The organism is Vibrio sp. B1FIG11 (genome assembly GCF_905175335.1).
GTDB classification, from domain to species: domain Bacteria; phylum Pseudomonadota; class Gammaproteobacteria; order Enterobacterales; family Vibrionaceae; genus Vibrio; species Vibrio campbellii.
Genome location: NZ_HG992752.1, coordinates 288,358 through 519,043, shown reverse-complemented (window position 1 = coordinate 519,043; position 230,686 = coordinate 288,358). Strand labels below are relative to the sequence as shown.

212 protein-coding genes and 5 pseudogenes (2 of these 217 running past the window's edge) are annotated in these 230,686 nt (G+C 45.8%); 87 read left to right on the top strand and 130 right to left on the bottom strand.

Features of this window, described 5'->3' with window-relative positions; genetic code table 11:
• Positions 1–3,236 carry the 5' end (the start) of a DUF11 domain-containing protein gene (locus KHO06_RS19230; protein ID WP_212583160.1) on the bottom strand. 7,306 nt of this gene lie to the left of the window's left edge, so 3,236 of the gene's 10,542 nt are visible here — the first part of the coding sequence; its start codon is at positions 3,234–3,236; the stop codon falls past the left edge of the window.
• A gap of 466 nt (positions 3,237–3,702) precedes the next feature.
• On the bottom strand, positions 3,703–4,344 hold the full coding sequence (locus KHO06_RS19225; protein ID WP_244858447.1) for an SDR family oxidoreductase: 642 nt from the start codon (positions 4,342–4,344) through the stop codon (positions 3,703–3,705).
• Between the two features lie 286 nt (positions 4,345–4,630).
• On the opposite strand from KHO06_RS19225, the gene KHO06_RS19220 reads away from it, so the two are divergent.
• Positions 4,631–6,025, top strand: coding sequence for a HAMP domain-containing sensor histidine kinase (locus KHO06_RS19220; protein WP_212583159.1), 1,395 nt, complete (start codon positions 4,631–4,633; stop codon positions 6,023–6,025).
• Complete coding sequence (locus KHO06_RS19215) at positions 6,022–6,651, top strand: response regulator (RefSeq protein ID WP_212583158.1); 630 nt, start codon at positions 6,022–6,024, stop codon at positions 6,649–6,651. Before KHO06_RS19220 ends, KHO06_RS19215 begins: the two co-directional genes overlap by 4 nt.
• A gap of 90 nt (positions 6,652–6,741) precedes the next feature.
• On the opposite strand, the gene KHO06_RS19210 is transcribed toward KHO06_RS19215, so the two are convergent.
• From KHO06_RS19210 to KHO06_RS19170, 9 genes are all read right to left on the bottom strand, one after another.
• Entirely contained in the window at positions 6,742–7,302 is a 561-nt protein-coding gene (locus KHO06_RS19210) for a sugar O-acetyltransferase (protein WP_212583157.1), read from the bottom strand.
• Between the two features lie 126 nt (positions 7,303–7,428).
• Complete coding sequence (locus KHO06_RS19205) at positions 7,429–8,769, bottom strand: HlyD family type I secretion periplasmic adaptor subunit (RefSeq protein WP_045376305.1); 1,341 nt, start codon at positions 8,767–8,769, stop codon at positions 7,429–7,431.
• On the bottom strand, positions 8,744–10,462 hold the full coding sequence (locus KHO06_RS19200) for a type I secretion system permease/ATPase (RefSeq protein WP_212583156.1): 1,719 nt from the start codon (positions 10,460–10,462) through the stop codon (positions 8,744–8,746). Before KHO06_RS19200 ends, KHO06_RS19205 begins: the two co-directional genes overlap by 26 nt.
• A gap of 60 nt (positions 10,463–10,522) precedes the next feature.
• Positions 10,523–11,107: a calcium-binding protein gene (locus tag KHO06_RS19195; RefSeq protein ID WP_045396290.1), complete on the bottom strand. Its 585-nt coding sequence runs from the start codon at positions 11,105–11,107 to the stop codon at positions 10,523–10,525.
• A 217-nt stretch (positions 11,108–11,324) separates the two neighbouring features.
• Positions 11,325–11,981, bottom strand: coding sequence for a LuxR C-terminal-related transcriptional regulator (locus tag KHO06_RS19190; RefSeq protein WP_038889144.1), 657 nt, complete (start codon positions 11,979–11,981; stop codon positions 11,325–11,327).
• A 230-nt stretch (positions 11,982–12,211) separates the two neighbouring features.
• Positions 12,212–12,880: a LuxR C-terminal-related transcriptional regulator gene (locus KHO06_RS19185; RefSeq protein ID WP_134976129.1), complete on the bottom strand. Its 669-nt coding sequence runs from the start codon at positions 12,878–12,880 to the stop codon at positions 12,212–12,214.
• 176 nt (positions 12,881–13,056) lie between these two features.
• A complete protein-coding gene (locus KHO06_RS19180) occupies positions 13,057–13,257 on the bottom strand; it encodes a hypothetical protein (protein WP_005432140.1) in 201 nt (66 codons plus the stop codon).
• Positions 13,258–13,315: 58 nt separating this feature from the next.
• On the bottom strand, positions 13,316–15,232 hold the full coding sequence (locus KHO06_RS19175; RefSeq protein ID WP_005432141.1) for a methyl-accepting chemotaxis protein: 1,917 nt from the start codon (positions 15,230–15,232) through the stop codon (positions 13,316–13,318).
• 213 nt (positions 15,233–15,445) lie between these two features.
• Entirely contained in the window at positions 15,446–16,189 is a 744-nt protein-coding gene (locus KHO06_RS19170) for a Crp/Fnr family transcriptional regulator (protein ID WP_144421250.1), read from the bottom strand.
• Between the two features lie 113 nt (positions 16,190–16,302).
• Between KHO06_RS19170 and KHO06_RS19165 the strand changes: the two genes are divergently transcribed.
• The 8 genes from KHO06_RS19165 (at position 16,303) to KHO06_RS19130 (ending at position 25,386) form a co-directional block, all read left to right on the top strand.
• Complete coding sequence (locus tag KHO06_RS19165) at positions 16,303–17,679, top strand: hypothetical protein (RefSeq protein WP_212583155.1); 1,377 nt, start codon at positions 16,303–16,305, stop codon at positions 17,677–17,679.
• Positions 17,680–17,759: 80 nt separating this feature from the next.
• Complete coding sequence (locus KHO06_RS19160) at positions 17,760–18,434, top strand: hypothetical protein (protein ID WP_212583154.1); 675 nt, start codon at positions 17,760–17,762, stop codon at positions 18,432–18,434.
• Between the two features lie 175 nt (positions 18,435–18,609).
• Positions 18,610–19,566 carry a MoxR family ATPase gene (locus KHO06_RS19155; protein WP_047478114.1) on the top strand — a complete coding sequence of 319 codons (957 nt, stop codon included), beginning with the start codon at positions 18,610–18,612 and terminating at the stop codon, positions 19,564–19,566.
• A 14-nt stretch (positions 19,567–19,580) separates the two neighbouring features.
• Positions 19,581–20,507, top strand: coding sequence for a DUF58 domain-containing protein (locus tag KHO06_RS19150; protein WP_212583153.1), 927 nt, complete (start codon positions 19,581–19,583; stop codon positions 20,505–20,507).
• A 43-nt stretch (positions 20,508–20,550) separates the two neighbouring features.
• Positions 20,551–21,027 (top strand): DUF4381 domain-containing protein, encoded by a 477-nt coding sequence (locus tag KHO06_RS19145; RefSeq protein WP_045376297.1) that lies wholly within the window; start codon positions 20,551–20,553, stop codon positions 21,025–21,027.
• Entirely contained in the window at positions 21,020–22,024 is a 1,005-nt protein-coding gene (locus KHO06_RS19140; RefSeq protein WP_212583152.1) for a VWA domain-containing protein, read from the top strand. Before KHO06_RS19145 ends, KHO06_RS19140 begins: the two co-directional genes overlap by 8 nt.
• Positions 22,017–23,735 carry a VWA domain-containing protein gene (locus tag KHO06_RS19135; RefSeq protein ID WP_212583151.1) on the top strand — a complete coding sequence of 573 codons (1,719 nt, stop codon included), beginning with the start codon at positions 22,017–22,019 and terminating at the stop codon, positions 23,733–23,735. Before KHO06_RS19140 ends, KHO06_RS19135 begins: the two co-directional genes overlap by 8 nt.
• Positions 23,736–23,739: 4 nt before the next feature.
• The gene (locus KHO06_RS19130) at positions 23,740–25,386 is read left to right on the top strand and encodes a BatD family protein (RefSeq protein ID WP_212583150.1); all 1,647 of its coding nucleotides are present in this window, start codon (positions 23,740–23,742) and stop codon (positions 25,384–25,386) included.
• Positions 25,387–25,468: 82 nt separating this feature from the next.
• Here KHO06_RS19130 and KHO06_RS19125 read toward each other — a convergent pair whose 3' ends face one another.
• From KHO06_RS19125 to KHO06_RS19105, 5 genes are all read right to left on the bottom strand, one after another.
• Positions 25,469–27,535, bottom strand: coding sequence for a GGDEF domain-containing protein (locus tag KHO06_RS19125; RefSeq protein WP_212583149.1), 2,067 nt, complete (start codon positions 27,533–27,535; stop codon positions 25,469–25,471).
• A 375-nt stretch (positions 27,536–27,910) separates the two neighbouring features.
• On the bottom strand, positions 27,911–28,660 hold the full coding sequence (pstB, locus tag KHO06_RS19120) for a phosphate ABC transporter ATP-binding protein PstB (protein ID WP_005432159.1): 750 nt from the start codon (positions 28,658–28,660) through the stop codon (positions 27,911–27,913).
• A gap of 60 nt (positions 28,661–28,720) precedes the next feature.
• Complete coding sequence (gene pstA, locus KHO06_RS19115) at positions 28,721–29,584, bottom strand: phosphate ABC transporter permease PstA (RefSeq protein ID WP_005441059.1); 864 nt, start codon at positions 29,582–29,584, stop codon at positions 28,721–28,723.
• Positions 29,585–29,606: 22 nt separating this feature from the next.
• On the bottom strand, positions 29,607–30,539 hold the full coding sequence (pstC, locus tag KHO06_RS19110; protein WP_009704934.1) for a phosphate ABC transporter permease subunit PstC: 933 nt from the start codon (positions 30,537–30,539) through the stop codon (positions 29,607–29,609).
• 98 nt (positions 30,540–30,637) lie between these two features.
• Positions 30,638–31,459, bottom strand: a complete 822-nt coding sequence (locus KHO06_RS19105; RefSeq protein WP_005432164.1) for a phosphate ABC transporter substrate-binding protein — start codon at positions 31,457–31,459, stop codon at positions 30,638–30,640.
• A 333-nt stretch (positions 31,460–31,792) separates the two neighbouring features.
• Here KHO06_RS19105 and KHO06_RS19100 point away from each other — a divergent pair, with 333 nt between their 5' ends.
• Complete coding sequence (locus KHO06_RS19100; RefSeq protein ID WP_212583148.1) at positions 31,793–33,436, top strand: methyl-accepting chemotaxis protein; 1,644 nt, start codon at positions 31,793–31,795, stop codon at positions 33,434–33,436.
• 102 nt (positions 33,437–33,538) lie between these two features.
• On the opposite strand, the gene KHO06_RS19095 is transcribed toward KHO06_RS19100, so the two are convergent.
• The 7 genes and pseudogenes from KHO06_RS19095 to KHO06_RS19065 all read right to left on the bottom strand — a co-directional run bounded on the left by KHO06_RS19095 (position 33,539) and on the right by KHO06_RS19065 (position 44,069).
• Positions 33,539–34,111, bottom strand: a complete 573-nt coding sequence (locus KHO06_RS19095; RefSeq protein WP_047478136.1) for a DUF1566 domain-containing protein — start codon at positions 34,109–34,111, stop codon at positions 33,539–33,541.
• Between the two features lies 1 nt (position 34,112).
• Positions 34,113–35,546, bottom strand: a complete 1,434-nt coding sequence (locus tag KHO06_RS19090; RefSeq protein WP_212583147.1) for a DUF1566 domain-containing protein — start codon at positions 35,544–35,546, stop codon at positions 34,113–34,115.
• A gap of 25 nt (positions 35,547–35,571) precedes the next feature.
• Complete coding sequence (locus KHO06_RS19085) at positions 35,572–37,824, bottom strand: proprotein convertase P-domain-containing protein (RefSeq protein WP_212583146.1); 2,253 nt, start codon at positions 37,822–37,824, stop codon at positions 35,572–35,574.
• A 9-nt stretch (positions 37,825–37,833) separates the two neighbouring features.
• Positions 37,834–39,975 carry a TonB-dependent hemoglobin/transferrin/lactoferrin family receptor gene (locus KHO06_RS19080; RefSeq protein ID WP_212583145.1) on the bottom strand — a complete coding sequence of 714 codons (2,142 nt, stop codon included), beginning with the start codon at positions 39,973–39,975 and terminating at the stop codon, positions 37,834–37,836.
• Positions 39,976–41,989 (bottom strand): annotated as a pseudogene (locus KHO06_RS19075) (prolyl oligopeptidase family serine peptidase).
• 377 nt (positions 41,990–42,366) lie between these two features.
• Positions 42,367–42,540, bottom strand: coding sequence for a hypothetical protein (locus KHO06_RS19070; RefSeq protein WP_212583144.1), 174 nt, complete (start codon positions 42,538–42,540; stop codon positions 42,367–42,369).
• A 185-nt stretch (positions 42,541–42,725) separates the two neighbouring features.
• Entirely contained in the window at positions 42,726–44,069 is a 1,344-nt protein-coding gene (locus tag KHO06_RS19065) for a DEAD/DEAH box helicase (protein WP_011999384.1), read from the bottom strand.
• A gap of 401 nt (positions 44,070–44,470) precedes the next feature.
• On the opposite strand from KHO06_RS19065, the gene KHO06_RS19060 reads away from it, so the two are divergent.
• Positions 44,471–44,719 (top strand): Lpp/OprI family alanine-zipper lipoprotein, encoded by a 249-nt coding sequence (locus KHO06_RS19060; RefSeq protein ID WP_005441096.1) that lies wholly within the window; start codon positions 44,471–44,473, stop codon positions 44,717–44,719.
• 26 nt (positions 44,720–44,745) lie between these two features.
• Here KHO06_RS19060 and KHO06_RS19055 read toward each other — a convergent pair whose 3' ends face one another.
• The 4 genes from KHO06_RS19055 to KHO06_RS19040 are packed head-to-tail and all read right to left on the bottom strand — an operon-like array spanning position 44,746 to position 48,862.
• Positions 44,746–45,672 carry a L,D-transpeptidase family protein gene (locus KHO06_RS19055; protein WP_005432192.1) on the bottom strand — a complete coding sequence of 309 codons (927 nt, stop codon included), beginning with the start codon at positions 45,670–45,672 and terminating at the stop codon, positions 44,746–44,748.
• Positions 45,673–45,678: 6 nt separating this feature from the next.
• Entirely contained in the window at positions 45,679–47,094 is a 1,416-nt protein-coding gene (gene phrB / locus KHO06_RS19050) for a deoxyribodipyrimidine photo-lyase (RefSeq protein WP_212583143.1), read from the bottom strand.
• Between the two features lie 24 nt (positions 47,095–47,118).
• Positions 47,119–47,922: a MerR family transcriptional regulator gene (locus tag KHO06_RS19045; protein ID WP_162092277.1), complete on the bottom strand. Its 804-nt coding sequence runs from the start codon at positions 47,920–47,922 to the stop codon at positions 47,119–47,121.
• The gene (locus KHO06_RS19040) at positions 47,912–48,862 is read right to left on the bottom strand and encodes a DUF523 and DUF1722 domain-containing protein (protein ID WP_005432198.1); all 951 of its coding nucleotides are present in this window, start codon (positions 48,860–48,862) and stop codon (positions 47,912–47,914) included. The genes KHO06_RS19045 and KHO06_RS19040 overlap by 11 nt, the downstream gene beginning before the upstream one ends.
• 394 nt (positions 48,863–49,256) lie before the next feature.
• On the opposite strand from KHO06_RS19040, the gene deoD reads away from it, so the two are divergent.
• From deoD to KHO06_RS19020, 4 genes and pseudogenes are all read left to right on the top strand, one after another.
• Positions 49,257–49,967, top strand: a complete 711-nt coding sequence (gene deoD, locus KHO06_RS19035; RefSeq protein ID WP_005375140.1) for a purine-nucleoside phosphorylase — start codon at positions 49,257–49,259, stop codon at positions 49,965–49,967.
• A 68-nt stretch (positions 49,968–50,035) separates the two neighbouring features.
• Positions 50,036–51,506, top strand: a pseudogene (locus KHO06_RS19030) (lactate dehydrogenase).
• A gap of 169 nt (positions 51,507–51,675) precedes the next feature.
• Positions 51,676–53,160 carry a hypothetical protein gene (locus tag KHO06_RS19025; RefSeq protein WP_182052468.1) on the top strand — a complete coding sequence of 495 codons (1,485 nt, stop codon included), beginning with the start codon at positions 51,676–51,678 and terminating at the stop codon, positions 53,158–53,160.
• Positions 53,144–54,727 (top strand): GGDEF domain-containing protein, encoded by a 1,584-nt coding sequence (locus KHO06_RS19020; RefSeq protein ID WP_212583142.1) that lies wholly within the window; start codon positions 53,144–53,146, stop codon positions 54,725–54,727. The genes KHO06_RS19025 and KHO06_RS19020 overlap by 17 nt, the downstream gene beginning before the upstream one ends.
• Before the next feature lie 82 nt (positions 54,728–54,809).
• Here the strand turns inward: KHO06_RS19020 and KHO06_RS19015 are convergent, their stop codons facing one another.
• A complete protein-coding gene (locus KHO06_RS19015; protein ID WP_212583141.1) occupies positions 54,810–55,700 on the bottom strand; it encodes a DMT family transporter in 891 nt (296 codons plus the stop codon).
• Positions 55,701–55,846: 146 nt separating this feature from the next.
• Here KHO06_RS19015 and KHO06_RS19010 point away from each other — a divergent pair, with 146 nt between their 5' ends.
• The 5 genes from KHO06_RS19010 to KHO06_RS18990 all read left to right on the top strand — a co-directional run bounded on the left by KHO06_RS19010 (position 55,847) and on the right by KHO06_RS18990 (position 60,846).
• Positions 55,847–56,233: a DUF3302 domain-containing protein gene (locus KHO06_RS19010; RefSeq protein ID WP_005438987.1), complete on the top strand. Its 387-nt coding sequence runs from the start codon at positions 55,847–55,849 to the stop codon at positions 56,231–56,233.
• The gene (locus KHO06_RS19005; RefSeq protein WP_038891523.1) at positions 56,233–57,363 is read left to right on the top strand and encodes an HlyD family secretion protein; all 1,131 of its coding nucleotides are present in this window, start codon (positions 56,233–56,235) and stop codon (positions 57,361–57,363) included. The genes KHO06_RS19010 and KHO06_RS19005 overlap by 1 nt, the downstream gene beginning before the upstream one ends.
• A gap of 310 nt (positions 57,364–57,673) precedes the next feature.
• Entirely contained in the window at positions 57,674–58,222 is a 549-nt protein-coding gene (locus KHO06_RS19000; RefSeq protein WP_005432209.1) for an ECF-type riboflavin transporter substrate-binding protein, read from the top strand.
• Between the two features lie 6 nt (positions 58,223–58,228).
• Positions 58,229–60,010, top strand: coding sequence for a DUF3744 domain-containing protein (locus KHO06_RS18995; protein ID WP_212583140.1), 1,782 nt, complete (start codon positions 58,229–58,231; stop codon positions 60,008–60,010).
• Positions 60,007–60,846 carry an energy-coupling factor transporter transmembrane component T gene (locus KHO06_RS18990; protein WP_212583139.1) on the top strand — a complete coding sequence of 280 codons (840 nt, stop codon included), beginning with the start codon at positions 60,007–60,009 and terminating at the stop codon, positions 60,844–60,846. Before KHO06_RS18995 ends, KHO06_RS18990 begins: the two co-directional genes overlap by 4 nt.
• A gap of 104 nt (positions 60,847–60,950) precedes the next feature.
• On the opposite strand, the gene KHO06_RS18985 is transcribed toward KHO06_RS18990, so the two are convergent.
• Positions 60,951–62,132 (bottom strand): MFS transporter, encoded by a 1,182-nt coding sequence (locus tag KHO06_RS18985; RefSeq protein WP_212583138.1) that lies wholly within the window; start codon positions 62,130–62,132, stop codon positions 60,951–60,953.
• Positions 62,133–62,467: 335 nt separating this feature from the next.
• Here KHO06_RS18985 and KHO06_RS18980 point away from each other — a divergent pair, with 335 nt between their 5' ends.
• Together KHO06_RS18980 and KHO06_RS18975 are read left to right on the top strand one after the other, a co-directional pair.
• The gene (locus KHO06_RS18980) at positions 62,468–63,214 is read left to right on the top strand and encodes a metalloregulator ArsR/SmtB family transcription factor (RefSeq protein ID WP_038891516.1); all 747 of its coding nucleotides are present in this window, start codon (positions 62,468–62,470) and stop codon (positions 63,212–63,214) included.
• A gap of 803 nt (positions 63,215–64,017) precedes the next feature.
• A complete protein-coding gene (locus KHO06_RS18975) occupies positions 64,018–64,263 on the top strand; it encodes a hypothetical protein (RefSeq protein ID WP_212583137.1) in 246 nt (81 codons plus the stop codon).
• A 60-nt stretch (positions 64,264–64,323) separates the two neighbouring features.
• Here the strand turns inward: KHO06_RS18975 and napH are convergent, their stop codons facing one another.
• On the bottom strand, positions 64,324–65,178 hold the full coding sequence (gene napH, locus KHO06_RS18970; protein WP_212583136.1) for a quinol dehydrogenase ferredoxin subunit NapH: 855 nt from the start codon (positions 65,176–65,178) through the stop codon (positions 64,324–64,326).
• Positions 65,178–65,948, bottom strand: a complete 771-nt coding sequence (gene napG, locus KHO06_RS18965) for a ferredoxin-type protein NapG (protein WP_212583135.1) — start codon at positions 65,946–65,948, stop codon at positions 65,178–65,180. The genes napH and napG overlap by 1 nt, the downstream gene beginning before the upstream one ends.
• 407 nt (positions 65,949–66,355) lie before the next feature.
• Here napG and KHO06_RS18960 point away from each other — a divergent pair, with 407 nt between their 5' ends.
• Positions 66,356–66,856 (top strand): GNAT family N-acetyltransferase, encoded by a 501-nt coding sequence (locus KHO06_RS18960; protein ID WP_010645171.1) that lies wholly within the window; start codon positions 66,356–66,358, stop codon positions 66,854–66,856.
• 107 nt (positions 66,857–66,963) lie between these two features.
• Here the strand turns inward: KHO06_RS18960 and KHO06_RS18955 are convergent, their stop codons facing one another.
• Positions 66,964–67,950, bottom strand: a complete 987-nt coding sequence (locus KHO06_RS18955) for a phosphotransferase (RefSeq protein WP_212583404.1) — start codon at positions 67,948–67,950, stop codon at positions 66,964–66,966.
• The gene (locus KHO06_RS18950) at positions 67,950–68,225 is read right to left on the bottom strand and encodes a GNAT family N-acetyltransferase (protein WP_212583134.1); all 276 of its coding nucleotides are present in this window, start codon (positions 68,223–68,225) and stop codon (positions 67,950–67,952) included. Before KHO06_RS18950 ends, KHO06_RS18955 begins: the two co-directional genes overlap by 1 nt.
• Before the next feature lie 144 nt (positions 68,226–68,369).
• On the opposite strand from KHO06_RS18950, the gene KHO06_RS18945 reads away from it, so the two are divergent.
• Positions 68,370–69,107, top strand: a complete 738-nt coding sequence (locus KHO06_RS18945) for a flagellar brake protein (protein WP_170926985.1) — start codon at positions 68,370–68,372, stop codon at positions 69,105–69,107.
• A gap of 111 nt (positions 69,108–69,218) precedes the next feature.
• Here KHO06_RS18945 and KHO06_RS18940 read toward each other — a convergent pair whose 3' ends face one another.
• The 3 genes from KHO06_RS18940 to KHO06_RS18930 all read right to left on the bottom strand — a co-directional run bounded on the left by KHO06_RS18940 (position 69,219) and on the right by KHO06_RS18930 (position 74,799).
• Positions 69,219–70,166: a porin gene (locus KHO06_RS18940; RefSeq protein WP_212583133.1), complete on the bottom strand. Its 948-nt coding sequence runs from the start codon at positions 70,164–70,166 to the stop codon at positions 69,219–69,221.
• A 417-nt stretch (positions 70,167–70,583) separates the two neighbouring features.
• Positions 70,584–72,212: a methyl-accepting chemotaxis protein gene (locus tag KHO06_RS18935; RefSeq protein WP_212583132.1), complete on the bottom strand. Its 1,629-nt coding sequence runs from the start codon at positions 72,210–72,212 to the stop codon at positions 70,584–70,586.
• A gap of 226 nt (positions 72,213–72,438) precedes the next feature.
• A complete protein-coding gene (locus KHO06_RS18930) occupies positions 72,439–74,799 on the bottom strand; it encodes an ATP-binding protein (protein WP_077263363.1) in 2,361 nt (786 codons plus the stop codon).
• 198 nt (positions 74,800–74,997) lie between these two features.
• On the opposite strand from KHO06_RS18930, the gene KHO06_RS18925 reads away from it, so the two are divergent.
• Complete coding sequence (locus KHO06_RS18925; protein ID WP_038891505.1) at positions 74,998–75,495, top strand: hypothetical protein; 498 nt, start codon at positions 74,998–75,000, stop codon at positions 75,493–75,495.
• Between the two features lie 80 nt (positions 75,496–75,575).
• Positions 75,576–77,207, top strand: a complete 1,632-nt coding sequence (locus KHO06_RS18920) for an ABC transporter ATP-binding protein (RefSeq protein WP_212583131.1) — start codon at positions 75,576–75,578, stop codon at positions 77,205–77,207.
• A gap of 246 nt (positions 77,208–77,453) precedes the next feature.
• On the opposite strand, the gene KHO06_RS18915 is transcribed toward KHO06_RS18920, so the two are convergent.
• The gene (locus KHO06_RS18915) at positions 77,454–79,493 is read right to left on the bottom strand and encodes a prolyl oligopeptidase family serine peptidase (protein ID WP_212583130.1); all 2,040 of its coding nucleotides are present in this window, start codon (positions 79,491–79,493) and stop codon (positions 77,454–77,456) included.
• 137 nt (positions 79,494–79,630) lie between these two features.
• Positions 79,631–80,530, bottom strand: a complete 900-nt coding sequence (locus KHO06_RS18910) for a LysR family transcriptional regulator (protein ID WP_212583129.1) — start codon at positions 80,528–80,530, stop codon at positions 79,631–79,633.
• A gap of 157 nt (positions 80,531–80,687) precedes the next feature.
• Between KHO06_RS18910 and KHO06_RS18905 the strand changes: the two genes are divergently transcribed.
• Both KHO06_RS18905 and lldD read left to right on the top strand, forming a co-directional pair.
• Positions 80,688–82,379: an L-lactate permease gene (locus KHO06_RS18905; protein ID WP_212583128.1), complete on the top strand. Its 1,692-nt coding sequence runs from the start codon at positions 80,688–80,690 to the stop codon at positions 82,377–82,379.
• A 288-nt stretch (positions 82,380–82,667) separates the two neighbouring features.
• Complete coding sequence (gene lldD, locus KHO06_RS18900; RefSeq protein WP_077201983.1) at positions 82,668–83,807, top strand: FMN-dependent L-lactate dehydrogenase LldD; 1,140 nt, start codon at positions 82,668–82,670, stop codon at positions 83,805–83,807.
• 78 nt (positions 83,808–83,885) lie between these two features.
• Here lldD and KHO06_RS18895 read toward each other — a convergent pair whose 3' ends face one another.
• Entirely contained in the window at positions 83,886–84,233 is a 348-nt protein-coding gene (locus KHO06_RS18895) for a helix-turn-helix transcriptional regulator (protein WP_005432247.1), read from the bottom strand.
• A gap of 349 nt (positions 84,234–84,582) precedes the next feature.
• Here KHO06_RS18895 and KHO06_RS18890 point away from each other — a divergent pair, with 349 nt between their 5' ends.
• Positions 84,583–85,686: a mechanosensitive ion channel family protein gene (locus KHO06_RS18890; protein ID WP_005432249.1), complete on the top strand. Its 1,104-nt coding sequence runs from the start codon at positions 84,583–84,585 to the stop codon at positions 85,684–85,686.
• Between the two features lie 67 nt (positions 85,687–85,753).
• Here KHO06_RS18890 and KHO06_RS18885 read toward each other — a convergent pair whose 3' ends face one another.
• The gene (locus KHO06_RS18885; RefSeq protein ID WP_212583127.1) at positions 85,754–86,473 is read right to left on the bottom strand and encodes a carbonic anhydrase family protein; all 720 of its coding nucleotides are present in this window, start codon (positions 86,471–86,473) and stop codon (positions 85,754–85,756) included.
• Positions 86,474–87,054: 581 nt separating this feature from the next.
• Between KHO06_RS18885 and KHO06_RS18880 the strand changes: the two genes are divergently transcribed.
• Together KHO06_RS18880 and KHO06_RS18875 are read left to right on the top strand one after the other, a co-directional pair.
• Positions 87,055–88,101: an alcohol dehydrogenase catalytic domain-containing protein gene (locus tag KHO06_RS18880; RefSeq protein ID WP_212583126.1), complete on the top strand. Its 1,047-nt coding sequence runs from the start codon at positions 87,055–87,057 to the stop codon at positions 88,099–88,101.
• Between the two features lie 21 nt (positions 88,102–88,122).
• Positions 88,123–89,337 (top strand): OFA family MFS transporter, encoded by a 1,215-nt coding sequence (locus KHO06_RS18875; protein ID WP_212583125.1) that lies wholly within the window; start codon positions 88,123–88,125, stop codon positions 89,335–89,337.
• Between the two features lie 205 nt (positions 89,338–89,542).
• Here the strand turns inward: KHO06_RS18875 and KHO06_RS18870 are convergent, their stop codons facing one another.
• Positions 89,543–90,622 carry a diguanylate cyclase gene (locus KHO06_RS18870; protein WP_244858446.1) on the bottom strand — a complete coding sequence of 360 codons (1,080 nt, stop codon included), beginning with the start codon at positions 90,620–90,622 and terminating at the stop codon, positions 89,543–89,545.
• A 456-nt stretch (positions 90,623–91,078) separates the two neighbouring features.
• On the opposite strand from KHO06_RS18870, the gene KHO06_RS18865 reads away from it, so the two are divergent.
• Positions 91,079–92,092, top strand: a complete 1,014-nt coding sequence (locus KHO06_RS18865) for a cytotoxin (protein WP_212583123.1) — start codon at positions 91,079–91,081, stop codon at positions 92,090–92,092.
• Positions 92,093–92,234: 142 nt separating this feature from the next.
• Here KHO06_RS18865 and tdh read toward each other — a convergent pair whose 3' ends face one another.
• From tdh to KHO06_RS18820, 9 genes are all read right to left on the bottom strand, one after another.
• Positions 92,235–93,266, bottom strand: coding sequence for an L-threonine 3-dehydrogenase (gene tdh, locus KHO06_RS18860; RefSeq protein WP_212583122.1), 1,032 nt, complete (start codon positions 93,264–93,266; stop codon positions 92,235–92,237).
• Between the two features lie 199 nt (positions 93,267–93,465).
• The gene (locus KHO06_RS18855; RefSeq protein WP_005432273.1) at positions 93,466–94,659 is read right to left on the bottom strand and encodes a glycine C-acetyltransferase; all 1,194 of its coding nucleotides are present in this window, start codon (positions 94,657–94,659) and stop codon (positions 93,466–93,468) included.
• A gap of 212 nt (positions 94,660–94,871) precedes the next feature.
• On the bottom strand, positions 94,872–97,139 hold the full coding sequence (locus KHO06_RS18850) for an EAL domain-containing protein (protein WP_212583121.1): 2,268 nt from the start codon (positions 97,137–97,139) through the stop codon (positions 94,872–94,874).
• Between the two features lie 57 nt (positions 97,140–97,196).
• The gene (locus KHO06_RS18845; RefSeq protein WP_045370749.1) at positions 97,197–98,129 is read right to left on the bottom strand and encodes a transporter substrate-binding domain-containing protein; all 933 of its coding nucleotides are present in this window, start codon (positions 98,127–98,129) and stop codon (positions 97,197–97,199) included.
• 61 nt (positions 98,130–98,190) lie between these two features.
• On the bottom strand, positions 98,191–99,591 hold the full coding sequence (locus KHO06_RS18840) for an aminotransferase class V-fold PLP-dependent enzyme (protein WP_045370750.1): 1,401 nt from the start codon (positions 99,589–99,591) through the stop codon (positions 98,191–98,193).
• Between the two features lie 567 nt (positions 99,592–100,158).
• Entirely contained in the window at positions 100,159–101,532 is a 1,374-nt protein-coding gene (locus KHO06_RS18835) for a HAMP domain-containing sensor histidine kinase (protein WP_045376179.1), read from the bottom strand.
• A 73-nt stretch (positions 101,533–101,605) separates the two neighbouring features.
• Positions 101,606–102,337, bottom strand: coding sequence for a response regulator transcription factor (locus KHO06_RS18830; RefSeq protein ID WP_162092254.1), 732 nt, complete (start codon positions 102,335–102,337; stop codon positions 101,606–101,608).
• Between the two features lie 142 nt (positions 102,338–102,479).
• Entirely contained in the window at positions 102,480–103,175 is a 696-nt protein-coding gene (locus tag KHO06_RS18825) for a spondin domain-containing protein (protein WP_212583120.1), read from the bottom strand.
• 9 nt (positions 103,176–103,184) lie between these two features.
• Positions 103,185–103,868 (bottom strand): spondin domain-containing protein, encoded by a 684-nt coding sequence (locus KHO06_RS18820; protein ID WP_212583119.1) that lies wholly within the window; start codon positions 103,866–103,868, stop codon positions 103,185–103,187.
• A 287-nt stretch (positions 103,869–104,155) separates the two neighbouring features.
• Between KHO06_RS18820 and KHO06_RS18815 the strand changes: the two genes are divergently transcribed.
• The 3 genes and pseudogenes from KHO06_RS18815 (at position 104,156) to KHO06_RS18805 (ending at position 106,045) form a co-directional block, all read left to right on the top strand.
• Positions 104,156–104,629: a hypothetical protein gene (locus KHO06_RS18815; protein ID WP_212583118.1), complete on the top strand. Its 474-nt coding sequence runs from the start codon at positions 104,156–104,158 to the stop codon at positions 104,627–104,629.
• A gap of 77 nt (positions 104,630–104,706) precedes the next feature.
• Positions 104,707–105,635, top strand: a pseudogene (locus KHO06_RS18810) (LysR family transcriptional regulator).
• A 26-nt stretch (positions 105,636–105,661) separates the two neighbouring features.
• Positions 105,662–106,045, top strand: a complete 384-nt coding sequence (locus KHO06_RS18805) for a VOC family protein (protein ID WP_212583117.1) — start codon at positions 105,662–105,664, stop codon at positions 106,043–106,045.
• A gap of 52 nt (positions 106,046–106,097) precedes the next feature.
• Here KHO06_RS18805 and KHO06_RS18800 read toward each other — a convergent pair whose 3' ends face one another.
• The 3 genes from KHO06_RS18800 to KHO06_RS18790 all read right to left on the bottom strand — a co-directional run bounded on the left by KHO06_RS18800 (position 106,098) and on the right by KHO06_RS18790 (position 110,239).
• Positions 106,098–107,537 (bottom strand): PepSY domain-containing protein, encoded by a 1,440-nt coding sequence (locus KHO06_RS18800; RefSeq protein ID WP_212583116.1) that lies wholly within the window; start codon positions 107,535–107,537, stop codon positions 106,098–106,100.
• Between the two features lie 152 nt (positions 107,538–107,689).
• On the bottom strand, positions 107,690–108,049 hold the full coding sequence (locus tag KHO06_RS18795; RefSeq protein ID WP_079401910.1) for a hypothetical protein: 360 nt from the start codon (positions 108,047–108,049) through the stop codon (positions 107,690–107,692).
• A gap of 171 nt (positions 108,050–108,220) precedes the next feature.
• Positions 108,221–110,239, bottom strand: coding sequence for an alkyl sulfatase dimerization domain-containing protein (locus tag KHO06_RS18790; protein ID WP_212583115.1), 2,019 nt, complete (start codon positions 110,237–110,239; stop codon positions 108,221–108,223).
• A 120-nt stretch (positions 110,240–110,359) separates the two neighbouring features.
• Between KHO06_RS18790 and KHO06_RS18785 the strand changes: the two genes are divergently transcribed.
• On the top strand, positions 110,360–111,265 hold the full coding sequence (locus tag KHO06_RS18785) for a LysR family transcriptional regulator (RefSeq protein WP_045370758.1): 906 nt from the start codon (positions 110,360–110,362) through the stop codon (positions 111,263–111,265).
• A gap of 98 nt (positions 111,266–111,363) precedes the next feature.
• On the opposite strand, the gene KHO06_RS18780 is transcribed toward KHO06_RS18785, so the two are convergent.
• From KHO06_RS18780 to KHO06_RS18770, 3 genes are all read right to left on the bottom strand, one after another.
• Positions 111,364–111,753 (bottom strand): cytochrome b562, encoded by a 390-nt coding sequence (locus KHO06_RS18780; RefSeq protein WP_182052491.1) that lies wholly within the window; start codon positions 111,751–111,753, stop codon positions 111,364–111,366.
• Between the two features lie 100 nt (positions 111,754–111,853).
• On the bottom strand, positions 111,854–112,606 hold the full coding sequence (locus KHO06_RS18775) for a phosphatase (RefSeq protein WP_212583403.1): 753 nt from the start codon (positions 112,604–112,606) through the stop codon (positions 111,854–111,856).
• A gap of 87 nt (positions 112,607–112,693) precedes the next feature.
• Entirely contained in the window at positions 112,694–113,134 is a 441-nt protein-coding gene (locus KHO06_RS18770; protein WP_212583114.1) for an SRPBCC domain-containing protein, read from the bottom strand.
• 255 nt (positions 113,135–113,389) lie between these two features.
• On the opposite strand from KHO06_RS18770, the gene KHO06_RS18765 reads away from it, so the two are divergent.
• Together KHO06_RS18765 and KHO06_RS18760 are read left to right on the top strand one after the other, a co-directional pair.
• Positions 113,390–113,575 carry a hypothetical protein gene (locus tag KHO06_RS18765; protein ID WP_005432303.1) on the top strand — a complete coding sequence of 62 codons (186 nt, stop codon included), beginning with the start codon at positions 113,390–113,392 and terminating at the stop codon, positions 113,573–113,575.
• Between the two features lie 7 nt (positions 113,576–113,582).
• Positions 113,583–114,290, top strand: a complete 708-nt coding sequence (locus KHO06_RS18760) for an EAL domain-containing protein (protein ID WP_045370760.1) — start codon at positions 113,583–113,585, stop codon at positions 114,288–114,290.
• A 4-nt stretch (positions 114,291–114,294) separates the two neighbouring features.
• On the opposite strand, the gene KHO06_RS18755 is transcribed toward KHO06_RS18760, so the two are convergent.
• The 8 genes from KHO06_RS18755 to KHO06_RS18725 form a co-directional block, all read right to left on the bottom strand.
• The gene (locus KHO06_RS18755) at positions 114,295–115,236 is read right to left on the bottom strand and encodes a hypothetical protein (protein WP_045370761.1); all 942 of its coding nucleotides are present in this window, start codon (positions 115,234–115,236) and stop codon (positions 114,295–114,297) included.
• Positions 115,237–115,254: 18 nt separating this feature from the next.
• A complete protein-coding gene (locus tag KHO06_RS18750) occupies positions 115,255–115,983 on the bottom strand; it encodes a fimbria/pilus periplasmic chaperone (RefSeq protein ID WP_045370762.1) in 729 nt (242 codons plus the stop codon).
• Complete coding sequence (gene stbD / locus KHO06_RS18745; RefSeq protein ID WP_005432310.1) at positions 115,949–117,301, bottom strand: fimbrial usher protein StbD; 1,353 nt, start codon at positions 117,299–117,301, stop codon at positions 115,949–115,951. The genes KHO06_RS18750 and stbD overlap by 35 nt, the downstream gene beginning before the upstream one ends.
• 2 nt (positions 117,302–117,303) lie before the next feature.
• On the bottom strand, positions 117,304–118,560 hold the full coding sequence (locus KHO06_RS26775) for a fimbria/pilus outer membrane usher protein (protein ID WP_280519534.1): 1,257 nt from the start codon (positions 118,558–118,560) through the stop codon (positions 117,304–117,306).
• Positions 118,526–119,773, bottom strand: coding sequence for a fimbria/pilus outer membrane usher protein (locus KHO06_RS26770; RefSeq protein ID WP_280519533.1), 1,248 nt, complete (start codon positions 119,771–119,773; stop codon positions 118,526–118,528). The genes KHO06_RS26775 and KHO06_RS26770 overlap by 35 nt, the downstream gene beginning before the upstream one ends.
• Positions 119,774–119,799: 26 nt before the next feature.
• Positions 119,800–120,540, bottom strand: a complete 741-nt coding sequence (locus tag KHO06_RS18735; RefSeq protein ID WP_212583113.1) for a fimbria/pilus periplasmic chaperone — start codon at positions 120,538–120,540, stop codon at positions 119,800–119,802.
• A 58-nt stretch (positions 120,541–120,598) separates the two neighbouring features.
• Positions 120,599–121,132: a fimbrial protein gene (locus KHO06_RS18730; protein WP_005432317.1), complete on the bottom strand. Its 534-nt coding sequence runs from the start codon at positions 121,130–121,132 to the stop codon at positions 120,599–120,601.
• Between the two features lie 460 nt (positions 121,133–121,592).
• Positions 121,593–122,528, bottom strand: coding sequence for a DMT family transporter (locus KHO06_RS18725; protein ID WP_212583112.1), 936 nt, complete (start codon positions 122,526–122,528; stop codon positions 121,593–121,595).
• Between the two features lie 142 nt (positions 122,529–122,670).
• Here KHO06_RS18725 and KHO06_RS18720 point away from each other — a divergent pair, with 142 nt between their 5' ends.
• From KHO06_RS18720 to KHO06_RS18710, 3 genes are all read left to right on the top strand, one after another.
• Positions 122,671–123,573, top strand: a complete 903-nt coding sequence (locus KHO06_RS18720) for a LysR substrate-binding domain-containing protein (RefSeq protein WP_050905495.1) — start codon at positions 122,671–122,673, stop codon at positions 123,571–123,573.
• Between the two features lie 151 nt (positions 123,574–123,724).
• Positions 123,725–124,726 (top strand): trypsin-like serine protease, encoded by a 1,002-nt coding sequence (locus tag KHO06_RS18715; RefSeq protein WP_212583111.1) that lies wholly within the window; start codon positions 123,725–123,727, stop codon positions 124,724–124,726.
• A 123-nt stretch (positions 124,727–124,849) separates the two neighbouring features.
• On the top strand, positions 124,850–127,069 hold the full coding sequence (locus KHO06_RS18710; protein WP_212583110.1) for an EAL domain-containing protein: 2,220 nt from the start codon (positions 124,850–124,852) through the stop codon (positions 127,067–127,069).
• Here the strand turns inward: KHO06_RS18710 and fliJ are convergent.
• From fliJ to KHO06_RS18670, 8 genes are read right to left on the bottom strand one after another with little or no spacing between them, the layout of a single operon-like run.
• Positions 127,064–127,504 (bottom strand): flagellar export protein FliJ, encoded by a 441-nt coding sequence (fliJ, locus tag KHO06_RS18705; protein ID WP_005532228.1) that lies wholly within the window; start codon positions 127,502–127,504, stop codon positions 127,064–127,066. The genes KHO06_RS18710 and fliJ overlap by 6 nt on opposite strands.
• A gap of 28 nt (positions 127,505–127,532) precedes the next feature.
• Positions 127,533–128,885, bottom strand: coding sequence for a flagellar protein export ATPase FliI (fliI, locus tag KHO06_RS18700; protein ID WP_212583109.1), 1,353 nt, complete (start codon positions 128,883–128,885; stop codon positions 127,533–127,535).
• A complete protein-coding gene (gene fliH, locus KHO06_RS18695) occupies positions 128,878–129,633 on the bottom strand; it encodes a flagellar assembly protein FliH (protein WP_212583108.1) in 756 nt (251 codons plus the stop codon). The genes fliI and fliH overlap by 8 nt, the downstream gene beginning before the upstream one ends.
• Before the next feature lie 4 nt (positions 129,634–129,637).
• On the bottom strand, positions 129,638–130,657 hold the full coding sequence (locus KHO06_RS18690; protein ID WP_005432330.1) for a flagellar motor switch protein FliG: 1,020 nt from the start codon (positions 130,655–130,657) through the stop codon (positions 129,638–129,640).
• Positions 130,620–132,371, bottom strand: coding sequence for a flagellar basal-body MS-ring/collar protein FliF (gene fliF / locus KHO06_RS18685; protein WP_212583107.1), 1,752 nt, complete (start codon positions 132,369–132,371; stop codon positions 130,620–130,622). The genes KHO06_RS18690 and fliF overlap by 38 nt, the downstream gene beginning before the upstream one ends.
• 3 nt (positions 132,372–132,374) lie before the next feature.
• Positions 132,375–132,731, bottom strand: coding sequence for a flagellar hook-basal body complex protein FliE (gene fliE, locus KHO06_RS18680; protein ID WP_005532233.1), 357 nt, complete (start codon positions 132,729–132,731; stop codon positions 132,375–132,377).
• Positions 132,732–132,745: 14 nt separating this feature from the next.
• Positions 132,746–134,077: a sigma-54 dependent transcriptional regulator gene (locus KHO06_RS18675; protein WP_038890689.1), complete on the bottom strand. Its 1,332-nt coding sequence runs from the start codon at positions 134,075–134,077 to the stop codon at positions 132,746–132,748.
• Entirely contained in the window at positions 134,077–135,129 is a 1,053-nt protein-coding gene (locus tag KHO06_RS18670) for an OmpA family protein (protein WP_212583106.1), read from the bottom strand. Before KHO06_RS18670 ends, KHO06_RS18675 begins: the two co-directional genes overlap by 1 nt.
• Before the next feature lie 386 nt (positions 135,130–135,515).
• Between KHO06_RS18670 and KHO06_RS18665 the strand changes: the two genes are divergently transcribed.
• The 9 genes from KHO06_RS18665 to lafA all read left to right on the top strand — a co-directional run bounded on the left by KHO06_RS18665 (position 135,516) and on the right by lafA (position 143,685).
• The gene (locus KHO06_RS18665) at positions 135,516–136,334 is read left to right on the top strand and encodes a flagellar motor switch protein FliM (RefSeq protein ID WP_045396475.1); all 819 of its coding nucleotides are present in this window, start codon (positions 135,516–135,518) and stop codon (positions 136,332–136,334) included.
• Positions 136,331–136,699 carry a flagellar motor switch protein FliN gene (gene fliN / locus KHO06_RS18660; RefSeq protein WP_005432338.1) on the top strand — a complete coding sequence of 123 codons (369 nt, stop codon included), beginning with the start codon at positions 136,331–136,333 and terminating at the stop codon, positions 136,697–136,699. The genes KHO06_RS18665 and fliN overlap by 4 nt, the downstream gene beginning before the upstream one ends.
• A gap of 18 nt (positions 136,700–136,717) precedes the next feature.
• Positions 136,718–137,485 (top strand): flagellar type III secretion system pore protein FliP, encoded by a 768-nt coding sequence (gene fliP, locus KHO06_RS18655; protein ID WP_011999253.1) that lies wholly within the window; start codon positions 136,718–136,720, stop codon positions 137,483–137,485.
• A gap of 12 nt (positions 137,486–137,497) precedes the next feature.
• Positions 137,498–137,767: a flagellar biosynthesis protein FliQ gene (gene fliQ, locus KHO06_RS18650; RefSeq protein ID WP_005375036.1), complete on the top strand. Its 270-nt coding sequence runs from the start codon at positions 137,498–137,500 to the stop codon at positions 137,765–137,767.
• Complete coding sequence (gene fliR, locus KHO06_RS18645; RefSeq protein WP_005532242.1) at positions 137,767–138,543, top strand: flagellar biosynthetic protein FliR; 777 nt, start codon at positions 137,767–137,769, stop codon at positions 138,541–138,543. Before fliQ ends, fliR begins: the two co-directional genes overlap by 1 nt.
• A complete protein-coding gene (flhB, locus tag KHO06_RS18640; RefSeq protein WP_212583105.1) occupies positions 138,540–139,667 on the top strand; it encodes a flagellar biosynthesis protein FlhB in 1,128 nt (375 codons plus the stop codon). Before fliR ends, flhB begins: the two co-directional genes overlap by 4 nt.
• A 31-nt stretch (positions 139,668–139,698) precedes the next feature.
• The gene (gene flhA / locus KHO06_RS18635; RefSeq protein WP_005432348.1) at positions 139,699–141,789 is read left to right on the top strand and encodes a flagellar biosynthesis protein FlhA; all 2,091 of its coding nucleotides are present in this window, start codon (positions 139,699–139,701) and stop codon (positions 141,787–141,789) included.
• Positions 141,782–142,579, top strand: coding sequence for an EAL domain-containing protein (locus KHO06_RS18630; RefSeq protein ID WP_086015390.1), 798 nt, complete (start codon positions 141,782–141,784; stop codon positions 142,577–142,579). The genes flhA and KHO06_RS18630 overlap by 8 nt, the downstream gene beginning before the upstream one ends.
• 236 nt (positions 142,580–142,815) lie before the next feature.
• Positions 142,816–143,685 (top strand): lateral flagellin LafA, encoded by an 870-nt coding sequence (gene lafA, locus KHO06_RS18625; RefSeq protein WP_005432351.1) that lies wholly within the window; start codon positions 142,816–142,818, stop codon positions 143,683–143,685.
• Between the two features lie 113 nt (positions 143,686–143,798).
• Here lafA and KHO06_RS18620 read toward each other — a convergent pair whose 3' ends face one another.
• Positions 143,799–144,086 carry a hypothetical protein gene (locus KHO06_RS18620; RefSeq protein ID WP_005432352.1) on the bottom strand — a complete coding sequence of 96 codons (288 nt, stop codon included), beginning with the start codon at positions 144,084–144,086 and terminating at the stop codon, positions 143,799–143,801.
• A 418-nt stretch (positions 144,087–144,504) separates the two neighbouring features.
• Between KHO06_RS18620 and fliD the strand changes: the two genes are divergently transcribed.
• The 9 genes from fliD (at position 144,505) to KHO06_RS18575 (ending at position 151,112) form a co-directional block, all read left to right on the top strand.
• Positions 144,505–145,842 carry a flagellar filament capping protein FliD gene (gene fliD / locus KHO06_RS18615; RefSeq protein ID WP_212583104.1) on the top strand — a complete coding sequence of 446 codons (1,338 nt, stop codon included), beginning with the start codon at positions 144,505–144,507 and terminating at the stop codon, positions 145,840–145,842.
• Positions 145,843–145,862: 20 nt separating this feature from the next.
• Entirely contained in the window at positions 145,863–146,249 is a 387-nt protein-coding gene (gene fliS, locus KHO06_RS18610; RefSeq protein WP_038890671.1) for a flagellar export chaperone FliS, read from the top strand.
• Complete coding sequence (locus KHO06_RS18605; protein ID WP_038890670.1) at positions 146,233–146,553, top strand: hypothetical protein; 321 nt, start codon at positions 146,233–146,235, stop codon at positions 146,551–146,553. Before fliS ends, KHO06_RS18605 begins: the two co-directional genes overlap by 17 nt.
• Positions 146,550–147,605 carry a flagellar hook-length control protein FliK gene (locus KHO06_RS18600; RefSeq protein WP_212583103.1) on the top strand — a complete coding sequence of 352 codons (1,056 nt, stop codon included), beginning with the start codon at positions 146,550–146,552 and terminating at the stop codon, positions 147,603–147,605. Before KHO06_RS18605 ends, KHO06_RS18600 begins: the two co-directional genes overlap by 4 nt.
• 22 nt (positions 147,606–147,627) lie before the next feature.
• Positions 147,628–148,137, top strand: coding sequence for a flagellar basal body-associated FliL family protein (locus KHO06_RS18595; protein WP_005432357.1), 510 nt, complete (start codon positions 147,628–147,630; stop codon positions 148,135–148,137).
• A 12-nt stretch (positions 148,138–148,149) separates the two neighbouring features.
• On the top strand, positions 148,150–148,878 hold the full coding sequence (lafS, locus tag KHO06_RS18590) for a lateral flagellar system RNA polymerase sigma factor LafS (RefSeq protein WP_005432358.1): 729 nt from the start codon (positions 148,150–148,152) through the stop codon (positions 148,876–148,878).
• Between the two features lie 10 nt (positions 148,879–148,888).
• A complete protein-coding gene (motA, locus tag KHO06_RS18585; protein WP_038890667.1) occupies positions 148,889–149,746 on the top strand; it encodes a flagellar motor stator protein MotA in 858 nt (285 codons plus the stop codon).
• Complete coding sequence (locus KHO06_RS18580) at positions 149,746–150,738, top strand: flagellar motor protein MotB (RefSeq protein ID WP_212583102.1); 993 nt, start codon at positions 149,746–149,748, stop codon at positions 150,736–150,738. Before motA ends, KHO06_RS18580 begins: the two co-directional genes overlap by 1 nt.
• A gap of 86 nt (positions 150,739–150,824) precedes the next feature.
• Positions 150,825–151,112: a hypothetical protein gene (locus tag KHO06_RS18575; RefSeq protein ID WP_038890666.1), complete on the top strand. Its 288-nt coding sequence runs from the start codon at positions 150,825–150,827 to the stop codon at positions 151,110–151,112.
• A 45-nt stretch (positions 151,113–151,157) separates the two neighbouring features.
• On the opposite strand, the gene KHO06_RS18570 is transcribed toward KHO06_RS18575, so the two are convergent.
• The 7 genes and pseudogenes from KHO06_RS18570 to KHO06_RS18545 all read right to left on the bottom strand — a co-directional run bounded on the left by KHO06_RS18570 (position 151,158) and on the right by KHO06_RS18545 (position 156,531).
• A complete protein-coding gene (locus KHO06_RS18570) occupies positions 151,158–151,748 on the bottom strand; it encodes a hypothetical protein (RefSeq protein ID WP_212583101.1) in 591 nt (196 codons plus the stop codon).
• 152 nt (positions 151,749–151,900) lie between these two features.
• Positions 151,901–153,341, bottom strand: a pseudogene (locus KHO06_RS18565) (aminotransferase class V-fold PLP-dependent enzyme).
• Between the two features lie 116 nt (positions 153,342–153,457).
• Entirely contained in the window at positions 153,458–153,667 is a 210-nt protein-coding gene (locus tag KHO06_RS26595; RefSeq protein ID WP_280519531.1) for an AraC family transcriptional regulator, read from the bottom strand.
• Positions 153,664–154,488, bottom strand: coding sequence for an AraC family transcriptional regulator (locus KHO06_RS18560; protein ID WP_244858445.1), 825 nt, complete (start codon positions 154,486–154,488; stop codon positions 153,664–153,666). The genes KHO06_RS26595 and KHO06_RS18560 overlap by 4 nt, the downstream gene beginning before the upstream one ends.
• Positions 154,489–154,607: 119 nt before the next feature.
• Positions 154,608–155,372: a PhzF family phenazine biosynthesis protein gene (locus KHO06_RS18555; RefSeq protein WP_212583402.1), complete on the bottom strand. Its 765-nt coding sequence runs from the start codon at positions 155,370–155,372 to the stop codon at positions 154,608–154,610.
• A gap of 446 nt (positions 155,373–155,818) precedes the next feature.
• Positions 155,819–156,196: a PH domain-containing protein gene (locus tag KHO06_RS18550; RefSeq protein WP_005432371.1), complete on the bottom strand. Its 378-nt coding sequence runs from the start codon at positions 156,194–156,196 to the stop codon at positions 155,819–155,821.
• 119 nt (positions 156,197–156,315) lie between these two features.
• Positions 156,316–156,531, bottom strand: a complete 216-nt coding sequence (locus KHO06_RS18545) for a TIGR02450 family Trp-rich protein (RefSeq protein WP_005432373.1) — start codon at positions 156,529–156,531, stop codon at positions 156,316–156,318.
• 185 nt (positions 156,532–156,716) lie between these two features.
• On the opposite strand from KHO06_RS18545, the gene KHO06_RS18540 reads away from it, so the two are divergent.
• Positions 156,717–157,481, top strand: a complete 765-nt coding sequence (locus tag KHO06_RS18540; protein ID WP_050918327.1) for a transporter substrate-binding domain-containing protein — start codon at positions 156,717–156,719, stop codon at positions 157,479–157,481.
• 172 nt (positions 157,482–157,653) lie between these two features.
• On the opposite strand, the gene KHO06_RS18535 is transcribed toward KHO06_RS18540, so the two are convergent.
• From KHO06_RS18535 to KHO06_RS18490, 10 genes are all read right to left on the bottom strand, one after another.
• Positions 157,654–158,076, bottom strand: coding sequence for a hypothetical protein (locus KHO06_RS18535; RefSeq protein WP_005432381.1), 423 nt, complete (start codon positions 158,074–158,076; stop codon positions 157,654–157,656).
• A gap of 163 nt (positions 158,077–158,239) precedes the next feature.
• The gene (locus tag KHO06_RS18530; RefSeq protein ID WP_212583100.1) at positions 158,240–158,692 is read right to left on the bottom strand and encodes a hypothetical protein; all 453 of its coding nucleotides are present in this window, start codon (positions 158,690–158,692) and stop codon (positions 158,240–158,242) included.
• A 139-nt stretch (positions 158,693–158,831) separates the two neighbouring features.
• Complete coding sequence (locus tag KHO06_RS18525) at positions 158,832–159,077, bottom strand: hypothetical protein (protein ID WP_005432384.1); 246 nt, start codon at positions 159,075–159,077, stop codon at positions 158,832–158,834.
• A 329-nt stretch (positions 159,078–159,406) separates the two neighbouring features.
• Positions 159,407–159,808 carry a GFA family protein gene (locus KHO06_RS18520; protein WP_212583099.1) on the bottom strand — a complete coding sequence of 134 codons (402 nt, stop codon included), beginning with the start codon at positions 159,806–159,808 and terminating at the stop codon, positions 159,407–159,409.
• A 163-nt stretch (positions 159,809–159,971) separates the two neighbouring features.
• Positions 159,972–161,153, bottom strand: coding sequence for a Xaa-Pro peptidase family protein (locus KHO06_RS18515; RefSeq protein ID WP_212583098.1), 1,182 nt, complete (start codon positions 161,151–161,153; stop codon positions 159,972–159,974).
• A 32-nt stretch (positions 161,154–161,185) separates the two neighbouring features.
• Complete coding sequence (locus tag KHO06_RS18510; protein WP_212583097.1) at positions 161,186–162,529, bottom strand: TRAP transporter large permease; 1,344 nt, start codon at positions 162,527–162,529, stop codon at positions 161,186–161,188.
• On the bottom strand, positions 162,526–163,068 hold the full coding sequence (locus tag KHO06_RS18505) for a TRAP transporter small permease (RefSeq protein WP_212583096.1): 543 nt from the start codon (positions 163,066–163,068) through the stop codon (positions 162,526–162,528). The genes KHO06_RS18510 and KHO06_RS18505 overlap by 4 nt, the downstream gene beginning before the upstream one ends.
• A gap of 118 nt (positions 163,069–163,186) precedes the next feature.
• Positions 163,187–164,230, bottom strand: a complete 1,044-nt coding sequence (gene dctP, locus KHO06_RS18500) for a TRAP transporter substrate-binding protein DctP (RefSeq protein ID WP_050913236.1) — start codon at positions 164,228–164,230, stop codon at positions 163,187–163,189.
• Between the two features lie 113 nt (positions 164,231–164,343).
• Positions 164,344–165,537 carry a M20 aminoacylase family protein gene (locus tag KHO06_RS18495; protein WP_212583095.1) on the bottom strand — a complete coding sequence of 398 codons (1,194 nt, stop codon included), beginning with the start codon at positions 165,535–165,537 and terminating at the stop codon, positions 164,344–164,346.
• Between the two features lie 40 nt (positions 165,538–165,577).
• Positions 165,578–166,345 (bottom strand): aspartate/glutamate racemase family protein, encoded by a 768-nt coding sequence (locus KHO06_RS18490; protein WP_212583094.1) that lies wholly within the window; start codon positions 166,343–166,345, stop codon positions 165,578–165,580.
• A gap of 311 nt (positions 166,346–166,656) precedes the next feature.
• On the opposite strand from KHO06_RS18490, the gene KHO06_RS18485 reads away from it, so the two are divergent.
• Complete coding sequence (locus tag KHO06_RS18485; RefSeq protein ID WP_212583093.1) at positions 166,657–167,142, top strand: Lrp/AsnC family transcriptional regulator; 486 nt, start codon at positions 166,657–166,659, stop codon at positions 167,140–167,142.
• Between the two features lie 103 nt (positions 167,143–167,245).
• On the opposite strand, the pseudogene KHO06_RS18480 reads toward KHO06_RS18485, so the two are convergent.
• The 4 genes and pseudogenes from KHO06_RS18480 to KHO06_RS18465 form a co-directional block, all read right to left on the bottom strand.
• A pseudogene (locus KHO06_RS18480) lies at positions 167,246–168,428 on the bottom strand (diaminopropionate ammonia-lyase).
• 266 nt (positions 168,429–168,694) lie between these two features.
• Positions 168,695–168,958: a DUF3012 domain-containing protein gene (locus KHO06_RS18475; protein ID WP_005432388.1), complete on the bottom strand. Its 264-nt coding sequence runs from the start codon at positions 168,956–168,958 to the stop codon at positions 168,695–168,697.
• Between the two features lie 162 nt (positions 168,959–169,120).
• Complete coding sequence (gene fni / locus KHO06_RS18470) at positions 169,121–170,140, bottom strand: type 2 isopentenyl-diphosphate Delta-isomerase (RefSeq protein WP_038890658.1); 1,020 nt, start codon at positions 170,138–170,140, stop codon at positions 169,121–169,123.
• Between the two features lie 249 nt (positions 170,141–170,389).
• Positions 170,390–172,183, bottom strand: coding sequence for a sodium:proton antiporter (locus tag KHO06_RS18465; protein ID WP_212583092.1), 1,794 nt, complete (start codon positions 172,181–172,183; stop codon positions 170,390–170,392).
• A gap of 225 nt (positions 172,184–172,408) precedes the next feature.
• Here KHO06_RS18465 and KHO06_RS18460 point away from each other — a divergent pair, with 225 nt between their 5' ends.
• Positions 172,409–175,123, top strand: a complete 2,715-nt coding sequence (locus KHO06_RS18460) for a DUF2339 domain-containing protein (RefSeq protein WP_212583091.1) — start codon at positions 172,409–172,411, stop codon at positions 175,121–175,123.
• 275 nt (positions 175,124–175,398) lie between these two features.
• On the opposite strand, the gene KHO06_RS18455 is transcribed toward KHO06_RS18460, so the two are convergent.
• The 12 genes from KHO06_RS18455 to flgB are packed head-to-tail and all read right to left on the bottom strand — an operon-like array spanning position 175,399 to position 185,410.
• Entirely contained in the window at positions 175,399–176,439 is a 1,041-nt protein-coding gene (locus KHO06_RS18455; protein ID WP_103413881.1) for a flagellin, read from the bottom strand.
• 11 nt (positions 176,440–176,450) lie between these two features.
• Positions 176,451–177,350 (bottom strand): flagellar hook-associated protein FlgL, encoded by a 900-nt coding sequence (gene flgL / locus KHO06_RS18450; protein WP_005432410.1) that lies wholly within the window; start codon positions 177,348–177,350, stop codon positions 176,451–176,453.
• A 12-nt stretch (positions 177,351–177,362) separates the two neighbouring features.
• Complete coding sequence (flgK, locus tag KHO06_RS18445; protein ID WP_212583090.1) at positions 177,363–178,736, bottom strand: flagellar hook-associated protein FlgK; 1,374 nt, start codon at positions 178,734–178,736, stop codon at positions 177,363–177,365.
• Positions 178,737–179,294, bottom strand: a complete 558-nt coding sequence (locus KHO06_RS18440) for a rod-binding protein (RefSeq protein ID WP_212583089.1) — start codon at positions 179,292–179,294, stop codon at positions 178,737–178,739. It abuts the gene before it with no gap.
• Between the two features lie 10 nt (positions 179,295–179,304).
• Positions 179,305–180,426, bottom strand: coding sequence for a flagellar basal body P-ring protein FlgI (locus KHO06_RS18435; protein WP_212583088.1), 1,122 nt, complete (start codon positions 180,424–180,426; stop codon positions 179,305–179,307).
• Positions 180,426–181,097, bottom strand: coding sequence for a flagellar basal body L-ring protein FlgH (gene flgH / locus KHO06_RS18430; protein WP_050910658.1), 672 nt, complete (start codon positions 181,095–181,097; stop codon positions 180,426–180,428). The genes KHO06_RS18435 and flgH overlap by 1 nt, the downstream gene beginning before the upstream one ends.
• 32 nt (positions 181,098–181,129) lie before the next feature.
• On the bottom strand, positions 181,130–181,915 hold the full coding sequence (flgG, locus tag KHO06_RS18425) for a flagellar basal-body rod protein FlgG (protein WP_005432423.1): 786 nt from the start codon (positions 181,913–181,915) through the stop codon (positions 181,130–181,132).
• A gap of 39 nt (positions 181,916–181,954) precedes the next feature.
• Positions 181,955–182,686 carry a flagellar basal-body rod protein FlgF gene (gene flgF / locus KHO06_RS18420; RefSeq protein WP_212583087.1) on the bottom strand — a complete coding sequence of 244 codons (732 nt, stop codon included), beginning with the start codon at positions 182,684–182,686 and terminating at the stop codon, positions 181,955–181,957.
• Positions 182,687–182,698: 12 nt separating this feature from the next.
• Entirely contained in the window at positions 182,699–183,898 is a 1,200-nt protein-coding gene (gene flgE, locus KHO06_RS18415; RefSeq protein WP_005432427.1) for a flagellar hook protein FlgE, read from the bottom strand.
• 26 nt (positions 183,899–183,924) lie between these two features.
• Positions 183,925–184,611 (bottom strand): flagellar hook assembly protein FlgD, encoded by a 687-nt coding sequence (gene flgD / locus KHO06_RS18410; protein WP_212583086.1) that lies wholly within the window; start codon positions 184,609–184,611, stop codon positions 183,925–183,927.
• Positions 184,611–185,045: a flagellar basal body rod protein FlgC gene (gene flgC, locus KHO06_RS18405; RefSeq protein ID WP_005432431.1), complete on the bottom strand. Its 435-nt coding sequence runs from the start codon at positions 185,043–185,045 to the stop codon at positions 184,611–184,613. Before flgC ends, flgD begins: the two co-directional genes overlap by 1 nt.
• Positions 185,046–185,047: 2 nt before the next feature.
• Positions 185,048–185,410, bottom strand: a complete 363-nt coding sequence (gene flgB / locus KHO06_RS18400; RefSeq protein ID WP_005432433.1) for a flagellar basal body rod protein FlgB — start codon at positions 185,408–185,410, stop codon at positions 185,048–185,050.
• Positions 185,411–185,489: 79 nt separating this feature from the next.
• Between flgB and flgA the strand changes: the two genes are divergently transcribed.
• The 4 genes from flgA (at position 185,490) to KHO06_RS18380 (ending at position 187,890) form a co-directional block, all read left to right on the top strand.
• On the top strand, positions 185,490–186,287 hold the full coding sequence (gene flgA / locus KHO06_RS18395; RefSeq protein ID WP_212583085.1) for a flagellar basal body P-ring formation chaperone FlgA: 798 nt from the start codon (positions 185,490–185,492) through the stop codon (positions 186,285–186,287).
• A gap of 137 nt (positions 186,288–186,424) precedes the next feature.
• Positions 186,425–186,706 (top strand): flagellar biosynthesis anti-sigma factor FlgM, encoded by a 282-nt coding sequence (gene flgM, locus KHO06_RS18390; RefSeq protein ID WP_105066506.1) that lies wholly within the window; start codon positions 186,425–186,427, stop codon positions 186,704–186,706.
• Positions 186,707–186,728: 22 nt separating this feature from the next.
• The gene (locus KHO06_RS18385) at positions 186,729–187,166 is read left to right on the top strand and encodes a flagellar protein FlgN (RefSeq protein WP_105066382.1); all 438 of its coding nucleotides are present in this window, start codon (positions 186,729–186,731) and stop codon (positions 187,164–187,166) included.
• A 46-nt stretch (positions 187,167–187,212) separates the two neighbouring features.
• Positions 187,213–187,890, top strand: a complete 678-nt coding sequence (locus KHO06_RS18380; RefSeq protein ID WP_212583401.1) for a lytic transglycosylase domain-containing protein — start codon at positions 187,213–187,215, stop codon at positions 187,888–187,890.
• A gap of 471 nt (positions 187,891–188,361) precedes the next feature.
• On the opposite strand, the gene KHO06_RS18375 is transcribed toward KHO06_RS18380, so the two are convergent.
• Complete coding sequence (locus KHO06_RS18375) at positions 188,362–188,880, bottom strand: NUDIX hydrolase (RefSeq protein WP_045370804.1); 519 nt, start codon at positions 188,878–188,880, stop codon at positions 188,362–188,364.
• Positions 188,881–189,108: 228 nt separating this feature from the next.
• Here KHO06_RS18375 and KHO06_RS18370 point away from each other — a divergent pair, with 228 nt between their 5' ends.
• Together KHO06_RS18370 and KHO06_RS18365 are read left to right on the top strand one after the other, a co-directional pair.
• Positions 189,109–189,369, top strand: a complete 261-nt coding sequence (locus tag KHO06_RS18370; protein WP_005535975.1) for a DUF333 domain-containing protein — start codon at positions 189,109–189,111, stop codon at positions 189,367–189,369.
• Positions 189,370–189,631: 262 nt separating this feature from the next.
• Positions 189,632–190,309 carry a hypothetical protein gene (locus tag KHO06_RS18365; RefSeq protein ID WP_038890647.1) on the top strand — a complete coding sequence of 226 codons (678 nt, stop codon included), beginning with the start codon at positions 189,632–189,634 and terminating at the stop codon, positions 190,307–190,309.
• Positions 190,310–190,324: 15 nt separating this feature from the next.
• Here KHO06_RS18365 and KHO06_RS18360 read toward each other — a convergent pair whose 3' ends face one another.
• Positions 190,325–191,161 (bottom strand): YdcF family protein, encoded by an 837-nt coding sequence (locus KHO06_RS18360; protein WP_212583084.1) that lies wholly within the window; start codon positions 191,159–191,161, stop codon positions 190,325–190,327.
• A gap of 144 nt (positions 191,162–191,305) precedes the next feature.
• On the opposite strand from KHO06_RS18360, the gene KHO06_RS18355 reads away from it, so the two are divergent.
• Positions 191,306–192,676: an L-serine ammonia-lyase gene (locus KHO06_RS18355; RefSeq protein WP_212583083.1), complete on the top strand. Its 1,371-nt coding sequence runs from the start codon at positions 191,306–191,308 to the stop codon at positions 192,674–192,676.
• 374 nt (positions 192,677–193,050) lie between these two features.
• Positions 193,051–194,526 carry an MFS transporter gene (locus KHO06_RS18350; protein ID WP_005432455.1) on the top strand — a complete coding sequence of 492 codons (1,476 nt, stop codon included), beginning with the start codon at positions 193,051–193,053 and terminating at the stop codon, positions 194,524–194,526.
• Positions 194,527–194,610: 84 nt separating this feature from the next.
• Here KHO06_RS18350 and KHO06_RS18345 read toward each other — a convergent pair whose 3' ends face one another.
• Both KHO06_RS18345 and KHO06_RS18340 read right to left on the bottom strand, forming a co-directional pair.
• Positions 194,611–195,882, bottom strand: coding sequence for an Nramp family divalent metal transporter (locus KHO06_RS18345; protein ID WP_212583082.1), 1,272 nt, complete (start codon positions 195,880–195,882; stop codon positions 194,611–194,613).
• A gap of 213 nt (positions 195,883–196,095) precedes the next feature.
• Entirely contained in the window at positions 196,096–196,332 is a 237-nt protein-coding gene (locus KHO06_RS18340) for a hypothetical protein (protein WP_005432461.1), read from the bottom strand.
• A 208-nt stretch (positions 196,333–196,540) separates the two neighbouring features.
• Between KHO06_RS18340 and KHO06_RS18335 the strand changes: the two genes are divergently transcribed.
• Positions 196,541–197,431 carry a LysR family transcriptional regulator gene (locus KHO06_RS18335; RefSeq protein ID WP_005432464.1) on the top strand — a complete coding sequence of 297 codons (891 nt, stop codon included), beginning with the start codon at positions 196,541–196,543 and terminating at the stop codon, positions 197,429–197,431.
• Here KHO06_RS18335 and KHO06_RS18330 read toward each other — a convergent pair.
• The 6 genes from KHO06_RS18330 to KHO06_RS18305 all read right to left on the bottom strand — a co-directional run bounded on the left by KHO06_RS18330 (position 197,428) and on the right by KHO06_RS18305 (position 204,198).
• On the bottom strand, positions 197,428–198,213 hold the full coding sequence (locus KHO06_RS18330; RefSeq protein ID WP_005432466.1) for a phosphotransferase: 786 nt from the start codon (positions 198,211–198,213) through the stop codon (positions 197,428–197,430). The two genes, KHO06_RS18335 and KHO06_RS18330, sit on opposite strands and share 4 nt — an antisense overlap.
• Before the next feature lie 165 nt (positions 198,214–198,378).
• Positions 198,379–199,248, bottom strand: a complete 870-nt coding sequence (locus KHO06_RS18325) for a LysR substrate-binding domain-containing protein (RefSeq protein WP_212583081.1) — start codon at positions 199,246–199,248, stop codon at positions 198,379–198,381.
• Between the two features lie 118 nt (positions 199,249–199,366).
• Positions 199,367–200,332, bottom strand: a complete 966-nt coding sequence (locus KHO06_RS18320; protein WP_005432472.1) for an OmpA family protein — start codon at positions 200,330–200,332, stop codon at positions 199,367–199,369.
• A 609-nt stretch (positions 200,333–200,941) separates the two neighbouring features.
• The gene (locus KHO06_RS18315) at positions 200,942–202,066 is read right to left on the bottom strand and encodes a M14-type cytosolic carboxypeptidase (RefSeq protein ID WP_212583080.1); all 1,125 of its coding nucleotides are present in this window, start codon (positions 202,064–202,066) and stop codon (positions 200,942–200,944) included.
• 113 nt (positions 202,067–202,179) lie between these two features.
• Entirely contained in the window at positions 202,180–203,580 is a 1,401-nt protein-coding gene (locus tag KHO06_RS18310) for an FAD-dependent oxidoreductase (protein WP_212583079.1), read from the bottom strand.
• Between the two features lie 258 nt (positions 203,581–203,838).
• Positions 203,839–204,198: a DUF3316 domain-containing protein gene (locus KHO06_RS18305; RefSeq protein WP_005432476.1), complete on the bottom strand. Its 360-nt coding sequence runs from the start codon at positions 204,196–204,198 to the stop codon at positions 203,839–203,841.
• A gap of 545 nt (positions 204,199–204,743) precedes the next feature.
• Between KHO06_RS18305 and KHO06_RS18300 the strand changes: the two genes are divergently transcribed.
• Both KHO06_RS18300 and KHO06_RS18295 read left to right on the top strand, forming a co-directional pair.
• Positions 204,744–205,655 (top strand): VirK/YbjX family protein, encoded by a 912-nt coding sequence (locus tag KHO06_RS18300; RefSeq protein ID WP_212583078.1) that lies wholly within the window; start codon positions 204,744–204,746, stop codon positions 205,653–205,655.
• Between the two features lie 29 nt (positions 205,656–205,684).
• Complete coding sequence (locus tag KHO06_RS18295; RefSeq protein ID WP_212583077.1) at positions 205,685–206,236, top strand: outer membrane beta-barrel protein; 552 nt, start codon at positions 205,685–205,687, stop codon at positions 206,234–206,236.
• A 92-nt stretch (positions 206,237–206,328) separates the two neighbouring features.
• Here the strand turns inward: KHO06_RS18295 and KHO06_RS18290 are convergent, their stop codons facing one another.
• The 5 genes from KHO06_RS18290 to KHO06_RS18270 all read right to left on the bottom strand — a co-directional run bounded on the left by KHO06_RS18290 (position 206,329) and on the right by KHO06_RS18270 (position 212,800).
• The gene (locus KHO06_RS18290; protein WP_212583076.1) at positions 206,329–207,234 is read right to left on the bottom strand and encodes an EamA family transporter; all 906 of its coding nucleotides are present in this window, start codon (positions 207,232–207,234) and stop codon (positions 206,329–206,331) included.
• A 66-nt stretch (positions 207,235–207,300) separates the two neighbouring features.
• Positions 207,301–208,005, bottom strand: a complete 705-nt coding sequence (gene phnR / locus KHO06_RS18285) for a phosphonate utilization transcriptional regulator PhnR (protein ID WP_005442366.1) — start codon at positions 208,003–208,005, stop codon at positions 207,301–207,303.
• Between the two features lie 9 nt (positions 208,006–208,014).
• Positions 208,015–209,739 carry a putative 2-aminoethylphosphonate ABC transporter permease subunit gene (locus KHO06_RS18280; protein WP_212583075.1) on the bottom strand — a complete coding sequence of 575 codons (1,725 nt, stop codon included), beginning with the start codon at positions 209,737–209,739 and terminating at the stop codon, positions 208,015–208,017.
• Between the two features lie 8 nt (positions 209,740–209,747).
• Positions 209,748–210,854 (bottom strand): putative 2-aminoethylphosphonate ABC transporter ATP-binding protein, encoded by a 1,107-nt coding sequence (locus KHO06_RS18275; RefSeq protein WP_212583074.1) that lies wholly within the window; start codon positions 210,852–210,854, stop codon positions 209,748–209,750.
• Positions 210,855–211,789: 935 nt separating this feature from the next.
• Entirely contained in the window at positions 211,790–212,800 is a 1,011-nt protein-coding gene (locus KHO06_RS18270; protein ID WP_212583073.1) for a putative 2-aminoethylphosphonate ABC transporter substrate-binding protein, read from the bottom strand.
• Between the two features lie 266 nt (positions 212,801–213,066).
• Here KHO06_RS18270 and phnW point away from each other — a divergent pair, with 266 nt between their 5' ends.
• From phnW to phnX, 3 genes are all read left to right on the top strand, one after another.
• Positions 213,067–214,170, top strand: coding sequence for a 2-aminoethylphosphonate--pyruvate transaminase (phnW, locus tag KHO06_RS18265; protein WP_047478365.1), 1,104 nt, complete (start codon positions 213,067–213,069; stop codon positions 214,168–214,170).
• A gap of 26 nt (positions 214,171–214,196) precedes the next feature.
• Positions 214,197–215,576 carry an aspartate aminotransferase family protein gene (locus tag KHO06_RS18260; RefSeq protein WP_212583072.1) on the top strand — a complete coding sequence of 460 codons (1,380 nt, stop codon included), beginning with the start codon at positions 214,197–214,199 and terminating at the stop codon, positions 215,574–215,576.
• 80 nt (positions 215,577–215,656) lie between these two features.
• Positions 215,657–216,472, top strand: a complete 816-nt coding sequence (phnX, locus tag KHO06_RS18255) for a phosphonoacetaldehyde hydrolase (RefSeq protein WP_212583071.1) — start codon at positions 215,657–215,659, stop codon at positions 216,470–216,472.
• Between the two features lie 86 nt (positions 216,473–216,558).
• Here the strand turns inward: phnX and KHO06_RS18250 are convergent, their stop codons facing one another.
• Together KHO06_RS18250 and KHO06_RS18245 are read right to left on the bottom strand one after the other, a co-directional pair.
• The gene (locus tag KHO06_RS18250) at positions 216,559–216,921 is read right to left on the bottom strand and encodes an ATPase (protein WP_009705061.1); all 363 of its coding nucleotides are present in this window, start codon (positions 216,919–216,921) and stop codon (positions 216,559–216,561) included.
• A gap of 9 nt (positions 216,922–216,930) precedes the next feature.
• Positions 216,931–219,306 (bottom strand): S8 family serine peptidase, encoded by a 2,376-nt coding sequence (locus KHO06_RS18245; protein WP_212583070.1) that lies wholly within the window; start codon positions 219,304–219,306, stop codon positions 216,931–216,933.
• 437 nt (positions 219,307–219,743) lie between these two features.
• Between KHO06_RS18245 and KHO06_RS18240 the strand changes: the two genes are divergently transcribed.
• From KHO06_RS18240 to KHO06_RS18230, 3 genes are all read left to right on the top strand, one after another.
• Entirely contained in the window at positions 219,744–221,000 is a 1,257-nt protein-coding gene (locus KHO06_RS18240) for an SGNH/GDSL hydrolase family protein (protein WP_280519530.1), read from the top strand.
• Positions 221,001–221,172: 172 nt separating this feature from the next.
• Entirely contained in the window at positions 221,173–221,493 is a 321-nt protein-coding gene (locus KHO06_RS18235; protein WP_045396683.1) for a DUF4377 domain-containing protein, read from the top strand.
• 35 nt (positions 221,494–221,528) lie between these two features.
• Positions 221,529–221,951, top strand: coding sequence for a hypothetical protein (locus tag KHO06_RS18230; RefSeq protein WP_086370298.1), 423 nt, complete (start codon positions 221,529–221,531; stop codon positions 221,949–221,951).
• Positions 221,952–222,072: 121 nt separating this feature from the next.
• Here the strand turns inward: KHO06_RS18230 and KHO06_RS18225 are convergent, their stop codons facing one another.
• Positions 222,073–222,612, bottom strand: coding sequence for an NUDIX hydrolase (locus KHO06_RS18225; protein ID WP_086370299.1), 540 nt, complete (start codon positions 222,610–222,612; stop codon positions 222,073–222,075).
• A 259-nt stretch (positions 222,613–222,871) separates the two neighbouring features.
• On the opposite strand from KHO06_RS18225, the gene KHO06_RS18220 reads away from it, so the two are divergent.
• On the top strand, positions 222,872–223,363 hold the full coding sequence (locus KHO06_RS18220) for a hypothetical protein (RefSeq protein WP_005432506.1): 492 nt from the start codon (positions 222,872–222,874) through the stop codon (positions 223,361–223,363).
• A gap of 91 nt (positions 223,364–223,454) precedes the next feature.
• On the opposite strand, the gene yjjG is transcribed toward KHO06_RS18220, so the two are convergent.
• Positions 223,455–224,129: a pyrimidine 5'-nucleotidase gene (gene yjjG, locus KHO06_RS18215; RefSeq protein WP_005438169.1), complete on the bottom strand. Its 675-nt coding sequence runs from the start codon at positions 224,127–224,129 to the stop codon at positions 223,455–223,457.
• A gap of 148 nt (positions 224,130–224,277) precedes the next feature.
• On the opposite strand from yjjG, the gene KHO06_RS18210 reads away from it, so the two are divergent.
• The 4 genes from KHO06_RS18210 (at position 224,278) to KHO06_RS18195 (ending at position 226,679) form a co-directional block, all read left to right on the top strand.
• Positions 224,278–225,186 carry a LysR family transcriptional regulator gene (locus KHO06_RS18210; protein ID WP_038890623.1) on the top strand — a complete coding sequence of 303 codons (909 nt, stop codon included), beginning with the start codon at positions 224,278–224,280 and terminating at the stop codon, positions 225,184–225,186.
• 69 nt (positions 225,187–225,255) lie between these two features.
• Entirely contained in the window at positions 225,256–225,570 is a 315-nt protein-coding gene (locus KHO06_RS18205) for an antibiotic biosynthesis monooxygenase (RefSeq protein ID WP_212583069.1), read from the top strand.
• Between the two features lie 16 nt (positions 225,571–225,586).
• The gene (locus tag KHO06_RS18200; protein ID WP_212583068.1) at positions 225,587–226,273 is read left to right on the top strand and encodes a YafY family protein; all 687 of its coding nucleotides are present in this window, start codon (positions 225,587–225,589) and stop codon (positions 226,271–226,273) included.
• A 223-nt stretch (positions 226,274–226,496) separates the two neighbouring features.
• Positions 226,497–226,679: a hypothetical protein gene (locus KHO06_RS18195; RefSeq protein WP_212583067.1), complete on the top strand. Its 183-nt coding sequence runs from the start codon at positions 226,497–226,499 to the stop codon at positions 226,677–226,679.
• 73 nt (positions 226,680–226,752) lie between these two features.
• Here KHO06_RS18195 and KHO06_RS18190 read toward each other — a convergent pair whose 3' ends face one another.
• From KHO06_RS18190 to KHO06_RS18175, 4 genes are all read right to left on the bottom strand, one after another.
• On the bottom strand, positions 226,753–226,986 hold the full coding sequence (locus tag KHO06_RS18190) for a hypothetical protein (protein WP_212583066.1): 234 nt from the start codon (positions 226,984–226,986) through the stop codon (positions 226,753–226,755).
• A gap of 44 nt (positions 226,987–227,030) precedes the next feature.
• On the bottom strand, positions 227,031–227,846 hold the full coding sequence (locus KHO06_RS18185) for a hypothetical protein (protein WP_212583065.1): 816 nt from the start codon (positions 227,844–227,846) through the stop codon (positions 227,031–227,033).
• Positions 227,847–227,967: 121 nt separating this feature from the next.
• Positions 227,968–228,522: a sugar O-acetyltransferase gene (locus KHO06_RS18180; protein ID WP_005432520.1), complete on the bottom strand. Its 555-nt coding sequence runs from the start codon at positions 228,520–228,522 to the stop codon at positions 227,968–227,970.
• Between the two features lie 111 nt (positions 228,523–228,633).
• The gene (locus KHO06_RS18175; protein WP_005530136.1) at positions 228,634–229,032 is read right to left on the bottom strand and encodes an OsmC family protein; all 399 of its coding nucleotides are present in this window, start codon (positions 229,030–229,032) and stop codon (positions 228,634–228,636) included.
• A gap of 184 nt (positions 229,033–229,216) precedes the next feature.
• Between KHO06_RS18175 and msrB the strand changes: the two genes are divergently transcribed.
• Entirely contained in the window at positions 229,217–230,359 is a 1,143-nt protein-coding gene (gene msrB, locus KHO06_RS18170) for a peptide-methionine (R)-S-oxide reductase MsrB (protein ID WP_212583064.1), read from the top strand.
• 44 nt (positions 230,360–230,403) lie between these two features.
• Positions 230,404–230,550: a DUF2256 domain-containing protein gene (locus tag KHO06_RS18165; protein ID WP_010450720.1), complete on the top strand. Its 147-nt coding sequence runs from the start codon at positions 230,404–230,406 to the stop codon at positions 230,548–230,550.
• 61 nt (positions 230,551–230,611) lie between these two features.
• Here the strand turns inward: KHO06_RS18165 and KHO06_RS18160 are convergent, their stop codons facing one another.
• Positions 230,612–230,686: the 3' portion of an SDR family oxidoreductase gene (locus tag KHO06_RS18160; protein WP_212583399.1), read on the bottom strand. 633 nt of this gene lie beyond the right edge of the window; only the last 75 of its 708 coding nucleotides appear in the window; its start codon lies off the right edge, out of view — the gene reads right to left on this strand; its stop codon occupies positions 230,612–230,614.

Below are 230,686 nucleotides of genomic sequence, written 5' to 3'. Positions count from 1 at the left end.
ACCAAGATGGTGTATTCGAGGTAATCCCCTGGCGTATAGCGAACAACATCCGTCGTTTTTGTAAGTGAGACATTGATATCGAATAGGCTGTCATTGTTATCAATTTGTGCAGAAGAACTGTGGTCACGATCCGTTAATGGGTCATACACATCAACACGGTTAGAAACCTGATCGTGAGGATAGTCATTTTTTACAATTCCAGACACCTCATAATGAACCCATCCCCCCGGCGTGATATCGACATCGGTATCAATGTTTTCATTGTCAGTAACGTCACCGTAACGCGAGCCAAGTTCATCCGTATTGGTTGATCCAGTAACTGCCCAGCTGGAAAAGAAGTTCAGTGCTTCGATGTCATCCTTAACGGTTGCATCATTGGCGTAGCCCGCTCCACGGTTGTAGATGTAGATATCAAACGTTGCGAGTTCGCCAATAATAAAATCAGTGTTTTGAGCAGTTTTCGCTACAACTAAGTTAGGCTCATATGGGTGTGTCGTTACTGAATCTGACAAGTTAATGTTGTCTTCCATTTCAGTCGACTTGACGGTAGCTGTGTTAGAGAAAGAACCCCATAGGATTCCAGTATCGACACTGCGGTCCAGCGTAGCCACGATGGTGTAGGTGATGGTAACGCTTGGGGGAATTTGGGCGATGACATCCAAATCAGTATTATCGGCGAAATCTCCCGCATCTGCGGCCACTTTAGACCAAGGGGAATCTGCTGCAATATCCGCAGAAATAGTCCACGAGCTAAATACTTGCTTAGTAGCGCCTGCAGGCTCAAGTAACTCTGCTTGGATAGTGCTGATTTGGTCTTGGATACTAATATCAGATGCGAAACCATTACCTTTAGGGTTAGTCACACTGATGGTGTAAGTCACTTCATTGGTCGTGTTGGTGTACCAGTTCTGTTCATCATTGCCATCAACGCGCTTATCTAGCACCAAATAGTAGTCACGAGGGTATGAGCCTCTATCCGAGTAAAGCGTGCCATCCACTGCAACTTGATTTCGGATCTCATCATCAGCAATTGGGTTTACAATGGTAGCAATCGAATAAATGATGGTCTCTTTCGGCGCGACAGTGGCATTAACATTTAATATGTTCTTATTAGTTTGGTTACCACTAATTTCGCCAGAGAAACCGGGCTCACTGATCGTAGAAACCGTGCCATCTTCCGCATACGCCACAGCAGTCACCACCCAACTGATGTATGCCTGAATCGATGTGCCATAGATAGAAGTAGTGGTTACTGACGCTAAGTCATCATAAACAGGAACATTAATGGCGTAGCCATCACCGGTGTTTTCTAAGGTGATAGTGTAATTAAGCGTATTGCCCGCAGAGTAATAACGTGAATCGACTTCCTTTTGAACTTTAAGGTTGGAGTTAGGCATTTGAACACCAGAGCCTACCTCACCAAGGTTATCACCCAGACACAGCCCAGCATCCGTACCATCGTCTACGATCTGTCCGACACTGTTATCTGCTACTTTTGCGGTCAGTTTATAGCGAACATAACCTTCTGGGGCCAAGTCAACTTTTAAGTTGATGTCATTGGTAGTCCAAGCGCCATAGTTGAATGAACCATAGTTAGAACCTTCACCACTGCTATCTGTAACTTCAAGCTTCCACTCAGAAAATGCTGAGCCAATTGAACCATCCACTTGCTCGGTAACGGTACAAGCAAACCTATCTAACACTGTCACATCATTGGCAAAATACTTCGAATCTGTATTTGAGATCTCAATGTCATACACCACCTCATTCTCACCAGAAACACCTGGAACATAAGTCGTGTCAGTCGTTTTTTTGAATCGAGTAATTTGGCTGGAAGACGAACCCAACACCTCTTCAGTATTTAGAGTACTAGCCATGACGCCAGCAGAATCTGCACCACCTTCGTCATTAAGGACCTTTGCTTCGATCTGTGGGATTTGACCAATAGAAACCGGACTCGCGTGGACAAGTATGGTGTACTCAATATACTCCCCAGGGTAGATTGACACTTTGTCATCAAGGGACTTATTGGTTTCTGCTCCAGAGGCAGCAAGAACGGAAGTGCTTCGAGGGTCAATATGAGTGACGTCGTTGGTCCAAGTCGAGTAAGGGTTCCCCATGGTGTCATCAGCATTTTTGTCGTTGCTAATATCATTGCCTAGCTCTGACGCTAAAGCGTCCATCAACTGCTGCACAGTATAGTTGTGAGCAATACCAGCATTGGATGCATTGCTAACCTTGATGGTATAGGAAAAATCATCGCTAACGAGATAGTCGTCTGTTTTGTTCAGCGTGTGGGTTAGCGTGATATCGGCTTCTTTGGGTGGTGTTGTCGTAGCTGCTGGCTTTTTTGTACCATCACGCGTCTCAGCTTCTGCGCTATCGTTTATGATATCGCCAACTAATTTCGGATCTACGATGCCAGTGATGGTATAGATGACCGACTCACCCGCCGTAATCGATACATCCGTCGCCTGCAAGTTTCCAGTATCAGAATATGTGCCGGCACTGCTTTCGGGATCTGATGTCTTAGCGCTAACTAACACTGAAGTAAACGCAGGGATCAAGACGCCATTGGTATCTTCTGCCTCAATATCCGCCACAAGATCGGTAACAGTCATGCCTTGGATTTTTGCTGAGCCCAAGTTTTTGACCGTTATTTCATAGACAAGAGCTTCCCCAACACCGTAATTGCCTGCAGATACATCAAGTTCAATGGAGTGTTCGTAAACGACGCGTTGATGTATCGTCGTATTAGACTGTTCTCTTAAAAGCGCACCAGAGCGGACATTTGCAACATTGGCTATATCCCCTGCAGCCTGAGCAGATACTTTGGCTTGGATAGTGTAAGACACCGTGCCATTATTTCGAATGTTTACGTTAGTCGCGGCAAGATTGCCATTTCTGTCGTAGTCACCTGCTGAAGATAGAAAAGAAGCAGTTGCCGAGATCTCTGCGCTTTCAAACGCATTTACCAAACCTCCGGACCCATCGGAAGCCATGATGTTCATGACATCGTCATTAACCTCTAAGCCAAAAAGCGTGGAGCCAGAGGTATTGGTTAGAGTCAATGTGTATTCAATCTGGCTGCCATTATCGTATTGGCCACTTACCGGTGACAACTGGACATCAAGACCGGCTATATCCGCTTTCGCAGGCATAGCAATCAATACCATGAAAACTGATATAACGGCACCACTGAAAATACGAATCAAACAACTAAAATCTTTCGACATGCTTACTTCTACTACCCAAAATCAAAGAGTTAAGGTTCATTAAGATTAATTAAGGCGAATTAACCAGCAGAAAAGTGTATCGAAGTGGATTTCAATGCAGTCGGCATCTTTCTATTGAAGAGTTTTTTAAATGCCTATTAAGACCATAAAGAAAAACAATATGTAAGCTGTAATCTGAGGGAGATAGCATTCAAGTTATTGATAGTTTGGCGAGATAAATAAAATCAAAACCAATATTTTTATAACTATTTAGCTTGTGAAAACTTATAAAACCGCATAATTACCGACCAAATCAAGTTCAAAGAGGGAAGTTTTTGTTGACATGAGTGACTAGGAACAACTCAAGAAAGCGTATTCCTAGTCAATAGCAATAGGGCTTTTCTAATCTAGCAAACTATCTTGGTAGATCATTTTCTTACTCATTCCTCCATCAACAACCAAGTTATGACCATTAACGAAGTCATTCTCAGGGTGCGTTAAAAAAAAGGCACGCATTAACAATATCTTTGGCTTTCCCTACTCGGCCTGATGGGTGCTGTTGATGGTCAAAACTATCAAGATCGTCATACCCTTCAACCTGAATCCAACCCGGACTGACTGCATTTACAGTTATGGGCGTTTCTGCCAACGAAATAGCCATCGACTGTGTCATTGATACCACACCACCTTTTGACGCACCGTAAGCATCCCAACCAGATTCATTTTGATTCCAGCGCGTAGAGGCAATATTGATAATTCGTCCATAAGGCTGAGAATGATTCAACTCAATAAATCGTCGGGAACAAGCAAACGCACCTTTGAGGTTGACATCAATCACACGTGAAAACTCTTCAAAAGTCAGCTGCTGAATGGGTTTGTTAAAGTTGGCGATCGCACCATTGTTGATGAGAACATCGACTTTGCAGTACTGTCTTTGGATCTCATCAAAAGCCTGCTCAATCTGCTCTGGTCGTCCTAAATCAACGAGGTGGAAATCCATATCTGGATTCTTATTGGGCGCAATGTCTAACACGATAACTTTTGCTTGTCGCTCAAGGTAAGCAAGAGCGAGATGTTGACCGATGCCTTGGCTACCACCGGTAATCACGACCACTTTATCTTTATACATACAGAGTTCTTAATTGTTTTTAATCACCACAATTTTAGAGTGCTACCACTCATAAAAATAGAAATAAAAGCAAAGACGACCAAAATACCTTCACCAGAAGCGGAGTAATATCAAATGAGCTGTATCCCTATTCAGTTGGGTAACTTTCCTATCAAATTAGCCATAACATTGATAAGTTAACTTCACTCAACCCTGAAACTCGCTTCGAATATACAGGTAACTTTCCACAATAAGATTGCAAATATCCCTTATTGCTACTGATAAAAACGCAATTTAGACTGAAACCATGGATATGTTACTCATCTTCAAAATCTACCTCTTCTATGGCTTAGCTTTCTTCGCCATCTTTTTTGCAATTTTGTTTCGGGATTTACGAAAAAGCCGGATCGCAATTGCTTCTGCTTTGCCCATCCTTGCGTTGTTCGGCTTCATACATGGTTTCCATGAGTGGTCAGAACTTTACTTGGTGATGTATGAACACGAGTTTACCCTGACCAAAGGCGTAGAAACTTTCAAGGTATTCAAACTTTTGTTTTCGTTCATTGCTCTCGGTGCTTTTGCGTGGAAGATGCTTGGCCTCACTGATTGGAAAAACGTCAAAGCCATTAAATACGGAGCCGTAGCGGTTATCGCTCTGTTTGCTGCTAGTTTGGTCATCCGCTTTGGTAACAAAGAGTACGCCATTTATATTCACGATACTGCGAATCAAGTCCGCTGGATCTTCGGTTTAGGTTCTGGGCTAATTTCAGGATTAGCCATGATGAGTTACGCCAATATTCTCGAACAAGAAGGTCATGGTGCTTCACTACCCTTTAAACTGACCGGCCTTTCGCTCATTGCATACGGCATTTCAGCAGGCTTACTTACAGTTGATTTAGGGCTCTGGGTGCTGATCGTGAGAATGGTTTGCGCACTCTCTATTTTGTGCACCCTTTGGATTGCATTACGCGTATTTGATGATGAGAAAAGCAAGCAGCTCGAAAGCAACATCCAAATCTCTCAACAAGATGCCAAACTTAAAGAACTTGGTGAACTGACTTCCGCTGTCGCTCATGAAATCAAGACACCGCTTTCCAGCGCGACCATGAGTTGTGATTTGTTGGAAAAACAACTGCCCGACAACGAGGCTAGTCACCGTCATCTGGCTCGAATTCGGCAAGGATTAGAACGGGCTGCTGAAATCAGTCATGAGGTTCTGAACTATGCTCACCATAAACCTATTCAGCGAGAAATCGTTTCACTGCAACAAGTCGTTGAACAGGCACTCTCTCTGAACCAATACCGTTTAGAAGGCTTTGCTGTAAGCACATCCCTAGATAATACGCTTAGTGTCTTAGGTGATGCAGGTCAATTGGAAGAAGTAGTGACCAACATCATTGGCAATGCGATTGACGCTAGCCAAGAACACAAGCAACTCGATATAGAAACGTATCAAGACAAACTGGTGGCGATCCTCTCCATTTCCGACTGGGGAACTGGGATGCCACTGGACAAAATTGCCAAAGCGAAAACACCTTTCTACACCACAAAACCAAGGGGTGAAGGCACAGGTATGGGATTGGCAATCAGTAATCAAATTATCTTACAACACGGTGGCGAGCTAAACTTGAGGAACTCAAAGAAGAGTGACCACATTACTGGCTTAACAGTTGAAATCCGCTTACCAAGGAATATTGAATGACACTAAAACTCTTACTTGCAGAAGACGATGTTGAATTGCGAGAGGTCCTGATTGAAGCATTAACCTTGGAATCGTTTCAAGTGGTCGCATGTGATAATGCAGAAGATGCATTAGACATCGCCAGTGAACAACATTTCGACCTAGCGCTATTTGACGTCGTAATGACGGGGATGACCGGTATCGAGGCCCTTTCTACCTTAAGAAGGCAGCATCCCAACATTGGCATTATCATCACCACTGCATTTGCTACAGTCGACGTAGCGGTAGACGCCATGAAAAAAGGAGCGGATGAGTTTCTCACTAAGCCATTCAATCTCGCAGCTCTATCAGTCACCTTAAAGCGAGTCCATGCTGAACGGTCACCAAAATCTCCTCTCGATGAGAGGAAGCATGACCAAATCTTTAGTGCTCTCTCCAACCCGATTCGCCGCTCGGTTATCAAGCAACTAAAAATCCATCGTAAAATGAAGTTCATGGATCTCTGCCGTGTGGTTGGTATTGAAGACCACACCAAGTTCAACTTCCACCTAAAACAACTGGTCAACAGCGGATTGGTTATTAAAGAAGATGGGCGAATTTACTCGCTGACGGAACAAGGTCAACAAGTCCACTCCAGCATGCTTTAACGCATCTTTAAAATACATAAAAAAGCCGACTGAATGTCGGCTTCTTAATTTTAATTCGTTGTCCCGTCCTGAGATAAGCTACCAATTCGATTATTTTTGTTCGATTGGACGAATTACTTTACATGGATTTCCTGCAGCAACTACGTTCGGTGGGATATCTTTCGTAACTACACTGCCCGCGCCAATTACCGAGTTTTCACCGATAGTCACACCTGGGCAAACAATCACGCCGCCGCCTAACCATACGTTGTCACCAATAGTAATCGGCGTGCCAAACTCAACGCCATCCTCTACACGGCCTTTGACATCCAAAGGGTGTCCTGCAGTGTAAATCTGTACATTAGGAGCAAATAGAACATTATCTCCAATATGTACTTCCGCCACGTCTAACACCACGCAATTGAAGTTGGCATAGAAGTTTTTACCCACTTTGATGTTAGAACCATAATCACATCGAAAAGGAGGCTCAAGGTAGACCCCCTTTGAATCAGGAATAAGCTCGTCAATTGCGCATCGCCATTCGTCGGTATCAGGAATACTGTTGTTAAGTTTTTGCAGAACTTTTCGGCATCCAATTCTTGCTTGGTAGAGCTCTGTATCCCAAGCATCGTATGGCTCACCTGCCAACATTTTTTCTTTTTCTGTTCTCATTATTTACACCATCTCACCAAAGTAAAAACGCATCAAAGCACATCACAACGCCGCAAAATGTGACTGGCGTAATGGATTATTTATTTGCGTGAACACTGTGATGAGATTTCAAACAGAAGTTATCCATCAATCTTCTCGGAATGCGCGATTCATGCTTTCCGTTAATGGTTTAACCAAATAACTCAGCGGTGTCCTTGGTTCAGATAAAATCAGTACCTCTGCATTCATACCTGATGTCAGCCTATGCTTTGCGACGTCCTCTTGAGACAAAGCGATGCGAGCAAGATAAAAGTCATCTTGGTTCTGTTCAGACAGTTTATCTGCTGAAATTGTTAACACTGTACCATCCAAGGGCGCGAGTGTTCTCGCATTCAAAGCCGTCAAACGAACTTGAGCATGTTGCCCCGGTGTAATTAAATCGATGTCTTGGGGACTCACGCGAGCCTCCACCAGCAGCTTGTCATCTTGAGGAACCAGCTCAAGCAACGTCTCTCCCGAACCAATGACACCTTTTTCAGTAAAGACCTGCATATTGACGACTCTGCCAGAAATAGGAGCGACAATGTCGGTACGTGCAACAATGTCTTTTGCCGAACGGTACTCCTCCCGAATAGACACGAGCTCTTTCTTGGTGTTGCGTAACTCCTCGACAATTTCATTGAGTCGCTCTAGCTTTAGCTCTTCTATCTTTGCTTGGTTTTCATCCAGTCGCTTACTAACGGTGAGCGACTGGCGATCAAGTTGGCTCAACGTACTACGTACTTCTGCAGCGAGACGTTTGAGCTGAAGTAACGCCGACTTTCCAGAGAAACCTTTCTGTACCAACGCTTGATTACTGGCTATCTCTTCTTCAATAAACTTCAAGCGTTCACGTTCAATGACTTTCGTTTCACTGAGGTTATCCAGCTCTAAATTTGCGCCAGATATACTTTGCGCAATGATGTTTAACTTGCTGTCAAAAAAGCGTTTCCTAGCCTCGAAAATCTTGCTTTGGACCAACTTGGCCTCGGCGACAATTTCTCCATTTTGAATGGTCTCAAGGTCACGAGCCCAGTTGATGTCCGGTAGCTCATCTAACTCCGCATTCAAACGGTTTTCTTTAGCAATCGTATGAATATACTGACCGCCAAGAGAGTCAAGTTTCGCATTGGCTTGGCGCTTTGAAAGCCGAAGGAGCAATTGCCCTTTCTCTACTAAATCGCCCTCTTGAACATAGAGCTTTTCAATAATGCCACCTTCCAAGTGTTGGATTTCCTGACGCTTACTTAATACCGATAGATCACCGTAAGCAATAGCAGCACTCTCCAGTTTCGCCGTGGCAGCCCAATAACCTAACCCTCCCAGAAACAGGCTTAGCGTTAAGACACCTAATAAAATCGGGCCTTTTAAGTGAAGCTCCGAAGAGGGCAAAAAGCGGAATACTTTTTCTGCTGCAAGTTCATTAACGGTTGGCAGTTGATTGCTCATTTCGCACCCTCGGTATATCTGTTCTATCTTCTCCCATCAAACGCTTCAACACTTCGTCTCGCGCTCCGTATAACTTAGCTCGTCCGTCGGCTAAATACAGAAGTCGATCCATTTGCCTTAACGTACTTGGGTTATGAGCAATCACAACCACTGTTGAGCCTTGAGACTTGAGGTGTGCTATTAGACGTTGATATGACGCCTCACCTTCTCCATCTAGGTTCGCGTTTGCTTCATCAAACACGACAACAGAAGGGTCACCGTAAACGGCTCTTGCCAGAGCAATGCGTTGTCGCTCTCCACCGGATAAGCCGCGGCCATTTTCCCCGATGGTAAAGTCATAGCCTTTGTTTTTCTTAAGAATAAGTTCATGACACCCTGCAAGTTGAGCAGCTTGAATCACTTTTGCCGGGTCTTCATCTTTGAATCGTGCAATATTGTCTCGAATTGTTCCGGGGAATAACTCCACTTCCTGAGCTAAATAACCAAAGTGAGAACCTCTGTCTTCTGAAGCCCACGTTGATACTTCCATACCATCTAAGGTGACCTTGCCAGCCAAAGGTTTGATGTTTCCGAGTAGTAGTCTTGCAAACGTTGACTTTCCCGTTCCGGAAGGGCCAATAACGCCCACAGAAACACCTGGCGGAATCGACAGTGATATCGCTGATAATACAGGTTCCGATGCTCCAGGGTGACGATAAGCTAACCCCGTCAGTTCAAAGTGACCTTTTGGACGAGGCAAAGGCATGTCAGATTCATCTTGCTTAACAATCCGATCAATCTCCCATAAACGCTTGTAAGCATTTCTGGCAGACATCGCGCTGCGCCATGTACCGATCGCTTGCTCCATCGGAGAGAGTGCGCGACTCATTAGAATAGAACTGGCGATCATCGCACCTGCGGTAATCTCATGTTGGATGACCAACCAAGCACCACCACCTAATAAGCATATCTGAAGGGAGCCGCGTACGAACTTCGAAAAGTTAGCGAGGTAAATCGACTTACCAGTAACACGTTGTTCCAGTTGATTCGACTCATTAACACGTGAGTACCAGTTTTCCAGAAAAGCATTCATCATGCCCATAGCCATAATTGAATTCGCGTTTTGAGTCGCCATTTCTGCTTGATTGATGTGAGATATCGATCGAACTTCACTTTCTTGCATGGTTTTTCGAGTCACAAGCTCATTGATCACGCCCAAACTAAACAAAACAATTGAGCCCCCTAACGCAATATGGCCCAAAACAGGGTGCAGCAAATAAACGAAAAGTATAAAAACCGGGGTCCAAGGTGCATCAAGCAAAGGATAAGGCGCTTGGCTACTGAGAAAGCTTTTAATATTTTGGATATCTCTCAACACCTGAGATGTATAGCTTTTGCCCGTGTGTGTTTGGTACTGAATGCTTCGTTTGAGCATAAATACCGAAAGTTTTGAATCAATCCAATACCCAAACGACTTACTCATCTGAGCTCGCGCGATATCAATCAGCGACATAGTTAAAAGCGCAGCCAGAACAATCACTGTCAATAAAAAGAGGGTATCAATCGAGTAGGAAGAGATAACGCGGTTGTACACTTGCAACATGTACAGAGGGATAGAGAACACCAATAAATTTATAAATAAACTAAAACCAATCAGCAGGCCCGTCAGCGTGCATAGTTTTTGTTTAACTTCTTTGAAAACCGTATTTTGCACGATTACTTCCACATATTTTTATATTTAGGCGCTAGACCCGCTAGCGCCTAATAGGATGACTTAAATGATGAACAAGTCGCTGCCATAGGTATTGATGTCTTCTTGCGTAACACCAATCAATTTGACAGTCAGATCTGCGCCATCAGTAAAGACAGCGTTACCTTTAGCGTCGTAGCTAATGGTTAAATCAGAGAATGATGTGACAGAGTCACTGATGATGTGCAAAGAATCTTCGCCGATTGTGAAATCAACCACTTTAGCTTCACCATGACCTTCAAATTTATCCGTGAAAATAAACTTGTCTGCGCCTGAACCACCGATCAAGATGTTATCGCCTGAACCAGCAACAAGCAGATCCTCGCCAACACCACCGTTAAGTTTGTTGTCACCTAACAGACCAAGTAGTAAATCGCTTCCAGTGCCACCACCTAGGTAATCATTACCTGTGCCAGCCATTAAAATATCGTCTCCAGCACCACCTGTTAGGCGATCGTCACCAGCACCACCGACGACAAAATCGTCACCGCCACCACCAACAAATGAATCATTACCACCAAAACCGATGAATACATCGTTACCACCATCGAAATCAGCGATTTCGTGATTTTCGCCCGCATCACCGAGATATGTATCATTTGTGCTCATTGTATGTCCCTCTTGGCTTTATATTTGAATAGACCTTTTAATTCCAAATCTGGTAAAGACTGCTCCAGACGTGAAAAGTCTAATAAACAAAGCATTCAGAACAAGTTTGAATATGGGATGATATTTTAGTCGGGTTATGACGCATAAACGTTAATATTTGGTACTTTAAGAGATAATAACCTTTAAATACATAAGGTTGACCCTAGTACTAAAAGTACTAAAGATTTCTTTTTGCCCAACTGGTTGCTTGCGTTCTGTTTTTGACTTCAATCTTCCTGAAAATATTATATAGGTGTGATTTTATCGTGTGCTCACTGATAAATAGTGAATCCGCTATTTCCATATTAGAACCACCATCTTTAAGCATCTGAAGAACTTGAACCTCTCTACGTGTAAGCTCTACTTCTATTGCTGGCTCAATAATGTAGTTAGACTCTTTACCTTTATAGTAAGTAAGAAGTTGCTCCAATAAACGACGCGATAGCCAATTATCACCACTGACGATCGCACTTAGACCTTGGCACAACTTATCCATTGAATCACTAGGGCCAAATATACCTTTTACATGAGGCCAAGATGCAAGTTCTTCAGTATCTAGCTCATGACCTAAATTCAACATAATGGTCCCAAGTACTTTCTCACTATCTTTCAGATAAACTAAAGTGTCAGAAGGGATATCTACTGAAAAATCTACTAGTAAGAAATACTGTTCAGGAATCAACTCGTGGTAACTTGGGTTTTTACTATCGATGATGGTTATTTTTGTTTCTGTTTTCTTAGAAAGCATCTCCTTGAAGTTTTCACTCTGCAAACTTTGCTGAGTGATCATTAGGATTTCTGGCTGGTCCTTATATTGTTCCATAGTCTTTCTCATACTTTCACTGACATCAAATTATCAATTTAATAATTATCGCTGAGCACCTAATCTCATATCTAAGTGCTAGGTGATAGAGTAGAGATATTTGCTACTTTTTTGAATTGTATTTTCACAAAAATCAGAAACAAAAAAAGTGTTTCTCATAAAAGAAACACTTTTTATCAGACACTCTAATTTACTAGATATTCATCGCATTTTATCAAAAATAACCGCAATACTTTTCTGGTTTATACTGCCAGCGAGATATCAGAAATATTCTCTTTTGCCCAAATTAATGCTTGCACTCTGTTTTTCACATCAATCTTCTTAAAGATATTATGGAGATGAGTTTTGACAGTATTTTCACTCACAAATAACTGCTCAGCGATCTGTTGATTCGAAGCCCCCATAGATAAAAAGGTAATGATTTGCTGTTCTCTTTTGGTCAAAATTGCGGGAACGGTCTTATTAAGTGGTCTGCTGTGTCGACGTAAATGCGTGATATATTGCTGAGAAAACTTACGGCTAAACCACATATCACCCTGTAATACTTTTCCTATTCCAGCTTGTAACGTACTGATGTCGTCAGAAGTGTAGAAGATGCCAGCCAATGATTGCCAAACAAACAACTCTTCCGTTGTAATCGATTTATCGCAGTTAATAAGAACTTCTATCGTGTCTTTGAGATCCGTTTTTTTAAACTCCATGTAACGAGAGAAGACCTCGTCTGATATCACACTGTAATCCAACAATATCGCAGAGATTGAACTGACCGATTCAGGCTGAGTATCGAGCTTTTCAGGAGAGATCAACTGAACATTGATGTTGAGCTTAGTCTCTAGCACATCTTTTAACAATGAAGACTGTAAGCTGTCCTCCGTTATTAAGATCACTTTCCTTGTATTTTGATTCTCCATCTTGATCGATGCCCTTAGTCATTTTGAGTGAAATAAGGCATAGATTTAGTTAGAGAGGCACTATTGTCAAGTATGAAAAAAAGTAGTAGCAAAGACTAAATTATTGATTGGTATGTAGATAAAAGGTGTGAGGAAATGGATAGGTATTAAAAAGGGAGTATCAAACTCCCCCTTTATTAATGCACTGGCACTGAATTTTTCTGATTGAACTTACCAAAGTATTGCTCAAGGATTTCTGGAGTCAGTTTTCCTTCAGCTTCTAACTTCTTGAGCTCTGCCGCAATTTGCTTCTGCTCTTCAAGAGTTGGTAGCTTTACTTCCGGCTCTTGAGACGCTTCTTGCGAGATCTGTGCTAGTTCTTTTTCGAAATCATTCATAGTACTTACCTAAATATCGAGTCGTTAAACTTGTAAACTAGGTCTATTCTATCCAACTCTACAGCTTGAAGCTACCAACCATCTTATCTAGGCGAGATGATAATTCTTGCAGATCTCGACTTGCACCAGCAAGTTCTTCTGCTGTCGCTGTCGTCATCTCATTGATCGCATTAATCTCTTCGATGTTCTGGTTGATGGTATGCACCACTGTCGATTGCTCTTCTGTTGCCGTTGCAACCTGAGTATTACGATCCGAAATATCCGCAATGCGTTCAGAGATATTCATTAGAACAACAACAGCCTCATCAGTTGAAGCCACCCCCTCAAACGTCACTGCTTTACCTGCTTCCATTGCAGTTACTGCATCTTGCGCATCACTTTGAAGTTGGTTAATCATCTTTTGAATCTCTTCAGTCGAATCAGCCGTACGTGACGCTAAGTTACGTACTTCATCAGCTACCACCGCAAAGCCACGACCTTGCTCACCCGCGCGAGCCGCTTCGATCGCTGCGTTCAACGCAAGTAAGTTGGTTTGCTCAGAGATATCGCGAATCACATCCAGAATAGAGCCAATATCTTTGGTGGTTGTTGCAAGCTGGGTCACTACCATGCTTGTCGTTTCCACATCACCAGCAAGGCGGCTAATCACTTCTTTTGCTTGCGTCACCACTTGGCGGCCAGTCTGCGTATTATCAGACGCTTGGTTTGCCGTATCAGCTGCGGTTGCCGCGTTTGAAGCAATCTCGCTGATCGTTGCACCCATCTGGTTAATGGCCGTCACTACCTGAATCGTCTGGTCACGTTGCTCTTGGCTATTATCATGCGTAGACGTTGCTTTATTTGAAACACTGTCTGCCGCTTGGCTTAAAGCACCACTGGTTAGCGACACTTCCTTCATGGTTGCATGGATCTTCTCAATAAAGCCGTTAAAGCCTTTAGAGAGTTGAGCGATCTCATCGTTGCCTTTGATTTCAATTCGTTGAGCCAGATCACCCTCACCTTCACCAAGATCAGTGAAGCGGTCAGCAATTTGACGAATTGGGTTGGTAATGCTGTTTGCAAGAAGAACGCCCATCGCAATGAAGATCAGCGCGACGATCGCTGTTGTGAATAACATTTTCTCGGCGGTTGCATCTAGGTCAGCAAATACTTCGTTTACTGGTACAACACCAACGACAAACCAATCCATTGAAGGCACGTACAAGCTCGAGACAAACATCTCTTGTCCTTCAAATTCTGTCGTTACTAAATTGAAGTGATTTTTGTTGAGCAACTGAGAAGCTTCGCGACCAAACAATTGGTTGATAGAGCTTTGGTTCTTACCTTGCTGGCGATGAATCTGGATATCACCTTTGCTATTGGTCAGAAAAACGTAGCCTGTTTTCTCAATCTTAAAGCCATTTAGTAACGAAACCATATCGTCCATTGACTTGGACAGGCCAGACATTGAGATGCCATTGACGTTTTGGTAGTTCGCGAACATTTTTACTTCGCCATTTGCCTCTTGAAATACGCTTACAGACGTATCTTGGCCAGAAGAGGTGAATCCAAAGAACCAAGCATCTTGCGAGCGATTAAGCTGACGTAGGAAACCGTTTTGGTTCCAGTAATAAGCACTTTGTCTGTTCGCGACAGAAGCATCGTTCAACTGGTATTGGGACTTTACGTTATTTAGTTGGCGAACTAATTGCGCTTCGACTGTTGGGTTACGGTCTGTCGTCGATAGTGCTTCAACAACAAATTCATTGGTCGCCAATTGTTTTGCCGCTTGCTGCATCTGTACAACTTCACGGTCAATCTCCGTATTGATTTGCTGCAACATCGCAGGCAATTCAATATCAATAAGGCGATGGCTTAATACGTCTCGCGCATGACGCTGTGCCATCACCCCTACAATAATCGTTGATGCAAGCACTGCAAATGTAATACCGAGTACAACCTTTTGTTTGATACTCAAAGAGCTAAGTTTCAACATATCTGGACCTTTAAAAGAATCACTAGTTATCTGCATTCTGAATAAATACAACCTTGCGCATATAAATTTACTATGCACAGCACGACACTTTTATCGGCCTTATCTGACAAAACTAGAGAAAATTCTCACAACTTTATGCAAACCCAATGTAATAGATTGTTTAGTAAGATAATTTAACTCCTTAATGTGACTATCATCACCAGATAACTATGCTCAATCTGGCATCCCCTCAAGAATGAACGCACTGAGCTTTTCATCGTCAACTATCTCAATACGACGATAACCGATAGTAATGATGCCTTGCTTAACAAGTTGTTGTAGCGAACGGCTCAATGTTTGCCGCGTACATCGTGAAAGGTGGGCCAGTTTATCTTGCGTGTACACAATTGGAGTGTGCTCACCATGTGGGGCATTTAAACGGCTAACAAGAGACAACAACTTCGCGACTCTGAATTCGTTTTTTAACAAAACAGACTCCGTCGTCCACTCCATTAAAAGCCTGAAGCGAAAGCTGATTTCATGAATAGCAATTTGATACAGCTGAGGATAACGCTGTGCGATATCACGCATCTTCTTAACCGGAATGGCAATGGTTACCGCATCAGATGAAGAGTAAAAATCATGGTTTGTCGGCGCATCTTCAAAGCACCCCAACCAGGTTAACCAACTTCCCGGCCCCAGTATCGCAATGCATGCTTCTTCACCGCTGGCACTGCAACTCACTAACTCTATATGACCAGCCACAACCAGCCGCATGGTATCAACCGACGTATGGGCAGAGTTCAACAGCGTTGGGACCTTATATGCTTCAACTTTTGCCGACTTTGCCATTTCTTCAATCGCGCTGTCATTTAGCTTCGCCAAGGTAGGATCATTCTTAAGTAGCAGCTCAACTTGTGAATACTGCTCTTCCCTCTCAGCCCAATGGCTAAATTGAGATTGTAAGATTTTAGACATTGTTCCAATCCTACCTCTGATAAGTTGTTAATCAATTGTTACAACAAGACTAACAATTAATCCCATAAAAATACGAGAGACAAACCACAAGGTTGTGGAACGAGGATTCAATAATGCAAATGCCATGCGTAACAAAACTAAACCGATGGATCCGTCATGGCTCCATCGCAGCAGCATTAATAAGCAGTGTAGTTTGGACAACAACGGCCGTCGCAAATGATACGTTTGAGGGAATTCCTGGAGAAAGAACCTGTTTCTTCCGTTATGGTCCAGTGTCCGCCGATCCCTACATCAATGTGGCCTATCCTGACGCAGCAGTAAAATATTGGGGAGCGGCCTTTACCGTGCCAGAGGGTGCAAAACTAAGATTGGAGGGGCAATTCCCCCACTCTCGCTACATGTCACTGATCAGCTATGATGACCGTGGCAGGCCAGTTCAGTCTCTCCCAGACTACATGATTAAACCGAATAAAAGCAGCGTGAACCCTTTTAGAAAGGGAAACCAGCGAGATAGCTTATTCAGAAGTTATCAAGTAAAGGTGCTTGATTCAGAGCCACAAAGCGACTACACCGCAGGTCAAATGCGCGAAGGTTTTGAAACAGACGCCCTTCACACACCAAAATCGGCATCCAATCAACAAGTACTGATTTACCGTATCTACGCAAAAGACGAAAACACGGATGGCACAGGCAACACAGCCCTACCTGAACCCGTCGTTACGCTCGCTTCAGGAAAAGAGCTCCGTGGACCTGAGGCGTGTGACGCTCTCAGTAGCAGCCAGCCTTTAAAAGCGCAACTCAATGCTCTGGGCATTCCGGTTGAGAAGTATCGTCAGTTGGTTACTCAACCCAACAAACCTGCTGGCTTCCCTGCAACCAACCCCGCCACATGGCATATACAATTAGACAGACAAAGCCTACTTGGCATTTACACGGGCAAGATAAATCCAGAAGCTCGACGCAGTTCCGGCGGTTTTTATCCAAACTTGGACAACAATTACATAAGAACCGTTGTTAACCGTAAACATGGGCCAGTATTTGTTTTGCGCGCCAAAGCACCGACCGCGCCAAAGACGTTTCACAGCAACAAAGAGATGGAAGGAGGCGAGGTTCGCTACTGGTCCGTTTGTTCAAATAAAGGCTTTGCCGTTACAAAAGTGAATGACTGTTTGTATGATGAACATATTCCTGTAGACAAAGACGGGTATTACACCATTGCAGTAAGCCGCGCATCAGATAGACCGCGTAACGCATTTGCTCAATGTGGCATTGGCTGGCTACCTATGGCGGACGATGGCGATGGCATCATTGATGAAGACGCATCCATTGTTCAAATTCGACACATGCTCGCCTCACCGAAGTTCAAGCACGCTATCCAGAACATTCAGCAAGACAAAGACATCGCACCCGTGATGAAAGAGTACTATCCAAGAACCTTTTATACCACGACGAACAATTTCGAACTGATGTTCCCCTGTCCACAGGACTGATCGCCAAGCACGTCAACCCAGATGGCAGGGCTCCCCTCCCTGCCATCTCACCACTCATTAACGAAGATATCGAGGTAGCCATGATATTAAAGCTACTGTGCCTACTGCTGTTCATTTCTTTAGTTGCAACAGTGTATGCCTCCCCAACCAACCAGTCTGACCAGCGCGATGAACTTGATGATCCAACCGCACTTAGCTCATTTGTTGGCTTTCGTTCAGGAACCAATGGCTATGGTGCCATCGGTCAGCTAAGTTTTAATCGTCCCGATAGTCACTTTGGGCATAATAGTTTCCTGCAGTTCAAAGATGATTTTGAAACCGTACACTTACGCCACTTTTCTATTTATAAGTCGTCTGGTACGGGCGTATTTATTGACGCTCAACGGAACAACGCGGGTCTATTACCAATCAACAGAGCTTCCATTGGAGCCATTCAAATCATTCCCATTTCAGAGACCATTCGTATCAACCCTGCCATGTTATATGGCTCAACTTGGACAGACGACAAACAATTACGAGATACCCTTTTCCCAACAACGCCTATCGTTACCTTGTATAGCTTTGTTCGCTGGCAAATGAGTGACGATTGGTTTGTCAATTTAGTGCCTCAATACACCTACAGCTTGAGTGGTAAGAAAATTCGTTTGTTTGAGTTAGTGACACAGGTTGGACACAACATCACAAAAGAGGCGACAGTTTCATTAAATGCTGACGAAGACGACAATTTTTGGCTGACATTGAAACACGCACTATGAGCACTTGTTAAGGTTAGGGCTTTCCGTAGCCCTAAGTCATTGTCATGACCTTGTAAAACATAGCAATAACCCAATATTGAAAAGATAAATTGCATGTGCGTACTGGAACTTTTCCCTTAGAAGAAGTGACCAATACTCAAAACAAGAATCATATGGATACCAGAGAGTCCAAAAAATGCACAAAACAAACTTCGAAACTCTTCAAAGCTACTTAGAGTCTCAGATCATTGGTCAGCATGATCTCGTTAAACAGCTTCTCATTGCTCTACTTGCCGATGGGCATATCTTGGTTGAAGGCCCTCCAGGATTGGCTAAGACCCGTGCGGTGAAATCTCTATCGGATTGTGTAGAGGGTGATTTCCACCGTATTCAGTTCACACCAGACCTACTGCCAGCCGATTTGACGGGTACCGATATCTTCCGTCCAGAAACAGGCGAGTTCACTTTCCAGTCTGGTCCTATTTTCAATTCACTGATCCTTGCTGATGAGATCAACCGTGCGCCAGCTAAAGTGCAAGCCGCAATGCTTGAAGCAATGGCTGAGAAGCAAGTGACCGCAGGACGAAACACATACGCACTGCCAGAGCTATTCTTGGTGATGGCAACGCAAAACCCAATCGAGCAAGAGGGAACTTACCCACTGCCAGAGGCGCAACTTGACCGTTTCTTGCTGCACCTTGATGTAGATTACCCAGATGCAGACCATGAACTGGCAATCTTGCGCATCAACCGTGGTGAGGCAAAAGGCGAAGCGACGATTGAACGCCCAAGCTTGAGCCAAGAAGACATCTTCACCGCACGTAAAGAAGTGCTCAACATCCACATGGCAGACGCAATCGAGCAATACATCGTTCGTCTTGTGATGGCGACTCGACAGCCAAGCGAGTACGACTCAGAGCTTGCGAAATGGCTATCTATGGGTGTGAGTCCACGTGCGACGATTGCGCTTGACCGTTGTGCTCGCGCTCATGCGTGGCTGGCAGGTCGTGATTTCGTCTCACCAGAAGATGTTCAAGCCATGGCTTACCCTGTACTACGCCATCGTCTGCTGCTTAGCTACCACGCTCAGGCAGAAGGCATTACAGCAAATCAGGTTATCGACAAGCTTCTTAACCTTGTAGGTAGCGCATAACGTAGGTAGGTGACATGTCTGCATCATATGCATTGCCACCTCATGCGAATGGGGTGACATTAACCCTTGAAGAGCTGCTTCAATATCGCACTCAATCGGTTCGTTGGCTGCCACCAGCACAGAGTATTTGGTCGCAAATGAGCGGTAACCATACCAGCCGTCAAAAAGGTCGTGGTATGGACTTCATGGAAGTGCGCCAATACCAAGCGGGTGATGACATTCGCAGCATCGATTGGCGAGTCACGGCTCGAACGGGAAAAGCGCACACCAAGTTGTTTGCTGAAGACAAAGAGCAAGCGGTGATCTTGTACATCGACTTGAGCCCAAGCATGCACTTTGGATCGCAATATGTATTGAAGTCAGTTCAAATGGCACACTTCGCTAGCGTCTTGATTTGGCTGACTTTAGCCAAGAAAGACCGCATCGGCGCGGTTATAGATGATGGTTACCAGTGTATTGAGTTCCGCCCTTCTTCGCTTCAAAAGCAAGGACTGAGAATTCTTGACGCGATAGTGAATACTCACAATCAATTGCTTACGAATCAACAAGCTGACAGCACACGCACGTTGCCATACATGAGCGCAATTGAAACGCTACACAACCTGACGCCGAAAGGCAGTGAGCTTATTCTGCTGAGTGATTTTGCTCAAGTGGAGGAGAAAGAGCTGATTCAACTGCGTCGATTAAAGCAACACAACAGCGTTCGTGCAGTGCAGTTTTATGATCCTTTAGAGCGAGGCGAAACCGACTTCCGAGGCCAAGCGAAAGCATCCGATGGTCATCGAAGTCAGTGGTTTAATTTCGGTTCAAAAGGACAGCGCCAAGAGTTGGAATCTCACTTCGTTAAGCATCAGCAAGCCATCAAACAGCAGTGTCATTCAATGGCGATTCCATTTAACAGTCTGTCTAGCGGGTTACCGTTGGTTCAGCAGTTAAGCTAATCAAAGCAACAACATACAAATCATTCAAGCAGTAGTAATAATAATGACAACGAATAATCAAAGCCTAAACCTTGAACCTTTAATCCTGCCAAATGCACCAGATTGGTTCCCACTTGCTTGGGGATGGTGGGCTGTTCTGGGCGGTGTAATTCTCTCCATCTTAATCGTCGTACTGTACTTAAGATGGCGTACAAAGCGTCTTGTTGCCAAGAAGACCGCATTGAAACTGTTGACCAATCCGATCACACCACACACACCGTCTTCTGCATTAGAGGTTCTTCGCCAAGCGGCTTTGAGTTACTTCCCTCGTGAGGAAATTGCGCCATTAACAGGCTCTGCTTGGTACGAGTTTCTTGATAGTTACACTAAAGAAACTCGATTTGTCGATAAACAACAACAGTGGCAAGCGGCGCTGTATCAAAAGTCTGGTCAAGAGCAACATCAAGCCTTAATTGATGATTGTGCTTTCTGGATTGAAACCGCATTGCCACCAAAGAAAAAGGCAAAAACTCGTGACTGAGGCAACTCTCGTTTCGAGCCTCTCTCAGTGGTTGAACATTGAGTTTGTCTGGTGGTGGGCATTATTGTTACTGCCCCTACCTTGGCTGATTTATAAGTTCTTCCCTGAAGAGACTCAGCAAGCTGAAATTAAGCTGGCGTACCTGCCAGACAACAAACACAGCAACAAACCAAAACAGCTCGTACAAAAGTTCCTGTCTATTGGCGTATGGGCTCTGTTGGTTGTCGCTTGTGCTCGCCCGGTTTGGTATGGCGATCCGGTTGAGTTCCAACCGAAATACCGTGACATGATGTTAGTGGTCGACTTATCTGGCTCTATGCAGAAAGAAGACATGAACGACAACGGTGAATACATAGACCGTCTAACCGCCGTCAAAAGAGTCTTATCTGATTTCGTAGAAAAACGCCAAGGTGACCGCTTAGGTGTGGTTCTATTTGGTGATCACGCTTATCTACAAACGCCGTTAACCGCTGACCGTAAAACCGTGATGCAACAGATCAATCAAACCGTCATTGGCTTGGTTGGTCAGCGCACTGCGATTGGTGATGGTATCGGCTTAGGCACTAAAACCTTTGTAGACAGTGACGCACCACAACGTGTGATGATCTTGCTCAGTGATGGTAGCAATACTGCTGGTGTCCTTGATCCGCTTGAAGCCGCTGAAATCGCTAAAAAATACAACGCAACCATCTACACCGTAGGAGTGGGCGCTGGTGAAATGATGGTGAAAGACTTCTTCATGACTCGCAAAGTCAATACCGCCTCAGACCTTGATGAGCAAACGCTGACCAAGATTGCAGAGATGACCGGTGGTAAATACTTCCGAGCGCGTGATGGCAAAGAACTTGAAACTATCTACGACACCATTAATCAACTAGAGCCAGTTTCTAGCGATACGCAAACATGGCGTCCTCAGTCAGAATGGTTCCCTTACCCACTAGGTGCTGCACTTATGCTTTCCGTGTTCCTGTTTGTTCTAAGGAGAAAACATGGCTGAGTTTACTTTCCTAAATCCGTATTGGTTATTGGGTTTGCTCGTCATCCCTGTCGTCCTTGCCCTTAACAGCCAATACAGAACCAAAAAGTCATCGTTGATTGCGCCTCATTTGGCAAAAATGCTTGGTCATTCAGTGAAAACTAAACACTACTTTGCCATATGGGGAATAACATGGGCGATCGCTTGTATCGCTTTAGCAGGCCCAAGTTGGCAATCCAACACACGACCAAGCTTTGAACTAAGCCAAAACCGAGTGTTAGTTCTGGATATGTCGCGCTCTATGTACGCAACGGATGTGAAGCCAAATCGCCTGTCTCAAACGCGCTATAAAGCGTTGGATTTATTGCCGAAATGGAAAGAAGGTTCAACAGGTTTAGTCGCGTATGCGGGCGATGCTTATACGTTAAGTCCACTGACGACTGACTCCAGCACACTTGCAGGCATCATCGAAAACTTGTCTCCTGAGTTAATGCCTTATCAAGGCTCCAACTTACCATCAGCGATTGAAACCGCGCTTGGTCAGTTTACTCAAGCGGGCGTAAATCAAGGTGACATCGTCGTACTAGCAGATGATTTGGATGATTCCGAATTGTCTCGCTCATTAGCGTTATTAAACGGTAAAGACATTCGTGTGTCAGTACTCGCTATCGGCACATCAACTGGTGCGCCAATTGCTCTTCCGGATGGTTCTTTGATGAAGAGCCGACAAGGCAACACAGTGGTAGCGAAGACTAACCTGAAAAACTTACAGAAGTTAGCCAAAGAGACCGGCGGATTATTTGTGCCAATTCAACACAATAACCGTGATGTTGAGAACATTGCCGCGTTTACTAATAACGCGAGTAACAACCTTGCCGCCAAGCAAAGTGAAGACGTGAAAACCGACTCTCGCTTGAACGGTGGTTTCTGGTTGCTACCTCTGCTGTTGATTCCTGCTGCCCTACTCTTCCGACGCGGCATGATTTGGGTATTGGTAGCGACCGTACTACCGATGAGTTGGACACCGAAAGCAGAAGCCAATGCGTTCTTGAATCAGAACCAACAAGGTGAACAGCTTTATCAACAAGGTGAATACGAAAAAGCCCAAAGTACCTTCACTGATCCTAACTGGAAAGGTGCAGCAAGCTACCAAGCTGGGGATTACGAAAGCGCGATTGAAGCATTCTCCAATAATCCAAGCCTTGATGGCCGTTACAACTTGGCAAACGCACTTGCTCAAAATGGACAACTTGAGGATGCGGCAGAGCTCTATAAAAACGTAATTCAAGAAAAACCTGACTTTGAAGCTGCGAAAAAGAACCTGTCGGTTGTAGAGGAGAAACTGAAGCAACAGCAGCAACAGCAGCAACAGCAGCAACAGCAGCAACAGCAGCAACAGCAGCAACAAAAGTCTCAGAATGATGCTAAACAAGAGCAAGGACAGCAGTCACAAAATCAGCAAGATACTGAAAATAAAAAAGAAGATGAGAAATCCGAGCAAAAAGCTAAGCAGAAAAAGGCCGAACACGAAGTAGAAAAGCAAGGTGAACAACAAAAAGGTGAACCTACACAGGCGCAAGCTCAACCAGAAAAAACGCCTCAGGATGATCCTGAATTCCGCCGCCTCGAAGCGGTAGAAAGCGCACGTGACCCTAGCTTCTTGATTCGAGCTCAAATGCAACTTCAAGCGCAACAAAAACAGCGTCCACAACAATCAAATAAGGAGTGGTAAGTCCATGATGAAAAAAGGCGCCAAACTGGTCTTTGTTCTAATGGCCAGCCTACTGACTAGCTTTTCGGTTTTCGCACAAAGCCTTCAAGCCAGTGTAAACAAAACTCAGGTGGCGAAGAACGAAGTGATCAACTTAAGGATCATGGCAGATACCGAGCTTGGCTCAGACGCGATTGATTTCGATGTATTGAAACAAGACTTTTTTTTAGGGCAGCCTCGTTACGGTCGTTCAAGCAATAACATTAATGGCCACAAAACCGTTCGCACGGAATGGAGCATCTCGATTGCACCGATGAAAGAAGGCGTCGTCACCATTCCGAGCTTTTCTGCAGACGGTATGAAGACCGAGCCAATTAAGTTACGAGTAACCAAAAGCCAAGCAGAACCTAGCCTAGAAGATTTGTTTAGCTTCGATATGAGTGTCGATAGCCACACTTTGTATCCACAGCAGTCAGCGACACTTCGCATGCAACTGGCGATAAAAGTCGATCCTCGTCGCTTAGATAATCCGCAAATCGTACCACCAAGCATTGAAGGAATGAAAATTGAGCCAGCCAGTGACATGAAGCAAGGTCAGCGCATCATTGATGGGCTTGAAGTTACGGTTGTGGAGCAAGCTTTCAACATCACGGCTGAAAAGCCGGGATCTTACACACTGATGGGCCCTCGTTTGACTGGTTCTTACATCTACGGCGACAGCCTGACTGGTTCTACCAAGGTCATGCCAATCAATACCAAAGCAGAGCAAATGCCGATTACTGTGAAGCCTATTCCGAAGGATTTTAAAGGTAACTGGCTACCAGCCTCCGCTCTGGAAATGACAGAAAGCTGGCAAGATGAGCAAGGTAATCCACTATCAGCGACTGCAGTTAACACTGTAAAACAGGGCACATCGATCACACGCACGATCCGCATCCGAGCTCGCGGAACTCAGGCAGAATATTTACCTCGCATTGGCATCGTCTACCCTAGTACTTTGCGTGTTTATCCAGAGCAACCTCAGTTTGAAACCTCCCGCGATGGAACAGTAACCATGACAGTCAAACAGGTGTTAATTCCGACTGAAGCTGGCGATCTTACCCTGCCGGGTTACAGCCTAAATTGGTGGGACAGTAACCGTGACCAAGCAAGACAAGCGGATATCACATCGCTGAAGCTTAATGTCGAGAAAAGCGATAGTGGCTTAATCACGCTGCCAGAAAGTGCGTTACCAGCACAACCAGCGACAACGTCTGCCCCTGTGGTTCAAGGTGGTGTGGATTCTATCTGGAAAACGCTGACATTCGTATTTGGTTTGCTGTGGCTTGTCTCATCAGCGATTGCGTTTGGGCTTTGGAAAAAACGTGGGGCGCCAAAGGCAGAAAAAGTTGAGACGTCGACTCACGGCTCATCATTGCAAGATCTAGAAAACATCATCAAACAAGGTGATAGCGTCAAGATTGAAAGAGCAGTTAACGACTACTTAAACACTCACCACCTCAGAAATGAGTCTGAAGCAGTGAAAGCCGTGAAAGAAGAACTGAATTTGATGAACCACTCTCGCTTTAGTTCAACTCAACAGGAATGGAAACCTAACTCTCTGATCGCCAAGGTCAAACAACTGGCTAAAGAGAAGAAAAGCAAACCTAGCCATCAACTAGAAAAGCTCTAGTGAGTTCTTTCAATACTAAGACGACAAATGGCAGCTCACATCGAGCTGCCATTTTATTTCTCTCTTATTCGAGCCTGCTTACCTAAGCCACGATTTGGTCTGTTGCCTCAAACATGCGCACGCAGTTTCGACCGCTATTTTTGGCTTGGTAAAGGGCTTTATCCGAAAGCTGATAGAGATGGTCAAAATTGAAGTCTTTTCCTTGCGCCTGATAGCAAGAATAGCCAACCGACACCGTCAGCAATTCGCCTTCTGGATTATGACAATGCTTGATACCCTCTTCCTCAATACAACGACGAATGCACTCAGCACGTAATCGAACTTCTTCTTGGCTCGATCCAATCATCAACAAGACAAACTCTTCCCCGCCAATGCGACAAAAGACTTCGTCTTCATCTTTAGTATGGTGCTCGAGGATATTACCAATGCGCATCAACGCAATATCGCCTTCTAAATGCCCGTAATGATTGTTAAACAAGCCAAAGTGATCAATGTCGATAAGAATCAAGCCAAAAGACATGAGCTCATCATGCTCGAGGTAACAGTACTTCTGCATCACATGCTCCAGCATACGGCGGTTACCTAAGCGCGTTAATGGGTCAAGTTTGGATAAAATCTCCAGTTGTCGATTCGCTTCTTGCAGTTCCTTGGTTCGGTTCTTAACTTCGAGCTCTAGGTTTTCATTCAACTCTCGGATGGCCTCTTGCGCTTGTGTCCGTTGAAGAACCTCAGCCAAGCTGGAGGCAAACATTCGAATCACTTCACGCAATTGAGAAGTCAGAGGAGCACGAGTCAAAAGGTTATCAACCGCGATAAAGGCAATGGGTCCACTGCTGTTCGAGGTCAACACCGTCATTGCCGCCCAGCCAAAGCCCGCAATTTTACAGTCATGATAGATAGGAACCGATTCCTCAAAAGCAACTTCGTTTGGCATCGAGCGGGCTAAGTTAATCAAAGAGAAGTCTTGGGTTTCACCAAAAAAGTAAGATTCGTCAACCACGTTACCTTGGATGTCGGTTCCCCAAGTGCCTTGCATATAAGAGCAGTTTTCATCGGTTAAGAACACCGCCATTCGGTCGATGCCTAAATTCTTAATCGCAAATGTGACGGCGGATTTGCACACATCACTTACCGTGGTACAGCGCGACAACTCAACCATACTGGAATGAAGCATACGTACATTTTGTTCTTGGCGTTTGCGGATGAAGATCTGTGAGAATAAGGAGCCAAAGGATTCCAACATCTGTTTTTGGTAAGCGGTAATCGGCTTACGGTGAATAAAGTTATCCAAAGCAAACCAGCCAAAAGGTTCATTACCATCGCGCAAGATCAACATCGCATTCCACCCCTGCCCGACGACTTTGCCCGCGGTATAAATGGGTGCATCATCGACGATAACTAAGTTACGTTCCGGGCTCGAAAGCGCCGCAATGTACTCTTCACTTAATTGATGTAAATCGTACTGAGTGTGGAACTCGTCAATCGTGCTGCCCGACTCGTTGGTGCCATAAGTACCGCTAAAGCTACGTTTTTTCATATCTAGCAACATCAGGGTTGAACGATCAAAGCCCAATCGCTCGCGCAGTGCTTCCACCGCTTTTAAATAGAGATCTTTTAGGGAGTCAGGATTGGAGATATCCAGCGCGACTTGCTGCACCAGTTTCATGTTCTCGATAAAACGCTCACGTTGACCTAGCTCATCCACGTACTGAGCTTCACGCACGTCACGGTGCTTCATTTCAAGGGAAGCGTTCTTTTCTGCACGAATACATTGCCAGCGAGCCGCTGACAGTTGCATTGCATCGTAACTTTCTTCATAGATGTTGTGGGCGGAGCGGGCTTGAACGTTTTGGATAAGTAGGTAGGTACGTTTAATTGGCGTGTTGTCGAGCATCATAATGTAGCTCTCGCCCCCCAAATCTTGGGCATGGTTCCAGTTACATGTATTGATAGCCAAGGGAATGATGCTCTCTGAGGTATCAAACTGGTTTGCCCATTCCCAAAAGGCTTGCGGATATTCTTGAATAGGGAACAAATCACCTCGTGAGAACCTTACCGAGCCAGACGAGTTCGTTAACGGGTCATCAAAAATAGCAATGGCACCTGGAGAAAAGTGCTGCTCTAGATGTTTGAATATGGCCTCCGCCAATAATCTGTGGTCTCTCGTGGAAGAAACCGTCCTCGTAAAACTTTTTAAACTCACCTGGCCAACCTAATCTACTTTTTTATTTTCAATAAAAAACTACTTAGCTGGTGATATGCAATCAATGGAATCCAAGTTGAGCTGTTAAGTCTTTCGCAAAAAATATGGACTTAATTTCACATTCGAGAACCTTTCAACATTTTTAGACAGATGTTTCATCAGAATTACATACTGCAAAATATCGACGCAAAAATGATTCATGATGAAGATTATTAATGTTGAGAAAACAATCAGCCTAACGATGAAAAAAAGCCCCTCATCAAGAGGGGCAAGAGTACCATCGCTTATAGTTATTTGTGTATATGCCAATAAATAGGTTGATTAACCGAAGTCACCGTTTACATAACCTTGAGTACGGTCGTCTTTTGGTTCGCTAAAGATCACCTGTGTGTCATCGTGCTCAACCAATTCGCCCATTAGGAAAAACGCGGTGCGGTCTGAGATACGACGCGCTTGCTGCATTGAGTGCGTTACGATAACGATGGTGTAGTTCTTCTTCAGCTCTTCCATCAGTTCTTCGATTTTGTGCGTCGCAATTGGGTCAAGTGCCGATGTTGGTTCATCCATCAGAATCACATCTGGTTCCATCGCAATGGTACGTGCGATACAAAGACGCTGCTGCTGACCACCAGAAAGACCAAATGCGTGTGACTTAAGACGGTCTTTTACTTCGTCCCAAAGTGCTGCACCGCGAAGTGAACTTTCAACCACTTCATCAATGTGTTTCTTATCTTTGATGCCTTGAGCGCGCAGACCGTAAGCCACGTTCTCGTAAATGCTCATTGGGAATGGGTTTGGCTTCTGGAATACCATGCCCACCTTGATGCGAAGGTCAGCAACGTCGATGTTACCGTAAATATCTTCGCCATCCATTGACAGCTTACCCGTGATCTTTACGCCTTCGATTAGATCATTCATGCGGTTCAAACAACGTAGTAGTGTTGATTTACCACAACCAGAAGGACCGATAAGCGCCGTCACTTGGCGAACAGGAATTGGCAGGTTGATCGATTTCAGTGCTTGGTTTTCACCGTAGAATAGGTCTAGGTTTTCAATATCAAACTTGTTCATTTTCTTAATCTCTTAAATCTTGAATTCGTGTCTTTTAACGTGCGTTCTTAATTCGTTTCGTTAGTAAGTTGCGGTGTTAAAACGTCGTGCAATCAGTTTTGTGAACATGTTGATCAATAGAACAACAACAATCAGAACTGTCGCGGTACCGTAAGCCTGATTCCATTCTTCAATGGTAAACAGTTCGGTAGTCAGTTTGTATAGGTGAACGGTTAATGTACGACCTGAATCCAATAGAGAATCCGGAATACGTGCAACCATACCTGCTGTCAGGAATACTGGAGCAGACTCACCAATGACACGACCAATACTTAGAATGACCGAGGTTAAGATACCTGGCATTGCGCTCGGAAGAATCAAACGCCAGATAGTGTAAATCTTAGATGCACCTAGGCCGTAAGAGCCTTCACGGTACGTCTGTGGTACTGCCATCAAAGCTTCTTCCGTGGTACGGATGATAACTGGCAGTATTAGGATACTTAGCGTCAATGCACCCGACAGAATCGAGAAGCCGAGGCCAAGAATCGCCACGAAGAAAGTCATACCGAACAGGCCGAAGATGATCGACGGGATACCCGCCAATGACTCGGTACAGAATCGGATGATTTTCACCAAACGACTGCCCACTTTCGCGTATTCGGTCAAGTAGATTGCCGTCATGATACCGAGTGGTGCTGCCACTGCGATAGATGCGATAACCATGTAAATAGTCGCCACAATCATTGGGAAGATACCGTGCTCTTCACCTGTGCGCGTGTAGTTATCAGTAATGAAGTTCCAATCTACGTGTTGTAGACCGTTTGATAGGATGTACCAGATAATCCAGAACAAGAAACCTACCGTCAATGCTGCCGAGATCCAGACAAATGCGTTAAAGACATTATCTTTGAACTGGCGTGCTTTTTTCAGTTTTGCGCGATCCATAATAGTCACCTTTAACGAGCGATTACTTCGCTTTTTCTCGGTTTAGGTACAGTAGTACAGCGTTCAACGACATGATGAAGACCAGAAGTACCACACCTGTAGCGTAAAGTGCGTTCGCGTGAACACCACTTGCGTAAGACATTTCAATAGCGATGTTTGCGGTTAGCGTACGTGCCGAATCAAGGATGCCTTCAGGCATTGCCGGCGCGTTACCCATTACCATGATGATCGCCATGGTCTCACCCAACGCACGACCGATACCCAGAATCACACCTGTCATGATGCCTGAGCGAGCCGCTGGAACGAGCAATTTAAAGATGGTGTAGATTTTCGATGCGCCCAGTGCCAAAGAACCTTCTTTGTAAGTACGAGGAACTGCGCGGATAGACGTTTCAGATACCGTAATTACCGTTGGTAGAATCATCACACCAAGAACAATGATACCGGCCAAGATAGTGTTACCGGCTGGCACATCAAATACGTTCTGAATCAATGGAACGATAATAACCAGACCAAAGAAACCGTAAACCACCGAAGGGATACCGGCTAGCAGCTCAACCGCTGGGCGGATGATGTCAGCCAAACGCTTTGGTGCGATTTCAGCGATGAAGATAGCGGTCAAGACACCAACTGGAACACCGACTAAAACAGCGCCTGCCGTCGAAACGATGGAAGCAACAATCATGGTTGCAACACCGTAAAGTGCTGGTGGTAGCCAGTTTTGGCCTAGAACAATGCCCGAGACGCCCGCTTCTTGGAATGCTGGAATACTTTCTCGAACGATGAAGTATGCGATAACTGCTAATGATACGATGCCGATTACAGCACTCGTTAGGAACAAGCCGTGGAAGATGCGCTCTTTCCAGTCAACGCGGCGTTTTTCGCGCAGGCCTGGCTTGCTGATCGCTTTAGCGTCAGTAGTCATAAGCTTTTCACTATTTGTTGCGATGGTCATAAAAATCTCACGGTTCTTGGCAATGGCGTCGAACACAATGGATAGAAAAGGCTCAGCCCGAAATGGTGAGCTGAGCAAACTTTAGAGTCCCGATGGGATTAGTGAACTGAGATGTAACCTTTTTGGTCAACTAGCGCTTGCGCTTCTTCAGTTAGCATCCAGTCTAGGAATTTTTGAGTTTCAGCTGATGGCTTGCCTTCTTTGTAAAGAACAAGGAATGGACGAGCAACTTTGTAAGAACCGTTTTTCACGTTGTCTACAGAAGCTTGGATACCATCAATTGGAAGTGCGTTTACAGAGCCATCAACTGTACCTAGAGAGATGTAGCCGATTGCGTATGGGTTAGAAGCAACCATTGTCTTCAGTGCGCCGTTACCGTTAGCAACTTGAGCACGTTGAGAGATTGCCGATACTTTCTTACCAGAAATTTTCATTTTTAGCTTCATGATGTCTTCGAATGCACCACGAGTACCAGAAGCCGTATCACGAGTGATTGCAACGATTGGCTTGTCTGCACCGCCAACGTCTTTCCAGTTTGTTACTTCACCTTTGTAGATTGCAGTAACTTGCTCAGCTGTTAGGCCATTAAGCTTGTTTTGTGGGTTTACAACAACTGCGATACCGTCTAGAGCAACTGCTTCTTCTTTTAGCGTTGGCTCTTTTTCAGAATCTTTTAGGTTACGAGAAGACATACCTAGGTCAGCAGAGCCGTTCTTCGCTGCTTTAACACCTGCAGATGAACCAGGGCCTTGAACTTCGATAAATACGTTCGGGTTTGTCTTCATGTATGTTTCAGAGAAAACTTCCATCAGTGGAGTTACGCTGCTAGAACCCACTGCAGAGATAGTTTCTTTAGCAGAAACAGGAGTCACTGCCATTGCGCCTAGAAGTGCGATTGCACCGATTACTGTCTTTTTCATCACAATTTCCTTTAAGTGGCTTTATTGCCGTTGTGTTTCACTTGAACGGTGCTCACTTTAGAATCCAAATATGACAGTTGTGTTTCACTTAGTTGAAGCCTCTATGACATGTTGTCATTTCCGCTTAATAAATCAGCAATCAAACTTTATTTACTTTTGAGCTCAAAACACTTTGCAATGTTTTGCTAATAACAAAATGCCAACCACATCGCTTTTAATATATTTCATAACAAATAATCATCGTTAAATTATTGATATATCAAGCTTACTAATTAGAATCGACTGGCTTTATTTACAAAAATGATAATAGTTATAATCTTTAGAGGGTCAATCATGCGTCAATTACTTAGTACGCTGTCTATTAAGTCACAGGTTTTCGTGCCCGTGCTTTTCACTGTCATACTGCTCATCGTTGGTTTGAGCATAGGCATAGGAAAGTTAGAGCAAGCATTCGACAAAGTGACGGTTTCTACCAATAACCTTATCGTGCATAAAGAAGAGCTGGGCTCTATCGTAGACAACACCTACGCGATGCGCATTAAGGCGATTTATAGTCTATTCAGGGCGGAAGATGTCAAAACACTGAACCAAGAACTGCAACAACGCCAAACAACAAACCGAGAGTTTCTTAATTCTATCGATAAAATTGAAGGTATTCAGGCTGAAGTAAACGCCATGCGCGACGCCATGAATCACTACGTCGATTTTACTCGTGTCACCATGACTCCCCTTCTCAATACCAAGCATACTTCTGAGTACACCACGTCAGACTTTGAACGAGAGTACGAGTCTGCAATGGGCCAATACCGCCTTGCGGGTGAAGCCATGATAAAAGCGATCGACAACTTGTCTAAAAAGCTCAACCAAATCGTTACCGATGAAGTCGAGGAAAATGGCATTCTTCACTCTGATACCCTGACCTATAGCACGGCATCTCTAGTGGTTATTCTCTCTATTGCCTCTTTGATCAGTTGGCTGCTAGCGAGCTACATTGTTGCTCCAATCCGCAACCTACAACAAACCATGCAAGAAGTAGCAAAAGGTAACTTGTTGGTAGAAGCGGACGAAGTGGGCAAAAACGAAGTCTCACAACTGGCGCATGACGTAAACCAAACCATCCACCAACTTCGCGGTACGGTCGACTCTCTGGTTCGAATCAGTGAAGATGTCGCTTCGGCATCGACAGAGCTGGCAACCGTGATGACGCAAAGCAGTGCGAACTCGGATCAAGAGAAGCAAGAAGTTGAACAGGTCGCGTCTGCAATTAACCAGCTTGAATCCACAGCGGCAGAAGTTTCAAGTAATGCACAGCAAGCAGATAGTGCGTCGAATGAAGCAAGCAAACTGACGTCTCAAAGCTTGAGTATGTTTGAAGAAAGCACACGTGCGAGCGCAAAAATGGCTGACCAGCTGAATGAAGCAGCGCATGTTGTCACGTCGCTTAAAGATCAGTCCGAGCAGATTGGAAAAGTGATCGAAGTTATTGAGAGCATCTCTGAGCAAACCAACCTACTTGCATTGAATGCGGCGATTGAAGCGGCACGAGCGGGAGAAAGTGGTCGAGGCTTTGCCGTGGTTGCTGACGAAGTACGTATGCTGGCAGCGAGAACTCAAGAATCGACCAAAGAGATCCAAACCATCATTGAGGAGCTACAACAGCAGTCTGGTCACGCAAACGAAAGCATGCATTCGAGCCTAGCCATGCTTGAAGATAACCAATCGCTTGCCGCAGAAGTGAGTCGTTCACTGAGTGACATCAACAGCGCAATTTCAGATCTGAATGCAATCAACACCCAAGTTGCGACCGCTTCTGAAGAACAAAAGCAAGTCACGTCTGACATCAACAACAGCCTGAGCACCATCTATGAATTGGTGAGTCAGAACGTCACTGGTATCACTCAATCAGCCGCGGCGGCGCAAGAGCTGTCTGGCTTAGCAGAAAACCAAAAGCATCAGCTTAAGCAGTTCCAAGTTTAAACATTCTGCTCAACACGATAAGTTTCAAAGGTTAGGAATGAAGAAAGCTCCGCACTGGCGGAGCTTTTTAATATCTGGATTAGAGAAAATCCAACTGTGTGATTATTCTTCGTCAGTGACCAATAGAACAGAGAAAGTGTTCGTTGGCTCTAGTGGGCTCCAGTTGTAAACCTCACCATTCACTGAATCAAACACCATGACGTTTGAACCATCACCGTTCGGAGTGTTACTCCAGATGTAACCTGCATAATCACCCACCTCTAGCGTGTAGCCACTTGCGAATGCAGTGCCGTTCATCGCAGGGCTGTGGCAAGCACGCTCCGTCAACGCGACCAACTCCTTAATGTTTGGTAAGCGCCAGTTCTTTTTGCCCGCAAAGCCATGCAAAGCATGGTTACCTGATTCATTGCGGATTTGCTCAGCGGTTGATAGCGCTAACTGCCATGACATCTTAGTTGCAGCACCATCACAGGCTTCATTTGCCGCATTCCACGTTGAGCCAACAGGACAACGCATCCAAGTTAGGCCCGTTTTTAAGTCAGTTACCGTCCCGGCATCAGAGTAGGTGTAACGAGAGTTAGGCGCTGTTTTTCCAAAATCAGTTGAACATTCTTGTGCCGCCATGGCTGCTTGAGAAGCTAGAACAAGAGATAACGCGGTGATTAGTTTCTTCATCTTATTGGCCCTTTACTGCTACTAGACGGATTGGGAATTGGAATGACGCGCCTGCGTTACGCTCCACTTTGTCAGAATAAATTTCAACAAAGCTGACGTAGCCACGGTCAGCGCCTTTCGCAGCAACGACTGCAAATTGAAGCGCACCTTCGTAGTTAGCAGGAGAGTAATTATTAAATGTGAAATCACTCAGCCAAATAGCACCGGATTCAATATCAGGGCTGCCCTTACCCTGTTGAGGGAAGTAAGCCGTCGTCATACCATAGACATTGCCGTCGGCATCTTTCTCTGTCTCACCTAAGTCGAGAACATCGTAGAACTCTTGGTATGTTGGTAGGCGCCAATCAGTAATGCCACATAGTGATTGCTTGTTTATATGTTCAACATATTGGCTTGTTGAACAGATGCTATCAGCAGCATCCACACAACCAACGACTTCAAGATCTTCGTAATACGGTTTGAATGTTGCTGACTCATACACGAATGTACGATCTTTAAATTGAACCGAGCTCGCATCCGCACTCTTGTTTTCCCAAACAAGACCAGTACGCTCGTCCATAGTACAAGCCCAGTCAGTGGCATCTGCAGCTAAAGCAGCACCCTGTGAATCTAGCTTAACGAACTTAAAGCCAGCGCCTGTCGACGTTTGCTTGTCCTCTTTGTCGAAGCCGTATTCCGCATCTTGACCAGGGTAAGAAGCTTGAACCTCAGCAACGTCTGCTGCGCCATCAGCAAAGTGAAGAACGGCGCCCGTATCGTTGCTGCCAACCGTTTGTTCAGCAACTGCTGCAATTTCTTCAGCAAATGCACTCACTTCCGCTTCAGACAGAAGATCAGAGGCCAACGATTTACCTTGGAAGCTAAGGCTTTGAGCAAGCAACGCTACGCCTTTGGTCATTTGTTGTGGTTGCATCGCAGCTAATAGCGCAACCGCGTTTTGCTCTAGCTTGTCTAGCTCGCTGGCTTGTACGTTAGACATTACCGTACCAGACAGAGAAACGCCGGCATCGGTGAGTTGCGCTTTCACGATCTCTTCAGCTTGAGCAACGGTTTTACCGTCAACCACAAGACCTGCGAGCAACGTTGTTACACCATTGACCGTGTTACCCGTTGCTAAATTTTGGCCCGGAGCCGCAAGACGCAGCGTTTGGTTTGAGCCTTGATCAACTTGAGCAAGAATGGTGCTGGTTAGTACGTTTTTGTTGCTTGAAGTCAGGCTAAATTTACCGGCATTATCCGTTTTAGCACTCGGTTCATTGGTATCACAAACGTAGTTTTGGTTTAAATCGATGCACACTGGCGTATCAAGAAGTGTACCTGCAGAAACGATGGTGCCAGCTACATCATAGGTCGGTGCCGACGTATCACCACCAGAACCACCGCCACAGCCTGCTAGGGCTAGTGACATAGCAACGAAAGAATATTGAAACTTCATAGATTTTATCTTCTTTTGATTTTAATTAACGAGAGCGAATCACTCTCACCATTGAAAGCAGGAAAAGTCCTAACAAGGTCCAAGGCGAACTACTGCCACCTGTACCACCACCACTGCTTTCTTTAGTGGTATCAGCACTGCACTGATACTGAGCAAAGTGACTCACACCCCACTCTTTCAACACCCCAGAGTTCCCTGACACGCGGTCAGACACTTCGAGACGCCAAGTCCCCCAACTCGGTTGACCGACAAGCGCTTGTAACTCCTCGTCATACTGAGCTGTGAAGTAACCTTTAAATCCATTGGTATTGCTTGATTGATGGCTAAGTAGCACGACCGATTTGCCTTGTGGAGACACTAGCGTCACTTGCAGATCCTGCAGTGAGTCATGTTCGATGTTCAGGTAAACCGCAAACGAATCATCAATCGTGAGTGACTTGTCCGATAGCGTCTGAGAGAACAGTCTGTCGCCCTGTTCTGGCAAAGCGGAATTCACTGATTGAGGCTGGATATCAAGCTCTGGCGTACCATTAACCAGCATCACCTTTTCACTCCACTGATGAGTCTTTAAGCCTTCTGCAAATTGGTAATCCAATGAAATAGAGGAATCGAATTGCGTGCCACATGTCAGACCGCTTGGTAACGCCACCTTCATTGAAGTCGAGTCAGAAAGCGTTTCATCAAAGTCGAACACGGATGCGTTGTTTAGCTGCCATTGCCCTTTTATGCTCGCTTCGCGGCCTGTTTGACTCAGGTTCACTCCTACGTCTTGACCTTGTGCGATGTATCGAGCGTCATAGCGAACGCGAAGAGGCGCTTTAAGTAAGTTGTGTTTGTTGAAGCTGTCCGTCAGGAATTGGGCGTAATCTTTATTTGGGAACAAAGTCTTTGCGGCAAACACGGTCGATTCTGCAAGATCGTGCATTTTCACGCCACGACCAATGCCGTACATGCCTTCAAGTACAATGGCGTCAAACTCGCGGAACACGCTATCGGTATCATCACCGTATCGTTCAACCGATGCTTTAAGCGCTTGGAACAGTGGCGTTGACCATAGCTCGTCACCTAGTTCACCGTCCACACTAACATGCGCTGGATACTCTGAGCTCTCGAAGTAACGCGCTCTTTGGTTCCATAAGCTACGAGTTGTTTTGCGTGTTCCGAACACTCCGTCCCAGTTGAACACCGTATCTAACTCAAATTCTTGACCACGACGAGAAGCATCCAAATATTGAGTACGGTAGCTCGCACTGCCCGCCCAGTAATCAGCAAAACCCTCTGCGATAGCACCAGTATGGCCGTACGCCCAATCCGGTACGATTTGGTAATGAATGCCATGCCCAAGCTCGTGTATCACTACATCAGAATCGACTGCATCCGGAGAAACACCACCTATACCCAGCATGAGTGCTTTCGGACCGTAATAGTAAGTAGAGTTATCTTTTGATAAACCGCGAGCATCAAAACGAAGCGGTTCGTTAAACAAGTCGTAAGTCAGGCTTGTCAGATATTGGATCGAGCTATCAAGATGATAAAAAGCCATCAACTGCGGGAACGCATTGTCACCAAACTCGGTGCTTTGCATCTCATCAACACTGTCAAATGCTTGAACCCCTTCTGGGCTGACAAAGTCCAACGTATCGAGTACAGGCGCTTCACCAGGTGCTGGGGCTGCAAATAAGCCCGTCGCATCCACTTGCTTTAATCTTGGGTTAGAGAGATAGAACTTACCGCCGGACTTTAAAACCTCAATCGACTTGGTGACGTACTCGATCGGCTGAGGGTAATCGGACAGTGCTGACCACGTTGATTCTGGTGCCGCTTGCTGTTGCATGGTGCGCAGATCTGGGTTGAATAAAGAAACCTCAACATCAACCAGACTTCCAGAGCTCAAAGCCGGTGGCTCTTGTGCTTGCAGTTGGCGAGGCGATTCTAATTCCATTGCAACCGTTGGTTTACCGTTGCGAATGATCGTATTTTCAAGGCTCTTAAACACTCGCACAACGTGATGATTTTTATCGGTTGTGACTACGAGGGCTCGCTGTGCTTGATATTCACCGTTAACCCAAACATCAAAATTGTAATGCTCGCCAAGCTGAGACTGGGTTTTGTAACGGAACTTAAACTCGCCCGCTTCTGAGTAGTGGCTGTCTAGATAAGTTTTCGCTTGCGCTTCATTCGTTACCACAGAGTCCGTTGCGGGATAATCCCACTCTGCAGCCTGCGCCGCAGGGGTACAAGCAATAAGCAGCGAAAAAGCCAATGGTTTTAGCTTCATGATTTCGTCCTAGAATTCGTATTTTGCATTTAGCGTGAAGTAGCGCCCAGGCTCCGTTGAGTAACGCTTACTTTCCTCAGCGATACCCGCTACGTCTTGGTATCGGATGTACTCTTTGTCGAACAGGTTGACGATGTTTGCGCTAACACGAAGGTCTTTGGAAACGTAGTAAGTTGCGCCAATATCAAACGTATTCCACGCACTTGTCTGCGCACACTCTGTCGCTAGGCCAAGCGTGGTCTGGCATTTAGGAACGCGATCCATAGCCGCGGCCCAGTTCCAAGCCACGTAAGCGTTGAAGTCTTGGTTGGCGTATTTCAGTTGAGCGTTACCTTCGAATGGCGTAATGCTTCGAACGTATTCGCCTTCCGCGTCTTTGCCATCTACGTAGCCAAACTTAGTGCTGATGTCCCATTGTTTGGTGAGTGCGTAACCCGCAGAAAGCTCTGCGCCATAAGTCTCTACGCCATCAAGATTTTGGTACTGTTTGATGTAATTACCAGTGCTTGAGTCAAAGCCTGTGGTCACAACATCGATGAAGTTTTCAAACTTGTTGTAGAACACAGACGCATAGACATACGCACGACCGTTATCGAACTTGTTACCGATTTCAAATGAGTCCGAAGTTTCAGCTTCTAGGTCTAAGTTGGGCGCGATAACAAAAGGCGTTAGCGGTACGAAATCATGGTTCACGAAGCCATATGCTTTGTCGTATTCCGGAGCTCGGTAACCGTGGTTGTACGACACATAAACGATGTTGTTGGCAAACATTTCACGAGAAACCGACAGGCTTGGAGACACCTCTGAGCTATCCATGTCTTTTAGTGGGAAACCACCTACTTCTCCCTCACCGTCTGGCGTTAGACGGTGCGCATCAAAGCGCAGACCACCCGTGATGGTCCATTTATCCAGTTCCACCATGTCTCTAACGTACAAACCAATGTTGTAAGCACGAGCAGGAGCGAAAGGTTGCTTGGTCGAAGGCGTCACCCCATTCCAATCAATCTTGGAATCGCTATCTGTGCGTTCATAATAGTCAGTAGAAAGCTCGATACCGTAAGCCAATTGATGCTCAGTATTTGCTGCAAAAATCGTATTGGTGAAGTCGCCACGAAAACCAATTGTCTCGTCAATGAAGGTTTTGTGTTCCAGCTCGCGACGTTTGGTGATCAAACCATTGTGATCCACTTGGCGCATTAGGCGGTTGGTGTCTTCCACGACTTCGGTGTGACGCCAGTAAACTTTGGTGTCCAACTCTTCGAACCAAGTTGGACTAATCGGTGTAACCTCAGCGCCGATATAAGCGCTGTACTCTTCGGAGGTTTCATCTTCAGCAAAGTCTTCAATATGCCAGATGCCATCAGGTTGAATGGACGGTGAACCCTCCAGACGCTCTTGATTCTGAGTGTAGAGTTCCGCTTTAGCTTTCAACATCACCTCTTCATTGAGAAAGTGGTTGATCGTATAAGCACCGCTGTAACCATCTAGATCGCGGTTATACAAATCTTCATCAAAGTTACGTGTCTCTTGCCCTTGCCAGTATGAAACGTTAAACAAACTCTCTGTATCACCGGAGCGGAAAGCTAGGTTACTCGTGCCTTTGTACTTATTGCTGATATCGGTGTAAGTACCGGAAACATCGGTGTAGAAATCTTTGTCTTTTAAGAAATCACCCGGCTGACTGGATTCTAAAATCACCACACCGCCGATCGCGCCAGAGCCATGGACAGAAGAGCTTGCCCCTTTAATGATTTGCAGTGATTCAAAATTGGATAAATCAAAAGTATCTCGCCCAACTGCATCATTAATGTCGTTCGCACCGAAGCCATCCGCAGAACGAATGCCATCACGAACGATCATAATGCGGTTACCCGTCATACCACGGATGGTAATGTTCTGCGGACGTCCTGCACCGCCCGTCACGCTTACACCAGGTTCGTTGCGCAGCACATCATAAAGCTCGGTCTCGCCTCTTTCTTCGATTTGCTCGTTTGTGATAACGGCGACACTACCTGCCACTTTTGACAATGGCTGATCGATTTTATTGGCGGTTACAACCACCTCTTCCATTGAGAAAACCTTAGATTCGGCGTGCACTTGACTGGCAGCAAGTACCGAAAGTACTGCCGCTGACACTGGGGTAAGCTTCATTTACTGCTCCGCTTTAGATGTTTTAATGAGTGATAGTAGAAATGCGTATTCCTTCGCTTGTTGCTTTCTTGCCTGCCTTGGATCTATGCGGTGGCCAGAGTGAAAATCCGTTTGCAACAAATACGGGCCTGTCGATTCACTGGTCGACGAAATTTGAGCGAGATACTTCGCGCCTTCCCAATAAGGCACACGTTGGTCGTTTAATCCGATTTGAACCAACATGGGTGGGTAAGCATCTTTATGAATATTGAGAATAGGATCATAAGCTTGCATCGCTTTGAGCTGCTCTGGGAGTGCCGGATTCCCCCATTCCCCATATTGTTGTGCAGTAAGTGGCAACGTCGTATCGGACATGCTAGCAACGACATCGACAAACGGAACCTTCATCACCGCGCCAGCAAACAAATCAGGAGCTTGGTTGATGGAGCCGGCAACCAAAGTACCACCAGCACTCGATCCAATCGCGTAGACATCACGTTCACCACCATCAAAGTGTTTAAGTGCTTGCGCAGCTGCCGTGAAATCATTGATAGAGTTGGCTTTAAGAACGCCTCGGCCTTGATCGTGCCAGTCGGCACCAAAGTAACCGCCACCAAGAACATGCGCTATTGCGTAGATAATGCCTTGATCTAGTAAGCTCACGGTTTGAGGCATGAAGTAAGGTTTCATGGTAAAGCCGTAAGCACCATAGCCGTACAGCACAACAGGCGCGTTGTCACTGAGCTTATCTTTGCGGTAAGCAAGAGAAACTGGCACTTCCACACCATGGCTTTTGACCATAATGCGTTTAGAAACATAATCTTGGCTGGAGAAGCCGTGATAAACATCTTGCGATAGATTTGTCTTTGTCAGTGCTTTAACATCAAACTCTTCCCACAGCGGCGGTGTTGTCATCGACATACTACGAATGCGGATTTTGTTAGAGCGGTAATCGCCAAGAGTGCTCAACCAAGCAACTCGCCCGTCCGACTCTAACGGAAGCGTTTTTTTTCGCCTTGCCATCGTAAGAGTAAACCGAGATTGTCGTTTGATTGTCTTGCTTAGTTAGTGCCACAAGTCCCGCTTCATACAAATAGAATTGCTCTAAACCGTTTTCTGAGCGTAAGAAAGACTTCCAATTAGACTCAACAGTGTTCACATCTTTCTCTGGCATCTCAGTTTCAAACAAACCAAACTGACCATTAAGATTGCTGTTGATAAAGACTCTATCTTGAGCAACATCTGCATAATACTCCACACCGGGTTCCGGTTTACGTAACGAGGCCGTTAGCTCTCCAGAATCAAGGTTTAGGATCTTTTGTTCGGTGGTCGATTCATTGTTACTTTGTACCAGTGCGAAACGCGCGTCGGCTGCGGGATAGAACGACATGAGCCAATCGGTCTTGTCCTCTTGCCAAAGTACTTTCTGCTCATTGGTTTGAGTGTTAATTCGAACGATTTGGTAAGGACGCTGAGTTTTCGCTTCTTTTGAGACAGCGAAAGCAAACTTGCCATTTGGTGAGAGCAGAACACCATTGTCCACATTGCTAATCAGTTCGTGCACTCTGCCATTATTGAGCTCCACCAGCACAGCATGGTACTGCTCGCTGCCATCAATATCTTCTGTAAACAACAAAGAATCGTCTTGAATACGCCATTGACCAATTTGGAAGTATTGACGTTCTTCTTGGCGAGAAGAGAAATCGTAAACCACGTTCTCTTGCGCATTTTTATCTGCTCGTGACAACAAAACGAAGTTGCCTTGTCGGCGAGTTAGATTCCACTCTTGGCCGTTTTTAATCACCCAAGGCTTGTCACCTTTTTCTGCAACCATGGCTTCCCATTGGCTCAACAGGTGTTGAGTGATCTCGTCATAGCTTTTCTGAAATTGTTCTGTTTTCTGGTTTTGCTTCTTGAGATAAGAAAGGACTCGCTCATCTTGTCTTGAATCGTCTCTCAACCAATCAAAATTATCCGCGGCGACACTGGGTAAAGAGAGTGCTAAAAGCCCCAAAAAAACATGACTAAATTTCATATAAACGGCACAATTATTTATAGGATTAATATTATTTCGCGTATTCTGCCTTTAAATGAAAATGAGATCAATTATCATTTGATATTTTATGTATTGATTTTATTGGCCTTTGTTGCGCAAACGTTTAGTTAACAGACAAAAGTGGTTACCGAGCGATAGGCTCGTAGAAAGGTGTGGTAATGAAAAATACTAATGAGGCTAAGTATAAAAACGCCACCTACTAAGGTGACGACGTTCGCTTCTCTTTTCGTGGGGTTTAACAAAGAAAGGTAAACTAGAAAACGTGGCTAGTCACAACCCAGAGTAGAGCGAGAAATCCGACGAAGTAGAGTGAAGAAACAACAACCGATTTAATCAACTCCCCCATTTGTGATTTCTCAGTAATCATGATGACCGCCTCCGGTAAACACCAATGTACAACTCACCAATGCGATACATAGGAATGAAAACATTTCGACCAAGACGCTACGCTGCTCCCACCCCAATGCTCTAGATTGCTTGTCCGTCAAACTCATATCGACTTGTTCTAACCATTGCTCTTCTTGATACATATTCTTGTCTCCTGTTTCTGGATACTTATGCTAAGCAAAGATGGCGTTTAGAAAAATCAAAGACTATTTAACCTATGTTTAGGATTGATAAACATAAGAGGTCTTGAAGGCAAAATTCAGGCATAAAAAATCCGAGCTATAAGCTCGGATTTGAAATCGTTTCGCGTCAGGTGCCAAGTGAAGGCTTAATCTTCAGAGCTTGGTGCCGCAGGCTTTTTCTTAGGGATAAACACATTGTCACCCACTGCCACGTTTTGGTAGAAACCTTTATCGCGCTTAGCTGGTTTCTTCGGTGTTTTCTTCGCTTGAGGGCGTGCTTTCTTAGTTTCTGTCTTCTTGTTACGGAAGTCAGGTTTACGCGGTTTCAAACCTTTGAATTTACCTTTCAAGTCTTCAAATACAGAGAAGTTCAAATCTTGTTGTAGGTAAGTTTCAACACGCTTAAAGCTATCCCAGTCTTTAGGACCAACAAGCGACACTGCGTCACCTTTGTTACCCGCACGACCAGTACGACCAACACGGTGAACGTACTCTTCTGTGTGCTTCGGCATATCGAAGTTAATAACGTGCGTTACTGTTGCGATATCAAGACCACGAGATGCAACGTCTGTTGTTACTAGGATCTTAAATACAGCACGCTCAAACTGACTCATGATGGTGTTACGTTGAGTCTGATTCAAGTTACCGCTTAGCGCGACCGCTTTAAGCTTCTTCTCATTCAGCTTGTTCGTTAGACGCTCAGTGTCATCACGTGTCGCTGTAAAGATGATCACCTGACGGTATTCTGCTTCTTCAAGCACACGCTCCAGAATCGCTTCTTTGTGATCTAGGTGATCACACAAGTAGAATTTCTGAGTAATGTCTTTGTGTTCTTCGTTAGATACACCGATAGCAATACGCTTTGGTGCATTCAGCATCTCTGATGCAATGTCGTTCACTTCTGCGTGATCAAGTGTTGCTGAGAACATCAGAGTTTGACGACGGCGGTGTTTCGCTGCTTTGTGAATACGACGAAGTTCTGGCGCAAAGCCCAGATCCAACATACGGTCCGCTTCATCAAGAACTAATGTTTCCAAACCATCAAGGAATAGAGAACGATGTTCTAGGTGGTCCGCCAGACGTCCTGGTGTCGCAACGATGAATTTAGGGTAGCGACGAAGCGCTTTTACCTGATCGTTGAAGTTCTCACCACCCAGAATCAATGCTGCGTCATAAGTCAGACCACCAAGCATTGAGCGAAGCTCGCCATATACCTGCTTTGCTAGCTCACGCGTAGGTGCAAGAATAACCGCACGCGGGTCTTTTGCAGAAAACGACTTAGTCTTTAACGACTTGTGCAGCATTGGCAATACAAACGCCAAAGTCTTACCCGAACCCGTTTTCGAAGATGCCAATAGATCCTTGCCTGCAATCGCAACAGGAATCGCCTGCTGCTGAATGTCAGTCGCTTTTTTGAAATCGTAGTGTTTTAGGTTCTTCAACAATCGGTTGTCTAGGCCTAGATCTTTAAATTGCAAAGTATTCTCCAATAAATAATCAGCGTCTGAGCGCTTTTTCAGTGTCGTTTCCGCTCTAACGCAGCAAAAAATAAAAGCTCGGTATAATACCGCAAATCATAGGAGTATAGATAGAGATCACACAAACTAATTCCACTTAGAAACTTTCATTTATGTCAATATCGTCTAAATTATTGATATCAGGGAGTGGCAAAAGAGCTGCTGTACTACCTGATACTGGCGTTATCAGGTGAGTAATCGCTCACTTATGTAAGCTAAATGTTAGCGTCCGTATCAGGTACTCTATGAAATCCTTGGATTTTTTTGACTTTTGCTACATCATGTACTGATAGAATGTATTCACATTTAACACTATGACTATATGACACAAAACGTATAGCTTAGTACTTTCACTATAGGCAAGGAGTTCTAAAATGAACAAAACGTTGATCGCAGCTGCAGCAACTTCAGTACTTCTACTAGCAGGTTGTGCTTCTTCTGACGAAGCAGCAACAGCTACTAAACTAGACGAACTAAGCAACCAAGTTAGCCAACTAAGCCAAGACGTTCAGTCTCTACAATCTGACGTTCAAAAGTCTAACGACGCGGCTATGGCAGCTCAAGAAGAAGCTGCACGTGCTAACGAGCGTATCGACAACATCGCTCAGTCTTACACTAAGTAAGATGTGATTCCGCGCTTTAACGCTTGTTAAGGCGCGGTTATTTCTACTGGAACACCATTCTGCGCAGCAATCGCTGCCTTTGCTTTCGCATTCGTCATCCCATATTCATCAAGCCACCAATCCAACTCTTTCGGGATCTGTAGATGATCTTTCTCGCCATTACTGCGAGTCAATGGTTCATGCGCTTCAACAAACACACTGCGATCCGGTTCTAGCGTCACTTTTACAGGTTGATTGATGATTTTCACTTTTTCACCACGACGAACTTTGTCGAACAACCATTCGATATCGTTAGGATCCATACGAATACAGCCTGCACTAACGCGCATACCGATGCCAAAGTCTTTGTTGGTACCGTGGATCAAGTACTCACCATGGCCATAGGCCAAGCGAAGTGCAAACATACCTAACGGGTTATCCGGACCTGCTGGTACTACTGCAGGCAAATCAATGCCCTTCGCTTTGTATTCTGCTCGAATCGAAGAAGGTGGTGTCCAAGTTGGGTTTGGGCGCTTCTGACTGATGCTCGTGGTCATTTCTGGCGTGTCACGGCCAATACGACCAATCCCTACTGGAAAGATGTGTACTACGTTTTCTTTTGCTGGGAAGTAGTACAGACGCAATTCAGCCAAGTTGATGACAATGCCTTTGTGAGGGACATCAGGAAGGATAAGCTGAGTAGGAATCGTCAGTACGTGCCCTTCTTTTGGTAGAAAAGGGTCTACGCCTTTGTTGGCCGCCATTAACGCCAGCATGCCAACATCGTACTGCTTAGCAATGTTTGCCATGGTTTCGCCCTGTTCAACCACATGATTTTCCATACGGCCTATGACACGAGCCCCATCCTCCGGTAGTTCATACATCTTTGCGAATGACAAACCACTCACTAAAGACAACGATACAGACAACAGGGTTCGTTTAGCGATACTCATTGGACGCTTCTTGCTAGGCATCTCTCTCTATTCCTTGGCGTTTTTGAAGAGCCGTAAGGTTATCTCTCTTTCTACCTTGTGATCAACCATCGGCTTGTGATAATCCAGTAAATTAAAGCCACTCCATAGCCAAGGGTTATGAATAAATTTGTTCGGTACCTGTTTGATTTCCGGCACCCAATAGCGAACAAATGTGCCATCAGAGTCAAATTTCTCACCCTGACTGATTGGATTAAAAATGCGGAAGTAAGGCTGCCCATCACATCCGGTAGACGCTGACCATTGCCAACCTCCGTTGTTTGCGGCGAAGTCTCCATCCACCAGCTTGCTCATAAAGTACGCCTCACCCCAACGCCAGTCGATATGCAGATCTTTGGTTAAGAAGCTTGCCACTATCATGCGTAGGCGGTTGTGCATCCAACCCGTCGTGTTCAGTTGGCGCATCGCAGCATCGACAATTGGGTACCCTGTTGTTCCGGTTTTCCAACGCTCAAACGCAGCCTCATCATAAGACCATTCAATCTTATCTTCCCAAGGAATGAAGCCTTTACCTTTCACCAGTTTTGGTTCAAACACTAATAAGTGTTGGTAAAATTCGCGCCAGATGATTTCACTTAGCCACGTCGCTTTCCCGTCCGTAAGGTCAGTATGCGGGTTCTCTGCATAAAGACGAGCAATACACTGTCTTGGCGATAATGCGCCAATGGCAAGATATGGAGACAACTGACTCGTACCGTCAACAGAAGGAAGGTCTCTTTTCTCTTGATAAGCATCGCTGCGCTCTCGAGCAAATTCTCGCAAGTGATGCACAATATCACTCGTTGAAACGAACCATTTATCACTAGATTCACGCGGGTAAGTGAAAGGTACGTCTGCATGGTAGCGATCAGCTTCAAGCGGCTGGGTCACTTCTTGAGGAATCTCAGCTTGCGGTTCTGGTTTCGACACCATTGGCATTTGAAATTTCAACAACCAAGCACGTTTGAATGGCGTGAATACCTTGAAGTACTCACCTTGCTTGTTTAACACCGTGGTAGGCGCATGAACACATTTGTCGTGGAAAGCTTCAAACGTGACTTGGCTTTTAGCTAAAACATCCGCTACTTCCCTGTCTAACGCTTGTTCGTTGACCTCATAATGGATGTTTGCCATCACGCTTTTCGCGTTTAACGATAATGCCCAATCTTTGATGACCTCTGTCACGTTAGAAAATTTGGGCACTTCTTTATATAGAAGCGGAATGTTGAGGTCTGCGAGTTCTTCATTGAGATACACTAAGCGTCGCGCGATCAGGTCTGCCTGCATTGGTGCCATATTATGCTCTTGCCATTGTTCCGGTGTCGAAACAAAACCAGCCACAACAGGTTGCCCCGTATCCAAGGCAGCCTTTAACGCTGTGTGGTCTAACGTTCTCAGATCACGTCGAAACCAAACCAGAATCATGTCCTCTCCTTACCTATTATTGGGCTAGTTAGCGAAGTGCAGTTTCTCGATGACTTCAGAAAATTGAACTTGCTCGGGTGCTCGAGTTTGCAATGCGGTTAACGCTTCTACCTGTTTGATCGGCAGCGCTTTGTTCGAGAAGAAATGCACTTGCTGATAACGAGCAAGTACATCATGCCCAATCAAACCAGACACATCTTCGACTTTGTCGATTAAGGTGATGTGGTAGCCTTGTTCACACAGTTTTGCGGCTTGAATCCAGCTCTCTGAGTCACGAACTTGCTCGAAGCTCACCAGCAGACATTTCCCTTTAGACGCGGCTTTATTCTCTGAGTCCACCACTAGGGCGAGGCGAGTGATTAGACACGTTTGGAACAAACCAAGTTGCAATGAACGCAGCGAGACTTTCACTAGATCTAATGCTTCAAACACTGGATTGATCAGCTGTTCAATCACAATATTAAGTGGGTATTCTTTTAATACGTTAGACAAGAGCGTTTCCGTTTTGCCACGATTAAGCTCCGACAACGCTTTCAACATCACTTCAACTTCTTCCAAACGCTGGTTGTCTGTTGACACATCAACGTCTGACTCTTGTCCTAGCAGTCCCTTCACTTTGCCGATAGCAACGCCCTTAGCTAACCAGCCTTGAATCTCTCGTATTGTGTCCAAATCTTGCTGACGGTATAAACGATGCCCTTTTTCAGTTCTTTGCGGTTGGATCAAGTTATAGCGTCTTTGCCAAGCGCGCAGAGTAACGGGCTTTACACCCGTTAACTCAGATACATCTCGAATCGCGTATAGTTTTTCTTCTTGGCTACAATCCATAACGAAGTCTCATCTCCTGTGGGTATGGTTCTAGATATTTCTGTTTTTGTAAGTACGCATCTGGGTACGCGTTGAGATAGTGCTTAATTAACGTTAGCGGCGCAAGCAGTGGTAATAACCCTGTGCGGTAGTCACTGATCACGGTCGCAAGTTCTGCTTTCTCGTCAGAAGTTAATGAGCGTTTAAAGTAGCCTTGTAAGTGCATCAACACATTGGTGTTATTTTTGCGGCTGGCACGGTTTTGTAGTGCTTGCATCAAGCCCAGACGGTATTGGCTGTAAAACTCATCGATTTCATAGTTCGCTACATCAGCTACCAATCGACCAAGAGAACGGTACGACTCTGGGTGGTGCGCCATCAGCGTCAGCTTGTAGCGCGAGTGAAACTCGATAATTTTGCCGCGGGTTGGCTCTCCATCCATCGACTCATAAAAGTCGTTCAAACAGTAAACGCGAGTGATGAAGTTCTCTTTTAATACCGGATCGTTCAGGCGACCGTCTTCTTCTACTGGTAACCACGGCATTTTTTCCATTAACGTTTTGGTGTACAAACCAACACCTTCTTTTGCCGCATTGTTTTTGCTGTACACCTTTACACGTTCCATACCGCAAGTCGGCGACTTAGCGCAAACGATGTAACCGCACAGTTGCTCACCTTGTAGTTCGTTCACTTTATTTTCTGAATAAGCGAGCATGTTGTCTGTGTGGTCGTTGTCAGGATTTTTTGTCTCGACCAATGCAATACGTTCTTCATTGCTGACTAGGCGGATAGTCGGACGCGGCACAGACATGCCTACACCAACTTCAGGGCAAACTGGCACAAAGCTGAAGTAGCCGTCTAATTCCTTCGTTACGAAGTTGCTGATTTTATGTCCCGAATCGAAACGTACTCGTTCTCCAAGTACACAAGAGCTGATACCGACTTTGATTGAAGATTCCATAACGAAGCATCCTATACAAAATGTTTTGTTGTATAACTTATAGCAAGTCAATTAACATTGTACAAGAAAATAAATTGTACAATTTAACCGTTTTACTCATTCATACAGGATTTAGATCAGACGATTTGAAGAAAAAATTTGAGGGCGATATAGGGATTTTGTGCACGCAATCGACAAACTGCTCAAAAGCAAATCGATTGCCTTTTGCTTTCAACAGATTTAGTTATCAACAGATTATTTAAACACTAGAACCGACCGTTTTGTGACTTAACTCTCAAGTCCCCTTGCCCTGTCCCGATATTATGGCCTCAACGAAAACGAACAAGTTCAACAGAATTGGTAATAGCATCTATAATTGATGCGTTTTACCTGAACAAAACTTTGGAGAGCACTTATGGCAACCCCACACATTAACGCACAACCAGGTGATTTCGCTGAAACAGTTCTAATGCCAGGCGACCCGTTGCGCGCTAAATACATCGCAGAAACGTTCCTAGAAGATGTGAAACAAGTTTGTGACGTTCGCAACATGTTCGGCTTTACTGGCACTTACAAAGGCAAAAAAGTTTCTGTAATGGGCCACGGTATGGGTATCCCATCTTGCTGTATCTACGTACACGAACTAATCGCTGAATACGGCGTGAAAAACGTTATTCGTGTAGGTAGCTGTGGTGCAGTACGTGACGACGTGAAACTAATGGACGTTGTTATTGGCATGGGTGCATCTACAGACTCAAAAGTTAACCGTATCCGTTTCAACAACCACGACTTCGCAGCAATCGCTGACTACGGTCTTCTTGAAGAAGCGGTAAACCAAGCGCGTGCTCAAGAAGTTCCAGTAAAAGTTGGTAACGTATTCTCTGCAGACCTGTTCTACACACCAGAAGCAGACATCTTCGAGAAGATGGAAAAACTAGGCATCCTAGGTGTAGACATGGAAGCGGCTGGTATCTACGGCGTAGCTGCAGACCTAGGCGCGAAAGCACTAACTATCCTAACGGTTTCTGACCACATCATCCGTGGTGAAAAACTAAGCTCAGAAGAGCGTCAAAAGTCGTTCAACGACATGATGAAAGTTGCACTAGAAACAGCAATCAACATCTAAGAAACACCTAAGTAGTAAATTGCAGCCGGAGCCTGACCGGCTGCACGAATTATCCCGAGGGGGCGATTGTGTCTAACGGCGAACTGCCAAGGGACGCAGATGGGTTACAACTCAACTTTTGTAAAACATTGGCGTGTGACAACTTTGGATTGAGTGATGCGAAGCGGTACGTTTTGCAGCATGCTAACCCTAAACGTCCGGCGATGGTATGCCGTGAATGTGGAGCTTTCCCCCCCCTTACTTAATAACCGCGATGTAGTGAACGAACTTCATCGTCTGCGTCACGTTCATAGTGACGGGTTACCTGCTTGTCGTAATGATGATTGCGACAACTTCGGACTTTCTGTCCACACGCACAAACACCTCTATCACGCTTTCGGTTACAGTGGCGATCGCCAACGTTACCGCTGTAAAGTGTGTCAAAGTACCTTTGTCGATAAATGGTCTGGTGCCAACAAAAAGCTTCAATTTCAAGAGAATTTGATGGGCTTATTGTTTACTGGTTATTCCGTTCGAGAAATCTGCCGTAAACTCAGCATCAACCCAAAAACCTTTTACGATCATGTTGACCATATCGCCAGCCGTTGCCGCCGTAAATTGGCGACGATAGATGCTCGTTGGGTTAACCATGCAAAGCATTATGAACTGGCATCAAACTACGTCGCTCTGCAACCAAACAGCAACAATGGCGTGTATTGGATTGCATCGGGTGAAGCGCATTCAGGCTACATTCTGTGTCAGCATGTGAACTACTCTTCTGATGATGAGCCAATCGCTGTTCTGGATCACAACCCATACGATGAGGTGTCTCGTTTTGTTTCGCAAGAATACACTGCAGAAGCAAGCGAACCGCCACCAACGCCATCTAAGAAGCTACGTGAACGCATCGATCAGAAGTACCAAACTATCTTGGCCCGTGGCAACGTAGAAGACCCATTGGGGAACCTTTCTGTCTTCCACTACCCATCAAAAGGCGCATTGATTCGTCCGCCTTACACCTCTTATGCACACTACCTCCATGTGTTGGATATGTGTTGCCCTGAAAAGCGTGTTTCTATCTACATGCCTCAAGATCCCCTGCTCCGCTCTGCTGCGTTGAGCGTTTGTTTATCTCGCATTAAAGAGAAAAGCGTCGATCTGATGTATGTCGAAGAAGACGCGATTTGGGACATGAACGCGCCATTTGGCAAAGTGGATATTGCCTACATGAGTTGGTGGCGTGACCGCTGGGCGATCTCCAGCCAATACGAGTGCAACAAGGGTATCTGTTATTTAGCTGGCGACAGAAATGAGCCGGAATCGTGGTTCAATGTGGCCACAACTCGCCATATCCAATTCTATCAAAATCGTTTTCAACTGCTGTTTGAAAGCTTTATCAACGAGCCACGTCGCAAATTGCGTCCTGCAGGCATATTGCCTCTTTTAGATATATTCAGAGCTTGGCATAATTTGTGCTATCAGGATAAGCAAGGACTTACTGCTGCTCAAAGGCTCAAAGTCACCGACGCACCACTCACGATCAAACAATTGTTATCATGATTATTTAACAGTTTACTCATTTAGAAGTGGTAAATAAGCGCGGAGCGCGGTATACATTACGGAATCCGATACCTTATTGGTGTGGCTGTTTTCTACACCGCAATGATATACGCATCTAACCACTTGTTTTTAGGTGTAAATTCCAGTTCGATAGTCATGGATGTGAACGTTGGATAAAAGCCAAATTCAGCTCGAAGCCGAGCTCAACGCCCTTGAAGGCCAGATAAAATCTGATCCTGAGCGAGCATTTCGAATCGCGGAACAATGCCGCATTCGTTCAGAGCAAATTCTATTTGTAGATGGTGAGATTCGAGCGCTTATCGCGATGTCTAATGCTTGCTGGTGTAGCATGGATTATCGACATGGCTTAAAGCTGATCAAAGACGCTTACAACCTCCAAATTCAACTTGATACTGACGATCACCTTCCAAAGATCCTTCATTTATTCGCCTTGCAGTATTGGGGACAAGCCAAATATTACTCTGCACAACAATACTGGATTAATGCCCTAGAGCAATCGGCTTTGGTCGACGATATCGAGATCCAAATCGAAGCATTAATTGGCTTAGGCAATGTTTGGCGAATCACCAACGAACACAAGCTTGCCGCCTCTACGCATGAACTCGCAGTGAAAGTGGCAAACAATGTCCGTATTGCTTGGCTAGAAGGCAAAGCCCGAATCCTGCTCGCGTGGGATTACTACTTGCTGAACAATTTCGTTGAGATGTTGAGTGTGCTTGATGGTGCAACAGAAGTACTCAGAGATCACGACGACAGCACTTGGCAAGCAGAGATCTGGGATTTCAAAGGCCTTGCTTTGCTAGGATTAGAGCGACTTGATGCGGCAGAAGAAGCCACACAAAAAGCTCACCAGCTTGCGATAGAGCAAGACCTGACATGGATGAAAGCGCATTCCTTTATCAGCCGTGCAAGACTGGAATTACTACGTAAAAACACAGAGAGTGCAGCAAGCTTGCTGCAATTAGCCGAGCAATCAGCACTCGCGTTCGATAACGGCGAACTGCTCAGCCAAATTTGTTTCCAACAATCACGTGTAGCCGAAGAGCAAGGCGATTACGAGCTTGCTTTCCAAGCGTTCCAAAAATACCGTCGACACGCACTTAAGATGCTCAAAGAGCAAACTCATCGTGTCAGTATGGACAAAGCGCGAGGCTCTAAACGCCAACTCGAACAACGCGCGCGAAAACTCATTAACCGTATTCGTGCCCAACATGAATACGATCCAGAGAAACAGTTCTCAAACGTGGTGTCAGAGACTTACTGGTGGGAACAACTGGTTCTATTCAAAACCGAGCTAAAACACTCCAACCATGCTGTGATCATGATCCGTCACTCAGATCCGGCCTTCCTAGACATCTGTACTGAGTTGGTCCATTCGCTCACTACATCTAGCGATCTTATCTCTCGCTTGAGCAGCGACCGCTTAGCAATGTTGATTGCAGAAAAGGACCAAGCAGCCGAAGAGCTCTACCGCACCGTTTGCGCTATGTTAGACATCTATCCATGGAAACGCCGTGGTTTAACTGGCCCTAAACCAACACTTTATCTACAGGACATCCTAACCTTCCCGTTCACCTTAGAGCAGTTGGAAGAGAGCCACATTGAGGTAATGAAGAATGGAACAACTGCTTAGTAAGGTGACTGATGCTGGCATGGATCCCTCTTCCGTTGCCGGTGAAGAAGCGCTAATCCTATGGGAACACATCCGTCTGCATATCGCCTCGACCAACCAAGAGAAGGCGCACTGCTACATCATCAGCGCGGAATATCGAAGTAAGATTAAACAGCTACAAGAGAGCATTGAAGAACTGCGTCATGCACTCGATTTACTTAAACTGCCAGAAGACGTTGAGGATATCCTCTCTGTCAAATCCAGCTTGAGTGACCGATTGGTAGAAAAAGGCGATTATAACTCTGCACTCACCGAGTACATTGCTTCCACCAACATTGCCGTCGAATACGGTTATATCGATGAGTATGTTCTGGCAATCATCGGCATGGGCAACCTTTGTGACGCGTATGGCGACCACAACCGCGCTCTTCGTTACTACCAAAAAATCGATGCGATTGACCATGCCATCGGCAGCCGTTCATTGAGATTACGCTATAAGCTGTACATGCTAGCTTGTTATATCAGTTTGCAACGTATAGGCGCGGCGACGGACCTCTTGAGCGAATGCGAAGAGCTCAGTATCCTCGTCAGCGATAAAAACCTGACTGGGCAAATTCACTTATACCGAGCTAAGTTGCTTCGACTGCAAAAAGAGTACAACAAAGCACTACTTGCTATCTCTCAGATTCAATACGCAACAGGTAAACAGCATACTGTTTGGCTCTCGACCATGGTAAAGATCGAGACGGCTTACTGTTTGAATGAAGTTGGTCATCAATCATTATCAAACCTATTGTTAGCTTCTACGGGGAAGCGTATTAATGAGCAAACATCGCCTTTGATCGCGAATCGTTTTTATAACGCGATGAGCCAAGTGTGTGCTTCTCAAGGCTTGTTCAAAGAAGCGCTCAACTACGAGAAAAAAGCCTTCCGAGTCGAATCTGATTTAGTGAAACATATTCCGATCAGTGAACTTGGCCCAGCTCAGCTGCGTCGCTTGAGTCGATTTGAACTACAGCTCAAGTTGATCCTTTCAGAGATTGAGAACAAAGAGCTCAAAGAAACCACTAAACAACACAAAAACACCGTTGCTCAGCTTCAACAAGATGTCTTTACCGACCCGTTAACGTCACTCCACAACCGTCGTTGGCTAGAAGTGAAGCTGAAAGACTTGTTGCTGCACGATACGCCATTTGCCCTAATGGTGATCGACATTGACCACTTTAAATCCATCAATGATGAGCTTAGCCACTTAGTGGGCGACAAAGCCATTGTGAACGTCTCCAAGGAGCTTTCTGGGTACTTCAAGTTCCGTGGTTCATCGTGTGTACGTTTCGGTGGCGAAGAGTTCTTGGTGATTCTAGAAAACACCGAGGTTGCCAAGGCAGAAATGCACGCCGAAAACTACCGCGAGCGCATTTACCAGTTTGGTTGGCATGAAATCTTAGGCGAGCGTGGCTTGACCGTCTCCATCGGCATTACCTTACATCGGGAGGGTGAGAATACTCAGCGCACCTTCTACCGTGCCGACAAAGCTCTATACCGCGCGAAAGCCAATGGTCGAAACCAAGTGTGTACTGAGCTATAAGCCAGATTTTCAATCTATAAAAAACGCCCCAGCTCAAACTGGGGCGTTTTTGTATATTGCTTCAACTAACTAAGAGAATGCTTTAAAGAAAGAACAGCGAAATGCCACCGAGCGCGACCAATGTTCCAATCACGCTCTTCGCTCCTACCTTTTCACCTTTCATAGCGTAAATCACCAAGATAAACAGTGGGCTAGTGGCGATTAAGGTTTGTGCTATCGCTGGGTTGGCGTATTTCAAAGCGATTTGTTGTAGCCAAAGCGCGAGGAAAGTACCGACGAAAATCGCTAATAACAGCCATCCCATCGCCTTATTACCCATCTCTTGAATGTGCTGTTTGATGCATTTGAACGGCGCGGGCTCAACAACTTTAATTACCAAACAAACCGCAACCACACCAATGCTGAGTCTGATTAATGCCCCCAATAAAGGTGGAAGATCCCCTGCCACCAATGCATAGTGAGAAATCACCACACCCGTTGCTTGGCATACACTCGCCAACAGACCAAATCCGATACCACTCCAATTGGTTTCTTCACCTGTTGAAGAGGGCTGAAAGACAACAAAAGTGACTGCAGCGGTCGTCACTACTACACCAAGCCAACTTTGTAACGTCAGCTCCGAGCCGAGAAATACCAACGCAAGCACGCCAGACAACGGTGGAGCAAGGGACTCCAACAATAACGTTTTATTTGGTCCGATACGTTTTAGCGCGGAAAAGTAAGCGCTATCACCAATGGCAATACCAATGACACCGGACACTGCTAATACAGCAAGGTGAATAGGTTCGATTTGGCTTGGCAGACCTTGGGGGAGAAAAGGAATCACGACCAACATCATCATCGAGGCGATCACCCCTTTGACAATGTTAAGTTGCATGGCAGAAAAACGATGGCTGAATTGACTGTATATCCAAGTCGCACATGCCCAAACAATTGCAGCGCTGATCGCTGCAATCTCACCAGAATATAGCACTGTTTACTCCTTCGTATTCCATGCCGTATCTCTCAATAACTGTGAATTGAGCTATAAATAACTTGATTCACTTATTGTTCTATCAAATACTTAAACAGTTAATTTACGTAAGTTTTTCTATTTAGCAACAAGCACAGGGAAGTAAGATGTTTCTAGACTATTTTGCACTTGGGTTACTCATTTTCGTTGCTTTGGTTATCTTCTACGGAATCATCGTGATTCACGATATTCCTTATGAAATAGCAAAAGAGCGCGAGCACCCTCACCAAGACGCAATACACTACGCAGGCTGGGTTAGCCTTTTCACACTTCATGCACTTTGGCCATTCCTATGGATCTGGGCAACGTTGTGGCGCAAAGAGAGAGGCTGGGGCTTCAAGCAACTCGAACAAGAAACACATGATATCCATCATCGCCTTGAAGAGCTAATTGATGAAGTCAATGAATTGAAAAAAGAAGTCTCTACGCTGAAAGGTGAAAAGCCAGCATCGAGCACTCCAGCACAAAAAGAACAAGGTAAGGAGGAACAATAATGGATTTACTACTGGTTCTGACTTACGCCGCGCTATGTATCGCGATTTTCAAAATCTTTAATATCCCATTGAACAAGTGGACAGTGCCAACAGCCGTACTCGGTGGTGTGGTGTTGGTCGGTACACTTATCTTATTGATGAACTACAACCACCCGTTTACTCAAATTGGTAACCAAGTGTTCTCAACCACCCCTGTTGTTTCAGGCGTTCGTGGTCGAGTCATTGAAGTTCCGGTTCAACCAAACCAACCGCTGCAAAAAGGTGATGTACTCTTCCGTATCGATCCGATTCCATTCCAAGCGGAAGTAGACAAGCTACGAGCGAAAGTAAAAGAAGCAAGCCAAGGCGCACTTGGTCTTGAGTCTAGCGTTCAAGAAGCAGAAGCAGCGGTCATCAAAGCGCTTGCGGAACGTGATAAAGCGCAACGCGAATTTGATCGTTACCAACGTGGTTTCGATCGTGGCGCCTTCACCGAGCAACAATTAGATACTCGTCGCCAAGCGTTCAAGGCCGCGCAAGCAGCACTAGAAGTGGCGCAATCAAAGCAAGAACAGGCGCAAATCGCGCTCGATTCTGAAGTGGGTGGCGAAAATACTCAAGTGGCATCTTTACTCGCGGAGTTACGCCAAGCAGAGTTCAACCTAGAGCAAACCGTCGTAACCGCACCAACGGATGGCTATGTAACGCAATTGGCACTGCGTCCAGGTGTGATGGCTGTACCTTTGCCGCTCGCACCAGTAATGACCTTCGTCCATACCGAAGACAAGCTTTATACGGCAGCGTTTCGTCAGAACTCATTGCAACGTCTAGAGCCAGGGTTTGAAGCGGAGTTTATGTTCCGTGCATTACCGGGCAAGGTGTTTAAAGGTCAAGTGGTCGATGTGTTGCCAGCCATTGGTGAGAGCCAATTCCAAGCGCGAGGCTCACTGCTTGGAACAGAAGCTCTGCGCACCAGCGGTCGCGTGTTCGTGACATTAAAAATCACGGATGACCTAGAAGAGTATCATCTGCCGATGGGTACAGCGGTTGAAGTCGCCGTTTACTCCGATAGCTTTACCCACGTATCTATCATGCGCAAAGTCCTTATTCGTATGAAGAGCTGGCAAAACTACCTATACCTAGACCATTAATTTATAGGTGAAAAAACCATCACAAGGTGTAATCAGGGGCTGACAGTCAGCCCCTGTTTTCATTCTAGCCATCCAGACAGATAGCATTCCCACTTTTATCAATATTCTGTATAATGCGCGCCTTATTTTTGATGCTTGCTGAAAAACTAAGCCAGTCAATGAGGTGCGTGAATTCAGTCACACATTTCTTGAAGAAAAATAGAGCAAACAATAAGCAGCTTGGTTGTTTCCAAACTTTGTTACACAATCAGCGCTGCAAAACAAAGCAAGTGAACGTTCTTTAAAATCGACAATTGAACTGAGGTTATCTATGAATCTTTCTGCTAAAACCGTGGTGGTTATTGCAATCGGTGCTGCACTATACGGCATCGGCGGTTTGCCAATGTTTGGCATCCCTGTGTTTGCAAATACGACGCTGAAACCAGCAATGGCGGTATTGGCATTGTTCTCAGTATTATTCGGCCCTCTGGTAGGCTTCTTGGTTGGCTTTATCGGCCACTGGGTTACCGACCTATTTGCAGGCTGGGGCGTATGGCTCACTTGGGTACTTGGTTCAGGTATTGTTGGTTTAATTATCGGTCTTTTCCCTTCTCTGACTCGCAACCGTTTAGAGAAAGGTGACTTCAATATGAAAGACTTCGCGTTGTTCGTGGTGCTTGCTCTGTTGGGCAACGTATTCGGTTATGGCTGTTCAGCCTTCCTAGACACCATTTTGTACGCAGAACCGTTCACTAAGGTATTCACACAGTTGTCGATCATCGCGCTGGGTAACACTATTCTTATTGCTATTGTGGGCTTCTTCATTCTTAAGTCTGTCGCAAAACGTAACAAGCAAAGCCGCAACTTAACAGAGGCTTAATGTCGAATGACAATCGAATTTTCTAACTTCTCTTTTAGATATGAGTCGCTGGACAAACCGACGCTAAAAAATATCAATCTAAGGATAGAGAAAGGAGAGAAAATCGTCATTATCGGTCCAAGTGGTAGTGGTAAATCTACCCTTGGCCAATGTCTTAACGGACTGATCCCACACGCTATCAAAGGGGAAACCAGTGGCAAACTGACCATCAATGGTCAAGACACCGCCCCTTTTGACATGCACCAATTCACCGAACAAGTTGGTACCGTACTGCAAGATACGGACAGCCAATTTGTTGGGTTGAGCATTGGTGAAGACATCGCATTCGCGTTGGAAAACCAATTGATGTCTAACATCGACATGTACCCTTTGGTCAAAGCTACAGCCAAAATGGTCGATTTGGAACAGATGTTAGATCGCTCTCCTCACGATTTATCTGGTGGTCAAAAGCAGCGCGTTTCTTTGGCGGGTATTTTAGTCGATGACGTCGACATCTTACTGTTTGACGAACCACTTGCTGCCCTTGATCCGAAAACGGGTAAGAAGACCATCGAGATTATCGATGAGCTGCACCGTGAAACGGGTAAAACCATCATCATTATCGAGCACCGTCTTGAGGATGTTCTGCACCGCTCTGTTGACCGCATCATTCTAATGGAAAGCGGTGAAATCATCGCAGATACCACACCGGATGAGATATTGGCATCCCCTCTTCTCGAGGAATACGGTATTCGTGAGCCACTGTACCTTTCCGCGTTGAAAGAAGCAGGCTGCGCGATTGAAGGCGATGCAAAACCATCGAGCTTAAGCACATTGCCATTGGCGCAATACCAAACCGCCGTCAGCACATGGTTTGAAGCCTCAAAAGCGACCAACGTTGAAAAGCAAGCCGAGACTCTTTTGGCTGTTCGTAACCTTACCTATTCCTACGATGGTGAGAAAAACGCGCTTGAAGACGTTAGCTTCGATGTAAAACGCGGCGAGTTCGTTTCGGTTTTGGGTAAAAACGGTTCCGGCAAATCCACCATCACTAAGCTTGTGATGGGCGTGATTGAACCAGACCAAGGTTCGATGATCTTGAACGGCCAAGACTTAAACGAGCTAACCATTTTCGAGCGCAGCCAAAAGGTTGGCGTGGTAATGCAAAACCCAAATCATATGATTTCGCATCACATGATTTTCGACGAAGTGGCTTTCGGCCTGCGTAACCGTGGTGTTGAAGAGAAACAAATCGAAGCGAAGGTATTGGAAGTCCTTGAGCTGTGTGGTTTGAGCAAGTACCGCCATTGGCCGATTGAGGCCTTAAGCTACGGTCAGAAGAAGCGTGTGACGATTGCATCGATTCTTGCCTTAGAGCCTGAGCTTTTGATTCTGGACGAGCCTACTGCAGGTCAAGATTATCGTAACTACACATCAATGCTGAGCTTTATCGAGGAGCTTAATCGTGAACTTGGCATTACTGTAATGATCATCTCTCACGACATGCACTTAGTCTTGGAATACACCACTCGTTCCATCGTGATTGCCGACAGCAAGTTGATTGCGGACGCGCCAATGACTGAGGTGTTTAGTTCCCCAGCACTGTTAGACCAAGCGAACTTGGCGACAACTAGCTTGTATGAACTGGCTACTGAGTTAGGCATTGAGAACACGAACGACTTTATGCAGCACTTTATTGACGTTGAAAAAGCGCGCCGAGAGCGTGATAACAAAGCCGATGTACAACCTTCAGAAGCTCAAGATTCACAAAATAATGATGTTAAGAACATTGAGAAAGTAGTGGCATGAAAGACAACAAGATGAAGTTTGGTATCAACTACATCGATACCCAATCGCCACTGCACAAACTCAATGGCATCACCAAGTTTTTGATGTTCATTGCATGGGTAACGGTGGTACTTACGACCTTTGATTTGCGTATCATTGCTCTACTGATCGTTGTAGGTCTTGGTTTGTTAAAAATGACCAAGGTACCTTTCCATGTGTACAAGCCTTTACTGATCGGTACAGGCAGTGTTTTGTTGATTAATGCGTTGTTTATGTTCGCATTAGCACCGCAGCAAGGCAGTGAATACATGGGCTCGACGACGGTATTATTGTCGTTCCCGGGTAATTACTCACTCACCCAAGAGACCTTGTTTTATCTGGTCACCGTGACACTGAAATACTTCAGCATGTTCCCAATTGCTTTGGTGTTTGTGTTTACTACGCATCCTACTGAATTTGCAGCAAGTTTGAACCGCATGGGTGTGCCTTACAAAATCGCCTATGCAGTCAGTTTGACCTTGCGTTACTTGCCAGAAGTGAAGAAAGACTTCGTGAACATCATGCACGCTCAACAAGCTCGTGGTGTTGAACTGAGTAAGAAAGCGCCGTTGTTTACCCGTATGAAGAACGTTTCTAAGATCTTAGGCCCTTTGATTTTCTCTAGCCTAGATCGCGCCGACCAAATCTCTAACGCGATGACATTGCGTGGTTTTGGCCGTCACTCTTCTCGTACTTGGTACAGCCTAAAGCCACTGACCAAAGCCGATATGGTATGTATGGCCGGCATCGTCGTGATTGTTGCTGCAGCGATTAGCAAACGCGTTATAGACACTCAACTGTTTTGGTATCCGTTCTAAGCGAACCGGTCTCACGTTGAAAACCGAGTACAAAAATGGGATGCCTCTGCATCCCATTTTTAAAACCAGCTTTCGCGCTAAGCTATTGAGTAGTAATTACTAACTTAGTTCCATCTCAACACACGAGTCTCATTTCCCTCTTCCGGCTTAGCAGGAATGTTCAAAGAAAGCAGCAAGCTCACTGCAGCCATGGCTGCGCCAATGTAAAACACACTTGAAGGCGAAACCAACCAAATCACACCAAAGGTTACTGGAATCACGACAGCGGCAATGTGGTTGATGGTAAACGCCACACCCGCCGTTGATGCCATGTCCGCCGGATCGGCTATCTTCTGGAAGTAGGTTTTGATTGCAAGTGCCAAAGCGAAGAACAGATGATCGACCACGTACAGTGCTGCCGCCCACTCCGCAGTTTGTACTAAACCATAGCCAACAAAGACAAAGATCAGCCCAACGTATTCGAACATCAAGGCTTTGCGCTCACCTACGACACCGATGAAACGTCCAATACGCTTAGCGAAAAGAAAGTTAAACAAGTAGTTGATTAAGAAGAGAAGCGTAATATCTGCAGCTGAATAGCCAAACTTCTCCACCATCAAGAATCCAGCAAAAACCGTGAAGATTTGACGTCGTGCACCGCTCATAAAGGTCAACGCGTAGTAAAGCCAGTAACGCTTACGCAGAACAAGCTTCTTATTTTGTGGCACTTCGGTTTTGAATTCTGGGAACGCAAACGCCATGACCATAATCAACACAAAACCAATACCACCAGCCAATAAGTAGACGGTTTTGAATTCCAGTTTCAACTGCTCCAACAGCACCCAAATTGCACCGTATGTGAACAGTGAGGCTAAGGCTCCAACCGAAATGAACTTACCCAGCATTTCCGGCGCTTCTTCCTTAGAAAGCCATTGCAAAGACAAAGATTGCTTCAGTGTTTCGAAATAGTGGAAGCCAGTCGACATCAACAAGGTGGTAAAAAGAAGTCCAAACAAAGATGGGAAGTAACCTGTGATTGCCGTGCCTAGTGTCAGCATGGCGAGCGAGACCAACATAAAACGTTGCTCGCGGATAAACAGCAAAACAAACACAACAGTGAAAGCAAGAAAACCGGGAATCTCACGCACACTTTGCAGTAAACCGATATCGGCTCCATCAAAGTTGGCTTTTTCGATAACGAAGTTGTTCAGTAGCGCCATCCAAGTGGAGAAGGCAATAGGAACAATAATGGAAATCAGCAGAAGAAAGTTTTGTGGCGTTCTCCAGCTTTTCTGTGGCGTATTCATGACGAGTCCTTAGAATATGAAGCCGTCATCATACCGCCTAATGTAACAAATTCGCAATATCATTATAATTTAACCTTTCTTAGTACTTTCTTTTAATTTCATCAGGTTAGGTGAAAAAAATGACACAGAAAAAATTCACTACCTCCCATTTTATTTGATGATAATTAAAACAATTTTACAAGTTGAAAATTATGACCGCTTTACTTCATGTGAATCGTAGCCTGACCGCTCATAGGCCAAGGAAAGATACGTGCTTCTTGTTCAACTCTCAGAAGGTTATACTGTTGCGTATCCATGGTCATTTTGACGCAAGCCTCTGAAATCCATAGTTTGATATGATGAAAAAACAAGTCCTGTTTCTTTGCACCGGTAACTCCGCTCGCTCACAACTTGCCGAAGCGATCTTCAACCATATGGCAGGTGAAATGTTCCATGCCGAAAGCGCAGGAGTCCACCCAAGTGACGTCGACACAAGAGTGTTTGATGTATTGAAAGCGCATCAAATAAGTTATGAAGGACTTCGCTCGAAAGACTACGCAGAAGTGGAAAAGAATCACTATGACTTCGTCATTACATTGTGTGATAACGCCAAAGATGAATGCGTAATCTTCGACCAAGACATTGACCAATTACATTGGAATCTCGTCGATCCAAAACCGCTGGAAGGTGTCGAACCTTTCCAGAATACGGCAAAAGAATTGATTGAGAGAATCAGTCTATTTCTACTGCTCAACAGTGAAGAAAACCGCACACAAGTGGATCCGAGCAATTTCTTTAAGCTGATGAGCGATCCGCTGCGACTCAAGATATTGATGCTGTTAGAAGATGAACAAGATCTGACCGTAACCGATTTGAAAAACGCTTTGAATGAAAGCCAGCCAAAAGTCTCTCGCCACCTGGCTTTACTAAGAGACACGACATTCTTGAAAGATACCCGACATGGTCTTTGGATTCATTATCGCTTATCCCCATCTTTGCCTATGTGGATTAAGCATTTACTCCAAACCGTTCGCATTGGGAACCCAGGCATAATTAACGCAGAGAAGTCACGTTTAAAAGCCGCGCAAAACAACGAGCAATAGTCGCTTAGCTCTCTTTTATTTATCTCTCCCCCTCGAGGCACTGCGTAAAATTTTTATTGGAAGCAGTGTCTCCTTGTCATGAGCTCGTCAATTCTATGGTTTGGAATTAACCCAACACAACATAAGCAGCAACTCGTTGAAAAACAAAAACTAATTAAAGAAGTTACGTTTAATTTGGGTACAACCCAAAGCGCTTCAATTAGAGTGAACAGATTGAGTGTTTTTATGTTTAGCATTGACAAATTTAGTGTTATTTAGGATGCCTTTTTCACAGACAGCGAACGCGATATCGTTAAGAGGTTGCCACCACGTTCCCGACTCTAACTGGTGGCCACTTACTTGTAGCTCCACATAAGCCTTACCCACCTAATACTCCATAGGTGGGATTTTTTATCTGTCTCTCCCACCTGTAGGCATCCATGAATAACGAAATTTGGATGTGACCATTCAATTCGAAACCATTTCGATATTATCTAAGTCATCGCCGAATGATTGGCAACGCAAACCCTATTAATTTCACAAGGAAAACCAGTGCAAAGAAGAAAAATTGTTAAGGCCTTTCTTTGGGTAGTACTAGGAAGTTCATTCTTGTTGAAGCAAATTATCAGTATGGAATATCTGGTTCACTAACAAGTATGAAAAAGTGGCTCGAGGTGCGACCTCAAGAAAGCCTGACTTTCAAGGAAGAGAGCAGGCTTTCACCTTTCTAGACATCTACCCGAGTGACTATCTTGAAAATGCCTAAATCCTTTACAAGGCCGATGCTAAATTTAGCACCGAGTTGAGAGATTAGGATTCAAGAGATGAAATACGCATTTTCAGTGATATTACTGTCACTGCTTCCTGTAATTGCGAACGCTGGCATTGTTGACCCGAAATGTAGCCCTAAAAAACTGGCTAACGGCGTGACGAAGGTAGTCGGAAACCGCTGTACATTGGATGAAACGATCGCAGATACCACAAAAGAAGCACTAGGCGTCGATCATCGCGTTAACCCTAAGAAGCGACTAGAAAGAAAAGGCATCATTAAAGACGAAAAGTCGAACTAATTGCCGACTTTCCATCCCTTCCTAAAATGGCCAGTGGTTATCGACACTGGCCATTTGGTTTTAGTCGATGTTCTTCACGTTAAGCCAATTTTGAAATTCAAATACCTTCTCGGGACAAACATCTAAACAACGCCCACAACTCATACAAGTTTGATCCATCACGCGACGGTCGCCTTCTTTTAATGGTTGACGCAAAATCTCCGGCTCCGGGCAAACATAAAAACAATCCATGCATTTTGTGCAGTCTTCTCGGCGAACCGCGGTCACGCGCAGCAAACTCTTGCTGCCAATCACGCTGTACGTTGCCCCCAGTGGACACAAGTGACCACACCAGCCGTGCTCAACTAGCAATAAATCCAGCACAAACACCAATAAGATCAAAACCCAACCAGCGCCCATGCCAAATACTAAGCCTCGGTGAAGTGCAGCAACAGGATCTAACCATGTCCAAAGCACAGAACCTGAAATCGCACTGCCAAGCATTAGAGCTGGAATCAACCAATAGCGGATATTAGGCGACCACCGGTAGCTCGCTTTAAGGTTAAGTTTTCTGCGCAGCCACGCCGCAAAATCCGTCACAATATTCAAAGGACATACCCAAGCACAAAAAGCGCGAGGAGCAAGAATTGCGTAAAACACCAATACAATCGCAACGCCTAGCAAAGCGTTAAACTCAGGAACATGTCCTGTCGCCAGCGATTGAAGGACAATCAAAGGGTCACTCAGCGGCACCGTATTAAGCAGCATACTGGAAGACAAATTGCCTTGTAGAATGCCCCATGTTGGCCCTGCCATAAACAGAACAATGATAGTCAGTTGGCATAATCGACGTAGAATGAGAAAACGATGCGCACGCCACCATCCCAGTTTTTCGATGGCTTCTTTGCCAGCATCTTGCGCTAAGTTCTTGGCCATTATTGACTTCCTTTAAGCGACTCAAGCGCACCACTCGGTACCGGCGTTTCTTCCGGTAAGACGTTCTCTAATGGCTTGTCGATGTCTTGCCAGCCAAAATTGTAGTGACTGCCCACTTTGCCTTTGGCTAAATCTGTCGGCACGACTTTAATCGCCGCAACCTCTAATACGCAGGCTTGTTCGCATTTACCGCAGCCAGTGCATACGTCGGAGTTAACTGTTGGAATAAGCTTCGCGTGATAACCAGTTCTGTCATTACGAATATTTTCTAATGTAATGGCTTCATCGATGAGCGGACACACGCGGTAACAAACGTCGCAACGTAAACCCTGCCAGTTCAGGCAGGTTTCGTGGTCAATAAGTACAGCGGTTCCCATTCTCGCATCGTCGATGTCTGTTAAGTCATGGTCCAAAGCACCACTCGGGCAGGCGACGACACACGGAATGTCCTCGCACATTTCACATGGAATATCACGTGCAGTGAAGTAAGGGGAACCTGTTGCCACTGGCGATAATAAGCTGGCAAGTTTCAAGGTGTCGTAAGGGCATGCTTGGACGCACAAGCCACATCGAATACAGGCGGACTCAAAATCACCTTCTGGTAAGGCGCCGGGGGGACGAATGGGCACACCTTTAGTTTCTCGTGCTTGGCTTTGCAATGATTGCAACCCCAGAACACACGCTGCTGCACCAACACCAGCTGCGGTGCGCGCAGTGTCCCGCAAGAATCGACGTCGACTTTGCGAGACTTTTGATTGAGAGGATTTCATTATTGTATTCCTCAAACACGCTCTAATTGCTCTTAAATAAGTTAAGCATAAATAGCGCTAAAAAGACGTGCTCCCCATACCCCATAAGAGGTAACTCCAACCTGTCTTGATTAAAATCAACTCGTTGCAGATACCAACTTCACACTTTGATAAAAATGGGTTTATTTTGATGAATACAACTTCACCATTATTCTCCATAAAGGTGAATTTCTTTAGCACAAAAATTCAACAAAAAATCACTCTCATTGGTATTTCCAATGATAATTCACTATAAAAAGTGAAAGTTAGAGATGCGTAACATACTAATTTAAAAGCCATTTGAAGCGTAAAGATAAAAAAAGACTATTCAAAGTAACTTTCTCTCGTTAGATTGAATTTAATTCCAAATAACTACAAAGGAGAGAAGCATGGAAATTATCGTTCGTCCAACCACTGTTGAAGACGCTGCTGCGCTAGTCGAAATTTATTCGCAACCAAAAGCACAACGTGAAACCCTGCAACTCCCGAAGCCATCCGTCACCATGTGGGTCGACCGGTTATCCAACATGCCAGCTGGTGTGTATAGCTATGTCGCAGAAATCGATGGCAAGGTAGTAGGAAACATTGGGTTCCATCACTCACAACGTCCAAGAACTTCGCACACCGCATCATTTGGTATTGGTGTTCATGATAAGTACCACGGTTTAGGGGTTGGCAGTGCGCTGATAAGCACAGTGACGGAACTAGCAGATAACTGGTTGAATGTAAGACGCATCCAAATTGAAGTGAATACTGATAACGAAGCGGCGATTGGTTTATACAAAAAACACGGTTTTGAGATCGAAGGTGAGTTAGTTGATGCCTCTTTCCGAGACGGAGAGTTTATCAATACCTACAGCCTAGCTCGCATTCGAAAACCGAAAAACTAAACCCACACCAAACAAAAAACCTCCCACGATTCCTTACAGAAACACCATGGGAGGTTTTCTTTTCTATTTATACCCTAAGAATCAGATTAATAACGATGTCTTACGTCTTAGCTATAAAGTGAATCTAAGTAATCCAGTGCTCGTAGAGTTAACGCTTCCGTATATGGGTTAATCTTCCAGTGTTCTGGGCTCCACCCTTTCACAAAGCGCTGAAAATCTGCCCAGGCAACTGCAAACAATGGCCGCCATTCTTGCTCAACCACAGAAACGTCAAGCTCAGGTTGATAGTGTTTAAGTGCCTTAGCTAACGCATTGAAGTAGGTGTCCAGTACCCAAGCTTCCATCTCAGCACACTGGCTAGGTCCAACAGCGCTGCTCATAAACAGTGCCACATCTTTCATCGCACAGCCATGTCCCACATATTGGAAATCTACTGCCGCAACGGCTGAGCCTTCATCGTCAAAGCAAAAATTGGCCAGTTTAGCGTCCCCATGAACCAAAGTTTGAAAACGCGCCTGACGCAAAGTGCGATCAATCAACTCAGCATTCTTCTTGAGCCTATCATCCTTCAGTACCGATAGTTCATCAGGCCTTGTAGCCAAATGCCAATAGGTGCCTGTTTGCCATAAGGTTTGATCACACACGCCAATATAGCGGGCATGAAAGTTTGCCAACCAAGTCAAGCAGGCTTTTAAGTGCCCTTCACTCGCGTTTTTAATCACGTTTGGATAACCAACCTGAGCGAGATCTTCCATGACAATCAGCCATTCATTTTCATTCTGAAAACACTTTAATCCTTTAGGGATTCGACAGTGTTCATCAACCCGTTGACTAAAGTGCTGATACCAACTCACTTCCACTTGGTAAGAATGCAGCTTACGCTGGTGCGAGCGATCAGTATTCCAGCCTCGAGGGTGTTCGGAGGGTTTAGGAAGTTGAACGTGTTTAACAATGATAGAGTGAGATGGGAAAGTCAGCCGAACGAGTTCACCATAACCACCCCATAGCGATTGAATGACATCAATGCGTTCAAGCGAACCGAGTTCGAGTTCATCACCGATGCTTTGATATAGTGGGTTAATCATTGGCTCCATTATGCGAGTAAATGTGCCCATTCTGGGTGTCTTGCTATGTATTTAACCACGTAAGGACAAACAGGTACAACGCGATAACCTTGTGCCTCTATTTCTGGCAAGACGGCCTCCATCATCACTTTGCCGTAACCTTTACCCCGTAACTCTTCAGGAATCAAAGTCGACGTGATATGCATCGCCTGTCCATCCAGCTTATAAACCACCTTCGCTTTGTGGTTACTATCTAAATCGACCCAAAAAGTTTGGTTTATTGTGTCTTGTGTCACTTTCTGCATTATCGGCTCCCCACTTTTCCCTTTCACTTTATTGAAACCATCTATACGACTGCCTAGAATGATACCCACGAATCACTAGTCACTTCGTACTAATATAGCGCGTAACACCTTCTCACATCAGGCACGACAATAATAATGAGAAATATGATCGCGAGCGCCGGAGATAAGAGAACATCTCCACAAAGCAGAAACGCTCCAGAACGTCAGGCAAGTACACTCAACAGCACCGATGCAATGGCAATGGTAGAACACGGCAGTGAAGTGACTCTCAACGTCACCACGCCCGTTGGTACCAAGTTCATCACCACCAGCACATTTATGGGCTGTCATTCTAACAATACCGCGCTGATTGAAATCCCAAATATCTCCGATGAGGATTTGAAGTTTTACTTTCAAGAAGGCTTTTGGATCAACGTAAAAGCTTACTCCCATCGTGGCGAAGGTGCCGTCATTCCTTTCCGAGCACAGCTCAAACACCGTTTAGGCGACCCCTACCCACTATTGGTACTAAACCTTCCTAATACCATGCAGGTATATCAGCTGAGAAAAGAAGTGCGATACGAAGTGAATCTGCGCTCTCGCCTTCAGTTTGAACAATACCGAGCAGAGTGTGAGATACGTGATCTCTCTAAAAGCGGTTGTCGATTCGTGACGTCACCAATGAGCAGAACATTGCAAGTTGGCGATCTGGTGACGCTCGACATTACCATGCCAGGTAATGGTCGTATGCTTGCGCCATTGAAGGGGAGAATTTGTAACTTGCAGAAATCGGTTCATTACGCCCGTTACGGCGTGGAGTTTGATGATTTCGGCAAAGCTAACGCTAAGAACCTGTTAAGCCACCTCAAATTTGATGGCACCAAGCTAAAGCTGAAAGGCTAACGCAACACGGCTTTTCTGCATTTTACCGCTGTAACGGAAAAACCCCTTACCATCTGGCAAGGGGTTTTAAATGACTAAGAATAAGGCAGTATATTTTCAGTCATTATCGACTTAGAAGTCGTAGCGTAGACCTAGTGCTAGCTCGTCTTTCTCGTCAGCACCTTCGTTGTCCGTTAGGTCGAAGTTGTATGACGCGTAGCCGCGGAAGTTAGGCTTGAAGTAGTAAGTTACGTCAACCGCTAGGTTGTCTACAATATCAGTGTCTTCTACATCACCTTTGTTGTAAGTAGAGGTGAACACTGTTTGGCCCATTGTGTATGCAGCTGCTAGTTCGTAGCCTTTGTAATCGTCAGAATCTTTCTCGATACCTGTGTAGTTACCAGCAACGTAGAAGTTACCTACAGTGTAAGAAGCTGCTAGCATGTACTGATCAAAGTCATTTTGGTTAGCAAAGCCAGCACCTAGCTCAAAGCCAGTGTCAGCGAATGCGTAAATACCAGATAGAGAGAAGCCATCTTGCTCGTTGTCGTCAAAACCGTTCACATCTGTTGTGCGATCAGCAAAACGGTAGCTTGCGCGTACTGCTAGTTGCTCGAACTGGCCAGCGTAAGAAACCATGTTATCTGTACGGTCAGCAACTGGCAGTTTTAGTGCTGCAGTGTTGCCGTGGTAAGCCATGATATCAGTGAAGTCAGTGATAACACCTAGTGCACCGTCGTTTTTACCGTAAGTGATTTCACCATACTTACCGCCAAGACCTGCGTAAGCGTAACGAGTTTCAAGATCGCTGTTACCGTCTACACCGCCGTTTTCGAATGTTTCAAACTCACCTTCCCAGAAACCAACACCATATAGGCTATCGCTGATTTCCTGTTTGCCTAGGAAGTTAAGACGGATGCGAGAACGGTCTTCTGCTTTGCCATCCATCATAGATAGACGAGCTTCAGCACGGCCGCCCATTTCTAGTGAAGTGCCATCTTGGTTGTACAGTTCTGAAGCGACAACTTGAGATCCAGATGCTAACAGTGCCACTGCTACAGCTAAAGTTTTCAATTTCATTTATAGTTTTCCATATCTTTGTTTTGTCATTATTTTCTCACCAGAAAACAGGACTTTTCTGTACCAACGAGAAAACGGGCGGCATAGTAGCAGCTGCGCTTTTTAGCGCAACAAGTTGAATACACAGCCTAAATTGAACAAAACACCATTAGTGGTGACGATATGAATATGTCAAAACCATCAAGTTGTCGGATAGTTAGAAAAATGTGTGCGCGTCAAAAAACATTTGACGCTAGAAAGTCTGGTTTAACATTTATAAATGTGACTTGAGTCACGCATTATTTTTGTTAACTGACTGTTTTAATTACTGTTAATTGAGTCATTACTTCACTTTTCATAAAAAAATCCCCAAGCCGAGGCTCAGGGATTCTGGTTATATTCAGTCAGTTTGTATTGCTTAAGGTTTCTACTTAATGCTTATAGCTTGAAGAAGCTCAACTGTTCTTTTTGTTTCTCTGCAAGGTGAGAAAGCTCCGTACTTGCACTCGCACTTTGGCTAATGCCCGCTACGTTTTGGTTCACAAGCTCAGACATGTTAACGACATTGCGGTTGATGTCTTGTGTTACTTGAGACTGTTCTTCCGCCGCAGTCGCCACTTGCGTGTTCGAGTCGTTGATATTCGCTACCGATTCTGTAATGCCGATCAGTGCGTCGTTCGCTTGTTGAGTCAGCTCGTTGTTGCGGTTAAGCATCTCTAGGCTCACCTGCATGCTGTCATTTGCAAGACCAGACTGAGCTTGAAGCTCTTCAATGATAGAAGAGATTTCTTGCGTTGAGTCTTGAGTGCGTGCCGCTAGCATACGCACTTCATCAGCTACAACAGCAAAACCACGGCCAGATTCACCAGCACGAGCTGCTTCAATCGCTGCGTTCAGTGCTAGAAGGTTAGTTTGCTCAGATACGCCACGAATCACTTCAATAACGTCGTTGATTTGAACCGATTGTTCTTTCAGACGAAGAACCACTTGCGCCGCATCGTTAAGCGCTTGAGACATTTGCTCGCTTGCTTGTGCACTCTCTTGGAAGATCGCTAGGCCAGATTGCGCTAGACCATCCGCTTCACGTGCTGTTGCGTCTGCTGATGTCGCGTTGTCGCTTACGTTGTTTGCTGTGCTTGCTAGCTCGTTAACCGCCGATGCCACTTGCTCAATTTCAGCCAATTCTTGTTGTGCATTCGCTTCAGCTTGTGTCATTACTGCTGCAAGTTCTGTTGAAGCAGAAGCCACTTCTTCACTGATGCGCATTAGTTGGTCAACCGTATCGTGAAGCTGTTTCGCTGTTTGGTTTACGTCTTTGCTTAGCTGCGAAATTTCGTTGTCGCCATCAATGTCTGCACGTACTGACAGGTCACCACCTGCTAGCTTACGCATCACTTCTTGAAGTTTTTGAATTGGCGTAACAATCATGCCAGATAGGAACCAAGCACCTAGCAAAGAGAATGCAAATACCGCAATCACCGACATCATGGCATTGTTTTGTACGCGAGTATGTTCACGTGCGCTTGCTGCAGTTGCTTCCGTCGCAATCTCATTCACACGTTGTGATAGTGAGTTGATGGTTGCCACCATTTCATTACCAACGCGGCGGTAACCTGAGATGAAGTTTGTGTATTCGTTATCCGACACTAAACCACGGTCATGGCGGTTAAAGAAATCAACAGCACGAGTAGAGTAATCAATGTAAGCATCGATACTTTGACGAACCTTCTCCGCTTCTTTGCTGAACGTACCGCGTGCATCGATAAGATCAAGGTCTGTATCAATGGCTTTTGCGCCCGCTTTCAGGTCAGCAAGGAACGCATCACGACGAGCAGCATCGTAGATCGCGTAAACCGCGCTTATGCGTAATGGGTAAACTTGGTCATCAATTTGAGCCAGCGTGTCTTTGTAAAACACGAGAGAATCGGAGTTAGAAGCAACCAATTCTTGCTCTGCTTCTAGGTTGTTTTGAGTGATCCACAATGTAATAAACAGAGTGATCGCGGTGAATAGAACTGGAACCAAAACTTGCGTTCGTACCGACAAGTTTTTCAGTGATAGCTGCATGAGTAACCTCAGGTATTTGAGTGTTGGCTTCCTTGCGATGGGATTATTCCCAGACGAATAGACAAGGAGGCAAATACTAGAGGTAGATCACATTTTTGTCCAGAGTAAAAAGCCATCAATTTCATGGCTTTAACGCCAATATCCCGACATTACGTCAGGATATTGTCGTTGTGACAAGTTATGAAAGCTTGTACGTCTTTCTATAAACTTTTAAGTCAACGATCGCTTATTTTCTCAGCGCATTTAACTTAGCTTGTGCTAACCCAAAAATGGTGTCGATTGGGTAAGTTCCTTCGTCTGTTGCTTCGCCCGCCGCTTTACCAGTAAATAGCTCAACAGCCTCAGTTACGTGATCAATTGCCCAGATGTGGAAATCCCCCTTCTCTACTGCTCTCACAATGTCAGGACGAAGCATTAGGTTATGCACGTTGGAACGTGGGATGATCACCCCTTGCCCCGCATGACGCCCTTTGATTTCACACACATCGTAGAAGCCTTCGATCTTCTCGTTCACACCGCCAATAGGTTGCGCTTCACCGAATTGGTTCATCGAACCTGTGATCGCAATATCCTGACGGTTTGGCTGTTTCGAGAACGCAGATACCACAGCACAGAACTCAGCCATACTTGCGCTATCGCCATCAACACCACCGTACGATTGCTCAAAGGTAATTGTGGTCGTCAATGGTACACGTGCAGTCTTACCGAACACAGACGACAAGTAAGCAGACAGAATCATCACACCTTTAGAGTGGATGCTGCCGCCAAGGTCGACACTTCGTTCGATATCAATCACGTCTCCATCGCCGTAACACGTCGTCGCAGTAATTCGGTTTGGCGCACCAAACATGTGATCACTGGTGCTCAGTACCGAGAGAGCATTGACTTGGCCAACAGCAGAGCCATCAGTGTGAATCAAGGTTGTGCCATTGACGAATGTTTCCATCACGCTATCTTGCAAACGACTAACTCGCATTTCTTGGTTGCTCAAAGCCTCTTCCACGTGTCCGATACGGATCATGTTGGAATTCGCTTGGCGAGCGACGTAGTTAGACTCACGTAATAGGTTAGCGATGTTGGCAGAATGCAACGAAAGCTTGGTTTGGTCACCAGACAAGCGTGAGCTGTACTCGATAATGCGCGCAATGGCTTTCTTATCGCAGTGCAGCATGTTGTTGTCGTTCACCACACTAGAGATAAAGCGTGCGTATTGCAGCTCTGAATCCGGCGTACGTTTCATTTCATCTTCGAAATCCGCCGTTACTCGGAACAGCTCACCAAACTCCGGATCGTAATGTTGCAGCAATTGGTATGTACGGTAATCACCAAACAAGATGATCTTGATATCCAATGGAATCGGTTCAGGATCAAGCGAAACGGCACCAGTCAGCGTTACTTCTTTCTCTAGTGACGTGAAGCTCAACTGACGAGAGCGTAAAGCGCGCTTCAATCCGTCCCACACGTAAGGCTGTTCTAGTACCTTTTGTGCATCCATCAATAGCACACCACCGTTCGCCTTGTGCAAGCTACCCGCTCGAATCAAAGAGAAATCGGTGAATACCGTACCTTTGAAGGTTGCGGTTTCAATCGAACCAAACAGTGAGTGGTAGTTCGGGTTCTCTTCTACCACTATAGGGAACTCACTGTTTTTGCGATTCACCAGCACGTTGACTTTGTAACGACGTGGCAGTTTCTTATCCAGAGAAGCGGTCGCAATCTCACCTTGCTCACCACTCTGCTCTAAGAAGATCTCAGCGTTTTCAACAATGTCTTTTTGCAGATCGGTTAGGTAAGTTTTGATTTCTGGATACTCAGCGTAATCCACTTTCAACTGCTTGATGAAGTGAGTGATCACATCCAACGTCACATCATCGTTAAGCTTTTTGATCTTCTCACTGAACGAGTCTTCCCACTCGGTTAACTCACGTACCATGTTACGTAAGCTCACTTCCAGCTCATCAATGCTACTGCCGAAGTATTCCTGCTCTTTCTTGCTTAGCTCATCGAAAGACTCTTCGGTATGCAGTTCTTCACCATTCATAGCCACAAATTGGTAATCACCTTGCGCAGTAATCGTTAGGCTAATGCCCTTCTCTTTGGCTTCTTTACTGATGGTATCCAATTCTGACTGTTGCTTGTTCGCCAATTGGTTTTTTAGGCGATCGGCACGGCTATAGTACATCTCGTTATCGAAAGCGAGAGGCAGTGCATTCAGTAACTTGCCCATCAGTTTTTCGATATCGACTTTAAGCTTGTTACCGATACCGCAAGGCAGTTTCAGTACTTTTGGTGTGCGCGTGTCTTCAAAGTTCGCGACATAACACCAATCAAACAGAGCCGCATCATCATGCTGATGGCGGTTTAAGTAGCGCAAAATCATGGTGCGCTTGCCCAGACCATTCTGACCAATGGCGTAGATGTTGTACCCTTTCTCCTTGATTGACATAGCGAACTCAACCGCTTTTTGTGCGCGTTCTTGCCCGACAATCTCGTCAATCGGAGGTAATTCCTTGGTCGACTTACATGGCATATTCTCTAACTCAGCTACAGAATACAGCTGTTTAGGTTCCAATCTTTGTACTGCCATACTCGCCTCCTTTTTCTTATTGTCTTTACCTCAGTGTAGAGATTATTTGTTTAAATTTAAGTGATTTATCTTCCACACCGGTTCGTTTGGACATTTTACGAACAGCTGTACGCCATTTAAAATGAAAACAAGTCGCACTTGCAATTGATAATTAATTTCATTTAATATCTATTCAAATTGAATTTTGTGGAGATGAAGATGAATATTGAGCAATGCTGGATGCGCTACTTAAAAGCAGAACAGCTGATGGAACAAGGCCATTGGCCAGAAGCTCATCGCTTGTATGAAGATGTTCTCAGCCATTTGCCAAATCACATTCACTCCGCACTCGAAAACGACCTTACCAAACCGTGCCAGTTTGTATGTCTCATCAGCGGTTTGCGCGATGCCAGCGTAGCCCAATCTGAAATTCTCAATAAACTTGGAATGCAGCAAGAGGCGTTTTCAGCCCTTAACCAATCGTACGCTCTGTTCCAGTTCTTACAACTCGAAAGCCATGATTTGATTGGCCGAGTTAGCCAGTTATTGAGTAAGCAAAGTGAAGATTTACTCGCGCACATGGCCGCATTTTGCTCGGCGCAGCGCAATGCTCAGTGGATGATCGAACTCGACCATGTCACTCGTGCTCATGAGCAATTCTTGTATCTGCAAGCAATGACTGCAGCAGAAACGGGAGCGCCTCAGCTATATAACTAGGCAGGGATAACCCAGTATAGGTTTCTGCCAACGTGAAAAGGCAGTAGCAGTAATAACAACTCGATACACAAGGAAACGTGATGTCCACACAAACCATTCTTTCGGTGAACAACCTGTCTGTCAGCTTTACGACAAACGATGGTATCGTCGATGCAGTAAAGAATGTTAGCTTTGATCTTAAAGCTGGTGAAACGCTGTCTATCGTAGGCGAATCTGGTTCAGGAAAATCGGTATCAACCAATGCGTTGATGAGGTTGCTGCCAGATAATGCCATTTTGCACGCCGATTCCTCTATCGTCTTTGAAGGCGAATCAATCCTAGAGAAAACCGAACGCCAAATGCAAAGCATCCGTGGCGATCGTATTGGTATGATTTTCCAAGAGCCAATGACTTCTCTTAACCCATACATGCGCGTTGGTATTCAAGTGGCGGAGGCCATTATGTGTCATCGCCCGGTGAGTAAGAAACAAGCCAAAGATAAGGTGCTTGAGCTGTTTGACTTAGTGCACTTGCCAAGTCCTCAACAAGCTTACACAAAGTTTCCGCACGAATTCTCCGGTGGTCAGTTGCAACGCATCATGATTGCCATGGCTTTGATTAACGAGCCCGACATTCTGATTGCCGATGAACCAACAACGGCGCTCGACGTGACCGTTCAAGCTGAAGTGCTTTATTTGATCAAAGAGATCCAAGCGAAAATGGGCATGGCGATTCTCTTCATTACTCATGACTTAGGTGTGGTGAAACACTTTGCCGACCGAGTCTTGGTGATGTGTAAAGGTAAAGTGGTCGAAGAAGGCATCACAGAAACACTCTTTTCTGATCCTCAGCATGATTACACTAAGATGCTGATTAACTCGATTCCAAAAGGCAGTAAAGATCCCATTAAAGAAGGGGCAACTGAACTGCTTAAAGCCGATGATATTCGCGTTAAATTTCTTATTAAGCCTCACTTTATCGCAAGTAAGAACGAATACTTTGAGGCTGTAAAAGGTATCTCTTTAGAACTAAAACAGGGTGAAACGCTAGGTATCGTGGGTGAATCTGGTTCAGGCAAATCAACGCTTGGCCGAGCCTTGATCGGATTGTTGCCCTCAACCGGGAAAATTCAGTTTAAAGGGCAAGATCTAGCACTTCTGACGGACAAAGAACGCTTCGAACTGAAGAAAGACGTACAAATGGTCTTCCAAGACCCATACGGTTCACTTTCACCAAGAATGACCGTTGGCGACATCATCACGGAAGCTCTCACCGTGCATCAACCTCAAATGAGTAAAGCAGAACGGATGCAAAAAGCACGTGATGTTCTGCGAGAGGTGCGCTTAGACCCAGCATCTATTAACCGTTACCCACACGAGTTTTCTGGCGGTCAACGCCAACGTATTGCGATTGCGCGCGCGTTGATTCTGGAACCCTCTTTCATTCTGCTTGATGAACCCACGTCGGCACTGGACCGCTCCGTTCAACTGACCGTAATTGATCTTCTGAAAGATCTGCAGAAGAAGCATAACATCGGCTACTTGTTCATCAGCCACGATCTCTCTGTTGTGAAAGCACTGTCTGATCGTGTGTTAGTCATGCAAAAGGGTGAAGTGATGGAACAAGGTACGGCGGAAGAGATCTTCCATAATCCAAAAAGCGATTACACGAGAAAGCTGATTGATGCCTCATTTGATCTTGAAAACAATGAAAATCAACATGATGCAGCCTAGATTCATCACAATTTCATATTCATAAACTAGGATTAAAGTATGGCGAATTTTTCGCCATAACTACGAAAATGGTATAGCTGCCATTCGGTTTGGCCGCCGAGACTGGTTGGTTCAACGTTAGGCTTAGTCACCCTAACGATCAAATTGAGTTCCCCCAACCATGAAAAATGCCGCGATGGATATCGCGGCATTTTTTATTGCGGTTCTGTTAACTGGCGTTTCGCTATCAGTAGCAGAATACGTTCATTAAATATCGAGCTTCTCGATACCCATGTTGTGCAGAGCAAACGCATAAACATCGGTAGTTAGGTCGATTTGTTTGCTCAATGGCATACCCGCACCATGACCTGCGTTCACGTCAATACGGATCAGCACTGGATTTTCTCCCTGATGCTTGTCTTGCAACTCTGCGATGAACTTGTATGAGTGGGCAGGTACAACGCGATCATCGTGATCTGCAGTCGTAACAAGCGTAGCAGGGTACGAGACTCCCTCTCTCACGTTATGCACTGGTGAATAACCTAGGATGTACTTAAACATCTCCTCACTTTGCTCGGAAGTACCAAAATCGTATTTCCAACCCTCACCAGAAGTAAAAGTATGGTAGCGAAGCATATCCAATACACCAACCGCAGGAATCGCCACTTTAAACAGCTCTGGTCGTTGAGTCATACATGCACCGACCAACAAACCGCCATTTGAGCCGCCGCGAATCGCAAGACGCTCTGAGCTGGTGTAGTCTTGTTCAATCAAATATTCAGCCGCCGCAATAAAGTCATCAAATACGTTTTGCTTTTGTTGTTGAGTACCCGCGTTGTGCCAAGCTTTACCATATTCACCGCCGCCACGCATGTTAGCGACTGCGTAGATGCCACCAAGTTCTAACCAGTTCGCGACATTTCCTGAGAACATCGGCGTCAAACTGATATTGAAGCCACCATAGCCATAAAGCATGGTTGGTGCGCTGCCATCGAGTTTGGTGCCTTTTTTATATGAGATGATCATCGGAACCTTTGTACCGTCTTTCGAGGTATAGAACACTTGTTGAGATTCGTATTCTTTACGGTCGAACGGTGCTTTCGATTCTTGATAAAGCGTTGACTCACCGCTTTCTACATCAAAAGAGAAAATAGTTGGTGGCGTCACGTAGTTAGTAAAAGAGTAGTAAAGCGTCTTATCTTCTGCTTTGCCTTGCAAGCCATATACGGTGCCTTGGTCAGGTAAATTCACTTCACGTACTAACTCGCCTTGATAAGTAAACTGCTGAACTTTAGACAAAACATCGACCATGTAAGTCGCGAACAAGTAACCACCACCTTTGCTGATATCCAGTGGTTGCTCCTGTTCAGCAATGATCTCTGTCCATTGTTGAGTTTGAATGTTGTAGCCAACCACTTTGCCGTTAGGCGCATCCAAGTTGGTGTATAAGATTAAAGTGTCATCTTGGTTATCGATCAAATAAGTATCACCATCGGTTGTATCTCGAAGCGTGATAACGTCTTGCTCTTCTGAAGTGAGATCCACATAAAACAGTCGGTTTCCTGATGTAGATTCCGCACCTGTGATAATCAAGAAACGATCGTCTTTGGTGGTCACTCCCCCTACATAACGATGCTTTTGTGGTTCCAACGCACCAAAGACCACTTTGTCTTCACTTTGTGGAGTACCTAACTCATGGTAGTAAAGCTTGTGCTGCTCAGTACGAGCCGAAAGCTCACTGCCCTGTGGTTTATCATAGCTTGCGTAGTAAAAACCTTTGTTACCAACCCAAGAAATAGTGGTGAACTTGGCGTCGACAATTTCAGGCTCAAGCTGCTGTTTGGTTTCGACATCAATGACGAAGATCTTACGCCAATCGCTACCACCTTCAGAGATGGAATACGCGACAAGTGTGTCGTCTTTAGAGAACTTCACTTCGCCAAGCGATGTCGTTCCTTCTTCTGAAAAAGTATTCGGATCGAGAAAGATTTCCGCCTCCTCCTCTCCTTTGCGACGGTATAAAACGCTCTGGTTCTGCAAACCATCATTTTTATAGAAGTAGGTGTATTCACCATGAACAAAAGGTTGAGAATACTTTTCATAGTTCTGACTGTTCGCCACTAAATCGCGAATTTGTCGGCGGAAAGGGATTTGACCTAAGTAATCGAAGGTCACTGAGTTTTGCCCCGAAACCCATTCTGCGGTTTCTTGGCTCATATCGTCTTCTAACCAGCGATATGGATCTGCGATGTCGTGACCAAAATAAGTGTCGACAACAGAATCTTTACGAGTTTTTGGGTAATGCATAACGTCCGTGTTACTCCGTTTGAAGTTGAGTGTTTTGTTTTATTATTTTGTTGAGATTTATTCTCAATACCTACCTTAGGGCTCAGGTATAGAATTTCAACCAATAGATTGAAACATTTCTTGTATTTATGAACTGCCTAAAAGTAATGTGAGATAGTTAGGTATCGTTCTCGAATGTGCTCAATCAAGAGCTTTACTTTGTTTGGAGGCTGACGAGTAAAAGGATAAACCGCGTAGATACCGAGCTTTTTGCCGACCAACTCAGGGAAAATATCCACCAGCTCACCACTACGAATGTCGTGATAAACCAAGCAACGCGGTACGTAGGCGATACCATGCCCACCCAGTGCTGCTTTTCTTAATGCGGTAGCGTTATCCGTAGAGAAGCTGCCCGACACTTTAACGATGTAGTCACCCTGCTTGCCTTTGAACTGCCAATCGGTCGCACCGGTAGTTTGATAGGCGTATTGCAAACAGTTGTGCGTGGTTAAGTCGATGGGCTCAATCGGTTTGCCATTTTTGACAATATAAGAAGGCGAGGCACAAACCACCCATTGTGAATCAAGAATATGACGCGCAATCAAGCTGGAATCTTCTAGATAACCAGTTCGAATCACCAAGTCAAAGCCACCAGCAACCAAGTCAACAAAGCGATTGTCAAGCGACATATCGACGGTTAAACCTGGGTGCATATTACAAAACTCGGCAACGGCGTCCGCCAAGATCAAATCACCCGAGATAGTCGGCACCGACATTTTGATATGACCGCTGACATTCTCACCAAAGCCTGAAACTGCATCCATAGCCTCCTGAGTGGCTTGCTTCACATTTTTAGCACTGTGTAACAAAACCTTCCCTGCTTCGGTCAGGGTCAATTTACGCGTTGTTCGATATAATAGCTGAGCACCTATCTCTTCTTCTAGCCGCGCAATTCTTTTACTAACTACTGAATTTGTAAGGTTATTTTCTTCAGCCACCTTACTAAAACTGCCTATTTCTATCACCTGTGAGAACAGGATTAGATCATCTGCACGCATTCTATTATGTCACTTTTGGAATAAATCAATTTCATTATTTCCCTATATCTATAAAAAATAAAGGGGTAAATTCACGCTAAATTAACAAAACCATTACAACAAAAATCATCTCAACAGCATAAAGCGGTTCGAGAAGTCAGCGTACGAGGATGTACCAATGAGTGAAACCCTACTTGCCCTTGTGGCATTTTCGCCAATTGTTGTCGCCGCCATATTATTGGTTGGTCTCAACTGGCCTGCTAAAAAAGCCATGCCTGTTGCGTTCGGTCTAACCGTCGCTATCGCCCTAATGTTTTGGGATATGTCAGCTACTCGCGTACTGGCTTCTGTCTTCCAAGGATTAGGTATTACTGTCTCTGTTCTATGGATCGTGTTTGGTGCCATCTTCTTGCTTAACACTTTAAAACACACTGGCGCGATCACCACAATTCGCAATGGGTTTACTGATATTTCAGCCGACCGTCGCGTTCAAGCCATCATCATCGCTTGGTGTTTCGGCTCATTCATTGAGGGCGCATCTGGCTTCGGTACACCTGCTGCTATCGCCGCTCCTCTATTGGTTGCGATTGGCTTCCCTGCGCTTGCAGCGGTACTGATGGGCATGATGATCCAATCTACACCAGTATCTTTCGGTGCGGTTGGGACACCAATCATCGTAGGAGTGAACAAAGGTTTAGATACGCACAACATTGGTGAAGCACTGGTTGCTCATGGCTCAACATGGGAAACTTACCTGCAGCAAATCACCGCAAGCGTAGCAATGATTCACGCAACGGTTGGTACTCTAATTCCGGTACTCATGGCAATGATGCTGACTCGATTCTTTGGTAAGAATAAGAGCTGGAGTGAAGGTCTAGACATCCTACCTTTCGCGCTATTTGCAGGTATTGCCTTCACCGTGCCTTACGCACTAACAGGTGTGTTCCTAGGTGCTGAGTTCCCATCATTAATCGGTGGTCTAGTTGGCCTGGCGATTGTAGTCACAGCCGCGAAAAAAGGGTTTCTCGTTCCAAAAACAAAATGGGACTTCGAGAGCGAAGATAAATGGCCAGCAGAATGGCTCGGTTCTCTAAAGATCAATCTGGATGACAACCCAGGTAAACCAATGAGCCTAACCAAGGCTTGGGCACCTTACGTAATGCTAGCGGTTATCCTAGTAGCAAGTCGCGTAAGCCCTGAGTTCAAAGGTCTACTTAAGAGCGTAAGCCTATCGTTTGGTAATATTCTTGGTGAAACAGGTATCAGCACAGCGATTCAACCTCTATACCTTCCGGGTGGCATCTTAGTCTTCGTAGCGTTACTTGCGGTTCTTCTGCATGGTGGCGGCGCTAAGTCACTTGGCAAAGCGTTTGGCGAATCAAGCAAGACACTAATAGGTGCAGGTTTCGTTCTTGTGTTCACCATCCCTATGGTTCGCATCTTTATTAACTCAGGTGTCAACGGCGCCGAGCTAGCAAGTATGCCTGTAACCACGGCAAACTTTGCAGCAGACCTAGTTGGCTCAGCATTCCCGGCGTTGAGTGCTACTGTTGGTGCCCTTGGTGCATTCATCGCCGGCTCGAACACCGTGTCGAACATGATGTTCAGTCAGTTCCAGTTCGAAGTAGCGCAGACACTGACTATCTCAAGTGCCATTGTGGTGGCCCTTCAAGCGGTTGGTGCGGCTGCCGGTAACATGATTGCCATCCACAACGTTGTGGCTGCCTCTGCAACGGTTGGCCTGCTAGGACGAGAAGGCGCAACCCTTCGCAAGACGGTTATCCCAACGTTCTACTACCTAGTCGTAACAGGCATCATCGGTCTGATTCTGATTTACGGATTCCAAGTCACCGACGCTTTAATGAAGTAACACTTACGCAGGGTCTCCCCCGCCCTGCACTTTCTCTGGCACAGCGGTCAGCACTACTACCCCGACTTTTGGTGTGGCTTGCTGCATCAATCCCCCGACCGGTGTGCCAGTCTTTTTCAGTGCAGATAATTGATTGTTCCGTGTATGGAATGTCTCACAGCTCAATCACTTATCTATACTCTATTCTGATGTCGACTGCCTTAAGGATGGCAGTCAGTGAAACACTGACAGAGCAGGTGCTCATTGACTCAGGACGCAATCTTAGAATAACAGCCAGGACACACGAATATGATTATCTCTGCTTCTACAGATTACCGCGCTGCCGCGAAAGCCAAGCTGCCTCCATTCCTTTTCCATTACATTGATGGCGGTTCATACGATGAGCGCACATTGAAGCGCAACACCGATGACCTAGGTGACGTTGCACTGCGTCAACGTGTTCTGCGCGATATGAGTGAGCTAAGCTTAGAAACGGAAATCTTCGGTGAAAAGCTGGCGATGCCTATTGCTCTAGCGCCTGTTGGCTTAACAGGTATGTACGCACGACGTGGTGAGGTTCAAGCAGCAAAAGCGGCAGAAAAGAAAGGCATTCCTTTCACCATGTCGACCGTATCCGTTTGTCCAATTGAAGAAGTGGCCCCTGCGATTGAACGTCCAATGTGGTTCCAGCTGTATGTTCTAAAAGACCGTGGCTTTATGCAGAACGTACTTGAGCGCGCGAAAGCCGCTGGTGTAACAACGCTGGTCTTCACTGTGGATATGCCAGTGCCAGGCGCGCGTTACCGTGACATGCACTCCGGTATGAGTGGTCCAAATGCGGCGATGCGCCGTGTATTCCAATCTATGCTTCATCCTAGCTGGGCATTAGATGTGGGTGTATTAGGTAAACCTCACGACTTAGGTAATATCTCCACTTACCGTGGCGAGCCAACCAAGTTGGAAGACTACATTGGCTGGCTGGGCGCAAACTTCGATCCTTCAATCTCTTGGAAAGATCTAGAGTGGATTCGTGACTTTTGGGATGGTCCGATGGTCATCAAAGGTATTTTGGATGAAGAAGATGCCAAAGACGCGGTTCGCTTTGGTGCGGATGGTATTGTTGTCTCAAACCACGGTGGTCGCCAGCTGGACGGTGTGCTTTCTACAGCAAAAGCTTTGCCTAGCATCGCCGATGCCGTAAAAGGCGACCTGAAGATTTTCGTTGATTCAGGTATACGCACCGGCTTGGATGTCGTGCGTATGCTGGCACTTGGTGCAGATTGTACGCTACTTGGTCGCTCTTTTGTTTACGCACTCGCAGCGCAAGGCGGTGCCGGCGTAGAGAACTTGCTTGATTTGTATGACAAAGAGATGCGCGTAGCAATGACACTTACAGGAGCGAAAACCATCTCTGACCTATCGCGTGATTCACTGGTAAAAATGCCATAAGCTTAAATAACTTCCTACTAGCAGCATGAAAACAAAAAAGCGAGCCTTCAAGCTCGCTTTTTTGTCTGTTCATTCGTATCAGCTTACGTGGTGCTCGTACTCAATCACAACCTGATTGCCTTCAACAAACACGTTGCGGATCTCACCGTCGACAGTAATGCGGTTTTGCAAATATACCGAACCAGAACCGGAGATATCTCGTTCCGTCAAGGATGGAATAACTTGTCCAGGGCGAACGTGTAATTGCTCACATAGCTGTTTAACAAAACCCAGAGTTAGCGGAGCATTGCCGCGTAACAAAGAAGAGAACTCATGCAGACTAATACCTAGACGTTTTGCCATCTCCATTTGGGTAAGGTGCATTTTTGCTTTTTGCGACATCCAAATGTCGTAGAGCGCATTTCTATCTAGCTCTGTAAATTCCATGGTTCATCTCCGCATATCAAATTAACCTTACAGTCTCATAATTGAACTTGATAAATGTTAGCGATGAGTCAAAGAACCTACAATTGATGGTTCGAATGATAGCGCTTATCTTTCAAACTTCGAGTTTCATCACACGGGACTAACCGAGCGACACATAATTTGCATTTCACCTTTCCTGTCATTGACTTGTATTTACACAAAAATCATTAACACCTAACTAAACACTCATCCTTTACTTTTTCGTACTTAAAAGATGAACGTTGATTTTTCGGATCACATCATTTTACTAGGGCGAAAACTCAAACTCTGCTACCTTTCACCCATTGTTCTAAAAAATGAAACTTTACTTATGCCACAGTGGTTTACAGAACTTCAAACTTACGTCATGGCGAACCATCAAGATTGGAGCAGCAGCGTACTGTTCATAACAATCGCCAGCTTTTTTGCTTGGGTTGCTTGGCGCGTCCTCTATTCTCGTCTCGCGATTTTATTTGAGAAAACCCCTTTCCATTGGGATGACCTTTTACTCGAAGCACTCAAGACACCCATTAGTACCTTAATCTGGTGTTGGCCAGCAACGGTCTCGCTTGGCATCGTACTGCAAAGTGAGTTAGGTAATGAGTTCAACTGGCTCAGTACCCTCAAACTCATCCTCGTGATCAGCATCTTAGTTTGGATCGTGATGCGCCTCATCACCAACGTCGAAGATTACGTTCTCGAACAGAAAACCCGTGACGAGACCACAGTACAAGCCGTGGCGAAAGTTGCACGTCTGTTCTTTATCGTTATTGGCGTTCTAACGGTAATGCAGGCATTTGGCCTTAGCCTGTCTGGCTTACTGACCTTCGGTGGTGTCGGTGGTTTGATTGTCGGTTTGGCCGCAAAGGACCTACTTTCTAACTTCTTTGGTGGTTTGATGATTTACTTTGACCGCCCATTTAAAGTTGGAGATTGGATCCGCTCTCCTGACCGTCAAATTGAGGGCACGGTGGAGCGTATCGGCTGGCGTATGACCAGCATTCGCACCTTCGATAAGCGTCCTTTGTACGTACCGAACTCTGTCTTCAGCAACATCGTAGTAGAGAACCCATCACGCATGTTGAACCGTCGAATCTTTGAAACGATTGGCCTACGTTACGACGATGCGGACAAAGTGCCAGTGATCATTGATGAAGTGCGTGAAATGCTGAAGAATCACAAAGACATCGATACACGCCAGACCCTCATCGTGAACTTTGATGCGTTTGGAGCGTCATCTCTTAACTTCTTTATCTATACCTTCACCAAAACAGTGAACTGGGTTCGCTACCACGAGGTGAAGCAAGATGTACTGCTCGAAGTGATGGCGATCATTAAGAAGCACGAAGCGGATATCGCGTTCCCAACACAAACGCTCAAGCTCGACCCAATTCAAATGGCAAAAGCTCAAGCACAAGAAGACAATGGCTTCTAAACACAGCCAGAGAAATCACAAAGCCCGCTTTTTATAAGCGGGCTTTTTCGTTACTCGTTTTTCAAACTTACTGCTGCGCTAGGATCATACGCGCGTTCAGTGGCTGAATTGGTCGATTGTTGTGACCCATCGCTTTCGCAAAGGCTTTTACTTGTTCTGGAGAGATAGTTTGCGTCTCTTTGATCACCAACCAACGAACCCCTTCAGAACATGGTGGTGTCGTTAGAGAGCCATTAAAACGGTAGTACTCTTTATCACTCGGGATTAAGGCATCCGCATCAAATGGGACTTTAATCGCTACGTCCTGATCTTTATTTGGAACGTTAGCCAACAGCTTCGCGAGATCTGGGTTCGCGTCACCCAATTTAAAGAACACCGCCACAACCGCTAGGTGGCCCGCCTTATCCGCATGAACAAAGTGCGCTTCCAATGGGTACTCTTTACCATCAACGTGGTTTTCAGAAGGTGTGTGGAAGTGGAATTGCTTCAGTGTGAATTCTTTGCCGTCAACCGTTAGCGTATTGTTGCCTTCTAAACTGGTTTGCAGCGTGTGGCCATTATTGAGCAACGACATTACCTTGCCTTCATATTCGAAGTTCAACTTATCTAGCTTCGCTTCTGTCGTTGATTGAATGTCAATCGGGCTTTGGTTCTGACCTTTAGCACATTCAGAAGCAAACTCCCCCCAATTCGCTGGGCCGTGTTCTCCCTCATATCCCCAGTTTGCTGCGTTTGCTGAGCCTGCAAATACCAATGCTAAACCAAGTGGTGTCAGTGACTTTCTCATTTTCATTTCCTTTTGTATTCATGGTTAGGTAAATAAACACGTTCATCAGATCGTGTTTATTGCATGCAGTATTAACAAACGAATGACAGAATTGGATTAGCTCGCGCTATGCAATCTATGTTTACCTGCCAAATTTGGAAATGATCTCCACATTTTATGTAATTGATAAGTCAATGATTAGAGCGCATAAGGTTGCGGTTCGAACTCAAATCGTTCTGGTTCGCTACCCAAATGCCGTATTCCCCTCAATCCAACAATGTATGTCACCTCGTCATAGGCTTAGACCTCATACCGAATATATAAACCCTTTAATAAAGTGAGGAATCATCGTTTATCTATTTATGGCAAGTTATTTGAAACCACCACGCTAAAATGATTTATTTGAAATTATATTATTCACTTTCTTTAATAAAGTGATTTTATTTTTATATTTCTGACTCTTTTAAATTATTAGAAATTTGAATTATGTTTATTATCTGCTAATCAATTGTTAACTGCTAAATGGGTCACGTTAATTTATAAATGCCACCTATATTATATTTTGGTGTTTCCATAACAATAATGTGAATTAAGGACCCCCAATGAAAGCATATGTATTTGACGGAAAAGACACCGCTAAATTAGTCGAGCGAGAAAAGCCTGAAATTATTAATCAAAGTGATGTCATCGTTAAAATCGAAAAGACAACCATTTGTGGGACTGACTTACATATTTTAAGAAATAATGTAGCAACGTTTAAACCTGGCACCATCATGGGTCATGAAGGCGTCGGAATTGTAGAGTCTTGTGGTGATCGCGTTAATAATTTTAGGCCAGGCGATCGCGTCATTGTTTCATGCATTACCTCTTGCGGCAGCTGCAAAATGTGCCAAGTGTCTAAATTTGGCCAGTGTTTAGATGGCGGCTGGTTGCTAGGCAATGAAATTGACGGATGCCAGGCTGAATACGTTCGCGTCCCTCATGGTGACACCAGCTTGCACCTTGTTCCTGATGACATCGATACCGATTGTTTGGTTCTGCTGAGTGACATCTTCCCAACTGGATATGAAGTGGGCGTCCTTGATGGCCAAGTCCAACCTGGCAGCTCTGTAGCGGTGATTGGCTGTGGTCCGGTTGGCCTTGCGGCATTAATGACTTCTAAGTTCTTCTCTCCAAGCGAAATCTACGCGATCGACAATAACCCTCACCGCCTTCAAGTCGCTAAAGAGCTAGGAGCCACACACGCAATTGATAACTCAGATGGCACAGCAGTACAGCAAATTTTGGACATGACCGATGATGTGGGCGTCGACGTCGTTATCGAAGCCATTGGTATTCCTGCTGGCTGGGATATGTCTCAAAAGCTGGTGTGCCCAGGAGGTAACATTGCAGTACTTGGTGTGCACGGTAAGCCAGCAATCATCAACCTTGAAGACATGTGGAAACGCAATTTCACCATGACGGCAGGCATGGTCCATACCCATACTATTCCGATGCTGATCAAACAAATTAGAGCGGGTTACTTAAAGCCTAAAGATCTGATTAGCCATCAATTTACCTTATCAGAAGCAGAGGAAGCGTATTCAACATTTACGCATGCCTCCGACCATAAATCATTAAAGGTCATTATTTCTAACGATTGTTCATAGTAAAAATATGTTGAGGCTAAATTGATTAATAAACCATTTAAAATTCTATTGATAGGTTTAATAGTGAATCTATCAATCGGTATCTTATACGTATGGGGTGTTTTCAGTGAACCTTTAGCTGAAGCGCTGGGTGTTGATGCAAAGCACGTAGATGGGCCATATCAGACGTCTGTTTTTACCTTCTCAGTCAGTCTATTTTTGGCCGGTGTATGGCAAGACAAAGTAGGACCAAGAATAGTAACAATCCTTGGTGTATTCCTTGTCGGAGCAGGACTTTTGGCTTCGGGTTATGCCTCAACATTGATGGAACTGCAGGTTACATTTGGGTGCATGGTTGGCGCAGGTATGGGGTTTGCTTATGCCTGTATCGGCCCTTGCACCATGAAGTGGTGGCCAGAGAATAGGAAGGGACTTGTCAGCGGCCTCACCGCTGGCGGTTTTGCGATGGCGGCGCTGTATTTAGCGCCTCTATCAACGGTTCTTATCGAGCACTTTGGCATTTTAGATACGTTTAAGATTCTCGGTATTGGCTTACTCTTCATGATTCCAATGGCATCACTGCTCGTTGATCCTCCGAAGGGTTATGTGGCCGATGAGCCAAAGGGAGAAACCGCAGAATCTTGCGTCGATGTGAACATTCAGTGGCTAGACATGCTGAAAACGCCACAGTTTTATCAGATATGGTTGATGTTCATGGTCTCATCGGCAGCCGGTATCATGCTAATAGGCTCTATTGGTAACGTCAGTAAATCGATAGGATTAACATCGGAAGAAATCGCGCTAAGTATCATTTTGCTTGCTATTTTCAACACCGCAGGTCGAGTCATTGGCGGGGTCGTTTTTGACAAGATAGGACGTGTTCACACCTTAGGTTTGATCTTCCTATTGCAAGCCGTGAACATGATCTTTTTCACAACGATAGAAACCACAATCCCACTGATGATTGGAATCTCAGTTGGCGCAATGTCTTACGGTGCTTTATTTGGTGTTTTCCCTCCGGTCACGGCAATTGACTATGGCTTGAAGTCATACGGCACTAACTTCGGCATACTCTACTCTGCATGGGGCGTATCAGGTTTTTTCGGAGGGATACTCGCTTCAATATCGGGGACGACTGAAACGACGTATTTGGCATTCGCGGTACTCTTGTTTTTCATTACCGCAATGAACTATTTAATGAAACCCGTTGATAAATCGGAAATAGTTAATAGAAATGCGGCAAAGCTTGAGTATTAAAATAGAGCAAAGCTCATCTATTTCAATAATTTATTGATTTTTCAAACAGCCAAATGAACGCTGTTACCAATCAACTAGTTTCGCCTAATAAACGATATTTTTAAAAGAAACCGTATCCACTTTTAAATAAGTTGTCATCGTTTATTAGGCGCTTTATCGAGGTTTAGATACCATATAGAGAAGACCATCAATGCTTCGTCGACGATCATTCCTCATAAAAGAGGAAGTTGTCTTTACCAGTGCATTTGACCTGATATAGCGCCTTATCTGATTTCGACATTACGTCATCGATATGCTGTTCTTCCACTTTGTGGCAAACCCCAATAGAAACAGTAACTCGAAGCTTAACCTGCTCGTCGCCAAACGATGTCTGCCTTATTTCATTGAGTGTACTTTTTAAGAACTCTTCAACTCGCAGCTTAGACGCGTCGCCTTGCATAAACAAAGCAAACTCCTCGCCACCAAAACGGAACAGTTGGTCCGAGTCTCGACAATATGATTTCAAGAGCTGACACACTTGACTGATCACCATATCGCCATATTGGTGCCCATGGGTATCATTGATTTGCTTGAAGTCATCAATATCAACAAGAAGAAAATAGCCCGAACCAAAAGTATGTTTGGTCTTCAGATAATAGTTTTTATTGAACGCACCAGAAAGCGCATCGATGTTCATTGCAGCATTAAGCTTTCGATTATATCTGCCGACCAAAATAGCCACTGGCACTCCAAACAATACGGCCAGACCAACGTATCTTAGCAAGAACCAGGTGATGTCAATTGAAGCGACCTTTAGCCCATAGATATCCCCAACTTTGTAATTGAAACCGTCGTCACGACCATACATCTCGATTTGTTCCGCCATCGCCGTGTCTACAGAACCATGGCACTGAACACATGATGGCTCTACGACGATCGGATCATAACGAGTAAGATAAACATTACTATTTTCAAGATATACACGATAGGCACTTGATATCTCATCGCTCTCTAAGACAGAAGTCTCCCGTTCATTCGCAAGGTTTTCACGGTTAGTTGGGTTGAGGCTCACTTCTTTATAATTTGCCATGTCTGAGAGTGCATTGAGCTCTTTAGTCATGTGCACTGTCACGTAGCTAGGAACGTTGAAAGGAAACTGTGTGGTAGAAGAATAGCTAGGCATCGACGTGAAATTTCTGATCGATTGAGAGAAATCAATAAGTGTATCAATTCGACTTACCGCTGAGATTTTGAAATCCATCCACATCAACAACGCTGTTGCAGCAACAATTAGCAATCGAATCATATGTTTCACGTTAGTCAGCCCACAAAAATCGGAGAGTATATACCCTAGTAGCTGAAAGGTGCAGGTTTCATCCCTATGTTAGTGACATAAGTTCAAGGAAGTCGCTCTGCACCATGGAGATCTATCTCCTCATTTTTTAACCCTTCTTTCCCCTGTTTTAGGTGTTTGACGTACGCCCTCAATTTTAGAAAGACGACCGACTCTTCTCTTATAAAGGTTAAAAGCCATATTCATCAACACCAAACCATTCCACCTACAAATAATTAAATAACGAAAGATAATATTTATTATTAAATTGTATTTAACCTATTAAAAACAAACTTAACGTTATGATTAACAATAGCACTAAATTCATTGTGAGTTTTTTATTAGTAAAAGTTACTATTTAAACAGTTGGGTCATGAAATTTATAAAATCGCTGGTATTCTTTTATTTATTTTTTATCGGAATGCCTACATGCGATATCAATCAGCGCCTGTTAGTTCGGAAGAAACTCAAGAAACCACAGCACAGCGAGCGGCACGACAGCGGCAAGAACGCAGGGCTGAATTAACCTATTCAACAGATGATTATAAGCGATGGAACAATAACAAAAATAAAACCATTGATGAGCGCAACAAAGAGAAGCAGGAAGCCAATATCACTGAAGCCGCGACAGAACAGAAAAACCATATTCACGTAGGCGAAGAACGTGAGTTTCCTGATGCCATTCTGTCACCGATGCCGACATCAAGAAAGGAAATGATCGATGCGACCGGAACACGTGTGCTGCCGTCCGACTTGCTAGGTTCTAGCTTTAACAACCAATGCGTCAGCGCAGAGATCGTTGCTCATCAGATGACATCTCTCAGCCCAGCGACAAAGAAAGAAGTAGAAGAAAGCGGTGAGCTTGTTTTCAGTGGCATGCAATACAAACACGCTCATGGAACAGTAGGCACTATCGAAGTCATTGATACCTTTGCTGGGCAACAACCCGACCAAAAAACATCACAGATGGCCTACTGGGTCGCGCAAGGCAAGTATCTCGATATACCTAAACACCCTGACCCTCATCGCGATCATTTGTATGTTTTCACACCAAACTTCAGCGGCTGCTCTTTTGTTGTTGATGATTGGAGTGATGATCTAATTAGGGTGTATCACGTGGAAGGTAGCAAAGAAGACAAGCAATACAATGACGTGAAGGACCATCGCAACGGTTTAATCAACTATATGAGTTTTCGCGACTACGGCTTCTACCAAAAAGGGGACACCACCATCAAGAGTGTGAATGGCTTTGCGTTTATGCGCTACAACACTCAAGCTCGTCATTGGGAAATCCATTATCAAAAGCAAGAGCATGCGCCTGCACTTGGGCGGCCAACGACTTCGGCTAAAACACTATTCTCTTCAGAAAAACACTCGATAAAAGTCATGGTTTCGAAGGAATCTCGCGTAGTTGAAACCGGAACCATCGCGATAAAGCGCTAAGGCTGAATTAATAGCAAATAAGCAGTAACGAGTTCTAGTTACAGGTTCAAACCAACTCGATAAAACAAAAACGCCCCAAGGTTCACTTGAGGCGTTTTTATTAATCTTGTATCAAAAGGTTTTAGGCTGCTTTATCGCGACCTTACTCCCAATCAAGAATAACTTTGCCTGACATACCGCTGCGCATTACGTCGAAGCCTTCTTGGAAGTCATCAATCTTGTAGTGGTGCGTGATGATTGGCGATAGGTCCAGACCAGATTGGATTAGTGAAGCCATCTTGTACCAAGTTTCGAACATTTCACGGCCGTAGATACCTTTGATCACCAAGCCTTTGAAAATAACTTGGTTCCAGTCGATACCCATGTCTGATGGTGGAATGCCTAGTAGTGCAATACGACCACCGTGGTTCATAGTGGTTAGCATTGAGTTGAATGCGGCTGGGTTACCAGACATTTCTAGACCAACGTCGAAGCCTTCTGTCATGCCTAGCTCAGACATGACGTCTTCTAGCTTCTCTTCTGCAACGTTTACTGCGCGTGTTACGCCCATCTTACGAGCAAGCTCTAGACGGTATTCGTTCACGTCTGTAATCACTACGTGGCGAGCACCTACGTGTTTCGCTACTGCTGCTGCCATGATACCGATTGGGCCAGCACCTGTGATAAGCACGTCTTCGCCTACTAGGTCGAAAGAAAGCGCGGTGTGTACTGCGTTACCAAACGGGTCAAAGATAGACGCTAGATCGTCAGAGATGCCTTCAGGGATCTTGAACGCGTTGAACGCTGGGATCACTAGGTATTCAGCGAATGCACCTTCACGGTTAACGCCCACACCAATCGTGTTACGACATAGGTGAGTACGGCCGCCACGACAGTTACGACAGTGACCACACGTGATGTGACCTTCGCCAGATACGCGGTCACCGATTTCAAAGCCACGAACTTCCTGACCAATCGCAACCACTTCACCCACGTATTCGTGACCGACAATCATAGGCACTGGAATCGTCTTTTGTGACCATTCGTCCCAGTTGTAGATGTGTACGTCTGTACCACAGATAGCGGTTTTCTTAATTTTGATCAGAATGTCGTTATGGCCAACTTCAGGTTTATCAACCTCAGTCATCCAGATGCCTTGTTCAGGCTTTAGCTTTGATAATGCTTTAATTTTCATAGTATTCACCAAATATTGCCCCGCTCTATGCGTGACAAAAAATTCTTTCATCTAATGCGTTTAAAGAAGAAATAAAGGCTTTGCCCATGAGCCGACTCAGAAGAGTTGGGAAAGCCTTTTTATCTTTAAACGTAAGCACTTTTCTCCTTCCTATCTAATCCCTCTGCTTTAGGAGGAGGCTAGAAAGGGGAAACGAAACTTAGATGATGCCCATGTCCTTACCAACTTGGATAAACGCGTCGATTGCACGGTCTAGTTGCTCACGAGAATGCGCCGCAGACATTTGAGTACGGATACGCGCTTGACCTTTTGGTACTACAGGGAATGAGAAGCCGATTACGTAGATGCCTTTCTCTAAAGCACGCTCTGCAAATTCTGCTGCTACTTTTGCGTCACCAAGCATGATTGGAATGATTGCGTGGTCAGCACCACCCATAGTGAAACCAGCGTCTTCCATGCGAGTACGGAAGTGTGCTGCGTTTTCCCATAGACGGTCACGTAGGTCACCGCTCTCTTCTAGTAGGTCTAGAACGCGGATAGAAGCGCTTACGATTGCTGGCGCAACAGAGTTAGAGAATAGGTATGGACGAGAACGCTGACGTAGCCAGTCAATGACTTCCGCTTTACCAGACGTGTAACCGCCTGAAGCGCCGCCCATTGCTTTACCTAGCGTACCAGTGATGATGTCGATACGGTCAACCACGTTGTGGTGCTCGTGCGTACCTGCACCTGTTTTACCCATGAAGCCAACAGCGTGAGAATCATCAACCATCGTCAATGCGCCGTACTTCTCTGCTAGGTCGCAGATAGCTGGAAGGTTTGCTACTACGCCGTCCATTGAGAACACGCCGTCCGTTACGATAAGAATGTGGCGAGCACCCGCTTCTTTCGCTGCGATCAGTTGTTGCTCTAGCTCTTCCATGTTGTTGTTTGAGTAGCGGAAACGCATCGCTTTACATAGACGAACACCGTCGATGATTGACGCGTGGTTTAGAGCATCAGAGATAATTGCGTCTTCTTTACCTAGAATAGTTTCAAATAGGCCCGCGTTTGCGTCGAAACATGACGTGTAAAGAATCGTGTCTTCTTTACCTAGAAACTTAGAAAGCTTCTGCTCAAGCTCCTTGTGGATGTCTTGAGTACCACAGATGAAACGTACTGAAGCCATACCAAAACCGTGCTCGTCCATACCCGCTTTACCCGCTTCGATAAGCGCTGGGTGGTTAGCAAGACCAAGGTAGTTGTTCGCACAGAAGTTTAGTACTTCTTCACCAGTTGAGATTTTAACCGCTGCTTGCTGTTGAGACGTGATGATACGCTCTGCTTTGTAAAGGCCTTCCGCCTTCACTTCTTCAATTTGCTGTTCAATCTGTTGGTAAAATGCAGAAGACATTCGCAATTCCTTCCTGTTTATTTTGTCGAGTTTTTACTCGATTAGAATGAGGTTAAGCCTTTATGTGACGGGGGTCACAGGCACTTACTTATCAATTAAGTGTAGTGTAATTCAAGGAAGGAAAAACGATTATCCCTCAAGGTGGAAAAGCATTAATGAATCCGAGGCACGAATCCAGTTAATGCTTTTCTATGAGGTTGTAATGAAAGGAGTTATAGCCAAGTTGGCTTAGCTAAAAGCGCTTCAAAGTCCTTAGCGGGTAATGGTCGGCTATAGTGGAAACCTTGCCCGAACTCACAGTTTAGGTTTTTCAGGTAATCCACATGACGCTGTTCTTCGATGCCTTCTGCAACAATCTTCAGATTCAACGCTTTCGCCATCGCAATAATCACGTTCACAAGCTCACGATCAGACTCATTTTCAAACATGTTCTGCAGGAAGCTGCGATCAATCTTGAGGCGGTCAAACGGGAACTTCTGTAAGTAACTCAACGCCGAGTAACCCGTGCCAAAATCATCAATGGTGAGCTTAGCGCCCAGTGCACGCAAGTTGTCTAACATCTCCATCAGGTCGCTACTGTGGTTGAACAACAAGCTCTCTGTCACCTCTACATCAAACAATTCAGGTGACAAACCCGACTCTTCTATGTGCTGCTTGATCTGTTCGAAAAGTCGATCGCAGTATCTAAACTGCACACTTGAGAAGTTTACCGACACAAACAGAGGAGCAACGTCCTGCCACTGTGCCGCCTGTTGGCAAGCTTGACGAATCGCAAAGTCGCCCAGTTGATGAATCAGACCGTTCTTTTCAGCGATGGAGATAAACTCTTCAGGGTTCACAAAGCCAAACTTCTCGTCGTTCCAGCGCATCAGAGCCTCTGCACCAACAATGACGCCGCTATCGAGATCGATAATAGGTTGGTAATACAGCTCAAGAAGATCATGAGAAATAGCATGACGAAGACGACTTTCTAGCTCTAGGAAGCGCTGTAAATCTTGGTTCATGTTGTGATCATAGAAGCAGAATGCGTTACGGCCATCTTGTTTCACTCGATACATCGCCATGTCCGCACACGCCAGTAGCTGCTCTGCATTGTCGCCATCTTCAGGGAACACCGACATACCGACACTCGCCGATAGGAAGAACTCGTGGTTCTGCCAAACGAACGGCTCGTTGAATACCGACAGCACGGTAGCTGCAAAACGTTTTGCGCTGTCGGCATCTTGTAAATCAGGGATAACCAACAGGAATTCATCACCACCAATGCGTGCCAACAAATCGGTTTTACGCACTGCGTTGTGCAATCGCTCTGCCGCCAGCTTTAACACTTCGTCACCAACGAAGTGCCCCATTGAATCATTGATTTGTTTAAAGTGATCAAGGTCGATAAACATGACCAGTACGTTTGATTTCATTCGCTCTGCGCGTGACAACTCTAAATCCAAACGTTCAGAACCATAAACACGGTTAGGCAAACCAGTAAGTGCATCATGTTTGGCTTGATATGCCAGTTCCATCTCGGACGATTTACGGCGCTCAATTTCACTGGTTAAACGCTCGTTTTGCTGAGATAAGAAATCTTTACGCTTTTTCTCTTCTTCCAGTTTGATTTTCAGTTCGACACGAGTGTTATTAAGCGTGAATGCGTACAGTAGCCCAACGACAATCATGATAGCGAGAACACTCAAACCATTGATGAACAGACGAGAGGTGTAGATGTCACGTTCACTTAATGACTCAAACCACGCCATTAATTTAAAGTGATGATGTTCGATCGGAACTTCAAAGTAGATTTTTTGCTTTAACTCTTGAGCTAACGCTTCTGGTGCCGTGATGTTTTCTTGTTCGAGTTTGCGACTGATCGAGTCCCACACTTCCATTTCAACATCATTGATCTTCAACACCATACGACTGTAGCTGTCTTCGTGTTCCTGATTAGTCAGTTGGGAAATCACCACTTGTTTGTTGATGTCTGCAATCAAGTAGCCAACGGGCTTACCAGAGAACATCACTTGCTTAACCACTTGAATAAGGACTTTGCCGCCCTCTCGTATCGCTCTGACTTCTTCAGGGTGATCGTGCTCGTTAAGCAGTCGGGAAGTGTCTATACGGTGATCGGTTTTTTCGCCAGTGGTCACAATAGTAGAGCCATCTAACCCGATTAGTGTCAGCTTTTTATAGATGATTTGATTATTGACGGTTTTCGCTTCTGCTTTCTCTTGGAGCTTACGCTTCAAATTGATCAAGCTCGCGCCTAACCCGTATTCCATCGACATTCCGGAAGCAAGGTTGGCAAAAAAAGTCTGCACCGTTTTATCGGTAGATAAATGATCGACATCTTCGCTGGCAAGCGTAAATAAATTATCAAGGGTACCTGCGTAACTTTTCACCTTTAAGTCGAGTTCTCGGTGTTGTGAATCTTTTAATTTATTTTGACCTAAACTCGTTACCGTAATAATCATCGCCAAGTAGAGCGACACTAAAATCGCACTAATGGTGATGATTCTTTGGCTTGATATTTTTTTTTACAGACTTTCTCATATATCTTTCTTACTATCTTCTAAGAAGTAGTCATTATAGAAATAGTAAATAGATGGGTAGTATTTCTCGACCAAGGCTTGGTAGGTCCCATCTTGCTTAATTGAATTCAAATATTGGTTAAATGCGGCTTTTAGTTCAGGAGAGCCCTTACGGAAAGCCACTGCCATTTTTTGGTTTTCTGAAATTGGACCAATGACTTTGATCTCACCTGGCCACTTCTCTAATGCAATCAATGTGTCTGCCACATCCAGCAACGTACTCTCGGCATCGTTTTTCATGATGGCGGGCACCATCTCATTCAAACGGCGCTGGCCATCGGGCAGGATCACCTTCGCACCGGTGTCATATAAGTTGTAAAGGTTTGGATCTAGGCAAGAGTGCTCCATCGCGAGTACTTCGCGTCCATTAATGAGCGCTTTCACTTTATTAATGTCTTGTTCCACGGAGCCTGTTGGTGTGATCGGCGTTAGCGTTGAATCTGTTCGAGCGATCAGCCATACCGCAGAAGGAAAGTAATCATCTGAAAAATCGATCACGTTTTTACGCCAGTCGAGGATAGTCACACCATTTGCAATCAGGTCACCTTCCACTGCCATCTTCTCACCGACGACAAGCTGCGCATCTTTGTACTCAACTTGCTGGCCTGTCAGCTTACCTACTACGTTGTTCCATTGCGCTGGTACGTATTGATAGCGAACGCCGAGAGATTTTGCGAATCCTTTTATGATATCGACATCAAGACCGGTCAGTGTTTGCATTTCACCTTGGTCAATGTACGAAACGAAGTTCGCGTAAGGTACACCGATATGACGTAGCACACCTCGATCTTTGATGTCTTGCAGATCGCCAGCCGAGACAGAAGTCGACATAAATGATGCCACCCCAATGGCAAGTGCCGTCATGGTTCGTTTGATTGTTTTCACTGACATGGTGAATATCCCTCTCTTCTACAAAGCGCCGATTAAAGGGCGCTTTGACAGTTCAACAAGGTTAGAACGAGTAGTAAAGATCCGTAATCGCTTCCACAAGACCTTCCACATCTTTCTCATCATGGAATAAATGAGTCGAGATGCGCAGTGCTTGCGTTTCGTAAGCGTCGTCTTTGTACAGCTTGAAGTTTGTTGTACGGATGATGTATCCGTATTCTTCACGAAGACGGTCACGGAACAGAGTCAATCGCTCTTTATCTGTCACATCGCTTAATGGGTTAAACGTTGTTAGACCACTGGTTAAGCCTTCCACGTTTGGCGAATACATCTGAGCATGTGGTAACGCTTCGTTAAGCAGCGTCTTACATAGATCGCTCAGCTCTAGTACACGCTCTTGAATGCGGTCACGGCCAATCTCATCCCACATCTTACAGCTATCAGCAAGTGCTTGTTTTGCTGGGTAGTTATCGTTACCAATGTATTGCATTTGCAATTGCTTGCCTAGATGATCAGCGTGAGAAAGAGAAGAGTTAATCAACCACAGTGGATTTTCACGATCGCTCCAGTACTCATTCAAACGGTTGCCGTTATCACGTACATACAAGATACCTGTCGCGCCCGGACCACACTGCCACTTATGGCCAGATCCTGCATAGAAGTCACAATCCATATCGTGGAAGTCTAAGTCGAACATACCGACAGTGTGCGCACCATCAACTAATGTTGGGATACCGTGCTGTTTTGCTAGAGAACAAATCGCTTTGGCTGGCAGCGTTGTACCTGTTTTGTAAGTAATGTGAGAGAACACGATGAGGCGAACATTGTGGTGCGCTTCAATCGCTTCACGGAAGGCTTGAATGTAATCTTCTTCTGAAACCTCTTCCGTGCCAGTGAAAACAGGAAGTTGAATTTCAACGACATCAACACCAAAGCGGTGTTTTGCCACATTCATTGGCGACGTTGCAGCAACGTGTTCGTGGTGAGTAGTTAGGATTACATCACCCGGCTCGAAATGCAGACCGTTGATGATTGAACATAAACCGTCGGTAGTGTTACGACTCAAAATGATTTCGTCTGGATTAGCACCAAAGCCTGGTGCAACGTCTGTCACCATTTCAGAAACATGAGGCCAAGCGCCAAACTTGTCTTTCATATCCCACGGGTACTTAGCAACGATTTTGTTGTTGTCTTCGTATCCTTCAAGAACATGTTTTGGCATCGAACCCGTCGTACCAATATTCATGTAAGTCGTTCGTTTATCCAATACAAACTGCTTTTGAACTTTACGCCAAAAGCGCTTATCGTTCTTTTTACCAAGACGGCTCCAGTCGATATTCGGTTCCTTTGCTTGAACAGCACCAGAAAACGCTGAAGCACTGACGCCAGCCACAACTGCACCAGTTGCACCTTTTAAAAAATTGCGGCGGCTGCGATTAGTCTGAATAGATTCCTTGTCGCTCATCTTTTCGATCCTTGTCGGAAGTTTAGCCATATTATAAATTATGAATCCGTAACTATCTGTTACTAAACTATTATTACCTAATAGACCTATAGTTTATGGGTTCTCGCTGCAATTAAGTGACTTTAGTTCCACTTTTTCATCTCGAGTGATGATATAAGCAACATTTTATACAACATTAAATAAACAACTAAACACATAACAGAATATTCATTAAAACACTTATTACCAATATAAATCACAAATCAATTTATAACTTCCCTTAGAAATACAAATTAATGATTTGTAATATTTAAATCACAAATTAGACAACAGGGTTAATATCGCTTCTAGCACGTTAAATATGTAACAACATGTACCTTTTGGTTTAATTTGATTTGCATATAGTCTTTGAAAAAAATTTAATCAATTATTCAAGATAAACATACTAAGTTGTCAAATTAGCTATTTTGGCGAGGCGTTTTTCCTAAAGCGAGAAGCCTTAAAATAGAGGCATAGAAAAACACCCAGTAGGAGGGCGTGTTTGGTGCTTTTGATGAATGGAGCACGGCTACGCTGAGAACAAAACGTTCACACGGCTCTCAACGTAAACTTCTGTTGGTACAGACACGACGTATCGCTGGTCTCAAGATAACTGTGATGCAGCATTAATATCGATTGGACAATCTTCGTGCCTATCCCTAAAGAACCGCTCTCTGCTTCGTGCTCGATATGATTAACAAAGGTGAAATGGATACGCGATTTATCCTCACTCAAACGCGCTTGGCAATGAACCTCCGAACCCATAGGACTATGGCGCAGCGCATTTTCTAGCAGATTAAGCACTAGGCGCTCTAGTAAACCTTTATCACCTACGGTTTGAATCTTATCGTCGACATCCATTTTCAATACGACTTCTTTTCGAGAAAACTGACTCTGCATCGTCTCGGTACATTCGGTCATGAGTGCCTCAAGATCGACAGGTCGATACTCGTAGTTTGGTATTGGCGCTTCTTTGCGCGCCGAATCAAGCAATGAGTGCAATTGCGTTGAAAGCTTCTCACAATTTCGGAAAGCCACGTCAATCAGAGGATCGGATTCCGGATGCTGCAAACGCCACGTTTCCAAATACCCAAGTACGCTCGATAACGGTGTTTTCAGATCATGGCTAAGTTGCAACAAGCTCTGGCGACGATGAGAAGATTGATATTCTAACTGTAAAAACTGCTGCTGAATGTGCTTCGCCATCATCTGGTAAGAGTTCGCGATCGGCACTAACTCCGGCACTTGACGAGTAAAATCGGGTTGTAGACGAAAATCATGTTCTGCTTGCTGTTGAAGCTGATTAGTGACGCGCTCAATTGGGTTCAACAAGCTGCGCTTTACCAGTACATAAGCGCCCAACGCAAAGCCTAAAATCGACACCAAAACTAACCCCGCTAGCGCAATATAAGGTGTGTCGACCTGTGCGTTGGCGATAGCATCATGTCTGGTACTGCCAATAACAACATAGAGATAACCCAAGGTCGAGCCGAGCTCTTCAATCGCGGCAACGGAAAACACTTTGTGCTCACCACGATTACGAGGGTCTTCACCCAAAATAGGAAAGGGTTCGTCATTTAAGAATTGCTTGATGGGCTGGAGATCCACTTTACCCATGATCTCTGCTCCTTCTGGTGCTGCATGGGTAGTGATGTTGCCCTGACTATCAAGAAAGTAAATTTCGAAATCAGGACCGATCAGCATGAGCGTATGAAAGATAGATTTAAGCGCTTTGGGGTTGTAATCGGTCCCTATCATCAAAGGGCTATCATCGCGCATATGGCTTGCAAGGTCTTTGTGCAAGCTCTGCTTGGTACGCAACTCAATCGTCTCTTTCTGCCAATTGTAAGTGAGGCCTATCACCATTGCTGCCAACAAAAACCATAAGCTCGTGAATATCACTAAGCGAGATTTGAAGCTCATTTTATCGCCTCCCTAAACAGCAACATTGGTTGTGAGCGTGATTGAGAACATGACAATAAATAAATTCACCAAGTCATTGTCTAGGTTGAAATTTATACCCAACACCCCAGACGGTCTGGATGAAATGATGATCAGAATCAGACAAAGACAACTTGCTACGTAAGCGGTTGATGGTGCTACACACGGTATGGTGATAACCGGAATGGTTGGTGTTCCAAACGTGGTCGAGCAACTCATCTTTGCTATAGACTCTACCCGGACGCGTCGCGAGGAATTGAAGCAAGGTAAACTCGGTCGCAGTGAGGGTCACGTCCTTGTCATGCAAAGAGACTTGATGCAACTCTGGAATAATTCTTAACGGACCAAAATCCATCGTATCTTCTACGAGGTTTTTATCTGTTTGCACTTCCGTGGTATGGCTAACACGACGCAGTACATTGCGAACTCGCGCTTGGAACTCTAATACGCTAAATGGCTTGGTAATGTAATCATCCACTCCCGCTTCTAAACCGTCGACTTTATCCATCTCCCCATCTCTGGCTGTCAGCATAAGTACAGGACTCCAATCTTGTTTCTGGCGCAAATAATGGCAGACGTCGAGACCATCGCCGTCTGGCAAACCCCTATCAAGGATCAATAAATCAAAAGATTGCTGTTGATATTGCGCTTTAGCCTCAGCGATATTCGTTGCTCTCAACACTTGATGCCCTTGAAACTTGAGATGCATTTGAACCAGTTCCGCCAAATCATCATCATCTTCCACCAGCAAGATATTCGCGACTAAATTGATTGCCTGTTGTTCCATGGTCCTTTCCTTGCCTTCAAGTATCCTCACTTTGCACATGACCGGAACAGGTCAGAAATCCTTTCAAAAAAGGTTCCGATGACGCCATGAGGGATGCGCTTAGTACAAGCACTTTGGAAAGGAGACGTCATCGGAGCCTGTTTTATTCAACTCGAGTGATGGTGACTTTCGCACCAGGGTTCAAGAAGCGGTGGTTCGCAGAGAGCGCAGAATTTGCTAATCCGTCATCTTGGCTAATAACACCAGCATGGAAAGCAACGACATCATTGTTATCATTACGAGCAGCATTAAAGCCTTCACCACCACCTGCGGGCCCCGGAATGGTGGCTGTAAGCTCATCGTTCAGCTCCGTACCGGCATCCCAAACGTTCATGCTCATTTGATAGCTTTCACCGACCGCTAACGATTTTAGCGACAGCCCTGTTTCACCAACAAAAGCATCGTTGGTATTCACGAACATAGACGCCACAGACAAGTAACCGTAACGACTAGGGTCAACAGTGATGGTGACTTCATCTGAAGCCCCCGGCAGCACCAATCCGTTACCTGACACGCCTTGGTAAACATCGTCATTACTGCTCATCAGATTAATTAGCTCTGCGTTACTGCCACCCTCAGCAAGGTGCTCAAGTTCAACGGATGCGGCTTGGCCAATTTCAAACAGTTGGTAGTCACCGTTATGAGTGAGCACTGCGAGCGGAGACATAGGTTGGTTCGCGGTTAGATTAGCGACGTTGACAGTGTAGCGGTACGACTTAACTACATCATTATCATCATCGCTTGGACAACCGGCGAGCAAACCGACTGAAGCGGCTACGAGTAAGATTCTGACTTTCATACATCCCCCTTACTTCACAACGATGGTGATGGTCGCAACTGGATTCAACCAACGATGACTGCTGCTGTCTAGATCACTGATGCCACCTGTTGGGTTGCTGTCACCCAAGTTACCCGGATGCACGTGCACTTTGTCATTTGTTACCGTAGCTTCAACGCCTGTGCCGCCAGAACCAAAGGTAATGAAAGGTGGGTTTGGCATGCTAGACACAAGTTCATCGTTCGCCTCTGTACCGGCATCATAACTTCTTAGTGTTGCTCGGTATGTACCCGCTTCAGTTGGGATTTTCCAGCTGTCTAGCCCGACAAAACCATCATTGGTTGGCAGCAACATCGCGCTAAGAGAAAGATAACCATGGTCACCACTGTCCATGGTAAAAGTGGTTGCAACGCCTGGGTTTAAAATACCGCTTGCTGGGTTTTCTAACACAACCCCACCCGCATTACCGATGAGGCTTGCAAGACCAGAGATATCACCACCTTCTGCCATTGCTTCTAATTCTGGGGTCGCGACTTCACCCGTTCTGAACATTTGAAGATCAGAGCCATGAGCCGCAACAATCAGTGGTGTGAAGTAGATACCTTTGGTTGCGTTGGTCACGGTGATTTCCAATTCCGCCGCGTTCACTGATGCAGAGCCTAGTGCCATCGCGACTGAAGTCATGACGAGTCCAAATTGGGTACGTTTTTTCATTGTGATTCCATCCTTTAACGAGGTTTGAACTACCCAAGCCCATGTGTACGGCTTTACTTCTTTGTTCGTGACTTGGGTAGGTTAAGCATTACGTTTCGAACGTTTTGCGTTCTTGCCTCTAAGAATGACGAGCAAATCTATCAGCAACTTCATCGAAATCTCATAAAATTCTCACAAGTGCTGTTCAATCTCTCTCAACGGTAATTTATTGCGCTGATACCACTATTTACTCTTAACTCACTTACCATCTACAATATGCCATTCTCTATTTACACCCGACTCTCTTCATGATTCAGAACGTACTGTCTGCCTACTATGGCGAAATCTATGGCATTGCTTTTTTCAACCATTACCTGAGTAACTACGCACATAGTGAACAGCCACTCCTTTGGCAAACCTTGATAGAAGTAGAAGAACTCACCGCAGAAAAGCTCAAACCTATTTTGCTTGCAAATGACATGGATATTGAAAACCGGTACCAAGAGATGCTGGATAAAGGCTTGGCAGATGCAACCAAGTGGATCGGTTTACCATGGCAAGAGTTGGTGGCAACTCTTTTGAAGTGGGTAGAACCTTATGAGGTCAAGTATCGAGAGTGGTATGAAGAAGTGAAAACTTCACAGCAATATTCAATCACTCAGCGAGAAGCGATCGAGTTGATTGCAGACCATGAAACGGCTATTTATCACTGTTGGCAGCAATACCATGCTGGAGCATCTGGTTTGCCTGCGCTCGACGCGTTTTTGACAAAATATCGCTAAAGAGAGACGGGCACACTTGAACCATGTGGAGTCGTGCAAGACAATATCTCTATTCATTTGCGCACCACTGACTATTTATGGTTAACCCAAAACTTATCGCCCTACTCCCTGATCTTGCTTCGTTTATCTTAGTGGTAAACAAGGTAGCTTTACTGCTGCCGCCAAACAACTCGGTGTGACACCGTCAGCACTCAGTAAGCTGATCACGCGCCTAGAGCAAGCACTCTCAGTAAAATTGTTTGAGCGCACCACTCGCAAATTGATCATCACGCAAGCAGGGCAAAAAGTTTACGACCAAAGCATTGCCATGGTAAACGCGGCTCAGCAAGCGGTTGAATTGTCGGCGGAAGATCATGCCGAGCCCACTGGTGCTCTCACAGTGGCGGCTCCCGAAGCCTTTCTTAATTCCGTGCTTCAGCCATTTGTGCTGCCATTTCTAGACCGTTACCCAAATATACAGCTCAAACTGCGTGCTGCCGATGGTGAGATTGATCTGTTCCGCCAAAGCATCGATGTTGCGTTTAAGCTCACCGACAAACCCGATGAGAATCTGGTTCTCAAAGAGATCAGCAAGACCAATCTGGTGTTGTGTGCTTCTCCAGATTACCTCGCCAAGCACGGTATGCCAGCGCACCCAACCGAGCTTGAGCAGCACGACTGTATTTACCTTGCAGAGAACGACAAAGACAACATCTGGTCATTCTTTAAAGAAGAAGCCTTTCATTCCATTGCTGTGAGTGGCCGTTATGCCGTCAACCACTCTCAAATGCGCTTAAATGGCGTTAAGTCCGGCTTAGGAATTGGGATCTTTCATGACTTCGTGATTAAAGACGCGTTAGAACAAGGTGCCGTGGTGGAAGTTCTACCGGATTGGATGATAAAAAGTAATTACCACGGTGCTATCGCGATGCAGTATGCACAAACCAAGTACATGCCTGCTCGCCTGCGCGTGTTTATCGACTTCGTTAAGGAGCATTTAGTCTCCGAGGATACTAACCATGCTTGAGCTAACCATGTTTGAAGGGGCTAACCATGTTTAAGGCCATTCATCACGTTGCGATCATTTGCAGCGATTACCCAAGGTCAAAACGCTTTTACACTGAAGTGTTGGGGTTAAAAGTCATTGCTGAAAATTATCGTGAAGCCAGAGACTCATACAAGCTTGACCTCGCCTTGCCTGACGGCAGCCAAGTTGAACTGTTTAGTTTTCCAGGCACACCGGAGAGACCGAGCTTTCCCGAAGCACAAGGGTTGAGACACCTTGCGTTTTTGGTTGATGATGTTGAGCAAGCAAAAGCCTACCTCGAATCGAATGACGTTGAAGTTGAGCCAATTCGGATTGACGAGTTCACAGGCAAAGCGTTTACCTTCTTCCAAGATCCAGATGGCTTACCGCTGGAGATTTACCAGAAATAAAAAGAGCCAGCACTTAGCTGGCTCTTTTACTATTCCACTATTATCTGTTTTGCTAATTCAACGCTGTTTTCAGCTTCTCGACTCGGTTGAACAACAACCAATCCAATGCGAGAACCGTCACAATCGCCAAACCGCCCATCGGGAACGCCAGACACAATACGACTAACGTTGCCAAACCAAGCTTCCAAATGCCATCTTGCTGAAACTTAGGTGGCGCCCCCAATGCTGCACTGCGGCTAGGGCGACGAATCCACCACATCACCACACCTGTGATTGAGATTAAGATGAACGCCAAACAGAACACCACGTTGAGTACTTTGTTAAGCACACTGACATCGCCTTGGTGCAATGACACACCTGCTGCCATGAACTTGGCAAATAGGCTGTAATCTTGCCACGTGACGTCCACCAACAAGCGACCGGAATATTGGTCAAAGTGGCTGGTGCGATCTTGTCTTGGATCGGAAATATCACCGCCCATCGAGTTAGCCGCAACGGTATAAACGCCTGTTTCAGAGCGTGGCAAAAACAGCTTATAGCCCGTAAAACCCATCATTTCCGCTTTATGGATGATGTCGTCAATAGACAGCGCGCCTTGGCTGCCTGCGTATGCCATCTCTTCCTTCATATTGGCATGATCATGAGCGGGCTTATCTTTTGACTCAGGCACAGCAGCAAGCTCTAAGTTCCATGGCATTTCTTCAGACGCACCATGATTTAGATCTTTGTGTGTCAATATCGATTCTGGTTTCTCGCCCCATGTGTAATAAGTTGGGAAGGTATTCCACGCCTGCAGCATTTTTGCTCCCCAAACTCCTGCCCAAGACAGACCTGAGATTAAAAAGAACAGCAACACAATCGACAAAACGCCACCTAAGTTCGCGTGTAAATCTCGCATCAAAATACGAGTGCCGTTGCCGACACGGATTTTCATAAAGCCTGCTCGGCTTGCGTTATCTCTTGGCAGCCACAGGTACAAACCAGACACCAAAAGTAAAATGCCCAAACTTGCGGCAATTTCAATTAAACGGTCGCCTAGGTCGCCGATGAGCAACGTGCCGTGAATGCTGTTCATCAGTTCATAGATGCTATCACCACGGTCAATGGTGCCTTGCACGTCCCCTGTGTAAGGATTTACTGCAACAATCAGTGAGCTGCCTTCTTGATTTTGAATTGAGAATCGGTTGGCAAGATCGGCCGTTTTAGCAGGTACAAATTGAGTGACATTAAAATCGGGATAGGTCTGCTTTACGGTTTCTAATTGGGTGGAGACAGGAACAGTTTGCTCTTGTGGTGAAACTTGTAATGTCGCCTCGTATCGAGCCAGTTCGATTTCATCATCAAACAGCATCACGAGCCCTGTAAGGGAAAGAATGAGCATGAACGGGATAACGAATAATCCTGCGTAGAAGTGCCATCGCCACGTCATAAAGTAGATGGATTTTGCGCGCGAGGCTTCCTTGAGTTGAGGCTTTGCCGAGTTTCTCAACATATGTATTTTCCTTTTTTCATAGTTAAACGCCCAAATTCAGCCAAACGCATCCAGCGCATGCTTCATAGGTATGCGGCGCTATTTGACTTAGATTCGGGAGTACCACTGCTCGAAGCGGCAGTGTTATGTGACTTTACTTGTAATTGTTTTTGTTATGAGAAAAGGGAAACAGGTGGCGCGCGAGGAACTGGCGTTTCAAATCGCACACTTAGAGCCAAATAAGTGTAACTGTCAGAAATCACCGAGCTCAGTCGTGAAAGTATCGGTGTCGTTGGAAGTGTATCGTGATGAAAAGTCGAGAAATGGCTAAAAGGACAAGGCTTGCCTTTGTGGCTGACAGAGTTGTCGCCCTCTTCTATCTGAACCAATTCAAAACCGTTAAGCGTACATAGCGTCGCCCACACGCCCATGCTGTTACCATGAGCATTGATAACAGGCATCAGCGTCACTAGCACCCAACTTAGAGCACTAGCAAATAGCATGGAGCGATAAAAAGGAATTAATCTACGCATAACGGTGACTTAACAAATTTCACACAGCGTAACCAATTCTGAGTGGTAGCTCAAAAAGAGAATCAATAAGTGGATTCTGCCTCACAGGTTTTCTATGCCAATAATTATGGAATAGAAACTAAAAAGCCTCGGAGGAAAACACCGAGGCTTGGTTCTATCGCAACAAATGAGTTATTTTGCTGGCATTGGTAGGATTTCAAACATCCCATCAAAGTCATCCAATGTGCTCACCAGTTGAGTAACCAGTTTGGCATTGCCTGTTAATTTCGCCTTACCAGACTTCAATAGGTCATCCAGCGTTGCTTGCCCGAGTACCATTGCCGTCATATCCGCTTTGCTGATTTGCAAGGTGACATCTGTAGTTGGCAGCTCATCTACTTGGATGTTCGCCATATTGGAGTTAGACACTTCGCCAAAGTAAGACTCATTTAAATCTGGGTGGTGAATACCAAAGCTAAAGTCTAAACCCGCCTGCTCTGCTTTTTCCGCATTTAGTCGAACCGCAAGGAAATCCAAGAACATGCCCGTTGGGGTATTTGCGATAACATCTGGAGATGCGAGTTTAATCGATGGCTGAATGTCTCCAGTACGAAGCTCAACCGCCCCTTGCAGGTAAGAGTTACGCCAAGCCATGGTTTCAGACTGGTAGCCTTGCTGCTCAAAGCTATCCGCTAATGCAAAGCGGTAGTCGATATTGCTTGGGTCACACTGAACCAGATCATTGAACAGTTGTGATGCCTCTTGGTACTCGCCCTTTTTAAAGTGCGTTTGCCCTGCTTTGAATAAGGTATCCGCACCCGCTGCTTCTACGTAAACACACGACTTCGCTTTAGTTTGCAGTGGATTGGTGTTCACTGGGTTCATGTCATGGTAACCAAGGTACAAATTCACTACTGCGCGAGCATTGTGGCTGTAGGAGCCGTGATAGCCGTTAGTGTGCCAAGTGTCTTTTTGAGATTGCGGGACGATTTTTTCAATCTCACGCCCAACATCATGAATGGTGACACCATGGTTTGCTAAACGCATCGCTTGGTTATGGATAAATCCATAGTTGTCACGTTGCAGCGTCATGTAATCCGAAATTTCGTTGGTTTCTGTCTTGGCATCATTCCACACTGGTGCAGAGTGAGCAGCATGAATGTTATCAACCAAGCCACTATCAACGTAGCGCAACTTAAGCTCTGTCAGATACTTAGTCCAAACCAACGCATCACGCACTTTTGCTCCACGGAAGGTATAGATATTGTGCATACCGTCATAGGTCAGTTCCGCGGTGTTCAGTGATCGATACTCTGGAATATAAAGGACGATTTCTGCAGGCGCTTCAGCCCCTGGCATATTGATCGCGTGGAACTCTAGTCCATCGATGGTGACGACTTTTTCACGCTCTTCAATTTCCTGTGTCGGAGCAACCAAGGTGACTTCACCTCGAGAAGTGCCGAGACCAAGTGCGTTATCGACGATGCCCTGAGTGTTGTTATCCAACGTGGTTCCGTATTGGTAGTTTGCACGGCGGCCCATTGCAGCGCCCGCAATCACGTTTTCATCCGCGAGTTCTTTGATAAAGTCATTGGGTGCATAGATTGGTGCACCTTCAACAAAGTCTCCCGACTCAAAAATACCGCGAGAACCACCAAAATGATCCGCATGCATGTGTGAGTAAATCATGCCCGTAATTTTATGTTCGCCATTGATCTTTGGCAGGTGCATTTTAGCAAATGCCCATGACGCGGCTGCCGCTTCTTTTGACAGCAAAGGATCGTGAATCACGTAACCATTGTCAGTGCGATAGATAGTCATGTTAGACAAGTCTGCACCACGAATCTGATACACCCCATCCGTTACTTGATACAGGCCAGCAGCGGCGTAGTTCAGCATACCTTGACGCCAAATCGATGGATTCACCGACGCTGGTAATTGCTCCACACTCATCTCTGACATGTATTCAAAGCGATTTTTTAGCTCGCCTGCTTCGTGAGTGCCAAACTCGGCAATGAGCCCTCTCTTCGTACGTTCAAATGCACTGACGTCTTGCCAAGGTAGATCTTTCGCCAACGTCGCGTTTGCGCGCTGAGTATGCTCCGTTGCAGGCTTACCTTGGTAAGTATCTAAACTGGCGTAATCCGCTGTTGCAGAAAAAGAAACGAACAGTGCAAGTGAAATCGCTGAGGGTGCAAAACGGTTTGTCATAGTGAGCCTCGTGGTGTCTCGTTATTAGATATGCGTTCACTTTATTTCGTTGACACATCAAAATACATGCATGAAACTTTATTTAAAACATCACCATTTGTTATGTATTGAGAAAAGCCTGTGCAACCATCCAACATCGATCTTAATCTTCTTCGAGTGTTTATCGCGGTTTATCAACACCGTTCAATCACGGTTGCGGCGGAGACCATGGGTTTAACCCAGCCAGGGGTCAGTGGCGTGTTGAAAAGACTGCAACAGCAGCTAGGCGTACAACTCTTCGTTCGCTCAGGGCGAGGCATAGAGCCTACGCATCAGGCTCACGAGTTAGCCCGTCAAGTTGAGCCAGCACTGAATCAAATCCGAAATGCATTGGAAGGAATAGAAAGCTTCTCCACAGAGAACTCCCGTCGTTTTGTGGTTTATACCTCTGAACCGGTGATGTTAATGCTACTTCCTAAGATTGAAGCAGATAACACGCTCGGTAACGTCGAGATAGAATTGCACCCGACGCTGTCCAGTGAAACAAAGCTGATCAATAACCTCAATCAACAAAAAGCAGACTTAGCGATCGATTTCGCTCATTACTCTGCTCCTTCCTTTTTCTCTGAATTCTTTTTAAATGATGAGATCTGCCTGATTGCCAGAAAAGGTCACCCAAGAATTCAGCAAACGCTGTCACTCGAGCAGTTCTATCGCGAAAAGCACGTGACATTAAAACTTCGTCGAGAAGACGCCTATCTCGCGGACTTGTTCACCGAAGAATCGATAGAAGAACGTAAAGTCGCAGCAGAATGTGACTCTTTGGTATCACAAATGACCATGATCTCGAACAGTGATTGTTTGGCAGCAACCGTCAAAAGCATCGCTGATCAGTTTGCCGAACGGCTAGATTTACAAGTACTGGATGCGCCTTTCACCAATATCCCTATCAAATACCGACTGCTTGCACATAACCGAATGAAACACAGCCCCGCAAATATTTGGCTGAGAGATAAGCTCAGGTCGTATTTCGCGGCAGAATCTTAAAGATAGAGAATCGAATAGAGATAGAGAATCAAAGGCACAAAAAAGCCCGCCGTAGTGGCGGGCTGATATCGTATTCTTTCAAATAACTCAGTGAGCGATTAGCCGAAAAGCTTGCTCCAAATACTTGGGTTACGCTTGTCGTGATACTCTTCACGTAGGCTATCGATTTCACGCAGTTGGTCTTTCGCTTCTTCTAGCTTGCCTGCATCAAGATCCGCTTCAATCTTATCTAGTGTTACCGTCAGCTTGTTAAAACCTTCTAGGTAGATATCGAACTTCTCTGGCGGGTAGTTACCGCGCTTAGATTGCTCGACGATCGCTTGTAAGCTATCAATGGCAGATTTCATGGTTTCTACATCAGACGCTTCTGCCGCCTGTTTGAAATCCATCTTCATCTGCTTCATGTTTTGTTTTAAATCGACGGCTTCTGCCATTGCGTATGTTGAGCCCAACGCAATTACACACCCCAATACTAAAGGACGTAACATCTTCACTTCTCCATTGAATACCGAATTCTCAGTCGGCTTTTTAATGCGAGCAGTGTAAAGCAATCCCTTAACACTTGCATAACCAAAAATGTAATCAAGTTTATGCGTTGCGAATCTCGTCATACTCTGCAATTGGCTTGCGGCCACGTAGCTCTAAGAAGGCCAAGAATTGTTGTGCTGAGTGGGTGATAACCTTGCTGCTGTCGATACCAACTCTATCCATTAACTCACTAACCAAGCTTAGGTTACCCACATCGTGGCAGAAATGCGCATCACTGCCCGTGGTGAAGAAGACACCGAGATCCTTACCGATTTGTGCAATCTCGTGACAGCGGTCTACACTGCCCACTCGGCTGTTGCCTTTCAGTGTGGTGTTATTGATTTCAATCGCGACATTGTGCTCTTTTGCACACTTCAGCACGGCTTCAAAATCAAAGTCAAAGTTGGGGTTACCCAAATGACCTAGCGCATCTACACGACCTTTTTTGATGATGTTCAACAGCGCTTCAGTATGCGTAGCGCTATCCGCTGGGCGAAATACTGGCTCGTGAAAGCTAGCAATCACCCAATCCAAATTGCGATCAACGCTATCAGGAATGTCGATGTCACCCTGAGTATTCATAATGTTGGATTCAACGCCGCGGATAATCGCAACACCTTCAAGAAAACGCGGCAATATTTTTTGGTTAGAGAAGAACCAGTAATGAGGCGCCCCCGGCATTGACTCAGCGTGATCGGTCGTACAGAACATATCGAGTCCGTTCTCTTTTGCCGATTTCGCGTTTTCAATCAACGTACTATAAGCATGACCGCTGGCGTACGTATGCGTGTGGGTATCACCCTTAAGTTCCATCATCTACTCTCTTGGTGCGCAAATTGACGGCCATTGTATACCCACAAGCAAGCCGTCGTCAGCCCAATCTTAGTTAGCAAGCTAACCTTACTCTTCGCTGATAGTTTTGATCAAAGGCAGTGCCTTCTCCCAACCGTGATTGAACATCGACACAAAATCACTGTGAGTATAAATGGTGATACTTAACAATAAGCGATCATCTAACATGTCGATCTGATAGATCTCTCGTGATCCGATCCACTTTGAGGCTAGGTCGCCATCCAATTGCTGCCGATTATCTGGATTAAAGATGGCAACATGATGAAACTCGAGTTTGTGTAACGGCTGCACTGTATCAATGACCGCCCTCGTCCCACCCATATCAGGGTCAAAAAAGGTAATATCACTACCCTCTTCCCATACACCATCAAATCGAGATTGAGGTGAAAAGGCTTGCGCCCATCGTTTGTATAATTCGACATCGGTCAGCACGCTCCATACGCGCTGAGGCGTCGCGGCAATCTCGACGTGATAGTTTAAAGTCAGCATATTTTCTCTCCCAGCACCTTTCTTGACGCTAGTTCAATCTGGTTAAAAATCAAACAATTCGATTACAACCAAAAGAGAAATGCGAAGCTCGACATCAATTGTGCATCCGAATAGTAGAATACGAGCACTTAGAAAAAGCTTAGCAGTTTGAGACATTTTTATATGGAAGTGCCATCTCCATACTGAGTACTTTTTATTATCTTTATATCGTCGAAACAACACGCGACGCAGTAATACACAGATAATGGAATCAGCATGAATAGCGTAGAACGCAGCGAGTTCAACTACATAAAGCAACGCATTAATGAAATGAAGCCAGATCAACTCAACGAAATCAAAGGCGTCATTGAATTTAAAAGGAAATCGCTACTCGATGACAAACCACTTATCTCTGATGAAGAGATGGAGTTCATCACCATCATGTTTAAGAAAATGGAATAATAGAAATATGTGTTTTTTGATTGAAGATTATTTAAATAAAAACAACCGAATTAACCTATCTGATATCAATTACAAACTACAAGAGATAGTCGATGAAAACGGAACGAACCTTGGCTATGAAGTTCTGATCGATCCTATCAATTTATCAAAGAAAATTGCTAACGACGTCTATAAAAGAGAAATAAAATTTCCACATCTAAGCCGCGCGTTGGTCACTCGATTAGAGCGATACATTAGTCGCCATATGAGTGACTTCGCCGGCAAACACCTTTTCATCAACCTTGAGAGAAGTAACCTATGTGATAAGTATTTATTGTGCGATCTCGTGATGCTTAAGAACGCGTTAGAAGCACTCAATGCACATTTAGTAATCGAAATCACTGAGCGCAGTGCCTGTAAAGATTGCAACAGTATTCGTAAAGGCTTTGAATTCCTCCAGAGCCACAAAGTGCTATTGGCCGTAGATGATTACGACCTTAACACCGACTTTCGAGAACAAGAGTTACTTTCTGGGTTCTATCAATTCATGAAAATAGAACATTCAGCCAAAGACAACTATTACAGCAGAGCCATTGAATTGAGCAAGAAGACCCGGACAAAACTGATTATTGAACGGGTCGAATCCCACTTAGAGCGCAGCAATATCGCCCTAAATCAGGTGCCTTTTTGGGGTCTACAAGGGTTCTTATATAACACGCGTGCGGTCAGCCTATAGAGAGCTAGCAAAATTGCCTTAAATTACAGAAGTTACACTCTTTACTAGTATCTTGTAGACACTGGAGTTTTTTCTTCACCTTAGGGAGCAAAATAGGATTTGCAATGGAACGCACAATGTCTACCTTCAAAAGATACAAGCCAACTTTTTGGCTTTTATCTTTTGGTGGGTAATATTTCACTTCTTCTGCATTAAATACTTTTTTAGCCAGTTCTAAGACCGGGTACCCTGAAACAAACATATACACGTAGTCTTTCGTCTTATAGAGCTCAAGCAAATAGTAGCAAATAGCCTGAACAACCAATTCAAAGAAATGGTTTGAATTCATCGAGTAACCCAACTTCACTAAGCTGCTTCGCTTTAACTCACTCTCAGGAATAGAAATGAAGCTAGGTAAGTTATTTAACCTCTCTATATCGATAATACCCGCCCAATGACCAACAATTTCATCCCGCTTATTTTTCAATAATATACATTGGTATTTAATGTCTGTTTTCATCGCATAGAGATCACTGATGAAGCCCCTCAATGCTGACACGTTGCTATAAAAATCTTGAAAGGTATCCACATGTTCATAGTAGGTCTGGCAACGAACTTCACTTCGAACGCATTCCGTTACTTTGTAGTATGAGAGCGCGGTTAAAGAGAAATCAAATGCCTTAACCAAGTTGGCCACAATCGCTCCGTAACGGACCGGAAACTTATGCTGGTTTTCGTCGATATTCAGGAATATATCGATCAGACTCACTTCCAGACATCGTGCTATATAGAACTGCTTATACAAAGGCGGAACGACTTTTCCATTCAACCATCTACTTAGAGTAATCGTGTCTAAGCCTTTAAATTCTTCGTAATAATTTTGTTGTAAGATCGCGATCAGTTCTTTTCTAGAGATTGACTTCTCCTCCAGCCAAGAAGCGAGTTCCCTGTCAAATTTGTAATTCATAAATCCACCACTTAAATGCTAATTAACTAAGGTACTTTTATAGTTTGTTGTATTACCGTCATCGCCCAAGATGTCGAACTGTACTTGTTGTGTTGTTAACTGTTGCTCTAGTGCCAGATTAATGCTGGAAAAAGGCTCAACAGTGATTCTTTCAAACTTCTCTTCTCCGACTTTGATCGCGAGAAAGTTCGCATACCAAGGCAGTTCATTTACGACCCTCACGCTCTCCCCTGTATGTATAAAGCGAATCTTCTCAAAAGCTTGTTTACTCGGTTTTTCAATCCCTTTAGGACGAACAAACACTTTTAACCTCAGCCTCAAAGGCAAAACGATTCTTTGGCTACTTGCATGGATGCCATCTGCTATTTCGTTCACTTGAAAGATGTTTAACCAAAGCAGGTTTTCTCGATCATCGAACTGCAAATCTTCTCGATTGAGTAATAAGCGTGCTCCCTTAACCTCCTCGGGAGCCATTCTGAAAATCGGCGGAACAACAAATAAAGGCGTCTCCACTTCGGCAGGAGAAACAGAGAGATCCCCTGTATCTGTCCACATTTGCAATAACACGTTGTTTTTGCCTGTGTTTGCCAGCATAAAACCAGCCTCGGTGTCACCTTCATCCATTACAATTCTGGTTCTATCGATATCGACGGCAGCATTCACTGTTGATACCCAGAGGTTTAAAACCATGAAAAAGAATAGGCAAATAAAGCTATTGAAAAGTAACGATAATTTGAGCTTGTGCATGAACCGTCCCTGGCGTGGCTGTTTCGCCACTAATTTGTTCTAATGACGCGGTAAAGTTGCCTCGATATGAGTCTAAAGATGTGCCCATGGACTCCAATTGTGTGACTTCTTTGAAGCCGTACCATCCACCAGCATTCCCCGTTCCCGTCGTAGCGTTTGGTAAAAAATTCATCGCGCCGCCCGAATTATCATAAATCTTGATCCCAACGCCCTTAGCCACACCGGCATTGCCATAGTCATTACTCAACAGGTGTGTTAAGCCGCCGCCTGTCGTTTTTAAACCCAATAATTCGGCCTGGTTGACTGCATTAGCTGAGTTCGCCAACAGCCCAATCGCAATAGGCCTAGTTGCCGTTAGACTGGTGCTCGTGTTCGAAGCCGTTCCAGATTCTGCATCGAGTTCGCATGAAAGGCCGATGCTAAAATTAGCTTGTGAAGGCATTCCGCCATTCAAAGAAGCCGCTGTTGTTTGAGGTAAGGTCACCACGGGTGTGTAATCAGAAACTTGGCAAAATGCTCCTCGAATGAACGTAGTTTGATTTGCCCATCCCCATGCGCCGGGCCAGTCACCATACCAACCGCTATAACACCCACCACCGTGGTCACATCCAACGGTCAGCCCCGAACTTCGTCCACCACCTTTAAACGCTATATAACCCTGAACTCTTAGGGCCGTTGGTGTAAATCGACCGTAATCAACGCCGTAGTTTTTGTAGGGCTCCTCGGCTACTTTCAAAACCTCAATGCTGACATCGCTAAACACCCCAGCATGCACGTAAATATAAGTGCTATCTTGAAACATATCGTCTGGGTTCAGCTTTCGGGCTTTCCAATAGCGCGAGTAATATTCTCCAGTCACTAGATTTGTCAGCCGAAAGGCTGCATAACGGTAGTCTGAATAGTAAGCCCCTGGAATATCTGGAACAGCATGTTGGCCAGCGTAACCATCATCACCGTTTACCGAGTAGTACTCCCATAAATCGTCTTTATCCGATAAGTCACACCGGAACAGTACTTGCTGGTTTCCATAAGGTGTAGAGTTCGCAGAACCTAAAAATGACGTTGTCGCCGAGGCAAGCACGCTGCCATAGGGCTGGAAGTTACCGCCGCTGTTAATATTTATCACACCCGGTAAGCCGTATTGGCCATAGTAGCCGTCGGCTGCGCCAGTAAAGTTATTGTTTACGTAATAGCCTGCACTTTGTGCTTCAGCCGAGAGATACGCTTGGTTTGTAGTGTTGAGCTTTGTACAAGTCGCAAAGACCGATGCACTTAACAACCAAGCGGATAGGCAAATCGTCCGAATTGAATTGTTCATGTTTACCTCATCATGCAAGTTTGTTCGGTCAGAAGCAGGGCTTTTTCCGACTTAGGTGGCGTGTAACGAATCTGGCACTCTTTGCCCATCCCCCAACGCAGAATCACTTCCTTATTCGTCTCTTTCAGTCGGGCGTATACTTGCCCTGCTTGACCTACCATGCCAATTTTGATGCCTTGTTGGTCAAACGCATCTGCCCCCATCGGTGGAATCCCACCTTTATCCAGAGTCGTAGTAATCAGCACTGCTTTCCCCTTTAAGGTTTCGAATTTGACCTTAACGACAGCACCGGAATACGGAACCACTTTACGACTGCCAGTTTTAATCTCCGCACCACTATCCAAGCCAGTGCTTTTTAATGACACATCGGTGTAACGGTAAGGCATTAGCGATGGCAGTAAGGCATAACCAGAGTCGTCAATTCGAGCACCTTGCCCGTTCATGACTTTGGCACCCTTGGCTCCTTTGGCTTCAACCAGAGCAAATGAATCATTGGCATAAGGACCAAGAGTCACGCCTCCACCGTGCACTAACACTGTGCCAGAAATGCCAGCAGACAGACGGTGGTAGTCATCACCACTTGCAGAGGCTAAGGAAACACCTCCGTATGGAGTTCTCGTATATAAACTGCCGCCATAGGTATCGCTATCGCCCTCTCGCCCGGCATAAACCGAGTATGAGACAGGCGCATCCTCGCCCAATGTACCCGAGACATTGGCTGTCGAAGATTTGTTCAATTTACTGTGCGTATAATTGAATCCAAACGTTGACCAACGGTCATAAAAATCAAAGGGAATGGATATGCCCAGCGCTACGGTATTCTCGTAACCACCGCTATCCGATATACCGTAGTAGTACTGACGCCCCACGCTGACGTTGTATGAAATACGATTCCAATGATTGTTGTAACTTGCTTGATAATCCACGCTCTCATCACCATCGTAGTAATCAACCAAAGAGCCACTTAAGTTGATGGTGCCATACTCATTCAGGGACTGGCTCACCGACATGGTCAGTCTATTACGTTGGTTTAGCGACTGTGATTGATAGTCGTAATCGTCATTGCTGGTGTTTTGACGTTGCTTTCTCAGACCAAGAACGTCTTCGAGCTCTTTATAGTTTTCGGAAGAGTATCGGTAACCCAACAAAGAGAAGTTGGTCCCTGTATCAAATGAACGCCCGTAGTTCATCTCAACTTGCCAGCCTCTTTGGTACTCCTCTTCCTCATAAACTCGCGCAAAAGAGAAAGTGTTGTTCACACCAAAAGCACCTATCGGCGTAGCGACCACCCCCCCCAACTAAGTAAGCTTGGTAGTCTTTCCCCATACGAAGGCCATAGTTGAGCGTTAAACGGTTATTCACACCTTGCTGGATAGAGCCTTCTGCAAACCAGTTATTTACTTCTTCGTAACCGCGTACATCACCTATCACCGTGTTATAAATGATTTGCCCCAGCCTAATAGACAACGGCACGGACGAATAAGGAACATTGAAAGAGCTCACGCTGCCGTCTGCCTCATGAATAAAAACCTCTAGCTCACCGTCACTCTTTGTATCGTTTAAATCACTGATTACGAACGGACCTGGTGGCACGTCGGTTTCTTTAATCACTTTGCCTTGCTGTTTGATGACAACGTGGGCATAAGTCGACGCGACACCTCGAACCTCTGGGGCATAACCTAGTTGACTTTGTGGCAGCATTCGTTTGTCTGTCGATAACTGAATGCCGCTGTAAGACAAACTGCCAAACATTGAACCATTCGTGTAAGACTCACCCAATAACAGTGAACTTTGAATCGATGAAATAGGACGTTGAACATAAGTATTTAACGTGATGTATTCCGTCTCGTCCTCCAAGTAACGAAAGTAACCATCATGACGAAACTGCCATAAGCCTAGGTTCATCCCGACTTTCAAATTACTGTAGAGATAATCGCTGCCTTCCAAGCGGTCATACTCGTTGTGGTAATAATTCGTATTGTGCTTGATGAACAAAGCCGTCATACCTTCGTCCCACTTCTCTGGGTCGATGTAACCACGTGGCTTGTTGACCATTGCGGCTTGGGGAATATCTAAGTTCAAATGAAAATTGGACTCGTCGTAATTCCATTTCAACATGGGAGCAATATCTGACAACAAATGGCAACCAGATTTCGCTTTTACTTTTGAATCAACTTTGAGTCCAACCAGCTCAAGTTGCGGTGTCGTAAAGCAGGGTTCTTTGCGTTTCGTTTCCTTATTGAGACCGGCAGAAACCACACTGCCTTGAACAATCATTTCTCCATTCACATACAGGTCCACAAGATGGCCACTTTCAAACATAGAACCATCAAAAGAACTATTTGAAATCGTATGCTTTTTGATATCAACATCACCTTGAAAAAGGGATGGGTCAAAAGCCAATTCCTCACCGAAGGTTGACGGGATAGCAAGCAAAGAAAAGATAAAAGACGAACGTTTGACGAACAACATAACACTCACCAAATTTAAAATAGTTTTTAAAATTGGATGGAGTAGCGCTTAGGTATTAAAGCTCCTTGATCACTAATTGTAGTTATTACCAAGTCCACTTTTTCACCCCTCTTAACTTCCATGCTATTGAAAGTAAAGTCCTTATATGAATAAGGTAAAATCATCTTCACATCTGTAGTCCATCTTTTTCCTTTATGTTCAAAGTAAATACTCGATGATAAAGAAACATGTAATGGCTGATTATTATTAATGCGAATCTTAGCTATTCCATCATGATATTTAATGAGCTGTATTTGAAAATCATCAACCCAATTTCTTTTGTAATTAACCACTGACAATGGTCGATAAAACAGTTTCACTTTGTGCTTCACTGTCACGACAAGCTTATTGCCACTTGAAACCACTTTTGAGATGGCTGCATTGGATGGGATCTGCAAGAAATTAAAGTAAAATACAGACTCTTTGTCTTGAGGCAATTCTCCTTCTACCCCTTTGATTATTCTTAGTGTTTGGCCTTGCTGCGGTTCGATTTTCGCGATTGGTGGCAGCACAATAAATGGCACTTCATTTTGAGTCGCTTTGATTCCATCTTCGTTCTCAAACCAAGACTGAACCATGAAGACGTTTTGACTTTTGTTCTTTAGGTAAACGTTAACGAAGGGTTCACCTTCTGGGTAAATAATTCGGCTTCCCGTCATGACAATATTGGCATGGGCAGCGAAACCAGAAATTAACGTGATAAAGACAACACAAAAACGCAGAAACATTATCACCTCGTTATTTAGCTTGGTTAGAGAGAGGGGTGAACCTCTCTCCCAACACTGATTACTGGTAAGAAACAGCGTATTGAAGTGATGCGTTGACCGTCCCTGCTGTTGCAGCACCTGTTGCGTAGTATTGCGCACTGTAAGTTGCTGTATTTGAGGTTTCACCTGGGGCTAGTGCTAGGTCATTACTGCCTTTGTAGCCCCCAGTCAGATCTATTGCAGAACCTGATGTATCTAGGATCTGAATCTCTACATTGGTTGCGCTGCCCGTATTACCAAGGTTGCCGCTACCCGTCACTTGGTTGCCAACAAAAACGGTTGAGATATTAGGTACACCTGCAGCATCACCAGTACAACCCGAGATAGAAATATCAAAGTCAGCACCACCAGCGGTGTCACCATTAGTCGCTAGCTGCGATTTTGAGACAGTTTCCAGCAACACCACTGGAGAAGCACTTTCACCATTAACCGCTACGGTACAAGTTTCATCCGTGACTTCGCCTTGGAAAGTGATGGTATTTGCAGATGCTGCAAATACAGATGATGTAAACAGAGTAAAACCCAAGGAAAAAACCAATTGATTGAGCTTCATATGAAACACCCCTTTAATCTTGATTCATAAATGTAAACTTGGAGATTCAACATTATTTTGTGAACCGAACTCTCATTTTCCGAGTTCAAATTTAATTTATCAGTCTAATAAATTATCAAATTAGCATTTTATAAATCTTTTATATTGCAATGCTAACAAGCAGGTTTCATAGAAACTGGTCTAACTTGATAATAATATCTATAAGAATCCATATACAGCGAGGCCTAAGCATTAAGTCACTCAGTTCTCATGCTTTAAATTTACGTACTAAGAACTTAAACGCGGGGGTGTAGTGGATGCTAGAGGATTCATTTTAAGGTAGAGTATTATTCGAGAACAAACAATTGCATACGAACCCAAACATGAAATAAAAAACCAACAATTCAAACTAAAAACCAAGAATCGGATCAAAGGTTAAAAAACATAAAAAAAGCGAAGAATTTATGTCCTTCGCTTTTTTTTAGTAATTTTTTGTAAATCTAATCCTCTGTTTTTGCAGTTCAAGCGCATCAGAAAACCGAACCCAACATGTGTTTGATATCACCGCCAAAACAATAAGGCTTATACCGAATATTTGTTTATGGCTCATTTGATCATCAAAGAAGACGTGCTGCCACACCGCGGTAAACAGCAAGTTGGTGAATATAAGTGGTGCTAATTGAGATCCACTACTTACCAGCTGATACGCTTTTGAACGAAATACCTGCGTATTAATAATCAGCAATGACATCAAGAATATGAGTGCGGTATTGGGAGTTTCAAACGTGTTTATCGACAATGAGTTAGCCAACACACTCGAATCATTGACCAACACGAGTGGCAAGATAAGTAGAGCAGCAACACCAAAGGTCCAAAAATTGATTTCTAGTGGTGATAGACCGCTCTTACTTGCTTTGTATAGCGTCAATTGAGAGCCTGAGTTCAATAACCCACCAGCAAGCCCCAGTAATAAGTCGACACGCCACGTAAACTCACCATCCGCACCAGCTAATAAAACGACACCAGAAAATGCCATCACAAGCGCGACTATGGTCGACATGCGGATTTTCCCACGCATAAAAAGCCTCTCCACAATGGGCATAAACAGTGGCCCGGTCGCGAACAGCACTACCCCTTCAACTAGAGTCAACGTTTGTAGAGAGGCGATAAAACATAACTGACACATACCAATGAAAAAAGCACGGAGCAAAATCGGTTTAATGGTATCGATGGTAGGTAATTTGAGATTTCTAAAGCGCAGCATGACCAATAAAATGAGAGCTGGAGTAAAGAAGCGTAAAAAACTGAACATGGTCACGGACAATTCGTCACTGAGCTGTTTTGCTAACAGCCCTGTAACAGATAAGCTTAATGTAGACATCAACATAAAGATGACGGGTTTATTTTCTTCTTTCATTGGATACTCCTTAATTCACGGAGTATTTTAAGAAAAGGCACAAGCGAGAAATAGCGAGTATTTTTAAACGCTAATGTAAGTAAAACTTACAATACAAAGTTGTTTGAAGATGAAAAAAGAAGGCATTAGGAGTGAAGATATCATGCGCAAGTTAGTCCCTTTGAAGTCCATCTACGCCTTTGTCGCGGTTGCCGAGACAGGCAGCATGACAGAAGCCGCACAACTACTCTCTGTAAGCCATTCCGCTGTGAGTCAAGCCATCAAATCTCTCGAAAGCCAAGTGAATAAACCTCTGTTCGATCGAGTCGGTCGCCAAGTTCGTCTCAATAACGACGGCAAAAAATATTACCGCAAAGTCGCCCCGGCGCTTGAGCAGATCGTTGATGCAACAGAAGCGCTCCTTCATGACCAAAATTCAAAACGGATTACCTTTAATATGGCCAACTCTCTGGCCCTGCATTGGTGGATTCCTAGAATGTCGAGTTTACAAGACTTCGCTCCGCAACTTGATGTCCGCTTATCCAACCTTATTGGGCAGTTCAGTTTGGAACAAGAAGGTATTGATGCAGCATTGGTGCACGGTAGCCCTCAAGAGTGGCAAGATTACTACTGCGAGAAGTTGAGCGACGATGAGTTAGTCCTGGTGTGCAGCCCAGAACTATTAGATCAACCAAATAGCCAAGACATCAAACAGCTGTTATCAACCTACCCAATTATTGAAGTCACCAATGACCGCCGCAAGCACGATTGGCAAATCTGGCAAGAACAAACTGGCATAGAAAGGCCAAAGGGAAAAAAACCAGTTACCTTTGACATGTCCATTCAAGCTGTACAAGCAACCATTCGCCGTCTGGGCTTGCTAGTCACACATCGATTGTTCGTAACAGATGACATCAAATACGGCCAGTTGGTAGAACTAGGGCGGCCTATCGTTAATCCATCCCAACAATTCTACTTGATATGTCCACCGCATAAACTTAAGCATGAAGCCTTTCATTTGTTACGTTCTTGGCTACGACAAGAATTTAGCCAAACGAAAGTGTAACTTGTTGAGTATTAGCTAGGCATTAAGACATTTATTCGTTTTCTAGGTGAATAGAATAATGCCGGAATTGGTATAAAGTAAGAAGAGTACTTTCAAACCCAAGGACGGTTTTATGCGGTTGTATCATGTTTTTCTGAGTAGTGTTTTACTCATGGGACCACTGGCAGTTTGTGCAGAAACGGCGAATAACGGTGACGACTCTGATTTCACAACATTTATTATTGGCGGCCAACAAGCCTCTGCTAATCGACTCCCTTTCTTTGCTCGCCTAATATTGCACCGCACTGGCTCACGTCAGTTTGCCAACATCTGTGGTGGTACGATCGTCAATGACCGCTACATCATGACCGCTGCACACTGTGTAGAATCGGACGTATTTACTGATGGTTGGACAATCAATGATCTTCGAGTCTTAGTGAAGAACCCAACCATGAATGATGTGTTTGTGGAAGAGTTCAAAGACGTACGTTCGATTACGATTCATCCAGACTACAATCCCAATGACCTGTGGATTAACGATATCGCCATTTTGGAGCTCACTCGTCCAATCACTGATAACGTTCAATCTATCACTTTGCCGCAAGACTTTGGTGACTACAGTAACCAGTCGGTGTACCAGATTTTCGGGCTTGGACAAACGTCAACCGACGACCAAACAGGACCGAATTACCTTCGCTGGGCAGAAATTCAGCCGCTCACCGATAGCCAATGTATTTCACTGGTGCCCGACTTCAACTCACAAGAAAGTTTGTGTGCGAATGGCTTTCCAGACCGTGATTACACAGGGATTTGTAGTGGCGATTCGGGCGGGCCATTAACCTACCAGGATAACAACGGTAACTATCAGCAAATCGGTATTGTCAGTTATGGCTCTTCCAGATGTGAATCCCCAGCGATTCCAAGCGTATTTACCGAAGTGTTGAATTACACCCCGTGGATCGAAGCACAAACCAGCGCTGGAACAAAAACGACTTATGATGCCTCGCTTGCGGCAACCGAGGATTATCATAGTGAAGGAGACTCCGGTTTTGACCCAGAAGATACCACCAGTAACGACTTTGGCAGCAATGACAGCAGTGGGGGTTCTATCGGGTTCGGATGGCTCGCATTAGGCGGTTTACTCACGTGGTTAAGACGTCGAGAAACCTTGTAGCACGTGGCTTTAACCTTAGTTACACTTTTTAGAATAAAAACTCTACTTATCGAAATTTTCCTATTCATTCCATGCCGATAATCCTGTTATTATCGGCTACCCAACCACTTTCAGATCAAACTCATGAATAATGCTGCATCGGATCGCCGTATTAAAGTTAAAGCGATGCTGTTTCTGACGCTTGGTGTCACCTTCTCTGTGTTTGCCGGATTTGCCCTTTCGCAGATGTTTGTCATAGAAAAAGATGCATTCCAGCTTATCTCGGTGGTGAGTTCGGTTATGGTGGTGAGTTTTTTGCGCTATCAATGGCGAGCCTTGCCTGCAATTAGCTTGAGCTTGTTCGCCTACTATGCCTTTACCGGTCGAAGCCCTGAGCATGCCTTGTTGTATTCGCTCACCGTTCCGATCTTACCTTTTGCGTTTTCAAGCCTATTTCACTATCTAAACAATCGCTCGCTACATCAACCAGCCGCACAGCGGATCAGCCTGTTTTTTGTCATTATGGGCTGTTTATTTCCTTTCGCGAATACCATCAAAATCATGTTGGTGAATACCTTCGTTGATGGCCAGTTTTTAAGTCCTGATTTTCTATTTTATGCCACGTTAGGCAATTACTTAACTCAACTGTTGGTAACACCTATTTTATACGTGCTGGTGAGCCTGTTGACGGATACCGATACCCAGTCTTACCTCGCTTTGGATAAACGTTTAAGAATCTCTAATAGCCGCTGTCGAGGCTATTTAGCGTGGCTCGCGAGTTGCATCGCGATTTTCATTGCTGCCGCGCTTTCTTCCACCTCTTTCATGCTCAATTCGCTCAGCTTCTTCGCCGTTTTGCTTGTCGTCGTTGGCTTGGCAAAACACGGCTTGATTCGGCCACTCTTTGTCGGCTCGCCATTTATCTTGTTGATAATCAATGACGGTATCAGCCACTACAACCAAGCATTAATTGGAGACAAACAGTTCTACGGCTTATTGATCATCATTACTGTGCTTACCACCTTGGCGTATTTACTGGGCGGCTACTCGGTAAAACTGTTTGAGATGACACAAAAGCAGATCCGCTCCGAGCGTATCGATCCATACTCTGGACTATCGAACATTGCTCAGCTGAAAGAAGACATCAGTCACCAATCTCGTTCTTTGCTCATCTACCTTGACTTAACACCCACATTATCGATGTTGACCGATTTGGGCCATGAGGGAAAATCTCAGCTTATCATGCAACTCAGTGAGTTTTTGTACTCACGGAACAACAGCATAAATCGTTGTTATCGGCCACCTTTCTCAACGGGTCTACTGAGCTTTACCCATTACTCAGATACCGCAGAAGAGGACCTTAACGAGGTCGCGGACTACTTAGAAAGCTTCCAATTTTATTGGCGAGGTACATCGGTTTCACTGGTCTCCCCAACCATTTTCTGCACGCTCGTCAGCCAAGATCAGGACATTGAGAAAGTGGTGTCGATTCTGTGCGATCAACCGCCTCAAAGTGATAGCAGTATCCATTGGATTAACATCCAATCTTTCGAAATGGACCGCGTGGACAAACTGAACCACATTCAACAAGTGTTTAAGCGCGAACAATTTGAGTTGTTCTGTCAACCATACATGAAGCTTTCTGAATCTGAGCCGTCGAAACACAGCTTTGAAGTACTCCTTCGCCTGAAAGAGCAAGATGGGCAAGTTCTACCACCTTCGGCATTTTTCCCATTGATTAATCAATTTGGTTTAGAGCTCAAGCTCGATCACTGGGTCATTCTCAATACCTTCCGAATGCTGAGTGACAAGGTGAAGAATTGGAATAACATTGGTCACTGCGCCATCAACTTGACCGCCAAAACACTCAGTGCCGAGAACCTTGCAGTGCGCATCATTGAAAGTGCACAAAGCTTTTCGATTCCGCTGAACAAGATTTGCTTTGAGATCACCGAATCATCCGCACTCATCAATGAGCAACAAGCCATTGCAAACTTGAGCCACTTACGAGATCACGGCTGTAAGATTGCGATAGACGACTTTGGAACAGGCTACGCTAGCTTCGCGTACTTGCGCAGATTGCCATTGGATATTCTTAAAATTGAAGGGGCGTTTGTTCGTGAGATCACGCAGAGTGAGACGGACCGTTTGATCGTCAGCTCCATTGTAACGGTCGCAAAAGAAATGCATTTAGAGACGGTGGCAGAATTTGTCGAGAGCACCGCACACATAGCGATATTAAGAAACTTGGGCATCGACTTTGCGCAAGGTTATGGCGTCGCGAAACCTATGCCTTTGAGCAAATGTTTAGACGAGCTATTTGAAGTAAAGCCAGCACCTCAATCAGAGCTAAGCGCACTATAAGACTTTGCGCTTTAATCGCGAGTTGATGATATCTTCAATCAGCTTTTGTTCTTTCTTGGCTTTTTCGTAGTTTTGTTTAGCACGCCAACGTTCCAGCACCTTCTCCAAGCCTTGAACTCGGGCATGTTTGTACTCAAGGTGTTTTTGCACCGACGCGCATTCCGCCTGCATCACCGCTTGTTCGTGTTCGTGGTGACGCAGCATCTTTTGAAGCATTTGGTCTACGCGGTTGAGGTTCATCAAAGCCGCGCTATTGAGCACAGGAGTCGTTAATGCGGATTGTCCGGCATGGTTTTTCAAGGCAGAGAGCTGCGCTAACTGCATCGTAAGATGAGAGTGACGCTGACGCATAACATCAAGCTGCTGTCCCACTCTGTCACGCTGCTTTTCTTCCATCAGTTGCAGTTTACCTACTGCCTTAAGTTTCGATTCCATCTAATTCCTTAATCCGCTTATCAAACTGCTACTGCTGTTCACTTTGAAACATCTGCGCTAAAGCCGTCAAACTGGTTGGATAGTCCACCGCTTCATTGGCTGACTGTTGTAAATAAGCACGTAAATGCGGATACATAGAAACCGACTGATCCAACTCTGGATCTTGTCCGGGTTGGTATCCTCCCAGTGGTAATAACTCTTTCACTTGCAAGTAGTTGGAGTAAAGCTTACGGAAATTATTCGCAATAGTGCTGTGCGCCTCATGAGTGCAAGCATTCATGCAGCGACTGATAGACGCATTGATATCAATCGCAGGATAGTGACCTTGCTCAGCAAGTTGACGAGACAGCACTACATGCCCATCAAGGATCGCTCGAGCCGAATCCACAACAGGATCTTGTTGGTCGTCCCCTTCGGCGAGAACGGTATAAATCGCAGTTAAACTTCCGTTAGGGTTTTCGCTGTTCCCTGCTCGTTCGAGAAGCTGAGGTAACACACTGAATACCGAAGGTGGATAACCACGAGAGGCAGGCGGCTCGCCCAAGGAAAGGGCAATCTCACGTTGTGCCATGGCGTAACGTGTCAATGAGTCCATCAGCAGTAACACGTCTTTGCCTTGGTCGCGAAAATACTCCGCCACACGATGGCAAAGTAGTGTCGCACGCAGTCGCATCAGAGGAGATTCGTCGGCTGGCGCAGCTACGATAATGGCTTTCTTACGCGCTTCTGGGGTGAGATTGCGTTCAACAAATTCACGAACCTCTCGGCCACGTTCGCCAATTAATCCCACCACAATCACATCGGCCTCGGTGTTCTGCGTGATCATACCCATCAAGACACTTTTACCGACGCCACTGCCCGCCATTAAACCGATACGCTGTCCTTTGCCAACAGTGAGCAAACCATTGATCGCTCGGACGCCAACATCCAAAGGCGTATCAACAGGGCGACGCTTAAGCGGGTTGATCGGTTTAGGTTCAAGTGAAACACGATCTCCCCCCTTAAGCGGCGCACCATCATCAAAAGGTTCGCCAAGCCCATTCACTACACGCCCTAGCCATTGTGAACTGAGCTGGACCGTACTGTCGCCATCAAGAGGAATCACCTTGGCGCCAGCGAACAAGCCACCTAAGCGGCGAATTGGCATTAAGTAGGCCACGGTATGATCAAAGCCAACCACTTGTGCCTCGATCATGTCGCCTTCTGCCGTTTCCACTAAGCAGCGCTGTTCAAGTTTGAATCGGCACCCGACGGCTTGCAGCATTAAGCCGTTCACTTTGATCAAACGTCCCGTCACTCGCGCGACAGGAATCGAATCGAGTGACGCTAATGCATCACTCAATCGTTCGTTTAACAGCTCGTGGCTCAACGTATTACTCATGCTCAGTGTCTACCTGTGGCATCGAGACTTCATCAAGTAAGTGTTGCTTCACGTTATCCATACAGGCCTGCAGACGTGGTTCGCAGCTCGCATCCGCCTCTGCATCCTCTGTCACAAGTTGGCATCCACCAACAGGTAGCTCTGCATTAGCGACCAGTTTCCAAGCCGTCGGTAAATCCGTGTTAATTTGTGTAATGCGCTCCAAATCCTGCGGGTTGAGATGAACAATCACGCTCTCTGCTTTGCCCGGCATGGCTGACAAGGTTTCATCGACCAGAGCCAGAATCTGTTGCGGCATCAAGGTGAGCTCCGCACGAATCACTTGCTGTGCGACTTTCTGCACCAATTCGCAGATCATATGACGCTGTTGTTGCTCTTTTTCATTCTGCCAACGAGATAAGGCTTGGAATAGCTCATTGACTGGTTTAGCCGCTTCCACAAAGCCCTGTTTTCCGGACTGCTCTCCAGAGATAAACCCCTTCTGGAAACCTTCTTTCTGCCCTTCCAGCAATCCTTGTTGTTTGCCTTGTTCAATCCCTTGACGAAGCCCTTCATCATGACCTTGTTGTAGACCTTGCTGGAAGCCAGCCTCAAGCTGCTGTTGAACATCCGCTTGGGTATCTTGCCAACCTTGCTCATCTAGGTCGAAGTCATCTTCAATGCTCACTGGCTGAGCCAAAGGCGGAAAACGATGTAAACGGTAGCCGCTTGGTGGTAAGCGCATGGCACTTGATCTTCTTTCGCTCATCGCCTTACTCCACCGTTGGTTCTTCGTAGAGTACCAGTTGGATTTCGCCCGCTTCATCAAGCTCTCGTACCAACTGCATAATATCTTGGCGAGCGCGCTGAACTCGGCTCAGTACCACTGCACCACGCAGCTCCATGTCATCTTCTAACGCTTTGACCATACGTTGTGGCATAGAGCGTTTGATGGCTTGCTGTAAGGTAATCTCTGCACCTTTCAATGCCACAGCCCACAACTCTAGTGGAATTTGCTGAACCAACGCGTCCATGGTTTCCTCGCGCTGACGACCGAGCACCATAAAGTCGAACATATTCTCTTCGATTTCGTTGACCACATTCTCGTCATGCAATTTGAGCATTTCCATCAAGGATGCGCGGTCACCTTCAAATCGGTTAATGATATCCGCCGCTTGTTTTACGCCCGATAGCGGTGTGCTTTGGCTTGCAGACACTTTATCAATACAGCGCTCCACCAACTCATGCAGATCGTTCGCAACTTGATGATCAATATCTTGCAATTGAGCGATGCGGAACAAGATTTCATCATGATAATCCTGAGGCAAGTGCTTCAAGACCGCAGAAGAGCTGTCCGCAGGCAAGTATGCCAAGAAGATCGCTTGCATCTGAGGGTGTTCATTGACGATGAAACGGGCCAGAGTTTCTGCTTCTACCCACTGCAAACGCTGCATGTTATTGCGAATTTCATCGCCATACAGGTTGTTGAGTAAGCCCTTAGCCAGATCATTACCCAAGGCTTTACGTAAAGTATTCGACAAGTACTCTTTTGATGCGCCGCGAATACCACTGTGTTCACGGAAATCTTCGAAGAAATGTTGAATCACATTGCGGGCAGAATCACTTTTGATGCCATTCAACTTCGCCATTGCACGTGTCACTCGCTGGGTTTCATCGCGGCTAAAATGCTGCAACACTTTAGCGGCTGCATCTTCACCCATGCCCAACAGCACAAGCGCGGTTTGTTCTACATAACTAAGCGTCTGCTTTGACGTCGACTGTGCTGTGTTCATTGATGTTTACCCATTGTTTCAGAATTTCGGCTACACGCTCTGGCTCTTCGTTAGCAATAAGCTGTAGGTGTTTCAATTGAATCTCTAGTGGAGAACCCGCTGGCGGCAGCATGTCGCTATTCACATCCAAGCCGGACGATACGGCAATGCCTTTCTCCGACAGTTTGCGGTTGAGCAGCTCTTCGCGCTCACGCTCTTCACGAGTCTGGAGGTTATCGTATTGCGGTTCTTCTTGTGGCTCAGCAAATTCAAGTTCTTGAGCAGGCTTATCCGCGCCTGTTAGGTGCATGATCAAAGGACGAAGCACAAAGAAGATCATCGCTAGACCTAACACACCGCCAATCACGTAACGCAATGGTTGCTGCACCGTTGGGTCTTGCCACCAAGGCAATGCTGGCGGCGCGTCGATCTCAATTGGGGTGAAGTTAAAGCTCATCAAGCTCAAGCTGTCGCCACGCGCATTCGAGATACCCACAGCGTCCATGATCATGGTTGAGATTTGCGATTTATCCGCTTCACTCCACGCGACACCATCCGGGGCGGCTTGCGAGTTAAGCAGAACTGACACGCTGAGCTTTTCAACTTGACCTTGTTGGTACTGAGTTCGACGCACACTGCTACCTACCGCATATTGGCGATTCACTTCTGAACGTGCATTGGTGTTCTGGCTATCGCTAGTTGGCGTTTCACCAGTTACGGGAGGTTGATTGCTTAACGAGCCAGGAATGCCTAACGCGATTTGGTCAACGGAGTTGTTTTGAATAGTGTGTTCATTACGAACGACTGGTGCGTTGTCGAGGATCTCTTGTGTCTCTTCGACTTGGCTAAAGTTCATATCCGCCGCAACTTGCACACGGAAGTTACTTGGCCCTACGATTGGCGTCAGCATATCAGCCGCGCGCTGGATGATTTGCTTCTCAACGCTCTTTTGGTATTCAAGGTATTTCGCGTTCACTTTGCCCGCTTCAGCAGAAGCCACATCCGCACTCAATAGTCGACCGTATTGGTCAATGACCGAGACAAATTCAGGCTTCATTGCTGTCACGCTGCCAACCACCAGGTTGATGATAGCTTCGACCTGCTCAGGCTTAAGATCTTCGCCCGGCTTAAGCTCTAACATCACAGAAGCCGATGGATTTTCCGTGTTTTGGCGCACAAACAAGGTTTGGCGAGGAATCGCAAGATGGACGCGTGCATTCGCTACTGCATTTAGCGACATGATAGTGCGCACTAACTCACCTTCTAAACCGTGACGATAACGTGCCGTTTCCATAAACTGGCTGGTACCTAGCGAGCTGTCTTCTTTTAATGAGTCCAGACCCGTAGGCAATTTCGCTTTCACCCCTTTCGAAGCAAGCAGCATGCGGATACGGGCAACTTCACCTTCTGGAACCAATACTTGGCCGTTTTGCTCTTGCATGCGGTAGCTAATGCCTTCGCTTTCTAATACCGACACAATTTCGCCGATATCAAAACGCTCTTGTTGGCTGTATAACGGACGGAAGCTTTGCGAAGAGCTCCAAAGCGCCACCACGATGATGGCCGCAACAATGGCCGCTAACACCGCGGATAATACGAGGTTACGTTGGCTGCTCGACCACAATTGTTTGATTTTATTGGTTACGTCATCCATCCCTCGATTTGAGGAAGGAGTCTGAGTTGTACCGGCATGCATTGCAGAATTACCGGCCACTTGAGTGGAAAGTTCTGACATGGGTTACACCGGCATCTTCATGATATCTTCAAAGGACATGACCACTTTGTTGCGCACTTGCATCAAAGCATTGAATGAAAGGCTGGCTTTTTGGCTGGCGATCATCGCGCCCACCAAATCATCACTTGCGCCCGTTTCGACGGCGGTCATTTTTTGACTCGCTACCGATTGATGCTGATTGACCGTATCCAGCACATTGGTCATCGCTTGTGAGAAAGACAATGGGGCGTTCAAAGATTGTTGATCTAACGGGTTTGCACTCACAACAAATTCTGGCGGCTGAACTTGCGTTCGCATTGCCTCCATTTTAGACAGCATTAATTGCTCTGCTGAGACTGCATTAGTTGGTTGACTTGCCATCTACTTTTCTCCTTTTAGGCAGCCGAGCCAAGCGCCGACTGTAAATCAATACCGTGTTCGCGCATGGCGGCGAGCTTGTAACGTAACGCTCGAGTAGACACTCCCAAAGCGTTGGCCGTTTTGGTTCGGTTTCCACCAAACTGACGTAATTTGTCGAGAATAAACTGGAACTCAGCTTGCTTCTTCGCCTCAACGTGGCCAAAGCTTGAAACCGGTTCAGCGGAAGGCACAGGCGTCAGCAATTCGATTGGCAGCATCAGATCATGCGCGGTGATGTAATCCCCATGACGCATGACAAGTGCACGTTGAATGACGTTTTCGAGTTCGCGAATATTGCCCGGCCAGTGATATTGGCTCAGGGCAGAAATGGCATCTTGAGACAGATGGCAGCGGCTGCCGTCTTGGTATTTTCCAATAAAGAACTGGCTGATCGGCAAAATGTCTTCTTTGCGCTCTCGCAGGGGTGGCCAATGCAATGGCAGCACATCCAAACGGTAGTAAAGATCTTCACGAAATGTGCCTTTTTGCACTTCTTCGCGCAGGTCTTTGTTGGTTGCAGCGATCACTCGGATATCCAACTGAATCGCTTTATGACTGCCAACACGTTCCACTTCTCGCTCTTGAAGCACACGTAATAACTTCGCCTGCACCGCTGGTGACATCTCACCAATTTCATCCAGTAGAATCGTGCCACCATTGGCCTCTTCAAACTTACCGCTTTGTGAATTGGTGGCACCAGTAAATGCCCCTTTCACGTGGCCAAACAGCACTGCTTCTAACATAGATTCTGGAATCGCAGCACAGTTCACTGCGACAAACGGACCGTCATCACGAGGAGATTGCTCATGAACGTAACGTGCCAGCACTTCCTTACCCGTACCCGATTCACCAGTAATAAGCACGCTGGCATTGGTGCAGGCAGCGCGGTGCGCGAGTTGAAGCACTTGTTTACTGCGCCATGATTCAGCAACGATGTTGGCCAGTGGTTTGCCCAAGGCTTCCACTCGCTTGAGTAAGTTCAGCAATTGATTCGTTTCAAAGGGACGAAGTAAGTAATCCGTCGCCCCAGACTTCATTGTTTCCGCCGCCAAAATGCCCTGCTCTTGATCAACAATCGCAATCACCACACCAGCACTACGCTGCTTTTGATGACACGCGACAAACTCACGCACACACATGTCCGGTAAGTTTGAGCTGACCAACGTAATGCAAGCTCGCTCTTCCAATAGCGCGCTGCGACCAGTGCGACTGTGTCTTGCGGAATAACCAGCATTCCCAAGTACATCCAGCACTGGTTGAGCGAGGTGTTCATTTGGCTCAACCAACAAAATATCCATTTTCGTCATCATTGAACCTTTACCTTCTCTTGTTGGGGTTGTTGTTTTATTTCTGGGTTGCTTTTGCCTGTCGTGTGTCTGGCCAAGTCATTTTTAGTAATCACACGCTCGTTATCTCGAACCAAACGCAGTGTCACTCGACGGTTTTTGGCTTGCCCTGCTTGGGTGTTATTACTGGCAATTGGGTATCGCGAGCCATGAGCACGAACTTCAATCAACGAACGGTCAACACCTTGTTGAACCAAAGCCTCTGCGACTTGCTCAGCTCGCTGGCGAGATACATTTAAATTCGCCAATTGAGAGCCAACATTATCGGTATGGCCATCGACAAGAATTTTGGTGACGCGATCATCGACAGAAATGTAACTGTAGAGTGCTGCCAAGGTACTTTGTTGGCTGCGGCTTAATGTTTTTTGACCAAACTGAAATGGTAAATTCACATCACGAGCCTGGGAGTAAGATAACTTTGGCAATTGATCTCGACATTGATTGAATGAGGCCAATGCATTTTGTATTTGAATGGTTGGCAGAGTGATACTGCTTAGAGCGGAACCTTCACTTCCACTAAGTGACAGCGTAACCCAGCTTCCGGAAGAAATGGATGCAAGCAGAGACTCTGTACCATGCGAGAAAGCGAACTGGTTAGTTGCCGAGGTAAACGCAAGCGAAGCCTCTTCTTTTCTTAAAAGCTCTCCTTCCCACGGTGCACTCTCACTAAGCAATACAGCGCCGTTCCATTTATTGTTGTTATTGTGAACGTCGGCAATAAAAGAAACTCGGTTATTTGGTTCCGCGCGGAAATAAAACTTCCCCTCAGGAATATTTGAGTGCATTAAGTTGCATTCAAATTTATTTCCTTTATATAGCCAAGTAGAAAGATCCATTGGAACGGTGATTTTCTCACCTGCCGATGCAAAACTAGGTGAAGTTAAACCAGCTAACAGGAATACTTTAGAAAATATTATCAAATGGCTTCTTTGTAGGTATTTATCACAATTCCCTGACATAGAAGATTTAATTAAATATGCCATTAGATTATAAAATTTGGCATAGGTAATCATATAAATTCCCTATTCTGAAATATTAAAAGTGGTCATAATTCCGTCACAAAGCTCAAGCAAGCATTCATAAATAGACTTTTTTAGACCAACAAAACAATGAGTTACAAGGCTCAAATTGCAAAGACTGCTGTTCTCTCCATCAGCATTAACTGGTCGAATTAACAACAACTTAGCTAATAATTGTTATATTTTTTATTAACTCTTTTATAAGTCAAAGCTAACTCTTTTTAATTTTCATTAAAAGTACCTATAGTTAGATTCAAATCAACATGTGAACTAAAGTCACAATCTTTAAAGTTGAAACTAAAGGTTCTTAAAAAAGTCTGTGTAGACTGTCCGCTATTAAGTTAAAACAGTTTAGTTTGTTAACGCACGGTAAAATATAAATGGAAAGCAGAGTTAATGAGCCTATTTCCGACATCAAATTGCTTGATGTAGAGTTGCTAGGCAAACCTATTCATATCATTCGTGAGAAGCTCGAAAGTTTGATCTCAGAGTCTTGTTCGGGCCTAACCAATGAATTACAAAATTGGCTCAGCACCAACAAAATTGAAGCGAATTTAGTTGCCGTAGAACTACACAGATTCTCACCAACTTTATTGGATAAAGACCAAACCTCCACCTATCAACACCAAGATGGTGGCATGGTGTATATCCATGGAGACGCGCAAGCATTAATCAAACTGGCCGATCGCTTTTACGGCGCCGCAACCGAGCGCACTTCCACTTCTTTGACGGCGAGTGACTTACGCCTTCAAGAGCGCATCAGCCGAATCATCATCAACTGGCTTGCACCGCAAGAAATGTGGCAAACCTGCGAGTACGAGACACCACGAGGAATCGGACTGCATGCTGAGCTTTCTATCGCGTTTGAAGATTTCCAAGGTGCGATTCACCTCAAGCTTGATAGCACCATGATTCAAACTTTGATCGAGCAGCTAGCCCTTCATAACGATACGGACTTGTATCAGCCGTTTTGTCGCTCTCTGGAATCAACACCGGTGCGTCTCAATGTCGTATTGAGCAAGAAAACCATGGCACTGAGTGATGTGGTTGGATTGCAACCGGACGATATATTGCCCATCGAGCTTCTCAACACCGTGCCAGTAAGCATTGGTAACCAAACTCTTTTCTCTGGCCGTGTTGCGGAACAAGACGGCCAGCTTGTACTGATTTTTAACCCAGATAAGGAATCGCAGCGATGAGCGACGCGCAAGACAACCAAGCATTCGACGCCGATGATTTAAACTTTGACGATTTTCAATTGGAAGATTTTGAAACTGAACAGGCATTCGCTCCCGAGCCTGTTGCAGAGCGCGACCTAAGTTTCTTCAAAAGCATCCCAGTAACGGTCACGCTAGAAGTCGCAAGCAAAGAGATTCCTTTGGGCGACCTGATGAAAGCCGGTGAAGGCACAGTGATTGAACTGGACAAGCTCAATGGCGAACCACTTGATGTAAAAGTAAACGGCTCTCTGATGGGGCAGGCAGAAGTCGTGGTTATTAACGACAAATATGGCCTACGCCTGATCGATGTGCATGACTCTGCGCTTAGCGGCGTAGGTCGATAAATTCAGGTGGGTTGTGCCATGAATCTTCTGAGTGACAGTCAGCGTCGGTTGCCGTTAATGGTGATTGCATTACTGGGTTTACTGCTGTTTGCACTGCCAACCATGGCTGCCGACAATGGCTTAACCATCTTGTCCGTTTCCGACGGGGACACACAGCAAGAGTACAGCGTTAAGCTACAAATCCTGTTGCTCATGACAGCACTCAGTTTCTTGCCAGCCTTCATCTTGATGGCCACCAGCTTTACACGCATTATCGTGGTGTTGGCGATTCTGCGTCAGGCTCTGGGGTTGCAACAAAGCCCGCCAAACCGTGTTTTGGTTGGCATTGCCCTAGCATTGACGTTACTTATTATGCGCCCTGTCTGGACCGATATTCACGACAACGCCTTCAAACCGTATGACAATGGTGAAATTACCTTGATGCAGGCGTTTTCGGTGGCCGAAAAACCCGTTCGTAATTTTATGTTGGCACAAACCCACCAAAGCTCGCTGGAGCAAATGTTGCGTATTGCCAACGAGCCCATCGACCAAAACGTCGAAGACATTTCATTTGCTGTCGTGTTGCCGGCTTTTGTTATCAGTGAGCTGAAAACCGCGTTTCAAATCGGCTTCATGTTGTTTATACCCTTCCTAATCATCGACCTTGTCGTCGCCAGTGTCTTGATGGCGATGGGTATGATGATGCTGTCACCCCTGATCATTTCGTTGCCATTCAAGCTCGTCGTGTTTGTTCTGGTTGACGGCTGGGCAATGACGGTCGGTACACTATCCGCCAGCTTTGGGTAGTGGAGGCGCATCATGACACCGGAACTCACCGTTACCCTATTTTCTGACGCCGTCTGGCTGATCATCTTGATGGTGGCAGTTTTGGTCGTACCAGGTTTGATTGTTGGCCTGTGTATTGCTGTATTTCAGGCTGCCACGCAAATTAATGAGCAAACCTTGAGCTTCCTGCCACGTTTGTTAGTCACGCTGTTGATGGTGATTTTTGCAGGCCACTGGATGCTACGAAAAATCATGGAGTTGTTTGATTTCTTGTTCCATAACATACCGGGAATGATCGGCTAATGGCGATCACGTTTGCGGAACTGTCTGTGATTCTAGGTCAGCTGTGGTGGCCTTTTTTTCGCGTCGGTGCCGTGTTCATTTCCATGCCATTTTTTGGTGACGCGTTGATTCCAGTTTGGGTCCGCAGTTTACTTGCCCTCTCGATTGTGGTGATCACCGCACCACTGATGCCACCGATGCCAGAAGTCGAACTGTTCTCGATGACCTCGCTTTTCTTAGCGTTCGAGCAAGCGATATGGGGGCTTATGTTCGGCTTAATCCTGCACATGTTGTTCAATGTATTCACCATGCTCGGCCAGACTATCTCGTTACAAATGGGATTGGGTATGGCGATGATGAACGATCCGGTTAATGGCTTGTCTGTGGCGATTCTAGGCCGCATGTTCCTTATCTTTTCAACTTTGCTGTTTCTTGCACTTGAAGGGCATTTACTGGTTATCGATATCGTCATTCAAAGCTTTGTCATTTGGCCTGTAGGCTCGGGGATCACCGCCCTGTCTTTGCAAGGTGTCGTGAATATCTTTGGGTGGATGTTTGCTTCTGCGCTTGCCTTAGCATTACCAGCGATCGTTTCTATGCTGCTCGCCAATATCAGCTTTGGTGTGATGAACCGAGCCGCCCCCTCTCTAAACGTATATGCATTAGGCTTCCCGATGACCATGCTGTTAGGTTTGTTCAGCGTGTTGATCTCTGTTTCTGGGGTGCCTAGTCGCTATACCGCGTTAGTCCACGACACCATTCGTTTCTTGAATAACTTTATGTTGGGGGGCGCATGAGCGAACAGTCGTCTCAAGACAAAACCGAGAAAGCCTCCCCCCAGAAGGTCAAAAAAGCCCGTCAGGAAGGACAAATTCCGCGCGCAAAAGAGTTCACTACCGCAGTTATCTTCTTAGCCGTTGCGATGTTTTTTTATTCCCAGCTCAACAGTATTTGGGAAAGCATGTCTGGTGTATTCCGTTACAACATGACCCTAACCAAAGCTGACTTAGAAAACCCAAAACAATTAGTGGAGCATCTTGGTCAGAGCTTGGCGGTGATCATTGAGATGCTCTTACCTCTCTTCACCGTTATCATCATAGTCACCTTTGGCAGCAGCATGGTGTTAGGGGGCTGGATGTTCCGTCCCGCGAACGTGATGCCAAAGCTCAGCAAACTGAATCCTATCTCTGGCATCAAGCGTATTTTCTCTACTCGTTCACTGGTGGAATTGGTCAAATCGACTTTCAAAGTGCTCGTCATCTTCGGCATTCTTTATGGCTATCTAGACAACCATCTTCAGCCGCTACTTGGCATGCAAAACTTACCACTTAGCCAAGGCTTCTCACTGATCATGTCGATTTTGTTTGAAGGTCTGCTGCTGATGGGATTCGCCCTGTTACTGTTTGGAGTGCTTGATATTCCTTACCAGCGCTGGGAGCACCTCAAAGAGCTGCGCATGACCAAACAAGAGCTGAAAGAAGAGTTCAAGAACAACGAAGGCCGACCAGAAGTTAAGCAACGCATTCGCCAAATCCAGCAGCAGTTTGCTCGCCGTAAAATCGACAAGATGGTGCCCACCGCAGATGTGGTGATCACCAACCCGACCCACTACGCCGTGGCATTGAAGTACGAACCATCGTTGTCCGATGCACCATTTGTGGTGGCAAAAGGCGTCGATGAAACCGCAATGCATATTCAACGCATCGCCCGCGAGAATAAAGTCGAGATCATCAACTCGCCGCCGCTGACTCGTTCGATTTATCACACCACGGCCATTGAGCAAGCCATACCAAGCCAACTCTATATCGCGGTGGCCCATATTTTAACTTACGTTTTGCAGTTGAAAGCCTTTCGTAAAGGGGGCGGAAAGGAACCGACGCCTTTGCCTCATTTTTCAATTCCAAAGCATTTGCAACACTGATTAACCCGCGTTTACCCAAGGACACCAGAGTATGTTTAACCGGTTAAAACACCTTCAAACTTCCACTAAAGGCTACATTGGTATTCCAATCGTCTTGTTGATGGTATTGGCAATGGTCATCTTGCCTTTGCCACCATTGCTATTGGACGCGCTGTTCACCTTCAATATCGTGTTAGCGATCTTGGTATTGCTGGTCAGCACCACAGCGAAGCGACCGCTCGACTTTTCGATTTTCCCAACCATTTTGTTGGTCGCAACCTTACTTCGCCTCACTCTAAACGTTGCTTCAACGCGTATCGTATTACTTGAAGGCCACAACGGCAGCGATGCTGCTGGTAAGGTGATTCAAGCCTTCGGTGAAGTGGTGATCGGCGGTAACTACGTGGTCGGTATGGTGGTGTTCATCATCTTGATGATCATTAACTTTGTCGTGATCACCAAAGGTGGCGAACGTATTTCTGAAGTGTCGGCACGCTTTACCTTGGATGCACTACCGGGCAAACAAATGGCCATCGATGCCGACTTAAATGCAGGCTTGATCGACCAAGAAACCGCTCGCCAACGCCGCAAAGAGGTGGCGAACGAAGCGGACTTCCACGGTTCCATGGATGGTGCGTCCAAGTTTGTTCGTGGCGATGCCGTTGCCGGCTTGCTGATCCTGTTCATCAACATCATTGGTGGTATCAGCATTGGTGTGTTCGAGCACGGATTGCCAGCGTCAGAAGCCTTCAAGACTTACGCCCTACTGACTATCGGTGACGGCCTTGTTGCTCAAATTCCATCACTGTTGCTTGCTACCGCTGCTGCTATCATCGTAACCCGCATTAACGACAGCGATAACGGCATGTCGGAAACCATGCACAAGCAACTGCTTGCAACACCAGCGACCTTGTATACCGTCGCCGCTATCATGGCGATCATTGGTATGGTTCCAGGAATGCCTCACCTCGCGTTCTTCACCTTTGCCGCAGTGCTAGCATTTGCGGGCTGGCGACAGAGCAAAAAGCCAGTGCAAGATACACAAATCGACCAAGTAGAAGCACTCTCTCATGCGATGCAGGAAGAAGAAACCGCACTCACTTGGGACGATATTCCTCATGTCCACACGCTATCTTTAGCGTTAGGCTACCGCTTGGTGCACTTGGTAAACAAAGAACAAGGCGCGCCTCTAGCGCAGCGTATTCGTGGTGTTCGCCGCAATCTCTCTGAGCAAGTGGGTTTTCTACTGCCGGAAGTGCGTATTCGCGACAATCTCAGTTTAAAGCCGAACCAATACACCATTGCTTTGAACGGCGAAGTAATTGAACAAGGCTTTATCGAGCCAGAACGTTTGATGGCGATTGCCGTGGGTGAAACCTATGGCGAAGTGGATGGCATTCTTGGCAGTGACCCAGCCTACCAACTGCCTGCGGTTTGGATTGAACATCAAGACAAAGCGAAAGCGCTGAACATGGGCTATCAGGTGGTTGACGATGGCACGGTTATCGCCACACACATCAGCAAAATTATGAAAACTAACTTGGCTGAACTGTTTACCCATGACGATGTTGAAGCCATGACTCAACGTCTGACGGCGCAAGCGCCAAAATTGGCAGAAGCTTTGGCAGCAGCTCTGACACCAGCGCAGCAGCTTAAGGTTTACCGTCAGCTTCTGCTCGACCAAGTTCCGCTAAAAGACATTCGCACCATCGCCAACACCATGTTGGAGTCTTCAGAAAACACCAAAGATCCGATTTTATTAGCGGCGGATGTACGCTGCGCGCTGAAACGCACTCTGGTTAACTTAGTTGCGGGTCAGAAGAACGAGCTGAATGTCTACGCCTTGTCTGATGAACTTGAACAGATGCTTATGACGTCGTTGCAACAAGCACAAGCCGCAGGCACCGTCATGCTCGATAGCTTCCCAATTGAGCCAAACATTCTTAGCCAGTTCCAGCAGAACTTGCCTTTGATTCGTCAGCAATTGAAGCAGCAAGGGCTACCGCCAATCTTATTGGTGATGCCTCAACTACGTCCATTGCTGGCACGTTACGCACGTACCTTTACCCAAGGATTGGCGGTACTGTCTTACAATGAAATTCCAGAAAATAAACAGATCAACGTGGTAGGAAACCTTGGTTAATCTCATCTCAAATAAAGCGATGTATGACTACTTGTGCGATCTCGCACTGCAACACATTGTCACGGACGACGACCAACTGGTGTTTGATGCGCTCAAACACAATGATATTCAACACGCCTGTCAGGCCATCCGTAAAACAAAAACCGGTGAGGTGGAATACCAGCACCTTACCTTGCGCTTTGGTGTACGTGGCGAGCAGAGTGTTTATCAGTTTGAACTGTCTGAGCAAATGCAATATTGCTTAGATTTATACAGCTTGTATTTAGCCCTGCGCCAAACTCAGTTCCAGCTCGATACCTTTCATCCGGACCTTATCAGCAATGTCGTGGTGCCTATTCGGGTCGACGCCTTACTATGGCAAGCAGGGCGTCACTTTTTGAATCAAATGATTCAATTCCACAAAGCAGCATTTCAACATGTCGTGCCCGCTTTGCAAGCCGATGAAACTCTGTGCCTGCATGAACGCGTTGCTGCTTTAGTTGAACAACTGAAAGACAACGCATATGCCTTGTGGTTTGAAATTGCGACCAGCCAAACACACTTTGAACGCATTGCCGAGTTTGAACCCGACCTGATCAAGCTATCCGTCACGATGGAAAACAAGCAAGATCAGCATGCGTTCCTTCCCATCGCACGCTTCCTGCGTCGTAATCAATTTCCTTGGGTGGCAGGTAGAGTCGCAAGCCAAAACGAGCTCAATCGTTACCGCTTACTCGGTGCGAGTTATTATTTCGGCTATTTCAGTGATATTCCCACTTCATTGTCGTTTAAATCGTTCGCCGATGAATAAACTGAGCTAAAGAAAAAGGGCGAGTTCAGCTATCAGAACTCGCCCTTTTTCATGTCTAAACAGCCTTAAAATGCGAATTTTCTGGAATAGACATCACCAAAAATCATCAAAATTGGCGATTTTGGCAAAATTTTTAAATTTCCAATTAATCATTAAAACCAACCGACCGCCTCTAGTTAGTGAGCAAGGGAGAATCCCGAAGCCTGAAAGAATAGTGAAAAACTAAGGAGACCAAGATGGCTTTATCTATGCATACTAACTTCGCATCGCTTGTAACTCAGAACACGCTGAACAATACAAGTAACCTTCTGAACACGTCAATGGAACGTTTGAGCACGGGTTACCGTATCAACTCAGCAGCAGACGATGCAGCAGGTCTACAAATTGCTACCCGTCTTGAGTCTCAAACTCGCGGCATGAGCGTTGCAATGCGTAACTCGCAAGACGGCATCTCAATGATGCAAACAGCGGAAGGCGCGATGGATGAAATGACAAACATCGTATACCGCATGAACGACCTAGCAACACAAGCTTCGAACGGTTCAGTATCAGCAAACGACCGTACTGCACTAAACGCTGAGTACCAGCAACTAGGTGAAGAGCTTGCGAACATTATGGATTCAACAAGTTTTGGTGGTAACAAGCTTCTGCAAGATGCTGGTACATTTGGTGCGGCAGCGGTTAACTTCCAAATTGGTACTCAAGCGGGTGAACAACTAGCAGTAGACGTTTCTGCGGAAGTGCAAGCAATCAACGCGTCAATCGGTACATCTGGTGCACTAGCTGTGGGTGACCTAACATCTGAAGCAAACGCGCAAACTGCAATGACAGCACTAACAGGCGCAACGGGTGATGCAGGTCTTCTAGGTCAAATCGGTACTGCACGTTCAGCACTGGGTGCGAACATCAACCGTCTTGAGCACACAATGACAAACCTAGGCAACATGGTTGAAAACACATCTGCTGCGAAAGGCCGTATCACTGACGCAGACTTTGCTGTTGAATCTTCAAACATGACTAAGAACCAAATGCTAATGCAAGCTGGTACAACGGTTCTTTCTCAGACTAACCAGCTGCCAGGCATGGCAATGTCGCTACTGCGTTAATAGAACCTTTCTATTCGCTAACAACGCGCAAAATTTAGTTCGTCTGAAAGCTCACAGCCTCCCCTTCATACGGGAGGCTTTTCTTTGTCTGAAAAAGCGTTTAGAAAAGCGTTCTAGCGACGGATATAGATAGAAGTGGCTTCGTTGGTGTGGCTAGAAGGAATGCGAAAGCCTGCTTTCAGCATGGTGTTATGTAGAACTTTGTTGAACAGCTCCAGCTCGGCAGATTCCACACCTCGATGTGGCTCATACGCTTTGAGCTCTGGAAATCGAGAGAGCGCCTCTACACGAATGTTCGCCAGTTCCTCGGCATTAATGTTCTGTTTACTGCGCAGTTTAGTGCCAATGAAAGCCTCATATGCACGGGCACACTTCATCAGTCGTAAAACAAAGTCATTCATTATTGTCGTTCTTTTTTTTAGTCGAATTAGGGAGAATAGCCAGCTGCTAGCAACCACAAAAATTGCAGGGGCATAAGATAGCAAACCTTTGCATTCAAACAGGATCAGAAAAATCTGAATCCCTTAGCAGTAAACGCCTAAACTTTCGCATGATGCGTATCGCTACATACCTCTTCTGTCTTCCCTCCATTGCATTAAATCTTTCACCACTTTTGGTCGCCTTTTTTATTTGGGAACCCCTTTAGCTATCAAGGGGAAAGCGGAACCAGCAAGGTGGAAAATCCGCTTCCTCCCAATACACAAAATAGAACGTAAGATACTGTTTTATATAGGTATAGATATCAGGCACACATCTTGCGATTGAGTATTTATTACTGGCATAGAAAAGCCAAATACAGATGAGAGAGGGAGCGACCTCATGAGTTCGTTAGATCCAATTACCATGGCAACCCAGTTCGCCACGTTAGACGTTCAGCCATTTCAGCAACGTTACCAAATGCAGGCCGATCGATACCAAGCGCAACTTACCGCTCTAGGCAAAGTGGAAAGTGCATTGCGTGACTTCCGAACTGCGGTTAATGAGATGAACAGCAGCACAAGCAGTATCATCAAAAATACCGCAACGACCTCTCAAGACGGCTTTTTCACCGCAAGTGCCGATGCCAACGCATTAGTCGGTAACTACCAGGTTTTCGTTGAGCAAGTCGCCACTTCACATCAGATTTCTACGGGTATGCCTGCAGACTTGGAGGCGACTACAGAGGTCCCAACTACCGGTACGTTAGAGTTCACCATCAATGGTGAAACCATGACTTTAGATATGTCGACGGTGGATACTGACGGCGATGGCAAAGCGACCGTAACGGACCTAGTCAGCGCAATCAACAACAACCCTGATAACCCAGGCGTGAATGCCACGCTTGTGCGTTCAAATGGCCAAACACACTTCATGCTCTCCAGTACCGAGACAGGCGTAGCAAACACCATCAATGTCAGTGCGACGGGAACAGGACAAGCTTGGTTTGAAGATGCATTCACCAATACAACAGAAATCAGTAAACCACAAGATGCTGTTATCTGGCTTGGCGCGGAAGGTACAGGGCTGCAACTGACTAACTCAAGCAATACCTTTGAAGGTGTGATCGATGGTGTCGACATCACGGTCACCAAAGCGCAAACCTCCGGTGAAGCCCCTATCTCAATGGACGTAGGCGCAGACAGCGAAGGCACTAAAGAACAACTTGATAAGTTTGTTGAAGCTTACAACGCTCTGGTTTCTACCATCGATGAATACACCCAAATTGGTGGAGAAGATAAATCACGTGGCGTACTGGCCAGTGACCCTACCTTACGCTCTATCGAAAGCCAATTAACCAGCTTAGTGCGCGGCGAGCATGGCGGAATGCGTTTGAGCGAAGTCGGCATCACTCTTGATCGCGACGGCAAAATGAAAGTCGACCAAGACAAATTTACAGAAGCACAAAAGAACAATAGCGCTGCACTCGAATCAATGTTTAACGGCGATGGCGCCCTGCTAGACTCGCTCGATGACATGGCAGAACCGTTTTTGAAGTTCTCGTCTGGCACATTCAATTCTCGTAAAGACGCACTACAAGCCAATCTGGACCGAATTGAAGATAAGCAGACAACCTTAGAACGCAAGTACGAGATGTCTTACAACCGCTATCTAAAACAATTCACTCAAATGAACACCTTAATGACGCAAATGAACCAAACCATGTCGATGTTTGGCTAACGCTTTTAGGAGAAGTACTTATGCTAATGGATTCCGGCTACGACTCATACCAACAGGTCGATCTGGATGCTCAAGCAGCATCCGCCAACCCACACCAACTCGTTGTCATGCTGATCGACGGGTTGCTCGATGAAATTGAACGTGTCCGCGGCCATTTGGCTGCCAATCGTCTTGCTGAGAAAGGAATTGGCATTAACAAGTGCATGAACATCCTTATCGGATTAAGCAGCGCATTGGATGAAGAGAATGGCGGTGAGATCGCTGAGAACTTACGTCAGCTCTACGACTTCTGCCAAGTCGAATTGTATTACACCAGCGTACAGAACGATGCGACACGTTTAGACAATGTAGAGCGCGTAATGGGTAACATTCGAGAAGGATGGATGAACTTTGGACAGCAAGCATAAAGTGTCGCCGGAGCGATTTCGCCACTTATCAAAACTGATCCAAATCGCCACTAAAACGGCCGATTGGCAAGCACTCAAACGCTACGACTTACAGTTGCGAGAACTGCTTATCAGCCATAAGCCTTTCTTGAAAGATCCGAAACTCGCACCGGAAATCCAGCGAGCAAAAGCGGTGCATGCTACTGCGTTTGCTGCGCTTGAGAAAGCCACCAGCGAACTACAGCAGGAGATGAACATGGTGAACGACCAACAAGAACGAGCCATGGCATATCAACTTGCGATGACGATGGAGCTAACGCAATGATGGTTACCAACTCAATACCTGCGAGTTCACCTTCTCAATCGACAGCCGCTGGGAAGATCTCTCACGCTCGTTCAGAGCAAGGCGTTTCACCAGCAAATTCAGCCACGGTCACTCAACAGGGCCAAACCAACGCGCCTATCACCGTTGCCGGATTTCGCTTAAATACGCAAGCCTCACCGGCGGAAGTGATCCGACCTGACGCCAGCTCACCAGAGCTCCACACAGAAGACACCTCTGACGAAACGTTACTAGGTAATGCTTCATCAGAGGTGAATCTGGCCACCCAAGCGCAAGCTCTCATGCAGGGAATCAGTAAGGCGGCCACTAAGCAAGGCGATACCAACCAGCTTGCACAAGTGTCGGCAAATAACACATCGCAAAGTGCAAACATGGGCGCTCAAGCCAACCCAATGCTTACTGCCCCTGCGCAAGAAAACCAAAGTGGTGTGCAAGCGAGCGCGGTAAATTCACTTAAAGTTTCTGCTTCTGATTTGCAAACGTTGCTGAATCAACCTGCTCATGGGCAAGTATTCGCAGTCAACACGCAATCGCAGACACCAACCGCTCAACATTCAAATCCAACCTCACCGCTTGCAGCAACTCAAGCTCAAGGTGCGGAGTGGGCGGCGGTTCGCGTGGATACCAGCTCTGGTAGATGGGGCGAGCAGATGATGCAAGTGCTGCAAGATCGCGTGACATTACAAGCTCAGCAAAACCTACAAGAAGCCAAAATCCGTCTCGACCCACCAGAGTTAGGCAAATTGGATTTATTGGTACGCGTGGAAGGTGACCGCCTGAGCGTACAGATCAACGCCAATACTGCCGCAACTCGTGAAGCCTTAATGCAGGTATCTGAGCGCCTTCGAATTGAACTACAAGAGCAGAACTTCGTTCACGTAGACGTCAACGTCGGCTCAGATCAAGGTCAAGAGCGACATTCTCATGACGGCTCTCAAGAAGAAGTAACCGTCTTCGCCGCGCGTGAAACCAACGCCTTTCAATCTAATACAACAACAAACTATTCAGAGCATTGGCTGAACACTCAAGCCTAATGAATCATCGAGGAAAAAGGTTATGACCAAACAACAAATGATCGCCCTGTTTATCACCATGATCATCACCAGTGCCCTCGTTTCCGCTGCCACTGTGGTCGGCGGTATTTGGTACCTCAACAAAAGTTCAGAGTCTTCATCGTCAGAATCCAGCGTTAGCGCCTTCTTGGAGGACTCACCGCTGGCATTCCTAACTTCTGAACAACCAACAACAAAAGGCCCAAGCTTTCATCCATTAGATAAAGTGGTGCTGACCATCAAAGGCAAGAAGCAAACTCATTTTGTGATGTTAGAACTTGCGGTGGAAACACGCCGCCCAGAGCGCATTAAGGATATTGATGCTTACATGCCGATGGTTCAAAACTCGCTGCTAAAACTGTTCAGCGACAAAACCTTTGATGAGCTTCAGCAGGCGGGTGCCATTGATATCCTGCAAAGCGAAGTCAAAGAGACTCTGCTGCTTGCGTTCGCAAAAACCGACATCGTTCGTGATATCGATGACGTTCTGCTAACCAAGTACGTTGTGCAATAACGGAGCACAGCCATGTTGGAGATGAACTTACAGGAAAGTTATACCGCGACGGAGGAAGTGAATACGCCGTCGCGCCCGATTGATGAAAATGCCTTGCTGCAACGTCATCAAGTCATGGTTAAACGCGTGGTCAACCAACTGCGCGTTCACGCGACCTCTCATTGCAGTATTGAAGACATGCAGCAAATTGGTTTGATAGCGCTTGTCGAAGCTGGACGTCGTTATGGGGATGTGGATGACCCACACTTCCCCGCTTTTGCCGTTTGTCGTGTTCGTGGCGCGATTTTGGACGAGCTTCGTCGTTTGGATTGGCGCTCACGCAAAACCCGCCAACAGGCGCATGAGCTTAACGATGTGACACGAGATCTTACTCGGGCGCTGGGCAGAATGCCCACCGATGCTGAAATCATCAAAGCGCTAGGTACGGATGAGCAAGACTACTATAACCGCCAAAACGCCGCACTCGCGGGCGAAATGCAAAGCCTCGACCAATTGATGGAAACTGGCGGAGACAGCCACTTTGGCGGCCAATATGACGGCATGGAACATGAGCACATTCGCCGCAGCTTAGACACTGCGCTGGGCAAAATGTCGAAACGTGACCAACTGTTGCTCACCTTGTTCTATCAGCATGAACTCAACCTCCATGAAATCGCGCTCGTGCTCGATCTGACACCACCTCGCATCTGTCAGTTGCACAAACAAGCGCTTAAACAACTCAACCAATTAATGTCCTCTTAGGAGTCACAAAATGCAAAAGTTTTTTGGAGCCATTACCGTACTGATGTGTGTCTTCGGCGGATACATGTGGGCAGGCGGTAAACTCGGCGCTATCTGGCAGCCAGCCGAGTTCTTGATCATCATCGGTGCGGCAGCAGGTTCACTGATCATTGGCAACCCGCCACAAGTGTTAAAAGAAATGCGTCAGCAAGTACGTGCGACCATCTCTGGCCCACGTCAAGAGTATGAGTACTATATGGAGCTGATGGCGCTGCTTAATAACCTACTCGAAACCGCACGCAGCCGCGGTTTTAAATTTCTCGATTCGCACATTGAATCACCAGAGCAGAGCTCTATTTTCCTCGCTTATCCAAAAGTCAGTAACGATCATCGTCTAATTTCTTTCATTACCGACAATTTACGTTTAATGGCAATGGGACAAATGTCGCCTCATGAATTAGAGGGACTGTTAGAACAAGAAATCGAAGCGATTCAAACCGAGATGCTTTTGCCTTCACGCTCTATGCAGCGCACGGCAGAGGCTCTTCCTGGGTTCGGTATTCTTGCGGCAGTCGGTGGCATCATCATCACCATGCAAGCCATTGACGGCTCAATTGCACTGATTGGTTATCACGTTGCCGCCGCCCTCGTTGGTACATTCATTGGTATTTTCGGTTGTTACTGTTGTTTAGATCCACTCAGTAACGCCATGGCTCAACGAGTTAGACGAAACATGACGGCTTTCGAGTGTGTACGCGCCACTTTGGTTGCTTACGTAGCGAAGAAACCAACATTGCTCGCTATCGACGCTGGCCGTAAACACATTCAGTTAGACATCAAACCAACTTTCAACCAAATGGAGAAGTGGCTAGCTGAACAGGAGGGATAATGCAAAAACAAGAGCATGTGGTGTTCAAACGCGCGAAAGCACATAACCATGACGAGTTTCATGGTGGCGCGTGGAAGGTCGCGTTTGCCGACTTCATGATCGCGTTGATGGCGCTGTTTCTTGTCCTTTGGGTCATGCAAGTGGTCGACAAGGAAGAGCGCAAAGCCATTGTGGCGCACCTTCATAGTTCGAGCGTTTTTGTCAAGAGCTACGGTAACCCTTTCGATACCTCGCAAAGTATCTCTCCTATCGACCTGGCACAGGACTCTTCTGTGCCAAGTAAGCACAACTCTAACCACGTCGTCAGCTCTTTCTTCCAAGGTGACGGCGATGGCCCAGAGATTGACTCGCTTATCCCAGGCAACTTCGATACCCAAGAGCAACTCGCTCTGCTGGCCAAAGTGATTGACGAAGTCGTCGGGCAAATCAGCGCGCAGGGTAACGTTAATGTCACCATTACCCCGCAAGGTCTGCGCATTGTGCTGCAAGATGATTACAAGCAACACATGTTCAGCCGTGGCGGCGCAGAATTAACCCCTTTCTTTGAGGATTTGTTACTTGCGCTTGCTCCCGTTTTCGAACGCATCAGCAACCCATTGATCATCAGTGGCCATACCGATTCGACACCGTTCAAAAAGCGTTTTGGTCGACAATCAAACTGGGCGCTATCCGCGTCTCGTGCCGATGTGGCAAGAAATACCTTGGTGGAAGGTGGCATGCCAGACGATCGCGTTATGCAAGTGACTGGGATGTCAGATCGTGCCTTGCTTAACCCAGAAGAGCCCGACTCTAGCGAGAACCGCCGAATTGAGTTATTCATTCTGACCACACCAGCAGCACAAGTTTTGGAAACCTTCTTCGGCAACCAAGAAGGCAGTGAGCTACAAAAAGCCAAACAACAAGCAGAGTTTAACCAGCCAGTGATTAGGCAAGAAGTGATTCGTTACTCGGTCGAACCTGACGATACCAAACCTCAGATTCAAGACCTATAACCCCTTAAAAGGTCACCAGTTTCTACCCTCTGCGTGACCTTTTCCCCAACGATAATATTGCTGAAATTTGTGTAGTTGAGTTCGATATGTCCGTACCTGCGCCCAATAAATCAAAAAATGACTCACTCAAAAAAGCCTTTCTCTGGCTGATCATTTTCGACTACCTGTTGCTGACATTTTTTCTCACTCAACTATCAAGTCTCAACCTCAACAGCGGCACCATGATTAGCCTACTGCTCGTGGTTTATAATATCTTGCTGGTTTCGTTCTGCTACCAGCGTACCAGCAACCATGATTCTTACATCATCTATCCTGTACTTTCAGCGACGCTACTGGCGTTCGTCTGCTTCCTGTATTTTTTCTTTCTGGTGTAACTTCAAGCATGATGCGATTACACTTTTGCCCATCCAGCAGAAACGCTAGCTTAGAGGCACCATTTGCACATTTTTAATCGAATGACTTTTTAGCGGCGTTGCACAACTGGTGATGGTTCCAACCTCGATACGACTGGTTTTTGAGTAGATAGCTAGCACGTCAAGACACGCTTCTTCATGCGCTTCTAGCGATGGGTTAGCTGTGATAAAAGAACGAATCTTGTCCACATAAACCGGATGCTCCGAGTACAAGTCTTCTAACTTCTTTCTACCGATGTAAGTGTGTTGGTTTTCACCACCAACGGGAAACAATACACCTTTCTGTCTACGTTCTAGCTGATAATTGCAATTGTTGCAGCTCTTTACTTGGGCCAGTGTTAGTGTGTTTTGGTCATCTTTAAATACTTTGATACTGGTTTGGGTTTGATTAAGCGCAGCATTACTTTTGGTGTCTGCTTTGGAATACTCCATCTCCCCTAACAAGCTAGCCTTTTTACTTATTAAGAAGGCTGTATCTAACCCCGAGGCACTGATGAGGTGACTATCTATGGGCGTCGCACTTGAGCAGCCATTAAGCATAGCTAGCCCAAAGGAAATGAATAATCCAAAGAGAAGAGTGAGTGGTTTTGATTTCATATCTGAATCCTTATTGAATCGGAGAAGTGATTCAAAAAGAATAAGGAAAGCAAAGACTGATTAATTGTCATTGCATGCCTAAAGAAATCGACCACAAATAAAAAACCCAGCGTCGAGGCTGGGTTTTCATTTAGGAAGCAAAGCCACTGGCTTTATTCAGCGTTCATTAGCTCATTTTCAGTCAGATAAGCTTCAATGATCTTCTCAGCTGATAGTTCAATATCTTCCAAGCAGGTATGACAACTTAGTACTGAGAACAACATAGTTTTCAGCCCTTTGTAACCCGAAGTAGAAGGGTAAAGCGTTCCTTCTTGCTGCAATCGATGAACCACACGCGCCGTCAGTTCATTCCGATATGCCTCATCCCCTTCACCAAATTGTGCTGAGAAGCAATTAGACACCACATCATTCAAAATAGTAATGCCATCTACCGTTGAAAGTCTTTCTGCCATGTGTTGTGCCAGCAAAGTACAACGATCAACGTGTTCTTCAATGCCTTGCTTACCTAGCGACTTAAACGCAGCGTACACTGGCACGCCGCGCGCACGTCGCGAAGCACCAATACCAAAGTTGATCGCATTACGATCAGGCTTGTCCATTGCATCATTGAGGTAATCCCCCATATTGCTCCCCCCCCATGGCTTGAGAAAGCAAGCCTGCATCTTTTACGATGACCATGCCTGAGTCATATGGCATGTTGAACCATTTATGGCCATCGGTATCAATCGAATCTACCCGCTCAATACCATCAAGCAGGTAACGATGTTTGGCACTTGCTGCTGCCCATAGACCAATCGCACCATCAACGTGTAGCCATGCATTACCATGCGCAGCGACAGCGTCAGCAAGCGCGTGGAAAGGGTCGAAAGCACCAGAGTCGATACAACCTGCTTGCGCACAAACTAACGTTGGGCCTTCCAGTGCGGTGATCGTTTCCATTAGATTGTCTGGAATGATGCGTAAATTGTCGTCGGTCGGCACCTTAACAATGTTTTCCAAACCGATGCCAATCATCGAAAGTGCTCGCTTAATCGTTGAGTGGATTTGGTCACTGACAACCACATTAATACGTGGTGCACCGTACATGCCTTGGTTGGCAACATCCCAACCAGCACGTTGCAAGAGCGCATTACGGGCTGTGATAAGACTGGTGTAAATTGCCTCCTGCGCGCCAGAGGTAAAGCCAATGCCACAGTTGGGAGCCAAACCAAGCAGTTGAGTCATCCACTCAGCGGCGGTCTCTTCAACCACTGATAGCGCAGGACTAGCAACGTAGTACGGGACGTTTTGGTCCCACGCACTCACCAACCAATCTGCCGCCAAAGAAGCAGGAAAAGAACTACCAATAGCATAACCAAAGAAACGCGGACCACCTGTTGCGATAAGACCTGCATCAACATTTTTTACCATCTCGTTAATCACAGTGGATGGATCTGTTGGTGTCGTTGGAAGTGTTCCCCCAATGGCCTTTCTCAACTCCTGAGACGTCACGCACTTGTCTACTGGTCGTTCATTTAGTGATTCTAAATATTCAACCGCGTGCTCAAAGGACTGGGAAAGTGGTGAACGGTATTCGTGGAATCGATGGGACATATTCGTTTCTCTCTCTTTAGTTTCAATGCCCTTCATCTTATTGATCGAGAGAAATATAACTTGTCATCCTGTGCCATCAAATGGAACAAGTTGTGGCCGTGATGAAACGCAGCATCTCAGGTTATTACTATGTCTGACGCCGAAGAGTTAAGCTTTCGATAGGCTGAAGGGGTCATGCCCACTCTTCGACGAATGAATCGAGTAAAGTTTGCTGTATCGGTATAACCCAAAGAAGATGCAATAGCTGTAATAGACAAGCGAGAGTTTCTCAATAATTGCAGACTTCTATCCAATAGCAGCTCTTCAACAATCTGACTATAGGTCACTCCTTCCTTGTGCAAGCGTCGTTGTAGAGTCCGCTTCGGAACCCCCAGAATACGTTCCGCATCGAGAATAGAAAGTCGGCCACCAGAGATATAAGGCTGAATTGCAAATCGAAACGAAGATAGAAAAGACTCTGGGACTCACAAAGCGTAGCTGCCCTCTCCCGTCTTTGTTTTTTGGGCATAAAAATCGCTTTGTTCAGGATCGCACCATCAAGCTGAATACCGGTTGCAGCACGATTGGTATAAAACTGAATATGTAGGAGCTGCGGACAGGTGAAAAACGGCTCCATCTCAGTGCTTTTCAAACTCACATTCATGGTTTTTTGACGAGAGTTTGAAAGTGCGGCGACCAATTCATCCATAAAAATGATACTGAACACCTCCGCATACTTATACCACGGCTCGTTTTCCCCCTCTTTGTACCGCGCAAACCAAGTATGATGATGGTATCTCTCAAGACAAAATTGAGCATTGTTGGAGTATTGTCGGATGAATCGACAGAAGGCCTCAATGGCGTCAGCCACTGTCATGCTTGGTACGAGATGTAAGTACTCCAATACCTTTGGTATATAGAGCTCTCGGCACTTAGTCCAAATTGTAAGGATAAAATCTTCTGTCGAGCAAGACTCTCCAAATGTCAAAATGAGATTTTTTAATGTCGTTTCAGGTAGGAACTCGAACTCTCTTTTTTGAACATCATCTGGGGCTCCGGTTACTTGAATCAATTGATGAGTGTCAATATCAAGCTCTTTGAAAAGCTCACCTAAACCATGGGCACATGTCGCCCTGACTAACGGAACGCCCTTGAATGAACCCACCATAATCTTTCTCCTTACCACATTGAGTTTGGTTGGAAGGTAAAGAAAAGAAAGCGCCTTGTCTTGTCATTTGGCGACAATGAGATCATTGCGCTTTTTGTGGTTCTTCTTGGAGTACCTCGTTAGCTATACTGCTCTCTTAATCGCGCTGATGCAGATATCACTAACGTGTCAGAGCTGAGTTTCGCGACTTGGAAAAAGCCGCCTTTTGAGGAAAGTTGACTCGCATTGAGGTTATCTACATCCAACTTCTTAAACCAATAGGGAGCGAGTGAGCACTGTGCTGACCCTGTTGCGATATCCTCATTGATGCCGATTTTTGGCGCAAAGTAACGCAAAACATAATCGTTAGGCCCACTTTGAGCGGTGACCATCACAGCATGAAAGTCTCGGATTTGGCATAGGCGCTCAAAATCCGGCTGGTACTGTTTCACTTGCTGCTCAGACGCTAACACCACCACAAGATCTCGGGTAGTGACAACATCTAACACTTGCACACCAGATTGCTCTATGTTTAATAACTGTAAATCTAAACTGGCAGGAACAGGACTGGCATCCCATACAGGCAAAGCCATTTGGTACTGAGTGCCATGCTTAGCAATGGTGATGTCCCCATAATTACTGTGCAACTTAACAGAGCGTTGGTTTAGATGAGTAATCAACGCCGCGCCAGCGCCCATACTGCCATGACCACACAAGTTGATTTCACTGGCCAAAGAAAACCAACGAATCCACCAACGCCCATCCACACAACAAAGGAATGAGGTGATAGGTTGGCCGATACTTTGAGTTATCTCCAACATCTCTGAGTCACTCAACCACTCAGACAAAAACACCACGCCACAAGGATTACCTTGCGCATCCTCAGAGCAGAATACATCATAAATTTGGGTATCGATAACTCACCTCATATCGCCATTCAAACATCAAATTGCTCGGTAATAGCAAACATCCCTAAACGATGGAAATGCTACTTTTACCTAACAGAAGGTGAAAATATCGTGCGACAAATCATTACGCAAGCACGCTCATATCATTAAGTGACCTTAAGCGACGATTTATCTCTGTAAAGGTATAAACCAAATGAGGGGAATGAAAAAGGAAGCCGTAAGGGCTCCCCTTGAAGGTGGTGATTGAATTCTGAAGCGTTAAGTATCGAAGCTCAGATTAACGAATCATCAGATAAAAGATCACACCGGCCGTAAATCCCAATATAGCCAGAAGATGTTGAGTCGATGTTGAATTCCCTTCACTCTTCTTCTCTTTCAAATCACTTCGCGCTGCCATACTGACTCCTTGTCTTTGGCCTGTCTTTTAGTCACTGTAAAAATGCCTAGGCGAGAACATGCTCACTGATCATTTTGTTGAAAGAAACCAAGTCGAATGAACCTCTGATCTCAAAGCGCACTCGACCTACTTCACTTAGGAATAGTTCAATCTCACAATCCAGATCAAGCGTACCAGATGTTTCAATCGAGAACGCATTGATCTTGCTGTATGGCAAAGAAGTGTAGTCGACTTTTGATCCCGTAATCCCTTGCACATTGGCCGCAATAACGCGCTTGTTGGTGAACACGACTTGGTCACGCACCGTTTTGAAACCTGCAAAAATGCTCTCCCCATCAATTAAGAATTTATGGAAATCCTCACGTACCTTTGAGGTTTCAATCGGCTTGAGTTTGAATATCGATGAGTTTTCGAAATCGATCATGGCGTTCCCTTAGAACATAAATAAAAACCTTCATCAATTAATAGCAAAGTCTCTACCGCGAGCCTATTGATTTTGGTGACTTTTCTAACGCCATCTCATTTTTGGTCTTCGCGCCAAGGTTACTTCCACCCTTGACGCCATTTTTGTGAGTCTTTTAAGTCGTGCCAATCCAACTCTCGTTCTCGCTTCGTCATGACCGCTTCAATAACGCACCTCACTACGTTGCCTTCTTCATCAAACTCCATTTCTGAAATGATGAAATGCTTTTCTTTGTTTACTGGCTCTGCTGCTGTCCATTTGCTTTGCAGTAGCTTTTTAGGGTGAACTCGATTCATAACACTCTACCATTCATCAGAAAAAGTTTGCTTTTCATACGTATAAACTCGCAAATGCAATCACATTTAATATTGGAAAGTTTTTCTTCAATATCGTGTATTTTCCAATTGGTTTGATCTGTTTTACTGACACTTCCTGTTACTTTGAGTCATGCACACAAACACAACACATCAAAAGAATGATTATGAATAAAACAACTCTTTTACTTGCTTCCGTAGCACTGGCGCTTTCCGGCGTGGCTCAAGCCGATAAGCTGGAAGATATTCAAAAATCAGGCACGTTACGTGTCGGAACCACGGGCGACTACAAGCCGTTTTCTTACTACGATGGCAAGAACTACTCTGGCTATGATATTGATGTCGCTAAGCACGTAGCAGCAGAACTTGGCGTAGAGCTAGAAATCGTTCGTACCACTTGGAAAGCGCTGCTTACCGATCTAAACCAAGACAAGTACGACATCGCCATGGGCGGTATTACCCGCAAAATGCAACGCCAACTGAATGCAGAGCAAACACAAGGTTACATGACATTTGGTAAGTGCTTCTTAGTCGCGAAAGGCAAAGCTGAGCAATACAATACCCTAGATAAAGTGAACCAAGCCTCAGTGCGTGTGGGCGTGAATATTGGTGGCACAAACGAAGCCTTCGCCGATGCTAATTTACAAAAGGCCAGCTTTACTCGTTTCGAAAATAACTTAGACGTGCCGAAAGCCGTCGCAACAGGTAAAGTGGACGTGATGGTTACCGAGACACCTGAAGGTTTGTTTTACCAAGTTACAGATGAACGTTTAGAAGCCGCTCGTTGTGAAGACCCGTTCACCAAAGGTCAATTTGGCTACTTGATCCCGAAAGGTGAGCAGCGTTTGTTGAACACAGTGAACTTCATCATGGATGAAATGAAACTCAAAGGCATCGACGAGCAGTTTATGCACCATAACTCGCTCAAGTAGCGGACTAAAGCCTAGGAAAGAACGAGCAAATCAGTATCAAACCGGAAGCTCAGCAGCTTTGTATGGATTACGTCCAGCAAGAGCTGAAAAGCGAGCAGAGTTAACACAGCGTAGAAACAACAAAGGGGATATCACTATCCCCTTTTTCATTGGTTTGATTCACTGAGAGCGATTACATCACGCACTCTTTTGCTGCTTGTGCTTTCTCAATGCCTTCTTCAATCAGAGATTTAGTTTCCTCGCTGCCAATGGATGACATTACTTTGTCCATCACCTTATCCACTGTCGATTCAGAAGACGCCTCCACCAAACAAGCGTACGCATTGGCAATGTGTTCTTTGGCTTCAATTAAGGCCTGCGGATCACTGAAATCCACATTCATTGCTTCTTCAACCGATGCCGCTAACTCCTCTGCTGATTCAGCAGCGTCACCAAATTGATCAAGGTTGAATGCGTCTTCTACCGATTCCATCTGCTCTTGAACTGTATCAATCGCTTTGTTTGCGGCTTCTTGTGCTTGGTCAATGGCTTTGCTTGCGTCATCACAGCCGGCCAACGCCATTGCCAAAACCATTGTTGAGATTGTTTTTTTCATATTTGTTCTTCTAACAAGTGAATCGCTAATCATCACAATACGTGATTAGCCGAGAGATTTTAATTTAAGAGTTGTAAGAAGAGGAAACAGAATCGCTTTACAGCCCTAAAAAACAAAGCCGCTCTAGAAAGCGGCTTTGGTGTTTAATAAGACATTATACGCATCAGGCAATCCTACCGTGGCTGATTGCCATCATGTCATCGTAGGTGCGCTGTAGAGCTTCAAATGTCCATTCGAAGTAAACACGACGCTCCATAAGTGGTGCAATTTGGTTAGCATCAAACGATTCGATGGAGAGATCGGAATATTCCACTTGAAGGCTATTGCCATCTGTTCCCCAATCTTCGTATTCGCGATTGCCAATGAGATCATAAAGGTTGTTGCTCAAGAAGCTGTAGACCACTAGGAATGATTGTACAGTGTCTTCGGAGAAGTTAAGCATGCTCGCAATCTGCGCCACGTCATACGACTGCTCCTTATCACCTTGGTCAATATCAAGCCTTACTAACTGTGTTTCCCACGTTGCCATTTCACCGAAGGAATCAAAGACATGTTGATTCAAAGCTTCAAAGACCTGAAAAAACTCCTGGATCATTGAGATATATTTATCAGACATAATGTCCCTTATTGTATTTAGTTAACGGACGATCTTCGCCGCCGTGTTATTGCTCACCTAGCCAGTGATGGTTAAAAGTTAGACTAAAAGTTGCAGCATTACATACTGTACGTGTCATTTTGTTGTAATTTTTGAGTGATTAGTCAACTATTAGCGTTGGTTCGTCGATTCCCATATAGTCACAAAGCTCTCGCTTAATTCGATGAAACTCTTGGATTGAGACAAAGTAATCGGCGTAATCTGTCTTACCTTTTATACCAATATGAATCGACGTAAACGCTTGAATGGTCGAGGTAACTTCAATGGTTTCATTCGCTAATGAGAACGTCACTACATGATCCATATTTAAGTAACGACCTGATTCGATTTTTAATGCTTTCGCCATCGTTGGGTCCTAATGTATCGAGATAAATTGATGCAGGGAGCAGCACTTTGAAATGAAAAGAGAAAAAGGTGCTTCATAGCAATGAGTATGCTGCTCAATTGACGTGAGCCTATCATAAGCACTCGCCTTCAAAATTAGATATAAGACGCACTTTCACTCGGGTTTACTTACAGATAAAACAGTTACAAAAATTCTGACTGCAAATTGACCAACAAAGAGAGACAAGATGTTGTTGGACTTAAAAAAGAAAAGAGCCACTCTCTTAAATGGCTCTATCTCTCTACGTTAAAGGCTTTTTAATTTAGCGCAGCGCTCGGCCTTAAACCAACTTATAGTTTAGGCTCAGCTTCAAATTGCTTAAGGTCATCAGTAATCTCATTCCACGGTGCTTTAGAACCCACAAAAATATGAAAGCTGGGTTTGTCACAAGGGGTATCATCAAGGATGCCTAGACGAACATTCACTAAACCGTTGTTCTTCTTCGAGTAAAGGCTAGAGCCGCAGTGACGGCAGAATGAGAGTTCGGTATTGACGCTCTTCTGATAGGTTTGGATGTGTTCCGCGCCCTCAATCACAATCAGTTTATCCAAGGCAACGCCACCCGCTGACGAGTAATCGGATCCGGTAAATTTGCGGCATTCAGAGCAATGACAATTGCCCATGTATTTGAATTCATCCGCCACTTCGAGTTTTACCTTGCCACACAGACATGAGCCTTTGAGTACTTCCATTTTTTAGTCCTTCTCTTATTGGAATGACGATAACCATGCCAGTCCAATAAGACGAAATAAAGATAAGTAAATCAGGTTTGCAAAAATGGAACGAAAAATTGAGAGTCAACAGACAGATACAAGAAAGCCGAGCGTAATGCTCAGCTTTGGTAAGCCTTGCTCTTTAACGTATCACTGGCAAATTCTTCCATGTTCTATCATGAAGTAGTTCACAACCACGCTCGGTAATGACGATGTTTTCTTCATGAACCATCATTTTCCCCTGAGCAAACGCCATTCCCGGCTCCAGTGTGAGTACCATACCCGGCTTTAATATGACGTCACCGTCTGGAACATGAGAAGGCCATTCTGTCAGTTGCATTCCAAGCCCATGCCCCATGCGTCCGACATCATTACCTAATGCACCGTTTTTCTCGAGCACAGACCACATTGCTTGCCAAATATCACCTGTGGTTCGCCCCGGCTCTGCCATTTGTAGCCCCGCTTCGGTAGCTTGATAGACCGCATCGTACGCCAGCTGAGTCTCTTCATCTATTTGACCAAAGGCATAGTTTCTGTCGAAGTCACTGAAATACCCATCATAGTTTGCACCGGTATCAATAATCAGTAAGTCTCCCTCCGTTAGCACCCTATCACTCGGCCCCATAATGATGCTGTCATAGCCGCCGATTCCCGATCCAGATATTAAATAAGGGCAACTGTCAGCCCCCAACCGCAGCATTTCTATATGCATTGCTTTACACGCTTCGCGCTCGGTCATTCCTATTGCGAGACGATGCTTCAAAAACTCAAACCCCGCAGCAGTCACCTGACAAGCAAAACGAATCTTGTCAATTTCAGCTTTCGATTTAATGCTGCGAATATCACGAACAATCAAAGAGACATCAATTACATCATGTTGACTCAACTTACTTTGTAGCAATTGAAAGTTTTGAGCAGGCATACGCAAGTGCGTTTCTGGACCAATCATTGCACCAATGTTACGTGTGCACGCACTCACTTCAGCTAACGTCGCTGCCAATAGAGAAATGCCATCATCTTCTGGTCGAGGCGACGGCCAGCTTCTTACATCATCTATCCATGTATCTTCAAAGCCTGACGCGCCGATCTCCGGAACCACGGCAATAGGTTTACCAGTGCTCGGGACAACGAGAAACCATGGTCGCGTAGGGCTCTCCCAAAACTGAGATTTAAAACCGCTGAAATAGCGAAATTCAGGTTCCGTTGTAAAGAAAGCGGCGTCAATTTGCTGCTCTCTCATGCGCTTTTGCAACTCGTAAGTACGCTGTTCAAATTCCGCTTTTTCAAAGCCCCTTGGTGGTGCAATTAAAGGTAATGTACTCACTTTTAATCCTTTTTAGTGCGCTAAACACAGCGTTAGTTAAACAAAATGTCTCTTGGTAACAAGGCGATATCAGGGAAGAAAATCAGCAACGCAGACATCAATATTAGGATGAGAAAGAAAGGTAACGTGCCACGTATGACTTCCATATACGGCTTTTCAAAGATGGCAATGGCGGTAAAGATATCGCAACCGAAAGGAGGGGTAGCGGAGCCAATTGCCATTTGTAGCGTCACCATAACACCCACCAAAATCGGATCGATTCCTGCGGCATTGACGATAGGCATAAATATCGGTGTGAGTATCAGTAACACCACAAGCGAATCGACAAACATACAACCCACAAAGAAAGTTAACGCGATGATAAACAGGATGTATTCTGGTGACGCATTGTCCAGCTCAAGAGGTGCAAGTAATTCTTGAGGTATTTGTTCGAATGAGATGTACCATGAAAAAGCTTGCCCAATACCAACCAAAACAAACACAACCGCAGTAATCAGCCCTGTATTTAAAGCCGCATCACAAATGTCTTTGACGCCCAGTTTTCGGTATAAAAGGCATTCAACAATAATGGCATACAGCACCGCAAACGAGGCGGCTTCTGTTGGCGTGACAATACCAGAATAGATACCGCCAATAATTAACGCAGGGAAACCAAGAGGCAAAATCGCTTGTTTAATCGCGAGCAGCTTTTCCGCTTTGCTGGCTTTCTCTACCAAGGTAAGGCTGTCACTGTGTTTTACGCTGTAGGCATAGCTATACAGTGAAAACAGCCCTGCCAAAACTAGCCCCGGGCCAATACCGGCGATAAACAATTCACCAACACTGGCATTGGCGAGGGTGCCATAAAGGATCAGACCAATACTCGGTGGGATTAAGAACGCAATGTCGCTTGCATTGATGATCAGCGCCATCACGAAGCTGTCTTTGTACCCTGCTTGCAACAGCTTAGGTCGCATGATTTGTCCAACAGATACAACCGTCGCTTGAGTCGAGCCTGAGACTGAACCAAACAAGGTACAACTAATACAAGTTGTGATCGGAAGACCGCCGCGCAGATGCCCAACAAAAGCCTGAATTAATCCCAGCAAATTGTATGCAGTGTGCCCTCTGGTCATGATGTCCGCAGCCAAGATGAACATCGGAACCGCAATCAAAGCGTTTGGCGAAATGCCAGTAACCATCTGCTGAATGACGACACCGGGTTCCACCTGAGAAAAGTGGATGAGACCAATTAAAGCTCCCACTGCTAGAGGAACGATCATAGGAAAGCTAAGAAACAGCAGGATAACCATCACCGTGACTAAGGTGAAGGTCATGACATAAATATCCGGATCTCCAGCAATGATGTCAGAGATAAACTGTGTCACGCTACTCATTCGAATTCACCTTTGGCTTTATTTTTCGTTTCAATAACATCGAAAGACACGTAGATCTCTTGGTGTAGCAAGTTCATGATAAAACTCATTGAATATTGCAAACCGGCAATCGCAAATCCGATAGGAATGATTGAGTACACCCAATAAACTGGAAACTGCAATGCAGGACTAAGTCGGTTGATAGATTTAAGCTCTTCAACATAGAGCAAACCTTGGTACGCTAGATAGAACATAAGAAGCGCAGTGCACAACGCGATCATTGTGGTGAGGATTTTTTGAGCACGAAAACTCAGCGAGTCATAGACTGCTGTCATTCGTATGTTGCGACCTTGCCTTACCGCGTAAGCAAAACCCACAAAGGTCACCGTCACAATCAAAAACTGATTGAGCTCTTCAGAAAAAAATAGACTTTTATTAAAAGCATAACGGCCAATCGCATTAGCCGTAGAATTCGCCATCATGGCAAGAATGGCTATCATGATAAGAAAGCGTTCCAGCTTTTCCGTCACAACACTCATTTTATGTAACAGATCTTTCATCGCTCGCTGAGCTCCATACGTCCTTGAGCATTACCACCCTTTCTACCCTGATTGATAGGCAGAAAAGAGGGTTATCCGTTTCACTTACTCAAACGGATAACCGTTACCTTATAAAGCGTTATTGCGTTTTAGATGCCACACGCACTTCATCTAAGATATTTTCAAGAATGACTTTTGCTCCTTGGCGAGCTTCAGCCTGCTGGTCTGTCGGATAAGCATTCGCGACAACATCAAAATAGGTATCATGAAGCTGCTCACTCAGCACTTTAAAGCGCTCTCTTTCTTCTTCAGATAGAATCACCACTTCAAGATCTGGGCGCTCTTTAAGGATCTTCTCCATGTTTTCTTTGTTGATGCGAATTTGGTAATCGTAGGCAGCCTGATCTGCGGCTTTGATCGCTTTATCAACCATGGCTTGCTTCTCCTTAGACAAGCCGTTGTACCACTTGCTGTTGGTCGATACGGTACTCACATAAGGCTGCTGCCCTGGGAACATCAAATAGTCCTGAACTTCATGCCATTTCGCGTTGTATATGAAGTAGATTGGGTTGACCATGCTATCAATCGTTTTCAGTTGAAGAGAGCCATAAACTTCTCCCCAAGACAATGGCGTTGGAGTTGCTCCAAAGGCTTTATAAGTTTCAACAGGAATGGTTGAAGTGAACGTTCGGATCTTCTGATTGGCAAAATCCTCTGGCGTACGGATCGGTTTGTTGCCTCCCCAAACCATCTCGCCTTCAGACATCATGGACAGCAATTTTAGGTTCACACTCTCAAACTTAGGAGCAAGTTGATTATAAATCGTCGGGCTTTTCGTTAAGACTTGATGCGTGATTTTCTCATCCGTCCCCAGCACATACGGTAAGCTCACAGCTTGTACTTCAGGCACGTAAGACCCCAAATGCCCAGCCCCAACGGAAACAAACTGGATGGTACCTTTCGCGGCAAGCTCGACTATGTCGTTTTCCGTACCCAACTGCCCGTAGTAATAAATACGAACACGAATGTCACCATCCGACTCTTTCTTGATCACCTCGGCAAACTTCTGAGCGTAAATATCTTGAACGTCAGTTTTGTCCTCTTCTGAAGCAAACTTCCATGTTTCGGCATGAACACCAAACACAACACCTAAGCTTAAAATTGCCGCGCTTAATTTTTTCATCCTTTTCTTCCTTTTCCTTCCAAGTGATACGCAAAATGAAATCCCTCATTTTCGCGCTTATCTTGAACTCACAGAGGACGACCACTTTTCAAAACCTCCGCCAGTCATTCTCCTTACGATGGGTTCAATCGATTTCTAACCAATTGAATCCAGTAACTCGTACCGAATTTCAAAATCCGATCGTTAAAATCGTATTTAGGGTTGTGCAATGCACATCCACCAACAGAATCAACGCCATTACCGAGCAACACATAACAGCCCGGCTTAACACGTAACATGCTGGAGAAGTCTTCCGAGATGGTTATCGGGTCACAATCGCCATCAACGTTGTTAATTCCCAACACTTGCTGCGCAGTCGACACGGCATAAGCGGTTTGTTCATGGCTGTTGATGGTCGGATAAAATGTATTGATGAATTCAAACGTGTAATCCGCACCTGCCGCTTGGCAAAGCCCTGCCACAATTTGTTCCATGCGCGTTCGGATAGTATCTAGGCTGCGCTCGGTAAAGCAGCGACAGTCTCCTTTAATGGTCACCGTTGTAGGGATAACATTCACCGTGCCGTCGGTGATAAATTCCGTTGCGGATACCACCGCAGAGTCATGAATTGCGCTTAAGCTTCGCGAAACGATGGTTTGCAGCCCCAAAATAACCTGTGCACCGACCACGAGAGGATCTACCCCTTGGTGTGGTAGAGCAGCATGCCCACCGACACCTTTAATCACAATTTCAAAGCTTGTCTCACTCGCCATCAATGAACCGGGCCTGACCATCAATTTCCCTTCCGCTAGTCCCGGAAAGTTGTGAATGCCATAGACTTCATCGATGGAGAATCGCTCAAACAACCCATCGTCAATCATGGCTTGCGCCCCTTTTCCATGCTCTTCATCGGGTTGAAATATGAAGTAAACTGTCCCGTCAAATTCACCGTATTCGGCAAGATAGCAAGCGGCACCAAGCAGCATGGCAGAATGCCCATCGTGGCCACAGGCGTGCATCTTCCCATCATGCTGAGAGCAGTAAGAAAAGGTATTTTTCTCATGTACATGAAGCGCATCCATATCGGCTCGAAGACCAATGCTGGCCTCACTTTGTCCGTTGCGCAGTATCCCAACTAAGCCGGTTTTTCCTATATTCCGCACAACTTCAATACCAAAGCTTTGTAACTTGTTTGCGATAAAGTCTGCGGTCATATCGACATCAAACCCGCATTCAGGGAATCGATGTAGATGTTGACGCCACTCCATCATGTTCTGAATCAATTCAGAGGAGAGCTGGTTAGGGTCGATAGGCGTAGATGAATGCATAACAGAAAATCCCTTAAAATCAGTTTTAAAAGCGAAGTAATTAAAGGTTGAGTGGCAAGTGCTGCTCTAAAAGGAGACCAAAACCTTCGATGTGCTTGGGGTAGCTAAGAAGTGCCAAAGCGTGCCAAGCCAGTACTTGGTTACTGGATAACACTGGCTTGTTTATTGCAGCTTCAATATCGTGAATAACCGTGGTCGCTCGCAGCGCGGTACAAGAAATGAAAACGGCATCAGCATCGGGATGACAAGCTTGTATTGCCGCATGAGCAATATCATTTGGCGAGATGAACGTCATCGCGGTGTCATCTTCAAAATCAAAGCCTACGATGTTCAGTACTTCGATACCTACCGTAGAGAAAAAGGCGGCCACGTCTTGGTTTACTGCTTGCGTATAGGGCGTAACAATGGAGACGCGCTTTATGTTCAATCGTTCAAACGCAGCGAGAGCTGCAGTAACTGGGTTTGTCACTTTTGCATCAGGGTGATGTGCCTGAATAAGGTCGATGATGCGCTGTTCTCCGATCGCAATAGTGCCCGATGTACACGCATAGATAACCACATCTAGCGCTGTCCCAGGAAGAATCGTATCCGCCACCTCTTGGATTCCAGGCTCCATACGACGCAGATTCTCTATGGTTAGCGGATTGTAGTTGCGCACCCGACTGGTAAATGAAGCGACATCTTGTGGGAATAGTTGGCGTAAATCGTTCTCGATATTAAAGTCTGTCGCCAGCGAAATAACACCCACACGACCTGCACTCGCAAGATTATCCAGTTCATTCTGTAGCGCTACTGATCCCACTTCCATGCTCGCATCCTATCCATCAATATCTTGCTGAAACTTGACGTTTTGGTACTGCCAATTCGCCTTTCGTTTCGATTTATTATTGCTTTACATTTTGTTTACAAGATTAATAATGCCTTGACGACAACAAGGAATTTCATCGAATGACTCCAGTATTGTGCGGATTTTCTGCATTTTTGGTGAGCTATAGTGGTTTTCCTTTAATTAGTAAAAACAAGACATTCGCTCATGAGTGAGGTCACAATTCGGAGCCAGAGCATGATTAGCTCACCATATGGCTTCCATCCATTACAGGCAGAAAGGAATCGATCGTCATGACGTCAACGCCACCACTTTCCGTCGATAGTTTCGACCGAAAAATTCTCGACATTGTCCAGCATTCAAATAGAGCGACATCAGACACTATTGCTGACCAGGTAGGGCTATCACCAGCAGCGGTGCAGCGTCGATTAAAGCGCATGAGAGCTCAAGGGGTAATACAAGCCGATATCTCTGTTGTGAATCCCAAGGCTGTAGGCCAAACCATGACTTTTGTTGTGCAAGTGACGTTGGAAAGAGAAAGGGTCGACTTGATGCACAATTTTAAGAAAGAGATGACCGCAAATCGTTCGGTACAACAGTGTTACTATGTGACTGGAAGTTCAGACTTTATTCTTATTGTCACTTCGGCAGACATGGAAGGTTATGACAAATTTACACGAGAAGCGTTTTTCGACAATGCCAACATCAAAAGCTTTCAAACCAACGTGGTGATGGATAACGTGAAAGTGGGGCTTACAATCCCAATTGATGACCAATGACAAGAGCAGAAAAAGCAGTCAATGGTGGATATAAAAACGGCGCTTCCTTGCAAGCGCCGTTTAATGATTTCACCTATCAGATGGTTTGAAACAAACTCGGGGCTCATTTCACCAACTGTTGGTAGAGTTCAGGGTCCGTTGCCCCCTCTGTACCTATCACTAGTACTTTATTTTCTGCCCCCAAACCAAGTGCTTGTGAATAGCCACCATCTTGACGAGCGATTACTGCTGCCGCAAACCCCGGAACCGCAGACTCCCCTGCTTCGATACGATTCTCTCCATGGGCCAAAAATCGCATAGCCTGAGGAATGGCATCTTCACTCAGCGTCATAAAGTCATCGGCACCATTATGAAGAATGCTCCACGCTAAGGTAGAGACTTCGCCACAAGCCAAACCGGCCATCAAGGTTTCTAAATCGCCTTCAACCACTACAGGTTTGCCAGCTTGCGCGCTTTTCTGCAGGCAATTGGCTTGCTCCGGTTCGACAATAATAAACCTCGGGCGCTGCGCCCCCCCAAAGATCCCAGAAGTATCCACAAACCGCTGAGGCTAACCCACCAACGCCACCTTGCACGAACACATGAGTTGGAATATCCCCATCAAGTTGCTCGACAATTTCCGACAGCATCACTGTGTAGCCAAGCGCGACATCTTTAGGGATCTCCATGTAGCCTTCATAAGAAGTGTCAGAGACAATCACACGATCATGAGCTTTGGCTTCACTGTCAGCCAAACGTACCGATTCATCATAGTTACCGGAAATTCTGACAACTTGTGCACCGAAGGCTTCCATGGCCTGTTTACGACCCTCGGAAACATCTTTGTGAATATAAATGACGCACCCGCAGCCAAACATTTGCGCTCCCCATGCGACAGAGCGTCCATGATTTCCATCGGTGGCGCAGCTCACCACGATTTCAGCAGCTTCAGACTTCCACTCACCTTGTAGCAACGCTTGTATCGTCGGCTTCTTACCATAACGCTGCATAATCACATCTTGTAATTGACGAGCTACGGCATACGCACCGCCTAATGCTTTAAAACTTTTAAGACCAAATCTTTGCGATTCATCCTTGTACCAGAAGCACGAAACGCCGATCTGATCCGCGACTGATTTTAATGAATGTAAAGGCGTGGCCACATAACCCGGCCATTGAGAAATACTGTCGATCGCTAGTCGTGCGTCTTCTAGATTAAGAATCTCTCTTTGTTCGTCAGAATACGTAAGACTAGAACGCGATAAGGGATTGGAGAAGTGGCTCAGTTTACCCGTCAATAACTGCATAGATGCTCGTCCTTAAATTGTTCTTATATTCAACTTCATACGGCGATGCGATATGAAATTGCCAACCATTAAAGTTTAACGAGCTTAGATGCAGCTTAAATGCCTTGTGCTAGGGTAAAACGCAGTTTTCGATGATTAACTTGATATAGAGTGAGGAAAATCCGCACAAGGGCTTTCTTTTATTCGATACAAAAAATCCACCGTATTAATTCAATACGATGGATTCCATTGTTACTTTCCATTAAAGAAGTGATGTGCGAAGAGATTTAGAACACGCAGTGCTTAGCAAAACCTGTTGCTTCGTTTGCCGTCCATTCACCTTTTGGTTTTTCTTTTAGGTCTTCACACCACTGCTCGCTACCGATGCCATCTTGCAGAACACAATGCTTCGCGAAATCAACTGCGTTGTCTGTTGTCCATTCTGTCTTTGGCTTTTCACGCATGTCTTTACACCAAGCTTCTGTACCTACTTCGTCAGAACATGCTGTTAGCGCTGTTGCCGCTAGCAGTAGCATTACCAGTTTTTTCATAAATTCAGGTTCCACTTTCAATTGATGAATGAACTATACCCAAAATATCACTGCTCGTGTTAAGCCAACGACAATTTATCGACTCTCGCTCCGTAAAGGAGGCAAAATTCAGCAAATGCAATCTAACTGCATCGATAAGTCAGTGAATGTGAGTAATGAAGTTTAAAGACGACGAGCTTGAGTCAGGGCTTGAAGGTTCGCAGAACCCGTACCAAAGCACGCTAAACGCAGCTCTAATGCCATTTGTTCAAAGTGTTCGACGATAGATTCTGTGCTGATTGTTGCGGCTTTTAATACCGCACCAGCTTGCCCAACAAGGTTGGCGCCAAGATGCACCGCTTTCGCTACTTCTAAGCCGTTATACACGCCACCAGATGCAATTAAAGGTAAGTCAGGGTATTGGGTGCGAATTTGCTCTAAGCACTTAGCCGTTGGAATGCCCCAATCACGGAACAATTCAGCTGCGCGCTGCATTTTATTGTCTGTCTGACAGTAACCCTCAACTGCAGACCAACTTGTGCCACCAGCACCCGCAACATCAATCGCATCCACGCCCACTTCGACGAGTTGTTTAGCCACCACGCCACTGATGCCAAAGCCCACCTCTTTGATAATCATCGGTACATCGACGCGCTGTTTTAGTTGCTCAATCGATTTAAGTACACCAATCCAATCATGATCACCATTCTGCTGAAAGGCTTCTTGCATCGGGTTAAGATGCACGAATAAAGCGTCTGCTTGGATAAAATCCACCGCACGCTGAGCATTATCGAATCGCTGTTTGTCCCTCAATTGAGCGGCACCCAAGTTGGAATACAAAGGCACGCCTTTAGCGAGATCACGAATGGTTTTGCCCAAACCTGAGTGAAGGCTGTCTTCTAGGCTCACTCGCTGCGAGCCAACCCCCATCGCAATGCCCATTTCACTCGCGGCTTCTGCCAAACGGCAGTTGATGATCTCTGCATCTTTTGCGCCACCAGTCATTGAACTGATCAAAAATGGCAGTGCCAATGAGTGACCAAGGAACTCACTCGAAAGATCGACAGCGTTAAAGTCACATTCAGGCAATGCGCAATGCTCGAATTCGACAGACTCAAAGCCCGCCGTTTTGCTTTTCATGTTCATGTCATGATGTAAAACAGCGTCTAGATGTAAGTCTTTGCGATTAGATTGCGGAGCCATAATGTCACCCTAAAGTAAAACAGTCGCGCAGTATTGCGATCCTTGTCATTGCCGTCAATGCGAAAATTCGGAAATTGAACAATTTATTTACCGAATCGAGCCTTGTGGGCTCTCGCTTTATGACTAAGAAAGCATATCGAGGCACTGCGTTTAAAACACTGCGCCTCACTGAACTATTAAGCTTGGGTAACGATTAACAATGTTGCCACTCCGATGTGCCAAGAGTGGCAGTTCTAGATGTCATTTAGGCTATTGAGTCTCGACCAATTGAATAAGCGCCACCACCGTGCTGGTTATAGGTGGCGTGAACTGGTCTGGATCATCACAGAATTGAATTCTGCCTTTCTCTTCAACATGGAAAAGCGGAATTACCAGGTTGTCTTTGTGGTGCTCAAGGTAATCTTGGTAGGTAAAACTCTCACTTAGTTTGGTGTGTTTGATTTCTGCACCTTGGCTCAACAAACTGGCCATTTGGGCGTAACTAACATTGCCACCCATCAGCAGTTTGCCGTGATACTCTTCCGCAACCGAGTGTTTTTCACTGCCGTTGGTTTTGTTTTTCTGCAGACAATGGACTTTATCTTCGCCAAACTCGCTGACAAATTGCATACAAGCCATGATGTTGAAATGTTGATCTGGCGTCAGTGCCACCACTTGACCGATACCAATTAGGTTCAGGTTGTCATCGGCGTGGCTGGAAATCGGATTGCCGTAGTAATGGTCTAGGCCCAACATGCGAACTTGGCTAATGTAGTCCCAGTTCGAATCGGTGAGCAGAACTTTGCGATCGTATCTCGCCAGCGCTTTACCTATCTCTTGCGCCACTCGGTTTGCGCCAATCAATAGGAAGCCTCTTGGCGCCGGCTCAGCAACTCCCAACGCTTTCGCAACAGGCCGAGCCGTCGCACTTTGCAGCACTACCGTGCCGATGATCACCATGAAGGTCATTGGTACCAACAGCATAGCTTCTGAAATACCGTATTCTGTTAGCTTGATAGCAAACAGAGACGAGATGGACGCGGCCACGATACCGCGCGGCGCAACCCATGAGAGGAACAGCTTATCTTTGAAGGTTAAGTTACTACGAATGGTTGAAACGAAAATTGAAAGTGGACGTGAAACCAACTGCATGAAAGCAAACAGCAACACCGCACCGCTACCAAGCGCCGCGAAATCATCCAGACTGATGCGTGCCGCTAGGAAAATGAACAATCCGGTGATCAACAAGATGGTTAAGTGCTCTTTGAAGTGGAGGATCTGCTGAATGTTGATGCCCTTAGCGTTCGCTAACCACATCCCCATCACGGTGACCGTCAGTAGGCCCGCTTCCGATTCCATCTGATTAGATATCGAGAACACACCGAGTACCACCATCAATACCGCAAACGGCTGAAGGTACTCCGGCAACCAAGCTCTACGCAAAATGGTGGCCACAGCAGCACCAGACAAAGCACCAATAATCAAACCTACCGCAATGATAGTAGCAAACACTTCAACGCTATTAACCGCATTGTGCGAAACAATAAACTCGTACACCATCACCACAAACAGCGCACCTAACGGGTCAATGAGTATGCCTTCCCAACGCAGAATATTGGCCAGTTTTGAGGTTGGCCGCACGGTTCTCAGCAACGGCACAATCACCGTTGGACCAGTAACCACGGTTAAACTGGCGAACAAGATTGAGAGCTCCCAAGTAAAATTAAGAAAGTAGTGCGTTGCCACACTGGTGGCCACCCAAGAAATGATTGCACCGACAGAGACGATGCTCCAAACAGAGCCACTTACGCCGCGAATCTCTTTAAAATTCAGGGTTAAGCTGCCCTCAAACAGAATCACTGCCACCGCGAGGGAAACTAAGGGGAAAAGTAAGTCCCCAAGAATCTCGTCTGGGTTAAGCCATTGCAGGATCGGGCCAACAATGATGCCCGCTAACAGTAAGAAGAGAATGGCAGGCAAGCGCATTCGCCACGCTAACCACTGACAACCTAAACCTATTACCCCAACCGCCGACAGCACCAGCGCTTCGTTGCCCACTTGCATTTATCATCACCTAATTTGTTATTGTTCTGGTGAGCTTTCACCCAAAACCGATTAACTCTATAAAAAAGATTAGTTTAGTGTGGATGCTCCGCCAGTTTTCGTTCAAATATGCGACTTTCTCTCAAATTTCTTGTTCAGTGTTGTATATCCCGTTAGCTTGTCACACAGTGAACTAAGCTTAGCTAAGTTGCTCAAAGTTAAGGATTCTCAAACAACGGATAGGGAGTGCAGCAGTTGTTTATCTCATTAGCGGTTATCTTGGCGATTTTCGCCATGCTCATCACGTTGAAAGCTGTCAGTCGAATATCGAGGCTAGAGGACGAAGTGTCTCAGCTTCATAAAGAGCTGGCAGAGCTTCGTGCGCGTTGGTTTGAGAAAGGCGCATCGCCGACTTTTAAACCTGAGCAACACGATGCCCCTCAGGCACGGCATGTTCCAACGCCAACTGAAAACGCTACACAACCTAATAAACCAGCACCGGAGTCTGAATCGAAAGTTACACCTCTAGCAGCGAAACAAGCGCCACAGCCAATTGTTGAACCGAGCCTCCCTTCAGCCGATGAAGTCCATATCGGTGAGCTGGCGCAGAGCAGTGAGTCCGTGTTCGAGAAACAGGCCAATAAACTGCTGACCAACATCCAAGAAAACTGGTTGGTTTGGGTTGGTGCGCTCGCCATGTTGATTGGTGGCGGTTACCTCGTACAAGTGATTGGCAGCCACATTGAATTCTCTCCAATCATGCGCGTGACCATCGCATTCTCCATCTCTCTTGCTACCGTGATAGCAGGTGAATGGTTCCATCGCCGTGAACAAAAATCCCCAGACCGAGCAGAACGAGCGAAAGGCTTTACCTACGTCCCTGCTGCCATTACCGGGACAGGGTTAACTGGCATCTACTGCACGGTGATTTTTGCGTTTGTCTTCTATCAGCTCTTATCACCAAGTGCATCACTGGTGATCTTGGCAGGCGCGGCATTTTCGAGCTTAGCGCTTTCTCTACGCCAAGGTCCTTTGATGGCGGTGCTCGGCTTAATCGGTGGTTATTCAGCGCCCCTTTGGATTGGCGGTGCGGAGCCCAACTATTACTTACTCGCTGGCTACATCACTGCAATTTCAGTTGCCGCGACGCTACTGATGCAAAAGATCCGACACGCTTGGATTTCACCATCGATTACCGTGCCTCATATTTTGTGGATGCTATTGCTGATTGAGAGCATGCCGATAGAGCAACTTTTCTCATGGCTTGCGATCTTCCTATCACTCAGTTTATACCTGCTGTTTGCGGTGCCAAGAATGGGTTGGATGCTCAAACCGCGTTACCGTCATTGCCAAGGCAAATGGACACATCCACCGACAGGTATTGCTCTCGCGATTACCTTGTTAGTGCTGTCGGCACTGGCTCGCATGTCTAGCGTTGATACCGCTGAGATGATTTACTTCTATGCCTTCTTTACTGCCATGATTTGGCTACCAGCCGTTCGCAAAACTTGGTCATTAAGAGCCTATTTACCATCGATATTGGTGCCTTCTACCGCGATCATGCTGCTTTCTATCGCGCTTGAATCTATCTATATGGCTGAAGGGCAAACGCCAGTACTGGTCGCGCTCGGCATTAGTATCGTGTTGATTGCACTGCGAACATTATTACAGACACTCGCAGGTGACCGCTCTCAACCGACAGGCATTCTCTTCCTTGTGCTCGCCCCTGCGATGACCTTGATTACCCTGCTGTACACCTACGAGTTCATGAGCCGTCATGTTTTAGGTTGGACACTCTTCACCGCTTCAATTGCGGTTTACTACGCCATGCTCGGACAAAGGTTCAAAGCGCTGGCGCTGGAGTGCTCAGCCATCATGCATGCCATCATTGCCGGAACGGCTTTTGTCTGGCTGAATGATACGTGGCTCACGACTGCTATTTCGATTCAATTGGCGGTTATGGCGTTGCAGACTCAAGCCAATGTTTTTCGCCCAGCGAATTGGGCAGTGAAAGTCGCAATGAGCATCTTAGTCGTACGTCTTACGCTGTTACCGTTTATTCCAGAGTGGCAACCTGTCAATGCGGGACACTGGGCTTGGGTGCTGATCAGTTACCTGCCGTCGTTGGTAATTCTTGCTTACGCTCGCACTGTGTTACATCGCTCAGATACAGAACTCGCTAATTGGTTTGAAGGGGCGTTTCTACACGTCTTCTTGATGGCGGTGTTCACCCAGACCAACTACTGGCTGACGGGGCAATACGGCTATCTTGGCTACATCGATTTCACTTCGGCGATTGTGTTTGCTAACCAAGCATTAGTGATGGGGTTGGTTTACAGCTATCGCAGCCAGTTTGCGCAGCAACTAGAACGCGTTTATCAAGTATACAGCTACCTTCTTTGGGGCACTTTTGTTGTGCTGATGATGTTGCTCAATAGCCTTGAATCGCCGTTAGTGGTCAATAATGTTTCCGCGGAATCCATGCCTGTGTTCAACATGCTATCTCTTGGCTGGCTGCTGCCTGCGATTGTCTTGCTCGTAACCGCTTACAAGCGTTGGAACACATTACAGATCCCGCGTCCTGTTGTTGCCAGCTTTGGTCTTATCTTAGCGGCCGTTTGGCTAGGTATGTCGATTCGCCAGTTCTGGCAACCTATCTCTATGACACTAGCGCAACCGACTGGCATGGCAGAGCTGTTTACTTACTCGATCGCTGGTTTGATTGTCGGCGGCTTACTGACTTGGGTTGGCGCAACCCGCAAAGCAATGACGATTCAACGCCTTGGCCTAGCCGTGTTGGCATGCGTCGCACTTAAGGTGTTCTTATGGGATGTTCGCTCACTGGATGGCTTCTGGCGTGCGATCAGCTTCTTGGGCCTAGGAGCATCATTGATTGGATTAGGATGGTTATTCCAAAAACTCCATCGCTCGGTCGCGGAACCTGTCGAGCACGCGGAATAGGGTTTGAGCTTAGAAAGAGATTCCCGACGTCGCTCCTTCGTCGCTCTCGAGAATGACCCAGAAGAGTATTGAGCGGTTGACGAATTCTAAGGCGGAATGCGTGACTGACGAAGTTCATAGAACTCAATATCCAAAGATCGTCATTCCAGAACTGAGGAACGAAATGTCTGGAATCTCTCTTTTAATCGCGAACTAGAAAGGTGATTCCCAACTCTTTTCTGGGTTACGCAACCACCGATGAATTGAGAAAGGAATCTTGGAGTGTTCTTAAAGCGCTATTTCAACAGCGCCACAACCGTATGACGACGAACATTCGCTTGTGCATTCAGCGCTTGGAATGTCGAGCTAAACTGACCGGAAGTGGCCATAAAGCCATCGAGTTTCGCATTGACATCAGCAGCACTTAACTGCTTGGATTGGCTCTGCACAGTACGCATTTGTGAGTTCAACTCACCATGAAACACTTTGGCTTCTTCCAAGCTGGTTTGCACTTGTCTTATATGCTGATTCACTTTGGCGATGGTTTGCTTTATGCCATCACGAGATCCTAAATCAAAGCTCAGTTCAGCGATGCCATCCGGTTCTGATTTTAGGTTCAGAACATTCGCTTGCCCTGCAGGAAAACGATGACCTTCACCCGTCACTAGCACCTTTTGCTGCATTTGTTGATATGCCGTATCGCGCGCTTCAAACAAAATGGTGCCGTCTTCTGCCAGTGATGCTCGCATGCCCATCGCAATCAAACTGCGGTCGAGCATTTTCACGGTGCGCGCACCATCGGCTTGACCATCAAATTGGATCATCACCGATTGACCTTGCGGAAAGTCTAAGCGGATTTGCTCGGCTTTCTCACTCAAACGATGCACGTTCAAACCGGGAATGGAGAAACGGCGAATATCTGCTTTATCCAGCTTTAGGTGCAGTTCGTTATCAATTACTTTCTGACCGTCAAAGCGCGCCTGTTCAACCACTTGCTGAATCGACGCTTTAGAACGTACTAGCCCTTCTTGCAAACCGGGAACGTTCTGCACGCCTTGGTTGACTGCTTGGGTCAAACCTCGCTTGATTTGAGTCAGCTCTTTACCAATCACTTGCAACGATTTGGAGGCGATTTGCACCGCGGTTGCTTGTTGCTGGCCTTGAGTAAGCTGAATACCGGAAACGGAATAGGCTGACGCGGTGTCAGCCTGAACTTGCGTAGGACGCGGCTTAATCGCACTGCTCGAATCCGCTGAGCGGGTTGGCATGATAGAGGCTTGTTCTTGCCCACCTAAGCGTATGCTATGGGGTCTTACCTCTACTGTGCTCATCACCATACAAAACTTCCTTAAATACGATCAAACAGGTTGAGATCGTTGATCTTCACGTAGCTAGCTTGCGTTGCTTGTAACGCTGCCATGTAGTTGCTCAAACGTACTGACGCCTCACCGTAATCCAATGCCGATAAGTCACTGGTCACCTTATCAACGAACAGCTTGTTTTCACCGTGTGCGCTGTCCATTAGGTCGAGGTTGTTATGGCGGCCACCAATTTCTGTCATCGCCCCCAGTACGTTCGCCAAGGTATCATCAATGGCAGATAAGCTAGCGTCTACTTCCGCTTGAAAATTCGGACTCGGGTTCTCAAATTCTGCAATCAAAGCATCGATTTGGTTCAAAACATTATCGCCGCCACCAAGCTCCAGAATCTCTTTTGCCGTCATGTTGGAATCCATGGTCACGCCCTTCGCAACGGTGACCACGCGCTTGTCACTGTTACCATCAACTTGGTACGCACCGCCTGCATTACTCACCGCAGGCGTGTCCGTCTGAGTACCAGAAAACAGGTAGTGGCCTTCTTCATCTTGCGCGTTGAATGAGGATTCAATCGAATCACGGTAGCTTTTTAGCTCGATGATCATGCCGCTGCGATCTTCATCGGTTAATGTGCCGTTCGCGCCCCAAAGCACCAAATCACGCACACTCTTTAAGCTCTCGTTGACCGAATCCAAATGGGTTTCTTGCGCAGAGAGTGTGGTTTTAAGATTTGCGATATTACTCTGATACTGGCCAATTGCGCTGTTTTCACGTTCAAGGTTCAGCAGCTTTATCGACGCCATAGGATCGTCAGAAAGCTTGGTTAATCGGTCACCCGTGGCCATTTGTTGAAGAACATGCCCCAAACCTGCGTTGTTGGTTTGCAAGCTTTGCAGCATCATTTGGCTAAATTGACTGTCACTGATTCGCATCTCGGGTTCCTTTTAGAATAACTGCAATACAGAGTCGAAAAGCTGGTTAGCGGTGCTAATGACTTTCATGTTGGCGTTATGTGCGTTAGCAAATGTCATCAGATTCGCCGCTTCTTCATCGCTGTTCACCGCACTGACGTTGTCGCGCGCGGCATGCGCTTGTTTGTTCATTGCCGCCTTAGCTTCATAATCCGCTTCTGCTTGGCGTGCTTTGATCGCCGTTTCACCGACCATTGCGGTGAACGCATCGTTTAAGCTCAGCGAGCCATAACCTGTAACTGAAACCGGCTTATTGCTCAGTTGAATTAGGTCATTCAACACATCTGCATTACCCGGAGTGCCATCGCTGGAGAACGCTAATTCTTCCGCACTGATATTGGTAATGGTTAGGCTCGCTGCTGGGTTCGCCGGATCGTAGCTAAACAATGGCTTGCCCGGATTGCCGTTGAGATCTTGGCCTGTCGCCAGCACCGCGTTGTATTCATCCGCCAATGCTTTTGCCATGTCATCCAAAGCGACTTGGTTTGGCTTTAACACTTCGGTTTGATAATCGTTAATCGCGCCCAACTTGCCGCCTACCGAATGGTCAATGACAAAGCTTTGCGAGGCGAATTCGACACTCAAATCCGCAATATATGGGTCGCTTGGGTCTGGCTTTGCTGCCAGCTGACCATAATCCGATCCCATTACCAAAGGCTGACCAGAAGCGAGTGTCACTTGCATGCTACCGTCTGGTTGGTCGGTAGTTTTGATTTCAACGATTTGAGAAAGCTCACCAATCAACACATCGCGAGTGTCCATCAACTGCGCTGGGTTACCACCTGTGCCTTGCATTTCGACAATCTGCTTATTTACCTGAGCAATGTTCGCCACCAAGCTATTGGCATGGCTCAACGCGGCATTACGCTGATCACTCATGTCCTTGTGCTGATTGTGAAGCGACTCGGTTAACGTATTGAATCGGCGTGCTAACGCTTCCGATTCATTAATGATTTGCTGACGGTATGGGATTGATTCTGGTTTTACTGTGGCATCATTCAGTGCAGCATTAAGGGAATCTAACCCCGCAGAAACGCTAAAACCATCCGCACCAAGCGTGTTTTCAAGCTGGCTCATGGCGGTGGTATAACCTGCCGAATAAGCCGCTAAACTGTTGGTCGACCACGTTTGCTTCACCAAGAATTGGTCTGTGACACGGCGAATGCTCGTCACTTCAACACCCATTCCAGGGCTGAGCTTGTTGTACTTACCGTCACCAACAGAAGCCATCAATGCTTGTTGTCGGCTGTATCCCGGCGTGTTGATGTTAGCTACGTTTTGCGCGGTCACATCCAACGCCACACGGTTCGCGTTTAAGCCTGAAAGGGCGATATTAACAAGGTTCATTTACAGCTCCATTTTCCTGATCAGCGGCTGAGTAAATGCGGTCGTCATTCCGGCTTCACCGAGCACTTGTTTAACAGAGGCGACCGCTTGCAGCGTGGGATTAACTGCGTCGGTCTTCATCGCGATTTCATCGTTTTCAAGTTGTGATGTGCGTTCAAGGCTGACCACTTTTCCATCGTTCGCCGGAGAGACATTACGTGATTGGTCGAACGCCACTTCGCGCATTGAAGGGCTAAGTTGTTGGAGTTGTTGGATCAGCATATTGGCGATACCAGAGTTCTGTTTTTTCGCCAACTCCATCGCTAATTGCCCATCGTACATATCGCGAAACACACCTTGTTGCTGGCTAGCAAACGGGCTATCTTTGTCGGCCAATACATCACTGCTGCTGCGCATTTGACGTAGCACCATTTGTAGGAACATCGCCTCGAATTGACCCGCAACCACTTCAAGAGCGCCTTCTTGATCGCGGCTTTTCTTGATGCTCGCTAGGGCGCTGTTGTCGTGATACAGCATGGTATTGAGTTGTGCTTGATCGCCGCTCGTGTCTAACTTCATCGCTAACTCCTTAAATCACCACAAGCTCAGCATTCAGCGCGCCCGCTTCATTCAATGCTTGCAGAATCGACATCAGATCCGTTGGCGTCGCGCCTAGGCTGTTTACAGCGTTGACGATAGTGTTCAGTTCCGTGCCCGGAGGCCAAATCACCATTTGCGCTTGTTCTTCGTTCACATCGATTTGGGTTTGATCCACCACTTTGGTCTCGCCATCAGCAAACGCGTTCGGTTGGCTGACTTGTTGAGATTCAGAGATTCGAACAGTCAAGTTGCCGTGGCTTACTGCCGCTTCACCCACTTTGACATTTTTACCGATGACGACGGTGCCAGTACGTGAGTTGAAGACGATTCGAGCTGGCTTACGACCTTCTTCCACGCTCATTTCTTCCAACATCGACATCATGGTGACACGCTGTTGGGTGTCCATCGGTGCACGCATTTCGACGCGCGCTTTGTTGATCGCTTTCGCTACGTTTGGACCAAAGGTATTGTTGATTTCACGGGCGATGTTCTTCGCCGTGGTGAAGCTTGGTTTGCGCAGATTCAACGTGATTTCGTCACGCTGGTTAAAATCAGTTTCGATTTCTCGCTCCAACGTTGCTCCATTAGGAATTCGGCCAGCGGTTGGTGTGTTTACTTCTACTTTAGAGCCGCTTTTACCCTCGGCGGATAAGCCCCCCACCACCACACTACCTTGAGCGATGGCATACACTTCGCCATCGATACCGCGCAGTGGCGTCAGCAGTAACGTGCCGCCACGTAAGCTTTTCGCATCGCCGATAGAAGAAACTACTACGTCCAGTGTTTGACCCGGTCCCGCCATTGGGTCAACAGATGCGGTAACACTTACGGACGCCACGTTACGTAATTTAGGGTTCATGCTGTCATCAATCTGAACACCAAATTGGCGCAGCATGTTGGTAATCGATTGAGCGGTGAATTTCACTTGGTTACGGTCGCCTTGACCGGCCAAGCCCACGACTAAACCGTAACCGACCAATTGGTTTTCTCGGATGCCCTGCACATCCACCAAGTCCATGATCGGAATTTCCACTTCGGCATGTGAAGTGGCAGGAAGTCCCAAGGTCAGAGCCAATAGGAAAGAGGTAAAGAATGCATTAATTGGCTTCATTAGAATGGTACCCATGGGCTGTTGAAGAACTGAGTCAGCCACCCGGCTGCGTTGCTGTCGGCTAATGCGCCACGACCAGCGTAGGTAATACGAGCATCCGCAATACGTTGAGAAGACACTTGGTTGCTGCGGTTGATGTCATCAACACGCACGATGCCCGTTAGACGAATAAACTCGTCGCCTTGGTTAAGTCGAAGCCACTTTTCACCGCTAATGCGAAGCACGCCATTTGGCAGTACCTCATGTACCGTCACGGTGATCGCACCTTGTAATTTGTTACCTTGCGAGCTGGATGCGCTGCCATCAAAGCTGCGACTGCCATCGACACTCACACCTAGCTCATCAATGGTTTTGGTGCCAATGGTTGGCGCGGCAAAGTCTACGGTTGAGCTTTTGCCAAACTGTGTGCCCGCTTTCTTGCTTGAAGAGGTTTCTTCAGAGAGCTGCACGGTCAAAACATCACCGACTCGGTAGGCTCGGCGATCTTGAAATAACGTCATGGTGTATTGGTGACGATAAAGGCTGCCGGACTTGGTCTCTGGCAAGGTGTAATCCAACACTGGTGGCGCGTATTCCTCTGTGTTTGGTTCAGGCGGAATAAACTCATCACGACCTGCACATCCCACCAGCAACACGACGGCAACTGCCCAACTCTTCGAAAGCCATTTCATTGCTTTTTCCTTCATCATCACCAATTTCTTACTTACATCGATTGCGCGACAAACTTCAGCATGTCGTCTGCGGCAGAAACCACTTTGGCGTTCATCTCGTACGCGCGTTGAGTGGTGATCATGTCGACCATCTCTTCCACTACCTGCACGTTTGAGCCTTCTAAAGCGCCCTGTTTGATGCTGCCTGCACCGTCTTCGCCCGCAATTAACTCATCAGCAGGACCACTTGCTTCTGTCTCACGGAACAAATTACCGCCAACGGCTTCTAGACCCGCTGGGTTGATGAACTTCGCCAGCGTGATTTGACCCAACTGCTGCGGCGTTGGATCGTCAGCGGATGTGGTTGTTACCGTGCCATCCACACCCACAGAGAACGAAATCGCGTTGTCCGGGATTTGAATTTGTGGCTCTAGTGGCAAACCTTGGCTGTTAACCATCAAACCCTCTGAGTTGATGTGGAACTGACCATTACGCGTGTACATGATCTGACCGTCAGAGTTTTCGATTTGGAAGAAGCCTTGCCCCATCACCGCTAAATCCAACTCTTGAGTGGTATTTTGTGTGTTGCCTTGAGTGAAGACTTTCTGCGTACCGACTACGCGAACACCAGAACCAAGCTGAACACCGCTTGGCAGTTCATTCACCTGGTCGACTTGCGCGCCCGGCTGACGCTGAATGCTATAAAACAAGTCTTCAAACACCACGCGGTCACGCTTAAAGCCGACCGTGTTAACGTTCGCTAGGTTGTTAGAGATGGCAGTCATTTTGGTATCTTGAGCTGCCATGCCCGTTTTACTTACCCATAATGCTGAATGCATTGGTTATCTCCTTTGGACGAGAATCCCTTGGTGAGAGGGTTATCTCGCCGCCATCAATTTGTTTCCGGCTTGCGCCAAGGTTTCTGCGGTTTTCATCATGCGAACTTGCATTTCGAAGTTACGTGTCAACGACATCACGCTCAGCAACTCATCAATGGCAGACACGTTACTGCCTTCAATGTGCTCTGGAGAAAGCTGCACGGTTTCATCCGCTGGGAAAGGCACACCATCTAAGCTGTGTAGCAAGCTGTCGCTCTCTTTTTGCAGTTGGTTGATTGGTGGTTTCACCATCTTCAAGGTGCCCACTTCCACTTCTGCACCACCACCCGGAGGAATCACAGAAACACGGCCACGTTCACTGATTTCAATCTTCTGAAAATCAGGCACAACGATTGGTCCGTTTTCACCGACAACCGGGAAGCCATTGATGCTCATTGCACCAAAGGTATCGACTTTGATGTTGCCCGCTCGGGTGTATGCTTCATTGCCAATTGGCGTTTCAACGGTGAGGTAGCCCTCGCCCATGATCGCCACATCGAGAGGACGACCGGTTTTCATGATGTCGCCAGAATCAAAACGCGTTGCGGCTGAGTTGGTCACCACCATGGTGCGGCCATCAAAGCCCGCACCTTGTAGCTCAACGCTGCGAACGCGTTCCATATCGGCACGGAAACCTGCGGTGTCAGCGTTCGATAAGTTGTTCGAACGTACGTGCTGAGCCTTAAGAACTCGACTCGCACCCGATGTGGCAGTAAATAACAAGCTATCCATGCGACTCTCCCATTACACCGCGTTGAACAGAGCTTGAGTCAGCTTGTCATTGGTCGAAATGGTTTTCGCGTTCGCTTGGTAGTTACGCTGCGCCGTCATAAGTGCAACCAGCTCACTGGTTAAGTCAACGTTAGAGCCTTCTAGCGCACCGGGTGTTAAGTCACCCAATGTGCCTGTACCCGGAACACCCATGATTGGCGCGCCAGAGCTAAAGCTTTGTGTCCAAGCCGTGCCGCTCACTTTCGATAGACCTTGCGTGTTAGCGAAATCCGCAAGCACAACCTGACCTTGCAGCTGAGACTGGCCATTAGTGTAAGTCGCGTAAACCATGCCGTTGTCTTCCACTCGAACGCCCGCAAGCTCACCTGAGGTGTAACCATTCGGGTTGTTGGTGCTCACGCCAAACGCAGCGCCAAACTGAGTGCTACCGTTCAAGCTGATATCAATGCTCATTGCGTTTGCGCCCGCCGCTGGGAATGCAACGTTGAAAGAACCTGTTGGAGAAGCTAGCGTGCCGTCAGTATTGAATTGAACCGTTTGAGCCGTTGCTGGCGTCGTTGGTGCACCGTCAACTTCCACGTTCACTTGCCATTCGTTATCTGATGTCTTCGTGAAGTACTGAGTTACCGTGTGCGAGTTGCCAAGTGAGTCGTACACCTTAGTGGTGTAAGAAGAGTTGAATGAGTTTGGATCGGAAGAATCGAATGGGTAAACCGCTTGATCGACTGCCGTTGCGCTTGCATCGAAGTTCGCCACAAAGTCCAGATTGTCGGTCGCTTTTGCGTTAAGTGAAGAAGTAGATACTTTGATGTCACCAACAGAGCCAGTTTGAAGGTTCGCGTTGTTGTCTACGCTGTAACCTTGCAACTTGGCACCGTTATTTGCGGTCACAAAGTTGTTCTTATCAGTACCAAACACACCCGCACGAGTGTAAAGCATCTGCCCCATGTGATCTTTCGTCACGAAGAAGCCGCTGCCGTTGATCGCCAAGTCCATTGCACGGCCTGTGCCTGTCACCGAACCATTCTTATCGAAGTTCTGAGAAATCGACGCCACTTCTACGCCGCCCGGTTGCATGCCGTTGTAAACCGCTGCAAATTCTGTGCGGCCACCTTTAAAGCCGTACGTTGATGCGTTGGCAATGTTGTGGCTGATGGTGTTTAACTCTGTGTTGGTCGCGTCCAGACCACTAAGTGCGATGTTAAAACTCATAAATAACCTCTGATTTCCTTATTTGGTTAAGCACCAAACTGAGTGATTTGATAGAAAGGAACGTTGCCAACGCCTTGAACATTGACCAGTGCTGCGCCACCTGAGCTAGGAATACGAACCTGCTCAACCGTACCTGCCAGCAAAACATTTGGGCTCTTTTGCCCCTCTTGAACTTCCACCGCAACGGTGTATTTACCCGGTTTCAAACCAAGCTCTTCTGGATTGATCGAGAACTCAACGTCACCTGTACCGTGCGCACCTAAAGGCACTTTGGTTGATTGGCCGAACTCATCTTTGACGACTAACGTCACTTGGTTCGAACCGTGTTCTAGCTCGACCTTGCCGCTTTGCACGCCTTCACCAAGTTCAAACTCATTCGAAGAGACATACACGGTTTGACCAACCAACCCCGCCGTTGAAAGCACCTGCATGTTGTCGAGCAATACCATGCTGTTTTGCATCAGCATCGACATGTTTTCAGTACTTTGAACTTGCGAAAATTGCGCTAACTGGCTGACATACTCAGTGCCATCAAGCGGGTTAAGTGGATCTTGGTTTTGAATTTGCGCCACCATGAGCGAGATAAACTCGTTTTGCAGTGACGTTGCGCTGTTCATATCCGATGGGTTGGCAGAAATGCCGCCGGTATCACCACTAGCGGTAGTGGCAACTGGTGCGTCAGAAGAGAGCGCGGTGTATTGTGCGAGACTCATTAATTACCCTGCCCTAGTCGAAGCAGACCTTGCTGCATGCTTTTCACATTCGTCAGCACTTCCACGTTAGTTTCAAAGCTGCGCGTTGCGGACATCATGTCGGCCATCTCTGACACCACATCAATGTCTGGGTAGTACACGTAGCCTTCGTCGTTCGCTAACGGGTTGTTAGGTTCGAAGCGTTTTTCTGCCTGACCCGCGTTCTGCACCACATCTACAATGCGCACTTCCGCATTCGGATAAACACCGTTTTCTGTCGCCATCTGCGTTTTCTGATACACAGTCGCGAACACAGGTTTGAGTGCTTTGTAGGCATCATCCGGATTGGCAGACACCGCATCGGCGTTGGCAAGGTTACTGGCTACCGTGTTCAGGCGAACGGTTTGCGCCGTCATCGCCGAGCCAGTGATTGAATAGATATCAGTAAATGACATGTTTAACGTCCCTCAATCACTTTCGCCAAGCCACTGAATTTCATGTTGAGAAACGTCAGGCTGGTTTGAAAGTCCATGTTGTTTTGCGTGAACTTGGCTTGTTCAACGCCCAGTTCCACAGTGTTGCCGTCTTTGCTGTTTTGGTAAGGCACCGAATATTGCGCCTCAACCTGAAACTTCGGCACCGGTTTGTTCACACTGCCCGCTGACATTTGATTCATCACGGTGGTGAAGCTTAGGTCCTTTGCCAAGTACCCTGGGGTATCAACATTTGCTAGGTTACTGGCGAGGACTTTGGTACGCTGAACGCGAAAATTGAGTGCCTCTGGATGTACACCTAACGCATTTTCGAATGTGATCGCCATGCATCTTTCCTTAAAATCGGCTCGAATACACCGAATAACAAAACAAGATGCATGCCATAAAATTTAGTTATATATATCAATGAATTACAAACAAGGAAGGAAGCCTCGCTTCCGGTTTACGGAAACCATTCAAACCAAGGGGAAAGGTCAATTTCCCTCAATCATGCTGCTTTGTGGTTTGGTTTTGAGTGCAAGCTCACTCAGTGTTTTAGCGAATGAGAAAAACCTCACCGTAGACGAGTTAAAAGCCATCGTCGGCGAGCAATTTGAGCAAGAGGTGGCGCAAGTGGCACACTCTCGTCAGTGGAGTGCTTACCAACTCGACTATCAAATATGGGTGCCAGGCTCTGCCAATCACCTGCCTGTTTGTGACACACCTTTGGCAATCGCAGGACGCGATAATCGGCCGTTACCTGTTGGTAATTTAAAACGTGCGGTCAGTTGCGAAGACGTTAGCTCTCCATGGAGAATTAACGTGACCATTAAATCGACGGTGACACTTCCCGTTCTCGTTGCCACCAGTACGATTGGACGTAACGAATCCATCTCAGCCTCGAACTTAAAAACTGAGACGCGCACAATTTCACGCCAAGACGATTTCTTCACAAAAGCAAACCAAGCCATTGGGCTTGAGACCACTCGCCGAATTCGAGCAGGCCAAATCATTGCCCCAACCAACTTAAGCTCTCCACCACTGATCGAGAAAGGCAACGAAGTGATCATCATCGCCAGCAAGGATGGGTTTAGTGCCAGTACCAAGGGAGTCGCCTTAGAACAAGGCAAGAAAGGTCAGCAAATTGAGGTAGAAAACACCAGTTCTGGCAAGGTGATACGCGCTGTCGTAACGGGGCTCAATCAGGTGCATACCCAATTTTGATTTTGGACTCAGGTTATCATTTTTCGATTTAGATGCTCGTCAGCGTAGGCGAACTTCGAGTACAAAAATAAATATTTAATGTTCATCACACCCTAGTCGCCTATTCGATTTAGAACATGATGATTGAGGACAACAGCATGAAAATCGACAAGGTCGCGGGCGGTCATGTCCCACAAACTAAATTCCAGCAGGCGAGCAAAAAGCCAGTCGACACCGTCGCACAGAGCAAGATTAACGAGCCTACATTCCAAACGAATACAGCCGCGATCGATCGCGCTCAAGCTGAAATGAAATCCTTACCAGACGTAGACATGGTGAAGGTTGAACAAATTCGTAATGCGTTAGCTCGTGGTGAACTGAATCTAGATACCCAAGCATTATCTAAAGCAGTAATGCAATTTCACACTGGTCACGAGTAACACAACGCACTAGGAGTCATGCATGGCAACGACGGCATCGCATCACATTCAGAAGTTTGTTCGCTCTATCGCTGAAGACGTCAAACTCTACCAGCAACTATCGGGGCTGATTCAGCAGCAAAAAGCACTGTATTTGAAGTTCGATGGTGAGGCGCTAAACGAGAATATTCAAAAACAAATGCCGATTTTGAATCAGCTTGGTCGTTCTGCAAGTGAAAGAAGCCAGTTAATGCGTAAACTCGGATTGCCTTGTAATGAGACCAGTGTGAATCGTATTTTCAATGCCTTGCCCGCCAAGATTGGTACGCAAGCGAGAAAACAATGGACGCTGTTGGGATCCTTGGTGAAACAATGCCAACAGGACAATCAGAGCAATGGCCAAAGCTCTGCAGCGTTCCAAGAGTTAGTCAGTCAACTCAAACAACCTGTGCATCACACTTATGAAGAGCGTTCGTTCTAAGCAACGATTCTCGCTTTGCCTACAGAGTCTTCCGCCATCCCGGTCGATGACTGTAGGCTTTTTTGTTTTCTGCTTGACCTTCTTGTCTCCATTGACTTTGGCCAAGCCGCACAACAAAACCATCGAGCAACAATTCCAAGTACTTGCTCCTTACCAAACACAAATTAACCAACGTCTCGATTCCGTTAGCCCGCTACTCGATCATATTTTTAAGCAGCTTAAGCAAAAATCTCTGCCCGCAAACTTTGTGCTGGTGCCGATGCTGGAATCCTCCTATAACCCCAAAGCCGTCTCGCACGCCAATGCTGCGGGCCTCTGGCAGTTGATCCCTGCCACGGCAACACGCTTTGGTTTGCAAGTAACGAATAGTCAGGATGAGCGTTTTGATACCAAAGCCAGCACGAAAGCCGCATTGGCGTATTTGGCGTTTTTGTATAACAAATTTGATCAAGATATCGCGCTAACCCTTGCAGCTTATAACGCAGGCGAAGGCCGTGTCGCTAGAGCGATAAAGAAGGCTGGCAGTCGAGATTTCAAAGCACTCACATTGCCGAAAGAGACTCAGCAATACGTCAATCGCTTTTACGCGCTGGAACGTTTGGTCAGTATTCAGAAACTGCGCTTCGATTCTTTCCAGCCGCTACTTTTGTTTGCGAATCATTCCTCGACCTACACCGAACCGCTTATAGACCTTAGTCGATTACCGCCACTCGTGGAATTGTGAACATTCTCACTAAAAGCTACCAATGTCAGAAGCACGTAAAAACACAAGATCCTATTCCGCCAATTTACAAACTCGTGATCTCGATGCAAACGCGTGCATAAAAGTTACGGTAATGTATCTCAAAGATAAGAAAGAGCAGTGGTTTGCTGATAATTTACCAACTTGCACTTGTATATTGCCTAGATATCCATCACATTACGCGTGCAAACAAAGTGAAAACGGATAGTTAGACCTATTAATTATTTACACAACAAATATAAAACAGCTATTGTTTTCACAGATTGATACAAAAAAACAGAATATCGAGATGACGCTTCGCTTGCGCGTCTGGAATAAGTCCGGGTTCCGGGGGGGAGCTCGGACTTTTTTTATTGGCTGATGTTTACAAATTGAAACGTTAAAAAGCCGTTTCGTAAACGAAGACCGGAAATTTGAGAAGGGTGAAGAGTACTGTCGCCGAATAAGCGTGAACTATAGAAGCTCTTTCGAGATCAACTGGAGCAAGAAGGTTTCACGTTCGATGCTCATGCCTTTCTTCGGGCTTTCTGCCATCGTATTTTCATTATGCGCGATCGCGTCGTGTACATTCATCCAAACTGGGCGCATGCCATTTTTCACTTCGTAATCTTCATAAGACGTTTCACCCAACTCACGGTCGATCTTGCACGTGTAGCAGTATGACGTCATGTGCATCACATCCGCATCGTCTTTGTACCATGGACGAAATTCTTCGAAGATACCGAAAGGCTTGATGCTGTGAATGTTCTTCGCACCGGTTTCTTCTTCCAGCTCACGTACCAAACCTGCAATCACATCCTCACCGTCATCGATGCCACCGCCAGGCAGCGTGTAATCGTGATAACGCTCTGTGTAAAGAAGCAGGACATCTTCACCGTCTAATACAATGGCGCGCGCCGCATTGCGTTGGAAGATGATTTTGTCATCGAGATGCTCGATGTCTGGGTGCGTAGTGGTTTTCAAATGTCTCATCGCAGATTCCGCTGTGAATGTTTTGCGCGCATACTACCGAAATTCATGCGCATTCCCAAGTTTCAATTTGAGGTCTATTGAAACAACTTTCACTGAACAGTGAGCGAATTCTAAGATTGCACATAATTCCCTTACAAGCTTCGTGCTTTTAACAAACATAAGACAATATTTTTCTGAAACTCTCCTATAATCAACACACTACTCGTTAATCCCATGCGGAGATCAAGAATGAAAAAGACAACTTTAGTAACGGCAGTGGCAGCAGCGATGGTGTTGGCAGGTTGTTCAACTTATGAAGGTGCAACTCGCTCAAATGAATACACGGCAGCAGCAAACCCAGCAGCGGTATACTGCGTGCAACAAGGCGGCGAGCTAGATACTGTTACAGAAAATGGCGAGCGTGTAACGTACTGCCAATTGTCTGAAAACGAGCGTTTTGAGCAATGGGAATACTACCGCAACAATCATAAAGAAGATGGCGAATCGTGAACACCGTTAACATTTGCGCAATCTAAGATTACATTATTATCAATAAAGGAGCTTTAAGCTCCTTTTTGTTTACCGTAAATTTCCCTACTTTCTGATACTTACCCCTTTATCCATCGGCCTTACCGCATAGCGACACGATATCGAACGGCGTTTTATTCCTGACGTTCCCCTGACATTACTTTCCAACCGGTCAATAAAATTCCTCGCGCACATCACGAAATTTCACGTTTTTTCCACATTTTTATTGGAGCGGGTGGTCAGGATGAAAACAGATACTGTCAAACAAGCCGAATCGGCACAATCCAACCTTGTTGCTGAAAACTCAAAAGTGACTGAAGAGTCAAAACGCATCATCTACAAATCGATGTTGAGTGCGTTGACCATCGTTGCAATTAGTATTCTAGTGAACTTAAGTATCCGCGTGGATTACGTTTTACTAGGCTCAACCTTGGGTGAAACGTCCGTCACTGAAACATTGCAATTGATCATGCTGGCCGTTGCGTCTTGGTCTTTCTTCCGCGTCTCTAGACAAGAAAGCCATGTATCCCATGCTGCCATTCTTATCTCAGGCTTCTTCGCTGTATTGATGATCCGTGAGATGGATTACTGGTTCGACATGATTCACCACGGCTCTTGGGTATTCCCTGCTCTTGCGGTAACAGCGCTGGCTTGTGCGAAAGCTTACCAAGGCGGTAAAGGTACCGTAAATGAAATGGCAACCATCTTACAATCACCATACATGAAGCTGCTTATCGGCTCGGTGATCTTATTGTTGGTGTTCTCTCGTCTATACGGAATGGGCAGCTTCTGGCAGCACGTAATGGGTGAGCACTACGTACGCGATGTGAAGAACATCTCAGAAGAAGGTATTGAGCTACTTTGTTACAGCTTAATCGCGCTCAGTGCAGTACGCACACGCCGCGAGCTAAAACGTCAATAAGTTACGCTCGCTGGCCTAGGTATTTGCCTCAGGATCAAGTCGCAGGTTCAGCGACGTAAGAATCGGATGGAATACCGCTAGCGCTTGCTCTGCGGCATAAACAGAATCATCAAAGGCTGTCATTTCGATGGCCTTTTTCATATCTGCAATTTGCCTTTGAACATCTTGTCCTAACTGCAACACTTGCAGCCTCTCTATAGATCGACGAGCGATTGCTAATGGCTCTGCTCGTACCTCAGCCAAATCACGCTTAAATACATCACGCTTTACGCCTTCTAGATACACTCGGTAGGTCGTAAGCTCATCAAATAGCAGAAACGCCTCAGCTAACACGCCTGTATGAGGGTATGGCACACTAATGTGTTTAGATACTTTGAGGGGAATATTGAGGTGAACCCCCATTTCCTCGCAGCGCGATTTCAACACTCTCAACAGGCCTTGTTCGTCCATCAGCGTTTGAATCTCAATAATCCGTTCCAAGTGGTAGTCATTGGAAAGCAGCGTGACTTCAATGGTTTGGCCTGTTTGACAAAGGCCACTCTGCAATAGTTCTGCGGCGGCATTCTGCATGTTCTGCACCGTATTAAGTGAACGGTTCTCGATGATCACTTGCTGCTCTGGAAAGTCGACGCCTTTTACCTCTATCAGATGACGAAAGTAACCGTACATTGCATCCGCTTCAGATACTGTCTGACTTTGAGTTATCCCGCCACAGAACACCAATGCCGTAGTATCAAAGCACAGCTCGCTTAAAACATTAGACAATGCTTCAACACGGGAGCAGCCCTCAGCGCTTAGCTTATCGTGTACCAAGCGTTTACCCAGAATGATCACTACTTTGTTTAACTTCATTACCGAGATCTCAATTACTCATACTTTAGCGAACAATTTGTATACAAAAAATTGCTTTGCCAATACCCTCTCAGGCATTAACATCTAATTAACAATGTCATTCTAGAGACCTGAATAAAGGTCCGTAAAGAAAGGAAGTCAATTATGCTGTCGATTTTCGATATTTTTAAAGTCGGTGTCGGTCCATCCAGTTCCCACACCAATGGCCCAATGCTCGCAGGTTACCATTTCACTCAACTACTTAGCGACTCTATGGCGAAAGTGCACAAGGTGCAAGTTGACCTTTATGGTTCTTTATCGCTGACAGGCAAAGGTCACCATACTGACCGTGCTACCGTACTTGGTTTGATGGGCAACAAACCCGATACCATCAAGATGACCAGTGCCAAGAGTGCACTGCAACATACCATTGAACATGGCACGCTCTCTGTCGCTGGCGTGCATGAGATCGTGTTTAATTATGATCACGATATCGTCTTCCACAGCGACAACCTCCCATTGCATGAAAATGGCATGACCATTACGGCTTTTGATGCGGCTGGCGATCAAGTCGCGTTTGAGACTTACTACTCCATTGGCGGTGGCTTTATTGCAACCGCTGCCGAACTGGAAAACGGCAGCAGCGAAGCGGAAGTACAAGTGTGTTATCCGTTCAAATCAGCCGATGAAATGCTAGAGAAAGCAGAACAAAACGGCTTGAGCTTGGGCGGAATGATTCTGCAAAACGAACGCGCGTTTCGTGAGCAGGAAGAGATCGACCAAAAAGCCGAACAGATCTGGAAAGTGATGTCGCTGTGTATGCAGCGTGGCTTCGATACCGAAGGTATTCTTGAAGGCGGGTTGAATGTGACACGCCGTGCACCAAACCTACTTAAAAAGCTCGAAGCGAATGCGGCCGTAGAAAACGATCCAATGGAGATCATGGATTGGATTAACCTATTTGCTTTCGCGGTAAGTGAAGAGAATGCCGCGGGTGGCCAAGTAGTTACATCCCCAACCAACGGCGCGGCCGGCGTTATCCCTGCGGTACTGATGTACTACCACCGCTTCATCAAAGAGCTGGACAACAAACAGTTGAAGGACTTCTTAGCAGTCGCGGGGGCGATTGGTATTTTATACAAAACCAACGCTTCTATTTCCGGTGCAGAGGTAGGTTGCCAGGGTGAAGTCGGGGTTTCGTCTTCGATGGCAGCAGCAGGCTTAACCGCACTGCGCGGTGGCAGTAATGAACAAATCTGTATTGCCGCAGAGATCGCCATGGAGCACTCACTAGGCATGACCTGCGACCCAATTGGCGGTTTGGTTCAAGTTCCGTGTATCGAACGAAATGCGATGGGCGCGATGAAGGCCATCAACGCATCACGCATGGCACTGAAGCGCACCAGCAAATGTCTTATTTCATTAGATAAAGTTATCGAAACCATGTACCAGACTGGTAAAGACATGAATAAAAAATACCGTGAAACATCACTTGGTGGTCTGGCAGTGATTCATATGGCGCCACCATGCGAATAGCATACTTTACATCAGCTATTGCTGATTAATAATTCTCATTGTTGGCGGACAAAATTCCGCCAACGTCTTCTTTCTTACGCCCAAATTACATCATCTCCTGCCCCACTCTCTATTGCATATTATTTCAGCGACATTTCAAAACCTTAAAAACCACCTCAGAACAATCATCTTATAAATTGTTACTTTTTGGTCATTTATTCACGTAATTTCTAGTTGATCTAGAACAACACATTAGTAAGGCAAACGTTTCGCATTAGAAATTTTGGTGCATTAAATTCGTTTTATGCGACAATTGTTTCAATATGTAACATACCGTTTAAGTAACATTTAACAGAAATAATAACTACCTTTCTCGCAATAGTGAGTATTTAATTATGTGGAATAAACTAAATAAATCTATGATGTTCTGCCAAATGATGTTTGGCTTATCATTTTATGGCGTGTTGGTCAGTCTAACGCGTTTTTTCTTAGAGGATCTGAATTACAACGAAGCTGATACCATGATGATCGTGGGTGCCTTTTCGGCGATTGGCCCCCTATTTGCGATTGCTGGCGGTTTCATCGCTGATAAATTTTTAGGTGCTTACCGTTCTCTATCGATTGCCTTCCTAGCATTCGCATCTGGTTACGTGCTGCTTGTTCTTGGGGCTTCGGCAACCAACGTACCGCTTTCTATGTGTGGTATCGCACTAGCAAGTTACGGCCGTGGTTTAATGTCACCTTCTTACCCTAGCCTGTACAAACGTACCTTTAAGTCTCAAGAAGATTTCGAGAAAGGTTATCCAATCAACTACTCAGTGAACAACGTGGGCGCTTTCCTAGGTCAATACTTGTTCCCAATGATTGTGCTGATCATCGGCTTTAATGGTGGTTTCACTATTTCAGCAGTGATGGCTGGCGCAGCATTGATTATGCTACTTGTGTTCCGTAAAGGCTTGGTTGGCGTTGCTTCTGATCTGGATCGTCAAAGCGTAAGCATGAAGAACTGGATTTTCTTCGCGATCATCTCAGCGGCAATGATTGCACTGGTATTCTTCATGTTCTCTAACATGGATATCGGTCAAAACATCGTTTACGCCATTGGCGGTGCAGCAATTCTTTACTTTGTTTCTTTGATGTTGAAAGCAAGCAAAGCGGAATCATTGAAGATGGGTACCATCCTTATCGTTACCTTCCTAACCACTTGTTTCTTCGTTTACTACGGTCAGATGATGACTTCAATGAACATGGTAGCGATCAACACACTAAAAGGTTCTCTGTTTGGCTTCATTCCACTAGAGCCTGAAGCTGCAATGGCGATGAACCCGCTATGGTGTATGGTTGGTGGCCCTATCGTTGCTGGCTTCTTTGGCATGCTAGAAAAACGCGACATTCACCTATCAACAGCAACTAAGATTGCATTGGCATTCGTGCTAACCGCTATCGCATTCGGCATCCTAACCTTCGCGGTAACGACCGTTGGCGAAGACGTCATTATCATGCCTGAGATCTTCCTAGCGATTCACTTCTTCCAAGCGATCGCAGAAGTTATCGTAGGTTCAATGGTAGTAGCATTCATCCTATCGGTTGCACCTAAGCACATTGAGAACTTCTCTGTAAGCTTGTTCTCAGTAGCTATCGCGCTAAGTGGTATCGTTGGTGCCGCGTTCTCGACTTCTATCGCACTAGAAAAAGGTCAAGAGATCACCCAAGAGATCGTACAACACGTTTACGGCGAATACTTCCAACTGCTGACTATCCTAGCGGTTGTGATGGTTGCGATTGCCTTGGGCGCATCATTCATCATTCGTAAGATGCTTGAAGCGGCAAAACAAAGTGAAACTGAATTGGAAGTGGTTGAGCAAAACTAATTACCCATTTCACCTAAACACAAAAACGGAAGCTCAGTAGCTTCCGTTTTTTTATCGACAGAGTTTGTTATCAAAGCGCCATTGCTACGCTGTAAGCGTTACCATTAAGTAAGCGTTTAGTGCCAATACCAAAGAAACAATCACCACACCGGCATAAGACACCCATTTGTTGTTTTTGAACTCCCCCATCAAACGTTCACTGTTGGTAAAGATAAGCAATGGGATAATCGCCAGCGCAATACCAAAGCTCAACACCACTTGGCTCATCACCAAAATATCTGTGGTGTTCATGCCCAAACCAATCACCACAAACGAAGGTGCCATAGTAATAAAGCGTCTTAGCCACATTGGGATAGAGAAGCGTACAAAGCCTTGCATCACCACCTGACCTGCCATTGTACCAACGACGGTAGAAGACAAGCCTGAAGCAATCAACGAAACACCAAACAACACAGAAGCAGCTTTACCTACCAATGGCGTTAGCGTCATATATGCTGTTTCAATTTCCGCCACATGTTGGTTGCCTGAGTAATGGAAGACCGCAGCTGCCATCGCCACAATCGCGATATTCACAAAACCTGCAATCACCATCGCAATCAATACATCAAAACGAGTGGTACGAAGGCGGGTTTTTGTGCTTTCACCGTAACTGTTTTTGAACAATGCTGAATGAAGATAAATCACATGAGGCATCACTGTTGCGCCAAGAATACCGGCAGCAAGGTAGATTTGGTGGGAATCCGTAAACGTTGGAGTCAGCAGACCTTTCACCATTTCACCGCCCGCAGGGTGTGCAAAGAACAGTTCAGCAATGTAGATAACCACCACCAACATCAAAAGTGAACCAATCACCACCTCTAGCGGTTTTTGACCTTTCTGGTTAAGCATCAGAATCATCACAGTAGCAACTGCAGTGATCATCGCTCCTTCCATCAAGCTGATGCCAAACACCAACTGAAAGCCCACCGCCGCACCGATAAACTCAGCAAGATCTGTCGCTATCGCAATGATTTCCGCTTGGATCCAGTAGAAGCCTACTGCCCACTTATTCGGTAGGTGGTCACGTAGATGCTCTGCGAGATTTTTGCCTGTGACAATACCTAGCTTGGCGGATAAATACTGAATCAACATCGCCATTAGGTTCGCCCATAACACTACCCAAAGTAGCTGGTAACCAAATGAAGATCCCGATTCAATATTCGTCGCAAAGTTGCCTGGATCGATGTAGCCAATCGCCGCAATAAATGCAGGACCAAGCATCATTAATTTGCGTTTAATCTTATTGAACGCCGAAACATTCGATACAGCCGCGTTCTCTAACTGTATGGATGCATGATTTATCGATGCATTACTCATGGTGGTATTCCTCTCTTGTCGATGAGAAGAATCATACCCTCACGCAAATGAGAATCAATATCACCTAGATATCTAAAAGTGGTAATTAAGATTTCAGCAATTAATTTTGAGCTATCGATAAACAAAAACTATCAAGGAAACTCCATTCAATAGAAACAACAATGCCGCGATAAACGCGGCATTGAGAGCGGGGATGATTTCGTGTGCTGTCGATCAGTCGCGGCGGCCACGTAATTGAATCGGTTGATTAGAAGCGTCGGTTTGAATCATAACACCACCGTAAGTAGCATCATTTCGACCTTTAAGCGTTAGGTTAGAATCCGCGCGTTCCACATCAACTTGGTTTGCTTGGCTCATTGTCATATCAATTGTACCTGTGTATGACCCATCACCAGCGAATGCTACATTTACAGAACAAACCATTAAGCCTAGTGCGATTAGTTTTTTCATACGTCACCTCGATTTCTGTGGTACATCGTTTCGATGTAGAAACTCTAGCAACGCATGCTAAGTAGCACGAGGAAAACCCGAATTTACCAAATGGAAACCCTAGGTCAAAAAACGCTTTTCTACCATAAACTTAGAATTGACCATCCCCTGTCTTTTATTACGAGAGGCGGAGTTATGATGCCGTAGCAACGTTGGCTGGAGTAGAAGAATGACAATCAATCTGGATATGCAAAACGTCTTGGTATTAAAGCGTATGTATGAGCTACGTAACGTGCGCTTGGTGGCAGAATCCCTAGGAAAAACATCTGGCGCCATCAGCAAAAATCTCACCAAAATGAAAGCGCAACTGGACGACCCTCTCTTCATTCAAACCAAAAATGGTTTTGAGCCGACCTCCTTTGTTGAAGCCAACATGCCGCACTTCGAGCAGATATTAACCAGTGTTGACGCGATCAAACCGCAAGAATTTTCTCCATCTCTCTTCACCGGAGACGTTGCTATTTACGCGAATACGCTATTCTGGGATCGATACGGGGATAAGCTTTACTTGCAACTGCTAGAGCAAGCTCCCAATGCGAACTACTCGTTTTTAAGATGGGGAGCGGATGCACGAAACCGTATAATCGATGGGGAAAACGCAATCGCGATCCACTACTTCGATGAAGATCTCCCTCAGTCCATTGCTCAAAAAGAGCTGGGCAAGGGTAAAGCAGTGTTCTTTGTTCGAAAAGATCACCCAGCGCAAGATTTCCAATCCTTAGAAGATTACACCTTCATACTATTCAAAACTCCCGGCTGGAACGATCACAAATACCCATTATTGGATCGTTTGAAGAACATCGGTTTTGACGTGAAGCCCAAAGTCGAGATCGAACACCCAGCAATGATCCACAACATCATCATGAAAACCGATCACTTCGGTATCACCATGAGCGGGAATGTGCCCGAATGTTGTCGAAGTATCGAACTACCAAACGGGCTGGAACTTGGGGTTAGCTTTGTGATGAGCTGCCGTCGATCACAACAGCACGATCCGCAAAACCAATGGTTATTCAGCGTGATTCAATCCATCATTAAGCAACACTCTAAACTCGATTAGAACTTGATTTCACCGAGCACACCAAGTGTGATGGCTTGTTGATGTTTGTTGATGTATTCAATATCCTGCAAATACGCTCGGTGATGACCTTCTTCCAAATTAGCTTGGAACTGAGCATCACCGCTGGCGGCCATTGCGCGCATGTGATCAACTAAAGCCGTCAAACGTAATGTCATCATTTCCACTAATTCTTCACGCTCTAATCGGCTGCAACCATAGGCATCGCAAAAAATCTTCGCTCGACGAATTTGCTCTTCCAGTGTACCCATTTTGTCATTTTTATCGGTTTTGAAGGGTGCCCAACCGTAAATCGAAAAAGCAATATCCCAGATACGTGGGGCTGGGTGCGCCGTATCAAAATCAAATACCCCCACTACAACATCGTCTTCTAACGCCACGTTATAAGGCATGAAATCACCATGACAGATCACCTCTTGCGGCGAGCGGGCGGGTAGCATCCAATGATGCACATCTTGTGTATTTTTCTTGAGGAAACTTTCTGATGCATCATGAAAACGACGAAGCAACTTTGCTGCAGATTTCAATGCGGTCAGTGAGGCAATTTCACCTTCGAGCGGGTAATTGTAGGTTTCTCCTTCCACGAACGTCAGTAGCTCTTTGCCACCCTCAATTGCAATCGCCTTTGGGCATGCAGTAAAGCCATGACTATGTAGATGTTGGAGTAATTGATGAACTGTCATTGTCCAATGACTGGCAGGCCGACTGACTCGATCCCCCTTGCGATAAATGGCATTCTCCCTGCCCCCTTCTAACGCTTCCATTACTGCTCCTTGATAGCCAGAGCGCGAGCTCCGTGAGTGATGACGACATGAAACGTACTCGATCATCTTAGCACTCGAATTCTACTCATGAAGGCTGATAATGTTTCAGATTGTTAGCTTAATCGCAGTCATTATTCGTCTTGTGATTGGGTCCTAAAATTACGCTTATAAACTTTGCATAATCCAATCAACAAAAGCTTTCACATGAGGCTTCTCTTCATCTCGAATGATCATGTAATGAGCTCCTCGACTTGGCATCGACCACTCACCGACTTTCACTAATGTGCCTTGCTGAAAGTGGTCTTCAACGAGCAAATCACGCACCAACAACACACCAAGCTGATTCACAGCCGCTTCAATGGCGAGCAAAGAGTGCTCGAATTCCCCCGTTAGTTTTATGCTTGTGCCTTGATATCCTTGCTGTTCCAGCCAACATTGCCAAGTTTCCTGATAGCCACCTGTCGCGAGCTTTGGTAAGCGAGTCAAATCGGCCAAATCACGGACAGGATTGAGATTCAAAAAGCCTGGGCTTGCCACAACGATCCAGTTTTCTCGCGTCAGTTGAATCGCTTTTTGACTTTGCCACTCTCCATAACCATTGATGATCTCCACATCCGCAATATCGCTGTTACTTGGCATCGCGTTAGCCGTAGTAGAAACTTTGAAGCTGATTTTAGGATGTTGACGGTGAAAGTCTGCCAATCGCGGCATGAGCCATTGAGAGCAGAAGCTGTGTGCCACATGTAACGTCAGTTGTGCTTGTTGTTGTCTAGAGAACAGGTGCTGAGTTGCCGCAGACAAGCTTTGGAAAACATGACTTACCACAGGTAAATATTCATGAGCTGCTTGAGTCAGATTGAGCTGGGCGCCATTGCGTTCAAATAAGGTGGCATCCAAATACGCTTCGAGGGATTTAACTTGCTGACTCACCGCCGCACGGGTGACATTGAGCTCCTCTGCCGCCTTGGTGAAGCTTTGCAATCGGGCGGTCGCTTCAAACGCTTTCAGAGAATTTAATGGCGGTAGGTTTTGCATATCAGGCTCCAGACAAACTAGTAGAAGATACTATGACGGAGCTGTGACAAATTAATGAAGGGAAACAAAAAAGCCAGCGTCAGACGCTGGCTTTTAAAGTCACTGATTCAATAATGAATTATTGAGCAGCTTCTTCAGTTTGGTATTGGAAAGCTGGAACAACAACTTCTACACGACGGTTCTCTTCACGACCTTCGCGAGTTTCGTTGCTAGCTACTGGGTTAGCTTCACCCATACCTTTAACAGTCATACGGTCTGCAGCGATACCTTCAGCTTGGAAGTGCTCAGCAACTGCTTGTGCACGCTTCTCTGTTAGCTGTTGGTTGTAAGCTTCAGAACCAGTTGTGTCACTGTAGCCGTTGATTTCAACTTGAGCTTGTGGGTAAGTGTTCATTAGCTCAACAGTACCGTTGAACGCAGAAGCGTCTTGTAGTTCAGCGCTTTCTAGGCCGAATTGTACTGTTGTAGATTGAGCTGGGTACTCGTGGTCAACGATGCGAGTCGCTGGACGAGTTTCAACTACTTCTTCTTGAACTACTGGCTCAGAACCGAACTTGTAGTTGAAGCCGATACCGAAGAAGTCAGCATCCATGTCGTCGATGATGTCATCAGACATGTCTTGGTAACGTTGGTACTCAGCGCGTAGGCTCCAGTTGTAGTTGATTTGGTATTCAGCACCTAGAGAGCCAGTTGGTACGAAATCTTTCTCGTCACCAGCCATCATGTATGCAGCACCTACTTTAGCGAATAGGTTCCAAGAATCATTTAGTGGTAGGTTGAACTTAGGAGCAAGAGTTAGTGCCCATAGGTCACCATCAACTGTGTTTAGGCCAGCTTTGTTGAAGTTAGCAGTGAAGTTACCTAGGTAATCTACGCCGTATTCAGCAGCTACGTATTCGTTGAAGTTGTAACCGATGTGCATGCCAGCAGCAAAGCTATCGTCATCACATGGCGCATCTAGGTGACATGCGTCGTTAAGAGCGTTGTAACCTAGCTTACCGCCGATGTAAGTGTCAGCAAGAGCAACATTCGACATTACGCCACCAGCTAGAACGGTAGCCACTGCAAGAGCGATTTTTTTCATTATTTTTACCTTTAATGCGAAGGTGACCCGACTACTCTCTTACCACCTTAAAGCGGTCATCACGACAGTCAGTACCTACACTGTTTCAAGTGATTACAAATTACGTCAACAATCTGAACTAATTCACCTTAACGATGTCTTAACTTGAGATTATCCATTAAACCATTGATTAAGATGCTCATCCGAAGATTTCCAAGTTTTGAGCACACTGCTTTACCAGCGCATGAACAAATTGAGTCAATCTCTTAAAGCACTAAATTCCGAAGCAAGGATTATCCAACTTAATTTGCATACATACATAGCAGCTAAAAGAAACTTTTAGTTGTAGTGCCTACATACAGACCGGATACATATGATTTGTAAATGGTTGAGATTAGATAACTTTTGTGACGTAAATCTCAAAAGCGACTTTAACAGAACAACTCTCTTTATCATAAATTAGATTTATTGTCGTAACGATTAGTTTTTCTAATCAATGGCCACGTAAGCACCAGAAACTGAAGGATTTTTGTTTTAGGTGACGAAAAAATTGACACAATCCACACATAAGGCAAGGAAAAAACCTACAAAGAACACAGCTCGCGAAGTGCGAGCTGTGAACTAAATGGCTTAAATCTTGTCCGAAACCGCCAATGTTGCAGCCAAAACATCTTGTCCAAACAACACACTACGTTCTGGTGACCAACCGTAAAGTGGGTCTGGATGGTTGTTATTATCTTTGAATGGCATCTCGATTGTGTAAGACAAACACTTGAACTGCTCCGCCACCCAATTAGAGCCAACGGTTAGATTCGCTTTACCCGGCTCATCTTTGTCGTAGCCGATCTCGTCTTGGAACTCTGGTGTAATCGTCAGAAGTGCCTGTTTAAACGCGTTTTCCAACTCAGCCATGCTTTCATTATAAGAAGGAATACCTTCAGAGCCCGCCACAAAGTTGTAAGGGATAGCTTCATCACCATGAATATCTAGGAACATATCCACGCCAGTTTCTAGCATGCGCTCACGAACCAAGAAGACTTCAGGACTCTTTTCCATTGATGGCGTTTGCCACTCACGGTTTAGGTTTACGCCAACCGCGTTAGTACGTAGGTGACCACGCACACCGCCGTCTGGGTTCATATTTGGTACCACGTAAAGTACTGCTTTTTCAAGCAATGCACGCGCAACCGTGTCGTTCTCATCGAGCAGACGTTGGATCATGCCTTCCATAAACCATTCCGCCATCGTCTCACCTGGGTGTTGGCGCGCAATCATCCAGATTTTCTTTTTGCCTTCTTCTGGCTCACCAAACGTTAGCAAGCTCATGTCATTGCCATCTAGCGTATGACCAAGCGTCTCTAATTGGCAGTGGTGCGCGCTTTGTGCCATGTGTAACAGGTCTAGGTGACGGTCGTACGTGTAAGGTGCAAAGTACGCGAAGTAAATTGAGCTGCGTTCAGGGATAACAGTGAAAGTCAGCGTGTCGCCATCAAACTCTGCCGGAACTCGGAACCACTCTTCACGATCGTAAGACGCAACCACGTCGTAACCTTGCCAACCTTCTGGGTAAGCCGATTTCGCAAGATCAAGAAGTTTGATGGTGTGTGATTGCTCGGCTTCTGTCTCTAGACGGAAGTGGAACCACTGGTAGAATTCCGACATGTTGTCGTTAGGAATTTTGAGTTGGATGTCGTTTTTGTCGTCCGCTTTCACTATGTGAATGCTGCCGCTGTCAAAGTTGCTGAATACTTTCATTTTATTACTCACCTTTTGCATCTGAGCTTGAAAGACTGAGGCTAACACAAAGGGAAGAGGTGCCTCTAACACTTTCACTTCTTCCCCATCTGTTTGCGATCAAAATATTCAGTTTAGTCGAGCTTATCCGCTTTGCCTGCTGGTCCCGCGAGTTTGGCTAGCCACTTATCCCAGATAAATGGTGTTTTATCGTTATCTTCTGCTTCTTCTTTGCGACGTACCGCGTTGCGCACCATCATTGCACCCGTCCAACGAAATGCCTCTGGCGGAAAGTGCCCTAGAGGCCCTTTGGCTAAACCGCTTTTCGTCCATTCGTTTTCTAGCCCTAATACCAATGAAGATAAAATCTTTCCGCCCATTCGCGTCTGCGCAACGCCGTTACCCGAATAACCAAAGCCATAAAATATATTGCTTTGGTTATCTAGCTCACCGAAGAATGGAAAGCCTGTTGCCGATCGATCGGAACCACCCGTCCATGAATAAGCAAACTCTGCGCCTTTCAAGCGCGGGAACAACTTATCGAACGACTTACGCAGTAGATCTTGATAGCGCGTTGGCTTGTTGAACATCACATCAACGTGGTTGTTGAAAGAGAACTGATTACCACCTTTCCCTAACATCAAGCGGCCATCTGGCGTATCTCGGTAATAGTGCACAAAAATGCGAGAATCTAAAACACTAGAACCTGCCTGCCAACCAGATTGAGATAGCGCATCGCCAAGCGGTTTAGTGATCACCATATCGGAAGAGACAACGACAATACTATTTTTGAATTGCTTAAATTGCTCAACCATCCAAGCATTTAATGCCAGCACGACTTGCTTAGCCTGAATACTCCCTTTAGGCGCAGAAACAGTGGCCGGTTGCCCATAATCTAAACGGGTCATTGGCGTATTCTCATAGACCTCAATCCCCAATTCGATTGCAACACGCCTTAATCCTCTTGCTAACAAGGCGGGCTGAACACTGGCTGCGACTGGAGAATGAAAGCCCTCCACATTGCGCGGCGACCCAGCATTCGCTCGTAACTCCTCAAATTGGCAACGACGCCAACTGTTCACATCCAAACGCTTTAGCTCATTCACAACGGGCTGTATTCCTCCCATCTGAGCTTGGTTGGTTGCGGTGTAATAAACCCCTTTCAACGATAATTGCGCATCGATCTTGTGCTGCTGACAAAAACCGTCGATCTCTAGCACTGCTTGCTCCGACTCTTTTACCAACCAAGCGGCGTGTTCTTCACCGAATAAGCGTTTCAAGGTCGGAAATTTTGTCGACCAAGTCAGCATACAACCGCCATTTGCGCCCGATGCACCACTGCCACACAAGCCTTTTTCAATCACAACTACCTGTTTTTCTGGCGATTGCTGCTTAATCATGATCGCAGTCCAAAGGCCTGTGTAACCACCGCCGACAATGGCGACGTCCGCTTGGAGGTTTTGTTGAAGTGGTATTGCGGTTTCTGGCTGCTCAACTTCAAGCGCTTGCTTAAACCAATATGGAGGGTGAGTCATTCGATATCCTTTGTAAAAGTGACGCACACAACTGTGCTTTATCACCACTTTACAAACCTAGCGAATATCCAACGAGCAAGAAAAACTTACGCTGAGCGTTAGAAAATATTTATTAAATATAATATTAAAGAAACACATTCACCTGGAATATATATATTAATAAAAAAAGGGGAGCAAATGCTCCCCAAAAATAATAGAACGAATATACAACAAGGATTAAACAGGCAATAGAGTTATAAATGCTAGCGAATAAATAAATTAGCGGTTACCAGGTTCACGCATACGGTATTCGTATTTCACATTTAATATCGGTTGATATGCTATTTGACCATTGTCTTGTAGAAACTCATCAACCGTTACTTTCGCATTGGTAATAGAGAAAGACTGGCGGTCTACGATATCAAATGAGCTTTTGAATTCATCTCTGAGCTGCGCCGAGGACTTGCTTTGATAGTCCTTAATCATTTCAAACCCCATGTCGTAAGCCGCTTGCTTACTATCAACAACCTCACCTTGGATAGTTTTAGTGTTATTGGTCCATTGGTAACCACCAGCAATCGCAGCGAGTGGTGTAGCAGTGAGTGCGATAAGACTTGCTAGTGTAATTAAACGTTTCATAGTGTGCTCCTTTACTTACCTTTTAAATATCGAGTTCCAAATGCTCGATGAATGTAGAGTACCTATAGAGACCTAACGCCAATCATATTAATTTCAGAATTTTTCAATTAATTTAAATTTAATTATAAACGTGTTTTCAGGCTCGATTTTTGCTAATAATTTAAGATGAGAAAAAACAAATAAAAACCTGACATTAGGATTATCTCAATTCCAGTGATGCGGATTTTCGTTTTTACTCACCTGTTTTAATATACCTAAATGCTATAAAGATGCTGATTGTGAGAATAAGCACCTTTACTCCGACGATTTGCTTGCCTTTACTCTCTTACGCAGTGTCATCCTGACACTCTCATACTAAGCCTTACAATACCTCTTCTGATTTTTCTCATAGAATCTCACCCAAAAGAACACTGTTCAAAACTTATGCCTGTCATCGCCTGAGCAAAACGAGTAACCATTTTGATTGCCCTCCTTTCGCGCTCCACAACCAGCGCTCATAGCCACTTTGACAGAGCCAACACTTTTGGAAATGAGACTGGAGTGAAATGACCATGAACAAATCCATCTTGCATCAAAGTAAGACCATTTACTCAGACCAGTTCGCGGAGATCTATCACCCGATCTGGAGTTACCGCATCAAGTTTATTGCGCGCGCATTGTTCTACAAGAAAGCATTCAACTACTTGGCTGACAACATTGAAGCGTCAACATTAGAGATGCTGTGTACACGCACACATCGCTTTTTGGAAAAACCTTTTCGCCCGTACATCATTAAAAATAACCCAGCGATCGATCGCTCAGAGCTTGTTGTTGACCACTACAAAACCGCGTCAGAACTCGTCTCTCCAGCCTTAATGAAGCAGATCTATACCGATCCGAAAGGGCTTACTCTCATGACCTTTGAGATTGATGAGATCTTATATACGGTGAGATTAGTGTATGAGGCTCGCTATCAAAAAGAAGGCGATATGAGCTTGGTCCTGCACAGTCAAGAGGACGGTAACTTCTACACCATCTCTTTTATCCTCGGACATGAGAACGGTACTCGCTGCATTAAGATTGGTGGCCTGCAAGGACCACGCAGTAATGAGACCAGCAATGAGAAGATCAAAAAGCTGACTCGCAAACTTTATGGTCAACGTCCAAAAAGCCTGATGGTCAGCCTACTGAGTATCCTTGCACAGATCTGGGGAGCTGAAACCATCCTTGCAGTGAAGACTCAATCGCACACTTACGCAGCTAGACGCTACAGCAAAGGACGAATCAAAACCGACTACGACGCATTATGGATTGAATTAGGCGGCACCGAATACGACCGTCACTTCTACTCTATCGACGTGAATGCGCCGCGTCGCGACATCGAAGGTATGTCTCGCTCTAAACGTTCTATGTATCGTCGTCGTTATGAATGGCTAGACAACACTAAAGCGACATTCGAAGAAGTATTAAAAAACTAACACGCTAAAAGACTCAGGAGAAACGTCCCATGCGTTATTCATTCGTGACTGCTTTGGTGTTGTCGACCTTTTCGTTGTCAACATACGCAGCAACCAGTACACATGTCATTGGCACCAACCTAGGTTACGGTATGGTCAACTACGACGCACCTACCAGCGAAGAATCTGGCGACATGTTCTTAGGTGAAATTTATTATCGCTACATGCCAACGCATAACTTTGGTATCGAAGCCGGCTATAAAGGGGCGTTTGATGGTATCGGCTCGATACTCGTTAGCCCAATTTCGGAAGTCACCAACACCAGCTTCTCGGGCCCTCGTTTGAGTGGTTACGCCAGTTACCCGCTTGGTGCTGGATTCGAGGTATACGGAAAAGCAGGCGTGACTTACTACACGCTGGCGTACACCTATTCAGTTAACGATCAAAGCCGTGATATTGAGAAATCGAGCCTAGGCGGTGAAGCTGCCGCTGGCTTGGGTTGGAGCTACAAGCATTTTGGATTGAATGCTGAGTATGTGTACTCGAAAAACAGCGATTTTGATTCTGGTGGCGTGATGTTCGGAGCACAATTGCGTTTCTGACGTCCGCTATACCTACCCCTTCCCCCAAAAACTAAAAAAAGAAAAAGGCAGCGGTTGCCTGAGTCGTTGCCCTTTTCTTTCATCAATATGGGTCAGTTCGTCAGCGCGAGAATGATTCCTGCCACGATCGAAGTAACCCCAATACCCCGAGTGAGATACCATTTCTCAGACAGAAACCAAATCCCCATAAACAATCCAAACACAATGCTGATTTGCCTTAATGCCACGACCAAACTCACGTTGTCTGTCATGGTCATCGCAAACAACACCAAACCGTAGGTGGATGCCATCATTACCCCTGCCATGCTGGCGGTTTTGCGGATCTGCCACGCTGTCTTAATCTCATCTGGCTTACCCGTAACTAAGCACCATACAAGGGCAGGAATACCAATTGCCCAAAACTGCACGCCCAAGTAAAAGATCGCACTGTACTGATCATTCAAGATCTCTGATGCTTGCCCTGTGAGTAAACTCAGCGCTTCTTTATCGACCACCGAGTAACCCGTTGTGCCTATTGCGGCAATTAATGCCCAGAACACACCGACGTTCAAATAGGAGCCCAATGTCATTTGACGAAAGTTCGTCAGTGGTACAAGCATACAACCAAGGGTTATCAGCAAAAATCCAAGCCACTGCTGACTGGATAATTCATTCTCCAATGCCACACTGATTGCGCCGACCATCATCACAGGCAGCGCCCGAGCGATCGGATAAACCACACCCACATCTGCGTGCTTATAAGCGACAATCAAACCGACCAGATAAACCATTTGTGAAATGCCGCTAATAAACAGCAATCCCCAAAATTCACTCGGTAATGATGTCCAGCCAATGGTTGCCAAATACCAAATCAAATAAGGGGTAAGAATGAAACATGCAGAAAAGCTGGCGGCCATGGTAAACGCGAGCCCTGACCCAGAGTTGCTTTTGCCAAGGATATTCCAGCCCGCATGTAGAACAGCAGAGAAAACGACGAGACCAATCGCCAACAAATCCATTTCAATATTCCTGTCTGAATAAAATAAAGGCCCCGAGATGGAGCCTTAGATGATGGGAAAATCCACTTAACGATTGAGTTCCGCCAGAGATTCAATGCTGATGGCATCGTGTCGCCAATACTCGATATCGCAATCAATCAACTCACCGTGCTGGTTATAGTTGATGCGCTCCACCACCATCGCTGGCGTACCGGCTGTCGCGCGCAATGCCTGAGCCATTTCACCCAACAAAGTGCTGGTTGAAATGCGGTAGCGAATCTTTTGATACGTCACGCCATAATGATCGCGATAAATGTCCGTCAATGAATTTGATAAATCGTAGTCTAGTAGGTTCGGAAACAGCTCTGGGCGAATGTAGTTTGTTACGAATACCACAGGTCTATCTTCAAGGTATCGCACACGGTCGACTCGATACACGTCCGAGAAAGGCTGCAAGTCCAGCAAGCGCGCCGCTTGTTTGTTTGCCAAGGTTCCTTTTGCGGCGACCAACTCCGTTTTTGGCACGCGATTTTGCGCTTTCGCCATGTTCGGGAAGTTTAGCGTTTGGGTAGGGTCGTAACGCAATGGCTCAGGTGAGATAAACCAACCTCGGCGATCTTCGCGATAGATTCGACCTTCCGCTTCTAGCAGTGATAAAGCTTCACGCAGAGTGACGCGCGTGGTATCGAACGACTCCGCCAGCTTACGCTCTGCTGGCAGTTTTTGACGCGGCGATAGCATGCCCGCTTCAATCTGTTCAACAATCGAATCTTTAATTTTTACGTATTGCACGAAGTGTCCTTATCTTTTGCGCCAAGCTTGTGTGCGATTCTCTAACAATTTACCCAAAGTCATCTGAACAATCTTCGCAATTGCGGCAGCCATCATGATCATCACAGCCATTGCCGCTGCAGCGCCAGTTTGACCGGCATCGTCCATATTCAGAATCGAGACCGAAGCCGGAATCGTATCGGTTGAGTAGAGGAATACTACCGCAGAAGTGGTGGTCAATGCATTAACAAACAAGTAAGTCGCAATGTCCAAAATCGCAGGTAAACACACAGGTAATGTCACTTTAAAGAACAACTTGTATTGAGGAAGCTTCACCGATGCCGCAGTGGCTTCAATCTCCGATGGTAACTGCTTTAGCGCTGTCAGGGCGGTCATGTGACCCACGGTGTAGTAATGCACTACCGTGTTAATTACCAAGAATGCCATGGTGCCATAAAGCACGTTCAGAGGATTGTTCGCATCGTTGAAGTAAAAGATGTAACCCAAGCCAAGCACCATACCCGGAACCGCCATTGGCACCACGCTGAGCATTTGCATCACTTGACGAATTGGACCAAACGCACGCCCTTTCTCAATGCAGTAAGCACCGACAAAGATGATGGCTGTACCAATAACCGCTGTCCAACCTGCCAGTGTTAGTGAGTTGAAGAATGGGCTCCAACCGTAAGTGCTCATTTCGGCAAAGTTGTAGTTGTTTAGCGTCAGCGCTTTGTTCCAAGGCCAGAACGTAACTAACGAGCCATACACCGCCATACCAAGTACTGCCAGCACTGCGATAGAAATGATGCTGCAGTAAACCAAACAAATGCTGTCGCGCGCTTTGTTGGGTTCTGGCTGATAAGGCACCGAGCGAGTGTCAAATAAGCTCTTTTGCTTTTTCTGAACCCAGCGGTCTGCGCCGAACGCCATTACCGCAGGAAATAGAAGCATAATGCTGGTCACCGCACCCATGGCAAAGTTTTGCTGTCCCACAACTTGTTTGAAGATGTCAGTCGCCAGAACGTTATAGCTGCCACCAATCACTTTCGGCACACCAAAGTCCGTGATAACCAGTGTAAAGACGACGATAAGCGTACTGATCAAACCATATTTCGCCGCAGGTAACGTCACCATAAAGAAGGTTTTGATGGGTGAAGTTTTCAGTGCGCGGGCTGCTTCATACAAGCGAGCATCTGAAGTGCGCAGCGAAGTGGTCAAAATCATCAATGCATGAGGGAAGGTCCAGAAAATCAAACCCATCGAGATACCAATCACGCCGTAAATCGAGTTTCCTAACAACATCTCTTTGGCAATGCCTTGATTACCGAAAAGGAAGATCAAACTGATCGCTGGTAACAGCGAAGGCGCAAGAATTGGTGCAGTACCTAGGATTTGGAATAAACCTTTAAACGGCATGCATGAACGAGTCAGCGCGTAGGCATAGCCAAATGCAAGCACACCCACTACCGAGGTTACAATCACGCCAAGAGTGAAGGTGTTGCCCACCGATACCCATAAGCTTGAAGAGGAAAAATACGTCGCAAAGTTTGCCAGACCGACAAATTCGCCATTGGCATTTTGCACACTCTTGGTCAACATTGCCCAAAGCGGCATTAAGATGAACAGCACCATCATGGTCGACAAACCAGCGAGCAAACCAAACAACACAAGGTTGTCGCGGCTAAGACGTCCGAGTAGGGATTTTGCTTTGTCTTGTGTGGTTAGGCTATTCATCGTCATTGTCTTCGCATCCATGTTTACACCTACGCTGCTAGCGCTTTATCAACCGAGGGCACGGCGTAACCATGCAACCCTTCTTCAGCAAACTGGATGTAACGTACATCGCCCGCTTTGATATTGAGTTTTTGAACCGTTTCCACAGGCACATCCACGACGATGGTTTTCGTTGAGCTGTCGTTTTGCAATACGCAATCAATGCGGAAAAACGCCCCCAAAAACTCGATAGCCGTAACTCGCACTGGTAAAGAGTTGGTGTAGTTTTCAACGAACTTGATGCTTTCAGGACGCACCGCAAGGTCGAAGCGGTCACCACGTTGGATCTTACGATTGGTCAAGCTTGGCGCTGGCATCAAGGTTTCGGCAATACGCACTTGGGAGTCGGTTGCGACTGAGGTTTCAATAAAGTTCATGCTGCCGACAAACTCTGCAACAAAGCGCGTAGCTGGTTGTTGGTAGATCTCTTGAGGTGTGCCGACTTGCTCAATCACGCCATGGTTCATTACCACGATGCGATCCGCCATCGACAACGCTTCATCCTGATCGTGCGTAACCATGATGGTGGTGATGCCCAGTTTGCGTTGCAGCTTACAAATCTCATCACGTAAGTGAACACGTACTTTTGCATCCAGCGCTGACAGCGGCTCATCAAGTAGCAGTAAACCCGGAGACAACGCCAATGCACGAGCAAGTGCCACACGCTGTTGTTGACCACCAGAAAGTTGGTTAGGGAATTTCTCGCCAGAGGTTGGAAGACCAATGGTTTCTAGCCAGTAATCTACTTTCTCTAACGCTTCTTTGGTCGACATTCCTTGGTTCTTCAAACCCACTGCAATGTTCTCTTGCACAGTTAGGTTCGGAAACAGTGCGTAAGATTGGAATACGATGCCGAAATCGCGCTTTTCTGGTGGCAAGAATGTGGTCTCTTGACCGTTTTGAAAAATCGCACCAGACGTTGGCAAGTCTAAACCTGCAATGGCACGTAGCAGAGTGGTTTTACCGCAGCCAGAAGGACCAAGAAAACAAACGAACTCGCCCTTCTCAATCGCTAGCGAGATTTTCTTTAATGCAGTGAACTGTCCGAATTGCTTCACTACATTTTCGATATTTAGGTAATGTTGGTTAGTTGACATAACACACGCTCCAAATGGTATATACCAATTTTAGTTTTGGAGTATTACGTTCCAATGACAAATTTATAGCCAGAAGATGACAAATAGATGAAGGGAGATGGGGTTTGTTTCTACGCTTGCAACCCCCTCCAACTCCCCCTTTTCTCGGCATGATTTGCCAAGCATTTGAGTGTAGTTATCAAGGGGGAGGGTTTTCTTTACTGCAGTGAGTTCGCTACTTTCCCGACGTCATTCTGAAGGAGCCTAGGCGAGTATTCAGAATCTACTTGAAGCGTGTTGGATGTTGCATTGCGAATTAAGCTATCCGCGAATGCAGAACCAGTCCCTCCCCTTTACCAGCATAACTATTGTAGTCCCCTAAAGTTGAAGCCAAAGGGAGGCTAGGTGGGGTTGGTTGTTTAACGTGAGTTAGGTGCTTGCAACCCCCTCCAACTCCCCCTTTTCTCAGCATGGTGTGCCAAGCATTTGAATTCGGTTATCAAGGGGGAGAGCTATTCTTTGCTGCGGTAAGCTCTGTGCTTTCCCGACGTCATTCTGAAGGAGCCTAGGCGAGTATTCAGAATCTACTTGAAGCGCGTTGGGTGTTGCATTGCGAATTAAACTATCCGCGAATGCAGAACCAGTCCCTCCCCTTTACCAGCATGACTGTTGTAGTCCCCTAAAGTTGAAGCCAAAGGGAGGCTAGGTGGGGTTGATGGTTTTGGACTACAAGCATAATTTGCGTGCGAACCTGAGATTCCCGACTCGCTCCTCCGTCGCGCTCGAGAATGACGTTGTGAGTGCGGATAGAGGCTCCCAACTTTCTTAAGTCCGTCATTCCAGCGAACCTAGGTGAGACTAGGAATCTACTTACAGCAAACTCTGAAATAACAGAGAAAACAAAAAATCCACCTCAACCGAGGTGGATTTCAGCATTCAAATTAGAGCAAATTCAATTAAGACTTTGGCTCTGATTTCGCGTCGAACTTCTCAGACCATGCCGCTAGAATCTCTGCACGCTTGCTGCCCATTTGCGCGAAGTCCATCTTCGCCATGTTCTCTTGAACGTTCGGGAAATTAGAAACGGTCGCTTTCACGTCTTTATGTGCAACCACTGGGTACATTTCAATGTACAACTCGTTTGCCGCTTTAGAGATTGACCAGTCGACAACACGTTTCGCTGCATCCGACTCTTTTACTAGACCAACGGCTTCTGATTCCCAGCCGATGCCTTTTGGTGTGATAACCGATAGTGGTGCGCCTTGTGTTTTCAGCTTCGCGCCGCGGCTCGCCATCGAAATACCGATAGCCACTTCACCCATGCCCGCTTGAACACATGGCTTAGAGCCCGAGTGCGTGTAGTGTGCAATGTTCTTATCTAAGTCACGCATGTAGTTCCATGCCTGATCTTCACCCATGTTTTGTAGCCAAGCAGAAACCTGCATGTAGCCAGTGCCTGAAGAAGCTGGGTTCGGCATTGCAATGTGACCTTTGTAAACCAGCTTTGTTAGGTCTTCCCAAGAAGTTGGTTTAGGTAGGTTAAGTTGTTTCGCTACCGCTTCGTTGAAACAAACTGCGTTAAAGAACGCATCGTTACCAAACCAAGCTTGGTTTGATTGAGGGTCGTTTAGGTTCGCATGCAGCTCTTCCAAACCTTTTGGTGTGTAAGGCTTAAGAAGACCTTCATCTTTAAGCAGTGCCATTGACGAGCCAGCAAGACCCCAAACCACTTCCGCTTGAGGGTTGTTCTTTTCTGCCAGCAATTTCGCCGTCATGATACCGGTGGAATCGCGAACCCACTTAATCTTGATATCTGGGTTATCTTTCTCAAACGCAGACTTGTATTTAGCAAGAATGTCGGTTTCGAAAGCGGTGTAAACCGTGACTTCCTGTGCTGCCATTGCATTCGTAGCTAGCAGAGAGACAAGTGCAGCCAGCGATCCTTTCATCAAACGGTTTTTCATCATTTTCTCCAGTTAATTTGGCTAAGTTTTCATTTGGTCTGTACCAGTTGACGATAACCACCCTACTGAGCCTTTGTGACGAAATCATGACCATTAAATGGCAGTTTTACGAAAATTTGCGATGAATAATCGTTCAATTGATCCGCCATTTTCTGGATATTAAAGTTTTATGAAATTGGATATTCGCCTATTTACTGCCCTTTTCTTCCTCGCTAGAGTGAACTTGAAATTTGGTGTAGACCAACTAGCCTATTCTGATGGAAATCGAGATGAAAAACGAATACCTACTACTGACTCCAGGTCCTCTATCTACTTCTGAAACGGTGCGTGAAGCCATGCTAAAAGACTGGTGTACTTGGGATGATGAATACAACAAAGACATTGTAGAGGTGATCCGCACTAAGCTTGTAAAACTGGCGACGGAGCAAGACGGCTACACCAGCGTACTAATGCAAGGTAGCGGCACCGCATCAGTAGAAGCGACGATCGGCAGCGCCATTGGCAAAGATGGAAAGTTGTTGGTTGTCGACAACGGTGCTTACGGTGCGCGTATCGCTCAGATCGCTGATTACCTAAATATTCCATGCCATGTAGTTTCCCCTGGCGAAACATCACAGCCACACTTGAACGAGGTGGAAACTGCATTGGCATCGGATCCTGCTATCACACACGTGGCAATTGTTCACTGTGAGACAACCACTGGCATGCTTAACCCAATTGAGGCATTTGCTTCTGCGGCAAAAGCACACGGTAAAGTCGTGATTCTCGATGCCATGTCGAGCTTTGGTGGCATTCCTATCGATATCGCAGAGCTAGGCATCGATTTTATGATCAGCTCTGCAAACAAATGTATTCAAGGCGTGCCGGGTTTTGGCTTTGTGATTGCGAAACAAACTGAGCTAGAAAAGTGCCAAGGTCAGGCACGTTCTTTGAGCCTTGATCTTTACGACCAATGGCATTGCATGGAAGTGAACCACGGCAAATGGCGTTTTACGTCTCCAACGCACACGGTTCGCGCTTTCTACCAAGCATTACTAGAGCTGGAACAAGAAGGCGGCATTGAGGCTCGTCATCACCGTTACCAAACTAACCAGAAAACACTGGTTGCAGGTATGCGTTCTCTGGGTTTCGAGCCGCTACTGAGTGATGACCTTCACTCGCCAATCATCACTTCTTTCTACTCTCCAACGCACAGTGATTACCAATTCAAAGCGTTCTACACACGTTTGAAAGAGCAAGGCTTCGTGATTTATCCGGGTAAGGTGTCGAACGCAGATTGCTTCCGTATCGGCAACATTGGCGAAGTTTACCCAGCAGATATCGAGCGCTTAATCGGTGCGATTGAAAAAGCCATGTACTGGCAAATTGCGTAAAGCAGCCTTCTGATTGAGAGAGCGTTATGACTCAGAATATCAAACCGACCCATTTCCGCAGCGAAGGCGATGTCAACACGACACCAGCGCGCCAAGGTTGGAATGCATCGATGGACGACGAACGCACGCAAGCATTGTTGAAGCGTGATTCGGAGGTCTTTCTTCATCAAGCCATGTCAACGCCTTGCTTAGATACATTGGAAGCAGCAGAAGGCATCTACATCCAAGACGCTACCGGCAAAAAGTACATGGATTTTCATGGCAATAACGTCCATCAGCTGGGCTATGGTCATCCGCATGTGATTAAACGTGTGCAAGAGCAAATTGCCAAACTGCCGTTTTCACCGCGTCGTTTTACCAACGAGACCGCGATTGAATGTGCCGAAAAACTCACCCAAATCTGTGGCGGCGAATTGAACCGCGTATTGTTTGCGCCGGGTGGCACATCTGCGGTTGGCATGGCGCTTAAACTAGCGCGCCACATCACGGGCAACTACAAGGTGGTGTCGTTGTGGGACTCCTTCCACGGCGCATCATTGGATGCCATTTCAGTAGGTGGCGAAGCGTGTTTCCGCCAAGGCATGGGACCATTAATGGCAGGTGTTGAACGCATTCCACCAGCGGTGTCTTATCGTGGTGCTTTCCCGGTCGCGGACGGCAGCGACGTGCATTATGCCGACTACCTTGAGTACGTGATTGAGAAAGAAGGTGGCGTGGGCGCGTTTATCGCAGAGGCGGTTCGCAACACGGATGTTCAAGTTCCAAGTAAAGCCTATTGGAAACGCATCCGTGAAATCTGTGACAAACACAATGTCATGCTGATCATCGACGATATCCCAAACGGCATGGGTCGCAGTGGTGAATGGTTTACCTACCAAGCCTATGATATCGAGCCAGATATGCTCTGCATCGGTAAAGGTTTGGGCGGAGGCTTAGTGCCTATCGCAGCCATGGTAACCAAAGACAAATACAACACTGCCGAGCAAATCTCCATGGGTCATTACACTCATGAGAAAAGCCCTATCGGTTGTGCTGCGGCACTGGCAACCATGGAAGCTATTGAGCAAGGCGGCTTGCTAGATAAAGCCAAAGCCGACAGCCAGTTCATGCGTGAAAAGCTGCTAGAGATGAAAGCCAAGTACCCTGTGATTGGTGATGTACGTGGCATCGGCATGTTATGGGGCATTGAACTGGTCACTGACTACGAAAGCAAAGCACGCGCGTATGACGAAGCGGAAGCTGTGCTTTACCAATGCCTCAACAACGGAGTGAGTTTCAAGGTATCGCAAGGCAATGTGATTCAACTCAGCCCACCGCTGATCATCACCCGCGAACAACTAACAGAAGCGTTGGCAATTTTCGAAGAAGCGATCGCCAAAGTGTGTAAAGACTTTAACTACTTCTAACCTCAACAAAAACCAATTTACCCAGAGCGCGGTTCCGACGTGTAGGCAAGCGCTCTGGCAAGCAAGAAAAAGGATTGAACATGAGCAACTCACCAATTCAAGCAGTGATCTTTGACTGGGCTGGCACTATCGTCGATTTCGGCTCTTTTGCACCGACCAGTATCTTTGTGGAAGCGTTCAAACAAGGCTTTGATTTCGATATCGACCTTGAAGAAGCGCGCGAACCAATGGGGCTTGGTAAGTGGGAGCACATTCAAGCTGTGGGTCGCATCCCTGCGGTTGATAAGCGTTGGAATGAGAAGTTTGGTCGCTCAATGACCAGCGAAAACATCGACGCTATCTACGCAGCATTCATGCCTCTACAAAAAGCAAAAGTGGCTGACCATGCAGACCCAATCCTTAATGCGATTGAAGTTGTGAACGGTCTGAAAGACAAAGGCATCAAGATCGGTTCTTGTTCTGGTTACCCTCGCGAAGTGATGGACGTATTGATTCCGGTGGCTGCGGATTACGGCTACAAACCGGATTACGTAGTAGCAACGGATGACCTACCTCAAGGTGGTCGCCCTGCACCATTTATGGCACTGAAGAACGTGATTGAGCTGAATGTAACCGACGTTAATGCATGTATCAAAGTGGATGACGCCGCACCGGGCATCGATGAAGGTCACAACGCCGGTATGTGGACCGTTGGTTTGCTGCTTTCTGGTAACGAAGCAGGTCTAACGTTTGAAGAATACCAAGCTGCGGACGAAGCAACGCTTAATGCTGCTCGTGAAAAAGCGCGAGCAAAATTGCTAAAGAGCTCGCCGCACTACCTTATCGATACGATCGCTGACTTCCCAGAAGTGGTTGCAGATATCGAACGTCGCCTAGCGGCTGGTGAACGTCCGTAATCTTCATCTTCCACCAATAAATGAAAACAAACGCCCCTCACGTGAGGGGCGTTTTTCTTTTTGACGCTATCTTAAGGAGGTTTGGCTTATTGAAGCGTAGTTCCGTTAGATAACAGCTTTCTTGTCGGCTCTTGTTCGGTGTATTCGACCGCATCGTGATCCGCGAGCTTATCGACTTCCGCCTGTTCGCCCACCACAACCAACACGTGTTGTTTCACCAGAGCGTCGACTACTTCAATGTTGTGCTGACGAAGAAGCGCTCTCACTTCGCTCTCTTTCCCTTCATGATACTTAACAAAGTAACGTGCCGGTTGCTGCTCGGCTTGATCTTGGCGTTCATCCACGAGAGGAAATCCTTGATTGTTCGCCAAGCTGCTTGAGCTCAATCCGATTGCCAATAGTGCGGTAGCGCCTACCGCAGACAAAGAAAGTAAGGTCAACTTCTTCATAGTCACTCCTTATTGAAAGGTTAGAGTCCAACTGTTGATGGTACCTGTGTCTCTTCTGGCATTGTCCACCGCTTTAAGTTCCCATGTGCCTTGTGATTCAAAACCAGAGAAATCCGCTTGGAAACTGGTTTTAATGTCGTTCGCACTGCCGCCCGCGTTGTCGTGCAGTACCACTTGACCACCATCTGGCGACGTTAATGTGACATAAAGATCACCAATGTAGGTGTGAGTGATATCCAAATCGATAGTCACTGAACCTGCATCGCCAGAGCGAGCCACATCTAATGAGCTTACAACGCCAGACGCTTTGTTATCAGGAATCGCTACCGCATCCGAGTTGGTGTAGCTAGAAGGTGTAGAGCCGCCACCAGATGAATCACCCGAACCGTTATGCGTCGCGACAAGAGAAACACCAGAGTACGCGCTGTAGCCGTAAACCAATACTTCATATTGCCCTGCGCCAGATACGTTCAAGCTACAGCTTTCGCCATTACCGCCCGCCCATGAACGACAGTCGTAAGTGCTGGTGCTTGGTGTGCCATTAAAGCGCACGTAAAGGTCAGCATCACCAGAGCCACCACTCATGTTGAATGTCGCTTGCGTTGCATCCGCAGGGACGTCAAACACAAATACTGTGCTTGATTTGCTGCCGCCAGAAAGCTGTGTTTTCGCTACACCGTTTTCTAGAACGTTGTCGTTGCCAGAGCCGCCGCCATCCGGACCATTACAGCCAGCGTCTAGGTATTGTTTCGCAGCCTCAGCATTCACAAGACCATGACCAGTGCGGTTATCACGACCTGTTACGTCAATGTCCGTTGCTGTCTTGATCAGCGCGTTACGTACTTGCGCTGCAGTGCAGGTTGGATGGTAGCTCCACACCAAACCCGCAACACCGGTTACGTGTGGCGTTGCCATCGAAGTACCATTGTAGTACTCGTAGTCTTCACCCTTAGTGGTCGATACCGTGATGTCTTGACCAACGTAACCCAACAGCTCCTGACCGAAGGCACGATCAACTGTCACCGACACAATACGCGCCGCGTTGTTTTGATCGACTAGGAAAGGATTCTGCAAGCCCGGTAGCTCGGAGTTACTGTACACAATCGCTGCACTCGCACCTGCGTTGTAACACGCTTGAACTGCATCGATTTCTGGGTAATTACCAGATGATTGGTTGCCCACACGCTCGGTCAAACAGATCTTGCCCGACATATCGCCACAGCTGAAGCTGCTACCGGATACGTCACAGCTTGCTAGTGTCGCCGTAATAGAACCGACAACAGGATCAGGACCGTAACTGCCGCCCGATTGGATCAAGCGGTTGTGAGGAACGATGCCACGATCGAACTGGCTAACACCGTTCAAGCGAATGTCTGAAAGCTTACCCTCGCCCACTGTCACCGTAGACAGAATTGCTACACCCGGACCTGCGATTTCAACTTGGTCTGTCGCTTGAGAGAACGCCGCGTGATCACGCTTATCATCCACCGCCGCAACAGACATTACCGAATCGTAAGACGCTGGGTAGCTGTGCGCAGTATTCCCGCTATTACCCGCAGCAGCAATCAGCAGCACGCCTTGGTCGTAAATGGTTTGCAACGCGTTTTTCTCCGTCACACTTGATTGGCTACCACCAAGGCTCATGTTGACCACATTCGCACCGTTGTCAGCACAAGTTTGTACCGCTTTCACCAAGCTGGATGAGTAGCCCCAACCCGCTTCATTGAACACCTTGACGATGTGCAAATTTACGTTTTGGTTTGGCATAACGCCTTTGATGCCTTCCGTGTTGGCAATCGCGGCAATCGTACCCGCTACGTGTGTACCGTGAGCGTTGTTGTTCCCCGGAACACTCCAAGAGCCGGTACCGCTGTCGTTTGTACCCGACACTCGGTTACCACTCAGATCGTTGTGCGCCAGATCGTAACCCGAGTCGATGATACACACGGTGCGATTCCCTGCATTCGAGTCATCCAGAAGCTGAGCGTTCACCGCCTCATAGCCCCAAGGGATAGTCTCACTTAACAGATAACGCGGTGGGTCAATTTCAACGTATTCCACATCGCTGCGGTTACGCAATTGCCCCAATTCCGAGTCTTCCATCTCCACGCTGTAGATCGCGCGGTTCCCTAGCTTTTCCACTTTACGCGCCTTGAGCTGATCTAAAACCGATTCTTGCGCGATGCGTGGACCCCAGAATGAGTTCCCACCCAATGCTGAAGGACTGGACGTATCTTCTTTAAATTTGACGATGTATTTGGTCGGCAAGTTAGATTCGTCGAACCCCGTCAGAGGAGCCGCATGCGCTGACATCGAAAAAGTCATCGCAACTGCAACGGCAGACAATGAAAACAAGCCATTTAATTTATTTGTTGTGTAGTGCATTTGCTCTATTCCTTTTTGAGCTGATTTTTATTCACTTTATGCTCATGAAAAATCATAACCATGAGTTATGCATGAGCTAATCAGCTATAGAGCATCTGTTAAAAAATCCAAATAATTCATTTTATAAATATATGATTATTAATAAAGGATCATTTAATCAACAGTTATAGTTAACATTAAAAATTAACTATTTTACTTATAAAGCAATTACTTAATTACACAAAAAGTGCATGTTAAATTAATGTTAGTGAGTAATTATTCTACATTTTATAAAATTATACTATTTACCAAATCTATTGAAATACGATTGCGGTACCAAAATTGATAAAATGAATAATTAGATATTTGACTGAATGGCGTATTTACCCAGAATGAGGAGAGTTGATGAGATAACTTCTCATCTAAATCATGACGATTATCATTAAAGAGAGTGAATCATGAATAAGACCATTACGTTACTTAGTGCATTATTACTACCATTAAATCTTGCTCACGCAGCCGACTCATCAGAGCCTTCTTACCAGCTAAATGCCTCAGAAGTGAGAAGCGCACAACAAAAGCAAACATACACCTACGTACGATGCTGGTATCGAACTAGTTATTCACATGATGACCCAGAAACCGACTGGGAGTGGGCAGAAAATCCAGATGGCAGTTATTTCACTATCGAAGGCTATTGGTGGAACGCACTCTCGTTTAAAAACATGTTCTATACCAATACACCACAAAGCGTGATCAAGCAGCGCTGTGAACAAACACTCGATCTTGCAAACGAAAATGCCGACATTACCTACTTCGCTGCCGATAACCGTTGGTCATACAACCACTCGATTTGGAGTAATGATCCTGTGATGCAGCCAGATCAAATCAACAAGGTCGTGGCATTGGGTGACAGCTTGTCGGATACCGGTAATATCTTTAACGCATCACAATGGCGATTCCCGAATCCAAACAGCTGGTTCTTAGGGCATTTCTCTAACGGGTTTGTATGGACAGAATACATTGCTCAAGCGAAGAACTTACCGCTATACAACTGGGCAGTGGGCGGCGCTGCTGGCGAAAATCAATACATCGCGCTAACGGGCGTTGGAGAACAAGTCTCTTCTTACCTTGCTTATATGCAGCTGGCGAAAAACTACAACCCTGCCAATACCCTGTTCACTCTTGAGTTTGGTTTGAATGACTTCATGAACTACAACCGCAGTGTTCCAGAAGTAAAAGCAGATTATTCGGAGGCCTTGATAAAACTGAGTGATGCTGGCGCAAGAAACTTCTTACTCATGACCCTACCTGACGCGACCTATGCGCCTCAGTTCAAATATTCTAGCCAAGAAGAAATCGACACAATCCGTGCAAAAATCCTTGAGATGAACGAATTTATCAAAGCGCAAGCAGCTTACTACACAGCACAGGGGCTCAACATTACGTTGCACGACACCCATGCACTCTTTGCTAGCTTGACAGCTAACCCTGAACAACATGGCTTCAGTAACGCAACGGAAGCATGCCAAGACATCAATCGCTCGTCTGCTGCTGATTACTTGTACAAACATTCGCTGCGTTCTGAATGTGCGTCCGTTGGGTCAGATAAATTTGTATTCTGGGATGTTACCCACCCGACCACAGCAACACATCGCTACGTGGCTAAGGATATGCTAGAAACCACTGACCAACTTTCGAATCATCCATTCTAAGCGGTCTATTAGAACCTAGAACCTCTCAACATTTGAGAGGTTCTATCAATAGCAGTTAGAGACAGACCCAAGCAAAAACGTTCGGCTTGGGTTTATCTTTTTTATCGAGGGTTTACCATCATTTATTGTCAGTCTTGCTATGATGATTTGGTAAACCTATGAGGAGCTACAAATGAATCTAAAACGCTGTGTGTTCTTACCCTTAATGGCTGCAACGCTATTTGGGTGTGCTCAACATCAGTCAGATGACTCCGTGAACATAATGACAATTAACATTGCTCCAGAGCTCGTAGACTGTGTCGGTGTGGCTCCGATGAAATGCATGGTAGTAGATGGTAACTACTTCTATGAACAAATAGACGGTTTCGAGTTTGAACCCGGCTATGAGTACACCTTACAAATAAAGCGCATCCAGCAGTTCACTCCTGAAAATGTGCCTGCCGACGCTAGCTTATATCGATATGAACTCATTGAAGTACTAGAGAAGCGATAACAATACGATTCATCGCCCATTGAAAGGAAATTCCTATGTTTGGAAATTGGAAACGAAACCGCCAAATTCGAGAAATCGCAAAAGATATCACGCCGAAATTAGCGCTCAAGTATGGTGAGAAAGCGGATTACTCAAAGGAAGAGATCGATTGGGCGCTGAAAGAAAATGGCAAGACAGATGATGCCTTTGCCCTGATCGCATACGGCATGTTGATTAGCCAAGCCGCTTACGTGCCGATGGGTCTAAGCCAAGAGCTCGGTGAACATGCTGAATTCCAATCAGAAGTCTCACTTGCTTTGTTTGACCAAGCGACGGCTCTGGTGAGCGTCAGTGCTTTACTGACTTACGCGGAGATTCAAGACAGCCACAAACAACAGCCCGCTACCGATTCGGATGATTTCGATGCTGATGGAGGAGACTTTGGAGGAGACGGCGGTGGAGATGGTGGCGGTGAATAGCATCACGCTAGCATCTGTGGCAATAAAAAGCGGCGTTGAGTCATCTCAATATTAAACACGAAAAGGCTCATCACGAGCCTTTTAGCTTATCACCTTGAGTAACTTAGAAGCTTCGTTTTGCTTACACCAAGCCTTTCAATTTCGCCAAACCATAAGCGGCGATGGTGACGCAGTCTTTGATTTCACCATCTATCATCATTTGCTCGAACGCTTCAACTGTGAACGAGCGTGTGATCAAGTCTTCTTCTTCACTGTCTAGCAGATTGCCCACTTCAGACAACTCACTCGCAAAATACACATGACAAGTCTGGTTTAAGAATCCATAAGCGATGAACTGCGCACCAACGTATTCCATCTTATTGGCCTGCATGCCCGTCTCTTCTCGAAGCTCACCTTTTGCTAGCTCAAGATGATCCGCATCTGGATTTGATTCCCACGCGCCTTGCGGGATTTCCCAACAACGTTGCCCTACGGTGTAACGAAACTGCTGTACTAAGTGAATCACGCCGTTATCGATAGCCAGAATCGCTGCACAGTCTGGCTTGTCGACCACACCGTAGATGCCTTCAGCTCCGCTAGGACGTTGGATCTTATCTTCACGTACCGTCATCCACTTGTTTTGATACACCACTTTGCTGTCGAGCTGCTTGATGTCTGCCATGAGAGTCCTTACTGCTTGATTCTTAGAAATTAATTATTGGATTAGAAGCCATTCTAACGCTGTTTGCGTGTCAGTTTGTAGACGGTTTTCAAATTCAACGCGCTTATTGGTATTCAATATATCGCATCAAAACAATCATTCATTGCAATGATTACGATGGCGCGAAATGGCAAGTTTTCAATTCGAGGAACTCATATAGTTAACCCATCGACGCAAGGCATGGCTTTGCAAACTTGTTCACTATTGATTGAGGGTTCTTATGAGCGCATCGGATAAAGTCTACGGTTTCAACACTCCACAACGTCTGTTTGTTGGTTATACCTTGGCGGTATTGGTAGACCTTACGGTACTGAACTTCTATGACGAATACTGGGATTTCGTAACCATTGATTCATTTACGATTTCTTTCGCCGCGGCATTGCTACTTCAGTTGCTTTTGAAGCTGTCTATTAAAGCGGAACACAAAATTGCAGAGTACTTTAAATCGAAGCCGGGTACGGCACCTAAGATTTACCGTGGTATCTCGACTTACGTTATCTTGGTCGGTTCGAAGTTCATCATGCTAGAAGCCATTAACATTCTGTTCGGTGACAAGGTTGACTTTAGTGGTCCTTGGAACGGTGTCGTCGCCTTCTTTGCGGTGGTGTTTACCATCCTGATTTCAGAAGTCATCGTCGGTAAGATTTACTTCAAACTTGGTGAGAAAGAACAACAAGCACAACGTGAATTGGCTGAAAATAACGCTAGCTAATAAGCAAGGTCGATGAATGCAAAACAACATCGATAAAAACAAAAAAGCGCTGAGAAATCAGCGCTTTTTTCGTTTACTTGTTCACTTAAGCTTAAGCGACGAGGATGCTCTTAAGCTCGTTCAACGATTCCACCGTGTAGCTTGGTGCAATACGCTCATCCACACTTGCACCTGTGGTGTTCAGCCAGCATGTTTCAATACCGAAGTTGTTGCCACCCAAGATATCAGAATGCAGGTTGTCACCCACCATCAAGACACGCGTCTTACATGGGTTACCCATTTGTGTCATCGCGTATTCAAAGATACCCAGATCCGGCTTAGCAATACCAACTTGCTCAGAAATCACCACATGCTCGAAGTAATCGCTCATGCCTGTGCGCTCTAGGCGAATCGCTTGCAGTTCGGTAAAACCATTGGTGATGATGCCCATTTTGGCTTTACCTTGTAGCGCTTCCATCAGTTCTTTCGCGCCCGGCAGCAACGTGCAGATGTCTGCCATCGCTTCTAGGAATGCACTGTTGAGATCCGCCGTTGTGGTGTTGAGCTTTTCTGCCCACTCCGTAAAGCGTTTATGCTTCAGCTCATCTGCTGTCACTTTACCATCTTGGTAATCCACCCAAAGTGGCTTGTTCACCGTTTGGTAATGGGCAAAATCTTGCTCGGTAAAATCTACGCCTTTGCGAGAAAACATCAGCTGTAAACCTTTGAAGGCATCAAAGTGAAACAAGGTTTCGTCAGCGTCAAACAAGATCCAATCGTATTTCATTTTCTTCTTTCCAATATCCAGGTCGTTTTCTGCCACATAGTCTAATTGTTTTCTTCTTTAAGATAATCTCTATAATTGGAAAATGATTGTAGCGTTTTGCTCAACAGTATAACTAATAATAGATACCCCAATAACCTAGGAGCACACCGTGAATGCCATTGCGTCACTGCCAGTATTTGTCGCTGTCGTCGAATGCGGCAGCTTTTCCCTTGCTGCCAAGCAGTTGAACCTCACCAAATCGGCGATCAGCAAACGCATTAATCAACTCGAAGATGACCTCGGTATTCGCTTGCTTAATCGCACCACAAGAAAGCTCAGCTTAACCGAAGCTGGACGTCGATACTTCGAGTACGCTTCACAAGCAGTGAACCTTGCTCAACAAGGTGTCGATGCCGTTTCCGAGTTGCAAGGCTCACCGCAAGGTAGGCTCAAAATCACTGCACCGATGTCTTTCGGTGTTTTGCACGTTGCGCCACTTATCAGCGAATTTCTCGCACGTTACCCGAAAATTGAGGTCGATTTACAGCTAGAAGACGCCATGGTGGATTTGGTTGAACAAGGCTTTGATTTGGGGATTCGCATTGGCGAACTTGCAACTTCTAACCTTGTCGCTAAGCGCCTTGCTCCGTGTAAAAGCGTACTGTGCGCCTCTCCAGAATATTTAGAAGAATTTGGCGTACCAACCAAACCAAGCGATTTGGTGACGCACAACTGTTTGCGTTATTCGTATTTCCGAGGCGGCGTCGAGTGGATGTTTATCAACAGCGGTAGCGAGTATAAAGTGCTACCCAAAGGCAACTTTGTGGTCAACAACAGCGAAGCGATTCGCCAGTTGCTTTTGAGAGGTTCTGGTATCGCTCAATTACCGACTTTTATTGCAGGGAAAGACTTTGCTGCTGGTAACTTAAAACCACTGATGGAAGAGTTCGCATTACCAGAGCATGCCATCTATGCGGTGTTTCCAGAACGCAAGCACATGCCATTGAAAGTACGTGTGTTCATCGACTTCATCAGCGAAAAGCTCGGCACTGATACACCGTACTGGGATCGCTACTGACAGGTTCTGACACTCCATCACGTTAACCTTATTTCGAACTTAACCAACCCACAGAAATAAGGAAAAAACATGGAAACTGTGATTGAAACTGTACAATTTCGTCTGACCAATGGCGCAGCAGAACAAGACTTTATCGCTGCGGCAGAACAGTCACAAAACTTCGTGAAACAACAGCCAGGTTTTTTATACCGCTCATTGAGTCACGAGGCTGCAAGTAATACGTGGACTGATATCATTTACTGGCGGTCACAGGCAGACGCAACGAATGCAAGCAAACTGTTTACTCAATGCGAAGATTGTAAACCGCTAATGAACCTGATTGAGCCCGAAAGTGTTGAGATGAAACATCACAGCGTGAAGATGTGCAGCGAATTAGAAGACTAACCGAGATAGGAACACCATGAGCAAATCAGAGCGACTGTTTGAACTACTGACTTTGTTACGTGCTAAACGTTATGCGGTGACAGCAAAAGAGCTGGCAGACACCATGCAAGTCAGCGAGCGCACTATTTATCGTGATATTCAGTCGTTGCTGAACTCTGGAGTTCCCATTCAAGGAGAAGCTGGAGTCGGTTATATGCTACAAGCCGGCTCTCATTTACCGCCATTAATGTTCAGCGAAAAAGAGATGATGGCACTAGAGCTCGGTATGCGTATGGTACGCTCTTGGTCTGATGCCGAGCTCGCCGATGCCTCGCGATCCGCTTCTGCTAAAATCCTTTCCGTATTGCCCGACAAACTCAAACAACAAGTGGAAGACTGCCCACTGATTGTACCTGAGTATCACATCCAGTCAGAAAGCGCGAAACGCGGACAATTGCTGCGTCATGCCATCGATAACAACTTTAAGGTCAGCTTGGATTATGAGGACGAGAGCGGGCAAGTGACCGAACGTAAAATCCAACCGTTAGGCCAGTTCTTTTGGGGCAAGGTTTGGACACTCGTCGCATGGTGCGAACTACGCCAAGATTATCGCCAATTCCGCCTAGATCGAATCCAAACGATGCGAATGCATGATGAAGAATTCTTTGTAGAAGAAACCAAATCTCTCAAGCACTATATTGCACAGTATAAGCCGAGGGATTGAATCTCATGCATTGTACAAAAATGCCTCTGAATGGGGATGTAGTGCAAATCTAAACGCCTTATTAAAGAAAAACCATTTATTATCTGACACTTAGAGTCCGTGCATATTGCTACACTACGCACATGAACATTTAGTTAATCTAATGTTTCATTTTTAACAGGTGCGCAACCACCATAGGAGCGCTAACTTAAGTAGCACGTCAACCACACCGGAGTGTGAAGCTATGAAAGTACTGATTCAATACACCCAAGCGGGTAAATATCGTGATCAAGCGTGGGAATCTCTGGCTCTTAAGGCAAAAGGCGAGATGCAAGCCGTGACGCCTTCTTATACCGCACAACTTATCGAACAAAACAAAGCGACGCTTGTAATGACGGAAGACGAGCAAGTCATCTTCCATTCTTAAGTAACAGGCAGCGATAAAAAATGAGCTCAATACTCGAGCTCATTTTTGTTTGATTGGTAGTTGGCTATCACGATCAATCTTGAATGATCTTGTTGCCGCAGTTTTCGCAGATTAGATGACGAGAGAACTCATCCATAGACGCAAGGAAAGCACCAAACACTGTGCTTTTTAGAAAGCCAGAAATGAATTCCTTCTTACTGCGATTCTTATCTCCCTCCAAAGCACTTTTCTTTCTGACCAACACCACAACATGATGCGTTTCCACACCACACGAAGGACACATAACAACTTCCGTCTTTTTATACATACTAAGCTCCTTGAAATCGATTCTGTTTTCTAAAAATTGTCTCGTTAAAGCCTCGCACTGACCTTTTCCCTCAGCGCTCGCGCATACTCAGTTAATAGTCGAGCATTGTCGGCGGTTTCGACGTCCCCACAGGCTTGGCCTTGATAGGTAATATTTGGACTGGAATACACAGGTAGGAGGTTGTCTGAGTAGCTCATGATGGTTCCAGAATCACCACACAAAGCAGCATGAGCATAACGCTTGATCTGAGATTGGTTATCCTCTGTCGTCATGGAGTTGAGTGTTCTACTCTGAAGCTGAGATGACAGTGTTTCTAAATCATGTTGTGCCCACGCTAAATGCCCTAGCTCATGCTCCAAGGCGAATGGAGCAGCTCGTACATCAGAAACCACAAAGTTAGGAAACAGATCGACCCACGTTTCGGCGATTTTGTACTCATAATCAAAGTAACTGTTGTCTTCACTTAGGACTAGCACAACATAGAAGTTTGGCTCTTGGTACGCGCGTTCCAACAAATTGCGGTGTTGCAGATTAAGTTCATAATGGGAGGACAACATGTCCGCTGGCTTCGCGTTGCGAGCATCGAAGAATTCATAACCAGCACTCTTACGAATCATGGGGATACATGAGTTTGAGAGAATAAGATTTGAAAAGGCTAAGTCTTCCTCGATTCGTGCTTCCAATGCTTCTATGTCGAAATCGCTGAGAATGGAGTAGTCAAATACGAATTGAACCCAAGTCTCGACTTTTTCTTCTTGGGGACATTGCGGAAGCACGAGCTTTTGGGCATCAAAATAGAGGCGAGCGCTCGCGAACACCGCAACAACAATTAAGCAAATACTTACAACTTTCAGCTTCATACATTCTTCTTACAAATTTCGCAGGCGACAAACATAAGCACATGAAATTTATAAATTAATAAAACCGATATGTAAATAAGCGCTTATTGATTATGAGAATAAGCGCCGAGAGTATGTGTGATTACTCGTCCTCGTTTAAGCGACGAATCAATTTGGCAGGCGTACCGCCATATAGACAATCTGGTGGAACATCGCTGTTTACCACTGAGTTAGCAGCAATGACTGAGCGAGCACCAATAGTTACCCCTTGGTTGATCACCGAATTGCCACCAATCCAGACGCTATCTTCAACTGTGATTGGCTTACAAAAGGTTTCCCACTTGAGTCGGCTACGGTAATCCAGAGAGTGCGAAGCGGTATAGAATTGAACACTAGGGCCGATAAGAACGTGGTTACCAATGGTGATTTTAGCGCCATCCAACATCACGACATTCATATTGATGAAGGTCTCTTCGCCGATTTCAATCGTCTTACCAAATTCACAATGCAGCGGAGCTTGGATGATGCTTCGCCCAACTTTACCAAATAGATTCTTTTGAAGCGCATCGCGTTGAGATTCATCGGTATTGTTATTAAACGCCATCAACGCATGAGTAGCACTAGAACGCATTGCTTCGATTTCTTTATCGGTACCATCAAATATTTGGCCCGACATCATTTTCTCTAATTCGGTCACTGGATCATTCCTACAACTTTTGACCAAGCTAGATTAGCGTAAAAGAGGAATAAAAAAAGAGAAAAGCACGGGCTTTTCTCTTTCCTATTTTGTCGTTGTGTCACGTCGGAGTTATACGATTTCCCAGCTGTGGGTCATCTCAACACCTTCACCTAGCATTAGGCACACTGAGCAGTATTTTTCCAATGAGTCCGCCGCCACTTTAGCTACGATTTCTGGGTCTAGTGCTTCACCAGAAACTTCAAAGTGAATGTTCACCTGAGTAAAGATGCGTGGCGCGGTTTCACGACGTTCCGTGGTTAGCTTCGCGTTAACAGAAGCCACTTTCTGGCCTGCCGTTTTCAGACCATCAACAACGTCTACAGAACTACAACCACCTGCGGCCATAAGAACCATTTCCATCGGACTTGGCGCTGTTGCACCGCCATTACCATCCATCACGACTGAGTGACCAGATTGAGACTGACCCAGGAATTTAAAGTCTTCGACCCATTTTACTTCTGCTTGCATGGTTTCCCTCATTAATGCTTCTGCCTCACCGATGATTGTCTTCCGATGAGCGTGTATTTTATGCCGTTACTGTAGCCCCCTTGAAAAAAAGGGCAAAGAAATTTTCATCTTCACTGTAATTTTTTCGCTCTTCAGTCTGTCCTGTTACGTAAGATTCATTGAGAAAATGACGTTTGAGGAAGTTATGAAGAAAGTATCTAAGTTGTTGGTGGGATTCTCATTCACACTCCCTGTACTGTTCATCTTGCTAAGTAAAACAGGTACTGCCGATACCATGGATAAGATGAACGCATCTGGTAAAACTGACATTGCAACACTTGCGGGTGGCTGCTTCTGGTGTACCGAGTCAGATTTAGAACAATTGCCTGGCGTATTAGACGTTGTCTCTGGTTATTCAGGCGGTGATTTAGAGAATCCAACTTATCGACAAGTCTCTTCTGGCAAATCCGGCCATATTGAAGTGATTGAGGTGAAGTACGATCCTGCTGTCGTGAATTACGAACAAGTATTGGATTACTTCTTCCGCCATATCGACCCGACTGACGCCAAAGGCTCATTCGTCGACCGTGGTCCCCAATACCGCCCGGCGATCTTCTATCATAATGCCGAGCAAAAGCAGATAGCTGAGCAGTTTATGATGGAAATCGACAAGGCGATGATCTATCCAAAACCGTTGAAAACAGAGCTGATCGAGTTTGAAAAGTTCTACCCTGCGGAGTCGTACCATCAGGATTACTACAAGAAGAGTAGCCTGAAGTACAAATACTACCGCTACGCATCAGGTCGCGATAAATACCTCGACGAAGTGTTTGGTGATGATCGTAAAGACAACCCAAAAACACTGCGTGAACTTATCAACGAAAAAGAGCAGGTGTCGAAAGTGAAGGTTTACGAGAAGCCTTCAGACAAAGAAATCAAAGCTAAATTGACTGAGCTTCAATACTACGTGACACAAGAAGAAGGTACGGAGCGTCCTTTCAACAACAAGTATTGGGACAACAAAGAAGCAGGCATTTACGTTGATATCGTCACCGGCGAGCCTTTGTTTTCATCAACCGATAAGTATAAATCTGGCACAGGGTGGCCAAGTTTTACCAGACCAATTAACCCCGGCTACATCGTAGAGAAAACCGACTTTAAACTGGTTTATCCGCGCACAGAGATCCGCAGTAAGTTTGGTGATTCGCATATTGGCCATGTATTTAAAGATGGTCCAAAGCCGACGGGATTACGTTACTGCATGAATTCAGCCGCAATGGAGTTTGTACCAGTGAACAAGATGGCGAGTTTAGGCTATGGCGATTATCTCTACCTATTTGATAAGTAGCTAGACCTCTGTGTTAACCAAATTAGGAGTGAACATTCAGCGCGATGAAAGGTTTTAAATCCAACCTTCCCATGAAAGTCTGTCCAGTCTGTCAGCGCCCATTTTCTTGGAGAAAGAAGTGGGCGCGAAATTGGGAGGAAATCGTTTATTGTTCTGAGCGTTGCCGAAGAAATAGATCAACGAAAACGTAGGGCACTCCGACCCTCTCTGGAAAACGCTATTTCCTTTGTATCAACGTTTGTACGCGTTCTCTTACCAAGGTAATAACGTCCCATCATAAGCCCAAAACGCCCCGCTATCTTGCGGGGTTGCTTTTTCTATCAAGCC

Coding starts and splice junctions, on each gene's coding strand:
- KHO06_RS19225 (WP_244858447.1), bottom strand. CDS start 4,344: ATGTATAAAGATAAAGTGGTCGTGATTACCGGTGGTAGCCAAGGCATC.
- KHO06_RS19220 (WP_212583159.1), top strand. CDS start 4,631: ATGGATATGTTACTCATCTTCAAAATCTACCTCTTCTATGGCTTAGCT.
- KHO06_RS19215 (WP_212583158.1), top strand. CDS start 6,022: ATGACACTAAAACTCTTACTTGCAGAAGACGATGTTGAATTGCGAGAG.
- KHO06_RS19210 (WP_212583157.1), bottom strand. CDS start 7,302: ATGAGAACAGAAAAAGAAAAAATGTTGGCAGGTGAGCCATACGATGCT.
- KHO06_RS19205 (WP_045376305.1), bottom strand. CDS start 8,769: ATGAGCAATCAACTGCCAACCGTTAATGAACTTGCAGCAGAAAAAGTA.
- KHO06_RS19195 (WP_045396290.1), bottom strand. CDS start 11,107: ATGAGCACAAATGATACATATCTCGGTGATGCGGGCGAAAATCACGAA.
- KHO06_RS19190 (WP_038889144.1), bottom strand. CDS start 11,981: ATGAGAAAGACTATGGAACAATATAAGGACCAGCCAGAAATCCTAATG.
- KHO06_RS19185 (WP_134976129.1), bottom strand. CDS start 12,880: ATGGAGAATCAAAATACAAGGAAAGTGATCTTAATAACGGAGGACAGC.
- KHO06_RS19180 (WP_005432140.1), bottom strand. CDS start 13,257: ATGAATGATTTCGAAAAAGAACTAGCACAGATCTCGCAAGAAGCGTCT.
- KHO06_RS19175 (WP_005432141.1), bottom strand. CDS start 15,232: ATGTTGAAACTTAGCTCTTTGAGTATCAAACAAAAGGTTGTACTCGGT.
- KHO06_RS19170 (WP_144421250.1), bottom strand. CDS start 16,189: ATGTCTAAAATCTTACAATCTCAATTTAGCCATTGGGCTGAGAGGGAA.
- KHO06_RS19165 (WP_212583155.1), top strand. CDS start 16,303: ATGCAAATGCCATGCGTAACAAAACTAAACCGATGGATCCGTCATGGC.
- KHO06_RS19160 (WP_212583154.1), top strand. CDS start 17,760: ATGATATTAAAGCTACTGTGCCTACTGCTGTTCATTTCTTTAGTTGCA.
- KHO06_RS19155 (WP_047478114.1), top strand. CDS start 18,610: ATGCACAAAACAAACTTCGAAACTCTTCAAAGCTACTTAGAGTCTCAG.
- KHO06_RS19150 (WP_212583153.1), top strand. CDS start 19,581: ATGTCTGCATCATATGCATTGCCACCTCATGCGAATGGGGTGACATTA.
- KHO06_RS19145 (WP_045376297.1), top strand. CDS start 20,551: ATGACAACGAATAATCAAAGCCTAAACCTTGAACCTTTAATCCTGCCA.
- KHO06_RS19135 (WP_212583151.1), top strand. CDS start 22,017: ATGGCTGAGTTTACTTTCCTAAATCCGTATTGGTTATTGGGTTTGCTC.
- KHO06_RS19130 (WP_212583150.1), top strand. CDS start 23,740: ATGATGAAAAAAGGCGCCAAACTGGTCTTTGTTCTAATGGCCAGCCTA.
- pstB (WP_005432159.1), bottom strand. CDS start 28,660: ATGAACAAGTTTGATATTGAAAACCTAGACCTATTCTACGGTGAAAAC.
- pstA (WP_005441059.1), bottom strand. CDS start 29,584: ATGGATCGCGCAAAACTGAAAAAAGCACGCCAGTTCAAAGATAATGTC.
- pstC (WP_009704934.1), bottom strand. CDS start 30,539: ATGACCATCGCAACAAATAGTGAAAAGCTTATGACTACTGACGCTAAA.
- KHO06_RS19105 (WP_005432164.1), bottom strand. CDS start 31,459: ATGAAAAAGACAGTAATCGGTGCAATCGCACTTCTAGGCGCAATGGCA.
- KHO06_RS19100 (WP_212583148.1), top strand. CDS start 31,793: ATGCGTCAATTACTTAGTACGCTGTCTATTAAGTCACAGGTTTTCGTG.
- KHO06_RS19095 (WP_047478136.1), bottom strand. CDS start 34,111: ATGAAGAAACTAATCACCGCGTTATCTCTTGTTCTAGCTTCTCAAGCA.
- KHO06_RS19090 (WP_212583147.1), bottom strand. CDS start 35,546: ATGAAGTTTCAATATTCTTTCGTTGCTATGTCACTAGCCCTAGCAGGC.
- KHO06_RS19085 (WP_212583146.1), bottom strand. CDS start 37,824: ATGAAGCTAAAACCATTGGCTTTTTCGCTGCTTATTGCTTGTACCCCT.
- KHO06_RS19080 (WP_212583145.1), bottom strand. CDS start 39,975: ATGAAGCTTACCCCAGTGTCAGCGGCAGTACTTTCGGTACTTGCTGCC.
- KHO06_RS19070 (WP_212583144.1), bottom strand. CDS start 42,540: ATGTATCAAGAAGAGCAATGGTTAGAACAAGTCGATATGAGTTTGACG.
- KHO06_RS19060 (WP_005441096.1), top strand. CDS start 44,471: ATGAACAAAACGTTGATCGCAGCTGCAGCAACTTCAGTACTTCTACTA.
- KHO06_RS19055 (WP_005432192.1), bottom strand. CDS start 45,672: ATGCCTAGCAAGAAGCGTCCAATGAGTATCGCTAAACGAACCCTGTTG.
- phrB (WP_212583143.1), bottom strand. CDS start 47,094: ATGATTCTGGTTTGGTTTCGACGTGATCTGAGAACGTTAGACCACACA.
- KHO06_RS19045 (WP_162092277.1), bottom strand. CDS start 47,922: ATGGATTGTAGCCAAGAAGAAAAACTATACGCGATTCGAGATGTATCT.
- KHO06_RS19040 (WP_005432198.1), bottom strand. CDS start 48,862: ATGGAATCTTCAATCAAAGTCGGTATCAGCTCTTGTGTACTTGGAGAA.
- deoD (WP_005375140.1), top strand. CDS start 49,257: ATGGCAACCCCACACATTAACGCACAACCAGGTGATTTCGCTGAAACA.
- KHO06_RS19020 (WP_212583142.1), top strand. CDS start 53,144: ATGGAACAACTGCTTAGTAAGGTGACTGATGCTGGCATGGATCCCTCT.
- KHO06_RS19010 (WP_005438987.1), top strand. CDS start 55,847: ATGTTTCTAGACTATTTTGCACTTGGGTTACTCATTTTCGTTGCTTTG.
- KHO06_RS19005 (WP_038891523.1), top strand. CDS start 56,233: ATGGATTTACTACTGGTTCTGACTTACGCCGCGCTATGTATCGCGATT.
- KHO06_RS19000 (WP_005432209.1), top strand. CDS start 57,674: ATGAATCTTTCTGCTAAAACCGTGGTGGTTATTGCAATCGGTGCTGCA.
- KHO06_RS18995 (WP_212583140.1), top strand. CDS start 58,229: ATGACAATCGAATTTTCTAACTTCTCTTTTAGATATGAGTCGCTGGAC.
- KHO06_RS18990 (WP_212583139.1), top strand. CDS start 60,007: ATGAAAGACAACAAGATGAAGTTTGGTATCAACTACATCGATACCCAA.
- KHO06_RS18985 (WP_212583138.1), bottom strand. CDS start 62,132: ATGAATACGCCACAGAAAAGCTGGAGAACGCCACAAAACTTTCTTCTG.
- KHO06_RS18980 (WP_038891516.1), top strand. CDS start 62,468: ATGATGAAAAAACAAGTCCTGTTTCTTTGCACCGGTAACTCCGCTCGC.
- KHO06_RS18975 (WP_212583137.1), top strand. CDS start 64,018: ATGAAATACGCATTTTCAGTGATATTACTGTCACTGCTTCCTGTAATT.
- napH (WP_212583136.1), bottom strand. CDS start 65,178: ATGGCCAAGAACTTAGCGCAAGATGCTGGCAAAGAAGCCATCGAAAAA.
- napG (WP_212583135.1), bottom strand. CDS start 65,948: ATGAAATCCTCTCAATCAAAAGTCTCGCAAAGTCGACGTCGATTCTTG.
- KHO06_RS18960 (WP_010645171.1), top strand. CDS start 66,356: ATGGAAATTATCGTTCGTCCAACCACTGTTGAAGACGCTGCTGCGCTA.
- KHO06_RS18955 (WP_212583404.1), bottom strand. CDS start 67,950: ATGGAGCCAATGATTAACCCACTATATCAAAGCATCGGTGATGAACTC.
- KHO06_RS18950 (WP_212583134.1), bottom strand. CDS start 68,225: ATGCAGAAAGTGACACAAGACACAATAAACCAAACTTTTTGGGTCGAT.
- KHO06_RS18945 (WP_170926985.1), top strand. CDS start 68,370: ATGATCGCGAGCGCCGGAGATAAGAGAACATCTCCACAAAGCAGAAAC.
- KHO06_RS18940 (WP_212583133.1), bottom strand. CDS start 70,166: ATGAAATTGAAAACTTTAGCTGTAGCAGTGGCACTGTTAGCATCTGGA.
- KHO06_RS18935 (WP_212583132.1), bottom strand. CDS start 72,212: ATGCAGCTATCACTGAAAAACTTGTCGGTACGAACGCAAGTTTTGGTT.
- KHO06_RS18930 (WP_077263363.1), bottom strand. CDS start 74,799: ATGGCAGTACAAAGATTGGAACCTAAACAGCTGTATTCTGTAGCTGAG.
- KHO06_RS18925 (WP_038891505.1), top strand. CDS start 74,998: ATGAATATTGAGCAATGCTGGATGCGCTACTTAAAAGCAGAACAGCTG.
- KHO06_RS18920 (WP_212583131.1), top strand. CDS start 75,576: ATGTCCACACAAACCATTCTTTCGGTGAACAACCTGTCTGTCAGCTTT.
- KHO06_RS18915 (WP_212583130.1), bottom strand. CDS start 79,493: ATGCATTACCCAAAAACTCGTAAAGATTCTGTTGTCGACACTTATTTT.
- KHO06_RS18910 (WP_212583129.1), bottom strand. CDS start 80,530: ATGCGTGCAGATGATCTAATCCTGTTCTCACAGGTGATAGAAATAGGC.
- KHO06_RS18905 (WP_212583128.1), top strand. CDS start 80,688: ATGAGTGAAACCCTACTTGCCCTTGTGGCATTTTCGCCAATTGTTGTC.
- lldD (WP_077201983.1), top strand. CDS start 82,668: ATGATTATCTCTGCTTCTACAGATTACCGCGCTGCCGCGAAAGCCAAG.
- KHO06_RS18895 (WP_005432247.1), bottom strand. CDS start 84,233: ATGGAATTTACAGAGCTAGATAGAAATGCGCTCTACGACATTTGGATG.
- KHO06_RS18890 (WP_005432249.1), top strand. CDS start 84,583: ATGCCACAGTGGTTTACAGAACTTCAAACTTACGTCATGGCGAACCAT.
- KHO06_RS18885 (WP_212583127.1), bottom strand. CDS start 86,473: ATGAGAAAGTCACTGACACCACTTGGTTTAGCATTGGTATTTGCAGGC.
- KHO06_RS18880 (WP_212583126.1), top strand. CDS start 87,055: ATGAAAGCATATGTATTTGACGGAAAAGACACCGCTAAATTAGTCGAG.
- KHO06_RS18870 (WP_244858446.1), bottom strand. CDS start 90,622: ATGATTCGATTGCTAATTGTTGCTGCAACAGCGTTGTTGATGTGGATG.
- KHO06_RS18865 (WP_212583123.1), top strand. CDS start 91,079: ATGCGATATCAATCAGCGCCTGTTAGTTCGGAAGAAACTCAAGAAACC.
- tdh (WP_212583122.1), bottom strand. CDS start 93,266: ATGAAAATTAAAGCATTATCAAAGCTAAAGCCTGAACAAGGCATCTGG.
- KHO06_RS18855 (WP_005432273.1), bottom strand. CDS start 94,659: ATGTCTTCTGCATTTTACCAACAGATTGAACAGCAAATTGAAGAAGTG.
- KHO06_RS18845 (WP_045370749.1), bottom strand. CDS start 98,129: ATGTCAGTGAAAACAATCAAACGAACCATGACGGCACTTGCCATTGGG.
- KHO06_RS18840 (WP_045370750.1), bottom strand. CDS start 99,591: ATGAGCGACAAGGAATCTATTCAGACTAATCGCAGCCGCCGCAATTTT.
- KHO06_RS18835 (WP_045376179.1), bottom strand. CDS start 101,532: ATGAGCTTCAAATCTCGCTTAGTGATATTCACGAGCTTATGGTTTTTG.
- KHO06_RS18830 (WP_162092254.1), bottom strand. CDS start 102,337: ATGGAACAACAGGCAATCAATTTAGTCGCGAATATCTTGCTGGTGGAA.
- KHO06_RS18825 (WP_212583120.1), bottom strand. CDS start 103,175: ATGAAAGTCAGAATCTTACTCGTAGCCGCTTCAGTCGGTTTGCTCGCC.
- KHO06_RS18820 (WP_212583119.1), bottom strand. CDS start 103,868: ATGAAAAAACGTACCCAATTTGGACTCGTCATGACTTCAGTCGCGATG.
- KHO06_RS18815 (WP_212583118.1), top strand. CDS start 104,156: ATGATTCAGAACGTACTGTCTGCCTACTATGGCGAAATCTATGGCATT.
- KHO06_RS18805 (WP_212583117.1), top strand. CDS start 105,662: ATGTTTAAGGCCATTCATCACGTTGCGATCATTTGCAGCGATTACCCA.
- KHO06_RS18800 (WP_212583116.1), bottom strand. CDS start 107,537: ATGTTGAGAAACTCGGCAAAGCCTCAACTCAAGGAAGCCTCGCGCGCA.
- KHO06_RS18795 (WP_079401910.1), bottom strand. CDS start 108,049: ATGCGTAGATTAATTCCTTTTTATCGCTCCATGCTATTTGCTAGTGCT.
- KHO06_RS18790 (WP_212583115.1), bottom strand. CDS start 110,239: ATGACAAACCGTTTTGCACCCTCAGCGATTTCACTTGCACTGTTCGTT.
- KHO06_RS18780 (WP_182052491.1), bottom strand. CDS start 111,753: ATGTTACGTCCTTTAGTATTGGGGTGTGTAATTGCGTTGGGCTCAACA.
- KHO06_RS18775 (WP_212583403.1), bottom strand. CDS start 112,606: ATGGAACTTAAGGGTGATACCCACACGCATACGTACGCCAGCGGTCAT.
- KHO06_RS18770 (WP_212583114.1), bottom strand. CDS start 113,134: ATGCTGACTTTAAACTATCACGTCGAGATTGCCGCGACGCCTCAGCGC.
- KHO06_RS18765 (WP_005432303.1), top strand. CDS start 113,390: ATGAATAGCGTAGAACGCAGCGAGTTCAACTACATAAAGCAACGCATT.
- KHO06_RS18760 (WP_045370760.1), top strand. CDS start 113,583: ATGTGTTTTTTGATTGAAGATTATTTAAATAAAAACAACCGAATTAAC.
- KHO06_RS18755 (WP_045370761.1), bottom strand. CDS start 115,236: ATGAATTACAAATTTGACAGGGAACTCGCTTCTTGGCTGGAGGAGAAG.
- KHO06_RS18750 (WP_045370762.1), bottom strand. CDS start 115,983: ATGCACAAGCTCAAATTATCGTTACTTTTCAATAGCTTTATTTGCCTA.
- stbD (WP_005432310.1), bottom strand. CDS start 117,301: ATGAACAATTCAATTCGGACGATTTGCCTATCCGCTTGGTTGTTAAGT.
- KHO06_RS26770 (WP_280519533.1), bottom strand. CDS start 119,773: ATGTTGTTCGTCAAACGTTCGTCTTTTATCTTTTCTTTGCTTGCTATC.
- KHO06_RS18735 (WP_212583113.1), bottom strand. CDS start 120,540: ATGTTTCTGCGTTTTTGTGTTGTCTTTATCACGTTAATTTCTGGTTTC.
- KHO06_RS18730 (WP_005432317.1), bottom strand. CDS start 121,132: ATGAAGCTCAATCAATTGGTTTTTTCCTTGGGTTTTACTCTGTTTACA.
- KHO06_RS18725 (WP_212583112.1), bottom strand. CDS start 122,528: ATGAAAGAAGAAAATAAACCCGTCATCTTTATGTTGATGTCTACATTA.
- KHO06_RS18720 (WP_050905495.1), top strand. CDS start 122,671: ATGCGCAAGTTAGTCCCTTTGAAGTCCATCTACGCCTTTGTCGCGGTT.
- KHO06_RS18715 (WP_212583111.1), top strand. CDS start 123,725: ATGGGACCACTGGCAGTTTGTGCAGAAACGGCGAATAACGGTGACGAC.
- KHO06_RS18710 (WP_212583110.1), top strand. CDS start 124,850: ATGAATAATGCTGCATCGGATCGCCGTATTAAAGTTAAAGCGATGCTG.
- fliJ (WP_005532228.1), bottom strand. CDS start 127,504: ATGGAATCGAAACTTAAGGCAGTAGGTAAACTGCAACTGATGGAAGAA.
- fliI (WP_212583109.1), bottom strand. CDS start 128,885: ATGAGTAATACGTTGAGCCACGAGCTGTTAAACGAACGATTGAGTGAT.
- fliH (WP_212583108.1), bottom strand. CDS start 129,633: ATGAGCGAAAGAAGATCAAGTGCCATGCGCTTACCACCAAGCGGCTAC.
- KHO06_RS18690 (WP_005432330.1), bottom strand. CDS start 130,657: ATGAACACAGCACAGTCGACGTCAAAGCAGACGCTTAGTTATGTAGAA.
- fliF (WP_212583107.1), bottom strand. CDS start 132,371: ATGTCAGAACTTTCCACTCAAGTGGCCGGTAATTCTGCAATGCATGCC.
- fliE (WP_005532233.1), bottom strand. CDS start 132,731: ATGGCAAGTCAACCAACTAATGCAGTCTCAGCAGAGCAATTAATGCTG.
- KHO06_RS18675 (WP_038890689.1), bottom strand. CDS start 134,077: ATGACGAAAATGGATATTTTGTTGGTTGAGCCAAATGAACACCTCGCT.
- KHO06_RS18670 (WP_212583106.1), bottom strand. CDS start 135,129: ATGATTACCTATGCCAAATTTTATAATCTAATGGCATATTTAATTAAA.
- KHO06_RS18665 (WP_045396475.1), top strand. CDS start 135,516: ATGGAAAGCAGAGTTAATGAGCCTATTTCCGACATCAAATTGCTTGAT.
- fliN (WP_005432338.1), top strand. CDS start 136,331: ATGAGCGACGCGCAAGACAACCAAGCATTCGACGCCGATGATTTAAAC.
- fliP (WP_011999253.1), top strand. CDS start 136,718: ATGAATCTTCTGAGTGACAGTCAGCGTCGGTTGCCGTTAATGGTGATT.
- fliQ (WP_005375036.1), top strand. CDS start 137,498: ATGACACCGGAACTCACCGTTACCCTATTTTCTGACGCCGTCTGGCTG.
- fliR (WP_005532242.1), top strand. CDS start 137,767: ATGGCGATCACGTTTGCGGAACTGTCTGTGATTCTAGGTCAGCTGTGG.
- flhB (WP_212583105.1), top strand. CDS start 138,540: ATGAGCGAACAGTCGTCTCAAGACAAAACCGAGAAAGCCTCCCCCCAG.
- flhA (WP_005432348.1), top strand. CDS start 139,699: ATGTTTAACCGGTTAAAACACCTTCAAACTTCCACTAAAGGCTACATT.
- lafA (WP_005432351.1), top strand. CDS start 142,816: ATGGCTTTATCTATGCATACTAACTTCGCATCGCTTGTAACTCAGAAC.
- KHO06_RS18620 (WP_005432352.1), bottom strand. CDS start 144,086: ATGAATGACTTTGTTTTACGACTGATGAAGTGTGCCCGTGCATATGAG.
- fliD (WP_212583104.1), top strand. CDS start 144,505: ATGAGTTCGTTAGATCCAATTACCATGGCAACCCAGTTCGCCACGTTA.
- fliS (WP_038890671.1), top strand. CDS start 145,863: ATGCTAATGGATTCCGGCTACGACTCATACCAACAGGTCGATCTGGAT.
- KHO06_RS18600 (WP_212583103.1), top strand. CDS start 146,550: ATGATGGTTACCAACTCAATACCTGCGAGTTCACCTTCTCAATCGACA.
- KHO06_RS18595 (WP_005432357.1), top strand. CDS start 147,628: ATGACCAAACAACAAATGATCGCCCTGTTTATCACCATGATCATCACC.
- lafS (WP_005432358.1), top strand. CDS start 148,150: ATGTTGGAGATGAACTTACAGGAAAGTTATACCGCGACGGAGGAAGTG.
- motA (WP_038890667.1), top strand. CDS start 148,889: ATGCAAAAGTTTTTTGGAGCCATTACCGTACTGATGTGTGTCTTCGGC.
- KHO06_RS18580 (WP_212583102.1), top strand. CDS start 149,746: ATGCAAAAACAAGAGCATGTGGTGTTCAAACGCGCGAAAGCACATAAC.
- KHO06_RS18575 (WP_038890666.1), top strand. CDS start 150,825: ATGTCCGTACCTGCGCCCAATAAATCAAAAAATGACTCACTCAAAAAA.
- KHO06_RS18570 (WP_212583101.1), bottom strand. CDS start 151,748: ATGAAATCAAAACCACTCACTCTTCTCTTTGGATTATTCATTTCCTTT.
- KHO06_RS18560 (WP_244858445.1), bottom strand. CDS start 154,488: ATGGTGGGTTCATTCAAGGGCGTTCCGTTAGTCAGGGCGACATGTGCC.
- KHO06_RS18550 (WP_005432371.1), bottom strand. CDS start 156,196: ATGATCGATTTCGAAAACTCATCGATATTCAAACTCAAGCCGATTGAA.
- KHO06_RS18545 (WP_005432373.1), bottom strand. CDS start 156,531: ATGAATCGAGTTCACCCTAAAAAGCTACTGCAAAGCAAATGGACAGCA.
- KHO06_RS18540 (WP_050918327.1), top strand. CDS start 156,717: ATGAATAAAACAACTCTTTTACTTGCTTCCGTAGCACTGGCGCTTTCC.
- KHO06_RS18535 (WP_005432381.1), bottom strand. CDS start 158,076: ATGAAAAAAACAATCTCAACAATGGTTTTGGCAATGGCGTTGGCCGGC.
- KHO06_RS18530 (WP_212583100.1), bottom strand. CDS start 158,692: ATGTCTGATAAATATATCTCAATGATCCAGGAGTTTTTTCAGGTCTTT.
- KHO06_RS18525 (WP_005432384.1), bottom strand. CDS start 159,077: ATGGCGAAAGCATTAAAAATCGAATCAGGTCGTTACTTAAATATGGAT.
- KHO06_RS18520 (WP_212583099.1), bottom strand. CDS start 159,808: ATGGAAGTACTCAAAGGCTCATGTCTGTGTGGCAAGGTAAAACTCGAA.
- KHO06_RS18510 (WP_212583097.1), bottom strand. CDS start 162,529: ATGAGTAGCGTGACACAGTTTATCTCTGACATCATTGCTGGAGATCCG.
- KHO06_RS18505 (WP_212583096.1), bottom strand. CDS start 163,068: ATGAAAGATCTGTTACATAAAATGAGTGTTGTGACGGAAAAGCTGGAA.
- dctP (WP_050913236.1), bottom strand. CDS start 164,230: ATGAAAAAATTAAGCGCGGCAATTTTAAGCTTAGGTGTTGTGTTTGGT.
- KHO06_RS18495 (WP_212583095.1), bottom strand. CDS start 165,537: ATGCATTCATCTACGCCTATCGACCCTAACCAGCTCTCCTCTGAATTG.
- KHO06_RS18490 (WP_212583094.1), bottom strand. CDS start 166,345: ATGGAAGTGGGATCAGTAGCGCTACAGAATGAACTGGATAATCTTGCG.
- KHO06_RS18485 (WP_212583093.1), top strand. CDS start 166,657: ATGACGTCAACGCCACCACTTTCCGTCGATAGTTTCGACCGAAAAATT.
- KHO06_RS18475 (WP_005432388.1), bottom strand. CDS start 168,958: ATGAAAAAACTGGTAATGCTACTGCTAGCGGCAACAGCGCTAACAGCA.
- fni (WP_038890658.1), bottom strand. CDS start 170,140: ATGGCTCCGCAATCTAATCGCAAAGACTTACATCTAGACGCTGTTTTA.
- KHO06_RS18465 (WP_212583092.1), bottom strand. CDS start 172,183: ATGCAAGTGGGCAACGAAGCGCTGGTGCTGTCGGCGGTTGGGGTAATA.
- KHO06_RS18455 (WP_103413881.1), bottom strand. CDS start 176,439: ATGGTGATGAGCACAGTAGAGGTAAGACCCCATAGCATACGCTTAGGT.
- flgL (WP_005432410.1), bottom strand. CDS start 177,350: ATGCGAATCAGTGACAGTCAATTTAGCCAAATGATGCTGCAAAGCTTG.
- flgK (WP_212583090.1), bottom strand. CDS start 178,736: ATGAACCTTGTTAATATCGCCCTTTCAGGCTTAAACGCGAACCGTGTG.
- KHO06_RS18440 (WP_212583089.1), bottom strand. CDS start 179,294: ATGAAGTTAGACACGAGCGGCGATCAAGCACAACTCAATACCATGCTG.
- KHO06_RS18435 (WP_212583088.1), bottom strand. CDS start 180,426: ATGAAGCCAATTAATGCATTCTTTACCTCTTTCCTATTGGCTCTGACC.
- flgH (WP_050910658.1), bottom strand. CDS start 181,097: ATGAAATGGCTTTCGAAGAGTTGGGCAGTTGCCGTCGTGTTGCTGGTG.
- flgG (WP_005432423.1), bottom strand. CDS start 181,915: ATGCATTCAGCATTATGGGTAAGTAAAACGGGCATGGCAGCTCAAGAT.
- flgF (WP_212583087.1), bottom strand. CDS start 182,686: ATGGATAGCTTGTTATTTACTGCCACATCGGGTGCGAGTCGAGTTCTT.
- flgE (WP_005432427.1), bottom strand. CDS start 183,898: ATGAGTTTTAACATCGCACTTAGTGGTCTGGACGCGACCAACACAGAG.
- flgD (WP_212583086.1), bottom strand. CDS start 184,611: ATGAGTCTCGCACAATACACCGCGCTCTCTTCTGACGCACCAGTTGCC.
- flgC (WP_005432431.1), bottom strand. CDS start 185,045: ATGTCATTTACTGATATCTATTCAATCACTGGCTCGGCGATGACGGCG.
- flgB (WP_005432433.1), bottom strand. CDS start 185,410: ATGGCGATCACATTCGAAAATGCGTTAGGTGTACATCCAGAGGCACTC.
- flgA (WP_212583085.1), top strand. CDS start 185,490: ATGAATTACAAACAAGGAAGGAAGCCTCGCTTCCGGTTTACGGAAACC.
- flgM (WP_105066506.1), top strand. CDS start 186,425: ATGAAAATCGACAAGGTCGCGGGCGGTCATGTCCCACAAACTAAATTC.
- KHO06_RS18385 (WP_105066382.1), top strand. CDS start 186,729: ATGGCAACGACGGCATCGCATCACATTCAGAAGTTTGTTCGCTCTATC.
- KHO06_RS18380 (WP_212583401.1), top strand. CDS start 187,213: ATGACTGTAGGCTTTTTTGTTTTCTGCTTGACCTTCTTGTCTCCATTG.
- KHO06_RS18375 (WP_045370804.1), bottom strand. CDS start 188,880: ATGAGACATTTGAAAACCACTACGCACCCAGACATCGAGCATCTCGAT.
- KHO06_RS18370 (WP_005535975.1), top strand. CDS start 189,109: ATGAAAAAGACAACTTTAGTAACGGCAGTGGCAGCAGCGATGGTGTTG.
- KHO06_RS18365 (WP_038890647.1), top strand. CDS start 189,632: ATGAAAACAGATACTGTCAAACAAGCCGAATCGGCACAATCCAACCTT.
- KHO06_RS18360 (WP_212583084.1), bottom strand. CDS start 191,161: ATGAAGTTAAACAAAGTAGTGATCATTCTGGGTAAACGCTTGGTACAC.
- KHO06_RS18355 (WP_212583083.1), top strand. CDS start 191,306: ATGCTGTCGATTTTCGATATTTTTAAAGTCGGTGTCGGTCCATCCAGT.
- KHO06_RS18350 (WP_005432455.1), top strand. CDS start 193,051: ATGTGGAATAAACTAAATAAATCTATGATGTTCTGCCAAATGATGTTT.
- KHO06_RS18345 (WP_212583082.1), bottom strand. CDS start 195,882: ATGAGTAATGCATCGATAAATCATGCATCCATACAGTTAGAGAACGCG.
- KHO06_RS18340 (WP_005432461.1), bottom strand. CDS start 196,332: ATGAAAAAACTAATCGCACTAGGCTTAATGGTTTGTTCTGTAAATGTA.
- KHO06_RS18335 (WP_005432464.1), top strand. CDS start 196,541: ATGACAATCAATCTGGATATGCAAAACGTCTTGGTATTAAAGCGTATG.
- KHO06_RS18330 (WP_005432466.1), bottom strand. CDS start 198,213: ATGGAAGCGTTAGAAGGGGGCAGGGAGAATGCCATTTATCGCAAGGGG.
- KHO06_RS18325 (WP_212583081.1), bottom strand. CDS start 199,248: ATGCAAAACCTACCGCCATTAAATTCTCTGAAAGCGTTTGAAGCGACC.
- KHO06_RS18320 (WP_005432472.1), bottom strand. CDS start 200,332: ATGAAAAAAATCGCTCTTGCAGTGGCTACCGTTCTAGCTGGTGGCGTA.
- KHO06_RS18315 (WP_212583080.1), bottom strand. CDS start 202,066: ATGAAAGTATTCAGCAACTTTGACAGCGGCAGCATTCACATAGTGAAA.
- KHO06_RS18310 (WP_212583079.1), bottom strand. CDS start 203,580: ATGACTCACCCTCCATATTGGTTTAAGCAAGCGCTTGAAGTTGAGCAG.
- KHO06_RS18305 (WP_005432476.1), bottom strand. CDS start 204,198: ATGAAACGTTTAATTACACTAGCAAGTCTTATCGCACTCACTGCTACA.
- KHO06_RS18300 (WP_212583078.1), top strand. CDS start 204,744: ATGACCATGAACAAATCCATCTTGCATCAAAGTAAGACCATTTACTCA.
- KHO06_RS18295 (WP_212583077.1), top strand. CDS start 205,685: ATGCGTTATTCATTCGTGACTGCTTTGGTGTTGTCGACCTTTTCGTTG.
- KHO06_RS18290 (WP_212583076.1), bottom strand. CDS start 207,234: ATGGATTTGTTGGCGATTGGTCTCGTCGTTTTCTCTGCTGTTCTACAT.
- KHO06_RS18280 (WP_212583075.1), bottom strand. CDS start 209,739: ATGGATGCGAAGACAATGACGATGAATAGCCTAACCACACAAGACAAA.
- KHO06_RS18275 (WP_212583074.1), bottom strand. CDS start 210,854: ATGTCAACTAACCAACATTACCTAAATATCGAAAATGTAGTGAAGCAA.
- KHO06_RS18270 (WP_212583073.1), bottom strand. CDS start 212,800: ATGATGAAAAACCGTTTGATGAAAGGATCGCTGGCTGCACTTGTCTCT.
- phnW (WP_047478365.1), top strand. CDS start 213,067: ATGAAAAACGAATACCTACTACTGACTCCAGGTCCTCTATCTACTTCT.
- KHO06_RS18260 (WP_212583072.1), top strand. CDS start 214,197: ATGACTCAGAATATCAAACCGACCCATTTCCGCAGCGAAGGCGATGTC.
- phnX (WP_212583071.1), top strand. CDS start 215,657: ATGAGCAACTCACCAATTCAAGCAGTGATCTTTGACTGGGCTGGCACT.
- KHO06_RS18250 (WP_009705061.1), bottom strand. CDS start 216,921: ATGAAGAAGTTGACCTTACTTTCTTTGTCTGCGGTAGGCGCTACCGCA.
- KHO06_RS18245 (WP_212583070.1), bottom strand. CDS start 219,306: ATGCACTACACAACAAATAAATTAAATGGCTTGTTTTCATTGTCTGCC.
- KHO06_RS18240 (WP_280519530.1), top strand. CDS start 219,744: ATGAATAAGACCATTACGTTACTTAGTGCATTATTACTACCATTAAAT.
- KHO06_RS18235 (WP_045396683.1), top strand. CDS start 221,173: ATGAATCTAAAACGCTGTGTGTTCTTACCCTTAATGGCTGCAACGCTA.
- KHO06_RS18230 (WP_086370298.1), top strand. CDS start 221,529: ATGTTTGGAAATTGGAAACGAAACCGCCAAATTCGAGAAATCGCAAAA.
- KHO06_RS18225 (WP_086370299.1), bottom strand. CDS start 222,612: ATGGCAGACATCAAGCAGCTCGACAGCAAAGTGGTGTATCAAAACAAG.
- KHO06_RS18220 (WP_005432506.1), top strand. CDS start 222,872: ATGAGCGCATCGGATAAAGTCTACGGTTTCAACACTCCACAACGTCTG.
- yjjG (WP_005438169.1), bottom strand. CDS start 224,129: ATGAAATACGATTGGATCTTGTTTGACGCTGACGAAACCTTGTTTCAC.
- KHO06_RS18205 (WP_212583069.1), top strand. CDS start 225,256: ATGGAAACTGTGATTGAAACTGTACAATTTCGTCTGACCAATGGCGCA.
- KHO06_RS18200 (WP_212583068.1), top strand. CDS start 225,587: ATGAGCAAATCAGAGCGACTGTTTGAACTACTGACTTTGTTACGTGCT.
- KHO06_RS18195 (WP_212583067.1), top strand. CDS start 226,497: ATGAAAGTACTGATTCAATACACCCAAGCGGGTAAATATCGTGATCAA.
- KHO06_RS18190 (WP_212583066.1), bottom strand. CDS start 226,986: ATGTATAAAAAGACGGAAGTTGTTATGTGTCCTTCGTGTGGTGTGGAA.
- KHO06_RS18185 (WP_212583065.1), bottom strand. CDS start 227,846: ATGAAGCTGAAAGTTGTAAGTATTTGCTTAATTGTTGTTGCGGTGTTC.
- KHO06_RS18175 (WP_005530136.1), bottom strand. CDS start 229,032: ATGCAAGCAGAAGTAAAATGGGTCGAAGACTTTAAATTCCTGGGTCAG.
- msrB (WP_212583064.1), top strand. CDS start 229,217: ATGAAGAAAGTATCTAAGTTGTTGGTGGGATTCTCATTCACACTCCCT.
- KHO06_RS18165 (WP_010450720.1), top strand. CDS start 230,404: ATGAAAGGTTTTAAATCCAACCTTCCCATGAAAGTCTGTCCAGTCTGT.